Genomic DNA, 224,693 nt, shown 5'->3' on the forward strand with positions numbered 1-224,693 from the left:
CGCTGCCGCCTGCCTGCGGCAACAACGCATCAACAAAGCTGAATTGACCCGTCTGCTTCACCGCCATCCAAATCATCTCCGTTCAAAAACAACGGAATCATATTCTCAGCATTTTGCAACAGTCCCCGAGGGGGAGAAGGGGACATGCCGCAACGTCTCGACGCCCCGTTTCTCGCGCCAACCATCAGTGTTTTGCCGGAGATTGCATTCTTCGCGCGGTCGCGTTCAGCCGCTCGACCAGAAAACTATCCCTGCGCCCCATTCCGGTCGGAGCTCGGAACAGCCACCAAATCCCGCAGGAAATCTTTGCACCACAGCGAGACGTCGTGGGAGAGCAGATGTTCCATCATCCTGCTCCAGCGCTCGCGGCGCTCCTCGAGCGACATGGCGAGCCCACGCGCAATAGCATTGGCGGTGCCTTCGACATCGTAGGGATTGACCAGCAGCGCGCCCTTCAACTCTCGTGCGGCGCCGGCGAAGCGTGACAGCACCAATACACCGGGGCGATCCGGATCCTGGGCGGCGACATATTCCTTGGCGACGAGGTTCATGCCGTCGCGCAACGGCGTGACCAGCCCGATCGTCGCCAGCCGGAAAAGCCCGGCGAGTACGTTGCGGCTGATAGACCGGTTGACATAGCGGATCGGCACCCAGTCGACCGTTCCGATGGCGCCGTTGACGCGGCCGGCCTGTTCGGCGACCATCTTCTGCATATGCTCGTATTCAGGAACTTCCGATCGGGATTTCGGCGTGACCTGCAGAAAGGTCACCTTGTTCTGGTAGGCGGGATTGCTGGTGATGAAACGCTCGAACGCTTCGAGCCGCTGAATGATGCCCTTCGAATAATCGAGCCGATCGACGCCGATGATCATGTCGCGGCCTTCGATGCTGCGCCGGGTCTTCTGGACCATGACGTTGTTGGCCGCTTTTTCGGCGAATTCTGCAAATGCCGCGGTCTCGATGCCGATCGGATAGGCGCCGGCCTTGAATATCCGCCCGTGCGAATCGAACAAGCCGTTGCCGAGGTCGTCGCCAATGCCCTCCCGGCGCAGATAGCCGGCGAAATTCTGGAGATCATAGTCCGTCTGGAAGCCGACGAGATCGTAATGCGAGAGCCCACGCATGATTTCCTCGTGGACCGGCATGGTGACGAGGATGTCGGCCGGCGGCCAGGGAATGTGCAGAAAGAAGCCGATCCGGTTCTTCAGTCCCATCTGGCGCAGTTCCGCCGCCAGTGGAATGAGGTGATAATCGTGAACCCAGATAATGTCATCAGGCTCGATCAACGGCGCCAGCCGGTGCGCAAAGAAGCGGTTGACGCGGAAATAACCGGCCATTTCCTTCCGGCCATATTCGGCGAGATCCAGGCGGTAGTGGCAGATCGGCCAGAGAACGCGGTTGGCAAAGCCGCGATAATATTCCTCGACGTCGGTGTCGGTGAGGTCGGTCAGGGCATAGGTGATGTTGCCCTTCTGCTGTTGCGACAGCGCGCCCGGTTCCCTGTCGCCGCTCGACTCTCCCGACCATCCCATCCAGATGCCGCCGCGCTCCTGCAGGGCCGCCTGCAGCGCCACAGCCAGGCCGCCGGCAGCGGAGCCGCCATCCTTGCTCGGCACGGGAACACGATTGGAAACGACGATAAGACGGCTCATGAGCTTCCTTCAGTTAAGATGGGACATGAAAACGCAATGTGATGAGCATCCTGGAGAACCGCCTGAATGTGGCGGGGGAGGCTGGGCAGGCAGCGACTTCGAATGAGCCATCCGGACGAGGGGCGGAGGCCGGCGGGAACAATGGAACGGAGCGTCGTTCCGGGCTTGGTAGGCCATGTCGTCGGAAATACCCATTGCACAGAATTTGCTTGAATCTAGGGCGATTACAGCGGAATGGAAGAATTCTTTCTACAATTTTCCATTAGAAGAACATTTCATCCGGTTCCGCACGCCGAACCCGTCGCGCCGCAGGGGCGCGCCCCTGCCGATGTCAGTTTTGGTAATGATGATGTTGACGCCAATCACGGCGCCGGCTGGTCGACAGGCGCGCCGATCGAAGCCTGCCGGCGCGCCCTCCATCCACATACAGGGCGCGCCCTCGAGCGCCTACTTCGCCAGCTTCGCCAGCGCCGCAACCAGCCCTTGCGTCGAGGAATCATGACCTGCCGCGCTCTCCTTGCCCTCGACGACAGGCAGCAGGCCCGTCGCCAGTTCCTTGCCGAGCTCGACGCCCCACTGGTCGAAGGAGTTGATGCGGAACAGCACGCCTTCGACGAAGACGCGATGTTCGTAAAGCGCGATCAGCCGGCCGAGCGCATAAGGCGTCAGCTTGTCGTAAACGAAGGTGATCGAGGGACGGTTGCCCTCAAAGACCCGGTGCGGGGCGATGAAATCGGCCTTCTTATCGTCCATGCCCTTGTCGGTCAGCTGCTTCTTGGCTTCCGCGAAGGTGCGGCCCTTCATCAGCGCTTCCGACTGGGCGAGGACGTTGGAGATCAGCAGCTGGTGCTGGTGGCGCAGCTCCGGCTCGAAGGCATTGGCGGCGATCATGAATTCGGCCGGGATGACGCTCGTGCCCTGGTGGATCAGCTGGTAGAAGGCATGCTGGCCGTTGGTGCCGGGCTCGCCCCAAACGACCGGCCCGGAATTGCCCTCGACCGGCGTGCCGTCGATGGTCACGCCCTTGCCGTTCGATTCCATGTCGAGCTGCTGCAGGTAGGCCGGGAAGCGCGACAGACGCTGATCGTAGGGCAGGATGGCGCGGGTGGGATAACCCAGCACGTTGCGGTGGTAGAAGCCGATCAAACCGAGCAGCATCGGCAGGTTTTCGGTAATGGGTGCCTTACGGAAGTGGTTGTCGACGGCATGTGCGCCGTCGAGGAATTTGCCGAAATTCTCCGGCCCGATCGCGATCATCAGCGGCAGGCCGATTGCCGACCAGATCGAGTAGCGGCCGCCGACCCAGTCCCAGAAGCCGAAGACGCGGGCGCTGTCGATGCCGAAAGCAGCGACCTTGTCGAGCGCCGTCGAGACGGCGGCGAAGTGGTGCTGCACGGCCGCTTCGCCGAGCGCCTTGGCGATGAAATGGCGCGCCGTCTGCGCATTGGTCATCGTCTCCACGGTGGTGAAGGTCTTCGAGGCGACGATGAACAGCGTCGTCTCCGGCTGAACCAGCTTCAGGATATCGGCGATATGAGCGCCGTCGATATTGGAGACGAAATGGGCGCGCGGGCCGTCATGGAAGGGGGCAAGCGCCAGCGTCGCCATGACGGGGCCGAGATCGGAGCCGCCGATGCCGATATTGACGACATCGGTGATCGCCTTGCCGGTCGCGCCCTTCAGCGCGCCGGAGCGGATCTCGTCGGCAAACTTGCCCATGGCGGCGAGCACCGCGTTGACATCGGGCATGACGTCCTTGCCGTCGACCAGAACCGGCGTGTTGGAGCGGTTGCGCAGCGCCGTATGCAGCACGGCGCGATCCTCGGTGAAATTGATCGCCTTACCGGAGAACATTTCCTCGCGCTTCATCTCGACACCGCCTTCTTCGGCGAGCTTGACCAGCAGCTTCAGGATCTCGTCATTCACCGACGTCTTGGAAAAGTCCATCAGGAGGTCGTCGAGCGCGACGGAGAATCGCGAAAAGCGCTTGGGATCGGCGGCGAAGGCGGCACGGATATCGGTCGCCTGGGTAGCGGCCGCAGTGCTTTTCAGCTGTTCGACGATGGCGTTCATGGGGGGCTCCTTTGGAGGCGGAAAGGTTGCGGAAACTATTCGCTTTATCGCCCGCAAATCAAGCTCAGCCATCGCTCCCGAAACAAAAAAGCCACCCGCGGCAAGCGGATGGCGTTTAGAGCCTTTCCTGGTCAGCTTGAAGCATTCTGCCGGAGCAGGTTTTCGTCAGGGCAGAGGCGATTGGCGACGGGCATACCCCAAGGTACGTCCGAGCCGATCGCCTCTGATCCTGGCGGAAAGATGCCCGGCCCTCCGGGTTGGCTGAAACGGGCCGGCTGATCGACCGGCCGGCTTGGCCGTAGAGCTGGGCTACGACGCGCGCCGGCCGGTCGACCATCCGACTCCGTTTGAGCCAACAGAATGCTTCAATCTGACCAGGAAAGGCTCTAATTTCATGAGCTTGTCAAATTCAGTCGCGCAGATCCTTGCGCAGGATCTTGCCGACCGGCGACTTCGGCAGCTCGGTGCGGAATTCGATGAAGCGCGGGCGTTTGTAGTTGGTGAGATTGGCGATGCAATGGGCCTTCACCTCGGCTTCTGTCAGGTTCGGGTCCTTCCTGACCACGAAGAGTTTGACCGCTTCGCCCGAATGCCCGTCCGGCACGCCGATCGCGGCGGCTTCGAGGATGCCGGCATGCATGGCGGCAACCTCCTCGATCTCGTTCGGATAGACGTTGAAGCCGGAAACGAGGATCATGTCCTTCTTGCGATCGACGATCTTGGTGTAGCCGCGTTCGTCCATGAAACCCATGTCGCCCGTGCGGAAATAGCCGTCGGCCGTCATCACCCGCGCCGTTTCCTCCGGCTTCTGCCAATAGCCGGCCATCACCTGCGGTCCGCGGATGCAGATTTCGCCGATCTCGCCGAGCGGCAGCGGACGGCCCTCCTCGTCGCGAATGTCGAGTTCGGTGGAAGGAATAGGCAGGCCGATCGAGCCGGTAAACTCGATCGAATCGAAGCGGTTGGCGGTGGCGACCGGCGATGTTTCCGAAAGCCCGTAGCCTTCCGTGATCGCCGTGCCTGTCGTCTTCAGCCAGCGTTCGGCGACCGGGCGCTGGACGGCCATGCCGCCGCCGAGCGACATGATTAGCGAGGAGAAGTCGAGCTTGGCGAAATCGGCATTGTTCAGCAGTGCGTTGAACAGCGTGTTGAGGCCCGGGAAGATATGGATGTTCGATTTTTCGAACTCTTTGACGAGGCCGGGAATGTCGCGCGGATTGGCGATCAGGATGTTGTGGGCGCCGAGCGACATGCCCATCAGCGAATTCACCGTCAGCGCGAAGATGTGATAGAGCGGCAAGGCGCAGAGGAAATTCAGCACTTCGGGCTGCTTCTTGCGCTGGAAGGCCGAGCGCAGCCAGAGCGACAGCTGCAGCTTGTTGGCGAGCAGGTTCTGATGCGTCAGCACCGCGCCCTTGGCAATGCCTGTCGTGCCGCCGGTATATTGCAGGAAGGCGACGTCGCCGCCGGTAAGCGCCACCGGTTGGAGGCTCTTTTTTGCGCCTTCGCGCAGCACCTGGCTGAAGCTCTTATGTTGCGGGATCGACCAGGAGGGAACGAGCTTCTTCACCTTGCGCACGACGAAGTTGACGATCAGCCCCTTGGCCCCGAGCATTTCGCCGAGCGAGGTGACGACGACATGGCGCAGGTCGGTCTTGTTCAGGACCTGCTCCACCGTGCGGGCGAAATTCTCCAGCACGAAGATCGCCTTGGCGCCGGAATCGCGCAGCTGGTGTTCGAGTTCGCGCGGCGTATAGAGCGGGTTGACGTTGACGACCACCAAGCCGGCGCGCAGGATCGCATAGGTCGCGACCGGGTTCTGCAAGACGTTCGGCATCATCACCGCGACGCGGTCGCCCTTCTCGAGCCCGATGCTCTGCAGCCAGGCGGCGACCTTGCGCGTCTGGTCGTCCAGCTCGCGGTAGCTCATCGCCTTGCCCATGCTGGAAAAAACCGTCCGATCGGCGTAACGGGCGCAGGACTTTTCCAAGAGTTCGACAAGCGAGGCATGTTCCATCGGCGGCAGTTCGGCCGGAACCATATCCGGATAGGTGGCAAGCCAGGGCTTGTCGGCTTTTGCTCCGTTCGGATGGACGGAAATGCTGCTCATCGTGTCTCTCTCCCTTGCGGCGCCGCGCCGGCGCCGAGCCGCTATCGGCTGCGATTGACCGGAAGCATCCTCCATCTTCCTGTCCGGCAGCTTATGTCATTGCCTGAACGGTTCAAGCTCAATGACGCTATACTAACCTTGACGTAAACGTCAACATTCGCGGATAGCTCGACCTGGAACTTTGAGTCCGCCGTGACGTTGAATCTGCATACTCACCATGAGGAAACACCAAAGGAGGTGCACAATGTTGAACGAGGAAACCGACGCCACCCGCCGCGACCCGCATGTGAAGGATACGCCTTCGCTGATCGCCAGCGACCGCGTCGAAGGCACCCGCGTCTATGGCGCCGACGGCAGGCATATCGGCTCGATCGAACGCCTGATCATCGGCAAGCTCGATGGCCGCGTCGCCTATGCGGTGCTGAGCTTCGGCGGCTTCCTGGGCATCGGCGACGATCACTATCCGCTCCCCTGGGAAAAGCTGAACTACGACACACAGCTGGACGGCTATCGCATCGACCTGACCAAGGAGCAGATCGAAGGCGCACCGAGCTATTCGGACGATGACGACACCTGGTACAACGATAATGGCCGCCGGGTATACGACTACTATGGCGTGCCGCCTTACTGGATGTAATCTCGTCCGATAGGCCGAACTGGAAGGGCCCCGTGCGATGCGGGGCCTTTTGGTGTGTGGTGACGGTGGCCAAAGGCGTGCCTTACAAAGCGTGCGAGGAACGGGGAGGTCGCGGCATGTCCTCTTCTCCCCTCGGGGAGAAGGTGCCGGCAGGCGGATGAGGGGGCCACACGCCACACCCCTGACGTATTCCGGCACGCCAATGCCGACGCTGTTTTCCAGTATGTTGATTACAATCAACAGGATGCAGCCGTCGTCAAGTTCCACATGACGCTTATCTTGGAAAGACCAGAGTCTTCGGCCCCCTCATCCGCCCTACGGGCACCTTCTCCCCGAGGGGAGAAGAGGGAGTCGAGAGGCTGCGGCCGCCTTAATCACCAACCCGCAACAAGATCATTGGCCGAACGCAGCCGCAATCAGGTTATTTCCTAGCTAGAGAAACCGCCCGTGGCGCTGCAACACTTCGATTTTGTAGCCGTCGGGGTCGCTGACGAAAAAGAACAGGCCGAAGAGCCTGCCGTCGCGATTGAGCTCCACCAGCTCGCCCGGTTTCAGCCCGAGTTTCAGCATGCGCTCACGCTCCACCGCCACTTCGTCGACGGAGACGGCGAGATGGCCATAGGCATTGCCGAGATTATAGGGTTCTGTCCGGCCCTTGTTGACCGTCAGCTCCAGTTCGAAGCCGGTCTCGGCATTGCTGAGATAGATCAGTGTGAAGGTTGCGAATTCGACACGGTCGGCGACCGAAAGGCCGAAGGCTTTGCGATAGAATTCGACCGAACGCGCCTCGTCGAGAACGCGGATCATCGAGTGGATCATCTTCGCCAATTCTGCCTCCCATTCTTTCGGTCACGGTAGCGGTCCCCTTACGCCGCGCGCAAGCCGATTCTTCGCGTGATCGCCGCTTCGACGAGGCCCATGGCGTCATAGATCAGCACTGCCATCAGGCCGACGATCAGCCCGCCCTGCAGGATGAAGGCGGTATTGTCCGATATCAGCCCGGCGATGATCACCTCGCCGAGACCCTTTGCCGCCACCGTCGAGCCGATCGTCGCCGTGCCGATATTGATCACGGTCGCGACCTTCAGCCCCTCGAGGATCAGCGGCAAGGCAAGCGGCAGCTCGACGCGCAACAGCCGCTGCGTGGCGCTCATGCCCATGCCGTCGGCGGCGTCGAGTACCTGCGGCGACACCTGCTTCAGGCCGGCCACGGTGTTTTCGAAGATCGGCAGCAGGCCGTAGAGAAAAAGCGCGATCAGCGTCGGCATGGCGCCGAAGCCTGTGGCGGGAACGGCAAGCGCCAGCACCGCGACTGGCGGAAAGGTTTGGCCGGCATTGGCGATGGCGCGCGACAGCGGCAGAAAGTCCGCCCCGCTTTCGCGGGTGACGAAGATGCCGCCGAGAACGGCGAGCACGGCGCTGCAGGCGATCGATCCGATCACCAGCTGCAGGTGCCCGAGCGCAAGCGAGGCGAGGCTGTTTTGCGTATAGACGGCCGGCGCATTGTTGCTGGTCAGCGGCACGAGCAGGAAGGAGAGCCACTCCGTCCTGAACAACAGGATCAAGAGCAGGGCGAGCGCCGCCAGGCGGAAGAGATTGGCGACGAGGAGTTTCATGCCTTGCGGCCCAGTTCGAGCAGCCGGCTCATCGAGATCGATCCGACAGGCGCCTTCTCGCCATCCTGCACCGCCGCCTCGTCGACCCCCTGCCAAATCATTTCGGCGAGCGCGTCGCGGAGACTGAGCGACTGCGGCAGAGCATAGGCAAGCCCGCTTTTGGCCGGCTCCATGCTCTCCTTCAGCGGCAGCAGCGACATCAGCTTCAGCGCCCGGTCGGAGGTCCCGGTCAGTTGCTGGACGAAGGGATCGGCGGGTTCGGTGAGGATCTTTTCCGGGGTCGAGCATTGCAGCAATCTGCCTTGGCTCATCACCGCGATCTGATTGCCGAGATGGAAGGCCTCGTCCATATCGTGGGTGACGAGAATGATAGTGGTGCCAAACTGCTTCTGGATCGCCAGGAGGTCGTCCTGCGCCTTGCCGCGGATGACGGGATCGAGGGCGCCGAAAGGCTCGTCCATCAACAGCAGTTCCGGTTCGGCCGCCAGCGCCCGGGCGACGCCGACGCGCTGCTGCTGGCCGCCGGAAAGCTGATGCGGATATTTGTTGGCGAAATCAGCCGGATCGAGGTTGAACAGCCCGAGCAGCTCTTCGACGCGCGCTGCGATGCGCCTCGAATCCCATTCGAGCAGCTGCGGCACGGTGGCGATATTCTGCGCCACGGTCCGATGCGGAAAGAGCCCGTGCCCTTGGATGGCATAACCGATCCGGCGGCGAAGCTCGGTCACCTCGACGTCCATCACATTCTGGCCGCCGACGAAGATCTCGCCTTCGGTGATCGGCACCAGCCGGTTGATCATCCGCATCAGCGTCGACTTGCCGGAGCCGGACGTGCCGACGATGACGGTGATTTCGCCCTTCTCGACCTGCATCGAGACATTGTCGACGACGGTGGCGGCGCCATAGCGCTTGGTGACGTTCCTGATCTCGATCATGCTCATGCGGCAGGCCCCCGGATGCTGTCGATGACCGCATCGAGGATGACGGCCGATGAGAAGGCGAGGAAGACGGTCGGAACGGCGCCGAGCAGGACGAGGTCCATCGCCGTCTGACCGAGCCCCTGGAAGATGAAGATGCCGAAGCCGCCGCCGCCGATCAGTGCGGCAATCGTCACCATGCCGATCGCCTGCACCAGCACGATGCGAATGCCGGTGAGAATAACCGGAAAGGCGAGTGGCATGTCGATACCAACAAGGATCTGCCGGCGCGTCAGCCCCATGCCGGCCGCAGCGTCGCGCACCGAGGGGTCGACGCCCTGCAGGCCGACGACGGTGTTGGCGACGATCGGCAGCAGCGAATAGAGCACCAGCGCGATCAAGGCCGGCGCCGTGCCGATGCCGCGAATGCCGATAGCGGCGGCCAGGGGCACATGCGTGGCGAGATAACCGAGCGGCAGCATCAGCAGGCCGAAGAGCGCGAGACTCGGGATCGTCTGAATGAGGCTCAAACCCTGCAGCACCACCGCCCGCAGCCTCGGCACCCAGAAGCAGAGGATGCCGAGCGGCAGGCCGAGAATGATGGCGATGGCAAGCGAGCCGAGCGCCAGCAGCAGATGCGAGATCGCTTCCGTCTCGAATTGCGGCGCCCGCGTCGAAAATTCCTTCATAATCGACAGGCTGTCGAGCAGGCCGGAGGAAAGCGAGATGAACAGCAGCGCCGTATAGGCGGCCAGCGCCGCCACCCGCATCCACGGCGCCAGCCTTATCTTCACCAGCGCATCAGAGATGACGAGGCCGATCACCGCGAACAGCACCCAGAAGCCGCCGCCGGGCGTCATGCGCGCCACGGTGCTGCCGGGCGGCGTCGCCGCGCTCGAGACGAGACCGATCGCAACGACCAGCGCCGCAAGGCAGAGTGTCGCGATGACAAGACGCGCCAAGGCGTTGCGGAGAAACAGCGTCGCCACGGCCGTGAGAATAAGGAGGGCGGTCAGGATGACGACGGAAGGCTGGGGAAGCAGCTGAGCCAGCAGCATCGGTTTGCCGGCGGCGATGCGGTTCGCCTTGACGTAGATGAAGGGCATCAGTGCGGTGGCCGCAATGCCGCCGGCCACCAGAACCACGCCGAGCCGATCCAGCCTGCGGACCGCTGAGGTTTCGTCCATCGATCCAACCTTATGGGAAAAGACGCTCCGCCCGCTGCCGGGCGGAGCGGGCGATGATTACTTCAGGAAGCCCTTTTCCTTGAGATAGGCCTCGGCGACGGACTTTGCCGGCTCGCCGTCGACCTGGATCTTGGCATTGAGCTTGCGCAGCTCGTCGGCGCTCAGGCTCTTGAAGATCGGCGAGAGGATCTCCTCGATCTTCGGATTGGCTTTCAGAACCTCTTCGCGGATGATCGGGGTGGGCGCATAGACCTGCTGCACACCCTTGTCGTCTTCGAGAACCGTCAATTCGGCCGCTTCGATCGCGCCGTCGGTGCCGTAGACCATGGCGGTGTTGACGCCGTTCGTCTGGTCGGCCGCCGCCTTGATCGTCGCCGCCGTGTCGCCGCCGGAGAGAACGACCATCTGATCAGGCTTTAGCTGGAAGCCGTAGGTCGTCTGGAAGGCGGGAAGCGCGCCGGCCGAGTTGACGAATTCGGAAGACGCCGCAAGCTTGGCGGTGCCGCCGCCGGCAACCCATTTGCCGAATTCGGACATGGTCTTCAGCTTGTTCGGCTCGGCGACATCGTTGCGCACGGCGAGCGCCCAGGTGTTGTTTGCCGGTGACGGCGTCAACCAGACGATCTTGTTGGCGTCGTAATCGAGCTTCTTCGCCAGCTCATATCCCTGGTCGTTGTTCTTCCAGGCAGCATCCTCGGCCTTGTTGAAGAAGAAGCCGGCATTACCGGTATATTCCGGATAAATATCGATTTCGCCTGCGGTGATCGCCTTGCGCACCACGGGTGTGGCACCGAGGGCGATGCGGTCCTGCGTCTTGATGCCGTTTGCTTCGAGTGCCAGTGCGATGACGTTGCCGAGCAGCGTGCCTTCCGTGTCAATCTTCGACGAGACGACGACGTCTGCGGCCTGAACCGCACCCGCCGCAAAGGCAGAGAGCGAGACGGCAAGTGCGAGTTTCTTCAGCATGGAATATCCCCTGTTTTAACACCGTTGACGTGGCGCAAGCCCCCCGGCGGGAGGCGTATGCGCAGGAAATCCGCCGGCGAAGGCGACAAGGCCGCCATCATGCCGGAATTGCGTGCGTCATGGAAATAGCGTGCACGCTCGAAAAATCGATGCAGGCCCCCTCCAGTATTTGCGTTCGCGCCCTTGATTATGGCGGCGAACGCGGCTCGCCGCGCGGAAAGGCATTCCCTTTTCCAGGGTCGGCGCGATTTGTTTTTGTTCCCTTGCGTGTTTCCGCGATGCTTCCGGTGCTCTTCTGCGGATAACCGCCGCCCGGATTTTTATGACGGCGACGATAGCCCGGCTCTGTCGAGGCAGGGATATCTTTTTTCGCGAACACATCATATCGTCCAGTTTTTAAAGCGCTTTCCGGAGCCAGCCTTTGCATCTCGGCGCCTTGTTCATCATCCGCCACGTCCTGACCTCGGCGTCGGTCCGCGAGACCGCGCGTCGTTTCCAATTGTCGCCCTCCACCGTGTCTGCGGCCATCCGCAATGCCGAGACCGAGCTGGCGATGAAGCTGACGGAACGCGCTTCCGGCGAGCTGGTGACGCTGATCGCAGGCGGCGGCGTGCTCGAAGGCCTGGAGCCGATCACGGTCGCGATCGGCGAACTCTGCCAATTCGCAGGCCAAGTCGGCGCCGGCGGGATCGATGAGGCCTGGGCCGCCCGCATTCCCGTCAAGATCGTCGCGATCGAACGCTTTCTGGAGGTCGCCGACCAGGGCAGCATCAACCGCGCAGCCCGCCGCCTTCATCTCGGTCAGCCGCAGCTTTCGCTCCAGCTTGCCAATCTTGAGAAATTCCTCGGCCGCCGGCTGTTCGAGAGGCAGGCGCAGGGCTCGGTGCTGACTGAAGAGGGCAGGCGCGCCTACCAGATCTTCATGGCGATCAGCCAAGCATGGAATGATCTGAAGTCCGCGGCCGACGAGCGCTATCGCCGCACCGCCCGGTCGCTGCGCATCGGCTCGATCATCCCGACCGGATCGGAAAGCTGGGTGGCGCGTTGCCTCGGGCTGCTGGTCTCCGAATGGAACGCGCGCCGCAGCAACAATGCGATCTCGCTGGTCTCGATGACCGCCGACGATCTGCGCGAGGCGCTGAAAAGTGGCCGCATCGATGTGGCGATCCTGGATTCGGTCTTCGGCCTGGAAGACTTCCGGCATCGCGAACTGCTGCAGACCGACATGGTGGTGATCGCCCCGCGTCACAGTACGCAAACCTCGGTCGCCGATCTCGTCGCCGCCCATGCGATCTGCATGCCGAGCCCGCGCACCGGCCTCGGCCACGCGGCCATGGCCTTCAGCGACGAGCGCGCGCCGAACCGGCGCTTGCGCAGCCGCGATATCACCGCGGCGGATTCGCTGCCCGTGATCGTCGATCTCGTCGCCAATCACGGCTATGTTTCCTTCCTCGGCCGCGTCAGCGCCATGCCGATCGCTGACAAGGTGCGCATCGTCGATCTCGACGAGCATCTGCCGATGTCCTATCACGTCGCCTTCAACCACCGCAAAGCCGCCGCCGATGCCTGCGCCGTCATCATCGCGGCGGCGGCAAGAATAACCTCGGAAGCCGTCGCGAAAACCGACGCAGTCAGGGAGAGCGCAGCATGACGATCCTGCTGGAAGTCTGCGTCGACAGCGCCGAGGGCCTTGCCGCCGCGATCGAAGGCGGCGCCGGCCGTATCGAACTCTGCTCGGCGCTGGAACTCGGCGGCCTGACGCCGTTGCCGAGCCTGATGCGGATCGCCGCCCGCGCGCCTATTCCCGTTTACGCGATGATCCGCCCACATGCCGGTCCCTTCATTTTTGGTAGCGCCGACGAGGAGGCCATGCTGCTCGATATCGACGCCGTGCGCGCCGCCGGCCTCGCCGGCGTCGTCATCGGCGCCAACCGCCCGGACGGCACGCTCGACATGCCGCTCATCCACCGCCTGAAGGCGCATGCATCAGGCCTCGGCTCGACGCTGCACCGGGCTTTCGATCTGGTGCCGGATGCCGATGAGGCGCTGGAGCAGGCGATCGAACTCGGCTGCGAACGCATCCTCACCTCGGGCTGCGCGCTGAAGGCCGCGGATGGCATCGAAACCCTGAAACGCCTGTCGGCAAAGGCGGCCGGCCGCATATCCATCATGCCCGGCAGCGGCATCCGTCCCGGCAATGTCGGTGCGATATTGCAGGCGACCGGCGCCCGCGAGGTGCATGGATCCTGCAGCTCACCGGTCGAAAGCGTCGATCCACGTGCGGTCGCTTTCGGTTTCGAGGCGAGGAGCAGCAACAGGACCGATGTCGCGGTGGTCAGGGAGATGTGCAGGGCGATTGCGGCTGCGGGTTAGGGGTTTCGCAATTCCGGACGGAAGCCGTTTTGCGCTTTGGAACGACGCAGCGCTTGTGGGGATGGGTCCTCGGGTCAAGCCCGAGGACGACGGAGTGTGGGGGAGCGCTTGCGGCAAGGACCGCAGGGGCGTGTGGCTTTATTGGAATTGCCGTCTTTATTTACGCGATTCCCACGCAAGACCGCCCCACATTTTGCTGGAATTCCTCCGAACGTCCCGCCTCTTGCCGCATAGGTTTCCCCACTCTCCGTCATACTCGGGCTTGACCCGAGTATCCACGCCGAGCACTCGACGCCTATGTTAAGCGTTGTCTCCTACCCGCCAACCCGGATCACCGCCTTGATCAGCCCGCTCTTTTCATGCGCCCAGCGGGCGAGATCGCGCGGCGCATCGGCAAGCGTTGTGCGATGGGTGATCAATTTATCCACCGGCACCAATCCCTTGGCGATGGACTCCGCCACATGCTCGAAATCGGCGCGGGTGGCGTTACGGCTGCCGATCAGCATCATTTCCCGCTTGTGGAACTCGGGATCGGAAAAGCGGATATCGTCCTTGACGACGCTGACCAGCACCAATGCGCCGCCATGGGCGACGAAGGAGAAGGCTTTCTCCATCGAGGGCCCGTAACCGGTCGCGTCGAAGACGACGTCGAAACCGTCGCCATTGGTTTTTTCCCGTACGGCATCCGCCGTGCCTTCATTGGCGACGATGCCGGAGGTGAAGCCGAAGCGTTCGGCCGCCATCTGCAGCCGCTCGGCGCTGGTATCGAGCAGCGTCACGGCATGACCGGCAATGCGCGAAAAGATCGCCGCGCCGAGGCCGATCGGGCCGGCGCCGATGACAAGTGCGCGCGCGCCGGCGCCGGCCAACGAGCGGCGCACCGCATGAGCGCCGATCGCCAGAAACTCCGTCGTCGCCGCCGCCTCCAGGCTGAGGCCCTCGGCGGGATAGAGATTGTCTGCCGGAACGGAAATCTCCTCGCAAAAGGCACCGTCCGTATGGACGCCAAGCACCTTGATGTTGGTGCAGCAGTTCGGCTTGTCCTGGCGGCAGGCGATGCATTGGCCGCAGGAGAGGTAGGGATTGACGATGACCGGCGTGCCGGCCGCCAAACTCACGCCGTCGCCGGCTTCGATGACCGTCGCCGAGATCTCGTGCCCCATCACCCGCGGATATTCGAGGAAAGGGTGTTTGCCCTCGAAGATATGATAATCCGTGCCGCAGATGCCGACATGGCTGACGGCAAGGCGCACCCAGCCGGACGCCGGTGCGGCGGGAGATGGCCGCTCGACGGTCTCGAGCACGCCGGGCTCGCGGCAAACTACTGCTTTCATGACGGGTCTCGCATTCTTCGTTCTTTACTCTGTGTCATACCGCCGCTGTTCTGTTCGTGTGGGTAGCTGCCCCTCACCCTAACCCTCTCCCCGTAAACGGGGCGAGGGGACTTGCCCTGCACGACGTCAATGGGCACGGAGAGGTTGGCGCCGTTTGCCCTTCTCCCCGCGTGCGGGGGTCCGAAGGATGGTCGAGACCTGTGGCTCGACCCCGGCCGGTGGCGGCAGCCGGCCTGTTCGACCGGCTTCCCTAGGCCTCTCAACTGCTCTTGCGGCGGCGCAGCTGGTCGAAGAACACGATCACGATGATCAGGAGACCGGTGATGATGCGCTGCCAGAACGAGTTGACGTTCAGAAGGTTGGCGCCGTTGTTGATGGTGGCGAGGATGAAGGCGCCGATCAGCGGGCCGTGCACCGAGCCGACCGCGCCGAACAGGCTGGTGCCGCCGATGACGGAGGAGGCGATCGCCTGCAGTTCCCAGCCGTCGGCCTGCGTCGCATTGCCGATGGCGATGCGCGAGGCGAGCAGCACGCCGACGAAGGCGGCAAAGCCGGCCGACAGAATATAGGCAAGATAGATCATGCCCTTGACGTTGACGCCGGAAAGACGGGCGGCTTCGGCATTGGAGCCGACCGCGAAGAGATAGCGGCCCCAGCGGCTCAGGTGCAGGAAGACGAAGGAGGGCACCGCCACCAGGATGACCATCCAGAACAGACTTGGGATGCCGAGGAAATCGGCGCGGGCGAAATTGCTGAAGCTCTCATCGGTGATGCTGATCGTCGAACCGTTGGTGATCAGCAGGCCGATGCCGCGCAGCGACGTCAGGGTCGCCAACGTGATGATGAACGGCGGCAGGCCCATATGGACGATGCCGAAGCCGTGGAAGGCGCCGATCGCGACGCCCATAGCGAGCGTCAGCAGGATCGCTGCCCAGAGCGGCACGCCCGCCTGCAACAGCCAGGCGATGATGACGGTGCAGAAGCCGACGATCGCGCCGACCGAAAGATCGATGCCGGCGGTGATGATGACGAAGGTCTGGCCGAGCGCCAGGATCGCCGTCATCGCGCCCTGACGCAGCAGGTTGGAAATGTTGAGCGGCGTCCAGAAGCTGGCGGTGACGAAGCCGAGCACGATCCAGAGGAAGATCAGCAGCCCGATCAGGGTCAGGCCGAACAGGATGTTCATTTTCCGGCGTGGCGGCGGCGCGACAATTTCGGTGGGGGTGGCAGTCATGAATTTTTCTCCCTCTTAGAGAATTTCCGTTTTTCCGAATGACCGAAATTCTCTATCTCTTTGTTCTCACGCATTTCCGAACGCAAAACCGCAGCGCGCTTTCGCTGGAATTGCTTGTGCTCAGACGCCGATCGCCTCGCTGAGCACTTGTTCATGCGTTGCCGCGTGGAAATCATGGCTGGCAACGACCCTGCCGCCGCGAAAGACGTGCAGCCGGTCGGCCAGTTCGTAAACCTCCGGCAGGTAGGAGGAAATCAGGATGATGCCGGCCCCCTCCTTCAGAAGCTTGGCGAACAGCCGGTAGATTTCCGCCTTGGTGCCGACGTCGACGCCGACGGTCGGCTCGTCGAAGATGAACAGCCTTGCGCCATGGCTCAGCCACTTGCCGATGACGATCTTCTGCTGATTGCCGCCGGACATGCTGGAAGCCGGCACGCGCCGGCTCGGCGTCTTGATGCTGAGATCGCGGATCTGCCTGTCGGCATTGGCCGATTCACGCGCATGACTGATCACCGGCCCCTGGCTGAGACGCCCGAAGACCGGCAGGTTGATGTTGAGGCCGATCGGCAGGTTGAGGCAAAGCCCCTGGTCGCGCCGGCTTTCCGGCGCCAGTGCAATGCCGAGCTCCATCGCCGTGCGTTCGTTGCGGATATCGACACGTTTGCCCATCCAGTGGATTTCACCGGAGCTGATCGGCTGGCGGCCGTAGAGGCCGAGCGCAAATTCGCTGCGGCCGGCGCCGATCAACCCGTAGAGACCGACGATCTGACCGGCCTTTACACTGAGCGACACGTCCTCGAAACCCGGACCCGAAAGACCCTTGACCTCGACGATCGTCTCGCCGAAGCCGATTTCTTCCTTATGGTAGATCTGCTCGATCGAGCGGTTGATCATCAAAGCGATCAGCTCGGCATCGTTGGTCTCGCCGATCAGCCGAGTGCCGACATGCGTGCCGTCGCGCAGCACCGAGACACGGTCGGCCAGTTCGAAGACTTCCTCCATGCGGTGGCTGATATAGACGATGGTGACGCCTTCGCCCTGCAGGCGGCGGATCAGCTTGAACAGCTGCGCCGATTCCTGGCGCGTCAGATAGGCCGTCGGTTCGTCGAAGATCAGGAACTGCGTGCCGCGCATCGCCGCGCGCGCCGTTGCCACCAGCTGCTGCTGGCCGATCGTCAGCGAGCTTAAGAGCGCGCCGGCCGGCAGACCGAAGCCGAGATCGTCGAGCACGGCCTGCGCCATCTTTTCCATCTGCTTCTTGCGCATCAGGCCGTAACGGTTGACCTCGTCGCCGAGGAAAAGGTTGGCGGCGACCGTCAGGTGCGGGCAGAGGACGACTTCCTGGTGCACCGCGTTGATGCCGCGGGCGATCGCCTCGTTCGGCGTAGACAGCGCGACCGGATGGCCGCACCACAGCACTTCGCCGGCCGTGCGGGTGATGACGCCGGTGAGCAATTTGATGAGGGTGGATTTGCCGGCACCGTTTTCGCCGACGATGGCGTGGATCTCTCCGGCCAGGAAGGTCAGCGTCGCCGGCTTCAGCGCCTGCACATGACCGTAGTTCTTCTGCAGGCCTTTCAGTTCGAGGATAGGCGTTCCGGCGGGAATGCGGTTGGCTTCTTTCAGCGTGGCGCTGTCATCATGGCGATGACTGACCTCTTCCAGTCCGATCATGGACCTCTCCTCCTCTTGTCGCGTCTGCTCCATCCCTGCTGAACCATACCATGGCCCCTGATAACATGGATAGAAAAGGCCGCGCCGGTTTTTGAGCCGGCGCGGCCGCTTGCCTGCTTACTTGATCTTCGGGTTCAGCAGTGCGTCGATCTTCGGATCGGCCATATTCGCCTTGGTGACGAGGTTGGCGCCGGTATCGACATTCTCAGGAACCTTCTCGCCCTTGGAGACGGCAAGCGCGGTCTTGATGCCGTCATAGCCCATGCGATAGGGGTCCTGGACGACGAGGCCGGCGATCGCGCCGTCCTTGAGGAAGCCGACCGTCTTGTCGTCGCTGTCGAAGCCGATGACCTTGATCTTGTCGCCGAGCTTGTTTTCGGCGATCGCCTGGCCAACGCCCTGCGCCAGGATGAGGTTCGAGGCGAAGACGCCGACGAGGTTCGGGTTGGCCGTGATCAAGTCGGTCATCATGTTGAGGCCGGTGGTTGCCTGGCCGTCGCCATACTTGTCGGCGATGACCTTGAGACCGGGATATTTGGTCTTCACCTGATCCAGGAAGCCTTCGCGGCGCTGCTCCAGCGAGCCGACGCCGGGAAGGTTGGTGAGGATGACGATTTCGCCTTCTTCCTTGCCCGTCATTTCCTTGATGGCGGCGGCAAGACCGTCGGCGGCGATGCGGCCGCCCTGGACGTTGTCGGTCGTCAGGAACGACTTGAACGCCTTGGAGTCGGCGCCCGAGTCGATGCCGATGATCGGAACCGACTTGGCGGCTTCGTCGATCGGCTTGCCGAGCGCCTTGAATTCCGTTGGCGAGATGACGATGGCGGCCGGCTTGCCGGCGACGGCGTTCTCCAGAATGCTGATCTGCCCGTTGATGTCGGATTCTGCCTGGGCGCCGAGTTCCGGCACGTTGACTCCGAGATCCTTGCCGGCCTTGCGGGCGCCGGCCAGAACGATCTGCCAGTAGAAGGACGTCGTGTCCTTGACGATGATCGGGATCGTCACATCGGCGGCAAAGGTCGTGACCGGCATCGCCGTGGCGATGACGGCGGCGCCAGCCAGCGCGGTGAAGGCGCGGCGGGATAGAAGGGATTTCACAATGCTCATAAGGGTTCTCCTCTCAGGATGCGTTCTCCTCCAATAAACCGGACCGCTGAACGCTGGCGGAGGGTTTTTATCGATAAAAAACATTTGCAGGCAGAAGCTAGCCGAGGCGCAATCAAATTGCAAGGGCGTCAACTGCGCTTTTTTGCTTTGGAAATCTCCTTCCAAGCTACTGATTTTATTTCAATACCACGATAACCTAATATAGCTAGCGGCCGAACTCAACCTCGTGTGGATGTACGACGCCCTTTTTCAAAATCAGGTTGCCATACAGCCGGAATTCCGTCGTCGCGACGATATAGGCGGCTTTGCGCGCCATCGCATAGAAGGCGAAGCGCTCCACCGGGACGATGGAAAAATCGCCGGCGCGCCGTAAGACGATCTGCTGGAATTCGGCGCAGACCTCGGGCACGGCCTGGGGATCGCCGACCACCTCCATCCGCCATGCCGTTTCCGGCACGAACGTGTCGAGCGGCATATGGGTCAGGATGGCCTCGGCCATGTCGGTGGCGCTGACGCCGTCGGCGCGGATGACCGGCGGACCCATCGAGCCCGAGGGAAAATTGGCGTCCGATATGACGATGTCGTCGCCGTGCCCCATGGTCTTCAGCGCATGGAGCAGATCGGGACCGAGCACCGGATGAATTCCTTTCAGCATGTCTTCTCCCTCAGACCCGGACCGCTTCGGCGCCAAGCGGCGGCGCGATGAGCGTATAGGGATCGAATTCGGCGTAGATGCTATCGGGTAGCGGCGGCTCCACGGTCTCCATGTTGCGCGTCAGGCTCGAAGCCTTCGCCGTGCCGATCAGCACCGAGGCGACGATCGGATCGCGCAGCGGAAACTGCATCGCGGCAGCCGCGAGCGGCACGCCATGACGTTTGGCGATCGCCTCCATGGCGCCGACCTTGGCGAGCACCTCGTCGCTTGCCGGCATATAGTCGAAATGTGAACCCGGCACCGGCCCGGTAGCGAGGATGCCGGAGTTGAAGACGCCGCCGACGACGAGCGAGGTCCCCTTCTGCCGGCAGAGCGGGAGCAATTCGGCGACCGCCGAGCGGTCGAGCAGCGTATAGCGGCCGGCAAGCAGGATGCAGTCGAGATCGGCATGGCGCATGACGTCGAGGCAGACGGGAACTTCGTTGACGCCGAGGCCGAAGGCGGAAATCGCGCCCGAGGATTTCAACTCTTCGAGCGCTTTCACACCGGAATCGAGAAGCTGCTTCTGATAGACCGCATTCTTCGCCGCGCCATGCGTATAGCCGCCAATATCGTGCACGTAGAGAATATCAATGCGGTTGAGCCCGAGGCGCGCATAGCTGAACTCCACCGAACGCATGATGCCGTCATAGGAATAGTCGTAATCGGCATCGAAGGACAGCGGATTGACGTAGCTATAGTCGGGAACAGTCCCCGTCGGCACCGGCCTGAGCAGCCGGCCGACCTTGGTCGAGAGCACGTAGGACCGATCGGGCTGGTCGCGCAGGAAATCGCCGACGCGCCTTTCGGCGAGGCCGAGACCGTACCAGGGCGCCACGTCGAAATAGCGGATGCCGCTGTCCCAGGCGGCCTGCAGCGTTTCCATCGCCTGCTCGCGCGGGCAGGCGCGATAGAGGCCGCCAAGGGGGGCTGCGCCGTAGCTGATCTCAGTCACCTCAAGCCCGGTCTTGCCGATCCGTCTCGTCTTCATCATGCCTCCTCGCCAAGCCTTGGGATTGTCTATTTCAGATCAGAGCGTTGCGCCGAGATGCCAAGGCACGAATTCATTATCGCCGTAGCCGAAGAGTTCGCTCTTCGTCCGCTTGCCGGAGGCGGTATCGATGATCAGGTCGAAGATCTCGCGGCCCTTGCCGCTGATCGTTGCGTCACCGGTGGCGATCGTGCCGCAGTCGATGTCCATGTCTTCTTCCATCGCCGCATAAAGCGCCGAATTGCTGGAAAGCTTCAGGGACGGCGCCGGCCGGCAGCCGAAGCAGCTGCCGCGGCCGGTGGTGAAGGCGATCATATTCGCCCCGCCGGCCACCTGGCCGGTTGCCGAGACCGGATCGTAGCCGGGTGTGTCCATGAAGACGAGGCCGGGCGCGGTGACCCGCTCGGCATAACCATAGACCGCCGTCAGCGGTGAGCGCCCGCCCTTGGCGACGGCGCCGAGCGATTTTTCCAGGATGGTGGTCAGCCCGCCGCGCTTGTTGCCGGGCGAGGGGTTGTTGTCGAGCGAGGCGCCGTGCAGCGCCACGTAATTCTCCCACCAGGCGATCTTTTCGTCGAGCTTGCTCGCCACCTCGTCGCTGACGGCGCGGCTGCGCAGCAGGTGCTCCGCACCATAGATTTCCGAGGTTTCCGACAGGATCGCCGTGCCGCCGGCCGCGGCCAGCAGATCGGCCGCCACACCGAGCGCCGGATTGGCAGTGATGCCGGAAAAGCCGTCCGAACCGCCGCATTGCAGGCCGATGATGATCTCGCCGATCAGGATCGGCACGCGCTTTTCCCTGCCGACATCGGCGGCGATGTCGCGCAGCACGCCCATGGCGCGCTCGACCGCGCGGCGCGAGCCGCCGGCGTCCTGGATGTTGAAATGCCGCTTCGAGGCGCCCGCACCGCTCTGGCCGTACAGCGTCAGCTGGTTGACCTCGCAGCCGAGGCCGATCATCAGCACGCCGCCAAAATTCACATGCCTGGTATAGCCGGCCAGTGTCCGATGCAGCACGTTCATGCCGTCGCCGGTCGAGCTCATGCCGCAGCCCTGGTCGTGCACGATCGGCACGAAACCGTCGATGCCGTCATAATGCGGCAGGATCGTCCGGTTCGCCTCGTCGGCGATCGCCCGACAGACGGTGGTGGAACAGTTCACGCTGGCGATGATGCCGACATAGTTGCGGGTCGCCGCGCGCCCGTCGGCCCGGCGATAGCCCATGAAGGTGCGCGCCTTGTCTTCGGCGGTCGCCGCTTCCGGCGCCGAATTGGCGGTGGCCGCCAGGCGGTCGTTCTCGAAATGCAGATTGTGGCTGTGCACATGGTCGCCGGCCTTGACCTCGGCCGTGGTGCGGCCGATCGCCTGCCCGTATTTCACCACGGGAGATCCGAGTGGAATATCGGCAATCGCCACCTTGTGGCCGGGATCGATCTTCTGGCGGGCCTGAACGCCGGCAACCGTCGAACCCGGCGCGATGGCCGCCGTTGCGACCGCGACATTGTCGCCGGCCGACAGGATGATCCAAGGCTGCTTGTCCAATCTCTTCTCCCTAGAGCACGATGGCCAATAGTGTGAGCTGTTTTCGGGAGCGCCTGCCGCACGGCAAATGCGCATTGATTTTGTTTTTTATCTACAATAAACATTTTCAAGTCAACGGGAATATTGATCCTGTGGACGAGGGAGGCGATGCGCCGCAGGCGGCCGGAAATAAGCTAAAGGTCGTTTGGATGAGCCCCGGTCCGATCCCGTCCTTTTGAGCCGGGATGGCGGTTGCGACACGCGGGCGGAAAGCGGGGGTCTGATGGCAAGGCAGAACACGGTCTTCAAGGAAGCCTACAACAGGTATGCCGCGGCCCTGCGCACGGATACCGCACTCCCGTCGGAGCCGGAGATCGCCGCCCAGCTCGGCGTCAGCCGCTCCACCGCGCGTGCCATTCTGACGCGTCTGAGCGAGGAAGGTATCATCCGCTGGAACAAACGCCAGAAGATCGTGCTCCGCCAGCCGACCGACGGCGACCTCTTTCCTTCCGAAGAAACGGATTCCTTGCACGACATCATCGAGCGCAGCTTCATGCAGCGCATCCTTGCCGATGATGCCGCGCCCGGCATGCAGATCAACGAATTGGAGCTTGCCCGCGAGATCGGCACCGGCACCACGAGCGTGCGCGAATTCCTGATCCGCTTCTCCCGCTTCGGCCTTATCGAGAAGCGACCGAACAGCCATTGGACGCTGAAGGGCTTCACCCGCGAATTCGCGCTCGAACTTGCCGATGTGCGCGAAATGTTCGAGCTGCATTCGGCTGCCGAATTCGGCCGGCTTCCCCGCGACCACCAGGCCTGTGCCGATCTCGCCGCCATGCGCGAGGAGCATCTCGCCATGCTCGCCGACATCAACCAGCGCTTCAAGGATTTCTCCGTCCTTGACGAACGTTTCCACCTCTTGATCCATCGCGCCTCAAAGAACCGCTTCATCGCCGATTTCTACGATGCGATCGCCATCGTCTTCCACTATCACTACCAGTGGAACAAGACCGCCGCCCGCGAGCGCAACGAGCGCGCTATCCACGAACATCTGGATTATATCGCCGCCCTCGAATCCGGCGACCAGGCGGCTATCGAGAAAGCCTGCCGCGCGCATCTGCACTCCGCCCGCCAGACCCTGCTGCAATCCCTGCCGCAGATCGCGACGGAGAGCGCGTGAGGTAAGAGAAGGGCGACAAAAGTCGTGCCTGCAGCCCCCTCATCCGACCCTTCGGGCCACCTTCTCCCCGAGGGGAGAAGAGGGAGCAAGGCGCGCCGAACTGCCCAAATGAACCGGCCGGCTTAAAGGCACTTCGTCCGATTGCGTCGATGGCAAAGCGGCATTCTCCCCTCTTCTCCCCAGCAGCGGGGAGAAGGTGGCCCGAAGGGTCGGGTGAGGGGGCTGCACGCACGACACCAACGACGTCTGACCTCCCCAGGCCGTGAATCCCGTTGGCACTTGCACATGCAAAAATCTGCGCCTCGTCCTCTTTAGAGCTGCGATGCCGCGTCCGGCGGCGGCCCTCATGAAACCTTTCGAATTGTAAGTCGTTGTCAGGCTTATGACCGACGCTAAACTCAACCCGAAATCGGTCGACGGCACCGAGGAGCACGGTGCCGAGAGGTCGCGCCCCGCGAAGGCATCGACTGTCGAGGCCGCGCCGCCGCCAGCCATCGAACCCAGTCCGGAGCTCACGCCCGAGGAGGCCGAGCAGGCGCGCAAGCGATATTTGCTGAAACGTTTCTGGATCAGCGCCCGCCATTTCTGGGGCCGCGGCGGCGACAGGCTCGCCTGGCCGTGCTCGATCGGTCTGCTGGTGATGATCTGCATGAATGTCGGTTTTCAATATGGGATCAATCGCTGGAACCGCGGGATCTTCGACGCCATCGAGCGGCACGACGCCGGCACCGTCTATTACCTCAGCGCCGTTTTCGTGCCGCTGGTGCTCGGAAGCGTCGCCCTTGTCACCGCGCAAGTCTATGTCCGCATGATGATCCAGCGCCGCTGGCGCTCCTGGCTGACCTCGACGGTGATCGCGCGCTGGCTCGCCAATGGCCGTTATTATCAGCTGAACCTGATCGGCGGCGATCACAAGAATCCCGAAGCGCGCATCTCGGAGGATCTGCGCATTGCCACCGAAGCGCCGGTCGATTTCATCGCCGGCGTCATTTCCGCATTTCTGGCGGCCTCGACCTTTATCGTCGTGCTGTGGACGATCGGCGGAGCGCTCGAGCTGCCGGTCGCAGGGGCGACCATCACCATTCCCGGCTTTCTTGTCGTCACGGCGGTTCTCTATGCAGTGATCACCTCAACTGTGATCGCCATCATCGGCCGTCACTTCGTCCAGGTCTCGGAGGTCAAGAACCAGGTGGAGGCCGAGCTCCGCTACACGCTGACCCGTGTGCGCGAAAATGGCGAGAGCATTGCCTTGCTCGGCGGCGAGGAGGAGGAGCGCAGCGATCTCGACAAGACATTTTCCAATGTGCTCAGGCAATGGGCTCTGCTGGCGCGCCAGCACATGCGCACGACCTTCGTGTCGCACGGATCGATGCTGATCGCCCCCGTCGTGCCGCTGCTGCTGTGCGCGCCAAAATTTCTCGCAGGCGGCATGACGCTTGGCGAGGTCATGCAGGCGGCTTCCGCCTTCGCCATCGTTCAGCACGCCTTCGGCTGGCTGGTCGACAACTACCCGCGTCTTGCCGACTGGAACGCCTGTGCGCGGCGCATTGCCTCGCTGATGACGTCGCTCGACGGCCTCGAGCGCGCCGAACAGAACGATGCGCTGAGACGCATCAAGCACAGCCAAACCCAAGGCAATGCGATCCTCAATCTGAACGATCTCTCCGTCTCGCTCGACGACGGCACCGCGGTGGTCAAGGAAACCCATGTCGAGATCGCGCCGGGCGAGCGGGTGCTGGTCGCCGGAGAATCCGGTTCGGGCAAGAGCACGCTGGTGCGCGCCATCGCCGGTCTCTGGCCGTGGGGCCACGGCAGCGTCGATTTCCACGCCGACCGCCGCTTGTTCATGTTGCCGCAGCGGCCCTATATCCCGTCCGGCACGCTTCGCCGCGCCGTCGCCTATCCCCGCGCCGCTGACAGCTGGACGCCGGAGGAGATCACCGCGGCGCTGACCAAGGTTGGACTGGATTATCTCAACGAAAGGCTCGAGGAAGAGGCGCCATGGGATCAGATCCTGTCAGGCGGCGAAAAGCAGCGGCTCGCCTTTGCCCGGCTGCTGCTGCACCACCCCGATATCATCGTGCTCGATGAAGCCACCTCAGCGCTCGACGAGAAGAGCCAGGACAGGATGATGGAAATGTTGATCGAAGAAATGCCGACGGTGACCATCATCAGCGTCGCCCATCGCGCCGAGCTTGAAGCCTTCCACAGCCGCAAGATCACCCTGGAACGGCGCGAGGGCGGCGCCAAGCTCGTCAGCGATATCGATCTTGGCCCGCGCAAGGGAAGGCGCAACCTGATCTTGCGCGTTTTGGACAGCCGCCGCTCGGCGCTGCCGTGAAGAACGCAGCGGTCAATGCGAGGCCGCTTCGCTGGCCACCGCCGGCTCTTCGCGTTTGCGGCCAGGGCCGACCGGGATCAGCCAGGTGGTGAAGAAGGTCAGCACCGCGACGACGACCACGCCCCAGAAGCTCCAGTGCAGGGCCGCATCGAAGACGCTGCGGATATCAGGGTCGGCGGCGAGCGCCGAGAGCCCGGTCGGCTGGTTCAGCGCATTGTGCAGGGCCGCCGCCGTCTCGCCGCTCGCATGGTGGTTGATGCCGGCGTTGAGGATGGCGCCGAGCACGGTGGCGCCGAGCGTATTGCCGAGGCTGCGGGCGAAGATGATCGAGGCGGTGGCGCTGCCGCGCATCGACCATTCGACGCTGTCCTGCACCAGCACGATGCTGGTCAGGCTGATCAGACCCATGCCGAAGCCCATGAAGAAGGAGCCGGCGCCGGCAAGAGCAGGCGAGCTTTCCGGCGTCAGGAACAGCAGGAAACAGGCGCCGAACGGAAACATCAGACTGCCGACGCGCAGCGTCCGGCGAATGCCGAAGGCCTTGTAGAAGCGGCCGGAGAGCATCACCGCAAGCGGCCAGCCGACGATCAGCATGGTCAGCGTGAAGCCGGCGACGATCGGCGAGCGGCCGAGCACGCCCTGCACATAGATCGGCAGGATGGTGGAAAGCCCGATCAGCGCCATGCCGGCAAGTAGCGTCGCCGCATTGCTGGTGGCGATCAGCCGGCGGCTCCAGAGCGCGATCGAAATGATCGGCTCCGGCGCCCGCTTCTCCTGGGCGAGGAAGAGCAGCCCGGCGACGACGAAGACCGCAAAAAGTGTGAGCAGGATCCAGGCGCTGGCAGCCGTTTCCGTCAGCATGACGAGCAGCGCAACGATCGCGATCGAAAACAGCACCGACCCGAGATAATCGATCCGCGCCTGCTTGTGCGCGACGTCCTCCTTCAGGAAGATCATGAAGACGATGATCGAGACGATGCCGATCGGCAGGTTGATCCAGAAGATCCAGGCCCAGGAGATATTGTCGACGATGATGCCGCCGGCAAGCGGCCCGACGACTGCCGAGGTCGCCCAGACGGTCGCCATCGCGCCTTGCACCCGGCCGCGTTCCTCGAGTTTGAAGAGATCGCCGATGATCGTCATCGTCACCGGCTGGATGGCGCCGGCACCAAGCCCCTGCAGCAGCCGAAACAGCACCAGCAACATCATCGACCAGGCAAAGCCGCAGAGCGCCGAGCCGGCCAGGAAGATGATAATGCCGGCGATCAGCACCGGCTTGCGCCCGAAAATATCCGAAAGCTTGCCGTAGATGACTGTTGTCGTCGACTGCGCAAGCAGGAAGGCCGAAAACACCCAGCTGTAATAGGAAAATCCGCCGAGCTGGCCGACGATGCGCGGCATCGCGGTCGCCACGATCGTCGCCTCGATGGCAACCATGAAGGTTGCGACCATGATGGTCGCGACAACAAGCACGCGGTTCGAGCGATGCGCAGCATTCGACATGACGATCCTCTTCGGGTGCTCCGCGGAATGCCGGAAGAACGGCAGGCTGGCTTGATGTGGCGATGCGCCATGCGCGGAGGTGTGCCGTTGTTTTACGACCTCAGCGACGAAGCGTAAAGCTATTGGCGCCTCAGCCATCAGAACTTGCGCAAGGTTTCGGACGCAAGAGCAACGAACTCAGTGGGATTCAGCCGGTGATCAGCGGGCACCCGCTGCATAATCTGGAAATTTGTAATAGATGCAGTCGTTCATCGAAAAGAACGCCGCACCGGCGGCCATTTCATGGCGTGAAAGTTCCCATTCAAAAGTGTCGCGGCCCTCGAACTCAGCAAACAATGCCATCTGGGTTAGTTCCTTGAACGGTCCTGGAGGAAACACAGTTCCATAGACGATCGCCTCGTTTCCAGGATACTCGCCCTTGATAACGCGCGTGATCTGCAAATCTGCCCTTATCATGCGCGTCGGAAAATTTTCCTCCAGGAGAAAACCGGATTCGCCGATCGACAGCGATTTCACACGCGCTTCGACGACGACCTTCGCCTTGGCTAGCAGTTCGTTTGCTGGAGGACAGGGCGCCAATCCCACTGCCGGCCCCAAGCTGAAAACGAAAAGGATCAGAACGGCCTTAAAGCCAATTCGAACATACCGCTGTAGAAGCGCTGCCAAAATTCGTTCCTTTCCTCAGAAATGAACGGAAGTTTATTTGGTTTAGTTGCGCCAGACTTAAGCGTTGCGGCTTCCAGTGGTGAGCTACTGCCGCAACTTCTCCATTGTGGGTCGTGGCCAGAAAGCGAATGAATGGAGGTGCATTAGGTCGTACCCAACTTATTTTCAACTTCACGATTTTTCTATTGCGAAACTACAACCCAATCATAGTTTGCAGGGGCTTGTAGGGGACTCACATGAAATTCAAGAATGCTATCGTGCTCACCGCCGCGCTCCTCTCCTCCTGCGCGGCGTCCAGTGCAATCCGGACATCAAAGAACGAACTCATCATCAAGACTGAAGCCGCTCCGGTATGCGGTGGTATCGGTGCCATGAAGGTTGCCGAGAAGCAGGCGGCGATCGAAACGATCAAGGCAGGCTATGACCGATACGTCATCGTCGGCCAAGCCGGCGCGGACACAACGCGTGTTGTCCAGATGCCTGGGTCATATACGACAACGGGCACCGCCACGGTCTATGGGAACACCGGCTATTACAGCGGCAACACCGTTTACAATCCCGGCCCCACTTACGTCTCGGGCGGCCATAATCAGGCTCTGGCTGTCAGGATGTTCAAGGAGGGCGAGCCAGGGAGCGACATGGCCCTTTCGGCTCGCGAGAGGCTTGGACCGAAGTGGGCGCTAATTGTTCGCGACGGGATCAACACGTGTGCGGATTGACGCCCGCACTCGCCTTCCGAGCCGTGTGCATGAGGCGACGTGGCTGAGGGCATGTGGAGCAGATTCTTACTTCTAGCGTAATCGGGCCTAGGCCCGGTGCTCGCCTGTTGCGTCAGGCGCTTTGCTCCAAAGGAAAGCGCGGCGCTCTCGCTCCGGGCCGTCATTCTCAAGAGGCGGGTGCCTGCCCGCCCTCACTGCTGGCATGCCTCGCTGAGTGAGCTGGTACCGGCGGTGCAGCCCGGCACCTGCTGAAGATCCGGGTTGACGCCGCCACGATTGATCGTGCTACGCCCGCTGTTGAGATCGACGCCGCCAGTGCCGGTGGTGCTGCCGGTCGTACCGGGATCGGTGCCGACAGAGCCGGTGCCGGCCGAGCCCGTACCAGCAGATCCGGTCCCGGCCGAACCCGTGCCCGAGCTCCCCGAGCCGCCGATGACCGGCGCGACCGAAAGCCGCCCGCTGGAATTCGCGCCCCCGGCCGTCTGCGCCAGCGCCGAGCCGGCGAGGCCGATCGAAAGGAGTGATATAACGATGAGTTTGCAGGACATGGTTTGCTCCATCCTTGTTGTCTCAAGGGGAGAACCAGTTCGGGAGCGGCAGGTTCCTGCCAGAATTGCAGGTTTTTCGGCTGCCTTGGAAGATGCTAACCTCCGTGGCGATCCCACCTGGCGCATAGTTGTGCTCAACTTCAAGCGACGAACGTTTTATGAAACTGTCAAATCGACCACTGGGCGAGGTGAAATGGTTTCTTTGGCGACCTTCTTGGAAATCGCCGAAGCGGCTTTCACCAAGAGCTTTGTCCCTGGGGTTATAGCTTTCAATCGTGCCGAACCTGAAGTGTCCGTTTCGATAGCTCTCAAGTTGCTCCGCCCTCATATGGCGCGTGATGAATTGTGGCTGATCTGAGTCCAACTCAAAAAGCACCGCATCACTCAACGGCGGACATTCGATATCATCGGCCAAGACAAGATTCGCGGAACGTCTGACTGGCTGGTGTCGGATCGCCGTTCACGGCCATCTGAATGTCCCTCAACATCTCGATAGCACTTTTCTTCTTGGTCACCATCTCACTCCTTGCTGGCTATTCCACCCAAAATGGTGAGACAAGAGCAACCTATCAAGATTTCATCAAGCACAGCCTGTGCGTTATCGTGGAATGTGGACATCGCTGCGGAACGCTAGACTTGTTTCAACAGGAGTCTACCGATGCCGACCGTCCGCAATAGCAGCTCAACGCATCCAAGATCAGCCATGCCGGATCTCCCGCACCTGGCGTCATTGATTTTCAATCGCCCCTCATGGTGCGCGCCGATGTTGGCCGCCAGATCATGACGCCATCGGTCTTCGCGTTCTCACCGGGGAGCCGGTAACACATGTAGCTGAGTGGCGCCTCCTCGTGAAATGGGAGTGCCAGGCGCGGGAAAGCTTCCCGACGGCGCCTATATGTACGACGACGTGCATCGTCGTTCGGCCTATCGTGGGCTCATTGGGGCGGGTGGCGCCTGGCTAGATGCGGAATGCGAGATGATGAGCGCGGGCTCATTCATGACGCCTAGGTGGAATCTGGTCGATGAGGTTGGGACGCTGGACGAGGCGCTAGAAGCCTTCGTTGACGGGTTCCTGTCAAAATGAGCTTTGCTCATGCTCACCTTTGCGGGCGAGTTCCTCGGTAGCCTGATCGTGTAGATGGTTCAATATGTCGTAGATGTGCTGTACCGGACAACCGAAGATCTTGCGCTCTGATTTCTTCCAAGACGACTGAATCGCCACTATCCAGTATTTGTTCGGCCGCTCGGTATTGAAGCCGAAAATAGGTCCGCCGCTCATACCCTGCAGGCTCTCCAAGTCGGTGTGACTATCGATCTTTGCCACAAACCTGGGAAAAAGCGTGGTCTGCTCTTCCGATTCGAATTTCTTCAGTCTCAGCATGGTCATACCGACCGTGGCGCTCCCCGAAGGCGAAACTCGTTCCGACGTCAGTTCGGCGGGGAGACCAAGCAAAAAGAAGACATCGAGATCAGCCGGCTCGTTACGCGAGGCTTCGTATGTGAGCGGAACGATATTATGCTTCTCAATCAATCGTGCCTGATGTTCATGAAGGAACAGGACACCGAAGTCCAAGCCTTGTTCATCATTGTGAAAATGGAGGCGGGGCGAATCTTTGAGATCATAGGGGACGCCGTAGTCGCTAAGCTTCGTCTCGCCAAACGTGTCAAGTAACTGGCAACCGAGACCGTCGATATCCGAGTGATTCACCGCCTCATCGAGATATTCGACCACATGCCCGGCCGTAAGAATGCCGGATATATCCCCGATGCGTATCAACAGCCCCGAAGCTGCAAAAAAGCGGTCAGGTCCCGTATCTCCCTTCAGTCGAGAATTGACGCTTATCGCTACGAAGTGGCGAGCTAGAAATGTTTGAGCATCAATTGTCATATGGCTCTCGCCTCTCCGTGAACCGGCGGCGCATTCATGGGCTAGTTCACGCCGTTGGTAGCAATAAGGTGGCACGCCCGGCCGCTGCGGGTAAATCGACCCAACAAATGTCCCACGATAAAATTTTACATATTTGGAAAAATGGTGCCGCTTACGTGACTCGAACACGTGACCCCATCATTACGAATGATGTGCTCTACCGACTGAGCTAAAGCGGCATTTGGCGGCCGAAGCGTGCGGCCTGCGATTTGCATGGCGCTGATACAGGCATTGTCCGAAGATTTCAAGCACCCTGTCATGCCTTTGGCAAAAAAGAGGGCAGGGGTGTGGAAGCCCGCCCTCAGAGTACCAGCCGCGCGCGGGCGGCCCTATATTCGGCCTCCAGCCGGTCGACGAGTTTGGCCACCGGCTCCACGGCCTTGACGGCGCCGATGCCCTGGCCGCTGCCCCATATGTCCTTCCAGGCCTTGGCGCCGCCGGTTGCCTGTTCGAAATCCATCTTCGACGGGTCGGCGACCGGCAGGTTGTCGGGGTCCATGCCGGCGGCGATGATCGAGGGCTTGAGGTAGTTGCCGTGCACGCCGGTGAAATAGTTGGAATAGACGATATCGGCGGCCGCACCCTCGACGATCGCCTGCTTGTAGGCGTCTGCGGCGCGCGCCTCTTGCGTCGCGATGAAGGGCGAGCCGATATAGGCCATATCGGCGCCCATCGCCTCGGCGGCGAGGATGGCGCCGCCGGTCGAAATCGCGCCGGCAAGCAGCAGCGGCCCGTCGAACCATTCGCGGATTTCCTGGATCAGGGCAAAAGGCGACAGCGTGCCGGCATGGCCGCCGGCGCCAGATGCCACCGCGATCAGCCCGTCGGCCCCCTTGCGGATCGCCGAATGGGCGTGGCGGTTGTTGATGATGTCGTGCAGCACGATGCCGCCATAGGAATGCACGGCGGCATTGACCTCCGGCACGGCGCCGAGCGAGGAAATAACAACAGGCACCTTGTATTTGACGCAGAGCGAGAGGTCGTGCTCCAGTCGCTTGTTCGACATGTGGACGATCTGGTTGACGGCAAAGGGTGCGGCCGGCCGCTCCGGATGAGTGGCGTCGTGGCGGGCGAGCTCCTCGGTGATCTCGGCCAGCCATTCGTCGAGCTGGTTTTCCGGCCGGGCGTTCAGCGCCGGAAAGGCGCCGACGACGCCGGCCTTGCATTGCGCCAAGGTGAGCGCCGGGTGCGAGATGATGAAGAGCGGCGAGCCGATCACCGGCAGTCTGAGTTTGTCCTTGAGGATCGGGGGCAGGGCCATGGTTCACCGCTCGCATTGACGTTTACGAAAACGTCAATCTCATAACAGAGAAGGAAAGCGGATAAAAGAGCGGCTGCCATGCCTTCGTCGATTTCCGGCCGATATATCAGGCCCACAAAATGGATAGGGAAGTTCGCACGCCGTGAAAGCTGGCGAATATCGCCTGAGATCAACGGCGGGCGATGCTGCAAGGCTTGCGGTTTGCCGCACTTGCCGCTACCGAATTTTGATGGAGAACGGCGGGGATTGCGGTCCGACGCCGGGTTCAAAGTGAAGGACGTGATGTGAGCGGATTAGAAACGGCCATCAGAACAGCGCTCGAAAATGCCGATCGCGACAATCCGGAAGTTCGAGCGAGGATCTACCAGTCGGCCCGCCAGGCGCTGGAAGCCGGCTTGCGCAAGCAGGACATTACCGATGCCGAGGCCGTCGCCCATCACCGCCACCGCCTTGAAAGCACCATTCATGCCATCGAAGGCGAGGAGCGCGAGCGGCTCCACCCCCGGCAACGGCCGCCCGAGGTGCCGGTGCCGCCGGTCGTCGAAATGCCGCCGCCGCCGGTTCATCGCGGCGACGTGACCGATATCGGCAGCTTGATCGACAGTCCGGTGGCCGCGGGCGAGGCCCGGTCTCCCGAGGTGGTGATGCACCGCAGCGACGAGTCGCGCCTCGACAATGTTCATGCCGGCAATTCCGATCATCTCGCGGCCGCCCCGGCCGGCGAGGAGCGGCTGACCCGCGGCGAACGTGCGACCAGCATGGATTTCCGCCCGGAGCGGGCGGCGGGCCGCCGCAAGCCGCGCAAGTTCTTTTCCCGGCTTCTCGTCTGGTGCGTGCTCTTGGCCTTCGTCGGCATCGGCGCCTGGTGGGCCTATACGTCGGGCCTGCTGTTGACGGCGGCAGAACGCGACACCAGCGTCGCCAATCCGCCGGCAAGCACCCAGCCGGAGGATTTCACCGGCAATGACGACAGCGCCGGCAATGCCGCCCCCCTCACCGATCAGCCGGTGACCATCGATCCGCAGAACAGTTTCTCGGCCGACTGGATTCCGGTGTTCAAGCCTGACGAGGCCGACAAGATCAAAAGCGGCCCGCGGGCCCGCATCGAAAACATCACCGAGAATGACGGCCCCGCCGTGCGCCTGATTTCCGAGAGCGGCGCGGCTGACGGCAACATCTCCGTCAGCGTTCCGGCCTCGGTGCTGCAGCAGCTTGCCGGCAAATCCTCGACCATCGCGCTGACGCTGCAATCGACCACCGACGAGCCGACGCAGGTGACGGTCGAATGCAATTTCCAGTCGCTCGGCAATTGCGCCCGCCATCGCTTCAGCGTCACCCGCGAAAAGTCGGATGCGCTGCTGCAGGTGAAGTTCGACCGCTCGCTCGCCCCGAATTCGCCGGGCACGCTGACGATCAACAGCGATCTCGACGGCAAGGCGCGCGGCATCAACCTCTTCGCCATTCGCATCCTGCCGGGGCAGTGACTGACCTTTTGCCGCGCCGCATCTGAAAAGCCGCGCGGCGCTGAGGGGGCCGCGCGGGCGATCTATTTCAGGAAGCCGGGGCCGGAGCCGATGATCTCTTCATCGACCTCGCCGAGGGCCGCTTTGTCCTTGCCCTCATAGTCCATCCTGTTCAGCATGTGACGGATGAGCTGCAGACGCGCACGCCGCTTGTCATTGGCGCGGATGACGGTCCACGGCGCGAAATCCGTATGGGTTTCCTTCAGCATCCGATCACGCTTTTCGCTGTAATCGTCCCATTTCGTCAGCGCCGCGATGTCCATCGACGACAGCTTCCAGACCTTCAGCGGATCGTGCCTGCGATCGTGGAACCGCTTAAGCTGCATCTCCCGGCCGATATCGAGATAGAATTTGAACAGGAAGATGCCCTCATGGGCGATGATCTTTTCGAGCTGCGGCGCCTGTTTGAGGAAGCCTTCATATTGCTGCGGCGTGCAGAAACCCATGACCGGCTCGACGCCGGCGCGGTTGTACCAGGAGCGGTCGAACAGCACGAATTCGCCCGATGTCGGGAACTGCGCGACATAGCGCTGGAAATACCATTGCCCCTGTTCGCGTTCGGTCGGCCTGGCGAGTGCGACGACGCGGGCAAGGCGCGGATTCATATGTGCCGAGGAAGCCGAAATCGCGCCGCCCTTGCCGGCCGCGTCCCGCCCCTCGAACAGCGCCATCACCCGCTTGCCTGATGCCTGCAGCCAGAACTGCACCTTGACGAGTTCCACCTGCAGCTTTTCGAGCTGCTCCAGATAGTCCTCCTCGTTGAGCTTCTTCTTGTAGGGAAACTCGCCGGATTCCAGCGCCTGCTCCTCCACCCAGTCCGGCAGGACCGGGTCGTCGACGTCGAAGATGCGCTTCTTGCCGCGGATAGTGAGCTCCACTGCCCTGCTTTCGACATCCTCGCCCATATGCTCCTCCAGCGCTGATGGTTTGTCCTCCTGCAGGCGAACATATTTAACGTTGAAAATCAAATCTTTCGCTTGCGGCCGGTGATTTTTTCTCAAGCTTGCGCTGCAGCCTTACGTTTCAGCGGCGCCGGCCGAAAACTTCTGTCATGAATTGCCGCTATCAGGCAGAGTTCCAATATAAAGAAAAACGAATCGACGCCGCGAGGCCCACTTGCCAGACGAAATCCCGTGGAAAAAAAGCCTGTTGGCGCGCATCCGGCGCGAATGGCCGGTGCTGCTTGCGGCCATCCTCAGCGCCTTGATTGCTCTTGCCGCCGGCATGAACAAGTGGGTCGTGCTCGTGCTCCTGCTCGTGATGATCTTGACCGCGCTGTTCAACGAGGCGCCGGTGCTCAAGGCGGAGCCGGCCGAGCCGGTGGAGGCGGAGCCGGAAGCGCCGCCGAGCCGCCTGCCTGACATTTCCGCCACGCTTGCCGGCCTCGATATTCCCGTGATGGTGCTGTCGGAAGACGCCTCGGTGCTCTTCCAGAACCGCGCCGCCGAAAAGGCCTTCGGCGAGGTGACGCTCGGCGCCCATATATCGGCCCGGCTGCGTTCGCCCGGCGTGCTCGACATGGTGCGCGAAACCATCGCCACCAATGCGCCGAACCAGATCGAGCATGCCGAGCGGCTGCCGTCCGAGCGGGTCTATATCGTCCGCAGCGCGCCTGTCGAATTCCAGGCCGACGGCCAGCGCGAGCGGTTTTTCATCCTGTCCTTCCGCGATATATCGGAGGTTCGCCGCATCGACCGGATGCGATCGGATTTCGTCGCCAATGCCAGCCATGAGCTGCGCACGCCGCTCGCCTCGCTGCGCGGCTTCATCGAGACCATTCAGGGGCCGGCGAAGAACGATCAGAAGGCGCAGGCGCAGTTCCTAGGCATCATGTTCGATCAGACCACACGCATGAGCCGGCTGGTCGACGACCTCTTGTCGCTGTCGCGGCTGGAGCTGAAATCGCATATCGCGCCGGACGAGAAGGTCGATCTGGTGCCGCTGCTCGGCCATGTCCGCGACTCGCTGGTGCCGCTGGCGAGAGACGTCGGCGTCGAGATCAACCTGCATCTGCCCGACGGCAAGGTCGAGGTGCTGGGAGACCGCGACGAACTCGTCCAGGTCTTCGAAAACCTGATGGAAAATGCCTGCAAATACGGCCAGGAAGGCAAGGTCGTCGACGTCCGGCTGAAGAATGGCGCCGGCGGGCCCGTCGAGGTCAGCATCATCGACAAGGGGCCGGGCATCCCGGCCGAGCACGTGCCGCGTCTGACAGAACGCTTCTACCGCGTCAGCATCGAAGACAGCCGCTCGAAAAAAGGCACCGGCCTCGGCCTTGCCATCGTCAAACACATCCTCACCCGCCACCGGGCGCGGCTGATCGTCAAATCCGAAGTCGGCAAGGGCACTGATTTCACTGTGCGCTTCTGACGCTAGAGATTGCCCCTCACCCTAACGCTCACCCCGTTGTGACGGGGAGAGGGGAAGTGCCATACGAGACGGCTGAGTTAAGTCCCCTCTCCCCGTAAAACGGGGAGAGGGTTAGGGTGAGGGGCAAATCACACGGAACGACTTCAATGAGAGGCCCCAGGCCAAAAACCACTGCTCGAGCGCGATCATTGCGTCAGTCCGATAACGATGCGGAGAGCAAACTATGGAACGAGCTGCGCGACCGGCGGCTCAACGAACATAAATTCGTCCGGCAACTGCCGATCGGCCCCTATTTTGCGGATTTCGCCTGCCGTGAACTGCGGTTGGTGGTCGAAATCGACGGCAGTCAGCACGCAGACAATCGAAGAGACGCAATCCGGGATATCTTTATGACCGGCAATGGCTGGTCGGTCGTTCGCTTCTGGAACGTGGATGTGCTGAGAGAGCTGTCATCCGTGCTGGATACCATTCTTGCAATCTGCGATGGCCGATTGACCGAACGCGTCGAAGCGACGGATTTGCGGTTCTTTCCGGCTGCATGCAATTAGCGATGGCGTACCGTGGGTGTTTGCCCCTCACCCTAGCCCTCTCCCCGCGCGCGGGGAGAGGGGACTTAACTCGGCCCTTCGTATGGCACGTCCCCTCTCCCCGTCAGAACGGGGAGAGGGTTAGGATGAGGGGCAAATCACGGTACTGTCAGGTATCATCCCGGTCCAAAGTGTCGACCATCAACCCGGTCTTCACACACGGAACGACTTCGATGACACAAGCCAAACCGCCATCGGCCTTCCCGATTCACACCGTCTGACGACCGGGGATAGGATGCGTCTGCAGCTTTTACAACGAAAGGTAGATTGAAGGTTCCGACTTTGCCGATTATCGACATTCATCCTTAGTGCTTTTGAGAATTACGTCTACTTTCAATGCCTTAACCTGTCACAAATGTTTCACGGATTTGACATAAAAGGACGGGGCTTACAGCGCTAAGAGAGTCCCGCCGATGAAAAAAGGCACTGCGAGGGCCTCTCTAAAGGCCGCACTCACACAAGCCCAAATGCCGGGAGATTTCTAATGAACACCTTCAAGCTCACCGTTGCCGCACTTGCTGCAACTGCTGCTTTCGCTGGCGCTGCCGTCGCCCGCGACCAGATCAAGATCGTCGGTTCTTCGACGGTATTTCCATACACTCAGGCTGTTGCCGAAGAGTTTGCTAACAAGTCGGGCAAGGCTGCTCCGGTTGTTGAATCCACCGGCACGGGCGGCGGCTTCAAGGCCTTCTGCGGCGGCGTCGGCCCTGACTTCGCAGACATCACCGGCGCTTCGCGCGCCATCAAGGACTCCGAAGTCAAGCTCTGCGCCGGCAACGGCGTGACCGACATCACGGAAGCCCTGATCGGCTATGACGGCCTGTCGATCGCCGTCTCGCGCAACAACAAGACCGAATGGAACCTGACCAAGGCGCAGATCTTCCAGGCGCTCGCAGCCCAACTGCCGGACGGCAAGGGCGGTCTCGTCGCGAACCCGAACAAGAAGTGGTCGGACATCGACAAGTCGCTTCCGGACGTCAACATCACCGCTTTCGGCCCGCCGCCGACCTCCGGTACGCGCGACGCTTTCGTTGAGCTCGTCATGCATCCGGGCTGCGAAAAGACCGCAGGCATGGACGCCGTCAAGAAGGCCGATGAAAAGAAGTACACCGAAGCCTGCGCTCGCATGCGCCAGGACGGTCCGTTCATCGAAGCCGGCGAGAACGACAACCTGATCGTTCAGCGCCTCGAGTCCGACCCGAACTCGGTCGGCATCTTCGGCTACTCCTTCCTTTATGAAAACGAAGACAAGCTGAAGGACATCAAGATCGAAGGCGTCGAGGCAAGCTTCGACACGATCAAGGACGGCTCCTACCCGGTTTCGCGTCCGCTGTTCATCTACATCAAGAATGCGCACCGCGACGTCATCCCCGGCCTGAAGGACTTCCTCAAGGAATACACCTCCAAGGAAGCCATGGGCGAGGACGGTTATCTCGCAGAGCGCGGCCTGACCCCGCTCGACGAAGACAAGCGCGTCGCCGTAGAGAAGGCCGTCATGGAAGCCAAGAAGCTCGGCTCGTAATAGCCTGAATTGGGCCGCCCGCATGACGCGGGCGGCCTTTTCTGTTCGACGGGGGCGATGATGTCGGGTTACCTATTCGCAATTCTAGCCGCAGCAGCATGCGTCGCGGCATTGGCAGGCGTCTATCGCGCACGCGCCGTAGGCGGCGTCGCCACGACCGGGCCGCTGAAATCACATTCACGGCCGATATATCACGGCCTCAACGCGGCGATATGGACGGCTATTCCGGCCTTCATCGTTCTGCTCCTCTGGCTCGCGTTCCAGAACAGCATCATCGACCAGTTCGTGATCGGCGCCTTCCCTGGTTCCGAGGCGATGGATGCCGCGACGAAGTCCCTGACGATCAGCGAGATCCGCCAGGTCGCCGCCGGCAACCTGTTCCGCCAGCCGACGCCCGAAGTACAGGCGGCCGCCGAACACCTGCGTTCGCTCCAAGCGTTCTCCGCCTACCTGCTCTTCGCCGTGACGCTCGCCATCGCGGCGATTGGCGCGTTCCTGGGGATGAAGGTCGTCAGCTCCCGCTACCGTGCCCGCCACAGCGTCGAGACCGCTGTTACGATCTTCATGATGTTCTCGTCGCTGGTCGCCATCATTATCACCCTCGGCATCATCGGCTCGCTGGTCTTCGAGGCCATGCATTTCTTCGCCAAGGTTCCGGTCACCGAATTCATCTTCGGTCTTCGCTGGGAGCCGCAGATCGCGATCCGCGCCGATCAGGTCGCTGGTCAGGGCGCGTTCGGCGTGCTGCCGGTCCTCTACGGCACGTTCCTTATCTCGGGGATTGCCATGCTGGTCGCTGTTCCGACCGGCATTCTCTCGGCCATCTACCTTGCTGAATATGCCCACCCGCGGTTCCGCGCCGTCGTCAAGCCGATGCTGGAAATCCTGGCGGGCGTGCCGACAGTGGTATATGGTTTCTTCGCCGTTCTGACCGTCGCGCCAGCAATCCGTGCTATAGGCGAGGCTGTCGGCATTCCATCGTCGCCCAACAGCGCGCTTGCAACCGGCCTGGTGATGGGCGTGATGATCATTCCGTTCATCTCCTCGCTTTCCGACGACGCCTTCTCGGCGGTTCCAAGGGCCATGCGCGACGGTTCGCTTGCGCTTGGCGCGACCAAGGGCGAGACGATCCGCAAGGTGCTTCTGCCCGCCGCTCTCCCCGGCATCATCGGTGGCGTCCTCCTGGCGCTCAGCCGCGCCGTCGGCGAGACGATGATCGTCGTCATGGCCGCGGGCCTGATCGCGAAGATCACGGCAAACCCCTTCGACGCGGTTACGACAGTCACGGTTCAGATCGTCACGCTGCTGATCGGCGACTCCGAATTCGACAACCCCAAGACCCTCGCGGCTTTCGCTCTGGGACTGGTGCTGTTCATCGTCACCCTGATCCTCAACCTCATCGCGCTGCGGACGGTCCGCAAGTACCGGGAGAAATACTGATGGACACCACCGCCGCAATCGGTACGCGGGTGAACTGGCATTCCGACCAGATGAAGGCCCGCCGCAAGTCTCGCTATGCCGCCGAACGCCGTCTCCAGGCCTATGGCATGATCGCGATCGTCTTCGCGCTCGGCTTCCTGGCCTTCCTCGTCGGCTCCCTCGTCTTTACAGGGTACAAGGCGTTCACGCAGACGGTGGCCACGGTCAACATCGACCTGTCCAGCGCGGGCGTGGATCAAAACGACATCGGCAATGCCGATTGGCGCAAGATCGTCAGAGACGCCCTCAAGAGCCAGGTCGGGGAGCTCCCACGTCGACAGGAGAAGGAATTTTTCGAACTCTTCACGTCGTCCGCGCCCTTCCTGGTTCGAGACGCCGTTGTTAAGGACCCGTCGCGACTGAAGGGAACCAGCTCGTTCGTCATTCCGCTGTCCGACCCCGCCGACCAGTTCTCGAAAGGAGAGATCAGCCGCGAGACGCCGGAAAACCAGCGCCGCATCAGCGACGAGCAGATCGGAATGTTTGATCAGCTCGTTTCGAAGGCGATCATCTCCACGCCGTTCAACTGGGGCCTCTTCCTGAATGCCGACAGCCGGTTCCCGGAACTCGCAGGTCTTGCCGGCGCCATCTCCGGATCCTTCTGGTCGCTTCTCGTGTGCTTTGCCATCAGCTTCCCGATCGGGATCGCGGCAGCAATCTATCTCGAGGAGTTCGCGCCGAAGAACCGATGGACCGATCTCATCGAGATCAACATCAACAACCTGGCGGCGGTCCCTTCGGTGGTATTCGGTCTCCTCGGTCTGGCGGTGTTCCTGAACGGCTTCGGCCTTCCGCGCTCGGCGCCGATCGTCGGCGGTCTCGTGCTCGCGCTGATGACACTGCCGACGCTGATTATCGTGACGCGCGTTTCGCTGAAGGCAGTCCCGTCCTCGATCCGCGAGGCCGCGCTCGGGATCGGAGCCTCCAAGCACGAAATGATCTTCCACCACGTCCTGTCGCTGGCAATGCCGACCGTCATGACCGGCGCGATCATCTCGCTCGCGCGTGCGCTCGGCGAGACCGCCCCGCTGCTGCTGATCGGCATGAACGCCTTCATCACCAGCCCGCCGGAAGGAATCTTCTCCGCGTCTACCGCGCTGCCGAGCCAGATCTATATCTGGGCCGACAGCCCTGAACGCGGCTTCGTCTCGAGAACGTCGGCTGCCATCCTGGTTCTGCTCGGCTTCCTCGTAATCATGAACGCTATCGCCATTTTCCTCAGGCAGCGCTTCGAGCGCCGCTGGTAAAGGAGCAGGAACCATGAACATGTTGACAGAAGCAGCAATTGAACAGGCAGTCGACAAGAAGATGAACGACGTCAATTACAAGATGGTCGGCAAGGACGTGTCGGTTTACTACGGCGAGAAGCGCGCGCTTTTCGACGTCAACCTCAACGTCCGCGAAAACACCGTGACTGCGCTGATCGGCCCGTCGGGCTGCGGCAAGTCCACCTTCCTGCGCAGCCTCAACCGCATGAACGACACGATTGACGGCTGCCGCGTCACCGGACTGATCACGCTCGACAACAACGATATCTACGATCCTGATATCGACGTCGTCGAACTTCGCGCCCGAGTCGGCATGGTCTTCCAGAAGCCGAACCCGTTCCCGAAGTCGATATATGAGAACATCTCCTACGGCCCGAAGATCCATGGGCTGGCAAAATCGAAAGCCGACATGGACCAGATCGTCGAGAGCAGCCTCCAAAAGGCCGGTCTCTGGAACGAGGTGAAGGATCGCCTTCAGGAGGCGGGAACTGGGCTGTCCGGCGGCCAGCAGCAGCGTCTCTGCATTGCCCGCGCCGTCGCGGTCAGCCCCGAAGTCATCCTGATGGACGAGCCCTGCTCGGCGCTCGACCCGATCGCCACCGCTAAGGTCGAGGAGCTCATCCACGAACTCCGTACGAATTATAGCATCGTGATCGTGACCCACTCCATGCAGCAGGCGGCGCGCGTTTCGCAGCGCACCGCCATGTTCCACCTCGGCATCCTGGTCGAGGAGAACGACACCGACAAGATGTTCACCAATCCAGACGATCCACGCACCCAGGACTACATCATGGGTCGCTTCGGCTGATTGCGGCCATACGAAGCCTTACCGTTATTCGAGGACAAAGCCCCATGGCATCGACACATATTTATTCTGCCTATGATGATGATCTGAAGTTCCTGTCCAGGCGGATTTCCGAAATGGGCGGCCTGGCCGAGCAGATGGTCGCCGAATCCGTTCGGGCGCTGGTCAACGGCGATACTTCGCTGGCGCAGAAGGTCATCTCCGACGATGTGATCCTCGATCACGCCGAACGCGAAATCGGCGACAAGGCGATCGTCACCATCGCCCGTCGTCAGCCGATGGCCTCGGACCTGCGCGAAATCATGGGTTCGATCCGCATCGCCGCCGATCTTGAACGTGTCGGCGACCTCGGCAAGAACACGGCCAAGCGCGTCATCGCCGTGCAGAGCACCGGCGTTCCGCGCAAGCTCGCCCGCGGCCTCGAACACCTGTCCGAGCTGGCGCTCGTCCAGCTCAAGGAAGTGCTCGACGTCTATACGACGCGCGCGGCCGACAAGGCGACCGCCATCCGCGAACGCGACAACGAGATCGACGCGATGTACACCTCGCTGTTCCGCGAACTCCTGACCTATATGATGGAAGATCCGCGCAACATCACGAGCTGCACGCATCTTCTCTTCTGCGCCAAGAACATCGAGCGCATCGGCGATCACGCCACCAATATCGCTGAAACGATCTACTATATGGCGACCGGCGCTCAGCCGGAAGGCGACCGTCCGAAGGACGACAGCGCCAACACCGTCGGTGCCGCTACGGAATAATAGTGCCGGGCCAGTCCCCGGACCAGTCACTTGCGTGCGCGCCCGTCCGGGCGCGCAAAGAGGTCGCAGCCAATTTCTGATTTTGCGCGGGATCCCTTGCTTAAATCACCCCCGGTTTAAGGATCGTGCGCGAGGAGACGGACACGCATGATCCCGAGAGTAGCAGTTGTTGAAGACGAAGAGGCCCTCAGCGTGCTTCTCCGTTATAATCTCGAAGCGGAAGGCTTCGAAGTCGATACCATCCTGCGCGGCGACGAGGCCGAAATCAGGCTTCAGGAGCGAACGCCCGATCTTCTCATCCTCGACTGGATGCTGCCCGGCGTCTCCGGTATCGAACTCTGCCGGCGCCTGCGCATGCGGCCGGAAACCGAACGGCTGCCGATCATCATGCTGACGGCGCGCGGCGAGGAGAGCGAGCGCGTCCGCGGGCTGTCCACCGGCGCCGACGATTACGTCGTCAAGCCGTTCTCGACCCCCGAGCTCGTCGCCCGCGTCAAGGCGATGCTGCGCCGCGCCCGCCCGGAGGTGCTGTCCTCGGTGCTGAAATGCGGCGATATCGAGCTCGACCGCGAAACCCACCGCGTCCATCGCAAGAGCCGCGAAGTCCGCCTCGGCCCGACCGAATTCCGCCTGTTGGAATTCCTGATGTCGTCGCCGGGCCGCGTCTTCTCCCGCTCGCAACTGCTCGACGGCGTCTGGGGCCACGATATCTATGTCGACGAACGCACCGTCGACGTCCATGTCGGCCGCCTGCGCAAGGCCTTGAACTTCTCCAACATGCAGGACGTCATCCGCACCGTCCGCGGCGCCGGCTATTCGATGGAAGCTTGAGGGTTCAGGAAAAATCCGGGAGCGGTTTGGGTCGGTTTACTGAGCCGGTTCCGGCGGCTCATAGGACCGGTTTCGGACGCCGCGGTATTCCTGCCGTCCCGCCCCCCAACCTCCGTCGTCCTCGGGCTTGACCCGAGGACCCATGGCCGCAAGCACTGCGTTCGTGTTACAACAGCGTCAGATAGAGATCGTCCCACCCGGGATTCATGACCTCGACCAGATCGATCTTCCATTGCCGGTACCACCGTTTCAATGACTTCTCGCGCTGGACGGCACTGCCGATATCCCAATGTTCTCGTACCAGACGAGCCGGGTGCAGCCATATTTCCAGGCAAGCCCGGCGTCAGTCCCTCGCGATGCTCATAGATGCGGCGTTCCAGATCGGACGTCACGCCGATATAAAGCGTTCCATTCTTCTGTTTGGTGAACGATGTAGACATAGCCCGCCATTCCGGCAGAGTGCTTGGTTGTGGATACTCGGGTCAAGCCCGAGTATGACGGAGAGTGGGGGCACGGTGGGCAAGAGGCGAGGCGTCGGGAGGAAATCCAGCAAAATGCGCGGGCGGTTTTGATTGGGAATTACGCAAACAAATCACCAAGCACTTACGGTCCTTGCCACACAGGCTCCTCCCACCCTCCGTCGTCCTCGGGCTTGATCCGAGGACCCATAATCGCAAGCACCGCGTTCGCATCACCACAGCGTAAGATCGGGGCGTCCCACTTCGAGCAAATCTAGCAAAAACCCGAAAGCGTTTGCCCCAACACACAAAAAAACGGGCCTTGCAGCCCGTTTTTGCATCTCAACAATGTCGCCCGCTCAGCTGACCCGCGCTGCCGCCCGGCGGCGCTCGTTGACCGGCTGATAGGCAAGCTTCTGGTGATAGCTGCAATAGGGTGAATTGTCCGGGGATTCGCAGCCGCAGAAGTGGAAGTCGTCCTTCAGCGGATCGCCGACCGGCCATTTGCAGGTGCGCTCGGTCAGTTCTGTCAGGCCGAGGCGGCGGGAAATCGGCACGACCACATTGCCCTTCGGAACATATTCCATTTCCTCGATCGTTTCGATCTCGATCTCTTCCTTCAGCATCGTTGCGCCCTGCTGGCGGGTCACGGTGCGGGTGGTGATCCGGGAGGCGTAGTTCGGCGCGCGCGGCGCAGATGTCTGGCGCTTCGGCGTGCGCGCTGCGGTCGCCGTGCCGCCGGCCTTGGCGCGGCCGGGAAGGCTCAGCCGGTGCACCTTGCCGATAACGGCGTTTCGGCTCACGCCGCCAAGTTGTGCCGCGATCTGACTGGCGCTCAGCCCTTCGGACCACAGCTTCTTGAGTTTCTCGACCCGCTCGTCTGTCCAGTTCATGCCCTGTCTCCACCTTTTGCGTTGGTGATGGCAGAATCCCTCACCGTTGTCCCGGAAGCCTCCGAAACAAGAAACGCTTGATCAATTTTGGTGACTAGTTCCGCCGCATGCAGTCTAGTAATTGAACTTTAACCTAGTGTGAGGCTGACTCCGTGACAAGAGTCGTGGGAATCCGGATGAATCGAATTCGTAGTTTTCCCCAACTTGCTGCCCCTGCGTGTCATTTCTGCAATAATGCCTGTTGAAGGCTGAAAATGCCGCTGTACAAGCTTGCTGCATCCGCTAAGGGCGCAGTTTTGTTGACATTGCAGCGCGAAAAGGAAATAGTACCGATCGCCGCCGAAAGGCGGCATTTTTGATTTTTCGGGCCCGGTTTTCTTAGCCGGAGTCCGGAGCCTGACAACGCTGACCGGGAGACCCGCGCCATGGCTGAAGCCGCGCCGCTTTATGACACCTATTCTCGTGCCCCACTGCGGTTCGAGCGAGGCGAGGGCGTATGGCTGATCACCGAAAGCGGCGAGCGTTATCTCGATTTCGGTGCAGGCGTCGCCGTCACCTCGGTCGGCCACGGCAATCCGCATGTGGTCGCCGCCTTGAAGGAGCAGGCCGACAAGGTCTGGCACCTCTCCAACATCTATGAGATCCCCGGCCAGGAGCGCCTGGCCAAACGGCTGACGGACGCCACCTTTGCCGACAAGGTGTTCTTCACCAATTCCGGTGCCGAGGCGCTCGAATGCGCGATCAAGACGGCTCGCCGCTATCAGTTTTCCAAGGGGCATCCCGAGCGGTTCCATATCATCACCTTCGAAGGCGCCTTCCATGGGCGCACGCTTGCGACGATCGCCGCCGGCGGCCAGGAGAAATATCTCGAAGGCTTCGGCCCCAAGACGCCGGGTTTCGATCAGGTGCCGTTCGGCGACATCGAAGCGGTACGTGCCGCGATCACCGATGCGACGGCGGCAATCCTCATAGAGCCGGTGCAGGGCGAGGGCGGCGTGCGCCCCGCCACGGCTGAGTTCATGAAGGCGCTGCGCCGGATCTGCGACGAGAAAGGCCTGCTGCTGATCCTTGACGAGGTCCAGACCGGGGTTGGCCGCACCGGCAAGCTCTTCGCCCATGAGTGGTCGGGCATCACACCCGACATCATGGCTGTCGCCAAGGGCATCGGCGGCGGTTTCCCGCTCGGCGCCTGCCTTGCCACTGCTGAGGCCGCCTCCGGCATGAAGGCCGGCACCCATGGTTCGACCTATGGCGGCAATCCGCTGGCCATGGCCGTCGGCGGCGCCGTGCTCGACGTCATCCTCGCCGACGGCTTCCTGGAACATGTGCGCGACGTCGCCTTGGTCTTCCGTCAGGGGCTGGCCTCGCTGAAGGACCGTTATCCCGATGTGATCGAGGATATCAGGGGCGAGGGCCTGCTGCTCGGCGTCAAGGCGGCCGTCCCCTCGGCCGAGCTGCTGCAGGCGATCCGCGCCGCGCATCTGCTCGGCGTGCCGGCCGGCGACAATGTCATCCGCCTTCTTCCGCCGCTCGTCGTCACCGCCGAGGAAGCCCGCGAGGGTCTCGCCCGCCTCGAGCGCGCCGCCGAGAGCATCCGCGCCTCTAAGGTCAAGAAGACGGCTTGAAGGGATTGCCGCCTCCGGGCGCACGACAGGTAAGAACATGGCTCCTAAACACTTCCTCGATCTTTCGGCCGTCACCTCAGCCGACCTCAGAACCATCATGAACGATGCGCTTTCCCGCAAGCAGGCCTTCAAGGCAGGCCAGGGTGACAAGCCGCTCGCCGGCAAGATGCTGGCGATGATATTCGAGAAGCCGTCGACGCGCACCCGCGTCTCCTTCGACGTCGGCATGCGCCAGCTCGGCGGCGAAACGCTGTTTTTGTCAGGCACCGAAATGCAGCTCGGCCGCGCCGAGACCATCGGCGACACCGCCAAGGTGCTGTCGCGTTATGTCGATGCGATCATGATCCGCACCACCGAGCACTCGCGCCTGCTGGAGCTTGCCGAGCATGCGACCGTGCCCGTGATCAACGCGCTGACGGACGATACCCATCCCTGCCAGATCATGGCCGACATCATGACCTTCGAGGAGCATCGTGGCCCGATCAAGGGCAAGACCATCGCCTGGACAGGCGACGGCAACAATGTGCTGCATTCGCTGGTGGAGGGGGCCGCGCGTTTCGGCTATCGCATGAACATGGCCGTACCCCTTGGTTCGGAGCCCAAGGATCACTATCTGAACTGGGCCCGCAATGAGGGCGCCGAAATCATGCTCTGCCATGATGCCGACCGTGCGGTCGAAGGCGTCGATTGCGTGGTGACCGATACCTGGGTCTCCATGAATCAGGAACATCGGGCCCGGGGTCACAACGTCTTTCAGCCTTATCAGGTCAATGCGGCCTTGATGGCCAAGGCCGGCAGCGATGCATTGTTCATGCATTGCCTGCCCGCCCATCGCGGCGAAGAAGTGACGGATGAGGTGATCGACGGCCCGCAATCCGTGGTCTTCGATGAAGCGGAAAACCGTCTTCATGCGCAGAAGTCGATTCTTGCTTGGTGCCTGGGCGCGATCTGAACCATAATCGGACGCCGCGTGTGAAAACGCGCGGCCGCGCGAGCGAAGGGCACCCTTGCTCTTCGCTTGAAAACTAGGAGTGAAAGCCATGGCAGAAGCTGCAGCCGCCCTCGGCCAGTTCGATTTCGCCGGCGATGACCATGTCGTCCCTTTCCAGGTGGAGGGTCTGGATGTGCGCGGCCGCGCCGTCCAGCTCGGCCCGATGCTCGATGCGATCCTCGAGCGCCATCATTATCCCGCCCCCGTCGCTCGGCTGCTTGCCGAAGTCGTCGTGCTGACGGTGCTGCTCGGCACCTCGCTGAAATTCGACGGCAAGTTCACCGTGCAGACCAAGGGCGATGGCCCGGTCGATCTTCTCGTCGCCGATTTCTCGACGCCGGAAAATGTGCGTGCCTATGCCCGTTTCGATCAAGCGCTGCTCAACAAGGCGGTTGAAGCGGGCGAGACCGAGCCGGAACAGCTGCTCGGCAAGGGGGTGCTCGCCTTCACCATCGACCAGGGCAAGTTCGCGCAGCCCTACCAGGGCATTGTCGCGCTCGATGGCACCTCGCTCGAGGAAATCGCCGGTGTCTATTTCCGTCAGTCGGAGCAGATCCCGACGCGCGTGCGCCTGGCTGCTGCAGAGCTCTTCGACCGTGACGATGCCGGCAAGCCGCGCCATCGCTGGCGGGCCGGCGGCCTCGTCGCCCAGTTCCTGCCGGAGGCGCCCGAGCGCATGCGCCACCCGGATCTCCACGGCGGCGACGGCGATAATGGCGACCGCCCGCATGGCGAGGACGACGCCTGGGTCGAAGCCCGTTCGCTGGTCGAGACCATCGATGCCGACGAGTTGACCGACCCACTTGTCGGCACCGAGCGGCTCTTGTTCCGGCTGTTCCACGAGCGCGGCGTGCGCGTCTACGAACCGCGCGCCGTCTTCGACCGCTGCAGCTGTTCGCGCGACAAGATCAAGGGCGTGCTGAAGGGCTTTTCGGCCGAGGAGATCGAGGAGAGCCAGGAAAACGGCGAGATCGCCGTGACCTGCGAATTCTGCTCGACCACCTACCGTTTCGAGCCGGCCGAACTTCAGCCGGCCGAATAGGCTCGGTTGGCGCCTCGATAGCTGCCCCTCACCCTAACCCTCTCCCCGTTCTGACGGGTAGAGGGGACGTGCCCTGTGAGACGTTGGCGAGGGACGGGGAGGTCGCGGCCTCTTCCCTTCTCCCCGCAGGCGGGGAGAAGGTGCCGGCAGGCGGATGAGGGGCCGATGTCGGCATCAACTGAGCGCTGGATTTCCGGATTGCGCGCTCAATTGAGCACGCGCAGCAGCCCCGGTGAATCCAGCGAGAAGGCGGGGATGTCGACGTCGAACAGCTCGCCTTCGTCGGTTTCCATCTGATAATGGCCGAACATCAGCCCGGAGGGCGTGTCGAGCGGGCAGCCGGAGGAATATTCGTAGGTGTCGCCGGGGCTGAGCCGCGGCTGTTCGCCGACGACGCCGGGGCCGGTCACCTCGTCCACCTGGCCGTTCTGGTCGGTGATGTTCCAGTAGCGGTTGATGAGGCGAACGGCGACGCCGGAATTGTTGCTGATGACAATCCGGTAACCCCAGACGTAGCGATCGTCTTCCGGATCGGATTGCTCCTCCAGATAGAATGGTTCGACGACGACTTCGATATCTCTTGTGAGGGCGCGATACATGCCTTGCACCTTAGTCAAGATATGTTACCCGTATCTTATAAGAAGGCCCTGTCCGTCAAGAAACGGAACGTTGATCGGCGATGAAACAGCCGTGATCGCATGGTTTTCGATCGTTAAGCCTAATTGTCAGTATTAATTTTACTTGGTCAGCGCCGGCGCACCGATCCCGCGGCCGGGACGGCCGAACCCGGAGGCTCGGCCGCCAATGCTGTCGATCAGGCCGAAACCTTGGCAAGCGCCTTGGCGAAATCCTCGATCAGGTCGTCCGTATCCTCGATGCCGGCCGAAAGACGAACGGTGCCCGGCGAGATGCCGAGTTCGGCGCGCGCCTCTTCCGTCAGGTTCTTGTGGGTCGTCGTCGCCGGATGGGTGATCAGGCTTTTGCTGTCGCCGAGATTATTGGAGATCTTGATGATATCGAGCGCATTCTGCAGCGCGAAGGCCGCCTCCTTGCCGCCCTTCAGCTCGAAGGCGACAAGCGTCGAGCCGCCCTTCATCTGCTTGGCGATGATGTCGGCCTGCGGATGGTCCTTGCGGCCGGGATAGATCACCTTGGCGACCTTGTTCTGCTCGGCCAGGAAATCGGCGATCTTCGCGGCATTCTGCGTCTGCTGTTTGACGCGCAGCGGCAGCGTCTCGATGCCCTTCAGAAGCGTCCAGGCGTTGAACGGCGACATGGCCGGGCCGGTATGGCGGAAATAGTCGTGCAGGTTCTCGTCGATCCAGGCCTTGTCGGCCAGCACGACGCCGCCGAGGCAGCGGCCCTGGCCGTCGATATGTTTGGTGGCGGAATAGACGACGATATGGGCGCCGAGTTCCAGCGGCTTCTGGAAGAGCGGCGTGGCAAAGACGTTGTCGACCACGACCTTGGCGCCGACCTGGTTGGCGAGTTTTGCCACGCCGGCAATATCGACGACCTCGAGCGTCGGGTTGGTCGGGCTTTCCAGGAAGAACACCTTGGTGTTCGGCCGGATTGCCTCTTCCCAGTTCTTGAGGTCGCGGCCATCGACCAGCGTGCATTCGATGCCGTATTTCGGCGCCAAGGTTTCTACGACCCAGCGGCAGGAGCCGAAGAGGGCGCGCGCGGCAACGATATGGTCGCCCGCCTTGACCTGGCAGAGGATCGCCGCGCTGACGGCCGCCATGCCGGAGGCGGTGGCGCGGGCATCTTCGGCGCCTTCGAGCATGCACATGCGCTTTTCGAACATGTCGTTCGTGGGGCTGCCGTAGCGGGCGTAGATATATCCGTCCGTCTCGCCCTTGAAGCGGGCCTCGGCGGCCTCCGACGTCTCGTAGACGAAGCCCTGCGTGAGATAGATTGCCTCGGACGTTTCGCCATATTGCGAACGCAGCGTGCCGCCATGGACGAGTTGGGTTGCGGGGCGCCAGGTCTTGCTCATGCCATCACCTTCACATAACAAAAAAACCGGCCGCAAAAGCAGACCGGTTTCATAACCCGGTCTTTTTAGCCACTTGTTTAACGTGGCTGCAAGCCGACCGGCCAAATCACCACGGGATAATTCTGCAATACTGCTGTTAGCTGCTTGCGTCAATTCCCCGTATTTGGTTTTGTCGGCGCAAAAGATGGATGGGGCATGATGGCTCGCGATACTGGAATTCTGGCGGACCGCGCGATCGCAGCGCTGTTTGAAACGGGGCGTCTTAACTCCGAGCGGGAGCTGGACCGCGATCAGATCCAGCCGGCAAGCCTCGACCTGCGCTTGGGGTCCAAGGCCTTTCGCGTTCGCGCCTCCTTCATGCCGGGGCCTTCGCATCTGGTGTCGGACAAGCTCGATCGCCTCAGTCTGCACGTGATCGACCTGTCTCAAGGCGCGGTGCTCGAAACCGGCTGCGTCTACATCGTGCCGCTGATGGAGAGCTTGGCGCTGCCGGCCGACATGTCGGCCTCGGCCAATCCGAAGAGCTCGACCGGCCGTCTCGATATCTTCACCCGCGTCATCACCGATTACGCCCAGGAGTTCGACAAGATCCCGGCGGGCTATTCCGGCCCGCTCTATCTCGAAATCAGCCCGCGCACCTTCCCGATCGTCGTGCGCCGTGGCTCGCGTCTGTCGCAGATCCGCTTCCGCGTCGGCCAGTCCCTGCTCGGCGAGCCGGAACTGTTGAAACTGCATGAAAGCGAGACGCTTGTCGCCAGCAAGCAGCCGAACGTATCGGGCGGCGGCATCGCGCTTTCGATTGATCTCAGCGGCGACAAGGACGGCCTGATCGGCTATCGCGGCAAGCACCACACCGCCGTCGTCGATGTCGACGAGAAGGATCAGCACGACATCTTCGATTTCTGGGAGCCGCTCTATAGCCGCGGCCGCAACGAGCTGATCCTCGATCCCGATGAATTCTATATCCTCGTCTCGCGCGAGGCCGTGCATGTGCCACCGGATTATGCCGCCGAGATGACCCCGTTCGATCCGCTGGTCGGCGAATTCCGCGTCCACTACGCCGGCTTCTTCGATCCGGGCTTCGGCCATGCGCCGGCGGGCGGCCGCGGCAGCCGCGCCGTGCTCGAAGTGCGCAGCCACGAAGTGCCGTTCATCCTCGAAGACGGCCAGATCGTCGGCCGCCTGATCTACGAACACATGCAGGAAAAACCGGCAAGCCTCTACGGCTCCGGCCTCGGCTCCAACTACCAGGCCCAGGGCCTCAAACTCTCGAAACACTTCCGCATCTGACGGGCTGCGCTCAGCCGACTTGACAGCGGCCCCCATCTGTTGGAAATCTCAACCCATCGCGGGTGTAGCTCAATGGTAGAGCAGCAGCTTCCCAAGCTGAATACGAGGGTTCGATTCCCTTCACCCGCTCCAGCTCCTCATCACAACCGAAATCTCATTCTTCGTCCGTGTCGCCCGCGATGCGCTTGACCGCATCGGCGGCGGCATCCAGCAGTCGCTCCGACATGGCCTGATCGGTCATGATGCGAGAGATGGTTACGGCGCCCACCATCAGGGACAGCACGACCATGGCTTTGTCATAAGGTTTCGCGCGATCCGATGCCGGGATCAATTCGTCGAGAACCTGAAGGTGAGCTTCGATGCCGTTCTGAAATGGAGCCCGCACCTCCTCGCTCTGACGCGCCGCGTCGGAACCGAGCGCGGCCAGGGGGCAACCATCGCCCTTCTCTTCCTGGTGCCCGGTTGAGAGATACATGCCGACAACCGCGCCGAAGGGATCGGCGCTTCCGGCGGCAACCCTCGACCACCGGCGAATTGCACTCTCCATCGCTCGCCCGGATGCCAGCGCTGCGAGATCGTCTTTCGATTGGAACTGCTTGTAAAATCCGCCTTGGGTGAGGCCGGCACCTTTCATCAGATCTTTCAGCCCGATGCCGTCGAAACCATGCTCCCGGAAGAGCCGGCTTGCGACGTTGATCACTGTTTCGCGGTTGGCCTCGGCCTGGGCACGACTGACTCTCATTTCGATCTCCAATTAGATTTCGTTTGACATCTATACTCCTTTTAGAGTTAGGTCGCAATCTAAATGATCCGCTGGGCCGGTCAATAAGGGTTAATGAGATGAATCGCAAAATTTTACTCGCCGCTTTCGGTCTTGTGGCTGCTGCCGGCGCCACCGCTTTCGTGCTTTTCGAGGAGCCCTCCACGGCCAGTGCAAAAGCCGCCGATCCCCGCACGGCACCGCCCTTCGTCAAGCTGGTGGAGGCAAAAAACCCGGAGGCCACCGAACGCACCTTCACCGGCACCATCGCCGCCCGGGTGCAGAGCAATCTCGGCTTTCGTGTGCCCGGCAAGATCATGCAGCGTTATGTGGACGTTGGCGTGCAGGTCAAGGCTGGCCAGCCGCTGATGCGCATCGACGAGACCGATCTGCGTCTCGCATTGACGGCGAAACGAAACGCGGTCGCCGCAGCCCAAGCAGTGCTGGTCCAGGCGCAAGCCGACGAGCGGCGCTATGCCGCCTTGGTGAAAAACGGATTGGCGGCGACGCCGCAGCGCTATGAACAGGCAAAGGCAGCCCTCGACACCGCGACCGCGCAGCTTGCCGCGGCAGAAGCGGACGCGAAGGTCGCGGAGAACGAGACTGCCTATTCCATCCTCGTTGCCGATACCGATGGGACGGTTGTCGAAACGCTCGGCGAGCCGGGGCAGGTGGTGACGGCAGGCCAAACCGTGGTTCGGCTCGCACAGGCCGGTCCGCGTGAAGCGCTGGTCTGGCTTCCTGAATTCCTGCGGCCTGAGATCGGTCAGACAGCCGATGCCAGCATCTACGGAAATGAAGGCCGGCGGGACAAGGCGCGGCTGCGGCAGATCTCCGACGCCGCCGACCCTCAAACCCGCACCTATGAAGCCCGCTGGGTTCTGGATGGTGCGGCAGCGTCGGCCCCGCTGGGCGCGACGGTGACGATCAGGATCTCCAACAGCAGCGGCCAATCGCAGGCCGCGGTGCCTGTCGGCGCGGTTTTGGACGACGGCAGCCGAACCGGCGTGTGGGTCTTCGATGAGAAATCTTCGACCGTCCACTTCAGGCAGGTGAACATAGAACAGATAGGCGAGGAGGTCGCGGTGGTTTCCAGCGTCAAAGCAGGCGAGCCGGTCGTCGCTCTCGGCGCCCATCTGCTGCAGGACGGCGCCAGCGTGCGCACCAAGGTAGAACAGGCAGAGGCGGCAAAACAATGAACTTCAATCTCTCCGCGCTCGCCGTCCGCGAACGGGCCGTTACGCTGTTCTTCATCATTCTGCTGGCCGCCGCCGGCGCCTATGCCTTCGTCAAGCTTGGGCGCGCGGAGGACCCCTCATTCACCATCAAAACCTTGACCGTGACGACCGTGTGGCCGGGTGCCACGGCGCGCGAGATGCAGGATCTGGTCGCCGAGCCGCTGGAGAAGCGCCTCCAGGAACTCACCTGGTACGATCGTGTCGAGACGACAACCCGGCCGGGATACGCCTTTCTGACTGTGACGCTGAAGGACAGTACGCCGTCCACGGCGGTCGAAGAGGAATTCTATCAGGCCCGAAAGAAGCTTGGCGACGAGGCCCGCAATCTGCCCCAGGGCGTCTTCGGTCCTTTCGTCAACGACGAGTATTCCGATGTCAGCTTCGGGCTTTATGCGCTGAAGGCCAAGGGCATGCCGATGCGCGAGCTTGTGCGCCAGGCCGAGGTGATCCGCCAGGATCTTCTGCATGTGCCTGGCGTCAAGAAGATCAACATCCTCGGCGAGCGGCCCGAACAGATCTTTGTCGAATTTTCCTATGCCAAGCTGGCGACCCTCGGCATTTCTGCGCAAGACGTCGCGGCCGCTTTGCAACGGCGAAACACCGTGACGCCGGCGGGGTCGATCGACACCCGCGGCCCGCAGGTCTTCATTCGCTTCGATGGCGCCTATGACAGCATTCAGGCGATCGCAGACACGCCGATCGTCGCGGCCGGACGCACGTTGAAACTTTCGGATTTTGCCGAAGTGCGGCGCGGCTATGAGGATCCGGCCACCTATCTCATCCGCCATGACGGCGAGCCCGCCATCATGCTCGGCGCGGTGATGCAGCAGGGCTGGAACGGTCTTGAACTCGGCAAGGCGCTGGAGGAAAGATCCGCCGCGATCGCCAAGACCCTGCCGCTCGGCATGACGCTCGCAAAGGTCAGCGACCAGGCCGTCAATATCCAGGAAGCGGTCGGCGAGTTCATGCTGAAATTCGCCATGGCGCTCGGCGTCGTCTTGTTCGTCAGCCTCGTCAGCCTTGGTTGGCGGGTCGGGATCGTCGTGGCTCTGGCCGTTCCGCTCACCCTTGCCGTCGTCTTCCTCATCATGCTGGAGACCGGCCGGTTCTTCGATCGCATCACCCTTGGTGCGCTGATCCTGGCGCTCGGCCTTTTGGTCGACGACGCCATCATCGCCATCGAGGTTATGGTGGTGAAGATGGAAGAGGGGATGGATCGCATCAAGGCGGCGGCTTACGCCTGGAGCCATACGGCGGCCCCGATGCTGTCGGGCACGCTCGTGACGATCATCGGATTGATGCCGGTCGGCTTTGCCCGGTCAACCGCCGGCGAATATGCCGGCAATATCTTCTGGGTCGTCGGCTTTGCGCTGATCGTATCCTGGGTCGTCGCGGTGATCTTCACGCCTTATCTCGGCGTCAAGATGCTGCCGGCGATCAAGCCGGTTGAAGGCGGCCATCACGCCATCTACGACACGCCGAATTACCGGCGCCTGCGGCGGGTGATCGAGTTTACCGTGCGCCACAAGTTCGTCACTTGTGCGGTGGTCGCCATCGCCATGGGGATCTCCGTCGTCGGAATGGGAGCGGTGAAACAGCAGTTCTTCCCGACGTCGGATCGTCCGGAGGTTTTGGTTGAAGTCCGCATGCCTGAAGGGACCAGTATCGAGACGACGGCCGCCACGGTCGGGAAGCTCGAAGACTGGCTGCAGCAGCAGCCGGAGGCAAAGACAGTCACGAGCTATACCGGTCAGGGCGCTCCCCGTTTCTTCTTTGCCATGGCGCCTGAGCTGCCGGACCCGTCCTTCGCCAAGATCGTCGTGCTGACCCCTGACGCTCACACACGCGAGGCTTTGAAGCTTCGCCTGCGAGCGGCCATCTCGGATGGGCTCGCTCCCGAAGCCTATGTCCGCGTTACCCAGCTCGTCTTCGGTCCCTATACGCCGTTTCCGGTCGAATTCCGCATCATGGGTCCTGATACAGACCAATTGTACCGGATCTCCGAAAAGGCCCTTGAAATCATGAAGAGCGTGCCAGATGTGCGTCAGGCAAACCGCGATTGGGGCAACCGCACACCGTTCCCGACCAGGAACGGCTGGGCCTGATCGGCCTTTCGCCGGCGGAGGCCGCCCAGCAGATGCAACTGCTGCTGAGCGGGATCCCGATTACCGAGGTTCGCGAGAATATCCGCAACGTGCCTGTCATTGCGCGCAGTGCCGGCGACAACCGGCTTGATCCCTCGCGATTGGCGGACTTCTCGCTGATGAGCCGGGATGGTCGCCAGGTCCCGCTCGATCAGATCGGTCATTCCGAAATACGGTTTGAAGAACCGATCCTGAAACGTCGCGACCGCACGCCTGTTGTCACGATCCGTTCCGATATCGACGAGGCGACCCAGCCCCCCGAGGTGTCCCAGCAGGTCATGAAGGCGCTTCAGCCGCTGATCGCCACGCTTCCTGTGGGCTATCGTATCGAGATGGGCGGGAACATTGAGGAGTCGCTCAAGGCCAACGCCGCCCTCGTCAAAATCTTCCCGGCGATGATTGCCGCCATGTTGATCGTTATCGTGCTGCAGGTCCGCAGCCTGTCGACGATGACCATGGTCATGCTGACGGGGCCGCTCGGTCTTGCCGGGGCGGTTCCGGTCCTGCTGCTCTTCAATCAGCCCTTCGGCTTCAACGCCATTCTCGGATTGATCGGATTGGCTGGAATCCTGATGCGCAATACCCTGATCCTGACGGAACAGATCAAGGAGAACAAGGCAGCCGGTCTCGACGATTATCACGCCGTCATCGAGGCGACGGTGCAGCGGACGCGTCCCGTTATTCTGACGGCCCTTGCGGCCGTCCTTGCCTTCATTCCTCTCACCCACTCGGTGTTCTGGGGGTCGATGGCCTACACGCTGATCGGTGGAACGGCGGTCGGCACGGTGATGATCCTGCTCTTCCTTCCGGCTCTCTACGCCACATGGTTCCGCATCAAACCGACGAAAAAAGAAAGTCACGAAACATCACCGAAGGAGGTGGAGTTGCCGACGGCGATGGCCGCCGAGTGATGTTCTCCGGCGGCGGCGATGATTTTTGCGAAGCCGGAAGGGACCTTGAGGCGCGGACGCGAATTCTCGAGGTGGCGGAAAGGTATTTTCGGCGGATCGGCTATCATAAGACGTCGGTCGCCGACATCGCCGCGGAGCTCGGAATGAGCCGTGCGAATGTTTATCGCTTCTTTCCCTCGAGGACGGCGATCAACAGTTCCGTCTGCGGACTGGTGGTCAAGGAGGTTGCGGAAATCGCTCTCGCGATTGCGCGAACGGATCAGCCGGCGAGCAAAAAGCTGGTTGATCTTTTGACCGCCATTCACCGGCACAGCACGAGAATATTGGTGGAGGACAGACCAATGCACGAGCTGCTTGTCGCCGCCATGGATGGAAGTTGGGCAACCTTCAACGCACATAATGAGCAGATCCTGGCAATCCTCAAAGCGCTTGTCCGCGAGGGTGTGCAAACCGGCGAGTTCAAGGTCGAAGACGCCGACGAAGCCGCGCGCGGCATCATCACCGCCTTCCTGCCGTTCTTCCATCCGGTTCTGGTCGAGCAGCGCGTTCAGGAGGGAGAGGCCACCGCAGTCAGCCTCCATGCGCAAATCCGCTTCATCATGAAGGCGCTCGGCGCGTCGGACCGCGACAAATCCCCGAAAGCGATAACCGCCTAATTCAGCGCTGCGACCTTTTTCTCTCCGACAAAGCTAGGGGCGGTCTGACAGCACGGATGGACGCAGCGCCATGCCCTCCACGCGGTTGAAGGCGCGATCATCGAAAAAAACGCCGTGATGCAAAAAGCGCTTGATTTTATATTTCGAATGACATCTAAAACAAGAATAGATGTCGATCGAAATCTTACGCGCTTGCCAGGTTCTGAGAAGCTGTCCTTGGCAACAAGGCTGAAAGGTTCCGACCCTTCTATGAAGCACGTAATCACCATTCGCGCCGAACCGAGGAGCATGCATGTCCAAAAATAGAGTTGTCGTCATCACCGGAGCATCCTCAGGGATCGGCGAAGCGTCAGCCCCGCCTACTTGCGCAAAACGGCTTCCAGGTCTTTGGAGGCGTCCGTAACCCGCAGCGCGCCAATGCCATTCCCGGTGTGCGCTATGGGACTGTCGATGTGACCGATGACGCCTCGGTCGCCAATTTTGTTGAATGGGTTTTGTCCGAAGCGGGCAAGATCGACATCCTGATCAACAATGCCGGCGTTTCGCTGGTCGGGCCTGTCGAAAACACGTCGCCCTCCGAAGCTCAAGCGGTATTCGATACCAACGTTTTCGGGCCTTTGCGCATGATCCGCGCTGCTTTGCCCTCCATGCGCGCCGCCCGGAGCGGGCTCATCATCAATATCAGTTCGGTCCTGGGCTTCCTGCCCGCACCGTTCATGGGAATATATGCCAGCAGCAAGCATGCGCTCGAAGGACTGTCGGAGTCGCTGGACCATGAGATTCGCGAGTTCAACGTGCGCGTGGTGCTGCTTGAACCGACCTTCACGAACACCAAGCTCGACGTAAACGCGGCACAAACCGCAGCACCCCTGGGTGCTTACGCAACACAGGCCGATGCGACCATCAAGGCGGTACAGGCCCAGATCAAAACCGCGCCGTCTGCGCTTGCAGTCGCAGAGAAAATCCTGGCCGCAATCAACGGTCCATACCGAATGCGCCAACCGGCCGGCGGCCAAGCAACGCTGCTCAGCCGGCTACGCAGGTTCATGCCGGCAAGCGCAGTCGACAGCAGCCTGCGAAAGACATTCGGCTTCGGCAAACGAAGCGCCTCCTGAATTTCGCTTGAGCTTTCAGACGTCGTCGATTTCAACGGTATCATCAGGGTTCCCGCGGGGTCGCCGACGTCATCTATCTCTTGAACCAAGGCCGCAATTGAGCGCTCGACCTCCGGCAAGGCCATCCCACCTCAGACCTAATCTCCAAAGAACCGGATCGGCTTGTATCGCCGATGCGCGATGATCAGGCTTCTGTCGGGCTGGATGATGTAGGTTTCTTCCACCTGCCGGCCGTACTGGTCGATGAAATCATGCGGAAAGGCCGAACCAGCAGGCGATTTGGTGAGCTTGCTGCGCGGTTGACCATTGTAGGTGATGCTTCCGGGGATGGGTTCGAGGCCCGGTCCGTTGTAGCTGACGGCGCTGCATCCCGCGAGAACGAGTGTGCCGACGAGGCCAATGATTGCAGGTTTCATATCCATCCCTCCGTGAATGACATTACTCTACGCCTTGGCGAAGAGCGCGCACCACACAAATGCCCATGCCGCTCTTCAATCCTTCGCGAAGCGTCGCCGGGGACGCCGGATCGAGCGGTCGGCTGCTAGCTATTGAGATTAGGGCGAAAATCTCGCTCCACCAGGCGTGTGGCAACGCATCTATTGCCGAAACCGAAGCCGCCTGCTAGATCGGCTTCGTCGAAAAAGGCAGGATCGGTTGAGGTAAGCCCGGTCCCTTCCGTCGGAGCGTCAAAGCGCTCTGACGAAGCTCTGCTCCGTGCCCCAGGGCTCGAGAACCCGCGACGTGATCCGCATGCACATGCGGGATCCCGGCGGCGTGCGGAGATGACAAACGGCAGTCCCGGGATTTTTTTGAACGGAGGCTGTCAATGCGCCTGAATCATCTCGATTTTCACGTACCCGATATCGCCGAGACGGCGGATTTCTTCATCCGCCATTTCGGCCTGAAGCTGAAGGATATGCGCGGCAACAACGGCCTGGCGATCCTGGAGGATGACGCCGGCCTCGAGATCGTCTTGAGCCACGCCATCGCCAAGTTCGGCACCGCCGACCAGGTCGAACTGCAGCGCCAGACCTATCATATCGGCTTCATCCTGCCCGAAAGGACTGACGTCGATGCCGTCCATGCCGGGCTTGCTGCCGCCGGCGCTATCCTCTCCGGCCCGCCGGCCGCCATGCGCGGCGGCTGGCTCTTTTATTGCACGGCACCGGGCAATATCCTCGTCGAGGTTGGTTGGCGGCCGGGTTAGAGTGAGCGGGAGTCCGGTAAACGCGGGGCCGAGGAATAGCCGCAACCTCGCGATTCCCTCTTCTCCCCGGCGGGGAGAAGGTGCCCGTAGGGCGGATGAGGGGGCCGGCGAAGCCGGTCTTTGTACAGGGCGCTGCGGTCGGCGTGGTTGGATAGACCTTTACGAGAGGGAAGTCCGGGTAGCCCCCTCATCCGCCTGCCGGCACCTTCTCCCCGAGGGGAGAAGAGACTTGTGGCTGCCCCTCAGTTCCTCGAGCACCGCTCGCAAGCAAGTCCTCCTCGAGGGTGAGGGGCAAATCATAGGGCGCGAACCGCACAGCCGTGCTTCAGAACTCCGTCCAGTCCGCCTCCTGGCTTTTCGGCGTGCTGCCGCCGCCGAAGGCGTTGGCGAGGGTCTGGCCGAGGGCACGGGCCGGCGAGGCGGTCGGGCGGGCGGTGCCTTCCCGGGCGACGCGGATCGCGGCAGCCTTGGCCACCGGGCGCGCGGGCGCACGCGGGGCTGCGGCGGGCCGGGCCGAGGTGATCGGGGCGGCGGCGGCGAAGCTGCCGGTGCCGGTCAGCCGGAACTGCCCGAGCAGAGTGTTGAGCGCCGTCGCCTCCGTGGCGAGGCTGTGGCTGGCGGCGGTCGACTGCTCGACCATCGCCGCATTCTGCTGCGTGCCCTGGTCCATGGTGTTGACGGCGGTGTTGATCTCCTGCAGCCCGATCGACTGTTCGCGCGAGGCTTCGGCAATCGCATTGACGTGCTGGTTGATTTCCTGCACTTCGGTGACGATCACACCGAGCGCCTTGCCGGTTTCGCCGACCAGCGACACACCGGTCTGCACATGCGTGCCGGAATTGGTGATCAGGTCCTTGATTTCCTTGGCCGCCTTGGCGGAGCGCTGCGCCAGTTCGCGCACCTCCTGCGCCACCACCGCAAAGCCCTTGCCGGCCTCACCGGCACGCGCCGCCTCGACACCGGCATTGAGCGCCAGCAGATTGGTCTGGAAGGCGATGTCGTCGATGACGCCGATGATGTTGCCGATCGCGACCGAGGACTGTTCGATCTGCTGCATCGCGGAGACTGCCTTGCGGACGACCTCGCCGGATTTTTCGGCGCCGAGGCGCGTGCGGGTGACGAGCTGGCTTGCCTCCTCGGCGCGTCTGGCGGCGTCGCGCACCGTCGTGGTGATTTCTTCCAGTGCCGCTGCGGTTTGTTCGACCGAGGCCGACTGCTGTTCCGTCCGCCGGGAAAGCTCGTCTGCGGAAGACCGGATCTCGTTGGCGCCGGCGCCGATTGCCCGCGCATTGGCGCCGACCGCCTGCAGCGTCTCGTTGAGCTTCTCGACCGAGTGGTTGAAATCCTGGCGCAGCGCGTCGAGATGGGCGACGAAAGGCTCGTCGATATGCGAGGCGAGATCGCCGGCGGCAAGGCGGCGCAGGCCGTCGCCGAGGGCCGTGACGGCGCGTTCGAGTTCGGATGCCTCGCGCGTCTTCTGCGCCTCGCGTTCGCGGCGCTCGCCGTCGCTGACGCTGCGCTCGGCCTCGGCGCGGGCCTCGATCTGGCGGCGCTCGATGGCGTTGTTGCGGAAGATCGAAACGGCCTTGGCCATCTGGCCGATTTCATCGCCGCGGTCGAGGCCGCCGATCTCGCTGTCGGTGTCGCCCTCTGCAAGGCGCGCCATGCGCAGCCGCAGCTGCGCCATCGGGCCAGCAATGCCCGACTGTGCGACAGCGACGCTGATGCCGATCGCGGCGAGAACGGCAATGCCGATCAGGAGAAGACAGAAGGTGATCCGGCCATTAACGGAAGCCGAGAGCGCGTCGCCGCCGTCGTTGAGCAGCGCCATCATCGCATCATTATTGGCGATCATCTTCGGCGTCAGTGCATCGAGCTTGGCATTGATCAGCGCAACATTGGCAAGCGCGCCGGCGCTATCCTTGGCTTTGCTCTGTTCGATGATCTTGTTCGCCAGCGCTTCGATGTCATCGATGCCTGCCTGCAGCTCGTCGATCGCCGCCTTGCGGCTCGGCACCAGCGCCAGTGCCTGTTTCAGCCGGTCGCGCGCCTGCGGCAGCTTGCTCGGCGTGGCGAGCGCCGTCTCGAAAGCCGGCGTATCGGGCTTCATCGCGGCCAGCATGGAGACCTGCAGCACCGAGGCCACCACCGAGGCGCTGGCGCGTGCGCTCTGCGTCGAGGCCAGCGCCTCATGATCGATGAAGGCGCTGTAAGCGGCGTCCGCACGGCGAAAATCGGCGATGATATAGATCAGCCCGGCCATGGTGATCAGCCCCATGAGCGCCACGACCGACATGATTTTCGTGCGGATTTTCAGATGCTTCAGCATGGAAATGTTACCCGGTTGGCCGGGCGTGCCGCACCGGCGCTTTGAAATCAATTGTTACAAACAGAGCGCTGACGCCTGCATCATGCGATCGGCCGGCGGGTCCGATAACGTCGCCACGAATAAGGGGCACTATTCTTTAATTCCGCCCTAACGTCGGTATGGAGAATGCCCGTAATTTTGAGGAACGAGCTTTACGCCGCAACCCCAGAGAGCCTGATCCTGAGGTGACCCGTAGCGGCCTCTAATGGGAAGGCGGTCGTTCCGGCGTCGGATACACGTATATTCCCCACCGGGCGTGACTCTGTTACATCACTCCAACCCCGCAACCCGAGACTGGATCACGATGACCGAATCCAAGCTGGCATCCCTGACGCTGAAGGGGTTTTTTGCGTTCGGGCTATTGCTCGTCTCAAGCCTTGCCGCCCCCGCCCAGCAGGCAGCGCCCTCGCTGCCGCTGCTCTTTGATGCGCGCGAGCGTCTTGCCAGACCCGATCTATCCTCGCTGGTTCGCCTGCGCTTTTTAACCTCGGTCGATTTCCCCCCCTTCAATTTCACCGATCAGAACGGCAAGCTTTCCGGTTTCAACGTCGATCTCGCCCGCGAAATCTGCAGCGAGCTGGAAATATCCGACAAGTGCCAGATCCAGGCGATTCCTTTCGCCGACCTCAAGGATGCGCTTGCCGCCTCGCAGGGCGATGCCGTCATCGCCGGCCTTGCAGTGACCCCGGAGCTGCGCCGGCAGTTCGTCTTCTCCCGGCCCTATCTGATGCTGCCGGCGCGTTTCGTGCGCAAGCTTTCGGTACCGGTTGAGGGCAAGACGGCGGCCGCTCTTGCCGGGCGCCCGGTCGGTGTCGTCAAGGGGACGGTGCACGAGGCGATGCTCGCTGCCTTTTTCCCGGCGCTGAAGGCCCAGACCTTCGACACCAAGGACGCCCTGCTTGCCGCCCTCAAGGACGGCAAGGTCGATGCCGCCTTCGCTGATGCGCTGCAGCTTTCCTTCTGGGTCTCTTCGCCGGCCTCGGACAAATGCTGCGCGCTGTTTGATGGCCCCTATCTCTCCGAGCATTTCCTCGGCGAGGGCATGACGATCATGCTGCGGCAGAAGGACAGCGTGCTGACTTCGGCCATCGATCATGCGCTTGCCGCGCTGTCGCGCAACGGCCGCCTTCAGGAAATCTATTTGCGCTATTTTCCCTACGGCCTCTATTGAACCCAGTGACTTAGCCCTTGCGGAAGCGGGCAATCGCGCTCCGCTCGATCGCCGCGCAGGTGAGCTTGTCGAGGCCGAGCCGGTCGCGCAGCAGGCTGAGCAGCCGCAGTTCCTCCGCCTTGACCGAGAGATCGGCGGAGGCCACTTCGACAGCGAGCGCATAGGCTGTGTCGTAGAGTTTTGTCGGGAGCGTGTCGCGGACCGTTTCGAGAACGACGTCGAGGCCCTCAGGCCCGGCAAGCAGCGAGGCGCAGTCGCGCGCTATCGGTATCAGCCTGTCGTCATCGAAATCCTTGAAAACCGGCAGGAATCCGATCAACTGGCCCATCCTCGTCATCTCACGGTCGTTCATCGTGCTGTCGACGGCGGACGCCATCACCATCACGTAGATCAGTGCGTCATGGGCGGAAAGCGGCTTGTTCATCGGTGATTCCTTTTTCAAATCAGCCGAGATTAGGAATTGGCGATGGCCATTACAAGGGACTGGCGGCATCTCGCGTCCTGCGGCGGCCTGTCATTTGCGACGCGGGTCGCCGCCGTAAATGCCTTTCTGCGCCTGTCTCGCCTTCTCGGCGATAGCGTCGAGCGGCGAGCCGGCCGCGGCTTCCGCCCAACCGTTTTCGGCGAGCCATGTGCCGAGATCCTGCGTACCGAGCCGGCAGGCGGCGGTCGCCATCCCCTTCCATTCCGCCGTCTCGAGGTCGCAGGTGAGGCTGCGGTTGCGCAACAGCTGGCGCAGTGCCGTCTTCGCGATCATGCCGCAGGGCCATTGCCGGCTTGCCGGTCCGCATATCCTGTCGGCCGGTGTCGGGACGATGCCGGCAAGCTGAAGCCGGCGCTCGCCAAAGGAAAGCATGCCGGCATTGTCGGCGACCGGCCGCGCCAGCTCGATCGGCTTCTTCGCGGGCGGCCCCACCGCTTGCCCGCCGGCCAGTTCAGAGGGGCGCGGCGGATCGGCAGGCTTCGCCGCCATGGGTTCGGCCGGGGCGGGTGAGGGAGCGGCCGGTTGCGCTGCGCGCGCGATGATTTCGGCATCCGCATCCGAGATCGGCGCCGACCGGCCTGCCGCCTCGGGGGTGATTTCCGCCGCCCTGTCGGTTGCTGGCGCCTCTACGGTGGTCGTATCCTCGCCGCCCGTGCCGCCGCTGAGCCTTGCGTCTGCGGCCATTAGCAGGCCGGCCACGACCGCCATTCCTGCGAGACCGGTGAAGACGGCGGCAGGCCGCATGGAATATCTTCCTATTGGCTGGCCCAGATGATACGGGCGATCCACTCGACGTCGGACAGATCGAGCGTCCGGTTCGCATGTTCGGGATTGAGCGACATCAGCTCGATCGACCTTGGGCTCTGGCGCAGCAGTACCTTGGCCATCACCTCGCCCTCGCGGGTGCGCACGACGACGCGATCGTTGCGGCGCACCTGCGCGCCGGGCTCGACGATCAGCACGTCGCCGTCGCGATAGAGCGGCATCATGCTCTCACCCTGCACCTCCAGTGCATAGACGCCCGATTTCTGCGACGGCGCAGCCGGAAACTCGACCACGTCCCAGCCTTGCCCGGCCGGAAAGCCGCCATCGTCGAAGAAGCCGCCGGCGCCGGCCTGCGCGAAGCCGAGCAGCGGAATGGCGCCACCATGCGGCTGAAACCTGCTATCCGGCTGCCGGGCACGCTCGCCGGTCCGTTCTCCCGAAGCGTCGCCCGGTGGCAGGAGGGCGAGAAACTGCTCCATGCTCGCCCCTGTCGCATCGAGCACCTTGGCGATCGATTCGGTCGAGGGCCAGCGCAACCGCCCGTCGGCCGAAAGCCGTTTCGACTTGTTGAAGGAGGTCGGATCGAGGCCGGCGCGGCGCGCAAGGCCGGATGGCGTCAGGTCATGCCGTTCGGCAAGCCTGTCGATCGCCTCCCAGATCTGCTCGTGTGACAGCATGTGCGCCCGTTTCCGTGCAGCCTATCCGGGCCGCGCTTCAGCCGGCCGGAAGTGTAACCGACCGGGCGGCGCGCGTAAAGGTAAAGGAGGAATAAAATCCTGCTATCGGCGGTTTCGGCCGCCCTCAGGCGACCATCGCCATGTTGATCTTGCCGAGCTGGATAACGGCCTGCGTGCGGCTGTCGACATCGAGTTTCAACAGGATTGCCGAGACATGCGCCTTGATCGTCGCCTCGGAGACGCCGAGTTCATAGGCGATCTGTTTGTTCAAGAGCCCTTCGGCGAGCATGGTCAGCACCCGGCTCTGCTGCGGCGTCAGCGTGTGCAGGCGGTGGATCAGGTCGGCGACATCTGGGTCCTGCTCCTGGCCGTCGCGATAGCTTTCGGGTGTGGCGATATCGCCGGCGAGCACCGTCTGGATGCCGCGGCGAATGTCTTCGATGCCGGAGGATTTCGAAATGAAGCCGGAGGCGCCGAGTTCCAGCGCCCGGCGGATCGTCGTTGCGTCGTCGCTTGCCGAGACGATGATGATCGGCAGGCTGGCGAATTCGGCGCGCAATGCCATCAGGCCGGAAAAGCCGCTGACGCCGGGCATGGCGAGGTCGAGCAGCATCAGATCGGCGTCCGGATGGGCGCCGGCCGCGGTCCGTGCGGCGGCAAAATCGCCGGCTTCGACGATCAACTGGCGACCTTCCATGCCGATGACGGCCTGGCGCAACGCATCGCGGAAAAGCGGATGGTCGTCCGCAATGATGATGGTCTGTTCCTGCATCGAAAACTCCCTCCCAAGAGCCCGATCATGCTGCATGCGACGCCGTCCCCACTGCGATCCATGCATACCTTGCTGATAGATTATATCAGATCAGGTCTTCTGCGGAAGGGGATTGGCCTTTTCCTCGGCCTGGAACTCCTTCACCATCCCCATGAAACTCTTCATCATCTTCTCCATGATGCTGATCGAGCGCTCGACTTCGGCATCGCTCGGCAGCGCCCGCTCGATGAGGCCGCGCTGTTCGAGCTTGGTCACCCGCTCCGAAAGCCGGTCGAGTTCGTCCTCATAGGCCGCCCGCTCGTCGGCTGCCATGCGGCAGACGAGAGCGCCGTCCTTGTCCTGGCAGATCGACATGGCGCCGGTCTGGCGGTCGAGCCGGACGAAATGATCGCCGCTCTTTTCCAGCTGGAAGCGGCTCGCATCGGCCTCGGCCGCCACGGCTGCCAGCGGCAGGAGAACAGCGCCAAGTGTGAGAACCAAAATCTTCATCGTCTCATCCTCCGGATTTGCTTGTGCGGGTCCTGTTTTTTTAGGCGCCGGGGCGTGGACATTGCCGCCTCTTTCCGGCAAAGCGCTGGTGATCGAGGACCAGCAATCGCGAGGCCATGATGACCCTGACACCGACCCTTTACAAGATCGTGACGGAACCGCTCTGGCAGCAAGCCAGACAAAGCGGTGTTTTTCATGGCGCCGGCATCGATCTTAAGGACGGCTTCATCCATTTCTCGACGGCTGACCAGGTCAAGCAGACCGCTGCCCTGCATTTCGCCGGCCAGTCCGACCTGATGCTGGTTGCCGTCGATGGCGGCCGCCTCGGCGACAAGCTGATCTTCGAACCTTCGCGTGGCGGCGATCTGTTCCCGCATCTCTATGCCGAGCTGCCGCTTGCGGCCGTGCTGTGGGAGGTGCGGCTGCCGCTCGATGAGACCGGCGCGCATATTTTCCCGGAGCTGCAGCCATGATCGATCCCTTCAAGCGTCTCGCGCGCAAGGGCCTCTTCCTGTTCGATCCGGAAACGGCGCACGGCATGTCGATCGCGGCGCTGAAATCCGGCCTCGTGCCCGCCTGCCAGATCACCGCCGATCCGCGCCTTCGCCAGACCGTCGCCGGCCTCACCTTCGAAAACCCGCTCGGCATGGCGGCAGGCTACGACAAGAATGCCGAAGTGCCGGAGGCGCTGCTGAGGCTCGGCTTCGGCTTTACCGAGATCGGCACGGTGACGCCGAAGCCGCAAGCCGGCAATCCGCGCCCGCGCATCTTCCGCTTGGTCGAGGATGAAGCCGTGATCAACCGTCTCGGTTTCAACAATGACGGCCATGACGCCGCCTTCACGCGCCTCGCCGCGCTGACGGGCAAAGGCATCGTCGGCGTCAATATCGGCGCCAACAAGGACAGCGAGGACCGCATCGCCGATTATGTCGCCGGCATCCGCCGCTTCTATTCGGTCGCGCGTTATTTCACCGCCAACATCTCCTCACCGAATACGCCCGGCCTCCGCGACCTGCAGGCGCGCGAAAGCCTTGCGGCGCTGCTGTCATCAGTGCTTGCGACGCGCGACGAGATGGCGGAGAAATCCGGGCGGAAGGTTCCGGTCTTTCTCAAGATCGCCCCCGATCTGACCGAGGAGGGCATGGACGACATCGCCGCCGAGGCGCTGGCGCATCCGCTGGACGGGCTGATCGTCTCCAACACCACGCTGTCGCGCGAGGGCCTCAAGGATCAGCGCCACGCCAAGGAGACGGGCGGCCTCTCCGGCGTGCCGCTGTTCGAAAAGTCGACCGCCGTGCTTGCCAGGATGCGCAAGCGCGTCGGCCCTGATCTGCCGATCATCGGCGTCGGCGGCGTTTCCTCGGCCGAAACGGCGCTAGAGAAAATCAGGGCGGGCGCCGACCTCGTCCAGCTCTATTCCTGCATGGTGTATGAAGGTCCCGGTCTGCCGGGCAATATCGTTCGCGGCCTCTCGGCACTGCTCGACCGCGAAAAGGCCGGCTCGATCCGCGAGTTGCGCGACAGCAGGCTCGATTACTGGGCGGCGCGGAAGGTCTGATCGGCCCGCGGCCTGACCAGCATCGCCAGGAAAAAGCCGCGGAACAGCAGGAAGGCGTTCATCGCCAGCCACAGGCCGTGATTGCCGAAGAGCGGCACGAAGACCGCGAGCATGGCGAGGTAGCCGACAAAGGACAGCAGCATCCGGTTGCGCATGTCGGCAGACCACGTCGCGCCGATGAAGACCCCGTCCATCAGGAAGGCGAGCGCGCCGGTCAGCCCCGTCACCGCCGCCCAGGGCAGATAGGTGGCTGCCGCCTGCCGCACCTCGGGCGAGGTCGTCAGCGCTGAGATCAGCCAGGGCCCGGCGAGGAAGAAGAAGGCGGAAACGATCGCCGCCAGGCCGAAGGACCAGAGGATCGTAAGCTTCAGCCCGCGGTCGAAGGCCGGCCGGTAACGCGCGCCGACCGCCCGGCCGGTGATCTGCTCGGCTGCATTGGCCAGCCCGTCGAGATAATAGCTGGAGAGCAGCACGAAATTCATCAGCACAGCGTTTGCGGCAAGCGTCACCGCGCCAAAACTGGTGCCGATCCGCGTCATGATGGTGAAGGCGCCGATCAGCACGAAGGTGCGGATCAGGATGTCGCGGTTGAGCGCGAAAAGCTCGGCCAGCCGGTGCCGGGAAACGATCTCCGCCCATGCCGGCCGATCGGCCTTGGCAAAGCCGTTGAGCACGACAAAAAGCCCAACAAGCGCGCCGGCCGTCTCGCCGGCCATCGTTCCCCAGGCAACGCCGGCCACGCCCCAGCCGAGCGTCAGGCCGAGATAGATCGACAGCAGGATGTTGATGCCGTTGATGATTGCCTGCAGCAGCAGCCCGATCTTGCCCTGCCCACGCCCCAGCACGAAACCGAGGATGGCGTAGTTGGCGAGCGCTGCCGGCGCGGCGAGGATGCGGATCGAGAAATAGGTGGCGGTCGCCTCGGCGATCGCGCCTTCCGCGCCCATCAGCCGCAGACCCGCCACCTTGAGCAGCGGTGAAAGACAGAGCAGCGCCAGCCCGCAGCCGAGCGCCGAGATCAGTGCCCTGGCAAAGACCGCCTGCTGTTCGTGCTGGTCCCGCCGGCCATAGGCCTGCGCCGTCAGCCCGGTCGTTGATGCCCGCAGGAAATTGAAACTGCCCAGGATGAGATCGAAGAGCATTGCACCGATCGCGAGCCCCGCCAGCGCCTCCGGATCCCCCATATGACCGACAACGGCGGTGCTCGTCAGCCCGAGCAGCGGCGTCGTCAGGAAGCCGAGCGTCATCGGAATAGCGATCGCCAGCACCAGCCGGTGCGTCACGTCGAAAGCGAGCGCGTTGTTGTTGCTGCGCGTGTCCATACCGGCCTCATATCGAGGCGGAATCACCTCGGCTGGAAAGCACCATCGCCCAATAGGGCAGGTTCCTGGAAGATGAATTGTGAGCGACGGCGACGCCGAGGCCGTCATAGTGTCCCAGCATGTTTTCCAGATGATGCGGCGAGTTGATCCAGGCCGTCACCACTTCATCGACGCTCCGCTGGCCGGAGGCGATGTTTTCTGCCGCCGGCAGCTGAACGCCGCTCGCCTTGACGCGGGCGCCGAAACTGTCGGTCATCCCCATGATATGCGCCATCTTGCCGGCGCTTGCCATGCGTTTCGCCTGGAAGAGGGCGGCCGTGCTTGCCGCCGGATCGGCGGACAGCGGCGGCAGGCCGTTCTTGCCTCGGAGCCGATTGACGAGCGGCAGCACGCTTGCCGTCTCGTCCTCGCCGTTTGAGGGCGGGCCGGCAAGGCGCGGCGCGGTGGTGCAGCCGGCAATTCCGGCGGCGAACGCAAGTCCGGAAAGACGCAGCAGGCCGCGGCGGGAAAGATCGATGGAGGTCATGTTACCGGTGGTAGCTGAAAAGGCGAAGGATGAGGAAGAGCGGAATGACGATCGTCGCCCCGAGGAGGAGATAGTCGCCGACGCGCCCGAGCGCTGAAAAACCCCGATGCCAGATTTCCAGGACGAAGTCGCGGAAGCCGTAAATGATGTTCCACGGCGTCAGGCCGAAGATGGTCATGACGAAGCCGACGATCAGCGACACGACGATGAGTTTTATCAATGTGCGGCCGAGCGAATCGCCGAGGAACCTGTTCACCTGATCGGACATGCGCCATCTCCTGTTTGCCCTTGGAATAAGGTTGCGGCGCGCCGCCCGCAAGCCCTTTCCAGAATTGGCCGCTTCGCCTGTGAAATAGGACTTGAGTTTTTTTGTGGCCGCCGCCAGATGCGGGCAGACGTATGTCATACAAACTGTGCAGCGGTTTGCGGTAATGACATGCGCAAGAGCCAACAGGTCTATTCATGCAGCCCCACCAGCTTTCTTCAGGCGATGTCATCGCCGACCGCCGCGCCGATTATGCCCGGATGCTCGAAGAGGGCGGCGAGCCGGAGGCGGCGGCCGAGTTGATGGAGCAGGCGCTCGAACTCGCACCGGCCTGGGCTGCCGGCTGGTATCGCCTCGCCACCTATCGCGAAAAGGCGGGCAGGGCGGAAGCCGCGATCGGAGCCTATCGCCGCACGCTTGCCCTCGATCCCGAAGATATTTTTGGCGCGGCCCTCAAGCTGGCCGTTCTCGGCGAAGGAGCTGCGCCCGACCGGCCGCCGAGCCGCTATATCGAGCGGCTGTTCGATGATTATGCCGAGCGTTTCGAAACCTCGCTGGTCGAAAAACTCGATTATAGCGTGCCGCAGAAGCTCGCAGCCCTCGTTTCTGCCACCGGCAGGCATTACACCTGTGCCGTCGATCTCGGCTGCGGCACCGGCCTGCTCGGCCCCGAAATCCATGGCCGCGTCGACCGTCTCGAAGGTTTCGACCTCTCGCAGAACATGCTGGCCAAGGCGGCCGAGAAGGCGGTCTACGATCACCTCGCCCAGGCCGACCTGTCGCTTGCATCAGATCTTTCCGGCCTCTTTGCCGAGGGGCCACGTGGCCGCGCCGACCTGGTGACGGCAGCCGACGTGCTGATGTATCTCGGCAATCTCGAAAGCGTCTTTGCCATCATCAACGATCTCGCCGCATCAGGCGCCGATCTCGCCTTTTCCGTCGAGGATGCGGGGGAGTGCGAGAGCTTCCATCTCGCACCGTCGCTGCGTTATGCCCATTCGGAAGCCTATGTGAGGATGCTGCTTGCCCGCCACGGCTTCGAAATCCTCGACATTGCCAAGACGGTCATTCGCAAAGATGGCGGCAATCTGGTTGCCGGCATTCTGTTCCTTACGCGCAAGCCGGCCTGAGCGAATGTTTCTTGCGATTTTCGAATAGGACAGTATTGCTTACCTATTCCGCTTGCTCGGACCCCGGAAAGCCTGATATTGCAGGGGTATCCGAAGAGAGCGCGGCGATCAGACGCCGAGCGCTCCGGCTCATTTTCATAAGCAATAACCCACTGCGTCCGGATTTCTCCGGACGTGCTCGCGAACACGTCTGCTGTTGGAGACTGGCGACATGACACAGCTCATCAATGCCCTCGGCCTCTGGAATACGAGTGCTGCGCGTCACTCGCCGATCGAAGACGTGCAGGGCATATTCTCCGGCAGTCTCGTCGCAGCCCTCGGCCTATACGTACTTGCCAGCGCCGGCCTTCTCACCGGCAGCACGGCCGGCGTCGCCTTCCTTCTGCATTACGCTTTCGGCGTCAATTTCGGCCTCGCCTTCTTCCTGCTCAACCTGCCGTTCTTCTATCTCTCGTGGAAACGTCTCGGCATGGCTTTCACGCTGAAGACCTTCATCGCCATCGGCCTGACCTCGGCAATCGCAGATCTGCAGTCGCGTCTCTTTTCCATTTCGAGCATCCATCCGGCCTGGGCGGCTCTGCTCGGCGGCCTGCTGCTCGGCTTCGGCGCGCTGGCGCTTTATCGCCACCGCGCCAGCCTCGGCGGCGTCGGCATTCTCGGCGTCTATCTGCAGGAGCGTTTCGGCATCCGCGCCGGCCTCGTCCAGCTGGCCATCGACATGTGCGTGCTGGCCGCCGCCTTCTTCGTCACCACGCCGCCGGTGGTCTTCTATTCCGTCCTCGGCGCCCTCGTCCTCAACCTCTTCGTCGCCATCAATCACCGCGCCGACCGCTACATCGCACTCTGACATTACAAATCGGTAACCCATTCTGAACAAAACGTAACTTGCCTGTCATCGGCCCCGGCGCGACACTTCTCCCGCGCCGGATTTGATGAGGTGAGTTATGTCAGATTTGGAAAAACTTGTGAGACGCCGCATGCAGGAAGAATACGCCAAGGGCGCTTCCGCAGAGGAAATTACGAAAGTCGTCCGCGATCTGCTCAACAGCATCGACCTCTCGGGCACAGCGCCTGACGCCGTTGCCGCACGGGCCACGATCGATCGCGAATAACGGAATTTTCAACCGACCCGAAATTTCGGGTCGGTTGTTGGGATGCCATCATTGCCCGCGCGGCGCCGCCACCTCTGCATGGGTCGCCTATTTCAGCTGCGGCAAAGTTGCCCGTAGGACAGATGATGGGGCTGAGAAGCCCACGTCAAAATCGCAGCTCCGCCCGTATTCCTCGCTGTTCTTGCTCCACAAACCACCCACACTCCGTCATCCTCGGCCTTGAGCAGCTCAAGGCCTGGGATGACGGAGTGTGGGGCGTGTTTTGCCAAACTCGCCGTCGACGAAGCGGATGAAACGTCACACTTCCTGGTTCAACGCGCTGCCGGGTGTCCCATCCGCCTGCCGGCACGTTTGCCTGGGGCCTTAACCCCTCCTTCGGACTGAGGTGAGACGAGGATATGCCGCGACCTCTCCCCACTCACCTCTACGCATTGGCCTCAAGCCGCCTTTGTCACCGCATCGAGCGGATGCTGCGAGCGGAAGCCGACGGCGAGCCGGTTCCAGACATTGATCGCGCCGATCGTCACGGTGATCTTCGTCATCTCCTCCTCGGAAAAATACGCCTTCAGCGTCTCGTAGTCGGCATCCGGGGCGCCGGTTTTGGCGATGTTGGTGACGGCGTCGACCCAGCCGAGCAGGGCGCGTTCACGCGCGTCATAGACCGGCGATTCCCGCCACACGCACATCAGGTTGATCCATTGTTCGCTGAGCCCGTCGTGACGGGCTTCCTTCACATGCATGTCGACGCAATAGGCGCAGCCGTTGATCTGCGAGGCGCGCAGTTTGATCAGGTGGATGAAGCGGCGCTCCAGTCCGCAGGACTGGACATACTGCTCGAGTGCGGCGACCGCCTTGTAGGCATCGGGGGCGGCTTTGGCGAAGTTGAAACGAGGTTGCATGTCTTTCTCCTTTGATAGGGCTCAGCGAGCCATTTTGCGTTCGTGGATTTCGAGGAAGGCGCAGCCTCTAGCTGCGATCGATCCGTCGTCGAGGGCATTCAATTCGATGCCGAGATCGGCAATGCTGGTCTTGGCGAGTTCGGCCCGGTAGACCCGCTCGGCCCGGAGCATCGCCGCGCTGATGGTGCAGGGCTTGGCGAAGAAGCGGTCGGAGACCGGGTTAGGGCCGCGCTGGCGGATTTCGGCGCAGCGGAAAGCTGGCGCCGGTCCCTCGACGGCGAGCAGGATATCGAGCAGCGAAATCTCTTCCGGCGCCTTCGCGAGCTTATATCCACCCCGCGGGCCAGGCACGGTATCGAGAATGCCGGCGCCCGACAGCGCCTGCAGATGCTTCAACAGATAGCTCGTCGACACGCCGTGGAATTCCGCCAGGGCGGCGGCCGACAGCACGCCGCCTTCGGAGAGGCCGGAAAGCATCGCAACGCTGTGAATGGCCTGTTCGACACCGTCGCTCATCTTCATCGAAACCATCTCCTAATCGTGGATACAAAATATCCATGATTATCTCGGCTGTCAACTGGCGGCTGCTTGCCTTTCTCCTTGCGCCGGATAGAAGGAGAAAAACCGCAGGGGAACATCATGGCATCCAATGCCTTCGCAGGCCTTCTGAATTCCAGCGCCGACCGTCACTCACTTTTTGACGACGCGCAGGGCATCGTCGCCGGCAGCATGCTCGCGGTGCTCGGCGTCACGCTTCTTTCCGGCGCGGGACTGCTTGCCGGCGGCACCGCGGGCCTTGCCTTCCTCGCCCATTATGCGACCGGAATAAGCTTCGGCCTCTGCTTCTTTGCGGTAAACCTGCCCTTCTATTATCTCGCCTTCCGTCGCCTGGGCCCCGCCTTCACCATCAAGACTTTCGTTGCGATCGCGCTGACCTCGGTCCTGTCCGAATTCGCGCCCGGCTTCATCGGCGTGGCGCATGTCCATCCGGTCGCCGGAGCGCTCTTCGGAGGCCTCGTCATCGCCGCCGGCATGCTGGCGCTTTTCCGCCACCGCGCCAGTCTCGGCGGCATCGGCATCCTCGCCCTCTACATCCAGGATCGCTTCGGCTGGCGCGCCGGCCTCGTCCAGCTCGGATTCGACGGCATCGTGCTGGCGCTCTCCTTCTTCGTCGCCAGTCCCTTCATCATCGCTTGTTCGGTTCTCGGCGCGGTCGTGCTCAACCTCACGCTCGCCATCAATCATCGCAAGGACCGCTATATCGCGATGTGAGCGGTGACCGCTCTTCTTTTTCGCCGGCGTTTCACTACCTTCAGGATGTGGACCAGATCGATTCCGAAGCCCGCGCCCTGCTTCCTGCCGCCTTTACCCGCTGGTTTGCGGAAAAGGGCTGGCGTCCGCGCGCCCATCAGCTGGAACTGCTTGCCCGCGCCGAGGCCGGCGAAAGCACCCTGCTGATTGCGCCGACCGGCGCCGGCAAGACGCTTGCCGGTTTTCTGCCGTCACTCACCGACCTTACCCGTCGCGGCAAGATTCCGCCCGGTTCCGCCTTCACCGGCATCCACACGCTCTATGTCTCGCCGCTGAAGGCGCTGGCGATCGATATCGAGCGTAATCTGATGAAGCCGGTCGCGGAGATGGGCCTGCCGGTCACCGTCGAAAACCGCACCGGCGATACGCCGAACGCCAAGCGCCAGCGCCAAAAACTCAACCCGCCGGATATTCTGCTGACGACGCCCGAGCAGGTCGCCCTGCTTCTCGCCAACCGCGAGGCCGAGCGCTTCTTCAAGGATCTGAAATATGTGGTGCTCGACGAATTGCATTCGCTCGTTACCTCCAAGCGCGGCCATATGCTGTCGCTCGGCCTTGCCCGCCTGCGCCGCCTTGCCCCTGACCTGAAGACCATCGGCCTGTCGGCGACCGTCGCCGAGCCGATGGATCTGCAGAAATGGCTGGTCGCTCAGGAGGAGGGCAGGGAGCATCACGCCGGCCTCGTCGTCGTCGGAGGCGGCGCCAAGCCCGACATTTCGATCTTGTCGACCGAGGAGCGCATTCCCTGGGCCGGCCATTCCGCCAAATATGCCATTCCCGATGTCTACAGGCAGCTCCTCGACCACCAGACGACGCTGCTGTTCGTCAATACCCGCAGCCAGGCCGAAATGCTCTTCCAGGAGCTCTGGACGATCAATGACGACAACCTGCCGATCGCCCTTCACCATGGCTCGCTCGATGTCGCCCAGCGCCGCAAGGTCGAGGCGGCGATGGCCGAAAACCGGCTGCGTGCCGTCGTCGCCACCTCGACGCTCGATCTCGGCATTGACTGGGGCGATGTCGATCTGGTGATCCATGTCGGCGCGCCGAAGGGCGCCTCGCGCCTTGCCCAGCGCATCGGCCGCGCCAATCACCGCATGGACGAGCCGTCGAAGGCGATCCTCGTGCCGGCCAACCGTTTCGAGGTGATGGAGTGCCAGGCGGCACTCGACGCCAATTATATCGGCGCCCAGGATACGCCGCCGGTCGGCCGCGGTGCGCTCGACGTGCTCGCCCAGCACGTGCTCGGCATGGCCTGCGCCGAACCCTTCGACATGCTGGAACTCTATGACGAGATCACCAGCGCCTCGCCCTATGCCGATCTCAGCTGGGAAAACTTCGAACGCGTCGTCGATTTCGTCGCGACCGGCGGTTATGCACTGAGAACCTATGAGCGTTACGCCCGCATCCGCAAGACCAAGGAGGGCCGCTGGCGCGTCTCCAACCCTGCTGTCGCCCAGCAATATCGCCTCAACCTCGGCACCATCGTCGAAAGCCCGATGCTGAACATCCGCATGGTCAAGCGCGGCGGGGGCGGCCGGATCGGCCGCGGCGGCGCCACGCTCGGCAAGGTCGAGGAATATTTCCTCGAGCAATTGTCGCCCGGCGATACCTTCGTCTTCTCCGGCAAGGTGCTGCGCTTCGAGGGCATCCGCGAAAACGAATGCCTGGCGTCGCAGGCCTTTTCGCTCGATCCGAAGATCCCGTCTTACAATGGCGGCAAGTTTCCGCTGTCGACCTATCTTGCCGAGCAGGTGCGGGCGATGATCGCCGATCCCGACCGCTGGCGCCATCTGCCCGATCAGGTGCGCGACTGGCTGTCGCTGCAGACGGACAAATCGATGCTGCCGAAGCGCGACGAGTTCCTGATCGAAACCTTCCCGCGCGGCAGCCGCGGCTACATGGTCGCCTATCCCTTCGAGGGCCGCCTCGCCCACCAGACGCTCGGCATGCTGCTGACGCGCCGGCTGGACCGGGCGGGAGCCAAGCCGCTCGGCTTCGTCGCCACTGATTATTCGCTCGCCGTCTGGGGCCTGGAGGATATGGGCCTGATGATCGGCAACGGCCGGCTCAGCCTTTCCGACCTGTTCGACGCGGACATGCTGGGTGACGATCTCGAAGCCTGGCTCAACGAATCCTTCCTGCTGAAGCGCACCTTCCGCAATTGCGCCGTGATTGCAGGCTTGATCGAGCGCCGCCATCCTGGCAAGGAAAAGAGCGGCCGCCAGATCACCGTCTCCGCCGATCTGATCTACGACGTGCTGCGCAGCCACGAGCCGGATCACATCCTCCTGCAGGCGACGCGGCAGGATGCGGCGACCGGACTTTTGGATATAAGCCGACTTGGCGATATGCTGATGCGAATCAGGGGCCACATCACCCACCGCCCGCTCGACCATATTTCCCCGCTCGCCGTGCCGGTGATGTTGGAGATCGGACGCGAAGCGGTGCCGGGCGAGGCCCATGACGCATTGCTCGCTGAAGCGGCGGACGATCTGATCGCCGAAGCGCTGGCCTGAGACCTGTTTGGGAATAACGACCGTGATGAACCGCCTGGCGCTGGCGCGCGACATATCCGGATTGGCCGCCGTGCCGGGCATCGAGACGACGATCCACGGCATTGCCGCCGTCTGCGATCCGCTTGGCGCCCTCTATTTGCCGGATGCCGGCCTGCTCGTCGTCTCCGACCTGCATCTGGAAAAGGGTGCGGCCTTCGCCCGCCGCGGCATGATGCTGCCGCCTTACGATACGCTGGCGACCCTGACCGTGCTGGCCGCCGTCATCTCGCGCTATGATCCGAAGCTCGTCATCTCGCTCGGCGACAATTTCCACGATCGCATCGGCTCCGCGCATCTGCCGGAAAATTTCCGCGCGCTGATCGTCGGCATGGCGCGCGGCCGCGAATGGATCTGGATCAACGGCAATCATGATCCCGACGGCGTCGTCGATCTGCCCGGCGCCTGCGCCGACGAGATGCATTATGCCGGCCTGACCTTCCGCCACGAGCCGAAAAACGGCCTGCAGAGCGGCGAAATCGCCGGCCACCTGCACCCGTCGGCGACCGTGCGCCGTCGCGACAGATCCGTCCGCCGCCCGTGTTTTGCCACCGACGGCGCCCGCCTGCTGATGCCCGCCTTCGGCGTCATGAGCGGCGGCTTGGATCTCGGCCATCAGGCGATGAAAGGCCTGTTCGACACATCGTCTCTGGTGGCGCATCTGTTGGGGCGGGATCGGATTTATTCGGTCAGGTATGGGAATTTGCGGGGGTAGCGATTGCTATTCGGATAGGGCCTGCCGTGGCCGCCCCTCAGACTATTGTTAATCACACCCCCGCAACTGCTGCTGATAGGTTCCAGCCATCCGTGCGAACTTCTGCGCCGTCTGCTGCAATTGCCCGTTCGAGCGCCAGTCGCCGCGCTTGTATCCCGTCGGCCCGGAATAATAGGCGAGGTAGAGATTATAGGCATCGTTCAGCGGAATGCCGGTCTCGACGCTGTTTTGATAGTGGTACCAGCCGATGAAATCGATGGCGTCGGTGAAGTTCGTGCGCCGCGCCGCCCAGTTCCCGGTCTGCGACTGATAGTGATCCCACGTTCCGTCGAGCGCCTGCGAATAGCCGTAGGCGGTCGATGGCCGGGTCCAGGGAATGAAGCCGAAGAGCTTGGTACGCGGTGGCCGCGCATAAGGCTGGAAACCCGATTCGGTGTACATCGTCGCCATCAGGATCGGCACGGGCACGCCGTATTTCTTTTCTGTCCGCTCGGCCGCTCTCTGCCAGCTGGAAAAAAGCCCCTCGCGCTGGTCGAACACGGCGCAGATGTTTCTCGTCTGCTTCGGCGCCGTCGCGCAGCCGGCAAGCAGCGCCAGACCCACGGCGGTCAGAACGATACGAGTACGCATAACAGAACCTCTCGTTTCAGAGAGATTACTAACTCGTAAATGTTAAGAACCGGTTTTTAGTCGAATACGAAGCTTTTTGGAAAGGGCTGCCGCCGTCGACCGGGGCCGAGCCACGATCTAAGACCCCTCCCCAACCCCTCCCCACAAGGGGGAGGGGCTTGAATGCCGCGCCGACGTTATTCCCTTCACCGTCTCATCCGCAGAAGCGTTGATGTTTGTCGTGGGACGGTGCCGCGCATAGCCCCTCCCCCTTGTGGGGAGGGGTTGGGGAGGGGTTTCGCCCAGGCATCGCACAGCCATGCCCCGCAGCCTGCTACACCTTCACCGGCTCATAGCGCAGGATCATCGCGCCGCCTCGCGTCGTCGCGGAATCGATGAGCTTCAGCGGCACCTCAGCCTCGGCGCGCTTGAAAAGCGGGTTGCCGCCGCCGAGGATGACGGGTACCACGCAGACCCTGATTTCATCGATAAGGCCAGCTTTCAACAGGCTGTCGGCAAGCTCGGCGCTGCCGAAGATGAAGATCGTCTTGCCGTCCTCTTGTTTCAGCCGCGTCAATTCGGGGATCGGATCGCTGACGACGCGGGCATTGTTCCAGCCGGGCTCGGTCATCGTCCGCGACACGGCGATCTTGGCGATGCCGTTCATATAGGCCTTGATCTTGTCTTCGCCTTGCGCCGTCGGCCAGTAGGAGGCCATGCCCTCATAGGTCTTGCGGCCGAAAACCAGGAGATCGCCTTCTTCGCCGAACTGCTCGGCATAGCGCTGCAGCTCCGGCCCCCAGGCGAGATTGTGGAAGTCGATATCCCACGGCTTCGTGCCTTCGAAATACCCGTCGAGGGTCATTAGGTTCCAGACGATAAGCTTTCTCATGGCATCCTCCTTCTCGATTGTCGCATGTAGACCGGTTGCGAATAAAAAGTGGTTCAAACCTTACGTGGCTGATAGCAAAATGCAAGCGGTTTTTAAGAGGAGGAGCGGATGAAGTGCGCCGGGGCCAGCCGGCGCTCGACCGGTGGCCGCTATAACAAGACATTCGCGGGCGTACGGTGCCTTGCGGCGGCTCAGTCCCGGCGGAAGATGAGGCTGGCGCCCCAGCCGGTGACGACGGCGAGCAGCACGGCAACGCAGCCGTAGAGGATCGGCTGGTCATGTGCCGCATCGGTGATCGTCTGCTCGATGCCCGTCTTGATGACGCGCAGCGGCAGCGATTTCTCGGTGACGAGATTGCCGCTCTTGAAGAGATAGGCGCGCACCGTATGCACGCCGTTCGGAATGTTTGCCGGCAGGCGCAGGCTCGCCTTGAACAGGTTCGAGGAAACGAACCGCACGCCGCTCGGGTTGCGGTCGTAAAGCGCGCCTCCCTGCTGCAGCCGCAGGAAAGCCTGGCGGAACTCGCCGAGATTGCTGCCGTCGCCGACGAAGCCGACCGGCGTCAGCGGAATGTGATCGATGCCGATCCCCTGATCGGTCAGCTCGAGCGGCGTCGTCAGATCGTCGATCATGCGCGAACTCGACATCGAATAGGAATGCGGCACCGCCTCGAAGGTCATCGAGCGCCTGTTCACCCAGATGCCGAAGACACGCTCCTTCTTGCGCACCGTCGCATCCTCGCGCGGGCCTTCCAGCACCACGACCACGTCATACTGGCCGATGGCGAGCAGCAGCTGGTCGGTGTTCGAGAGCGCCCCGAAGATCGTCAGATCCGCCCCGTGGAAATCCGAGGTGATGGCGATTTCGCTGGTCGACGTGCCGATCTCAAGGCCTTCGCGCACCGCTTCGGTTGATTGTCCCGGCAGCCATTGCGCGCCGGCCACCGCCGGCAGCAGGCAAAGAAGCGCGAGGAGGGCGACAAGCAGGCGCATCAGTTATCCCCCATCACCACCGAATAGACGTCGGCCGGCGTTACCACCAGCGCGATCGCCAGACGCAGGCCGACGGCCAGCACCAGCAGCCCGAGCAGGGCGCGCAACTGCTCGCCGCGCAGCTTCTGACCGACGCGAACGCCGTATTGCGCGCCGATGACGCCTGCCACCATCAGGATGAAGGCGAGCACGATGTCGACAGAGAAATTCGTCGCCGCCTGCACGATCGTCGTATAGGCGGTGACGAAGATGATCTGGTAGAGCGAGGTGCCGACCACGACATTGGTCGGAATGCGCAGGAGGTAGATCATCGCCGGCACCATGATGAAGCCGCCGCCGACGCCCATGATCGAGGTGAGGATGCCGATCGCAAAGCCGAGCGCGACGATCGGAATGACGCTGAGATAGATCTTCGATTTCTTGAAGCGCACCTTGAGCGGCAGCTTGTGCACCCAATGCTGGTGGCCCGGCTTGCGTGGCGCCGGCGGTTCGTTGCGGGCAGCCCGCCGCATGGCATTGATGCTTTCGAGCAGCATCAGCCCACCGACTGTCCCGAGGAAGATGACGTACATCAGCGAGATTATGAGATCGAGCTGGCCCACGCGGCGCAAAAGCGAAAAGATCCAGATACCGACCGTGGCGCCTGTAAGACCGCCGATCAGAAGCACAGTGCCGAGTTTCACATCGAGCGTGCCGCGCCGGAAATGGGTGATCGCCCCCGAAATCGACGACGCTACAACCTGGTTCGCGCCGGTGGCGACGGCGACGACAGGGGGGATATTGTAGAAGATCAGCAGTGGGGTGATGAGAAAGCCGCCACCGACGCCGAACATTCCGGACAGGAACCCGACGGCCGCCCCCATGCCGAGAATGATGAAGATGTTCACCGACAATTCTGCGATGGGCAGATAGATTGTCACAACCGACCCCGAATGATGACCGCTCCTGCAGGGCGGTTTCCGTCACGTCCCCGTTCGAATGCGCACCTTACCGCGAAATCGTTGCCAGAGGCTTTCGATCAGCTCTGAGATGGAGATCGGTGGCAGAGATTCGCCGGATGCGCGAACGGATATTCCCGCATATTCCGGCTTTTTTCAGATTGCATGACGGGCGGGAGCAAAAAGCGGCGAAAGCCTTGCGGCATAGTGCCGCCAGGCTGGGATTTGCTGACGGAGTTGGCAGACTCCTTTCGGTTCGCGCCGCAATGGTTGCCCCTCACCCTAACCCTCTCCCCGTAAAAACGGGGCGAGGGGACGTGCCTTGCGAGATGCCAGTGAGGGAGGGAGAGGTCGCGGCAAATCCCCTTCTCCCCGCATGCGGGGAGAAGGTGCCGGCAGGTGGATGAGGGGCCGGTCTCGCCGATCTCCGGCGCGCCGCGCCTCAAATCGCCTTGGCCACCTGCTTGTTGCGCTCGAGCAGCGCCTTGACCGTCGCGTCGGTCACCTTGCCGTCCGGCTGCTGGCCGATCGACTTCTGGAAGTTCTTGATCGCGGTCACGGTCTTCGCGCCCATTTCGCCGTCCGGCACGCCGGCGTCGAAGCCGTTATTGTTGAGGATAGCCTGGATGTTGCGGATCGCCTTCTTCATGTCGACGGAGGCCGTCTTGGCGCCGGTGCCCGCCCATTCGTCGGGGATGTCGATGCCGTTGGCGCGGTGGTCGAGCGGCTCCGGCTTCCAGAGATCGGCCTTGGCGCGGGCGCGCTCGAGCTGGTCGGGCTTCATCGCGTTGGCCACCTCGTCGCGCTTCTGGGCCGCATCCTTGTCACCGGCCTTGGCGGCGATCGCAAACCATTTGTAGGATTCTTCGAGGTCGGCCGGAACGCCGTTGCCCCTCGCGCAGAGGATCGCCAGGTTGAACTGGCTGTCGGTGATGCCGAGGTTGGCGGCCTTGATGAACCAGGAGGCGGCCGTCGCATAATCCTGCTGGCCGAGCGCGCCGGAGGCGTAGAGGACGGCGAGGTTGTGCATGGCGCTGGCATTGCCCTGGTTGGCCGCCTGTTCGTAGAAGGACCTTGCCTTGGCAATGTCGCGTTCGACGCCGTTGCCCTTTTCGTACATGCTGCCGAGCCGGTACTGCGCCGGCGCAAAACCCTTGTCGGCCGCGAGCTGGTACCAGGTCGCCGCCTGCTTCTGATCGACCGCCACGCCGTTGCGGCCGTCCGAATAGCGCGCGCCGATCTCGAACAGCGCCAGCGCATCGCCGCCCTGCGCCGCATCGGCAAGCGATTTCGGCTGCACGGTGTCGGGAATGGTGATGGCGGCCTGCGGTGCTGCGGCCGGCGTATTCGGAAGGAAGCCCGATGTCTCCTGCGTCGGGCTGGACGAAGCGGCGGGCGCAAAAGTTGCAGCTCCTTCGCCGTCGAGCGGGGCAGCGTCGGTCAGATGATCGCCGGCGGTGGGTGAGGTTGATTCCGGCTGCGCCTGTTCGCCGGCCGGGGGAGCCGTTTCGGCTGCGGGAGCGGTCGTAGCGGCAACGCCGGCGTCCGTCTGGGCGGGTGTCGCTTCAGGCAGGGCCGGCTGCGGGTTTTCCGTCGCTCCGGTCAGCGCCGAGACCTCCGCCGGCGCCTGCGGCGCGGGTTCGCCGCTCGTCAGCGTCCGGGCCAGCGGAAAGGCCATGATGGCGAGCAGCACGGCGCCGATCGCCAGCAGGATCGGCCGGCGGTAGCGCGAAAAGGCGCTGACCTTGCCGGTTTTGCCCGTCTGGTCGGTCTTGCCCAGCTTGTCGGCCTTGGCAGTGGCGCTCTTCTTTTCGGCCTTGGGAGCTGCCTGCTTTGGGTTGGCGTCCACTTCCATCGCGGCTGCCTGCGCCGCACGGCGGGCCGCGGCGATGTAATCGGCGCGATCGGTTTCGCCGGGAGGTTTGCCGCGCGCGGCATTCTGGCTGGCGCGCACCCGTTCAAGGATCTTCTTGACGTCAGGCGCGCCCGAACCCGGCTCGAGCAGTTCATTCGCCGCATCCGTCGGCACCACGTCGGCAGGATCGATCGACGGCGCGGGGTCGATCACCGCGCGTTCGGCGCCCTTGGTCTCGGCTTTCTTGCCGGGGCGCAACCGCTTGCCGAGGCTGGCGAGCAGACTGGATTTTGCCGGCGCGGGCGTCGCGGCCTCCGGCACTCTGGTCGCGGCTTCGATGGCGATCGCGCTCGTCGCGCTCATGGCCGCGGCCTGGGCCGGGGCGGCAGGTTCGGCTGCGATCTCCGCCGGGCGGATGACCGGAGAGGCCATTGCTGCCGGGGCAGCTTCGGGCGTCCGGGCGGCCTCGGCCACCATCAGCGCGTAAGGGTCGACATCGAAATCGACGTCGGCGACCGGCATCGGGGGGGCCGGCCGTCCGCGCTCTTCCATGCCGTCGAGGCGGTCGGCAATATGCACCAGCGTCTCGTGCAGCGCCTTGAAGGTCTTGTGCGTGCGTTCCTCGCTGTCGCGGCTGATATCCTCGAGGTGGCGCAGATCCTCGGCCAGCGCCGTCAGGGCCGACATGTCGGCGGAGGGCACGCCGCCCTGCAGAGCGCCATTGCGCGAATAGGCCTCGACGACGGCTTCCGCCGCCTGGCGTGCGGCTTCGATGATATATTCGTCGCTCGTCGCCATATAATCTTCGATCGCGCCCATGCGCCGGTCGAGATCGGCGGGGATCGCAGCGCTTTCGCGCGGCTCGCTCATCAGCGCCGAAAGATTGGCGATCTGGTCCTCGAGGTTCTTCAGCGCCCGAGGATCTGTCGGCGGTGCTGCGGTGCTCTCCTCCAGCCGGGCGGCAATATCGCTCAGGCGCCCTTCCAGACGCCGGAAGGCGCCGTCGTCGATCGCCGCGGCCGGCGCCGGCTGCGGATGGGCCATCTCGTCGATTCGCCGGGCGAGATAATCGAGCCGCTGCGCCAGCACGTCGTTGACGGCGCCGTTCTCGAGCGCGTCGATCTTGCGGGAGATGTCGGACAGCGGTCCCGTGAGGTCGGGCTGCGCGGCCGTCTGCTGCGTGCGCTCCAGCAGATAGGAAAGATGTTCCAGCCGCTCGTCGAGCCGCGACGTCGCTTCGGCGTTGGTCAGATCCTCGACACGTTCCGTCAGCGCCTCCAGCCGCATCGCCAGCTCATCGGCCGGCGTCGCCCGGCTGGCGGCATCATGGCTCATCACGTCGATCTGGTCGGCGAGTGCCGAAAGCCGGCTTTCCAGCCGCTGCATCAGCGTCGGATCGCTGTTGGCGGCCGCACGTCCGCTGGCCGCGATCGCCCGGCTGATCTCGTCGAGCCGCATGTCCATGGCGGCGAACTGTTCGGCCATGACCCGGTCATGCGGCTGGATCATATTGCCGAACTGCTCCATCGCCGTGGCGATGGCGATGAGCTTATCTTCCAGCGCGCGAACCGCCGGGCTTTCGCCCATGCCGCCGATATGGCGCTTGATGTCGTCGAGCCGGTAGGCGAGCGAAACCAGTTCTTCCTGCAGCCCCTCTGTATCGAGTGCGGCAAGCCGGTTCTCGAAGCCGTCCCAGCGACTTTCCATGTGACGCAGCGATTCCTCGCGCGCCAGCCCGTCCATCAGCGATCGCAGATCCTCGAAATCTTCACGCAGGCCGGCCGCTTCCGCGCTGCCCGAGCGTCCGGTCAGCTGGGTGATGCTCTGGGCGAGGCGGTTCATGTCGGCGCGGATGTCATCGGCGAAGCGGCCGTCGCCGGCACTTGTTTTGATCTCGCGCAGTTCCGTGCGCAGCGCATTCATCTCGCGGGTAACGCCTTCGGAAATGTCGCGCTTCAGGTCCTGGCGCAGGTTGACGAGCGCCTGGGCGATCTCCGTCATCGTATCGTCGCCGGCGCGGAAGGCGGGTGCCGGCTGAGACGCTGTGGCGCGCGGCGCGGTTTCGCGGAGCTGCGGAGCCGGTTCGCGCCCGTAAGGCCGCTCACGACCGGCTTCCAGCGCGCGCTGGCGCTGGCGGATTTCAGCGAGCGGATCTGGCCGCGGCTCGATCGGCGCTCTGGCCGGGCGCGGCGAATTGGAGCTGGCGTAAACGTCGCGCTCGGCCGTTGCCGTGCGCGGTCGCGGTTCGCGCCCGCTGCCCATTAGCCCTTCGATGCGCGCCTCCAGCCCTTCGATCGTGCGGTTCAGCGCATCGAGCGAGGTCCTGTCGGACTGCCGGGAAGGATTTGATCGCGATCCGTTCATCTTCTTGCTCGCTTCGACTGCTCGACCTCTCGTCAGAGCTCGATCCGTGGCTTTTCCGTCTGTGGCCAGCGTCTTCACGCGGACCGGAGCGCATCATCCGAAAGAAGATCGTCGATTAGACTTTCCTCAGGCTGAACGATGTAGCGGCATCCTTTAGAAACGCGAGACGGGGAAAAGGAATGCGGGTCGCTACTGCTCAACCCGCACCTTTCACGAAACGTGGTAAACAAGCCGTTAATATCGATGAGAATTTTTTAACGTTTGCAGTCCAACGGCCGCTTTTGGCAGCAATTGCGGCTGAATTCGTCAAACCGGAAACGCATGACACGGCGGGATTTCAGTGCGCCGCATCGATCGAATAGGCGCTGATGCGGGAGAGATGAATGAAGGAAAGGCCGGTCTCCTCGGCCCAGTCGTTGAAGGCCTTCTGGATCAGCGGCTGGTCCTTCTTCGCCGTCCCGGAGGTAGACAGCGGCACGCCGGCCGATCTGAGGCAGGCAAGTACATCCATCGTCGCAACGAAGCTGTCGCGGCCGATGCCCCGCAGGAAATATTGCCCGGTCATGCCGCCGAGCCGGCTGCCGCGTTTGCTCAACAGGTCGAGGAGACCGACCTGGTCTTCCCGCGGCCAGTCGGCGAGGAAGACGCCGGCGCTGCCATATTCCTTCGCCAGCTCCCTGATGAAAGCGGCATTGGCGCGAACGGACATGATCTTCGCGCCGTTGCGGATGATCCGCTCGTCCGAGGTCAGTTCATGCCAATAATCATCGGGCGCGATATTCAGCATTGCCGGATCGAAACCGGAAAACGCCGCCTCGAAGCCCGGCCACTTCGCATCGATCACCTTCTGGACGAAGCCGCTGTAGAAGATGCGCCGGGTCATGTCGGCAAGAATACGATCGTCGGGCATGGCGCGCAGCCGGTCGTGATCCGGCCGATGCTTTTCCAGCAAGGCCTGCAGCGCGGCCGCTCCGCCTTTCCGCTCTTCCGCACGCTGCCTTATTGCCTCGAAACTGATCATGCCGGCCGCCCCTTACGCAATTGCCGTTGGAAAGAAGCCTCCGCTTATACGCCGTTCCACAATGGGCAAGGAAGGGGAGATGACGTCTCGTGCTTCCGGGCACTTCATCGCCCGCAGATTCGCGGTCCGCGAATTTTTTCGAGAAAGATGGCGAAGCTGCAGAATTTGACGTTTACGCAAACGTCAATATTTTGTAAGACAGTGCCCGAGGCCGGTGCGACCCGGTCAGTCGAATGGAGGAATTCGCGAAATGCCAGTCTACAAGGCCCCGGTGAACGATACGCTCTTCGTCCTGAATGATGTGCTGGGCCTCGAACGCTACAACAATCTGCCGGGTTTTGCCGATGCCACGCCTGACATGATCGAGGCGATCCTCGGCGAGGCGGGGAAAGTTGCCGAGGAGGCGCTCTTCCCGGTGAATTATTCCGGCGATCAGGAAGGCTGCCATCGCCACGACGATGCCAGCGTCTCGACACCAAAAGGCTTCAAGGAGGCTTATAGGGCCTATCGCGAAGGCGGCTGGATCGGCCTTGCCGTGCCTGAGGAATTTGGCGGGCAGGGGCTTCCCTATACGCTGCATTGCGCCGTCGGCGAATATACGTCCGCAGCCAACATGTCGCTGATGATGTATCCCGGCCTGACGCAGGGCGCGATCGCCGCGATCCTCGTCCACGGCACGCAGGAGCAGAAGGACACCTACTTGCCGAAGATGGTCGACGGTTCCTGGTCGGGCACCATGAACCTGACAGAGCCGCATTGCGGCACCGATCTCGGCATGCTGCGCACCAAGGCAGTACCGCAGCCTGACGGCAGCTACAAAATATCAGGCCAGAAGATCTTCATCTCCGCCGGCGAACACGACCTGACCGACAATATCGTCCACCTGGTGCTCGCCCGCATCGAAGGTGCGCCCGAGGGCACCAAGGGCATCTCGCTGTTCATCGTTCCGAAATTTCTGGTCGGCCACGACGGCGCGCTCGGTGCCCGCAATACCGTCTCCTGCGGCGCGATCGAGCACAAGATGGGCATTCACGGCAACGCCACCTGCGTGATGAATTACGACGAGGCGACCGGTTTCCTGATCGGCGCCGAAAACCGCGGCCTCAACGCCATGTTCGTGATGATGAACGAGGCCCGCCTGATGGTCGGTCTGCAGGGCATCGCCATTTCCGAGATCGCCTATCAGAACGCCGCCGCCTATGCCCGCGACCGCATCCAGGGCCGCTCGCTGTCCGGCGTCAAGGCGCCGGACAAGAAGGCCGATCCGATCATCGTCCATCCCGATATCCGCCGGACGTTGATGACCATCCGCGCCTTCAACGAGGCCGGCCGCGCCTTCCTGCTCTGGACCGCGCTCAAATCCGATATCGCCCACCGCGCCACCGACGAGAAGGAGCGCCAGACGGCCGACGATATTCTCGGCCTCGTCACACCGATCCTCAAGGGCGTGATGACCGACAAGGGCTTCGACCACGCTGTCATGGCCCAGCAGGTCTTCGGCGGTCACGGTTATATCGAAGAACACGGCATGAGCCAGTATGTGCGGGATGCCCGCATCGCGATGATCTATGAAGGCGCCAACGGCATTCAGGCGCTCGATCTCGTCGGCCGCAAGCTCGCCCTGAACGGCGGCCGCGCCGCCATGGCCCTGTTCAAGGAAATCGGTGATTTCTGCGAGGAGAACCGCGGCGACGAAAAGTTTTCCTTCTTCACCAAACATCTGAAGAAGGGCTTGAACGACGTCCAGGGCGCGACCATGTGGTTCATGCAGAACGCCATGGCCAAGCCCGACAATGCCGGCGCCGGCTCGACCGACTATATGCATCTCTTCGGCCTCGTCGTTCTCGGCTATATGTGGGCGAAGATGGCGAAAGCCGCCGAGGACGGCCTTGCGTCAGGTGATGGAACCCGTGAGGATTTCCTGAAGAACAAGCTGGTGACCGCCCGCTTCTTCATGGAACGCATTATGCCGGAAACCGCGCTGCGCAAGGCCCGCATCGAAGCCGGCGCCGATACGATGATGGAACTCGCCGCCGAAGCGTTTTAATTGAGGTTCCCCTTCTCCCCAGCGGGGAGAAGATGTCCGAAGGACAGATGAGGGGGTGAGCGACGAAGGAGCGAACGGCCGCGCGCAAGCAACGCCGAGTTTGCCGCGAGCGCCCCTCATCCGACCTTCTCCCCGAGGGGGAGAAGGAGTGTTGAAATTCACCGGCGCCGCCGCGCCGTCAGGGAGACGAGACAATGACCGAGGTTTTCATTTACGATCACGTCCGCACGCCGCGCGGCCGCGGCAAAAAGGACGGCGCCCTGCATGAAGTGCCGTCCGTCCGCCTTGCGGCCAAGACGCTGGAAGCGATCCGCGACCGCAACGGGCTCGACACCACGACGGTCGACGACATCATCATGGGTTGCGTCGATCCGGTCATGGATGCCGGCGCCGTCATCCCCAAGGCCGCCGCCTTCGAAGCGGGTTATTCCACCAGGGCGCCCGGCATGCAGATCTCCCGTTTCTGCGCCTCCGGCCTCGATGCCGTCAATTTCGGCGCCGGCAAGATTGCCCAAGGCGCCGATGACATCGTCATCGCGGGCGGCGTCGAAAGCATGTCGCGTGTCGGCCTCGGCATGTCGGGCGGCGCCTGGTTCATGGACCCCTCGGTGAATTTCCCGGCCTATTTCATGCCGCAGGGCGTATCGGCCGATCTCATCGCCACCAAATACGGTTTCACCCGGACCGATGTCGACGCCTACGCCGTCGAGAGCCAGAGGCGCGCGGGACATGCCTGGGAGCAGGGCTGGTTCGACAAGTCGGTCGTCCCGGTCAAGGATCAGAACGGCCTGACGATCCTCGATAAGGACGAGCATATGCGCCCGGGCACCGATATGCAGGCGCTGGCCTCGCTCAATCCGTCCTTCCAGATGCCCGGCGAGATGGGCGGCTTCGAGGCCGTCGGCATCCAGGCGCATCCGGAGATCGAGCGCATCAACTATGTCCACCACGCCGGCAATTCTTCCGGCATCGTCGATGGCGCCGGCGTCGTGCTGCTAGGCTCGAAGGCTGGCGGCGAAAGCATGGGGCTGAAGCCGCGTGCCCGCATCAAGGCCTTCGCCAATATCGGCTCCGATCCGGCCCTGATGCTGACCGGGCCTGTCGACGTCACCGAGAAGCTGTTGAAACGGACCGGCATGCGCCTTGCCGATATCGACCTCTTCGAGCTGAACGAGGCCTTCGCCGCTGTCGTGCTGCGCTACATGCAGGCCTTCGACATCGACCACGACAGGATCAACGTCAATGGCGGCGCCATCGCCATGGGCCATCCGCTCGGCGCCACCGGCGCCATGATCCTCGGCACGGTGCTCGACGAGCTTGAACGCCGCGACTTGAACACCGCGCTGGTGACGCTCTGCATCGGCGCCGGCATGGGCACGGCAACCGTAATCGAACGCGTTTGATGGGACCAAACCCTCCCCCTTGTGGGAAGGGTCGAGCAAAGCGAGGGGAGGGGTCTTTCCACCGAAGAGAAACCCCTCCCCAACCCCTCCCCACAAGGGGGAGGGGCTTCACCGCCAAAGAATTCAGGGAGAGGAATTCCCAAGATGAGCACCTACACCAATTTCACGCTCGAAACCGACGCCGATGGCATCGCTCTCGTCACCTGGGACATGCCCGGCAAATCGATGAACGTCTTCACCGCCGAGGTGATGCAAGAGCTGAACGCCATCATCGACGCAACCACGGCTGACACCGCCGTCAAGGGTGTCGTCTTCACCTCGGGCAAATCCTCCTTCTCCGGCGGCGCCGATCTTTCGATGATCAAGTCGATGTTCAGCTCCTATCAGGAGGAGAAGGCCAAGAGTCCGCAGACGGCGGTGCAGACGCTGTTTGGTTTGGTCGGCCGGATGAGCGGCCTGTTCCGCAAGCTCGAAACCTCGGGCAAGCCGTGGGTGTCGGCGATCAACGGCACCTGCATGGGCGGCGCTTTCGAACTGTCGCTTGCCTGCCATGGCCGTGTCGCCTCCAATGCCAAGAGCGTCAAGATCGCGCTGCCCGAGGTCAAGGTCGGCATCTTCCCCGGCGCCGGCGGCACCCAGCGCGTGTCGCGGCTCGCCAATGCCCAGGATGCGCTGCAGATGATGACGACGGGCCAGTCGCTCACGGGCTCGCGCGCCAAGGCGATGAACCTCGTGCATCAGGTGGTCGAGCCGGATCAACTGATCCCGGCCGCCAAGCAAATGATCAAGGACGGGCTGAAGCCGGTCGCCCCGTGGGACGAGAAGGGCTTCAAGCTGCCGGGCGGCGGCATCTGGACGCCGGCCTCCGCCCAGCTCTGGCCGGCCGCACCGGCAATCCTGCGCCGCGAAACCTCAGGCAATTACCCCGCCGCGCTCGCCATCCTGAAATGCGTCTATGAAGGCCTGCAGGTACCGTTCGACACCGGCCTGAAGATCGAGCAGCGTTATTTCACCGAGGTGCTGCAGACCCGCGAAGCCTTCTCGATGATCCGCTCGCTGTTCATCTCCATGCAGGAGCTCGGCAAGGGCGCCCGCCGTCCCGCCGGCATTCCGAAGACCGAACTCAAACATGTCGGCGTCGTCGGCGCCGGTTTCATGGGCGCCTCGATTGCCTATGTCACCGCCGCCGCCGGTCTCCCGGTGACGCTGATCGACCGCGACATGGAGGCTGCCGCCAAGGGCAAGGCCGTCTGCGAAGGCCTCGTCAAGGATTCCGTCGGTAAGGGACGCTTTACGCAGGACGAGGCGGCGGCGCTTCTCTCCCGCATCACGCCTGCCGCCGACTATGCCGGTCTCGCCACCGCCGATCTCGTCATCGAGGCGGTGTTCGAAGATCGCGAAGTGAAGAAATCGGTCATCGAGGCTGTTGAAGCGGTGCTCCCGGAAGGGGCGATTTTCGCCTCCAATACCTCGACCCTGCCGATCACGGGTCTTGCCAAGAATTCCAAGCGCCCGGCCGATTTCATCGGCATCCACTTCTTCTCGCCCGTCGAAAAGATGATGCTGACCGAGGTCATCCTCGGCAAGGAGACCGACGACAAGGCGCTCGCCGTCGCGCTCGACTATGTCGCGGCGATCAAGAAGACGCCGATCGTCGTCAACGACACCCGCGGTTTCTTCGTCAATCGCTGCGTTCTGCGCTACATGTCGGAAAGCTACGACATGCTGATCGAAGGCGTGCCGCCCGCCATGATCGAAAATGCCGCCAAGATGGCCGGCATGCCGGTCGGTCCCCTGGCGCTCAATGACGAGGTCGCCATCGACCTGTCGCTGAAGATCCTCAAGGCCACGGTCGCCGATCTTGGCGAGAAGGCCATCGACCCCAGGCATATGGAGCTCATCTCCCGCATGGTCGAAAAGGAGGGCCGCTTCGGCCGCAAGAACTCCAAGGGTTTCTACGACTATCCGCCGAAACCGGCGAAGAAGTCGCTTTGGCCCGAGCTCAAGGACTTCTATCCGCAGAAGCAGGCGGATGAGGTCGATGTCGCCGTCCTCAAACAGCGTTTCCTTGTCACCATCGCGCTCGAAGCCGCCCGCACCGTCGAGGAAGGTATCGTCACCGATCCGCGCGAAGCCGACGTCGGCTCGATCCTCGGCTTCGGCTTCGCGCCCTATACCGGCGGGGCGCTGAGCTATATCGACGGCATGGGTGTTAAAGCCTTCGTCGAGTTGGCGGAGAAGTTAGCATTGGCTTACGGAGATCACTTCAAGCCGACGCCGCTGCTGAAGGACATGGCCGCCAAGGGCGAGACGTTTTATGGGCGGTTCGATCCCTATGCGGGGGCGAAGGCAGCGGCGTAAGCGCGATCCGCGGCCTTGGTATTAACGGGAGTATCTTTACCGTTGTGCCGTGGCCGCCCCCCTCTGCCCTGCCGGGCATCTCCCCCACAGGTGGGGAGATCGCAAGTGGCTAAACCTTCCCGCCTCTCTACCGTTTCGCCCGGCGGACACCAGTTGTTTGGGGAAGCCGGTGCGCCCAGCCAATCTCCCCACCTGTGGGGGAGATGCCCGGCAGGGCAGAGGGGGGCTTACACGGCACGACGTAGTGAACACCCCGCCAAGCCGAATTCGACTTTCCCTTGCCGACGCCTTGCCGCGGACACAATTTGCAATTACATGTCTCCGCATCGATCTTGCTAGATGAACTTTGAAACGGCGCTTGCGTCGTTCCTGGCGACCTTCCTCCAAAATCGGTTTTCATCGCCGCTTGGGCTTTGCCCGGGCTGCAATCTTCTATGAGCGATTCGAAAAGGATATCGTCATGAGCACAGGTACCGTAAAGTGGTTCAACGCAACCAAGGGCTTCGGCTTCATTCAGCCGGATGACGGCGCAGCCGACGTTTTCGTCCACATCTCCGCCGTCGAGCGCGCCGGCATGCGTGACCTCAAGGATGGCCAGAAGCTGTCTTACGAGCTCGTCCGCGACAACAAGTCCGGCAAGATGTCGGCAGACCGCCTCCAGGCGGCCTAAATCTTGACGCGTCCTCTTGGACGCGTGGAGCTTTGAATATCATCTCCGGATCGTGACCACGGATGTACTGGCACGGTTCGTTGAGATGGCAGGGAAGGTCGGGTTAGCCCGGCCTTTTTGCGTTTCGGGCCGGCAGGCCAGAGGGGGCGCTCAGGGTGCGACCTCAACCTCCGGACGCCCCGTCACTCTCTAGCATCGCCATCACCCGCGCCATGACAGCCCGCGCCGCGTCGAGCTCGGCCGACGTAAACGCGGCGCCGAGCCCATCAGCCCATCCGGCCTGCGCCACCTCGATCACCCCCAGTTGCTCGGCCCCTTCGTCCGTCAGCCGCACCAGCTTCGCCCGCTGGTGCTCCGGATTGTCGGCATAGGCGATCAGCCCTTCGCCCGCCAGCACGTCGGCAAGCCGCTGCACACCCTGGCGGGCGAGGCCGAGCGCGCGCGCGATTTGCGCCACCGACATGTCGCCGCGCCGCGCCGCCGCCAGCACCTGCCAGCGCGCGCTCGTCTGTCCCGCGGGCTTTGCCAGCCGGTCGCCGGCCGCGGTCAGATGGCCGGCAAGACGAAGGGCCGTGATCGCGAAAGCGGAAAAGGCGTCCCCTTCCACGGTCCGCTCCGGTCGATTTTGTTTGACAACATGTTGTCTATTCTGTATCTCATCCATCGTGACAACATATTGTCATAGTTCTGCGCCCGCTGCAACGCCGAAGGAGGAGATCACCATGAAGAAGACCTACAGAGGAAGCTGCCATTGCGGCAAAGTGCACTACGAGGTGGACATTGACCTCGAAGCGGGCACCGGCCGCTGCAATTGTTCGATCTGCGCTAAGCGGCGCTATTGGGGCGCCAACGTCAAGCCGGAGGATTTCCGGCTGATGTGCGACGAGGAGGAGATGTCAGACTACCAGTTCAACACGATGAGCGGCCATCACCGCTTTTGCCGCACCTGCGGCGTGCCCGCCTTCGGCGACGGTTATGTCGAGGCGATCGGCGGAGCCTATGTCTCGATCAACATCGCCTGCCTCGACGATATCACCCCTGAGGAACTGGCGGCCTTATCAGTCCGTTATGCCGACGGCAGGCACGATGCCTGGTGGAACGAACCGGCGGTGACGAGTTATCTCTGAAGCAATTCAGCAGCCGATGTCGGATCGTCCTCCTCCCGTTCGTCCTCTGTCCACAACGGAAAGGAGAACGACCGTGAAAGACGAAGCCAGGATCGACGAAGAGGCGATCATCGCCATGCTGATGATGCGGGCCAAGGCGCTGGGCGAAAAGAACGCCGCGGAGGCGCTTTCCTATGAGGCCGAGGATTCCGTCGAGTTTTCGCTGGCGCCGCCGCTCGTCTACTACGGCCAGGACGAGGCGGGTCTGCAGGCGTGGTTCGACACCTGGGAGGGCCCGATCGGCGGCGAAGTGCGCGATGCCAAACTGACGGTCGGCGGCGATGTTGCGTTCTGGAGCGGTCTCATGCGCATGACCGGGACCAAGACCGATGGCGCCGAGGTTGACCTCTGGTTCCGCCAGACCCTCGGCATCGTCAAGCAAGACGGGCATTGGATCGTCGCTCACCAGCATGCCTCCGTGCCCTTCGCCATGGATGGCAGCGGCCGTGCATTGCTCGATCTCAAGCCGTGACGTGGGCCTTGTATGTCAGGCCATCTTCCTGCGGCCACTACGGACAGCGATGATCCCGATGCCCATCAAAAGCAGGATGGCCGTCGCATAGATATCCGTCGTCAGGCTATAACCTGCCGATTTCGCCAGGAGGCCGGCAAGGATCGCCGGCAGGCTGAAGGCGAGATAACTCTGGACGTAGAAGGCGGCAAGCAGGCCGGCCCGTTCCTCCGCCTTGGCAAGCGGCATGATGGTGCCGATCGAGCCGAGGAAATTGGTGCCGAAGCCGGCGCCGGTGAAGAGGGTGCCGACGAGAAGCAGCGGTACATTGGCAAGATGCACGCCGGCAACGACCGTCAGGATGCCGAGCGTTTTGGCCGACACGCCGAAACCGAGATTGGCCGATGCCGTCTTGCCGCGCCTGAGATAGACGGCGATTGCTCCGCTCACCATCAGCGCGGTCACGACAGCCCCGCCCGTCAGCGGCGCGCGACTGCCGGTCGTGCTGGCGACCAGCGACGGTACCAGCGAGAGGTAGAAGCCCGCAAGCGTCCAGTTGGCGATGTTGATCGGCGTCACCAGCGACAGCGGCCGCTTCACCTGCGGCGGAATGACGACCCGCGGCATCAGCGAGCCGAGCGCGCCGGGTCGCCTGCCGCCCGTCTCCCGGGTCAGCCAGATGCCGCCCGCCTGCAGGGTGAAGGCGATGATCAGCAGCGCATAGGTGAGATGCATCGGGAACGGGCCATATTGGATTAAGGCGCTGGTGCCGACCGCGCCGACTGCCATGCCGCAAAGCGGCGCGATCGAATTGACGATCTGCCCCTTTGCCCGATCGACATCGACAAGCGCCGCTCCGAGCGAAGCGCCGGCAATGCCGGTCGCCACACCCTGAACGGTCCGTGCCGCGATCAGCCAGCCGGGGCCGTTGGCGACGACGAACAGCCCCATGGCAAGGATTTCGAGCAAGAGGGCTGAGAAGATCACCGGCTTCCTGCCCAGATGGTCGGAGATCGAACCGGCGATCAGGAGCGCCGTCAGCAGGGCGAAAGCGTAGACCGCGAAGATCACCGTAATCACCACCGGCGAGAGCGAGAAGTTCTCCTGATAGATGCGGTAGAGCGGCGTCGGCGCCGCGGAAGCGCCGAAGAAGGTGGCGAGCGTCAGCGCGTGAAAGCCGATCGAGGGGGCTGGCGCATTCTCTGTGGATTTGGCTGAGGCGAGCATATATAAGCCCCTTAAAGCTAAGCCGTTGCGTTAGCTCCATCTAAGGCGCTTGCGGCATAAAGGCAAATTCTTTGCGTTAATGCATCTTTCAAAGATTTTGAACCATAGAACTGGAAGGCGTAAGTCGGGTTGCGGGCATGGCATTGAAAGAAAATCTCCGGCCGGGTGGCAGAAGTGCCCGGGTTCAGGCATCGGTTCACAAAGCCGTCCGCGAGCTGCTGGCCGAGATGAACCGCGCCGAGGTGACGATCCCGCTGATCGCTGCCAGGGCGGGGGTGACCCCGTCGACCATCTATCGCCGCTGGGGCGATCTGCAGGAGCTGCTGGCCGATGTCGCCGTCGAGCGGTTGCGGCCGGATATGCAGCCGGTCGATGCCGGCAGCGGCAGGGCCGACCTCGAAGCCTGGGCCGAGCAATATGCCGAGGAAATGACCTCCGGGCCAGGCCGTGAGATGATCCGCGATGTGCTGGCGGCGCAGGCCGGCGCCAATGCCTGCAAATGCGCCGAATATACGCGCCAGCAGATCGTCGTCATTGCCGACCGGGCGAAGGCGCGCGGCGAGGCCTTTCCCGATGTCGACCGTGTCATGGATGAGGTCGTGGCGCCGATCATGTACCGCATCCTGTTCGGCGACGTGCCGGATGCCGCGCGTGTGCGCTCTCTGGTCGCACGCCTCATGACCACGACGGACTGAATCTCTTACTCTGCGGCTGCGCGTTTGAGGCCGGATATTTGAGTGATATACGCGCGCAGCGCCGCCGGACGTACCGGTTTGTGCTGAACGGCGATGTCGTGCCGCTCGGCCTCGCCGCGCACCTCAAGCGTGCGGTCGGCGGTGATCAGCAAAGCCGGGAGATCCGTGCCGAACTGCCGGCGCAGGTGCAGGATCGCGGCAATGCCGGTGCCGTCGTCGAGATGATAGTCGGCAATGACGAGATCCGGCGGCCCGCCATCGCCATCGCTTGATATGACGTCTGCAAGGCAATCGAGCGCCCTGACCTCGCAGCCCCAGCCGCTGAGCAGCAGCCGCATGCCCTCGAGGATCTTCGGCTCGTTGTCGATGCACAGGATCTTGAGCCCCTTTAGCGGCTGCCCGCCGCGTTCGGCAGGGGCGACGGCTGCCGCGGCTTCTGCCGGGCGCGAAGCGTCGAGCGGCATGGCGATGCGGAACTCGGTGCCTTTGCCATGCGTCGAATGCAGCTCGACCCGATGATTGAGCACCCGAGCGATGCGGTCGACGATCGAAAGGCCGAGACCAAGGCCGGATGCGGTCTTCGCACCTTCGTCCAGGCGCGCGAATTCCTTGAAGACGGTGCGGAATTTCGACGGCGGAATGCCGATGCCCGAATCGATCACCTGGATGATCACCTGGTTGCCGCGTCGCCGCGCCCCGACCAGCACCTTGCCGGTGATCGTGTACTTGATGGCGTTCGACACCAGGTTCTGAACGAGGCGACGCAGGAGATTGGGATCGGAGCGCACCCGGAGCGATGTCGGCATGACCACCAGCTTCAACTGTTTTTCCCGCGCGATCGGCGCGAAATCAGTCTCGATGCGCTCCAACAGGTCTGACAGCGCGACGGAGGCGAGGCGCGGCCGCATGGCGCCGGTATCGAGTCGGGAGATATCGAGCACCGCGCCGAGAATGGTCTCGACCGATTCCAGCGCCGAATCGATGTTGCGCACGATCGGGCTGGTGTCGGATTGCGCCATGCGTTCGACCAATGCGGAGGAATAGAGCCTGGCGGCGTTGAGCGGCTGCAGGATGTCGTGGCCGGCGGCGGCGAAAAAACGGGTCTTGCCTATATTCGCTTCGTCGGCGGCGGCCCGCGCTTCGGCGAGTTCGCGGTTGACGCGGGTCAGCTCCGCCGTGCGTTCGGCGACGCGCTGCTCCAGCGTCTCGTTCGCCTGCTTCAGCGCCTGGTCGGCGCTGACGCGCTGGGTGATGTCGGTGAAGGTGGCGACGATGCCCTTGTCGGGCATGGCGTTGGAGCGCACCTCGATGATCCGCTCGCCGCCGCCGAGCACCAGTGCGAAGGGTTTGTCGAGCGTCAGGAAATGCCGCACCGTCTGCTGCAGGTCGCCGGGCGCGATGTCGCCGCGCTGGCTGAGAATGGTGACGATGTCGGAGAGGGGAAAACCGACCTGGCCGGCATTCTCCGGCAGATCGAGCAATTGCCGGAAGCGGCGGTTCCAGATCGTCAGCCGGTTGGAACTGTCGAAGACGGCAATGCCCTGGTCCATCTGCGAAAGCGCGGTCTGCAGCATGTCCTGGTTATATTGCAGCGCCTCGCTCGCCTGGTCGAGCAGCCAGGCGGTGTCGGACGAAGCATCCTCGATCTTCTGCAGGATCAAGGACAGCACCAGCCGCGCCGAGGAGGAACCGATGGCGCTGCCGAGCAGCTGTTCGCTGAAATGGATGAGCGCCATATCGGCCGGCTGTTCGTCCTCCAGCTTGCGGCCGGAGCTTTGTTCGTAAGTGGTGAACGAGCGCTGCATGCGCTCTTCGCCGAGATAGCGCGAGATCGCCGCCTTGAGGTCGCCGACGCTGATGCGGGTCTTCCAGCCGCGCGTGGCAAATTGCGAGCGCGAATGCCGTTTGACGAAGATGCCGGCCTGGATGCGTTCCAGCGGCCTGGCATTGCGGGTGAGCGATCCGACGATGACGAAGGCGGTGTTGACGAGCAGGCTCATGACCGTCGCATTGACCAGGGGATCGGCATCGGGCGCGGTAAACAGCGTCGCGCCGGGGAAGATGAAGCCGAGCACGGCGCTTGCCACATGCGAATAATCGGGACCGCCGAGCGACGGCAGGAACAGCAGGTAGATCCAGATGACGAAGCCGGACGTCAGCCCGAGGATGGCGCCGCGCGCATTTGCCCGCCGCCAGATCAGCCCGCCGAACAGCGCTGGGGCGATCTGCGCGATCGCCGCAAAGGAGAGAAGCCCGATCGAGGCGAGGCCGGCCGTGCTGTCGGTCGAGCGGTAATAGGCATAACCGAACAGCAGCACGGCGAAGATGGCGCTGCGGCGGATGTTGAGCAGCGTCTTGGCGAAATCGTCGCGCTGGCCGGCGCGGCCGGCGAGTTTGCGCCGGAGGAAGATCGGCATGATGATGTCGTTCGACACCATGATAGACAGTGCCACGGAATCGACGATGACCATTGCCGTCGCGGCGGAGAAGCCGCCGATGAAGGTGATCAGTGTCACCACGGGCATCTGGCCGGCGAGCGGCAGCGACAGCATGTAAAAATCGGCATTGCCGCCGCCCCCGAAGGTCAGCAATCCGCCGATCGCTACCGGCAGCACGAAAAGATTGATCGCGATAAGATAGAAGGGAAACAGAAAGCCGGCGAGTTTCAGCTGCTTTGCCGTTCGGTTTTCCACGACCGTCACGTGAAATTGCCGCGGCAGCATGATGATCGCAAAGGCCGACAGCAGGATCAGGGTGATCCAGCGGCTGATCGGCGTATGATAATTCAGCGCCGACATCACCAGGCTGTTTTCCACGGTCTTCTGCCAGAGATCGGCCGGACCGTCGAAAAGAAACCAGATGACGCAGATGCCGGCCGTCAGGAAGGCGACCAGCTTGACCACCGATTCCATCGAAACCGCGAGGATCAGTCCGTCCTGATGTTCCGTCGCATCGGTATGGCGCGTGCCGAACATTATGGCGAAGCAGGCAAGCACCAGCGTCGCCAGCAGTGGCAGGTCGAGAAAATAGAGATTGCCGCTGCCGATGCCGTAATCGGACGGGTTGACCATGGCGCTGACGGTGCTCGAGATCGCCTTCAGCTGCAGCGCGATATAGGGAATGGTGCCGATCAGCGAGATCAGCGCGACGATCGTGGCGACCGTCGGGTTCTTGCCGTAGCGCGCGGCGACGAAATCGGCGACCGAGGTGAGTTTTTCGGCCTTGGCGAGCTCGATGATGCGGCGAAGCAGCGGCATGCCGAGCGTGAAGACCAGAATGGGGCCGATATAGATGCCGGCAAATTCCAACCCTCGCTGCGCCGCAAGCCCGACGCTGCCGAAATAGGTCCAGGAGGTGCAATAGATCGCCAGGCTCAGCGCATAGACGACCGGCCATCCGCCTTCCGGCGCACCCGGGCCGCGGTTCTTGCGGTCGCCATAGCTCGCCACGGCGAAAAGCAGCAGCAGATAGCCGAAGGCAGACGCGAATATGACCCAGCCTGGAAGCATTGACCCTCCGCCGGCGAAAAGCCGCCGGCACCTGCCGCAATACAGGTCAGCTTAAGTCATTTCAGGAGCCTTGAAAATTCCCGCCCATCTACACCTTAAGTCAAAGGCTGCACGCGGGACATGGCCGGATTATTGCGATTTGCAATTGATTAATTGCGATGAAGATGTAGCTAATGAAAACAACTGCATACCTCTGAAATGGATCGAAGGGAGACGGATCGGATGCTCAATGAGTTCAAGGCCTTTATCGCCCGCGGCAATGTCATGGATCTTGCAGTCGGCGTCATCATCGGCGGCGCCTTCGGCGGCATCGTCAAATCTTTGGTCGATGACCTTATCATGCCGATCGTCGGCGCCATTATGGGCGGCTTCGATTTTTCGAATTACTTCCTGCCACTGTCCTCGGCCGTCAACGCGCCCACACTTGCCGCCGCCCGCGCCCAGGGCGCGGTATTCGCCTATGGCAGCTTCCTCACCGTCCTCATCAATTTCCTGATTCTGGCCTGGATCATCTTCCTGATGGTCAAGGGCGTCAATTATCTGCGCATGCAGGTCGAGCGCCAGGAAAAGGCCGCACCGGAAGAGCTGCCCCCACCGCCGGCGGATGTTCAACTGCTGACGGAGATCCGCGATCTCCTCGCCACGCGCCCGACGGCTGATCGGGGCTGAAGTCGGCGGCCGCGCGGCGTGCTGAGGCACCTCTGGTGAGCTTCACAATAGCTCCGCCCGCCCCATCCCCCGTCATGCTTGGGCTTGACCCGAGCATCCACACCGCACCCATCAGCAGCCACCGCATGGGTCCTCGGGTCAAGCCCAGGGTCAAGCCCGAGGACGACGGAGGGGTGGGGTGGCTTTCCAGTCAAACTCGCCCCATGGCGGACTGAGTTGCGCCGCGTTGGGGTGCTTTGCCACGTCGGCAAGGACGGCCATCCATCACCAAAATCGATATGCCATCACTGGATATCATGGGATTTGCCGGCATAAATCTTCTATGAAGGCGAAAACTTGGAGATATGCATGTCGATCGTCAATAGCCTCAGCCCGCGCGCCCTGGCGGCGCCCGAAAGCGGGATCGTCGAAGTCGTCAATTATGCCCGTGGCCGCGAAGGCCTGCTGCCGCTGTGGGTGGGTGAGGGCGATCTGCCGACTCCCGATTTCATCAGCCGGGCAGCGATGGAGGCGCTGGCTGCGGGCGAGACCTTCTACACCTGGCAGCGTGGCATTCCCAAGCTTCGCCAGGCTCTGTCGGATTATTACTTCAGGCATTTTTCCGTCCGCCTGCCAGTCGAGCATTTCTATGTCACCGGCTCCGGCATGCAGGCGATCCAGATCTCCGTGCAGGCGCTGACCTCGCCCGGCGACGAGTTCGTCTACCTCACTCCGGCCTGGCCGAATATCGCCGCCGCGCTCGAAATCGCCGGGGCGCGCGCCGTCGGCGTAGAGCTGCAGTTCGAAGGCGGCAAATGGGCGATCGATTGCAACCGCATCGAAGCCGCGATCACGCCGAAGACAAGGGGCATCTTCATCAACACGCCGTCGAACCCGACGGGTTGGACCGCAACGAAGCAGGATCTCGGCGAGATCCTGGCGCTTGCCCGCCGGCACGACCTCTGGATCATGGCGGACGAAATCTACGCGCGCTATTATTTTGCCGGTGGCCGCGCCCCCTCCTTCCTCGACGTGATGGAGGAAGGCGACAAGATCATCTTCGTCAATTCCTTCTCGAAGAACTGGTCGATGACCGGCTGGCGCGTCGGTTGGATCGTCGCGCCCCCCGAGATGGGCCAGGTGCTCGAAAATCTCATCCAGTATTCGACGTCGGGTGTGGCCCAGTTCATGCAGAAGGGCGCCGTCGCGGCGCTCGATCAGGGTGACGATTTCGTTGCCGCCAATATCGCCAAGGCGGCCCGATCCCGCGATATTCTCTGCGATGCGCTGATCGCCACCAATCGTGTCGAGACGCTGAAACCGGATGGCGCGCTCTATGCCTTCCTGAAGATCGACGGCGTCACCGACAGCCGCAGTGCTGCCATCGACATCGTCGACAAGACGGGCGTCGGCCTCGCCCCCGGAACCGCCTTCGGCGCCGGCGGCGAACTCTTCCTGCGCGCCTGTTTCCTGCGCGACCCCGGCCAGGTGGCGATCGCGGCGGAACGTCTCTGCGATTATATCCTCAAACGCTGAGAAGCGGCCGGATAGGCCGGTTTTGTGCCGGAAGCGCTCGATCGATAAAACTTGAGCAAAACCCGAAATCGGCCTCTAACCACGACTTCAAACATAAGCGTTGAAACGGTCCCGAACGGCCCCGCGATAAGAAAATTGGAAAGAAAAACCGGCGCCTGATGCCCCTGCTTCTAAAAAGCGAAAGCAGGGGTCGGGACATGGCGGTTTTGGTGACGGGCGGGGCCGGTTATATCGGCAGTCACATGGTTTGGGCGCTCATCGATGCGGGCGAGGATGTGGTCGTGCTCGACCGCCTCTCCACCGGCTTCCGCTGGGCCGTGGCGCCGGCGGCGCGTTTCTACCTCGGCGACATTGCCGATGCCGACATCTTGAAGAAGATCTTCATCGAAAACGACGTCGAGGCGATCATCCATTTCGCCGGCTCCGCCGTCGTCCCGGTCTCGGTCGCCGATCCGCTTTCCTATTACGACAACAACTCCGGCAAGACCCGGGCGCTTCTCTCCGCCTCGATCAAGGCCGGCATCCGCAATTTCGTGTTTTCGTCGACGGCCGCCGTCTACGGTCAGCAGCAGAATGACCTGCCGGTGAAGGAGAATGCCTCCCTCAATCCGGAAAATCCCTATGGCCAGTCGAAGCTGATGACCGAATTCATGCTGCGCGATGCCGCCGCCGCCTATGATTTCAACTATGTCGCGCTCCGTTATTTCAACGTCGCCGGCGCCGACCCCGATCGCCGCACCGGCCAGTCGACCTCAGGCGCCACACATCTGATCAAGGTCGCCTGCGAGGCAGCACTCGGCAAACGCGACAGCGTTCATGTCTACGGCATCGACTATCCCACCCATGACGGCACCGGCGTGCGCGACTACATCCATGTCACCGATCTCGCCGATGCCCATCTGAAAGCGCTGCAGCATCTGCGCAGGGACAAAGGCTCGCTGGTTGCAAATTGCGGTTATGGCAGCGGCTATTCGGTGCTCGACGTCTTGAACATGGTCACCCGCCTGCACGGACATTCCTTCAAAATCCATATGGCGCCGCGCCGTCCCGGCGATTCGGCAAGCGTCGTCGCCGATGCTTCGCTCGCTCGCCAAGTGCTCGACTGGAAGCCCCGCCACGATTCGCTTGAGACCATCGTCCAGAGCTCGCTCGATTGGGAGCTCTTCCTGTCGAACAGAAATGTCGACGACCTGCACAGCATCCACCGTGCGCTTGCCGCCGCATCCTTTTGAACAGTGCTCGGCGGCAGCCGGTTTACAGGCTTACCGGAAATGCTCTGGAGCGATGCCGCATCGTCGTCTATGCATGGTTTTAGCCTTTCCTAGGCAGAATGTCTGACCAGGAAAGGCTGGAACAGCGGAGGTGAACCATGCAGGACAGCGAAGTCATCATCGAGCGGCGAGGCGCTGCCGGCATTATCCGGCTCAACCGGCCGCGGGCGCTGAACAGCCTGACGCTGGCGATGATCCGGACGATCGCCGAAGCGCTTGACGGTTTTGCCCGCGATGCCGACGTGGCGATTGTCGTGGCGACGGGGGAAGGCGAGCGCGGCTTCTGCGCCGGCGGCGATATCCGCGCCCTGCACGAGAGCGCCCGGGCCGGCGACGGCCTCGCCGGAACCTTCTGGCGCGAGGAATTCCGCCTCAACCATATGATTTCCGTCTACCCCAAACCCTATGTGGCGCTGATGGACGGCATCACCATGGGCGGCGGCGTCGGCCTGTCGTCGCACGGCCGCCACCGCATCGTTACCGAGCGCACCCGGCTGGCGATGCCAGAAACCGGTATCGGCTATGTCCCCGATGTCGGCGCCACCTGGCTTCTGCCGCAGGCACCCGGTGAAGCCGGGACATGGCTCGGTCTGACGGGCCTCGATATCGGCGCGGCCGACGCGATCCACTCCGGGCTTGCCGATGTTCAAATCGCTTCCTCGCGACTCGGCGAGGTGATCGATGCGCTGTCCACACTACCATGCGGTAGTTCGTCGATTGATGTCGATACCACCTTGCAGGCGTTTGCGGAACCTCAGGGTGAAAGCCGGCTGCGGCAGAACGCAGCGGTGATCGACCGTGCGTTTTGTTTCGACAGCGTCGAGGAGATCCTCGCGGCGCTCGGCCGGGAGGCGGGAGAGTTCGCCGACGAGACGCGCCGCGTACTGCTGGCGCGTTCGCCGACCAGCCTGAAGCTCGCTCTGCATCTGCTGAGAGCCGGCCGCCGCAGCGCGTCGCTGGCCGAATGCCTCGGCCGTGAACTCGGCGCCTGCCTGCAGATGTTGCACAACCCGGATTTCTTCGAGGGCATCCGCGCCGCCGTCATCGACAAGGACCGCAATCCAAAATGGTCGCCCGCGTCAGTCGAGGCCGTGGAGCCGGCAATCCTCGAGCGTTTCCTGAAACCGGCCGACCCGCCGCTTTCGCTCTAACGCCGCACCTCTGAATACGGAGTGCAGGCACAGTTCGGCGGGCGATAACCGATGCTTCTTCACGCCAGCGCGTACACTACCAAACCTTCCCGACGGCCGGCTGAAGCTATAGGCTGGCCTATCCTAAGGCGTAGCCTTTCCTCTCCCTTGACCTGATCGACCGTCAGCACGCCCCGACATAGTGTCCGCGACGTGACCCCTAACCGACATCTCGATCACGCAAAACAGGAGCGCATCATGTCGCAGGCAGAAGCAAAACCCCGTACGACTGGTCAGCAGGAGTCTGGCAGGCCAAAGCCCGAAGAGTTGGTCCCGTCGCGCTATGCGGTGCGGATCGGCGAAATTGAAGTGCTGATCATCAGCGATGGCGTATTGCCGCTCCCGACTGCGATGCTGGGACACAACGCCGCCGCGGCTGACCGGGCAGTCTGGCTGGACGACATGTTCCTGCCGCGAGAGGCTTTCGACTGGGCGTTGAACGTGGTCCTCGTCCGCAGCGGCGGACAGACCATCCTCATCGACGCTGGGCTGGGCTTGGATCCGGACCTGAACTTGCCGCGCGCCGGGCAGTTGATCAAGCGAATGGCGGGCGCCGGCATCGATCTGGCATCCGTGACCGACGTGGTGCTCACCCACTTGCACATGGATCACATCGGCGGGCTGCTGGTCGATGGCGTGAAGGACCAGTTGCGTGCTGATCTCAGGATCCACGTGGCGGCCGCAGAGGCCAAGTTCTGGGAGGCGCCCGATTTCAGCCACGTGTCCATGCCGCCCGGCTTTCCGGATGCGCTTCGGGCAACGGCAAAGCGATTCCTCAGCGAGTACGGCAGCCATCTCAAGCTGTTCGATGAGCGGTCCGAGGTGGCGCCGGGTGTGGTCGTCCAACGCACCGGCGGCCATACCCCCGGGCACAGCGTGGTTCGCTTGGCATCCGGCGGCGAGCGCCTGACATTCGCCGGCGATGCCGTGTTCGCGGTCGGGTTCGAGCACCCCGACTGGTACAATGGTTTCGAACACGATCCCGAGGAGGCCGCTCGTGTACGCATCGATCTTCTCAGGGAGCTGGCGGCGAACGGCGAACGGCTGGTGGCCACTCACCTGCCGTTCCCGTCGGTCGGTCGGGTGGCGGTCGACGGTGACGTCTTCCGTTGGGTGCCGGTGTTCTGGGACTACTGAGCGCCCGCCAGGTCAGGGCCGAACCAAAGCGCGTCGCATGGATCGGATTCCATGCTGCGCTTAGAGCATGATGCCGAAAAGTGTGAGCGGTTTTCGGGCGACATCATGCTCTAACTCTTTAATTCAGAGCAGGATTCAGATTTTAGGCCGACCGGGCCTAAAATCATCCTGTTCTAGCGCCACATGCCGCGCATACGGGCGCCGACATCGATGCGCACCTGCCGCGCCTGCGCTTGCGCGGCGGCATCCGATTTCACCTGCGGCCAGTTGCAGGCCTCGAAGAATTGCAGCAGGGTCGCCGGAATGAAGCGGCTGCGCGAGGCATAGACGTGACGGTCGCCCTGGGCGTTCTGCCCATAGGTGAAGAAACGCTGCGGCACGACGAGGTCGAGACCGTCGCGGGCACGCGTCATCGCCACATAGAGCAGCCGGCGCTCCTCCTCGATTTCGGCGGTGGCGCCGACGGCAAGATCGCTCGGAATGCAGCCGTCGACGACGTTCAGCATGAAGACCCTCGTCCATTCCTGGCCCTTGGCCGAATGGATGGTCGACAGAATGAGATAGTCCTCGTCGAGCAGCGGCACGCCGGCCTGGTCGCTGGTCGCATCCGGTGGGTCGAGCGTCAGTTCGGTGAGGAAACGCTCGCGCGAGGCATAACCGCCGGCAATCTGCTCGAGCTGCAGGAGATCGGCCTGCCGCGTTGCCGCGTCCTCATGCAGCCGTTCCAGATGCGGCGCGTACCATTGCCGCGCCAGCTCGATTTCCGCCGGCCAGCCGGCCTTGCCGGATTTCATCTCCTGCAGCATCGAAACAAAAGCCGCCCAGTCCTCGCCGCAGCGCGGCGGCGCCGGCATGGCGGCGAGCGCCGTCAGCGGGATTGCATCCTCGGCCATCAGGTCGAGCGCCTTCTGCGCCGTCGACGGGCCGACGCCCGGCAGGATTTGCATCAGGCGGAAGCCGGCCACCCGGTCGCGCGGGTTCTGGGCGAAGCGAAGGGCGGCCAGCATGTCCTTGACATGGGCGCTGTCGAGAAATTTCAGCCCGCCGAATTTGACGAAGGGAATATTGCGCCGGGTCAGCTCGACCTCCAGCGGCCCGCTGTGGTGCGAGGCGCGGAACAGCACCGCCTGCTGCTTGAGCTTGAGGCCCTCTTCGCGATTGTCGAGCACCTTGTCGGCGACATAACGCGCCTGATCGGCCTCGTCACGCACCGTCACGAGGCGCGGCCGCTCGGCCGATTGCCGCTCGGTCCAGAGATTTTTGGTGAAGCGCTCCGAGGCGAGATCGATGACGGCGTTGGCGGCTGTCAGGATCGGCTGCGTCGAGCGATAGTTGCGGTCGAGCGTGACGATATTGGCGGGCGGGCTGAAGGCGGCGGGAAAATCGAGAATGTTGCGCACCGTCGCTGCGCGGAAGGAATAGATCGACTGCGCATCGTCGCCGACGACGGTCAGTCCCAGACCGCCGGGCTTCAGCGCCATCAGGATCGAGGCCTGCAGCCGGTTGGTGTCCTGATATTCGTCGACCAGCACATGGTCGAAACGGCTGCCGATATCCTCGGCAATCACGTTCTCGCCGACCATCTGCGCCCAATAGAGCAGGAGGTCGTCGTAATCGAGCACGTTCTGGGCCTGCTTGGCCTCGACATAGCAGGCGAAAAGCTCGCGCAGCTGTTTTTCCCACGCCGCGCACCAGGGAAAGGCGTCGCGCAGCACCTGGTCGAGCGCCGTCTCCGAATTCACCGCCCTGGAATAAATGGCAAGGCAGGTGCCCTTGGCCGGGAACCGGCTTTCCGTCTTGGAGAAGCCGAGATCGTGCCGGATCAGGTTCATCAGGTCGGCGCTGTCTTCGCGGTCATGGATGGTGAAATCGGCATCGAGGCCGATCTGCTTGTTATAGTCGCGCAGCAGCCTGGCGCCGATACCGTGGAAGGTGCCGGACCAGGTGAGCGCATCGGCCATGACGCCGGCCTTCGAACCGAGCACGTCGCGGCAGATGCGCTCGACGCGCCGCGCCATCTCGGCGGCGGCCCGACGCGAAAAGGTCATCAGCAGGATGCGGCGGGGATCGGCGCCCTTGACGATCAGATGGGCGACCCGATGCGCCAAGGTATTCGTCTTGCCGGAACCGGCGCCGGCGATGACGAGCAGCGGCCCGGCAATATGGCTGCCGTCGGTGAGCGTGCCGTGCTCGACGGCCATGCGCTGCTGGGGATTGAGCTTTTCGAGATACATCCAGCCGTCCGGTCGGGCTCCCGCAGAATCACTGCAAGAAGATTAGATGTTCCTTGAATGTTCGCGATTGTCGGCGATGTCAAGTCGGGAACCGGGCAATCCTCAATCGGGGAAATCCGGCCCCACCTCGCGGCGCACCAGCTTCAGGCTGCGGTCCGGCTGAAGAATATAGGTCTCCTCCACGCGCTGGCCGCTCTCATTGTAGAACTGGTTGTAAACGGCGCTGCCGACCGGCGACTTGGTCAGCTTGGTTCGCGGTTGGCCGCCATAGGTGATGCTGCCGGGGATGGGTTCGAGCGCCGGACTGTCGGCCGAGGAGCAGCCGGCCAGCAGGGCGCCGGCAAAAAGGGCGGGCAGTAGCGCTTTCATCGTCGTCATTCCTCTCAGACTGCAGCCAGATATGGAACGGCGGTGCCTTCCGCCAAGGGTGCAGCACCACACAGTGAGAATATCACTTGCACATCCCAGGGCCTGGCAACGGAACCAAAACGCCCTCCCAAGTGTTGAAATGCCGGATCTGAAACGCTGGAGACCATCATGCAGACGCCTCTTCGCCTCTGGGCGCCCACTCTGATCATCGGCTGCGGTGTCTTTGCCGGCTCGGCCTATGCCTCGCTCGAAACCGGCACGGATTATTCCGCGCTTCCGAAGGACCAGATCGCGCTCAACGAATATACCGAAACGACCGCCTGCACGCCTGTAGAGCCGCACTATCTGCCGTCCTTCATCCGCACGGGCGACGGCACGATCATCGGTGTCGGGTATATCGAGGTGGAAAATGCGGGTGACGCGGCCTGCTGAAAATCCGATCTGCTCTGAAGCATGATGCCGAGAAGTGTCGGCGGTTGTCGGACGACATCCATGCCTGGCCGTTCGAACGAGGCTCGCCTGCGTTTTGGGTGACGAGCCTCTGACCATCATCATGATGGCTGGGTGTTTTCTATCGAAACAGCTGTCTCAGGCGCAACGCCTTTTGCGCCCAAACCCGGCAACGGCTCGATCCAGGGTTAAGTGAAAATTAAACAATGTATCGTTCCGGCACGCCTTGCCGAACAGATCAAAAACGGCCGGACGTCCTTGCCGTGCTAATGCAGCTTCAGCTTCGCCTCTTCAGCCGCCGCCAGGAATTCGGCTCTTGCCTCTTCCACGCTCTTCCGTCCGTCGAGTGCTGCCCGACAGGTGCTGCGCGCCTTGATATAATGCAGTCCGCGCGCGCTCGGCCAGAGATCCGCCAGACATTTCAGCGCATCGAACGGCCCGTTGACGGTTCGCGCATCGGCCCCTTCGAAGCCGACCTTGACCGGGTCGTGCCATTTTTCAGTTGCCATCGATGCTCCTCCCGGGTTTCGACAGAACTACGGTGCAGCGCCCGCCTATCCTCAGGCGAGACACGGCCATGATAGCCATTCTAGCGAGATTTTTGCGGTCAACAATGGTGAATCGTTTGTTGCTGGTGAAACGGAAATGCCACTTGGCGACACGGGGATCGTAGGATTCCGAAGGGGACGCCCGTACGCGAAGGAGAGGCCTTCAATAAACCATAAGGTGCAGGCCCGTATCGCTGATCCATGCTCCGCAAGCTAAGAGCTCAATATGTGGTTAGGCCGAAATCTGATCCAGACTGCTATTTTCTAGAGCGCACTGGCAATGCCGCCTCTTGCCCACGGCGCGGAGATATCGGCTGAAGAAGCCTTCCTCGTCCATATTTCCATCGAAACTGTCCCGCGAATGCAGCGGGAATATCTGCGGGTCAACCTTCAGCGGCTGGGGAAGAGGGAGACGATAGATATCGCCTCCCATGTGGCATCAGAGAGTGTTGATCGATGGTATGTAGAGGGCATATTTGACTGGGTTAATGGACTGCCCCACGAACCAATTCCAGGTGAAGAAGTTGTGGTAACTGGCGAATTGGTCGAACGGTGGCAGTTATCCCCGTTCCGACCCTATTATCTCGAAGCGACCGAAATCCCCGATTGTACGGGCATGCTGTCCGCTTCCTGCGGATGGCTGCCCCTCACCCTAACCCTCTCCCCGTAAACGGGGCGAGGGGACGTGCCCTGCTAGGGGCCAGCGAGGGACGGAGACGTTGCGGCATATCCCCTTCGCCCCGTTTACGGGGAGAAGGTGGCGGCAGCCGGATGAGGGGCGGCCGGGCACACGAGATATGATGTTATTGCCTGAAAGAAAACTGGTGCTGCCGAGTGGGATTGAACCACCGACCTCACCCTTACCAAGGGTGTGCTCTACCACTGAGCTACGGCAGCAGGACCAGGACCCGTGCGAGCCGGGTGGCTCAATCGGGGGAACGGGGCGGCTATTGCCACAGCTTGACGACAAGCGCAAGCCGCAAATTCCAACTTCGCGTGGATTGCGATGCGGGGGCCTTTTGGATCGGCGCGAATTCGGTTAATCCTGTGACATGAACGACAAGACCGAAACCGGCCACCAGAGCCGCAAAGAGGCAATCGAGGCACAGGCGAAACTGCGCCGCGAGCGCGCCGCCGAAAAGCTCAGGGAAAATCTCAGCCGACGCAAACAGCAGGTGCGCGCCCGCCGTTCCGGCCAGGCCGACGAAACAAATGGGCTGCCCGCCGCAAAAATGGACGAATCGTAATGTTCCGTCCGGCACGAATTGAAGCCTCTTAAGAAATCCCCTAAACACCCTCACTCCTCTTTCAAGCCAGAACTTTCAGGAAGTAAGCGCACATGGATCGTATCAGAATCGTCGGCGGTAATGAGCTGAATGGCATCATTCAGATTTCCGGCGCCAAGAATGCCGCACTGCCGCTGATGATCGCCTCGCTTCTGACCAGCGACACGCTGACGCTGGAAAACGTGCCGCATCTGGCCGATGTCGAACTTCTGATGCGCATCCTCGGCAATCATGGCGTCGACGTCGCCGTCAACGGCCGCCGCGAGCGCCAGGAGGATTCCTACGCCCGCACGATCCATTTCACCTGCCGCACCATCGTCGATACCACCGCTTCCTATGAACTGGTCTCGAAGATGCGCGCCTCTTTCTGGGTCATCGGCCCGCTCCTGGCGCGCGAAGGCCATTGCCGGGTGTCGCTGCCGGGCGGCTGCGCCATCGGCACACGCCCCGTCGATCTCTTCATCGAAGGCCTGACGGCGCTCGGCGCGACCATGGAGATCGATGCCGGTTACATCAACGCCAAGGCCCCGGATGGCGGCCTGATCGGCGCGCGCTACACCTTCCCGAAGGTTTCCGTCGGCGCCACCCATGTGATGATGATGGCGGCGACCCTTGCCCGCGGCACGACTGTCATAGGCAATGCCGCCCGCGAACCTGAAGTCGTCGATCTCGCCAACTGCCTGAACGCCATGGGCGCCAAGATCTCCGGCGCGGGCACCGCGACCATCACCATCGAAGGCGTCACCTCGCTGTCCGGCGCCCGCCACCGCGTCCTGCCGGATCGCATCGAGACCGGCACCTACGCCATGGCCGTCGCCATGGCCGGCGGCGATGTCGTGCTGGAAAATACCGATGTGTCGCTGCTCGAAACCGCGCTGGAAACGCTGCGCCGCGCCGGCGCGGACATTTCCGCGACCAACAACGGCATGCGCATCAAGCGCAACGGCGCCGGCATCAAGCCGGTCGATATCGTCACCGATCCCTTCCCGGGTTTCCCGACCGACCTGCAGGCGCAGTTCATGGCGCTGATGACCCGCTCCTCCGGCATCTCGCACGTCACCGAGACCATCTTCGAAAACCGCTTCATGCACGTGCAGGAGCTTGCCCGGCTCGGCGCCAGGATCACGCTGTCCGGCCAGACGGCGAAGATCGAAGGTGTCCAGCGCCTGCGCGGCGCGCCTGTTATGGCGACCGATCTGCGCGCTTCCGTTTCGCTCGTCATCGCCGGCCTTGCCGCCGAGGGCGAAACCACGGTCTCCCGCGTCTATCATCTCGACCGCGGTTTCGAGCGGCTCGAGGAGAAGCTGACCCGCTGCGGCGCCGTCGTCCAGCGCATCAGCGAGTAACAGAGACCTTCATTCCGGTTGCGAAATCGGTCGCAGCATCTTATTTCCCTTGTCTAACGCATCGCCATTCCGGCGGTGCCTGTTAAAAGCAACAGCATGATGTCGTCCGAAAAGCGCTCACACTTTTCGGCATCATGCTCTAGGGATTGAGCCTGAATGACCGACCTGAAGCTTGTTGCGCTCGATGACGAGGACCTCGCGATCATTTCCGCGCATATGCAGGATAGCGTCTTCAAGGTCGGTGACATCGACTGGTCGCCGCGCGGTGCCCAGTTCGCGCTTGCCGCCAATCGCTTCGTCTGGGAAAGTGCCATGCGCAAGCGCAGAGGGTTCGAGCGCCGCCGCGCTGCCTTGGTTTTCAAGCGGGTCCTGGCCGTGCGTTCGCTCGGCATCGATCGTGGTGAGCGAGATGAAGTGCTGTCGCTCCTGGCGCTGCGCTTCGAGAAGAAGGGCGAGGGGCCGGATGGCACGGTCGAGCTGGCGCTGTCGGGCAACGCCTCGATTGCGCTCGATGTCGAATGCATCGAGGTGCAGATGGCCGATATCGGCGGTGCATGGCAGGCGGCTTCCAAGCCGCGCCATCCCTGACGCGCAAGACGTTTGAATGTTGCGGTTTCGAGTTGAGAAGGAATATCGGCCTTGGCAATCTGGCTGGATCAGGCATCGGAAGGTTTCGAGCAGCATTTCGCCGCTTTCCTGACGACGAAGCGCGAAGTCTCCGAGGATGTGAATGCCGTCGCGCGCGCCATTATCGATGACGTCAGGGCCCGCGGCGATGTGGCGCTTGCCGAATATTCGCTGAAATTCGACGGCATCGACTTCGCCACCGTGCCGATGCGCGTCACGCCTGAAGAGATCGACGCCGCCGTCGAGGCGGTGCCGTCGGAAGTGCTGGGCGCGCTGAAGCTCGCGGCGCTCCGCATCGAATCCCATCATCGCCGGCAGCTGCCGAAGGACGATATCTACGAGGACGATCTCGGCGTCCGTCTCGGCTCGCGCTGGACGGCGATCGAGGCGGTCGGGCTCTACGTCCCGGGCGGCACTGCGAGTTATCCGAGTTCGGTGCTGATGAACGCCGTGCCGGCCAAGGTCGCCGGCGTCGACCGCATCGTCATTGCCGTTCCGGCCACCGGCGGCGCCGTCAATCCGGCGGTGCTCGCCGCCGCCAGGCTCGCCGGCGTGACCGAGATCTACCGCGTCGGCGGCGCCCAGGCGATCGCCGCTCTCGCCTACGGCACCGAGACGATTGCGCCGGTCGCCAAGATCACCGGGCCCGGCAACGCCTATGTCGCCGCCGCCAAGCGCCACGTCTTCGGCACCGTCGGCATCGATATGATCGCCGGTCCGTCCGAAGTGCTGGTCATTGCCGACAAGGACAACAATCCCGATTGGATCGCCGCCGATCTTTTGGCGCAGGCCGAGCACGATGCCAGCGCCCAGGCGATCCTGATCACCGATGATGTCGAATTCGGCAAAGCGGTGGAGCAGGCGGTCGAACGCCAGCTGCAGACGCTGAACCGCGCGGATACGGCAGCCGCCAGCTGGCGCGACTTCGGCGCGGTCATCCTCGTGGCCGATCTGAAACAGGCCATTCCGCTCGCCAATCGCATCGCTGCCGAACATCTCGAGCTTGCCGTCGCCGATCCGGACCGGCTGCTCGACGGCATCCGCAATGCCGGCGCGATCTTCATCGGCGCCCATACACCCGAAGTGATCGGCGATTATGTCGGCGGGTCGAACCATGTGCTGCCGACGGCGCGTTCGGCGCGCTTCTCCTCCGGTCTTTCGGTGCTCGATTTCGTCAAGCGCACCTCGATCCTGCGCCTTGGGCCGGGTGAGCTGCGCACCCTCGGCCCGGCAGCGATCGCGCTTGCGGTCTCCGAAGGTCTCGATGCCCATGCGCGATCGGTCGCGATCCGCCTCAACCTCGAAAGGTGAGGGCATGGCGGCGGGCGATTTCCGGCTTTGCGACGTCGTCCTCGACGATACGATCGGCCGTTCGACGCCCGATGTCGAGCATGAGCGCGCCGTCGCCATCTTCGATCTGATCGAGGAAAACAGCTTTGCGCCGATCGGCCATGCCGGCGGCCCCTACCGGCTGAACATCTCGCTGGTCGATTCGAAGCTGGTCTTCGCCATCACCACCGAAGAGGGCGGCAATGTCGCCACCCATATCCTGTCGCTCACGCCTTTCCGGCGGATCGTCAAGGATTACTTCATGATCTGCGAGAGCTATTATGAAGCGATCCGTTCGGCGACGCCGAGCCGCATCGAGGCGATCGATATGGGCCGGCGCGGCATCCACAACGAGGGGTCGCAGACGCTGAGGGACAGGCTGGCCGGCAAGATCGAAGTGGATTTCGACACCGCCCGGCGGCTGTTTACCCTGGTCTGCGTGCTCTACTGGCGCGGATGACGGAGATGGAGCTCGCCGCCGACGTTGGGGAGGGAAAGAGGCCGGGCGCCATCCTCTTCATGTGCGGGATGAACGCCATCCGCTCGCCGATGGCGGAAATCATTGCCCGTAGCATTCTGCCCTCCAATACCTATATAAGGTCGGCCGGCGTTCGCGCCGGCGAGCGCGATCCCTTCGTCGATGTCGTGCTCGAGGAGATCGGGCTTTCCCTCGGGCGCCGCCAGCCGCAGACGCTTGATGAGCTCGAGGACGATTATTTCGATCTGATCATCACGCTGTCGCCGCAGGCCCATCACGCCGCACTCGAGCTGACGCGGTCGAATGCAATCGACGTCGTCTACTGGCCGACCATGGACCCGACGGTTGTCACAGGAACGCGCGAGCAGATTCTCGAGAGCTATCGCGAGGTCCGCAATCACCTGGCCGGTCTCATCGAAAGCCGGCTGCTGAAACGAAATGGCATTGCCGCGCAATCGGCGTGAAAACAAATGACGGAAAGCCCGATCAACAAGGTTCACAAACCCGCCTTGATTGTGTAGTTTCCGCCCAAATTTAAAGGCGCGCGCTGCGCTGCCTCTTCAACCCACAGGAAGAAAACCACTATATGCCGAAAGAAGAAGTCCTCGAATTCCCGGGAATCGTCACCGAACTTCTGCCGAATGCGACGTTTCGCGTGAAGCTCGAAAACGAACACGAGATCATCGCCCATACCGCCGGCCGCATGCGCAAGAACCGCATCCGCGTTCTCGCCGGCGACAAGGTGCTTGTGGAAATGACGCCCTACGATCTGACCAAGGGCCGCATCACCTACCGTTTCAAGTAAGCTTGCCCGAGGTCCTGCAAGCGGTTTTCTCCCGTCTGCCGATGGTCGAGGTTCCATGGCGCTGAAATACAAGCTCATTCTCGCCTCGGGCTCTCCCCGTCGCGTCGACCTGCTAAACCAGGCAGGCATCGAACCTTCGCGCCTGATGCCGATGGATATCGACGAGACGCCGAAGAAGTCGGAGCATCCGCGTTCGCTCGCCCGCAGGCTTTCGGCCGAGAAGGCGGAAGCGGCGCTCGCTGCCATCAAGGGCGATATCACCTGGAAGGGCAGTTATATCCTCTCCGCCGATACGGTGGTTGCCGTCGGCCGGCGCATTCTCGGCAAGGCCGAGTTCGCCGACGAGGCGCTGAGCTCGCTCCATCTTCTGTCGGGACGCAACCATCTCGTCTATACCGGCGTTTGTCTGGTGACGCCGGATCGCAAGATCCGCCAGAAAATCGTCGAGACAAAGGTGCGCTTCAAGCGGCTGTCCGGCTTTGAGATCGAGAACTACCTGGCCTCCGGCCAGTGGCGCGGCAAGGCAGGCGCCTACGGCATCCAAGGCCTTGCCGGCACCTTCGTGCAGAAGATGGTGGGCTCCTACACCAATGTCGTCGGCCTGCCGCTTTATGAAACCATTGTGCTTCTGACCGGCGAAGGCTTCGATGTGCATAGCCGGTGGCCCGAGGCCTGAGCCCGCGGCCGACACTTAAAGCGCGTCACGATCTTTTCAGATCCGCGGCTCGTGCTTTAAGACTTTGTTTTTACGCATGGCGTTGCCGCAAAACCGCTGCCCACTTTTGCGCGACATGCCTTAGGACGGACCGATATGCCCGAATACAGGAAAGCCGCCGCCAAGGTCGAACCGCTGCGCAAGACGCGCCCTTGCCCCGAATGCGGCAAGCCGTCGAATCGCGAACATTATCCCTTCTGCTCCAACCGCTGCCGCGAGGTCGATCTCTCACGCTGGCTGACCGGCTCCTATGCCATTCCCGTTGCCGATGACGAGACGAAGGCCGATTATCCCGAGGAGGAAAACTAGTGCATGTCGCCCGGAAGTGTGCAGCGGTTCCGGGACAACTACCTGCATAAGAACAAAAGGCTAAAGCGCGTCGCATGAATCAAATTTGCTGCGGCGCGCTTTAGTAGCGAAACGATCGGCGAAGCTCTTATTTTTCCTGATGAATCGGCAAATCCAGCGTGACCGTCAAAAAAGAGTCATTTGACGCTTGCCATGAGCGAACAAGATGCTATAACCCCGCTCGCTTCCGGGGCGAACCAAGGCCCTACGGTTCTTTTTCAAGAAAGCACCATCGGAAGCAGGTTAGCCCAGGTAGCTCAGTTGGTAGAGCAGCGGATTGAAAATCCGCGTGTCACTGGTTCGATTCCGGTCCTGGGCACCATCAAAAATCTAAAACAAAGCTTTATTGAGTTTCCTGGTCCTCGTTGGTCTGCGCCAAGCCTTCCTGCAGTACCGGAGTCCTGATAAGCGAAATGCCCCGCCAGGACGGGGCATTCGTATCAGTGGTACCGCGCTATTGAGGAGGCGCGGCAGGTAGAAGGATGACAGAGTTCGGAAAATCGTCAATTTACCTGAACTCATTAGCCCCGCCTCCGCTCAGCATCGCCCAACCTCTCAGGGCTCGAGAGATGAACTTAGTTTGGCATCCACCCCTGCCAGCCGAACCAGGTGGCGTCTTGATCGTCGGCTCTCGTCAGGGGGCTCGACGGGCGGAATGCTCTTTAGGTCGAATTTCGATCTAAACTGGAGATCTGAATTTTGAATTTTTCGCCAGCGCAGCCCCTTTTGGAGGATGCGCTGGACCACGAAAAAGGGATCGCTTCGTATTATCGACCAAAGAACCATGACTGACAAAGATGAACTCTTGGCTTGGCGAAATTGCCAGTACGCATATTTCCGAGTGGCGTTCATCGCACTTCGCGCAGCGTAGTGGGGCAGATGAGGATTTGCGGCGAGCGAACGCCTGACAACTTCCAGAGCGCCCTGACCCATCTGCAGGTGATTTGATGACATGTTGCCCGGATACTGGCGGTAGCCAACCAGCCGTTCCGGGATCACTTCGACAAGATAGCGCGCGGCCAACCTAAGTTCGAAATCGAGGTCTTCACAGCCGCCAATTCCTGCTGCTGCATATGAGGTATCAAACCCGCCAATTTCGAGCGCAACATCGCGACGAACAAGAAGCGCGCTCCCATTGCCAACGTATTTGAAGGTGAGATGCCGGGCGTAGATATATCCTCTTGCAACATCGGGGCGGTAGGAGCAAACGATCTCATCGTCTCGATTGATTATATGGTGCAACACATAAACAGCGGCCCACTCACGGGATAATCTGTGGAGCGCATTTACCTGCTTCTCGATTTTCGTCGAATGCCAGAGATCGTCCGCGTCAAGAAAAGCCACATATGGGCCTGATGATGCCCGGATGCCGGTATTTCTTGCCGCCGCGACACCGCGGTTTGATGTGGACAGGAGGCGAATTCGCGAATCCACCCTGGCCATTTTCTCGACCAATCTTGCGGTATCGTCGGTAGAGCCATCATTGACGACGATGATCTCAAGATTCGCATAAGTCTGTTGCACTGCGGATCGAAGTGTACGTTCGATGTACGGTGAAGCGTTGAAAGCGGGAACGACCACCGACACTAGCGGCCGGGTCAAATGGACAGTTTCCCTACGATCCTCAACTGAACAAGAAACCATACAAGATGATCTTCAGGTTGTTGCCGTGTGTAGAAGGGTGCGGCGGTGCCGGCCAGCGCTCGATGAGGTGCTCCGAAAGGCACTGATCCCTTTTGGCGATACTGCATACGAACTCGCCCCCTATGATACAAAGATCGTAACATGTGGACATAATCCCGGAAAGCTAGACAAATGAGGTATATCAGGCGCACGCGGCCTTCAGCCGGGCGGCCGTGGCGCGAACTCCACAAGTACTGGACGGCCATCGATCGGGATAAGCCGACCAATCCTATTATCATCGCCTTCGGCCGCGGTCGTCCCAAAGCGCGTACCCGCCCCGGTCGAGGCGGGACTGTTATGCCATCGAATGGAACCAACACCGGGCATTGCCGTTGTAAGCAGGAGTCCCACCATGAGCAACGTCCGTCAGGCGCCAACGAGATGGTGATGGTACTCCGAGGAGAACGCGCATGGATCTCACAACTCTTCTCATCATCGTTGTAATACTTCTGTTGCTTGGCGGTGGCGGCTGGTACGGCCGAGGACGCTGGTATTAAACGACGGTCTGCCTGGCACCCACCACTGGGTTGACGAGCGCTCCGGCTGGAAGGCGCTGTCGCCACGTCGAAGCTTTGCGTGGTCCATCGATCCCATTGTCGATCCGCAATGAGCAGTCCAATCACGTAGGTTTGCTTCGGCGCGCTGACGGTTTATGCATAAGCGGCTGGAGCAACGGAACAATCGCGACCCGGTCTGGTTTAAGCTAGGTATTCCCAGCGGAGGCGACGATGTGGGCAGTTCTGATCGGTGCCGCTCTGATAATCGGCGGCCTTCTTTTTCTCTTACAGCCGGCGCTCCGTCGAAAACCGAGTGATCCTCACCTGATGCCGCAAGGCGGGGCGACGTTGGAACCGAGGCGTCAGGGCCTGAGGTTCCTTGGCTTATCGCGGAATTGGCCGGCACTTGCGATTATCGCGGTTGGCGCGCTTCTTCTGGTTTTCGGGAGCTACTAGGCCCGCCGTCGGTTGGGTGAATACGCCTGTGAAGTATCTTCTCAGCGGATTGCTGACCGTGTTAAGTGTCGCTTATGGGCATCAAGAACTACTTGATCGAAGGCAGCTCGGGCACTGGAAAAACGTCTGTCGCTACTGAGCTGGAGCGGCGTGGTTTTAATGTCGTCCATGGTGATCGGGTCCTGGCCTATGTCGGGGACCCCGAGACCGGCGAGGCGCTCAAAGGACCGCCGCAAGGTGTGGACCGGGTCGTTTGGCACTACGCGCACTGGATCTGGCCTGTTGAAAAGGTCCGGGCCATCACCGCTGATACCACTCACCCTGCCACGTTCTTCTGTGGCGGCTCCCGCAATTTCCATAAGTTTCTGCACTTGTTCGACAAGGTTTTTGTGCTCGACATAGATGTCGAGACGTTGAACAGACGATTGGACGGGCGGCCAGATGAGCCGGGTTTCGCGCCGGACGAGCGTGCGGTGGTTCTGCAGTACCATAGGAGCAGCAAACACTTTCCCGCCGGGATCGGTATCGACACAACCGGAACGGTCCCGAGCGTCGTCGACGATATCCTTGCCCAACTGAGCTGAAGCCTGATGGTATTGCGATGGGGTGGGGAAGCACCCGGGGCCCATCGCGGCGCAGGAGGGGCAAGGCCACCAGGGCGATTGGCGCCGGGTCGCCGATACGCCGCGCGTATAAGGCGCTTACGCCGACGTCTTGAGGAGGCCCGCAGCCAAAGCACCGAAGGTTTCGACGGCTTTCGGCAGCACATCCTGCGGCTTGTCACTGGCAGCTATCCAGAGCGCGGCATTGAGCGCCGCGCCGTTGAGCAGCCGGGCGGCTGCTTCCGCGTCCACCGGCTTGAGGGTTCCCTGTGCGATCAAGCGCTCGATCGCCTGCCTGGTAGCCTGAAGACAGTTGCTCTGGCTCGGCCATTGTGAGGGATCACCCAACACGGCAGGTCCGTCGAGCAGAACGATGCGCTGGACCTCCGGATCGAGCGCCATCTCAATATAGGCGGCACCTTCGGCAAGCAGGCTCTGCCAATCGTCGCCCGCACGGGCGCCGATCTCCTGGGCGCGCGAGGCCATTTCCGTGTCGATCTGGTCGACAACCGCGGCCAGCAGCCCGCGCTTGTCTCCGAAGTTGTGGTAGAGCGCCCCCCTCGTCAGCCCGACTTCGGCCGTCAGCTCGTCCATCGAGGCGGCCGCATAGCCCTTCTCGGCAAAGGCCTTTCGCCCTGCGGCTATCAGCTTCCGACGATTTTCCTCCATCGTCTCAACGCGTCGTTTTGCCATTCCAACTCCACTTCTCAGATACGCTTCGTATCTGAAGCTTGACATGCGCAACGTATCTAACTAAGTCATATACGCACCGTATATCAGATGGCGCTGCGACATGTGAAGCTTCTGCAGTGACACGGCTGCGCCCACGTTCCAATCAAGATGACAAAGCGAGAGCGACAATGACCAAACGCGAAGCAATCTTTCCCGCCGACAGACATGCTCTCTACGAGGAACACGGCTATTCGGCCGCCATCCGATCCGGCGATCTTCTGTTCGTCTCCGGCCAGGTCGGCAGCCGTTCCGATGGTACGCCTGAACCAGACTTCAAACGCCAGGTCGAACTGGCTTTCGAAAATCTCAAGGCGGTGCTGGATGCCGCGGGTTGCACGTTGGACGATATAGTTGACGTCACGACGTTCCACACCGACCCCGAAAACCAGTTTGAAACCATCATGGCAGTCAAGCAGAAGGTTTTCAGCGAGCCGCCCTATCCGAACTGGACGGCGGTCGGCGTGAATTGGCTGGCCGGCTTCGATTTCGAGATCAAGGTCATCGCCCGCATCCCTTCGAATGCATGATCTACCGAACGAAGAGTTCGGGGATCATCATGCGTGCGCGATCGCGCAGATTTGCCGCCTCTTGCTCATCGATAAAGCGGTAAGGCCAACGCAGCCTGGTGGTGACGGGCCCCCAGTGGCCGATCGCCGCGAGCAGTTTGTCGAGCGCTGCGTTTGAATAGCCGTGATCACGTCGAAACGGGACGATGTGATCGTCCATAAAGGCGCAGATGCGGCTTTCGATATCAAGCGCGGCACCGAGGTCGGTGTGCATCAGCTCCATCCAGGCTTGGGCACCGTGAGGACTGAGGCAGGCGACGTTGGAAAACGCGCCGGCAGCAACGCCGTGCTTCATGCCGGTGGCGAGATGGTGGCCGGGAATGAACAGAGAAAATTCGCCAAGATATGCGCGCGCCTGTGCATACCAGGCGTCGTCGCCATCGGCGATCTTCATCCCGACCACGGACGGGCAGGGGCCGCACACGTCGCTGAGCTCGGCTGGCGTCAGGACACGTTTGGCATGCGGCGGATTGTAAAGGATGAGCGGGATGCCGTCGGCGACCTCTGACGCCCGTTTCAGGAAATCGGTGGCTTCGAGATTGGTGAGCGGCCACCAGTCGGGCAGGATCACCTGGATCGCCAATGGCTTATGTGCAGTGGCGCGGCGCAGGCGATCGAGCATGATGATCGGATCGGGCTGGCAGGCGCCGATGACGAAGGCCATTCCGGCGGCCCGGCAACGCGATGCCAGAATGTCTTGAATTCGCTCGTATTCCATTTCGGTCTGGTTATGAAATTCACCCGCCGTGCCATTCGAATAGATGCCGTCGACCTTGGCGGCGATCAGCATGTCGATTTCCTCACCGAGCTTTTCGAAATCGATGCTGTCGTCCTCGGCGATCGGCAGGAGCAGGCTTGCCCAGTTGCCTGCTATAGGGTGGCGGCGGTTTTTTATCGTCATCTCGCTTCCCTTCAGTCGAGATCATCGCGAATGCAGGCCTTGAAACGCCCCGGCGTCATTTCGCGCAGCTCCGGCACGGTCGCGCCGCAGGCCGGTAGCGCGTTCGGACAGCGCGTGCGAAAGACGCAACCGCTCGGCGGATCGGCGGGGCTCGGGATATCGCCCTTGAGGATCTGGCGGTTGCGCGGCGCATCGGGGTCGGGCGAGGGGATCGCCGAGAGCAGCGCCCGCGTGTAGGGATGCAGCGGTCTGGCATAGAGCGCAGCACTTGGCGCGATTTCCATGATCCGGCCGAGATAGAGGACGATCACCCGGTCGCAGATATATTCGACCACGGCGAGATCGTGACTGATGAACAGCATGGTCAGGCCAAGTCGCTGCTGCAGATCACGCAGAAGATTGATCACCTGCGCCTGGATCGAGACATCGAGTGCGGAGACCGGCTCGTCGGCGACGATGAATTCCGGCGCGAGCGTCAGCGCCCGGGCGATGCCGATCCGCTGCCGCTGGCCGCCCGAGAACTCGTGAGCGTAACGATTGACTGCGTCCGGCGGCAGATCGACCTGTTCGAGCGCGGCGCGGGCGCGTTCCAATCTCTCTTTTGCCGTGCCGAGGCCCTGGATATTCAGCCCCTCGGTCAGAATTTCGCCGATCGTCATACGCGGCGAAAGGCTCGCGAATGGGTCCTGAAAAAGATATTGCATCCGGGGCCGCAGGCGCCGCATTGCCGATGATGACAGGCTGGTGAGTTCGGTGCCGTCGAAGCGGACGCTGCCGGCGGAGGGTTCGATGAGCCGAAGCACCGATCGCCCGATCGTGGTCTTTCCGCTGCCGGATTCGCCGACCAGCCCGACCACCTCGCCCCTGCCAATGTCGAAGGAAATCGCCTGCAGGATGGTCAGCTTGGTCCCTCGGGACGTATAAACTTTCCCGAGGTCGCGGACGGAGAGAAGGGGCTCGCTCATCGGATCTCCTGCCAGCGGATGCAGCGGCTCTTGTGGCGCGGATTGACGTCGGCCAGCGGCGGCACGGCCACGCGGCAGGCGTCGAGGGCAAATTGGCAGCGCGGCGCGAAGGCGCAGCCCGCCGGCATGTTCATCAGGCTCGGCACGACGCCTGGAATGGCCGCCAGCCTTTCGCCTGCCTGCTTCATCCGGCTGGCATCACCGAGTTTCGGCATCGAGGCCAGCAGCCCGATCGTATAGGGATGTCGCGGATTGCGGAAAACCTCGGCTACCGGCCCGGTCTCGACGATCCGGCCGGCATACATCACCGCCACCCGATGGGCGATTTCGGCGACGACGCCGAGATTATGGGTGACGAAGAGCATGGCCATGCCGCGTTCGCGTTGCAGCCTCTGCAGGAGGGCGAGGATCTGCGCCTGGATGGTGACGTCAAGCGCCGTCGTCGGCTCGTCGGCGATCAGCAGCGTCGGGTCGCAGGCAAGGGCCATGGCGATCGTGGCGCGCTGGCGCATGCCGCCGGAGAGCTCGTGCGGATACTGACCGGCACGGCGCCTGGCATCGGGAATACCGACGCCGTCGAGAAGCAAGACGGCCGCATCCATGGCGGTCTTCCGGTTCGCGCCGCGATGAATCCGGATCGGCTCCGAGATCTGGTCGCCAATGGTGTAGACCGGGTTGAGGCTCGACATCGGCTCCTGGAAAACCATGCCGATATCGTTGCCGCGAATGGCGCGCATGTCCTGCTCGGTGAGCGAGACAAGATTGCTGACAGTACCATTCTTGCGCTTCAGATCGATGCTGCCGGCGGCGATCGCACCGATATTGCGGGTCAGCAGCCGCATGACCGATAGGCTGGTGACCGATTTGCCCGAGCCGGATTCGCCGACGAGCGCCAGCGTCTCGCCCTCAGCCACGCTGAGATCGATGCCGTTGACCGCCGTCACCTCGCCCGAGCGGATGCGGAAGACGGTCCGCAGCCCCTTGATGTCGAGAATGGTGTCGGCGGTCTGTGGCATGGCATCCATCAGGAAAGCAGGCCGGTGGCGCGGAGGATTTGGTCGATCCTTGCAGTTTCGGCCTCGTTGAGGGCGGCACGCGGGCGCGGCATCACCGCCGTATCGATGATGCCGAGGCTCTTCATCGCCGCCTTGAAGGCACCGATGCCGGCAGCGCCGCCGCTGACCCGGCCCGCTCCGACCCACACGATTTCGAAGAGCCGGCAGAGCCGCTCCTGCTCCTTGCGAGCCGCGACCCAGTCGCCGCGCTGAGCGGCATTCCAGAGCCTGACGTAACCGTGCGGATCGACATTGGCGATGCCTGGCACCACGCCATGGGCGCCCATCAGCAGCGCCGTGTCGACGACGATTTCGGAGCCGGTCATCAGGAAGACGTCCTTGTTGTCGGCGAGATCGAGCAGCACGTAGCGGAAATTGCCGTCATCGCCGCTCGAATCCTTGATGCCGATGATGGTTCCCTCCTTTGCCAGCGTCACGGTGGTCTGGCGCTGCAGTTTCAGATGCACGCAGACCGGAATGTCATAGGCGATCAGCGGCACGTCGACGGCATCGCGGATATAGCGGAAGTGATCGATGGTCTCGGCCTGGCTGGTGACCGTGTAGAACGGTGCGGTGACGACAACCGCATCGGCGCCGGCCGATTTGGCGATTCTGGCATGGTTTATGACCCGGTCGGTCGTCGGATCGATGACGCCGACGATCAGCGGTACCCGGCCGTTGATGACCTTGGCCGAATGCTCGATGATCTCCCGCCGGGTTTGCTCGTCGTGAAAGATCACCTCGCTGGTCGAGCCGAGCACGAAGAGGCCATGGCACCCGGCCTCGATCAGATTTTCGAGCACCCGCGTGTAGGATGGATAGTCGACCGTGTAGTCCTTGTTCAGCGGGGTTATGACGGGAGGAACGACACCCTTGAATTTGCTCATTTTCGCTTTCTTTCGATCGTCAGTTTAATTCGGCGCGAGGGTCGAAGGCATCGCGAAGACCATCGCCAATGAAGTTGATTGCAAGCACGGCCAGCACCAGGAAGCCGCCGGGAAACAGCCACTGCCAGGGATATTGTTCGAGCACGGCGGTGGAGCGGGCGGCATTCAGCATGTTGCCCCAGCTTGCCGCCGGCGGCGCAATGCCGAGTCCGAGGAAGGAAAGGCCGGCCTCGAGCAGGATGGCATTGGCGATTTGCAGCGTCGCGAAGACGACCAGGATGTCGATCGAGTTCGGCAGGCCGTGGCGGAAGAGCAGGTGCGGCAGACCCGCCCCCATGCCCCTTGCCGCCATCACGAAGTCACGCTCGCGAAGTTCCAGCAGGCGCGCGCGCACCATGCGCGCCAGCAGCGGCCAGGAGAGCAGCGAGATGACGAAGACCGTCGGCCAGATGCCGGTGCCGGCGATCGAGGCGAGCACCAGCAGGAAGATGACCGGCGGCAGCGTCATGACAAGATCGACGAAACGCATGGTGACGGCATCCGCAAAGCGGCCGGCAAGCGCCGAGACCGCGCCGACCAGGAAGCCGATGACGGCGGAAATGACGGTCGAGGTGAGGGCCACCAAAAGCGAGATCCGGCCACCGTCCATGACCCGGGCAAAGATGTCGCGTCCGACGCCGTCGGTGCCGAACCAATGTCTCGGTCCCGGCTGCGCATTCATCGCCATGAGATCGATGTCGTTGGGCTTGAAGCTCCACCACAGCGGATAGGAAAGTATCGCCACGATCACCAGCGCGATCATGCACAGGCCGGCGAAGGCGGCCCGGTTGAGCAGGAAGCGATTGAGGGAGCGTGCGATCGGGCCCGGACTACGGGCAGAGTTTGGTGCCGGCATCGCTCAGCCCACCTTGATCCGCGGATCGACCACCGCATAGGCGAGATCGGTCAGAAGGTTGACGGCGATGACGCAGGCGCCGATCACCAGCGTCGAACCCATGATGACAGGATAGTCGCGGCCCTCCACCGCATCGACCATCAGCAGGCCCATGCCGGGCCAGTTGAAGACGCTTTCGATGAAGATCGCGCCGCCGATCGCAAGGCCGATGGTCGAGCCGATCAGCGTGATGACGGGCAGCAGCGCATTGCGCAGGGCGTGCTTGGTGATCACCCAGAATTCGAAGACGCCCTTGGCGCGCGCAGTGCGCACATAATCCTGGTTCAAGACCTCGAGCATGGAAGCGCGCATATAGCGCATGATCAGCGCCGTCTGCGCGACGGCCAGCAATGTCGCGGGCAGGATAAGGTGATGGAGGAGGTCGGTGACGGAAAATTCCCGACCGGGCGTCAGCATGCCGCCGGAGGGCATCCAGCGGAAATAAACCGAAAACAGATAAAGGCCGACCAAGGCGCTTAAGAAGGGCGGGCTGGATATGCCGGTGACCGCAAAGACCGACAAGGACAGGTCGGCGATGGAATTGCGGCGAACCGCGCTGACGATACCGGTCGCGATGCCGGCGACGATCGCGATCGCGATCGCCGATCCCATCAGCAGAACCGTCGGGCCGACCCGCGAGAGCACGAGGCTGAGCACAGGCTGATCGGGCCGTTTGATCGAATAGCCGAGATTTCCCGTCAGCGCTTGCCCCAGCCAGGCGATATACTGCACCGGCAGCGGCTGATCGAGGCCGAGTGTGACGCGCAGTTCCGCAAGATCCGACGCTGACATCGGCACATTCGGGTCGATATAGGCGTCAATCGGATCGCCGGGGGTAAGGCGCAGCATGACGAAGATCAGCATGCTCAAGGCAAAGAGCATGCCGACGCCGATCAGCAGGCGCCGGAGACTGTATCGCAGCATTGAAATTCGTTCCTGTGCGGGGCGGACAGGTTCGCCGACCTGGCCGCCCTTGGCTTCCTCAGGATGCGCTACGCCCTATTCGGCGATCGCCCATTTTTCCGGATGCGCCTGGTAAGGGCCGCCGCCCGGGGCGGGCGTCCAGACGAAGTCCTTGAGCTTGGAGGAGGCGACGCCATTACGTTTCGCCACCCAGAGCGGACCCCAGGGCAATTCCTTGTTCATCACCTTGCAGACCTCCTGGTAGCGGGCCTCGCGCTTTGCGGCATCCGTCTCGCCAAGCGCCGCATCGAGAGCGGCCGTCAGCACCGGCATGCGCACGCGGGCGACGTTCGGGCCGGCCGGCGGGATTTGCTTCTCGTTGAGCCCGACATTGATGCTGCCCGGGTCAGGGCCGTTCTGCAGGCCGGCATAAACCATCTGAAACTGCGCGACGTCCGGTGCCGGGTTGAGCACGATGCTGTTATAGGTCGGCGTGTCGACGGCGCGCGGCGTGACGTTGATGCCGACCTGAGCCAGCATCGCCTGGACCGCAGCCATGACATTGGCGGCAAGCGGCGTCGTGTAATAGGTCAGAAGCGTTATTGGCTTGTCGCCGTTGATCTGATCCCAGCCGGCTTCCTTCAGCAACTGCTTGGCCTTTTCCGGGTCGTAGGCATAGGTTTCGATGCCTCTCGGCACCACCTGGTCGGCGATATAGGAACAATTTGCCGGTTTGGCGGCGCCGCCGTAAAGGCTCTGGATGATCGCGTCGCGATTGATCGCATACATCACCGCCTGACGCACCCGGACATCCTTCCAGATCGGTGCATCATGGTTGAAGCCGAGATAGTTGACGACGAAGGAGTTGCCTTCGATGACGCGGAAATCCTTGTTGTTGCTGAAGGCGGTCAAATCGTTCGAATCGACATAGGTGAACTGGATCTCGCCGGCGCGCAGTGCGGCGATCGCCGCAGCCGGATTGGCGAAATAGCGGTTGATGATCTTTTCCAGCGCCGGTTTGCCGCCCCGGTAGTCGGTGTTGGCGGCAAGTTCGACATATTGATCGGTGACATATTTGCTGAACTTGAACGGCCCGGTGCCGATCGGCGCAGTCGACCACCATGTGTTCTTGGCGAGCTGGTCCGCCGGGATCTGCGACAGCGCGTGCTCCGGCAGCATCATCACCTTCGTCAGCGTGTCCATCAGGCTTGCCGATGGAGCCGACAGTTTGATGACCAGCGTCTTGTCGTCCTTGGCCTCGGCCGAGGAAACGGCGTTCAGGCGAGCCGCGAGAACCGAGCCGGTCTTGGCGTTCTTGGCAAGCTCGATGGTGAACTTGGCATCCTTTGCGGTGAAGGGTTTGCCGTCATGCCATTTCGCGTCGGCGAGCTTGAACGTGTAGGTCATCTGGTCGGGACTGACCTCATAGGATGAGGCGAGCTGGCCGACGACTTTCTCGAGCTTCTCGTCATAGGTCACCAGCGGCTCGAAATAGACGCTGAGCCAGGTGAAGCCACCCGTCGCGGCGAGAGAGTTGAAATTGCCCTGAAAACCGCCGGGTCCGACATCGAAGCCGCCCGACAGCGTGGCGGCCTGGGCCGGGCCAGTGACGGCCGGAATGGCGGTCGTCGCCATCATCGCAGCAAGCGCGATGGTCGACGATAGTCTGAACAGTCGTCTCATTGTGTTCCTCCTACATTGACACTTTTCTTATTGGCGGCGATCACCCGGGAAATGCCGTCGTAATGACGGTCCAGGCGTTTCTGCGCTTCCGCGACGTCCTTCGCCTCGATGGCATCGACGATCGCCGCGTGATCCCTCCAGGTCGCGACAGGATCGACATTGTCGAGGTTTACGAAGTCGGATGCCTTGTAGAAGGCGAGCCAGAACACATCGATGAGCCTGGCAAGGGTCTCGTTGTTCTGGCAGCGGAACAGCAGGGTATGAAAAAGCTGGTCTTCGTCGGCAAAGGATTGACCACGCTCGGCATGAACCCGCATGCGGTCCACCGTGGCGCGCAGCTCAGCAATATCGTCGTCGCCGATCATCTCGACCGTCTTGCCGATCAGGCCGACTTCCAGGGTCCGGCGGATCTCGATCACTTCCTCGATCTGGCGCAGCGCGCCTCCGAGGCCATAGGCGAGATTGTCGAGCAGCGGCTCGAATGAGAAGGCCTTGACGAAGATGCCGATGCCGCGACGCGATTCCAGTACGCCTAGCGATTCCAGCGCCTTGATGCCTTCGCGCAGCGAATTGCGGCTGACGCCGAGCTGGTTCGCCAGGTCGGCTTCGGCCGGGAGAGCCGTGCCGGGCTTCAATCCGTTGTCGCTGATATAGGCCCGCAGGCTTTCCTGCACGGAAACGTGGAGCAGAGGCGCACGGGTGAGGGGCTTCATGGATTTCAGCGACATTCCGTTCTCATTCGGTCTGCAATGATGTAAAAACATATCCACTTGTAGGATATCCGTCAACCGACTTTGATCGCGACATCGCCGCGGACGATTAGGGTCTTCGGACACTTCGTCTTCGCGATCGGCACCAATGAGGAGGCCGTGCGGCTGTCGGGACACGAGCCGAAACGCTACAAGATTGCGGTATTCAAGATTTCAAGCCTGACCGCCAGCATTGCCGCCGGTTGATGCGGATGCTCGAGACTCGGTGACCGGTTGCAAGCTTTAGCCTCTGAATCGCAAGACGCCTGCGAAGTGAAGCAGGCCGTCAAACTCCTGCCACATGCCCTGCATTAATTCGGCGCGACTGCGTATTTCTTAAATCGGAATTGATTTAAGGATAGGCCATGCAGCAGCTCAATGCGTTACCGCATCCCTCGCGCCTCTGAGAAGATGCGCAGTGCCCAGGTAATCGCGCCGATGGAGATCCGATGCCCGCAATCCTGCGAAAGAAATCTCATGGCGTCTCCACGCGGGCGCAGGTCATCGACGGTGCTGAGGATATCGGCGTCGCCTATCAGGTGTTTTCCGATACGGTGGTCGAAGACGTCGTCGTCAAGAACTCGCCGCGCGGCTTTAAATTTCACAATGGCAAGAACCTCGTCGTCAGGCGCTGCGAAACGGAGAATGTCAGGGGCGACGGCATCTATCTGACGAAGACGTCGAATGTGCTTCTGGAAAACAACCGGATGGGCGCCGCACCGGGCGAAGGCGCCGATTGCTGCCAGTTCGCCTATCAAAACAGCGACGACAATATCAGCTCCGATATTGTGATCCGCGGCAACCTCTTCCTGCAATCGCCGACGAGCAGTTCGAACAAGGGCGCGCTGGTCTGTGATAAAACCCGGAGATACCGCGTCGAGTACAACTTCATCGGCGGCAAGAATTTTTCCTTTTCGTCGATCGGCGATAATGCCGTGGTGCGCAGCAACATCATGCGCGACGGCAGGATGAACGACTATTCCTTCGGTTACGGCATCGGCGACAAGGCCGATCATGCCGGTCATCACCTCTATGACAACTGGATCGAGAACAACAATCGCGGCATCAGCCTGAGCGGCTTTTCCGACCAGGAGCGGGCATTCCGCAAGGACATCGATATCCATGACAACATCATCAGCGCATGCGACGTCGCCTTTTTCGCCAATCGTCCGTGGTCGGGCAGCCTCCGGCGCAACATATTCATGCGTTGCCGGCAGGACATCCTATTGAAAGGAACGGGCCAAGCCACGGCCGGTGAGATTGACGGCAATTATCATAATGACGGCAGCTTTCTGAACGTTACGCCGCCGCCGCTTCGCTTCAATGCCGACGGCAAAGCCTCCGTCGCCTCGGGTGAATGGACATCCGAACCCGATGAAATCGTCATCCAGTGGCGCGACAAGGGCATCGACATATCAGGCGCCAACCGGCCTTCCATTGCCGTCGAGCCCGGCATGGAACTGTCGTGCGTGCTGCTGGCGCGCAAGGGCCGCAATTGGATGCTGGCGATCGCCGAGACAGCCTATGACGAATTCACGCCGCGCGCATGGCAGGAAAAAAAGCTGCCCTGGCAGAAGCGGTATTTCTCGATCTGAACGGCGCCGCGCGCAACCGCTGATCACCCGGCCCGGAACCAAAGACCGGCTTTGCCGTTGATTGCCATGTCCCACCGTGTCGGGGAGACAGGACCGTCATGGCACGCCAGACATTCTGGAAGGGTTATCTCAAGCTCTCGCTCGTCACCGCCTCCGTCTCGCTGACGCCGGCGACGACCGAAAGCAACAAGGTGCATTTCCACGTCCTCAATCGCCAGACGAAAAACCGCGTCGAAAGCCGCTATGTCGACAGCGTGACCCACAAGCCGGTCGCCGACAGGGACCAGGTGAAGGGTTATCCCCGCGGCGAGGGCGACTATGTTCTTCTCGAAGACGAAGAGATCGAGGAAGTCGGGCTTGAAAGCACCCGCACCATCGAGATCGACAGTTTCGTGCCGCGCGGCTCGATCGACTGGATCTGGTACGACAAGCCGCATTTCCTGGCGCCCGCGGACAAGGTCGGGGTGGAAGCCTTCTGCGTCATCCGCGAGGCGATGAAGGCGAACGACGTCGTCGGCATTGCCCGTCTGGTCCTCTATCGCCGCGAGCGTGCCGTGCTGCTGGAGCCGCAAGGCAAGGGCATTATTCTCTGGACCCTGCGTTATGGCGACGAAGTGCGCGAACCCTTTGCCGAGATCGACGATAAAGCAAAGATCGACAGCAAGCTTTTGACGCTGATGAAGCAGCTGGTAAAGGAAGAGACCAGGGATTGGAGCCCGACCATGGTGCAGGATCCGATCCAGAAGCGCCTGAAATCGATGATCCGCGGCAAGCAGAAGAACCTGAAGAAGGCCGCACCGGCCAAGAAACCGGCGCCGGTGAAATCGACTGGCAACGTCATCAACATCATGGATGCGCTGAAAAAGAGCCTGGCGGAAGAAGGGGAAAGGAAGCCGCGTTAGAGGACATCTGCGAAGCGTCTTTAAAGCTGGAGCGGTTCTTGCGCTTCGCCTGACAGGATTCGAGAGCCATCTCAGCCTGCCTTCTTTTTCTGGCTGTCGCTGCGGGCCGGCGCCTTCTTCTTTGCCGGCGTTTTCTTAGCCGCACCCTCACCGGTCATCTTGGCGCTCTCGCGCAGCGCCTCCATCAGGTCGACGACCTTGCGTTCCGGCGCCGGCTTCTTCTTCGGCGGCTCCCGGCCCTCGATCTTTGCCTTCACCAGTTCGACGAGAGCAGCTTCGTAACGGTCCTCGTAGGCGCTCGGATCGAAACTGCCGTGCTTGGTCTCGATGATATGGCCGGCGAGTTCAAGCATCTCCTTGTCGAACTTGATGTCGGGAATGTCCTTGAAGACAGTGTCGGCCGAGCGCACCTCATAGTCGAAGTTGAGCATGGTCGCGACGATGTGGCTGTCATGAGGCCGGATCAGCAGCGTCCGGTTGCGCTTGAAGAGCACGGCTTCGGCAAGCGCTGCCACCTTGCCGTCGCGCATGCCCCGGACGATCAGCGACAGCGCTTCTTCGTCATGTTCGTCGACGGGGGCGAGATAATAGGGACGGTCGAAATAGAGCTTGTCGATACCGTCATAGGCAATGAAAGCCTTGACGTTGAGCACCTTGTCGCTTTCCGGCATGATCTCGGCGATCTCGTCGCCTTCAATGACGATGTAATCGCCATTCTCCATCTGGTAGCCCTTGACCTGATCGTCCCGCTCGACCGGCTTGCCGGTCTCGCTGTCGACGAATTGCCGTTCAACCCGATGGCCGGTCCTGCGGTTGATGATGTTGAAGGAAACGCGGTCGGAGGAGGAAATGGCGGTATAGAGCCCGACGGCGCAAGCAAGGTCGCCTACCTTCAGATGACCTTTCCAGCTTGCTCGCGCGGCCATTCCCCTTCCCCCTTTGCAAATCAGAGCCGGCCGTTGCTTTTGTCTGTTTCGAGCTCCTGAAACGCCCAGCCGCCGTCGGGTGAGGGATAAGCCAGCAACGCGTCGCCGTCGCCGATTTTCTGACGTGAAGCAGCATCCTTGGCGTGGACGATCGCTTCTTCGGCCGTCGCATAGGTTTCCGACAGTGTGTCGCCGAGCTTGTAAGCCCAGCCATTGTCGTGCGGTACAACCTGATAAGTGATATCGGCCATTTCGGATCTCCTCTTCTTAAATTCGTGATGTCGGCGAAAACCAGGCACGCTTCGCCATCACGCTCTAGTTCCGATTTGGTTTACGCCTTTCGTCGAGCGCGATGATTTTTTCCAGGGAGGCGATGTCCTCGCTGGTAACCACGGGAACCGGATCGGCCGCAATCGCCTCCAGCACTTCCTGCGAAATGGCGCCGTTGCGGATCGCCCATTCCAGCGTCTCGCGCGTTTCCCGCTCGGCCTTGAGTTGTGCATAGAGGGCGATGATCAGCCGGTCGCGTGCGTCCATCCGCCGGCCCTGACGATCCATGCTGCGGACATGCGCCATTGCGATGCACCTTTGTCACTGGTTTCGTACAGGTGTAATCAACTGATGACGGATGGAAAGGTTCCGTTGCCGAGCGTCGCCGCGCCGTTGCAGGCCGAAGCGCAACTCGCTATCTCTGTGAGGCTATTGTCAGAGGATTTTTCATGGCCGATCTGAAGCCTCGCCCCCGTCCGACAGGCGCTGCCGCCACCCTCGGCCGCACCGGTTTTCCGCATGTGACTTCCACCACCAAGGGTGAAATCGATATCGTCACTGCGCCGTCGCAGCCGGGCTTCAGCCCGCTCGACCTGCTCTATGCCTCGCTCTCTGCCTGCCTCGTGCTCAGCGCCCGCATTGCCGCCAGCCAGATGGGCGTTCTCGACAGGATCAGCGAGATCGCTGCCGACGTCACTGGCGAAAAGGCGGAAGAAGGGCTTTCACGCGTTGCCAAATTCAACATTGTCTTCTCGATCACGGGCGATATCGACGAGGAGACTCGCCGCAAGATTGTCCATGCGGCTGAAGATGAGATCTGCACGGTCACCAACACCATCCGCGGCAATCCTGAATTTTCGACGACAATCTCAGCACCGCATTAATCTACACAATTATTATAGACAATTGCCGGGCGAGGATTGCGCTAGGAATGTCCGGCTTCTATGTTTGGCCATCGAAGCAAGATCCGGCCACCATGCAGTCCAAGCCCCTGCCGACGTCAAAACAGCCCGTCGTCGCCATCATCGGCGGTGGCGTTTCCGGTGCGGGCGTCGCCTATCATCTCGCCCGGGCGATGGGCGGCGAACATCCCGTGATCGTCGTTTTCGAGCCGCGGGCGGAGCTCGGCCGTGGTCTTGCCTATGACACGGACGATCCGGCCCACCGCATCAATGTCCCGGCCGCCAAGATGAGCCTGCAGCCTGACGACCAGGGTGAATTCCAGGCCTGGATCGAGGCCCGGGACGCAGTCGCCTGCGACCCCGAGGCAAGACGCTCCGACGGCCAGATCTTTCCCCGGCGCCGGCTCTTCGGCGATTATGTCGCCTCCCTGCTGAAGCCATTTCTGGACGACGGCAGCGTGCGCCATCGCCGCGCGGCGGTGAGCCATGTCGAGCGCCGGGCCGGCCGTTGGTCGATCCGCGACGAGAAAGGCGGCGTGACTGAGGCCGATATGGTCGCGATCGCCACCAGCCATCCGCCGCCGGCCGCTCCCGGCCGGCTTGCGAGCCTTCTTGCCGCCCACCCCCGTTTCGTCTCCGACACGACGAAGCCGGGCGCGCTCGACGTCATCCGTCCCCACGACCGGGTGCTGGTCATCGGCAACGGCCTGACCGCCGCCGATGTCATTGCCTCGCTTGCCGAACGCGGACATCACGGTCCGCTGACGGCGATCTCGCGCCGCGGCCTGCGCTCGCGCGGGCATGCGCCGGTACCGCAGCCGCTCTATGGCGATTTCGTTGCCGATGCGGCTCATTCCGCCGTTTCGCTGCTGGCGGGAATCCGCGCCGCCATAGATGCGGCGAAGGTGCAGGGCATAAGCTGGCATGGGGTGATCGATCAGGTACGAGCGCAGGGATATGACCTCTGGCAGGCGCTGCCGATGGCCGAACGGCGCCGCCTCGTCCGCCATCTGCGTCCCTATTGGGATGTGCATCGTTTCCGCATCGCGCCGCAGGTAGAAGCCGTGCTCGACGCGGCGATCGCTGCCGGTCGTCTCGAAATCCTTGCCGGCTCCGTCGCCGATGCGCGCATCGAAGGCGAACTCATCCTTTGCACGCTGCAGCCGCGCCATCGCGGCCAGCCGCTTGAGCGGGTCTATGACGCCGTCGTCGTCACGACCGGTCCGGCCCATGGCGGCATTCTCGAAACTCAGCCCTGGCTCTCGGCGCTCGCGGCAGATGGCCATCTGTCGCTCGATCCCACCGGCCTCGGCCTTGCCTGCACCGAGCGTTCGGAGGCGATCGGCCTGTCGGGAAAAGCGGATCCGTCGCTGTTGATCTCCGGTCCGCTGGCGCGGGGCACCTTCGGCGAACTGATGGGGCTGCCGCAGGTGACCGAGCACGCCTTCTTCATTGCGGCCGAAATCGCCGCAAAGCTGCGACTGGCTGACACAAAGACGCATCCGACCTGATTTTCCGTTTCGATGTCGTTCTCCGACTGTCTCAGGCAATCGACTTCTGCTACGCAGTCCGAAGTCAATGGCCCGGCCTTCGGGCAATCAGAAATATCGAGACCATGTCGCAAACCGCTTCCACCCTTTCCGAAGCCTCGCCTTCCAATCGTCTCGCTCTTGCGGCGCTCGTTCTCGGCGGCGCGGCGATCGGCGGCTCGCCGATCTTCGTGCGGCTTTCCGAGGTCGGGCCGATGGCCACCGCCTTTTGGCGCGTGGCACTGGCACTGATCCCGATCTTCATCGTCTCGCTGCTGAAGAGGAATGCCGGACCCAGACCGCAAAGCCTTGCCGACTTCGGCATGCTGGTTCTTCCGGGCGTCATGCTGGCGCTCGACCTTGCCGCCTGGCACCTTTCGCTCACCATGACCTCGGTCGCCAACGCGACGCTGCTTGCCAATCTCGCGCCTGTTTTCGTCACGCTGATCGCTGTCCTGTTTTTCAGGGCGAGAACCAGCGGCGTCTTCCTGTTGGGGCTGCTTCTGGCGCTTGCCGGGGTCGTTATTCTGAAAGGCGGTCCGGCAGGGCTCGGCAATGGCGATTTGAGCGGCGACGGCGCCGCGATGATCGCCGCCTTCTTCTATGCCTGCTATATCCTGGCGATCGGCAGGCTGCGCAGCCGGTTCGATACGATCCGCATCATGCTGTGGAGCACGGCATCGGCTGCCGTCTGCATCTTCCCGATAGCCTTCTTCTTCGAAGGCCGGATGCTGCCGGCGACCCTTTACGGCTGGTCGATCCTCTTCGGCCTCGCCTTCATCAGCCATGCCGGCGGGCAGGTGGCGATCACCTATGCGCTGGCCTATCTGCCGCCGGCCTTTTCATCGCTGACGCTGCTGCTGCAGCCGGTCGTCGCCGCGATCCTCGCCTGGGCGCTGCTCAATGAGGCGATCGGCACGATGCAGGCGCTCGGCGCCGCAGTGGTGCTTGCCGGCATCATGGTTGCCCGAACGTCTCGCTCGTCGGCTTGACGGCTTGCTGCTCCATCGGCGGTGTCTCATCGCCCATTCTCTGGAGCAGCCACTTCTGGATGATCGGCACATCGCCATCACCGAGGTCGTGACCGCCCGGGATGACGTCAGAATCGACAGTGGCGCCCGAACTCTTCAGTCTCTCCTCGAGTTCGCTCGCATATTGGCCGTAGGCATCGGTCTTGCCGCTAATGACGAGCAGGTCCGTGCCCTTCAGATCGGCATGCGGGAAGTCGCTGAGTACAGGCATGGAGCGCAGCAGCACCGCCTTGTGAACGAGGTTCGGGTGCAGGTAGAGCAGCGAGTTCAATAGGTTGGCGCCGTTGGAATAGCCGACATAGACGATCTTCTTGGGGTCGAGCCCGTAAGACTTGACGGCGCCGTCGATGAAGGCCGCAAAGGCCTCCGCCTCGGTCTTGATGTCGTGCTGGTCGAAGGAGAAGGGTGTGATGCGCTTGTACCAGCGCGGAAAACCCTCTTCCGTCGCACGACCCCGTACGCCCATGAGGGTTGCGCGCGGCGCCGCCTTGTTGAGCAGCGGCATCAGCGTCGTCTCATTGCCCCCCGAGCCGTGCAGCAGCACGAAGACGCTGCCGTCGGGATTCGGCGGCGTGTAGAAACGATGGACGAAGGGCAGCTCGCGGTAATTGACGCGCGGCTGGCCGGGCATCGAAAATTGCGGCAGCACTACCTTCAGCTCGTCGAGATTGGTGATCGCGCCGGGTGGCGCGAAAAGCTTCGTTCCGAGTGCGGCTTGCTCCTCGTCGACAGTCATGCCCGGCTTGTCGGTCGCAAGCTCTACCAGCGTCCCACCCGGTTCGCGGGCATAGAGCGAACGGAAATATTTGCGGTCATGCATGTTGGTCGGCGACGCATTGGTCGCCTCCAGGGCTTTGCCGACCGACAGCAGCGTCTCCTCGTCCGGGGCGCGGAACGCGACGTGATCGACGGTGCCGGTGCCGGGCGCCCCGGACCAGAAGCCGCGTGCATCGCGCACGTCGATAATGTCGCCCGATTGCGAAACCAGCCTGTCGATCGTGCCCCGATTGGCCTGGAAGCGGTAGCCGAAATGGCGCTCGAGAAAGCCCCGGCTTTCGTCAGGCTTCTCCGTCAGCATGGTTGCGCCGCGCACGCGCTGGACTGCATGTTCGACCGGGATCGAGGCGCCGTCCCAGGCGGCGGGCGATGTGAGGTTCTTGGCGCCTGCGAGCTTGAGGATGATATTGTCGGGATCTTTCAGCCTGAGCACGGGCTCGCCGAATTCGTCGGTCGGTCCCTCAGAGCGCAGGCCGAAGCTCATGGCGCGCGTCAGCCAGTAGCCGATGCTCGCCGGATCGATCGCCAGCGAAATCTCGCTGATCTGGCCGTAGCCTGCCCGGCCGGGGGCGCCGTCTTCCCAGACGAGGAAGGTGAGCAGCGAACCCGGCGTTCCCGCCGCATCGCCATAGAGGAGATGAAGCTGCATCACATCTTCGTAACCGGCCGTCTGCTTGACGAGCCGCATGCCGAGAAAGCCGGCGTAAAAGTCCACGTTTGCCTGCACCTTGCGGGTGATGGCCGTCACGTGATGTATGCCTGATACCATCGAGAGCAGTCCTGATTGAAGCGGCGTCGTCAGGAGCGCGAGTATGAAAGTTGCAAAGATCATACCGTTGCCAATGACCACCGCTTAGTTTTGTTCCGCACAAAGCGCAAGCGAATCGCCGCGCTGCAGCAGCTCCAAATGATCGACATCTACGAGGGCCTCTTCCAGTTGCTGCAGGGTCGGCGGCTTGACCATATAGGCGCGCGCGCCGAGGTTTCTGGCCCGCTGCATGTCGGTCTCGTCGCTTGAGGTGCTGAGAATGCAGACGGGAATCCGCTTCAGTCGGGCGTCGGCCGACAGTGCGTTCAGCACCTCGAAGCCGTCCATGATCGGCATGTTGATGTCGAGCAGCATCAGGTCGATCTGCGGCAGGTCGGCTGTGCCGGCGCGCTCCTCGAGCAGCCGCATCGCCTCGCGTCCGTTGGTGGCGACATGCAGGTTGAAGGTCACCTTCTCCCGCCGCATCAGCTTGATTTTCAGAATCTGAATGTCGGCCGGGCTGTCTTCGACCAGCAGCACTTCGGCAAGCCTGCCGGAACCTTCGCCCGGCTGCTCCGCAGGCTTTGGGCTGGGCGGAGCGGCCGATGCGGCCGGCGGCGCGGGCCGCGCCGCGGCGAGCGGTATTTCGACGATGAAGGTGGCGCCGGGGCCCTTCTCCGGTTCGCACCAGATCGAGCCGCCATGCAGCTGCGCGATGCGGCGGCAGATAGCAAGCCCGAGCCCGGTGCCCTCGATGCCGCGGCCGACCAGCCGCTTGAAGGGCTGGAAGATCAGCTCGCGGTGCTGCGGATCGATGCCCGGTCCATTGTCACGCACCGTCAGGCGGCAGGTATGGCCCTCAACTTCACCTGAGATCGTCACCTCCGGAACCTTTTGATCGCAATAACGGATGGCATTCGACACCAGGTTCTGCAGAAGCTGGGTCAAAAGCGTCGCATCGCCCATGACCTCCGGCAGTGCGCCGCGAATGATCACGGCCCCGCGGCTCTCCATCTGCTGGCGCAGATTGTCTTCCACCTGGTTGAGCACATCCGACAGCGAGACCGGCGTCAGCTCCGGCCCGCCATAGGCTTCGAGCTTGGTGAAGCCTGAGACCTTGACGATCAGGTCTTCCATATGGTCGGCGGCGCTCAGCACGTAATCGAGCAGTTCCCGGTCTTCGGCCGGAAGTGCTGCGGAACCGTGCAGGATGCGGCTGAAGGATTTGATCGTCCTGAGCGGCTCCTTCAGATCATGGGCCATGGCGCGGGTGAAGATCTCGAGCGACTGCCGCTTCTGCTCCAGCTGTGCTTCCAGCATGCCGTGCATGATGGCGTTCTGAATGCAGCGGTGCAGCGTTTCGGGCGAAAGCGAATCCTTGGTGAGATAGTCGCGCGCACCGGCCTTCATCACTTCGACGGCGACGGTCTCGCTGCCCTGGCCGGTCAGCATGATGACATTGGCGACAGGATCGTCCTCCAATATATCGGCCAGCACGCCGAGCCCGTCGCGCCCGGGCAGCGAATAATCGAGCAGGATGCAGTCCGGCCGCTTGCGCCCGTTCAGCGCACGGCCCTCTTCGCCGGTCTCCGCCTCGACGACGGTATAGGCGGTGCTGGAGACGCGGCCCAATATGCGACGATAGACCTCGCGATCGTCGATATTGTCGTCGATGATGAGAATGCAGCAGTCTTCCGCCAAACCGTCAGTCCTCGAGCGGCAGGATGGCGATTTCGAACCAGTATTCCTTCAGTCGCTGGATCGCGGCGAAGAGGCCGTCGAGATCGACCGGCTTCTGCACATAGGTATTGGCGCCGAGCGCATAGCAGCCTTCGATGTCGCGCTCGTCGTCGGAGGTCGTCAGGATGACCACCGGAATCTTGCGCCAGCCGTCATTCGACTTGATCGCCTCCAGCGTCTTGCGGCCGTCAAGGCCGGGCATGTTGAGATCGAGCAGGATCAGCCCGGGTTTCGGCACCATAGTCGCGAGCATGTCGAGCGCTTCATGCCCGGAGGCTGCCCAACGGATCGAGTTGCGAAGATTGGTACGCTTGAATGCGCGCATCGTCGCTTCGAAATCGTCTTCGCTGTCTTCGACGATGAGGATCGGTTGCGTGTCACGCTGCTGCATTCTGCCCCTCGCGCTTTTTTCCCAGGGTGAAATAGAATGTGGTGCCGGCGCCGACTTCGGATTCCAGCCAGATATCGCCGTTGTGCCGCGCGATGATCTTGCGGACGAAGGTAAGGCCTGCTCCGGTCCCGTCGTCGGAATCCTGCGACTTTTCGAGACGTTTGAAAATGCGGAAAATATCCTCATGGAATTCCCGGGGTATGCCTTTGCCGTTATCCCTAACGAAAAACACGTTGCGGGCAACCGTGCCGTCCTCGCCGACATAGCGTTCGAGATAGCCGATCGAGACCAGCGGCGCCGGCTTGTCGTTGTATTTGATCGCGTTGGTGATGAGATTGCGGAACACTTCGGTCAGCCGCGGCGCGTCGCAGACGACGTCCGGCAGCCGGCCTTCGATGACGACCTTGGCATGCCGCTCCTCCAGCAGCAGCTCCATCGTCGCGACCACATCCTTGACGATCAGACCGATATCGGCGCGTTTGACCGCCAGTTGCTGTCGCCCGAGCCGGGAGAAGTAAAGCAGGTCGTTGACGAGTTTTTCCATGCGCTGGCTGAGACGCACCAGACGGTTCAGGCGGCGCACGCCGTCATCGTCGAGCTTGTCCTCGTAGTCTTCGAGGAGAAAGCGGGAATGGTTGTGCAGGCCGCGCAGCGGCTCCTTCAGATCATGCGAGGCGATATAGGCGAATTCATCGAGGTCGTGGTTGCTGCGCTCGAGTTCGGCCGTATAGGCCTCGAGCTGGGCAAGCGTGGTTTTCATCCGCTCTTCCTGCCGGGCGCGCTCGCTGATGTCGCGAACGATGCCGACAAAGGTCTTTGTCTCACCGCTGACGACGACGCTGATCGAGACGTCGATCGGAAAGACGATGCCGTTCTTGCGCCGTCCTGAGACCATGCGCGTCGTGCCGATGATGCGTTCCTCGCCGGTCTGACGGTAATGGCCGAGATAGCCGTCATGCTCGGAATGATAGGGCTCCGGCATCAGCATCTTGATGTTCCGGCCGATCGTCTCCTGCGGGGAATAGCCGAACATGCTTTCGGCCGCCGGATTGAAACTGTTGATCGTTCCGCGTTCGTCGATGACGATGACGGCGTCGGGCGTGCTGCGCACCAATGCGCCGAAGCGGATGCGCTCGGCCTCGAGATTATGGTGGTTGCGCAGGAAATAGAAGACGAGGATCGCGATCAGCCAGAGCGTGGCGGCGGTGATCGTGCGGTTGGCGATCTCCTGCCAGAAGCCCGCTTCGTCGTGCCGGACGGCAAGGAAGCCGAGCATCAGCAGCACGGTGCAGGCAAAGGCGAAGAAGAGCGGCGCATTCCTGTTGCCGAACCAGAGGGCCGTCAACACCAGCGGCACGTAGAGAATGCCGTTGGCAAGGCCAAGCGGCGTATAGAGATCGACAAGAAGGCCGGTGAAGCAGACCGCCGCCGGGATCCAGAGCGGGATCTGCGCCCGGTTTGCCGGCTGCAGCCACCAGGAGCGGGCAAGAAGGCCCGAGCCGAAGAACACCAGGCCGATCGCCGTATGCAGCGCCATCGCCGCATAGGGCCCCCAGCGGTAGCCCTGTTCGGCATCGGTGACATAGCTGGCGAGCGCGATCATGCCGAGCGTGATGACGACGTAGCTGGTCAGCTCCTGTGCCACCCGGCTTGTCGACGTCTCGATCTGGAGGGAGAGCAGCAGCGAAACATTGGCGATCAGGAAGACCAATGCCGTGTTGGGGCCCATGCCGCCGCCGATCTCGGCGATGAAGTCGGACGGAACCAAGAGGTGCGAAATCAGCACGTCGACATTGTGGAAACGCCGCCCGAGCGTGGCGATTTCCACGAGCCGGGCCGTCGCGATCGCTGCCGCAAACCCCGCCATGACCGTTGCCGCCATGCGAAAGCGGCGGTCGGCCAGCATCGAGGCGGCTAGCCCGGCGCCGGAAAGCACGAAGCAAAGCGCGGCATTGAAAGCCATCGACGGGAAACCGGGGATCAGCGAGATGACGATGGCGATCTGCAACAACCAGCCGGCCAGGGCGCTGGCGCCGAGTAGCAACATCAGGCAGCCGACAGCAATCGCGAAGGCGCGGTAGCGCCGCCTACGCTGATCCTGCAGGTCCACGTTGCCCTTATCCTGCACCCGTATATCCTCCGCCGGTTCGCGCGGCCATTTTTTCCGAAATCGAGGAATACTCAATAGGCAGGCGAAGCCGCCGCCGCGCTTTTTGCGAAATGATTTTTCGATAAAACAGATCGAATTTTGGTGAAATCGCGATATCGTGCGGGCGAAGGACGGCGAGGTTCATTCGAACAATATCCAAATCATGGTGCTGGATGCCTACCATCGTTTACGTCGACGACAGCAGGGATGATCTCTTCTATCTCGACTATATCCGCAGGAAGCAGCAGATAGATGTCGATCTGTTCTGTTTTTCGACGGCCGAGACCGCGCTGGAAGCGCTGAAGCAGCGCGTGGCGGAGGGCTGGGCTCCACCGGAGCTGCTGGTCGCCGATCTCTATATGCCGCTCGACAGCGGCATCGGCCTGGTGAGCAAGTTGCGCGGCGACGATCGGTTCAGCGCAATGCGGCTTGCGATCTGCAGCGGATCGGATGCCGATGAGGATCGCGCCCGCGCGCTCGAGGCCGGCGCCGATTTTTACCTCGAGAAGCCGCTTGACCTTGCCGAGATCGTTCTCAATCTTGAAGTGTAGGAAACCGCGAAAACCGGTGGTGCGTTTCCTGGCGTTCGTTCGGGCGATATTACAAACCGCAATTGACAAGGCCGAGTGTGCATCCCAAGATGCAACCGAAACGAAGCGGACGGAATTAAAAATAAGCGCTGAGAGAACCGAATGGACCCGCGTTCGCCGCCACGAACTTCAGCCAACCCCTTAGCTAATGGGCCTATCGGCTCTCTCGCGCTTACGTCTGGCACTGCCTTCCCGCATTCATGGATGTTGAACGCGTGAAGATTTACGATACCCAGGTAAGAACTACTGCCCCTCAGTATAATCTGCCCGTGCATCACCTGTAGTTGAGATAACTGATGATATCCGCCTTGCGTACCGAAAGTCCCCGTTTCGATATCTCTCATCAACCGTCTCGCAATTTTTGTAGCTCTTCGCCTTTAAGACGTATATCCCAAGATTTAGGGATTGGGGGCATGGCGGGAGGAGAGGAAGATTGGGAATGAGCAATGCCGCGGCAACTCCTTTTCATGCCGGGCCGGAGCTGAGCCGGGCGATCAACCGCACCGATTTTTTCCGTCTGCTAAAAGCGGCGGCGCAGCATTATCACTTCGACAATTTCGCGCTTGCCCGCATTTCCGAAGCTTCGGCTCCTTTCGGCGAACGCGATGTCGTCATTACCAGTGTCCCCGAGCGCCGCGTCGGCCTTTTTATCGCGACGTTGAAGGAGACGCTTGGAACTGTCCGGGCAAAGAGCGCCCAGTTCCTGGCAACTCCGGTGCATGGCAGAAGTGCTGAGCCGGATACATATCCCTCCGATCGCCTGTTCAACGAGTTCCGCAGCGGCGTCTTCCTTTTCATTCCGCTGTTCACGCCGGAAGGGCGGCGATATTGCCTGGTGCTCAGCGGCGAGCGTGAGGAGCCGGATCAGGGCGAGATCGCCGACCTGCTTCTCGACGCCATGCGCATTTTCGACAAGCTCTACGAGGAAATCCTGACGCAGGAAATGTCCGGACGGCTCACCCAGCGCGAATCGGAAATCGTCAAATGGACGAGCGAAGGTAAAACCTCGGCGGAAATCGCCATCATCCTTGGTCTGTCCGAACACACGGTCAATTCGCATATCACCGCGGCCGCGCGCAAACTCGACGCGGTGAACCGCGTCCACATGGTGGCGATCGCCCTGAGAAACGGTTTGGTTTCGTGACAATGGACTTTGGGACTGGGGAAAATGAGATGACCAGCGAAACGGTCCGAAAGAATGCGGTAAAGGTTCTCTTTGTCGACGATGAATTCATCGAATTCCGCGCGCTCAAGAAGAAGATCGCCGAGCTCTCCGAGCCGCTGGTCGAGGTCGAATATTCGCCGTCGATCGGCGACGCGCTGGAAAAGATCCGCGCGGCGCGCTTCGATCTCATCCTGCTCGACAACCGCCTTCTGCCCAATGCCGATTTCCGCGAAACGGTGCCGGAGCTGCGCGGAATCGGCTATACCGGCCCGATCGGCGTCGTCTCGACCGATATATCCGGCGGCTATTTCCAGGAGTTTCCCGATTACGGCGTCGATTTCCGCATCGGCAAGGACGAAATCGACGCCCAGACGCTGCAGCACATCATCCGCGAATATGTGCACTATGACGTCCCGGATTTCTGGAAGGACGATTACAGCATTTAACGCATGTCGCCCCAGGACTGTGGGCGGTTTGCCGCCTCAAGAAACCGGAAGGCGGATGGTGAAGCGGCTGCCGCTTTCGTCCGAATGTTCGAGGCTGAGATCCCCGCCAAGCGCCTTCAGAAGCTCCTGCGCCGTCGTCAGTCCGAGGCCGGCGCCCGCGACCGCTCCCGCCTTCGGCAATTTCCAGAACGGCTCGAAGATCCGCTCCCGATAGGCGGTATCGATGCCGGTTCCGTTGTCGGAAACCCGGATCAACCAATTCTCCCCATTCTGCTCCGCCGTGATCGCCACATGCGGCGGCGATGAACGGCGATAGGTGAGGGCGTTGGAAATGAGCTGCCTCAGCACTAGGCCGAAAAGGGCAGGGTCGGTGCGGATGGAGGGCAGGCCCCGGCAGGCAAGCGTCGCGTCGTGCGCCCCTGTTTCATCGATCAGTTCGGGCCAGACCTGTTCGGCCAGCGCCTGCAGGTTGACCGCTTCGGGCGTCACCTGAGGCGCGCCACCGGCAAGGCTCATCAATGCCTTGGTCAGGCGCTGCGCGGCCTGCACCTTTTCCATGATCATCCTCAGGCTCTGAAGCTGTTCGTCGTCGAGCGTCTCCTCGAGATCGTCGAGCAGCAACTCGGCATACATGGCAATATGGCGAAGCGGCGATTGCAGGTCGTGCGAGGCGGTTGCGAGAAAACGTTTGATGCGCTCTTCGTTGTCGCCGGCAATATTGGTGTCAAGCGGTCTCGTCGGGTTGGATGACATCTGGCGGTTTCCCCGATCTCTGCTGCGGTGCCGCGCATCTTTTTCGGACGCGCAACGGACGCTGTAATATCTTGAATTGCTGCATAATTTTTTCCTGGCAATAGGCAACAATAAAAACAGGGCGCCAGTTCTGCAACCGGCGCCCCGTTCAAGGATGCGTTAACAGCTGTTTTCAGCCTGCCGATGTGCGCGAGCGGCCCTCTTCCGGCGGGATGATGTCGACGCCCGCATCGGTTGCCGGCGCCTTCGCGTGGCGACGGCGCCAGTCGCCGAGGAAGAGCAGGATGGGTGCGGCAATGAAGATCGACGAGGCGCCGGCAACCAGAATGCCGAATACCATCGGGATCGCGAAGCTCGATACGGCGCTGCCGCCCCAGATTGCCATCGGCACCAGCGCGAGGAAGGCCGTCGCATTGGTGTAAAGGCTTCGCGCCAGGGTCTCGTTGATCGACTTGTCGATGATCTCGCGCAGCGGCATCGACTTGTAGAGCCGCATATTTTCGCGCATGCGGTCATAGACGACGACCTTGTCGTTCACCGAGTAGCCGACCAGCGTCAGGATGGCGGCGATCGCAGTGAGGTTGAAGTCGAGGCCGGTGATCGCGAAGAAGCCGATCGCCTTGGTGACGTCGAGCACCAATGTGACGATGGCGCCGACGGCAAACGGCCATTCGAACCGCACCCAGATATAGATCAGCATCGCCAAGCTTGCGATCACCACCGACAGAATGCCGGCCGAGGCAAGCTCGCCGCTGACCTTCGGACCGATGACGTCGGTGCCTTCGACGGTGGCGGTCGGATCGATCTTGGCGACTTCGGCCTTCAGCTTAGTGACCGCCGCGGTCTGCGCCTCTTCGCCGCCCTCCTGGCGCTGCGCGCGAACGAGAATGCTGTTGTTGCCGCCGAAGGACTGCAGCGTGATTTCGCCGAGGCCGAGACTGTCCAGACCTTCGCGGAACTTCGCCAGATCGGCCGTCCCTTGCGTCTTGACGGACATCTGGATGCCGCCGCGGAAGTCGACGCCGTAGTTGAGGCCGGGATAGATGAATAGCGCAACGGAGGCAATCGAAAGCAGCGCCGAAACGGTGACGCCGAAGAAGCGCGCCTTCATGAACTGGATATGCTTGTCGTAAGGGCTGAAGGGGATCAACGGCCGGATGTTCAGCACCTTGAATTTGCGGCGGCGGGTAATCTCGATCATCGCGACGCGCACGAAGGCGACCGAGGTGAACATCGAGATGATCAGGCCGAGCGCCATGGTCACTGCAAAGCCGCGAACCGGCCCGGAACCGAAAAAGAACAGGATGCTCGCCGCGATCAGGGCCGTCATATTGCCGTCGATAATCGTCGAATAGGCACGGTTGAAGCCCGTATCGATGGCGGCAAAGGCGCCTCTGCCCTTGCGGGTCTCTTCACGGATACGCTCATTGATGAGAACGTTCGCGTCGACCGCGAGGCCGATGCCGAGAACGACACCGGCAATGCCCGGCAGCGTCAGTGTTGCGCCGACCAGCGTCAGGGCCGAGAGGGTCAGGATCGTGTGGATCAGCAGCGCCACATTCGCCAGGATGCCCCAGGTGCCGTAAAGAACGAAGATGAAGACTGCGACAAGGACGAAGCCGACAATGCCGGAGTAGAGGCCCATCTTGATGGCATCAGCGCCGAGATCGGCGCCGACGGTGCGCTCCTCGATCACGGTTAGCTTGGCGGGCAGGGCGCCGGCGCGCAGCATGGCGGCAAGCGTCGTGGCGCTGTCGGCCGAGAAGTTGCCGGATATCTGGCCGGAACCGCCGGTGATCGGCTCGCGGATGACGGGCGCGCTCAGCACCTTGTTGTCGAGGACGATGGCGAAGGGATTGCCGACATTCTGCCGGGTGATTTCGGCAAAGCGAGTGGAACCGGCGCTGTCGAAGCGGAAGCTGACGATCGGTTCGCGCGTGTTCGGGTCGAAGCTGACGCGGGCATCCGAGAGACGGTCGCCGGAGATTTCGACACGGTCGAGAACAGCATGGGTCCGGCCTTCGTCGTCCTGCATCATCGTGACGCCGGGGCCGGGCTGGTTGTTCGGCGACAGCATGTGGAACGACATCTTCGCCGTGGAGCCGAGAAGCTGGCGCAGCCGCGTCGGATCCTGCGCGCCGGGCAGCTGCACGAGCACGCGATTGGCGCCGATGCGCTGAATGGTCGGCTCTGAGACGCCGACCTGGTCGACGCGCTGGCGGATAACTTCCAGGCTCTGCTGGACGGCGTTGTCGACATTGGCGGAGATGCCGGCCGGCGAGAAGCCGACGGTGATGGTGGCGCCGTTCGCCGTGACATCAAGATCCGCCTGGCCTGCGCTGAGGCCGGTGCTGATCGGGTTGGCGAGCGTCTTGAGTTCGGTGACCGCCGCATCGCTCTGCCCGGCATCGGCGAGCGTCACGACGATCTGATTCTGGCTGCGCACGACGGCTTTCGGCTGGATGCCCTTTTCGCGCAGGACGCGGCGGGCATCCTGAAGCAGCGATTGCAGCCGCTCCTTGGTCAGGTCCGCCTCGTCGACTTCCAGAACGAGGTGCGAACCGCCGCGAAGGTCGAGGCCGAGCGACACCTGCTCATGCGGCAGCCATGCGGGGATGCGCTGAAGGACGGACTGCGGCAGGGCGTTCGGCAGGGCGATCAATAGGCCGATCACGATGATCACCGAATAGGTGAACACCAGCCAGGGTGAATTGCGCATGTTGTATTCCTTAGATAATCGAGGGCCGGCGCTCGGGCGCTGGCGGCATGTCGTCAATGCTCGGAAGCGCCGCTCGGCGCAATGTCAGGCGGCGGCCGGCGGTGCGCGCGGCTGATGGGCCCTGAAAACTGAAGCATGAAGCGGAGCTTCGAATGCCGGGAGAGGAACGGCGCTGTTCCAGCCGGCGAAATCGATAGCCGGGGCAGCGGCAAGGGCAGGCGACCCGGCGTCGTAGGCGACCTGTTTCGGCGCAAGCTTGCGCTCGGCGGCAAGCACCCCGCGCACGGCATCGCGCGCGCTCAGTTGCGGCGGCTGCGGATCGCGGCCGGACGAGGAAAGCGTATTGACGGCGGTGGCCGGCGCAATGATGAGATTGCCGCCGAAAAGCAGGCCGAGATAGGCAAGGGCGGCGAAGAGCAGGGAAGCAGCGATACGGTTCGTCAGACGGCGCTGGTCCAGCTCCATCTCCTCCGTCCCGGCAATGTCACTCCCGTATCGGCTCAAAAGCGCGCCAATCTTTCATTCTCTTTCCGGCGGAGGGTCATCCGTCGGGACAATTGTATCAGGCCCATCACTGTCTTCATAGGCCACACTCTCATGATGCACTTGAGCGAGCCGGTCAACCATGCCCAGTGCGATTTCGCGTTCGCCCATGATGACGGTGTCGGCGCCATATTGCTTCAGCGCATCGACTTCGGCGTCGGAATGGGCGCGGGCGACGATGAGAATGGATGGATTGGCGCTGCGTGCCTGCTCGGCGATGCGGCAGGCTTCGAAGGCGTTCGGAATGGCGATGGCAATGCTGCGCGCCGCCGGCAGATTGGCGAGATCGAGCGTCTCGGTGGCCGCGGCATTGCCCATGAAGGCTTCGATGCCCTGGGCTTGCAGCTCGCCGACGCGCTTGTCGGAATCCTCGATGACGAGGAAGGGCGTGCCCGCCGATTTCAGGTTCTGCCCGACGATTCTGCCGACCCGCCCGTAACCGACGACAACGGCATGACCGTGGAGGCCGCTCGGATGCACCTCGTCATCTTCAGCCGGCGCCGTTTCCTCGGCGGGCGCAATCGCGCGCTCGGCCTGGCTCTCCTCGTGTCTCGCGCCTTCGAGCAGCGGGCGCATGCGGTCGCAGAGGAAGAACAGCAGCGGATTGAGGATGATCGAGATGATGGCGCCGGCCAGGATCAGGTCGCGGCCTTCCTCCGGCAACAGCCCGAGATCGACGCCGAGGGCGGCCAGGATGAAGGAGAACTCGCCGATCTGGCCGAGGCTCGCCGAAATCGTCAGCGCCGTGCCGAGCGGCTTCTTGAAGGCGAGCACGATCAGCAAGGCGGCGACGGATTTGCCGATGACGATGATGAAGATGGTGGCGATGATCGGCAGCGGCCTGTCGATCAGGATGTTCGGATCGAACAGCATGCCGACCGAGACGAAGAAGAGCACGGCAAAGGCATCGCGCAGCGGCAGGCTTTCCTGGGCGGCGCGATGGCTGAGCTCGCTTTCGGCCAGCACCATGCCGGCGAAGAAGGCCCCGAGCGCCAGCGACACGCCAAAAAGCTTGGCCGCGCCGAAGGCGACGCCGAGTGCGATGGCCAGCACGCCAAGCCGGAAGAGCTCGCGCGAGCCGGTATGGGCGATGCGATGCATCATCCAGGGAATGAGCTTGCGGCCGAAAACCAGCATCAGCGCCACGAACAGCGCCACCTTCACCAGCGTCATGGCGATCATGCCGCCGATGCCGAGGTCGAGTCCGAACAGGAGGTTCAGTCCGGCCGAGAGCGGCTCGGCGGGAGCGTGACCCTCGCCGCCGATGCCTGCGGCCGCCGGGATCAGCACTAGGGCCAGCACCATGGCGAGGTCTTCGACGATCAGCCAGCCGACGGCGATCCGGCCGCGCTCGGTCTCCACCAGCCGCCGCTCCTGCAGCGCCTTCAACAGCACGACGGTGGAGGCGACCGAAAGCGCCAATCCGAACACCAGGCCGCCGCCGGTCGGCCACCCCATCATGGCGCCAAGCCCCCAGCCGAGCAATGTCGCGAAGGCGATCTGTGCGATTGCGCCGGGCAGCGCGATGCCGCGCACCGACATCAGATCTTTCAGCGAGAAATGCAGTCCGACGCCGAACATCAGCAGGATGACGCCGATTTCGGCAAGCTCCGGCGCCAGGTTCTGGTCGGCCACGTAACCGGGCGTATGCGGCCCGACCAGCACGCCGGCGATGAGATAGCCGACGAGCGGCGGCATGCGCAGCCGATGGGCAAGTGCACCGAAGATGAATGCCAGCACGAGGCCGCCGACGATTGTCGAGATCAAGGGCGTATCGTGCGGCATCACTGTCTCCCGATCTGGAAATCTCGCGCTAGGTATGACATATATGGTCTATATCAACCAATATGGGTGACTTGAAATCATGGGTCAAGGCGCAAGGGCGACAATTCTCACACCCGCTCTCTGCCGCGCGGCGCGTGGCCTGCTCGACTGGACCCAGACCGACCTGGCCGAAAGGGCTGCCGTCTCGCGCAGCACCATCCGCGATTATGAGGGACGCCACCACGACATCCACCGCGCGACGGAGGCGCAGCTGCGCCTCGCCTTCGAACAGGGCGGCGTCAGGTTCGTGGAAATCGAAGGCGCGGGCACCGGCCTCTGCCTTCCCGATCGGCTGGATTGAACCGGCATCAGGGCGCCAGGCAGGTGGCCGAGGCTTTGTAGATGTAGAGCGTCTTGCCCTTGTAGTAGCCTGCAGTCGGCTGCCAGCTCTTCAGCACCTCGGGCGTTTCGGCCGCGCAGCCGAAGGGACCGTCCGTCAGGAAAAGCACCTTGCCGGCGGTCTCGGCGGGCAGGGCGAATTCCTGCTCGTAATAGCTCTCCGGAAGGCCTGCCGGCGCCCGCGCATAGATCCGGTATGATGCGTCGCGCAGCGTATAGAAAAGATCGGCGACCATGTCGCGGTTATCAGTGACAATGATGTCAGTGCCAGCCTGATTTGCGAGCGCTGCGGCCTCGCGGCTGACCTCGGCGCGGCCGAGATAACGCTTCATCAATTCGTCGCCGTTCGGCAACAACAGCTGCTGCGGAAAGATCGTCGCCAGCGGAAACAGCAGGCTTGCGATGCCGTTGATCGTGAGCGACAGCCTCAGCCCCTTCGGCCACAACCGATAAAGCAGCCAGACGGCGAGGATCGTCCCGGCGACATAGGCGGTCACGGCCCAGTTGGCATAGGCCTTAGCGACCGTCGCCTGCAGGGTGATGAGCACCACCACCGGCATCGACAGCCAGACCAGCATCTTCTCGCGGTCGTCGCTCCGGCCCTTGATCATGCGGTAGACCGCCCAGAGGATCGCGAAGAAGATGATCGGCCCGACGACGCCGAACTGCGCGGAGAAGAATTCAAGCCCGCGACGGAGATTGATGCCGAGGTCGCTCCAGTGGGCGATATCCTGCGTATGGCGAACCGTCGTATTGTCGTGTTGCAGGTTCCACCAGAGGTTCGGCAAGGCAACGACCGCCGCGACCGCGACGGCGATGATGAAATCCCGAATGGCGATGCGCGCCGCCGGAATGAGAAGCAGGGCGAGTGCGCCGCCCGGCACAACGAACAGCACGGCATATTTCGTCAGGAAGGCGAGGCCGACCCCGAGGCCCATGACGAGCGCCAACCCGACTGAGCGCCGCTGCGTCAGGCCGAAATAGGCAAGCAGGGCGAGGGCGATGAAGAACAACAGGATGACATCGGTCGAGAAGAACACCGAGGAAAGCGCCACGCCCGGCAGCGTGATATAGGTGGCGCCCGTCCAGCCTTCGATCTCCGGTCCGACGAAACGTTTTGCCACCTTCATCAGCACCAGTGCCGCCGCCATATGGATCAGCGGTCCGGCGAGCCTGATCGAGTAGATGGCGTTTGAGCCGGAAAATTCGGTCATCGCCCGGATCACCCAGGCGATCATTGGCGGCTTGGAATAATAGCCGAGATCGAGATTCTGCGCCCAGAACCAGTACTGCGCCTCGTCGACAAATAGGTCCGTCGCATCGAAATTGAGCGTGACGACGCGCCATAGCGTGAAGCCGAGAACGATGAGAAGACCAGATCTGGGGGACATGAACTTAAGTGTTCCGCTGACATGAAAGGCGCGAGTGCGATTACACCAAAGGCGCCGGACTGCCAACGGGCAAGGGCGTTAGAACACGCGAAGCATGCGGATGTCGCGATTTGCCGCGAGGGAATCGAGCCGGGCGATGGCTGCGAGCACGCCCATTGCGATCAAGCAGGAACCCAATCCGAGAACAATCATTGCTCTGTCCTTGTCGACGTCATGTCTTGGTTGTCGGCCGGCATATAACACGGAGCTTGCGTGTGCCTTGTAGCAGCCGTGCAACTCTCCCGCAGTATTTCTCGCGAACTGCCTTGAATTGCTTCAAAAGCCGGCGCCTGGACAGGCTTATTAACCTTCAGGCAAGGAATTAACCATAAACATTGGGTTACACGTCGGAATGGGAAGATGCACTCGTTCCCACCAGGCATGACGCCGTCCCGCCGTACCGGTTGATCCGGTATCCAATCTCTTCAGACAGCTCCGAAACATAGCTGATCAGGGGGCTCGATCCGCCGGTTGTCACCGGTGGTGAGGACCGTCCCCAAGCTTCGTGTTCATTGGATGCTGCGAAAGTTTTTAACCAGGCATTCGCCTGGACAGTGGGTCGGGGACAGGCGTTGAGGCAGGACATGCCATCAGATCAGGCTCGTGGAGCGCAGGCAGGCAGCTTGCGCGACCGCCTGCGCTTTGCCGGTCTCGACGCCGACCAGTGCGAGTTGGTGCGCCGCAACCGGCCGGCCCTCGAAGCGCATCTGAAGGCAGGTCTCAGGGATCTCTTTCACAGGTTCCAGTCATTCCCCGACGCCTCGCGCAATTTCGAGAGCGAGCGCCAGGTCGAACGCCTGCATGATCTGCAGTCCTCGCATTGGGACGTGTTGACGGATGCCCGCTTCGACAGCCTCTATGCCGAGCGCGTCAAGGTTCTCTCCGATACCGAAAACAAGATGGGTCTCGACCCACGCTGGCATGTCGCCGGTCACGGCGTCATTCTGGAGCACGTCCTTTCCGGCCTCGTCGAGGAGATCGCCGGCCGGCCGCTGTTGCCCTCGACCAAGCGCCGCACCCGTGAAATCTCCGAGCTGATGACGGCGATCATCCGCATTGTCATGGTCGATGTGGAAATCGCCGTGTCGCTCCGCTTCAATGCGCTGCGCGCCGCCCAGCACCGCGCGCTCGCCGATCAGCGCGCCGATAATGAAGCCGAGATCATCAGGATCTTCGGCGATGTCATTGAAGGCCTGTCCGCCCGCGATCTGACGCGGCGCGCCCCCGTCGACGCCGACAGCGCCTATGCCGGCATCGCCGCAGCGCTGAACGGCGCCTTGGATGGTCTCCAGGCCGAATTCGACGACATCACCGGGCGCACTGTCAAGGCGGAAGCGGCAACGGCTTCGCTTGCCGACCTGTCGCGGCAGTTCGCCGGCACCGCGTCCGGCCAGGCCGACCGGCTGCAGCTTTCCGCCACTGCTCTTGCCGCCCTTGCCGGCAGCGTGCGTGGCGGCGCCGCGGACAGCCGCGCCGCCGAACAGGCGGCCGCCGCAACGCGCGCTGCCGTCGAGGAAAGCGGCGAGGTCGTCGGCCGCGCGATCAGCGCCATGGCCGATATCGAACAGTCGGCCGAAAAGATCGGCCAGATTATCGGCGCGATCGACGAGATCGCCTTCCAGACCAATCTTCTGGCGCTGAATGCCGGCATCGAGGCGGCTCGTGCCGGTGATTCCGGCCGCGGTTTTGCCGTGGTCGCCCAGGAGGTCCGGGCGCTGGCCCAGCGCTCGGCGGAAGCCGCCCGCGAGATCAAGACGCTGGTGACGACCACCAAGGCGCAGGTCGACGCCGGCGTGCAGATGGTCGGCCGCACGCAGGATTCGATCGGCAGCATCGTGCGCCAGGTCACCGACATCAATGCCGCCATTGCAGGCATCGCCACAAGGACCGGCGAACATGCCGCAAGCCTCGACGGCGTCACCGCGGACGTCAGGGGCCTGGGCGCCGAGGTGGCCGATAGCGCAGGCCTTGCGGAGCGCTCAGCTGATGGCGCCGACGATCTCCACACCGTCATTCTCGAGCTCGGCCGGACGGTTCGCGAATTTCGTATCGCGCGCGAAAACGCCCATGCCGGCCGGCCGACGCCGGTCCGCGTGGCGCCGTCGCGTGCCATCGACGCCGCCGCCCGCCCGGCAATGGCCGAGGACGAATATGAAAATGATGATTTTGGCCTTCCCCAATCGTTCGCAAGGGTCGGAGGTGGGCGGAATGTTTACTAACCTATCGGATTATCGCCTCAGCTCATCTTTTCGGGCTGGGGACCAGGGGACAAGGACAAGCTGATGGTAGCAAAGAAGAGTGGCAAGACGCTGAATTTGACAGCGGTGCTCGACCTCAACGAGGCCTCCGCCTTGCGTGAAAAACTCCTTTCGTTCAGGGGCAGCGGTCTTTCGATCGACGCATCCGGCGTTGAGCGGATCGGTGCTCTTTGCGCCCAGGTCCTGATGTCCGCCGAGAAGACCTGGGCACAGGACAAGCAGCCGTTCACCTTCTCCCAGGTGTCCGACGCATTTCAAAAAACCATGCAGCTGGTTGGCGTCAATTTTGACCACCTGCTTGCCAAGGAGATTCGGCAATGAAGAAAAAAGTACTGACCGTGGATGATTCCCGCACCATCCGAAACATGCTGCTCGTGACGCTGAACAATGCCGGCTTCGAGACGATCCAGGCGGAAGACGGCGTCGAGGGTCTCGAGGTCCTCGAAGAGTCCAATCCTGACGTCATTGTCACCGACATCAACATGCCGCGCCTCGACGGTTTCGGCTTCATCGAAGGTGTCCGCCGCAACGAGAAATATCGGGCGATCCCGATCCTGGTCCTGACGACCGAGAGCGACGCGGAAAAGAAGAACCGCGCCCGCCAGGCCGGCGCCACCGGCTGGATCGTCAAGCCTTTCGACCCGGCCAAGCTGATCGATGCCATTGAGCGCGTAACCGCTTAAACCCAGGATTTTCTCCTATGGATATGAACGAAATCAAAGAGATCTTTTTCCAGGAGTGCGAGGAACAGCTCGCCGAGCTGGAATCCGGTCTTCTGAAATTGAATGATGGCGATCGCGATCCCGAAACCGTCAATGCGGTGTTCCGTGCCGTGCATTCGATCAAGGGTGGCGCCGGCGCCTTCGGCCTTGATGATCTGGTCGCTTTCGCCCATGTTTTCGAGACCACTCTCGATTGCGTTCGATCCAACAAGCTTGAGCCGACCCAGGACGTCCTGAAGGTGATGCTGAAATCGGCCGACGTGCTCGCCGATCTGACCAATGCCGCGCGCGACGGCGGCAGCGTCGATGAGAGCCGCAGCCGCGGCCTCGTCAAGGAGTTGGAAGCGCTGGCCAACGGTGAATTGCCGTCTCCCTCGGCCGCCGCTGAGGCGCCCGCGCCGAAGGCCGCGGCAAAGGCCGCCCCGGCCACTTCGGCGCCGACCCCCAAGCCGACCGATGATAGCGGCTTCCAGCCGATCCCCTTCTCCTTCGACGATTTCGGCGGCGACGAAGCCGGCTCCGACCTGCCGGCCTATGAAGTCACCTTCAAGCCGCGTTACGAACTCTATTCCAAGGGCAATGACGCCACCCTTCTGCTGCGCGATCTCTCGCGTCTCGGCGAGATGACCATCTATTGCAATATGGATGAGCTGCCGGGTCTCGAGGAACTCGATCCGGAAGGCGCCTATTTCTTCTGGAACATCACGATCAAGACGGACAAGGGCGAAGACGCCATCCGCACTGTCTTCGAATTCGCCGAGTGGGATTGCGAGCTGACGGTGAAGCCGGTCGAGGCAGCCAGGGCCGGCGCAGCCGGCAATGAGGAACTGCCGATGGTGCCAGTTCCCTTCGACCTGTCGATCCTGGACGAGACGGACGGCACGGAACAGGTTTCCGCCACGCGGTCCGAAGATGCGACGGCCGCCATTGCCGCCGCCGAAACCGCATCCAACGTCACGCAGATGGCCGCAGCCGCCGCCCGCGTCGAAAAGAAAGAATCGGCAGCTGCCGCAGCCGCCGCGGCAAGTGCCGCCGCCCAGAACAATGCCGCCGGTGCCGGCCAGACGATCCGCGTCGATCTCGACCGCGTCGACCGTCTCATCAACCTCGTCGGCGAACTGGTCATCAACCAGGCGATGCTGTCGCAGAGCGTCATCGAGAACGACACGACCGGCACCTCCTCGATCAACATGGGCCTCGAGGAGCTGCAGCAGCTCACCCGCGAGATCCAGGACTCGGTCATGGCGATCCGCGCCCAGCCGGTGAAGCCGGTGTTCCAGCGCATGTCGCGTATCGTCCGCGAAATCGCCGACATGACCGGCAAGTCGATCCGCCTGATCACCGAAGGTGAAAACACCGAAGTCGACAAGACGGTTATCGACAAGCTGGCCGAGCCGCTGACCCACATGATCCGCAACGCCGTCGACCACGGCATCGAGACGCCGGAAAAGCGCGCAGCCGCCGGCAAGAACACCGAAGGCACCGTCCGCCTCACCGCCAAGCATCGTTCGGGCCGCATCCTGATCGAGCTTGCCGACGACGGCGCCGGCATCAACCGCGAGAAGGTGCGCCAGAAGGCGATCGACAACGACCTGATCCCGGCCGACGCCAACCTGTCGGACGAGGAAATCGACAACCTGATCTTCCTGCCGGGCTTCTCCACCGCCGACAAGATCTCCGACATTTCGGGCCGCGGCGTCGGCATGGACGTCGTCAAGCGTTCGATCCAGGCGCTCGGCGGCCGTATCAACATCACCTCGAAGCCGGGCCACGGCTCGGTCTTCACCATGAGCCTGCCGCTGACGCTCGCCGTCCTCGACGGCATGGTGGTCACCGTCGCCGGCCAGACGCTGGTCGTGCCGCTGACGGCAATCGTCGAAACCCTGCAGCCGGAAGCGGCCGCGATCCACTCCTTCGGCGCCAACCACCGGCTGATCTCGATCCGCAACTCGTTCTGCCCGCTGGTCGATGTCGGCCGCATCCTGAACTTCCGTGCGACCCAGGCAAATCCTGTGGAAGGCGTGGCGCTTCTGGTGGAATCCGAAGGCGGCGGCCAGCGCGCCCTGATGGTCGATGCCATCCAGGGTCAGCGCCAGGTGGTGATCAAGAGCCTGGAAGCCAACTACACCCACGTGCCGGGCATTGCCGCCGCCACCATCCTCGGCGACGGCCGCGTCGCTCTCATCCTCGATGTCGACGCGGTTGTCGGCGCTTCCCGCGGCCAGTCTTTGAAAGCGGAAATGTCGTTGGCAGCGGTAGGATAAGGCAATGTCGTACACCGTAAAAAGTCTGAGCGAAGGGGACCGCGAGCTGATCGCGTTCCGCATCGGCGATCAGGAATTTTGCGTGAACATCATGTCGGTTCGCGAAATCCGGGGCTGGACCCCGGCGACCGCGATGCCGCACTCGCCTGCCTATATACTCGGTGTCATCAACCTGCGCGGCGCGGTGCTGCCGATCATCGATCTTGCCGCACGCCTCGGCATGAAGCCGGCCGATCCGACCGCCCGTCATGTCATCATCGTCGCTCAGGCCCGCCGCAAGGTTGTCGGCCTCCTGGTCGATGCCGTCTCCGACATTCTGACGGTGACCGACGAGATCGTTCAGCCGACACCCGAAATCTCCTCCGACCTCGAGCGCCAATTTGCCCGAGGCATTCTCGCCATCGACAAGCGCATGATCTGCCTGATCGAACTTGAAGCCCTCTTTTCCGAGACCGAAAGCGAAGCCGCATGAGTGCAATGGGTGCAAAGGATCAGAGGCAAGGAGCTGACGAGGTGCTCGCGAGCGGAGAATATCCGCTGACGCGCCGCGACCTCACGGAAATCGCCGCCATGATCTACTCGGATGCCGGCATCTTCCTCAACGAGACGAAGGCCTCGCTGGTCTATTCGCGTCTGTCGAAGCATATCCGCAATCTCGGCCTTTCCGGCTTCCGGGAATATTGCGAACTCGTCGCTTCGCCGGCGGGTGCGGCGGAGCGCCGCGAAATGCTGTCGCATCTGACGACCAATTTCACCCGCTTCTTCCGCGAAAACCATCATTTCGAGCATCTGCGCGATCATGTGCTGCCGGAGCTTCTGCAGCGGGCGAGAGCCGGCGGCAGGGTGCGCATCTGGTCGGCCGCTTCCTCCGACGGGCAGGAACCCTATTCGATCGCGCTCACCGTGCTGTCGCTGATGCCGAATGTCGCAGACTATGACTTCAAGATCTTGGCGACCGACATCGACCCGAAGATCCTCGCGATCGCCCGCGCCGGCGCCTATGACGAAACCGCGCTCGAAACAGTTTCGCCCGCCATGCGCAAGCAATGGTTCAGCGAAGTCGAGGTGCAGGGCCGCCGGAAGTTCCAGGTCGACGACCGCGTCAAGCGGCTGATCACCTACAATGAGCTGAACCTGATGGCGCAATGGCCATTCAAGGGCAAGTTCGACGTCATCTTCTGCCGCAACGTCGTCATCTATTTCGACGAGCCGACGCAGATGAAGATCTGGCAGCGTTTCGCCGGCCTGCTGCCGGAGGGCGGCCATCTCTATATCGGCCATTCCGAGCGCGTCTCCGGCGAGGCGAAGCACGTCTTCGACAATATCGGCATCACGACCTATCGCTACACGGCCAAGGGTCTCGGGAGGAAGGCATGAGCGCGCCGGCAAGGGTTCTCGTTGTTGACGACTCGCCGACGATGCGCGGCCTGATCACCGCCGTCCTGAGTTCCGATCCGGAGGTCAACGTCATCGGCCAGGCGGGCGACGCGCTGGAAGCGCGCGAGGCGATCAAGCGCCTGAACCCCGACGTCGTGACGCTCGACATCGAGATGCCTAATATGAACGGCCTCGATTTTCTCGAAAAGATCATGACGCTGCGGCCGATGCCCGTCATCATGGTGTCCACGATGACCCATCGCGGCGCCGAGGCGACGCTTGCAGCACTCGAGATCGGAGCATTCGATTGCGTCGGCAAGCCGGCGCCGGGTGAAGCCAGGCCCTTCGGCGACCTCGCCGAGAAGGTCAAGGCCGCCGCCCGCACGCAGCGCCAGTTTTCCCAGCCGGTGGCGGCTGCCACGCCGCCGCCCTCCGTCGCCGATTTCCGCGTCGGCCGCAAGATCGTCGCGATCGGCTCGTCGACCGGCGGCGTCGAGGCGCTGATTACCGTGCTGCAGAAATTCCCGGCCAATTGCCCGCCGACGGTCATCACCCAGCACATGCCGCCGACCTTCACCAGGAGCTTTGCCGAGCGCCTGAACCGCCTCTGCGCGCCGGTGGTGCAGGAAGCGACCGATGGCGCCCGTCTGGAAATCGGCAAGATTTATCTGGCGCCCGGCGGCGAGCGTCATCTCCAGGTCACCGGCGCTTCGGCGCCGTGCTGCCGTCTCGTCGACCGCCCCCCGGTCAATGGCCACCGCCCCTCGGTGGACGTGCTCTTTGATTCGGTTGCGGAACTGGCCGGCCGCAACGCCGTTGGCGTGATTCTGACCGGAATGGGCCGCGATGGCGCCGCCGGATTGTTGAAAATGCGTCACGCCGGCGCCAGAACCCTCGGCCAGAACGAAAAAACCTGTGTCGTTTACGGAATGCCAAGGGTTGCGCACGAACTTGGCGCCGTTGAGCAGCAGCTGCCACTGTCTGCCATCGGTGAGGAAATATTGAAAATGACAGCCGCCCGAAAGGAAGGGACCGAATAAATGTCGATCGCGGAGAAAATCAAAGTTCTGATCGTCGATGATCAGGTAACGAGCCGGTTGCTGCTCAGCGACGCGCTGACACAGCTCGGTTTCAAGCAGATCACGTCGGCCGGTGACGGCGAGCAGGGCATGAAGATCATGACCGAGCAGCCGCATCATCTGGTGATCTCGGACTTCAACATGCCGAAGATGGATGGCATCGGTTTCCTTCAGGCCGTGCGCACCAACCCGAACACCAAGAAGGCGGCCTTCATCATCCTCACCGCCCAGGGGGATCGCGCGCTGGTGCAGAAGGCAGCCCAGCTCGGCGCCAACAACGTGCTCGCCAAGCCGTTCACGATCGAGAAGATGAAGGCGGCCATCGAAGCCGTGTTTGGAGCCTTGAAATGATCACTGAGGGGGCAGCCCGCCGCGTGCACATCATTCAAGGCGAGTATAAGGTTCTGAGCGATCCGAATGCGGTCCTCTCGACCATTCTCGGCTCGTGCGTGGCTGCGTGCCTCAGAGACCCTGTCGCCGGCATCGGCGGCATGAACCACTTTCTGCTCCCCGGTTCGGCGACGTCGCCGACATCAGGCGGGGATGCCACGCGCTACGGTGTGCATCTGATGGAACTGCTGATCAATGGTCTCCTGAAGCAGGGCGCCAGGCGCGACCGGCTGGAGGCAAAGATCTTCGGCGGCGCTAAAACGATCTCGACCTTCTCCAACGTCGGTGAGCAGAACGCGGCCTTCGCCATGCAGTTCCTGAGGGATGAAGGCATTCCGGTGGTCGGCTCCTCCACAGGCGGAGAACATGGGCGCAAGCTCGAATACTGGCCGGTCTCCGGTCGTGCCCGGCAATACCCCCTGACCGGCGCCGAAACCCAGAGAACCGTTGCGCTCGAGCAGCGTCCCGCCGCTCCGCAGAAGCCCGTCGAAACGAGTATCGAATTTTTCTGATGGCGAGGATTTTCATATGACATTTACCCCGGTGATGGAGCCGCCCGCGCCTGTCGAGGCGCTGAGCGACATCCTGATGCGCATCGTCTCCGAACTGCACGACGTCGCCTACCTGATCGAGCGCATCGAGCCGCAGCTTCTCGACCTCGGCGGCGCCGAAATCCTGAATTCGCCGGATGCCATGAAGGTCATGCAGGGTATTGACCTGGCGGTGCAGAAATCGCGCGGCATTGCCGAATTCATCGACACCATCACCGGCGAAATCCCGCTCGGCTGGACCGTCGACGTCGCAACTGCGCTCAGCCTCGTCAAGCTGGCGGAGATGCAGAAGGCGCTGGGCGGCGCCACCCGCCATGGCCATTCCCAGCCGCTGAGCAAGGCGGCCGGCGACTTCGATTTCTTCTAACGCCGCTATCTTTCAGCTTCGCTTCTCCCGCCTTGGGGCCTTGGTTCAACCGAGGTCGTTCTCGCAAAATCGCAGCATGACAGGCGTGAGCCTACCGCTCCCGCGCGCGCTCCACGAAACGCTCGCACAAGTTTCGCCGATTATTCGTCAGATGAGGCAATAAGCCTGCTTTGTCGTTGACGGATCGTGCGAGAACAGAATGAATCTGTTAAATCAATTAGTTCAGATATTTAAGAACTTTGGCGCCCTGGGGCGGACGCGCCTGATGATTCTGGGAGGCGTCGGCGCCGTTTCCATCGCAATCATCCTTGCGGCCGCTCTTTTCGTCAACAAGCCGGCGCAGGAAACGCTTTACGTCGGTCTCGACGCTCCCGATCTCAACCAGATCAGCATGGCGCTTGCCGAAGCCAACATCAATTTCCAGGTCGGCACGGACGGCGCCAGCATCACCGTTCCGGCGGGCATGACGGGCAAGGCCCGGTTGATGCTTGCCGAGCGCGGCCTGCCGAACAGCGCCAATGCTGGTTACGAACTGTTCGACAATGTCGGCTCGCTCGGCCTGACCTCCTTCATGCAGGAGGTGACGCGGGTTCGTGCGCTGGAAGGCGAAATCGCCCGCACCATCCAGTCGATCTCAGGCATAACAGCCGCGCGCGTCCATATCGTCATGCCGGAGGTCGGGAACTTCCGGAAGGCGGAGCAGAAACCGACAGCCTCCGTCATGATTCGCGCGAGCGCGGCCACCGGGCGCGGCGCTGCGAGCTCGATACGCCACCTCGTCGCCTCGGCCGTGCCGGGGCTCGACGTCGATGACGTGACGATTCTCGATTCCGCCGGCCAGCTGCTCGCTTCCGGCGACGAGGCGAGCAACAGCTCGCTGAACCGCTCGCTCAACATCGTCCAGAACGTTCAGCAGGAAGTCGAATCCAACATCGACAAGGCGCTGGCGCCGTTCCTCGGCATGGATAACTTCCGCTCCAGCGTCACCGCCGACCTCAACACCGACGCCCAGCAGATTCAGGAAACGACCTACGATCCGGAATCCAAGGTCGAACGCTCGGTGCGCTCGACCAAGGAAGCCCAGCAGTCGCAGCAGAAGCAGTCCGACAACGCGACGACCGTCGAACAGAACATTCCGCAGGCTGCACCGGACGCCGGCGGCGCGGGCGGCCCGGAATCGCAGGACAAGTCCGACAAGCGCGAAGAGCAGACCAACTACGAAATCAACAGCAAGACGACGGCGACGACGCGCAACAGCTACCAGGTCGAAAAGCTGTCGATCGCCGTGGTGGTCAATAAGGGTCGTATCGCCAAGATGGTCGGCGAGCCTGCCGATCAGGCCAAGATCGACGCCTATATTGCCGAAATGCAGAAGATCGTCGCCTCGGCGGCTGGCACCGATGCCAAGCGTGGCGACGTCGTCACCGTCACGGCCATGGACTTCCTTGAAAATCAGCTGCTCGAAGACGCCACCGGCGGTGTCCGCGTCATGGACATGCTGAGCCGCAATCTTGCCGGCATCATCAATTCGCTCGCCTTCGTCGCTGTGGCCTTCGTGGTGGTCTGGATGGGCCTGCGCCCGCTGGTCCGCAGCGTCAGCGGCAATGGTGCAGGCGCGGCGCTCGGCGACTCCTCACCGGAATCGGCCGGCCTCGAGCTCCCGGACTTCGCGCCGGCCGCAGGCGCGTCCGGAGGCGCTCTCATGGACGGCTTCGGATCCGACTTCGGCTTCGACAGCACCGAGGATCTGCTCAGCCTCGGCGACGACGACGGCAACTTCAACCGCCGCGTCAAGGAGGGCCCGGAACGCAAGCTCGCCCGCATGGTCGAGATCAACGAGGAGCGCGCCGCGAAAATCCTCAGGAAATGGGCGATCGACGAGGCAGCATAAGAAAAGGCCGGGCAACCGGCCTTTTTCACGTCCATGCCGATCTTTCCCGTTGGGGGGGCTTGCCGGTCCCCGTAAAGGCCGGTAAGGCCCTTCGGCTAGTGGATAAAGCTGCTGAGCTCACTCGCGTAAAACGCGAATCAAGTTGCGATGCAGCCAGAATCACCGTAGCCTCGACCATGTCTTGAGAGGCATGATCGGCATTCGAATCAGGGCATGGACGGCGGTGAAAGTAAATCCCTAGAAGTCGGAGATGGTACTTTACATCGGCTGGCTTACCCTTGGGTGATTCGAAATGGATTCCCGCGGGACATGAATTGAATCCTTTACAGAAAAATTGCCGTTGCACCGAGTGTGATCGTTTCTCAGCCGCAGGACGTTGCCAATGGATATGAACATATTTCAGGCGAGCAAAGGCGAGAGGCAGATGATCAATTTCGCAAGCGCAGTGGCGCCGGCTCTGTTGCCGCGCGATGAGCTGCTCCAGCGGCTGCACAGTGTCGCCAGCACTGGCAGGTTGCAGTCCGGTCTGCGCGCCCTGACGGAATATGTCGGCGCTTCGCACTATCTGCTGGCGCGTTGTGATCTCATCCAGGAAAGCGGCCTCGATTTCGTCGTCTCCTCGGATTGGCCCTTCGACCTGGTCAAGGACATCGCCAACGATCTCGTCAGCGGCTATGCGCGCTCCACCGAGCTGGAAAAATGCATGCAGGTCTTCCAGCCGAATTTTGCGCTGCTGCCCGAGAGCGCCACCGTGCCGGAGGGCGCCAGCCGCCAATATTGTTCATTGACCTTCAATGTCGGCCGCTCGCGGCTGGCCTTGATGTTCCTGTTCGGCGAAGGGTTCATCCTGTCGCCGGAGCGGCTGCGGGATGTCGGCCTGCTTGCCGGTTATGTCGCGAGCTTCCTTCGCTGCGGCGGCGCCAGGGTCGACCGCGATTTCGAGCTGACCGACCGCGAGCTGGAATGCCTGTTCTGGATCGCCGAAGGCAAGACCAGCGACGAGATCGCGATGATCCTTGGAATCTCCCGCAACACGATCAACAACTACATCACCAGCGTGATGCGCAAGACGGCGACCAAGACCCGGTCGGAGGCCATTGCCTTCGCGGTCCGCAACAATCTCGTATAGGGGGATCCATGGGGCATCCATCAAGCAGGGTGATGAACGGCGCCGATCCGCTCCGCATGGTGCGGGTGAACAGGATTTCCAGCCGGTCCGATCTTTTTCCGCGGCTGGTCGCGATGCAGAAGCTCGCCGATGCTCAGGGCTTCGCGATCTTCCGCGTCAGCGGCTCAGGCCTGCCGGCAAAGCAGCGCCTCGTCTGCGAGCTCGAGAATTGGGGATCCTCCAATGCCGGTTTCGGCAAGGCCTTCACCGATGCCTATGGCGATATCCTTCTCGATCATCTCGAAAAGTCGCTGCTGCCGCTTTCATGGGCCGGTGCACATGACCGGGCGGCCCCCGGCCCGGCCGACTTCGCGCCGTTCATGACGCGCCTGAGGGATGGCATCCTGCCGTTTTCCGGTCTCGCCTTTCCGGTGCGGCTCGGCGCCGTCGGCAATGGCTTCATCCTGTTTACCGGCGATGATATCGATCCTTCGAGCGACATGATCGTCGAGCTGCACGGCCGCTGCTGCCATATAATGATGGATCTGCTCTCCCTCGACGAACGCCGCACGGGCGCTGCCGAGGCGCTCAGCGAACGTGAGATCGCCTGTCTCCAGCTCGCCGGCGACGGTCGCATCAGCGAAGAGATCGCCGAAAAGCTCGGCCTGTCCGTGCATACGGTCAACGCCTATCTTGGCTCGGCGACGATCAAGCTCGATTCCGTCAACCGCATCCAGGCGATCGCCAAGGCGATCCGGCTCGGCTACATCAGCTGAAGCTGCGCTTGCGGCTCTAACTACAGACGGCGCGAAAGCTTGATTGATCAAGGGCGATCAGCTGGCGAGCGCGCGCGGCGGTTTCAGGCTGTAACGGGCTTGCCGAAGGCTCCTTTCCAGGAAGACGGTATTCTCGTCGGGGTCGGGAGAGGGATCCTGGAAAGCGATATGATTGATTTCGATGCCGGCATGATCCTCGGCAAGGGTGAGCTGGGCATAGACGGTGACGCCGCGCGGCTTGATTTCCAGGTCGAGAACGACCTCCGGCTTGCCGCCCCATTCCAGCGTATAGTTTCCGCCCAGGCCGAAATTGACCGTGCCCGGATGAAAGAAAAGCTCCGCGGCCGAAGCGACAAGATCGGCCAGATTGCCGTAATACTCGAAGCGCAGCAGTGAAATAAGGTCAGAGGCATCCAGAAGGCGCAGTTCAGTGGCGACCGGGCTGATCGCGTCTGCGAGGATCTTTTCACGCTGGGCAGAGTGAGGGCATTTTTTCATTCGGCTTATCTTACCCGTTTGTTCTTGGCGTCTGCGGCGTAGACTCGGTGTATGAGCTCCGCAACGGCCTTATAGAAGACTGACGGTATGACACTATCGACCGAGACTTGCGCAAACATGGAGCGCGCAAGCGGCGGATCTTCGAACACCGGGATGCCGTTTTTCTCGGCGATCTCCCTGATCTTCAGCGCAATGAGGTCCTGGCCCTTTGCCAGCACCACCGGGGCGTCGTTCTCCTCACGCGCGTAACGCAGCGCCACGGCGTAGTGCGTCGGGTTGGCGATGACGAGCGTTGCGCGGTGCACGTTGGCGATCATGCGCCGGCGCGCGCGGTCGCGCATCAGCGAGCGCTGCCGGCCCTTGACGAAGGGATCGCCTTGCGCCTGCTTGTTTTCTTCCTTCACTTCGTGGCGCGTCATCTTGAGTTCGGTGAACCAGTGATGCCGCGTCCAGAAAAGATCGGCGATCGCCACGATCGCGGTGGCGATCAGCATGACGATGATGATCTTGCGCATCGCCGTCATCATCCTAACGAGGATCGTCTGCGGATCGGAGAACATCGCGTCGATCGAGCCGAAATATTCGCTCCTCAGCACGAAGAACAGAATCACTCCGACGACGACGACCTTGAACAGCGACTTTCCGAACTCGACGAGGCCGGGCAGGCTGAAGAGCCGTGACCAGCCCTTGATCGGCGAGATGCGCGAAGCCTGCGGTCGGATGCGTTCCAGCACAGGCGTCGGCAGGTTCTGGAAGATCGACGATGCGATGCCGAAGACCATGAGCAGGATGAAGGCAGGCGCCAGCAGCGCAGCGATTGCCCAGCCGAGCCGCACGAAGAGCGCCAGGACATCCGGCCCCGTTCCGATCTTCCACTGATCGGGCTGCTCGAAGATATCGCGCAGCGTTTCGCTCATGCGCCCGACGCTTTCGGGAAGGAAGAACACCAGATAGATGAAGGTGGCAAGGATGGTCGCGAAGATCGACAGCTCGCGCGAAAACGGCACATTGCCCTTTTCCGCGGCATCGCTTTGCTTTTTCGCGGTCGGGGCTTCTGTTTTGCTGTCCTTGTCATCGTCTGCCAAGTCGCGGCCCTCCGTCTAAGAAACAGGCCGCCGCGAATGCATGCCACCCAAGGGCAGCGGTTTTGGGATGACGACATGCACCAAAACAAAGAGCTGTAGCGCGTCGCGAAAAACCGGGTTTTCTGCGACACGCTAGAGAGCGCGGCCTATTGATGAAGGGTAGTCGTCTGTTGCAGGGCGATCAACAGCCGCCTTTCGGGCGGTCGGATTTGTCAACAGTCTCGGAAGCTTAGGCCGCTGCCGAAGCGTCGCCTTCCTTCTCCTTGAGCTCGATCTGGCCTGAATTGGCCAGGCGAATCGCTTCCTGCGCCACGGCGCGCCGGGCAATGGCGACCTCGCGCGGATTGACGCCGGCCATGCCGCTCTGCAGATCCGATTCGATCATGCGGCGCTGGCGCGGGCTGATGGCGGAGAGAACCGATTCGCGGATCTCCGGCGGCGAACCGCGCAGCGAGACGGTGAGCACATCCGTCGAGATGTCGTTGAGCAGCAGGACGCGGCTGCGCTGCGGCATATACATGAGGTCTTCGAACAGGAAGATCTTCGGGCGGACCTTGTTGACAGATTCGCGGCTGATCGATTCGAGCGAGGTGAGCAGCGTGTCGACCTGCGGCTTGTCGAGCTCGTTCATGAGGTCGGCGACCTTCGTCGAGCCGGCTGCGTTGCGTTCTGCCTCGACCTCGGCAAGCAGCGTCACCACCTGGTTCTCGATGATCTGCGCAGCCTTCGGGCTGACGGTCTTCATGTTGACGGTGCGGTTCATGATGTCGGCGCGACGGTTGTCGGGAAGCTGCAGCAGCACCTTGGCGCCGAAGGAGGAGGGCATCATCGAAAGAATATAGGCGACGGTCTGCGGATGTTCGCGTAGCAGGAACTGCGCGACGAATGCCGGCTCCGCCTCGCTGAGGCGATCCCAGATCGAGGTCTCGTAGGCCTGGAAGGCCGTGCGGCGGCCGAGCAGGCTGTCGACCTCGTCCGGCGTCAGGCCTTCTTCCAGAATAGCCTCGATCGCCTTGGCATTGTCCATCAGTCCGGCGCCCTCGGTGAAGAGGTCCTCGAACTCGGAAACAAGCGACAGCAGTTCGTCCGGCGGAATGGCGCGCAGCGACTGGGCAGATGCGATAATGGTCTGCAGCTCGGCCTGGGTAAAATATTTCAACAGCCGGCCGGCGACACCCTTTCCCATGGCGAGAAGGACCGCCGCCGCCTTTTCAGCCTGGGTCAACGGTTTCCCGGCTAGCGCGCCGCCGAAATCGTCAAAGTCCATCATGGTCTAACCTCTCCGTCCCCACAGGGATCAGGCTTTTTTCGTACTCAAAACTTCTATCAGTTTCACGCCGAATCGGGTGTCGTCATTATCAAGCACCGTGATCTCGCCGCGTGCAATCCTGCGGCCGTTCACCATGATCTCGACAGGTTCGCCGATTTTCTTGTCGAGAGCGATCGTCGCTCCCTCGTTGAGATTCATCAGGCCGGAGACCTGCATCCGGCTGGTGCCGAGCATGATCTGGACATCGATCGGAATGTCCATGATCAGTTCGAAGTTCGAAGTCAGCGCGCTGCCGAGCGGCGCCGGCGCCGCCTCGAACGAAGAGCCGCCGCCGAAATCCATGCCGGCAGCCGGGCTGGCATTGCCAGCGCCGAAATCGCCACCGAAATCGTCGCCGCCGAAAGGGGAATCCGAAATCTCGCCGCCAAAGGCGGCCAGATCCGTTCCTGCTCCGAAGGCATCATTCTCCAGGTCGCCGCCAAACTGCGACAGGTCGCCATCGGCATCCTGCTTCAGCACGCCGCGCAGATCGTCGATCGCCTGGTCGAGATCCGCTTCGCTGCCCGGCACATCCAGGGAGAGGTCACTGTTCTGCTGTGTTTTCTTCGTAGCCATGAAATCACTATTCCAGTTGAAACTTGCCTCAAACTGCCTTTGCAGCCCAAAGGCCAGAGAACCGACTAATTCATCAAATGACGGATGAGTTCGTCATCCGAGTTCATCGTATCCTTGACGCGGACCATGTAGTTTTCGCCTGAGCGGCCGAACTCGCAGATATACAATTCCTTGCTGTTGGCGCTGACTTCGACGCGCACTTCGCCGCTGTCGCGGAAGGGAATGACGTCGCCGACCATCAGCTTCGATATCGTCCGCAAAGTCAGATCCTGCAGCCTGATCCTGGCCTCGAGCGTGACATGCGAGCGGCGGACCTGGTCGCCGAGCTGTTCGGTCCATTCGGGAGAGGCGCCGGCGGCCTGGCGCTTCGGCTTCGGCGGCGTCACCTTGGTTTTCAGCAGCGCCGTCTGCGGAACGATCAGCGAGAATTCCGAAACGATGCCGGCAAGCGTGAGCGACATGTTGATGGCGGCGGCGAATTCGTCCGGCTTGTCTTCCGCCGGCCTCGGGCGCGCGTCATGGGCGTGCGGGGCCGAAAGGCTCGGTTCGAAACCGCCCGGCGCGTTGACCGCCGAGCGCAGCACCTTGGCGATCTTGTCGAAGACCATGACCGCCAGATCGAGTTCGATGATCGAGAGCAGCCGGTCGGCCGGTTCCTCGATCGTATCGGCGGTGGCGCCGAGCAGGTGCTCCATCAGCGTGATGACGAAACCATTGCCGCAGGCAAGCGTGACGTTCTGCGACCAGTTGCGTAACGTCGCATCGACAAGGGTGACGTTGGCGCTGAGGTCATCGATCAGGTGGTTCTTGTAGCCGATCTCGCAGCCGAGATAATTGACCGTCACATCGAGGCCGGTCTCGCTTTTGATGACATCGGGAAAGAACTCGCTGTAGACCTCTCCGAAGGCGCTGCAGATCTTGGACACGCGGCCTCTGTCGCCGAGCCCGCCTGTCAGCTTGGCGAGAAGGGCAGGATCCATTGCCGGTTTGTCATGCGAAGCATCGCTCATGGTCATTTAAGCCGCCTTGTTTTCGCCGCCTGGGTTCATCATTTCCTGTTCGACTGCATCGATAGACGGACGCTCGTAAGCCGAGATCGTCTTGCGGCCGTATTCGAGAGCCACCTGCGGCACCGAACCGTTCATATAGGCCAGCAGGGTCTGCTTGACGATCACGTAGAGGCGATGCTGCTTGTTGCGGACGACCTTGATCTGGGAGACCAGCGGCGAGCAAAGGCAGTAGGACAACAGAATGCCGAGGAAGGTGCCGACCAGCGCCGAGCCAATCAGGTGGCCGAGCACTTCGGGCGAATCGTTGATGTGGGCCATCGCCTTGATGACGCCGAGAACGGCCGCGACGATACCGATTGCAGGAAAAGAGTCGCCCATGATCTGGATCGCGTGATAGGGCTTCATCTTGTCGTGCATGATGGTGTTGAGCTCTTCATCCATCAGCGCCTCGATTTCGTGGCTGCGCGCGTTGCCGATGATGATAAGGCGGACGTAATCGCAGATGAAGGCCGTCAGTTCCTTGTTCTTCAGAACCGTGGGTGCCTGCTGGAAGATCGTCGATTCGGCCGGATTGTCGATATGGGCTTCGATTTCGTTTCGCGACTTGGTGCGCAGGTCGCGCATCAGCGAATACAGCACGCCGAGCGTGTCGAGATAATTGCGCTCCTTCGGCACGGCGTGCTTGAAGGCTTCGCCGAGCGCCTTGCCGGAATCTTTCACCACCTTCATTGGATTGGCCATGATGAAGCTGCCGAGACCCGCGCCGCCGATGATGACGAATTCGAAGGGCTGGAACAGCGCCTCCACATGGCCGCCCATCGCCATGAAGCTGCCGATGACACAGCCGCAAGTCACTATAAATCCGATAATGATGTTCATCGTCAGCCCAATCTGAACGTTGCTTTTCTTTGAGACCGATAGGGTTTCTGCCTTGCGTGAGGCTGATGAAAAGGCCGCATGCAGGCATTTCAGCGTGCCAGCTTCGCGCAAGCATCTGCCGTCAATCTGAAGGAGACGAATGGGCATTCGCGCCCGTTTCTGAGATGCCGCCTCAGCGAAATTCCGGCCGAACCAGATCAGACGACGCCCGGCTTTTCGTTCCGTTCATCGCCAATGCTTGGAGCTTTCCGACAATGCAATCCGGTCTTTATGTTTCTCTGTCGTCGCAGATGGCGCTCGAAAAGCGCCTGAACACCATCGCAGACAACATGGCGAACGTGAACACGACCGGTTTTCGCGCCACCGAGGTGAAGTTCGACGAGATGGTGGCGGCCACCAAGAACAAGCTCAACACCAAGGTTGCCTTCGTCTCCCAGGGCAATGATTATCTGAACGAGCAGAACGGCGAGCTGCAGCATACCGGCAACATGCTCGATTTCGCCATCAAGGGCGATGCCTGGTTTGCGCTCGATACGCCGGCCGGCCGCGTGCTGACGCGGGACGGCCGCTTCACGATCAAGGACACCGGCGAGCTCGTCTCGATCCGGGGATATCCGGTTCTCGACGCCGGCGGCGCGCCGATCCAGCTCGATACGAAAGCCGGCGAGCCGGCGGTCGGAACCGACGGCGTCATCTATCAGACCGGCCGTCAGGTCGGATCGCTCGGGCTGTTCGAGGCCGATATCAGCAAAGGTTACCTGCGCTACGAAAACAGCGGCATCATGACCACCGATCAGCCGCGCGCCGTCGTCGACCGCTTCAATGTCGGCGTCGAGCAGGGATACCTGGAAAACTCCAACGTCAACGCCATGCGCGAGATCACCCAGCTGATCGAGGTCAACCGCGCCTTTGAGAGCATCTCGTCGCTGATGCGCGACAGCGAGGATTCGTTCAAGGAAGCCGTCCAGACGCTTGGGGGCAGCCGCTAATGCATGTCGCCCAAAAGTGTGCAGTGGTTTTGGGAGGACGGCATGCATAAGAACAACGACCGAAAATGCATCGCATTTTCGGGTGGGATTGAAGCATGAGCACGCTACTGTCCGAGGACGGCCTTTCCCCGAAGCTGGCGCATTTGGCGGGTCTCGTCGACCAATATGCATCGCCGGAGTTCGCGGTCGCTCATGGCGGTCGTGTGCAGACCATTGCCGCCGGCCACTATACCGTTCGCGGTCTTTCCCGCCATGTTCGTCTCGGCGAGTTCGTGGCGCATAAATCCGCCTCCGGCGTCCATCTCGGCGAGGTCGTTCGTGTCGAGCCGGAGCTGATCTACGTCTGCCCGATCGAACCCGGCGAGCCGATCGGCATCCATGATACCGTCATCCGCAAGGGCGCCTTCCGCATTTCGCCGTCCGACAGCTGGTGCGGGCGCACCGTCAATTCGCTTTGCGAGCCGATTGACGGGCTGGGTCCGATCGTCGAAGGCCTCGATCGCCGCTCGATCTCAAACACCGCGCCGCCGTCGATGACCCGCCAGCGCGTCGGGACCGGCTTCAAGACCGGCGTGCGCGCCATCGATATCTTCTCGCCGCTCTGCCTCGGGCAGCGCCTCGGCATCTTCGCCGGATCGGGGGTCGGCAAGTCGACGCTTCTGTCGATGCTCGCCCGCGCCGACGCCTTCGACAAGGTCGTCATCGCGCTCGTTGGCGAACGCGGCCGCGAGGTGCGCGAATTCATCGAGGATACGCTCGGCAGCAACATGAAGAAGGCGATCGCCGTCGTTGCGACCAGCGACGAAAGCCCGATGCTGCGCAAGATGGCGCCGCTGACGGCGATCACCATTGCCGAGCATTTCCGCGACAAGGGCGAGAACGTCCTCTTCATCGTCGACAGCGTCACCCGCTTCGCCCACGCGATCCGCGAGGTGGCGACCGCCTCCGGCGAGCCGCCGATCGCCCGCGGTTATCCCGCTTCGGTCTTCACCGAACTGCCGCGCCTGCTGGAGCGCGCCGGTCCAGGCCCCGAGGGCGCCGGCACGATTACCGCGATCATCTCGATCCTCGTCGACGGCGACAATCACAACGACCCGATCGCCGATTCGACGCGCGGCATCCTCGACGGCCATATCGTCCTGCAGCGCAGCCTCGCCGAAGAGGGACGTTATCCGCCGATCGATCCGCTCGCATCGATCTCGCGTCTTGCCCGCAAGGCCTGGACGCCGGACCAGGAAAAGCTGGTGTCGCGGCTGAAAGTGTTGATCCACCGCTTCGAGGAGACGCGAGACCTGCGCCTGATCGGCGGTTACCGCCAGGGCGCCGATCCCGATCTCGACATGGCGGTCAAGCAGGTCCCCATCATTTACGACGTCCTGAAACAGGCGCCGGGCGATCGTGAGTCGGTCGACGCCTTTGCCGATCTCGCCGGCGCGCTGAAGGCTGCAGCCGGCATGGGCAATCAGGGCGCGCCCATCCAGAGGAGATAGACGTGGCTGAATTCGACGACGAACGCATCGCTTCCCTGAAGCAGCGCAGGAAGGCCGCCTTCCTGGATCGGTTTCTCACCGTCGCCGGCCTGGCGCTTGCCGGCGCTTCGGCCTTTTTCCCTTGGTACGTCTTCTTCAACGCAGAGAAGTTCGGCATCAACGTCGCCGCCAGCAGCAACTCGCGCGAACTGCCGGATTGGCCCGCCCGCAACGTCCTCAGCGTCTCGCCGCTTGCCATGGTCAACAAGAACGAGGCAGCCAAGAAGGTTCCGCCGATCGATCCGCTGACGACGGCAACGGTCTCCAATCTCGGCAAAGCGCGTGACGGCGGCGACTTGCTGGAAGAGCAGCCGTTCCCCGGCAAGTCTTCCTTCCGCCTGCTGCATGTCTCCAACGGCCGGGCGCTGATCGAGGATCCCTCGGGCATGTATGTGGTGCGCATCGGCTCGATCCTGCCCGACGAAAGCCGCCTTGCGACGCTGGAGCAGCGGGACGGCAAGTGGGTGATCATCACCTCCAAGGGTGAGATCTACAAGAACGACTGAACCTCTTCGGAATGCCAAAGGCAACAGGGGCTCCGCCGCAGGCCGGCAGGAGCCCTTTCTCTTGTGCGGCCCCCTCTTATGCGAGCTCGCCGAAAGCGCCGCCAGCCCGATTTCCGGTAAGTCCCACGCAAGATTACCGCACTAGGTTCGGGCTAGTAAAAACGGAGAGTTCTCATGCAACCGATCCAACTTTTCGACTTGGCTTCGCGACAGGCGGAATGGCTGACGATTCGTCAGCAGGTTGTTGCCGGCAATATCGCGAATGCCAATACCCCGAAATTCCGCGCCAAGGACGTCACGCCGTTTGACGCCGTGCTTGATAGGTCCGACATCGCCATGGCGCGCACCAATCCGGCGCATCTGAGCGGCAACGATTTCAGCGACAGCGGCGATATCGACGTCAAGGACGCCGCGCTCGACCAGGAGATCGGCATCCAGGAATCCGGCAACACCGTCGGACTGGCCGAGGAGCTTTCGAAGTCGGGCGACATCAAACGCCAGTACGATCTGAACACCTCGCTGGTCAGCTCCTTCAACCGCATGATGCTGATGACCGTCAGGAAGTAATTGTCATGGATCCGCTTTCCGCCGCTATGAAAATCGCCGGTTCGGGGCTCGAGGCGCAATCGACGCGTCTGCGCATCGTCTCGGAAAACATCGCCAACGCCCGTTCGACCGGCGATACGCCAGGTGCCGACCCCTATCGCCGCAAGACGATCACCTTCGGCCAGCAGATGGACCGCGCAAGCGGCGTCGAGACGGTCAATGTCAAGAAGGTCGGCGTCGACGAAGGCGATTTCAGCACCGAATTCGACCCCAGCAACCCGGCTGCGGACCAGAAGGGCGTCGTCAAGCTGCCGAACGTCAACATCCTGGTCGAGATGGCCGACATGCGTGAAGCCAACCGCTCCTACGACGCCAACCTGCAGACCATCAAGCAGACCCGCGACCTCATTTCGTCCACGATCGATCTTCTGAAGAGCCAATAATAAATGATCAGCAGCGTCCAGAATGTCAGCAACCTTTCGATGACCCGTGCGCTCGGCGCCGTCGACACCGAAAATTCCGCCTCATCGTCCGCAACGACCATGCCGGGCACCGCGGGTGCGGCCAACGGCATGAGCTTCGCCTCCGTCATGGGCAACATGGCGACCGAGGCCGTCAACAGCCTGAAGGGCGCCGAAAGCATGTCCTTTGCTGGCATCAAGGGCACGGCGACGACCCGTGAAGTCGTCGATTCCATGCTCCAGGCCGAGCAGACGCTGCAGACTGCGATTGCCATCCGCGACAAGGTCGTCTCGGCCTTTCTCGAAGTCACCAAGATGCAGATGTAACTGATTTGAGGACGAACACATGAGAGCGCTCGCCATTGCAGCAACGGGCATGGATGCCCAGCAGACCAATCTGGAAGTCATCGCGAACAACATCGCCAACATCAACACCACAGGCTTCAAGCGCGCCCGCGCCGAGTTCACGGATCTGCTCTATCAGACCGAGCGCGCCAAGGGCGTCGCCAACCGCGCCAACCAGGCCGTCGTTCCCGAAGGCGCCAATATCGGTCTCGGCGTTCAGACGTCTGCGGTGCGCAATCTGCATCTCCAGGGCGAACTCACCCAGACAGGCAACGATCTCGACATAGCGCTGATCGGCAAGGGCTTCTTCCAGATCCAGTCGACCGACGGCACCACGCTCTATACCCGCGCCGGCGCCTTCAACAAGAACGACCAGGGCCAGCTCGTCACGATCGACGGCTATGAAGTTCTGCCCGGCATCACCATTCCGCAGGGTTCGACCGAACTGACCATCAGCCGCTCCGGCGAGGTCTCGGTCAAGCTGCCGGGCGCCACCGATGCGACCGTGCTTGGCCAGCTGACGCTTGCCGACTTCGTCAACGAGGCGGGCCTGCAGCCGATCGGTGACAACCTCTTCCAGGAAACGGCAGCCTCCGGCGAGGCCGTCGTCGGCAATCCCGACGAGGAAGGCTTCGGCTACATGAAGCAGGGCTATCTGGAATCCTCGAACGTCGACCCGGTGAAGGAAATCACCGAGCTGATATCGGCCCAGCGCGCTTACGAAATGAATTCCAAGGTGATCACCACCGCTGATGAAATGGCCTCCATCGTCAGCAAGAACCTGAAGTAGAGGGAAGGGCCGAAACATGATGTTTTGCCGGGCAGGACACATCTCGGGATGGGTGGCGGCAGCCATGATCGCAGTCGCGGGCATCGTCATGCCCGCAGGCGCCGACGCCGGCATGGGTTATGCCGTCGTCCCGACGACAATCATCTACCCCGGCGATACATTGTCGGCCAGCCAGCTTCAGGAGGTCGAGGTCACCAACCCCAACCTTGCCGGCGATTTTGCCAAATCCATTTCCCAGGTCGAAGGCCTGGTCTCCAAGCGCACGCTGCTGCCGGGCCGCACGATCGCGGTTTCGGGTCTGCGCGAACCCTATACGGTCACGCGCGGCTCTTCGATCCGCCTGGTCTTCTCGCTCGGCCCGATGACGATCTCGGCCGCCGGCACGCCGCTCGAAGACGGCGCCACCGGGCAACTCATCCGCGCCCGCAATATGGATTCCGGCGTCATCGTCAGCGGTACGGTGCTTGCGGACGGCACCGTCCATGTGAGGGCAAAATGAGATTGTTGTTCCGTTTCCTGACCCTTGCCGCGGTTCTCGCCATGAGCCTGGCCGACGTCGCGCCCGCCTGGGCGCTGACCTCGCGCATCAAGGATATCGCCTCGCTTCAGGCCGGCCGTGACAATCAGCTGATCGGTTATGGCCTCATCGTCGGCCTGCAGGGCACCGGCGACGGTTTCCGCTCTTCGCCCTTCACCGAGCAGTCGATGCGGGCGATGCTGCAGAATCTCGGCATCTCGACGCAGGGCGGCCAGTCCAGCGCCAAGAATACCGCCGCCGTGATGGTCACCGCCAACCTGCCGCCTTTCGCAAGCCCCGGCAGCCGTATCGACGTCACTGTGAGCTCGCTCGGCGACGCGACGTCGCTGCGCGGCGGCACGCTCGTCATGACCTCGCTTTCCGGTGCCGACGGCCAGATCTACGCCGTCGCGCAGGGCTCCGTCATCGTCTCTGGCTTTCAGGCGCAGGGCCAGGCGGCGACCGTGACCGAAGGTGTGACCACCGCCGGCCGCGTGCCGGGCGGCGCCATCATCGAACGTGAATTGCCGTCCCGGTTCAAGGATTCCGTCAATCTCGTCCTGCAGCTGCGCAATCCCGACTTCTCGACGGCGATCCGTATTGCCGACATCGTCAACGGTTATGCCTCGGCCCGTTTCGGCGGTCCGGTCGCCGAAGCCAAGGATTCGCAGGAAGTGGTGATCCAGAAGCCGCGCCAGGCCGATCTCACCCGGCTGATGGCCGATGTCGAAAACCTTATCGTCGAAACCGATACGCCGGCCAAGGTTGTGATCAACGAGCGCACCGGAACGATCGTCATCGGTTCCGATGTCCGCGTTTCGCCGGTCGCCGTCAGCTACGGCACGCTGACCGTTCAGGTCACCGAGACGCCGCAGATCATCCAGCCCGAACCCTTCTCGCGTGGCCGGACCGCGGTCCAGCCGCAGACCGATATCGCGGCTGAGCAGACCGGCGGGCGCGTCGCCATCATCGACGGTCCCGACCTCAGGACCCTTGTCGCCGGCCTCAACAATATCGGCGTGAAACCGGATGGCATCATCGCCATTCTCCAGGGCATCAAATCGGCGGGCGCCCTGCAGGCGGAGCTTGTGCTGCAATGAAGACGATCCTGAACCCTGACCTGACGGTCCTGCAACTGCTGCGCCGGCTGGCGCTGCCGGCAGCAGGCCTCATCCTTCTGTCGATCCCCGGCGCCTTCGCGCAGCAGCATCCGGAGGGGGACATTACCTCGCAGGATGAGATCAAGCAGTTCTGCACCAACATCGCCGACCCCGCCCGCGACCAACGTTACCTCCTGCAGAAGCAGGAGCTGGAAAGGCTCCGCGCCGACATCGACGCCCGCATGGAGGAGATGGACAAGCGCAAGGCCGAATATCAGGACTGGCTGAAGCGGCGCGACGACTTCCTGAAGCAGGCCGAAGCCGGTCTCACCGAGATCTACAAGAAGATGAAGCCGGATGCGGCTGCACTCCAGCTGCAGGATATGAAGGTCGAGGTGGCCTCCGCCGTGATCATGCGGCTCGGTCCGCGCCAGTCGAGCCTCATCCTCAACGAGATGGACCCGCAGAAAGCCGCCGTCATCGCCAGCGTCATCGCCAGTGCGTCCGATCCCAATACGTCTAAGGATCCTTCATGAACATGCGTTTCCCGGCCGCGATCGCCGCCCTCGCACTCCTTGCAGGCTGCCAGTCCCCGACGGCGGTCAGCGAGATCGGCCGCGCGCCCGCCATGAGCCCCATCGGCAGCGGCCTTGCCTATGGCCAGACGCCGCAGATGGCGCTCTATCCGAAGCAGCCGCGCGCCGTCGCGCAGGGCTATTCGCTGTGGAGCGATTCGCAGGCCGCCCTCTTCAAGGACGCGCGCGCCTTGAACGTCGGCGACATCCTGACCGTCGACATCCAGATCAACGACAAGGCCTCCTTCGACAACGAGACCAACCGCAGCCGCACCAATTCGAGCGGCATGAACTGGGACATCAACGCCCAGATCTTCGGCTGGACGCCTGAATCCAAGACCGACCTGACCTACGGCTCCGACACCAGCACCGACGGCAAGGGCAAGATCGAGCGCACCGACAAGCTCACCCTTCTGGTCGCCGCCGTCGTTACCGGCATTCTCGAAAACGGCAACCTCGTCATTTCGGGCTCGCAGGAGGTGCGCCTGAACCAGGAGCTGCGCATTCTGAACGTCGCCGGTATCGTGCGTCCGCAGGACGTCAACGCCGAGAACCAGATCTCCTACGACAAGATCGCCGAAGCCCGCATCTCCTATGGCGGCCGCGGCCGCCTGATGGAAGTGCAGCAGCCTCCGCGCGGCCAGCAGGCCGTCGACCTTTTCTCGCCGCTTTGAGGCCGAATGACGATGGCAGACGCAGACATAAGCGCAGGTCAACCGAAGAAGAAATCCGGACCGCTGATGACGATCATCGGCGTCGCCATCCTGACCTTGCTCGGCGCCGGCGGCGGCTGGGCGGTCGGCACGATCGTCGCGCCCGAGATCAAGGTCGCCAAGGAGGCCGAAGAGGCCAAGGACGCCGAAGGCAAGAAGAAGGCCGAGGAAGGCCTGGCGCGGATCTCGACCGAGGCCAATAATGTCGTCCAGCTCGAGCCGATCACTTCGAACCTCGCTTACCCCTCGGAAAACTGGGTGCGGCTGGAAGTCGCGCTGCTGTTCAACGGGCCACCTGACGTCAAGGTTTCCGAGGATATTCACCAGGATATCCTGGCCTATATCAGAACCGTTTCCCTCCAACAGATCGAGGGGCCGCGGGGCTTTCAATATCTCAGGGATGACATTCAGGAACGTGTTGACCTTCGTTCGCAAGGGCGGGTATCGAAGGTCATGTTCAGGACATTTGTCATCGAATGATTCGATTTATAATTTTCCTTACCGCCATGATGGCGGTACCGGAACTGGCGGTGGCACAGCAGCTGCCGACCGATTTGTTGAATGTGCCGGTCGACGGCTCCGTCGCCGCCTGGATCATCCGCACATTCGGCCTGCTGACCATTCTTTCGGTCGCGCCGGGCATCCTGATCATGGTGACGAGCTTCCCGCGCTTCGTCATCGCCTTCTCGATCCTGCGCTCGGGCATGGGCCTCTCCTCGACCCCCTCCAACATGATCCTCCTGTCGCTGTCGCTGTTCATGACCTTCTACGTCATGTCGCCGACCTTCGATCAGGCCTGGCAGAGCGGCGTGCAGCCGCTGCTTGCCAACCAGATCAACGAGACCGAGGCGGTCCAGCGTATCGCCGAACCCTTCCGCACCTTCATGGCGGCCAATACCCGCGACAAGGACCTGGCGCTGTTCGTCGATCTGGCTCGTGAACGCGGCCAGAATATCCAGACATCGGATCCGATCGACTACCGGGTGCTGATCCCCGCCTTTATGATTTCCGAGATCCGCCGCGGCTTCGAAATCGGCTTTCTCGTCGTGCTGCCGTTCCTCGTCATCGACCTCATAGTCGCAACCATCACCATGGCGATGGGCATGATGATGCTGCCGCCGACCTCGATCTCGCTGCCGTTCAAGATTCTCTTTTTCGTGCTGATCGACGGCTGGAATCTGCTCGTCGGCAGTCTGGTGCGCTCGTTCAGCTGATACGCCACCGCTCATCATTGGCCACAAGAAAACCCCGCCGGAGAGATCCGGCGGGGTTTTTCATGCAGGTCGAACCTTACTCGGAAGCGAACGGCGCGGTGCGCGGCGGCAGCGCCGGAATGTCCATGTGCTCGGGGGCGAGATGCTGTTTGGCGCGGTCGGCCATAATTTCGTAGGCCTGCTCCAGATGATTGCAGAAACGTTCGGCGTCGAAGAGCGGCGCGATATAGCGCCTCTCCTTCAGGCGCGCCTTGTATTCGGTGATCCGCCCGGGATTCTGCGCCAGCTCGACGGCGAGATCCTCGTAGGCCTGCAGGTCGCCGGCAACGAGCTCGGGCAGATCGATTGCTCTCAGCAGGCTCTCGCTGACGCGTGAGGCGAAATTGGTGCCCTTGACGGTCAGAACCGGCAGGCCGCCCCAGAGCTGCTCCGAGGTGGTCGTGTGGCCGTTGACGGGGAAAGTGTCGATGCCGAGGTCGGCCGCCTGCTGGCGGTCTATATGTTGTTCGTAGGGCGCGCGCGGGCAGAAGATGATCCGCTTGGGCGAGATGCCTGCCGTCTGGAAGTGCTTCAACAGGTTCGCCTGGTTGCGCGGCGAATTCGCCATCAGCCAGAGCACGCTGTTCGGCGCCCGTTTGAGAATCCGGCACCAGCTGTTGACGACCTCAGGCGTGATCTTGCGGTTGCCGTTGAAGGAGGCGAAGATGAAGGCGTCTTCCGGCAGGCCGAGCTGCTCGCGGGTGACTGGACGCGGCTTCGGACGATGCATCGGATCGTTCGGTTGATAGCTCTCCGGCAATCGGCAGAATTTTTCATGGTAGAACGGCTTGGCGACTTCGGGCAGGACGGAATGGTCGCCGATGACGTAATCGAGGTCGATGTTAACAGTGCTGCCGGGAAAGCCGAGCCAGCCGACATGCACGGGTGCCAGCGGCAGGTTGAAGGCTGCCGCGCGGCTGCCTGACGTATGGCCCTTCAGATCGACCATGATGTCGATATTATGCTCGCGCACAACTGCCAGCACCGCCTGGTCGGAGAAGCCGTGAATGTCGACGATCCTGCCCCAGCGGCTGCGATCGGTGTCATTGTGCTTCAGATATTCCGGTCCGGTATGGCAGAAGAGCGTCACCTCGAACCGATCCTTGTCGTGCAGCTCGAGGATGCGCTGCAACAGCTTCATCGTCGCGTGGCGATCCCAGAAGTCCGAGGACATGTAGCCGATCCGGATCGTGTTTGACCATGTGTGCGGCTGGTTGCGGCGGAAAGCTACCCGTTCCTGGTTGAGCGGCGTGGTGCCGATCGTTGCATACCGGTTGAAATCCTCGTTGCCGCACCAGTGCAGATGATAGAAAGGGTTGTCCTTGCGCAGGATCTCTAAATCGCCCTTTGCCAAGGCCCCGTCGATCACTGCCTGATGCTTGCCTGCCTCTTCGAAATCATTGAATTCGCGGGCGAAAACAAGGTGGAGAAAGCGGAAGGCGTGATTGCCCGGAAAACGCTTGAAGAGGTTGCGCGCAAGCGTCTGGTTGGTTGCGTCGTTGAGATCGTCGCTGAGAAGCAGGGCCGCCAGGCGCATGTGATCGGGATTCATGCTTTCCGACAGCACCGTCTTAAACGGGCGGATGATATCCCGCTGCTGGCGCTTCAGATAGATCGCGGTGATGATGAAGGCGAGCTCGGCATCTTCCTGCGCCCTGGCGAGGTTGCGCATGGCGATCAGCAGCGCTTCGTCCTCGTTGCCGGTCTCGTAATAGAGCTTGGCAGACTGCTTCTGATATTCGTAGGCGTTCGGTCCTTCGCAATTGCCGGCCAGGCCATAGGCTTTCGCGGCATCGGCTTTGAAGCCGAGCTGCACGAGGTTCTTGGCCAGCAGCGCGTAGGTCTTGGCGTCCTGCTGGATATCCATGAGCTGGTTGAGCGTCGCCAGAGACTGTGTGTAGCGGCCCGCCTGATAATCTCTGGATGCCGCAGAGAACGAAACTTTGCTGTTCAAAACCCAACTCCGTGAAGGAAATGTTCTGGCATGGCTGTCGATCGCCCGGCGTAGGCACGGGCCGTCCTCCCCGAAAACGGGTGGATGATCCGATGGTGCTATCCCGGCACCTGCCACATTGCCATCCGAAGCTTGCTTGAAACCGGTGCGCCTCATGACGGCGCTTCCTTTCATGAGAGAAAATGGCTTCTTTCCCGGTATGTTAGCATGCGAAGAAACAGATTCAGCCGCCATTAACTATGCAATGGAAGGAGCCAGAACGGAGCCTCGATTTTTAAGAAGTTGGCAAGCATTGGCTGCGAGATTGCCCTGGACATGACGGGTTTGGGCCAAACAAGCAGGCGCCGAGTAGCATGAAGCTGGTCCGTCATCGCCGGTATTATAGTCCGGTATGTCCTCCTTTTTGTATCTAGTTTCCAGGGGACAGATTTATGACAAGCATTAACACCAATTCTTCCGCTCAGGCCGCTCTGCAGACGCTGCGCAGCGTCAACCAGAACCTCAACAGCACGCAGAACCACGTTTCTTCTGGTTATCGCGTTGAAAAGGCTTCGGACAACGCTGCTTACTGGTCGATCGCAACGACCATGCGTTCGGACAACAAGGCACTTTCCGCTGTTTCCGACGCTCTCGGCATGGGTGCTGCCAAGGTAGACACCGCTTATACCGCAATGGACAGCGCCATTGACGTCGTCGGCGACATCAAGGCCAAGTTGGTTGCCGCCACTGAAAACGGCGTCGACAAGGCCAAGGTCCAGGAAGAAATCAGCCAGCTGCAAGAGCAGCTGAAGAGCATCGCGCAGTCGGCTTCCTTCAACGGCGAAAACTGGGTTGCCGGCGCTGACGGCACCAAGAGCGTCGTTTCCTCCTTCGTCCGCGACGGCTCCAACGCCGTTTCGGTCACGACGACCGACTATGTTCTCGACGACGGCTCCGCCGGCAACGTCCTGTTCGGCATGAGCAACGGCACGGTTGAAACCTCCACGGGCATCCTCGGGACCTCGTCGGGCGCGACCGGCTCGATCTACGCGATGGACATCACCAACTTCACCGCCGGCCAGATCCAGACCGCTCTGACCAATGTTGAAGCGGCTCTGAAGGCCATGACCAGCGCCGGCGCTGCTCTCGGCTCGCTCTCCAAGCGCATCGACAGCCAGGACGACTTCGTCTCCGCCCTCAGCGACTCGATCGACTCCGGTGTCGGCCGTCTCGTCGACGCCAATATGGAAGAAGAATCCTCCAGGCTCAGCGCCCTGCAGACCCAGCAGCAGCTGGCGATCCAGTCGCTATCGATCGCGAATTCCTCTTCGCAGAACATCCTGTCGCTCTTCCGCTAAAAGCGGTCGGCACCAGGTTTCCAAGTTTCGCGGCCGGGTCGTCCCCGGCCGCGAAATGTTTTAATATAAGGTTAATAAAAATCCTTCTAAGTTTCAGATATTTTTACGCTATTTCCATTTCCGATTTAGTTTTCCTTAACCATCTTGCTGTTTTCTAGGCCCATCGAAACGGCGAGTTAACCTTAACGACAATGGTTAACAGGCATGATGCTGATCGCTGTGGGCCGGCCGAAATCCGGAATGTCCCTTCTTAAAATCTGCCAACAAGGGGCAAGCAAACTATGACGAGCATCAACACCAATAACGCTGCAATGGCAGCCCTCCAGACTCTCCGCGGCATCAACCAGGGTCTCCAGACAACCCAGGCTCACGTTTCGTCCGGCTATCGCGTCGGCCAGGCTTCCGACAATGCTGCTTACTGGTCGATCGCAACGACCATGCGTTCGGACAACAAGGCTCTCTCGGCTGTTTCCGACGCTCTCGGTCTCGGCGCCGCCAAGGTCGACACCGCTTACTCCGCAATGGACAGCGCCATCGACGTCGTCGGCGACATCAAGGCCAAGCTGGTTGCCGCGACTGAAAACGGCGTCGACAAAGCCAAGGTCCAGGAAGAAATCAGCCAGCTGCAGCAGCAGCTCCTGAGCGTCGCTCAGTCGGCTTCCTTCTCCGGTGAAAACTGGGTTGCCGGCGCTGACGGTACCAAGAACGTTGTCGCCTCCTTCGTCCGCGACGGCTCCAACGCCGTTTCGGTCGTGATGACCGACTATGTTCTCGACGACGGCTCCATGGGCAACGTTCTGTTCGGCATGAGCGGCGGTGCGGTCGAAACCTCCACGGGTATCCTCGGCACGTCTAATGGTGCGACCGGTTCCGTCTACGCAATGGACATCACCAACTTCACCCTCGGCCAGATCCAGTCGGCACTGACCAACGTCGAATCGGCTCTGAAGGCCATGACCAGCGCTGGCGCTGCTCTCGGCTCGATCTCCAAGCGCATCGAACTGCAGGAAAACTTCGTCTCCGCTCTCAGCGACTCGATCGACTCCGGTGTCGGCCGTCTCGTTGACGCCAACATGGAAGAAGAATCCTCCAAGCTCAGCGCTCTGCAGACTCAGCAGCAGCTGGCTGTCCAGTCGCTGTCGATCGCGAACTCCTCGTCGCAGACCATCCTGTCGCTTTTCCGCGGCTAATAACCCTCGGAAATATCGGCCCGCCGGTATCCGGCGGGCGCCTCGAAATCGAGCCGCGCTTCGATGGAGCGCGGCTTTTTTATTCTCGTTAACGGTTGATTAACCATAATGCTGTTTTCTCAGGCCAACGAGACGGCGAGTTAACCGAACTTAAGAACCGGTTAACAGGCATGAGGCTGATCCCCGTTCCCGGTGGCTTTCCGGAATGTCCCTTTTTCCCACCTGCCGACAAGGGGCAATCATTTCATGACCAGCATTTTGACCAACGTGGCGGCGATGGCCGCTCTTCAGACGCTCCGCGGCATCAACGACAGCCTCGAAAGCACGCAGAACCGCGTATCCTCGGGTTACCGCGTCGAAAAGGCTGCCGACAACGCCGCCTACTGGTCGATTGCAACGACCATGCGTTCGGACAACAAGGCACTTTCCGCCGTTTCCGACGCGCTCGGCCTCGGCGCCGCCAAGGTCGACACCGCTTATTCCGCCATGGACAGCGCCATCGACGTAATCAGCGAAATCAAGGCGAAGATCGTCGCGGCAACCGAAAAGGGCGTCGACAAGACCAAGGTCCAGGAAGAAATCGGGCAGTTGCAGCAGCAGCTCCTGAGCATCGCTCAGTCGGCTTCCTTCTCGGGCGAAAACTGGGTCGCCGGCGCTGACGGCACCAAGAGCGTGGTTTCCACCTTCGTGCGCGACGGCAACGGCAATGTCTCGGTCAAGACGACGGACTACGTCCTGGACACGAGCTCCGCGGGCAACGTTCTCTTCGGCATGACCTCGACCGGCACGATCGACACGGCTGCCGGCATTATCGGCACATCATACGGCACGATCGGCTCGATCTACTCGATGGACATCAGCACCTTCGGCTCGGTTGAGATCTCGATGGCCTTGACGTCGATCGAGGCCGGCCTCGAAGCCATGACCAAGGCTGCCTCGCAGCTCGGTTCGATTTCCACGCGCATCGAACTGCAGGAAAATTTCGTTGGAGCGCTGAGCGATTCGATCGACTCGGGCGTCGGACGCCTCGTCGATGCCGACATGGAAGAGGAATCGAGCAAGTTGACGGCGTTGCAGACACAGCAGCAATTGGCGATCCAGTCGCTGTCGATCGCCAACTCCAGCGCGCAGAACATCCTCACCTTGTTCCGCAGCTAAATCGGCCGCTGAAGCTGGACCGAATCTTGCGCCGCCGTCCGGCGCTACGCCGAAAACCATCTGGACCGCGCCCGAAACGGCGCGGTTCTTTCTTGTATATCAATATCTTATTCGGACTCATGCTTCGCTGATTTGCGCTTAGCGCCGCGCTCTTGCCGAATAGGTTGATATCGAGTTAACCTCACCTCGAGTTGATTTGCTTTTGCGACACCGGTGGAAATTTCGCCGGAGGCATGACGCCACTTCAGTCGCCGCCGGCAACCCGGCCTGCCCTTTCATCTTATTCCGAGACCCTGTCGATGACCGTAAAGATTACCAGCGCGGCCGCGGTGAATGCACTTGCAGTGCTGCGCAGCATCAACAAAGAAGCCAGTCAGACCCAGCAGCAAGTGTCTTCCGGATATCGGATCGAGACGGCCGCCGATGATGCCTCTTACTGGTCGGTCGCGACCGTCATGCGCTCGGACAGCACCAATCTCGGCACGATCGGCGACGCGCTCGGTCTCGGCGCCGCCAAGGTGGATGCGACCTATACGGCGATGACTTCGGCGATCGATCTCGTCACCCAGATCCGCGCCAAGCTCGTTGCGGCAAGAGAGCCTGGCACCGACAAGGACAAAATCAACGCCGAGATCAGCGAATACAAGGAACAGCTGAGGACCGTCGTCGAATCGACGTCCTTTGCAGGGGAAAACTGGTTGCTGAACAGTGACAAGGCAGCGCCGCCGACATGGTCGGTCATTTCCGGCTTCGTGCGCGCCCCGACCGGCGAATACCAGGCTCAGAGCATCGACTTCCCCTCATCGCAGACCATCCTCATCGACAAGAACAACGCGAGCGGCGGCCTGTTCACCAAGGCAATCGATGCCCAGGCGATCAACAACAGCGGCACGGGACCGCGGAACTATTACCTGCTGGACGCCGATTCGACGACGCCGGCGACGGGCACGGAAGTCGCGATCGGCAAGAACACCACCGACGCCCAGCTCGCCGACATGCTTGATGTGACCGACTCTCTGCTCTCCTCACTGACGACGACATCCGCCTCGATCGGCGTGATGAAGGCGCGTATCGACGATCAGATCGATTACACCGCCGATCTGTCCGATTCGATCGACAAGAGTGTCGGCGCGCTCGTCGATACCGATATGGATGAGGCTTCGATCCGGCAGAAGGCGATCGAAACCCAGAAGCAGATGGCCGTCGAAGCGATCTCGATCCTGAACACGGCTGCCAGCAAGATCCTCATTCTGCTGGAATAGAGTTGCGCGCGATCGCGGGTGGCGGCGGCGCCATTCATCCTCGCGCAAGTTTGACTTCCTAGTTTCCGGCATGAAGGCATCGTCCGAAATCATGCCGGCGCAAGGTCAAGCCTTGTTCGCCGCGAAGGACATGTCGCGCGCAAGGTCATTTTGAACGGGGGGCAGCATGCCGCATGTCCCCCGGATGCTGGATGGTTTCTATGAGCATTTCGCTTTCTCGGTATTTGAAGGATTTCGGCGAACCGAAACCGTCAGCGCCGATCATCGACATCGACGATTTCCCCGGCGATGTTTTTGCCGAGACGCCGAGCGAACTGCCGGTCGACGTCGAGGCGGAGCGTCGCGATGCCTATGCGCAAGGCCATGCCGCGGCGACCGCTGATTTGACCGAGAAATATGAAAGCGATGCGCGCGCTCTGGCCGAGGTTCATGCGCGCGAGCTCGAAGAACTGAAGCTCCGCTATGAAGTCGAGGCGGCCGCGGTCATCGCCTCGCGCGTCCGTGATATCGCCGAAGAGGTTGCGCAACTGGTCAGTGCCGGCGCGGCTGCGGCCATTGCGCCCGTCATGACGGAAGCGCTTGCGGCCAAGGCCGCCGAAAACCTCGCCGCATTGCTGCGCGACGCCATTCTCGAGGGCGCGGCCGGGCCGATCGTCGTCAGGGGGCCGACCCGGCTCTTCGACATATTAAAGGCCGAGCTCGGCGAACATGCCACGGCGGTTCGCCACTTGGAGAGCGACGATATCGATCTTGCCGTCGAAATCGATGACTCCGTCATCGTCACCCGTATGTCCGCCTGGGCGGCCAGCTTGAAGAAAGTTCTCGAATGAGCGAAGGCGAAAACCATCACCACGGCAGGAACGAGATCATCATCGTCAAGCGGCATGGCGGCGGTGATCACGATGGTGCCCATGGCGGTGCGTGGAAAATTGCCTATGCCGATTTCATGACGGCAATGATGGCGTTCTTCCTGGTCATGTGGCTGGTCAACGCCGCCAACGAGGAAACCAAGGCCGCCGTTGCGACCTACTTCAATCCGATCAAGCTCGCCGACGAAAAGCCGACGGAGAAGGGCCTGAAGAAGCCTGTCGACCATGCCGAGGGCGAGGAGAAGAACGAAAAGTCCAAACAGAAGGAAGACAATCCGACCGAGGGCAAGTCCGCCGCGGACGGTGACGACCAGACGTCGACTTCAGGCGACCAGACCAATTATTCCGAAGCAGACTTCTTCGAAAATCCTTATTCGGTCCTTGCCGAGATCGCACAGGAAGTTGGTCAGCAGGCCAATGTCAGCGCCAAGGGCGATGGCGGCGCGGCCGATTCCGGCCCGGCGACCGGCGCCGATGGCGGCGAAGCCTATCGCGATCCCTTCGATCCGGATTTCTGGACGAAGCAGGTCGAAGTGACAACGGCCGGAAAAACGCTGCCACCCGGCAAGAGCGAGCAGCAGGCGGCCGAGAGCGAGACAACCGAGGTCGCCAAGGCTGAGGATATGAAGCCGGTGCCTCTGGCGACCGACCAGCAGCCCGCCAAGGACGCCAAGGAGAGCAAGGAGACCAAGGGCGCCGCCGAGACCAAGGAGGCCAAGGCGGACGGCAAGGTGCCTGACGAGAAGAAGGCGGAAGCTCAGAAGGACGCCGATCATCAGAAGGATGCCGACAAGAGCGCGGCTGGGACCGAACAGCAGAAGAAGGAAGCGGATGCGCTTCAGCAGCAGATCGCCCAACAGATCGGCGGCGTTGCCGGCAAACTTGCCGAAGGCCTGACGGTGACGGCGGCCGAAGGCGGCCTGCTGGTCAGCATCTCCGACCAGAACGACGACTCGATGTTCAATATCGGTTCCGCGGTTCCGCGCCAGGAGATGGTGCTCGCCATGGAAAGGATCGGTACCATTCTGAAGGAGAGGGGCGGCGCCGTCGCCATCCGTGGCCACACGGACGGGCGTCAGTACAAGGGCGCGCAGAACGAGAACTGGCGGCTGTCGATGGACCGCGCCCAGAGTGCCTACTACATGCTCGTGCGCGGCGGGCTGGACGAGAAGCGCATCTCGCAGGTCTCCGGCTTCGCCGATCGTCGGTTGAAGTTGCCTGCCGACCCGTTCAACGCGGCCAATCGCCGGATCGAGATCCTGGTGCAGGCGGATTAAGGATATTCGGATGGCGCGTCGGCAGCATCGCTACTTCGGATTTATGGCCCTTGGCCTGGCGATGCTTTCGCCGGCCGCAGGCCATGCGCAGGATCCGGATGATCTCTCGCCGTACAAGATGCTGCGGTCGCTGCAGTTCGTGCAGGATTCCGTCGTTGCCGGCGATCATTCGGCCGGCGAGATGCAGCGCTTCATGCTGGGTACGATCGACGAGCGGCTGCGCACGGCCGATACGTCGATCTACGACGACGACCGCAATGTCGATGCTGCGCTGATCTATACGATGAGCGGCGGCAATCCCCAGACGCTCGAATACCTGATCGCCCATGACGTCAACGGCTATTTCGACAACCGCGTCACCGAGGTGCTGCGCAAATATCTGAGTGGTAAAGGGCTCCTCGTCGCCAGGATGCTGGAGGAAACAGCCAGGGAATATCGCGACAAGAAGATCGGTCCCTACCTGGCGCTGATCGGCGGCAATGTGCTGATCGCGACGAAACCGACGGATGCGCTTAGTCTCTACGACCAGGCGCGTCTTGCCGCGCCGGGCACGATCGTCGAGGAGGCGGCCTTGCGCCGTTCCGTCGCGATCTGCGTCGATAAGGGAATGCTCGACAGGGGGCTGGCCTATTCGCAGCGTTATGCCCGCCGTTTCCTGCATTCGCCCTATGCCAGCCAATTTGCCGATCTTTTCGTCAAGCTCGTCGTCGCCCATGATCGCGACGTGAAACCGCAGGATGTCGTCGACATCCTGTCCTTCATGGATGCGCCGCGCCAGCGTGAGGTCTATCTGCGCATCGCCCGTGCTGCAGCGATATCGGGCAAGCCGGAGCTGGCGCGCATGGCGGTCGAACGCGTGCAGTCGCTTGGCGCAGGCACCGACAATGCCTTCGGCCCGCTCGCCGATTTTTATGGCGGCATGGCCGGCCTTCCCACGCAGGATATCGATCAGGCGGCGAAGAATGTCAGCGGCATCGACGGCAAAGCGCTGTCGCCGCGGGATCAGGCGCTGCAGGCGGCGGCGCGATCCGTCGCCGAGCAGATCCTGCGCGCGCCGGACCCGGCAAGCCTGACGCAAGCATCCGACCCTAATACTTCTCATCAAGAAATCACTTCTGACAAGGCTGCGGCAAACGCCATGCAACCGGGAGCGCCAGGCGCGCATCCCGAGCCTGTTCCGGGAGGTGTGGCATCGACTGGCCAGAGCCAGGATACCGCCCCCTCATTCAACGCATTTGTGACGACCAGCCGATCCAAGCTCGACGAGATCGATGGTCTTCTGGCGCAGGAAGGCAACGAACAATGATGGATTTGAGCGTCTCGGGCGGAGCCTCTGGTGCGGAGGCGGCTGCGGCAGCGAAATCCGCCAAAACGGCGGGAAAGGGTGACGCCGCCGGTCAGAAGGGCGACTTCTCCGATGTGCTCGCCAAGGCGAGCGGCAGCGCCGCCAACGAGGCGCCCGACGATGCGCAGCCGGACCAGGGCGCGGTTGCCGATGGCGACGCGGCAAAGGTGGCGCGGACGATCCGCAGCCGCGCCAAACCGTTGATCGATCTCAGCGACGCCGCCCTGAAGGCGCAGGCCGAGGTGCAGCCAGAAGTGATCGCCAATGGCGAAAAGACAGTCGCAAAGCCTGCAAAGGATCAGCGCAAATTGCCGGCCGATCTCGGCAAGCTCGATGCCAAGGATCTGTCCGCCGACGAGGCCGGGCAGGTGGCCAAGGGCGTCAAGCACGTCAAGAGCGACCTCTCGAAAACAGATGCGGATGCCGACAGCGAGGATGATGACGGCGGCATTTCCGATGTCCTCGGCCTGCTGAAGCAGGAGCCCGCCGGCGCGGCGGTCGCCTTGCCGACCGCAGCCGCTGCACATCTCGCCGCCACGGCCGGGGAGGCCGGGCCTGTCGACAAGAAGACCGCGCCCGACGCCAAAACGAGCGGCCACGCATCCGACGCCCTGGCCGCCGTCAGCGGCAATGTCGAAGACGTCAAGACGGATGAGATCGGGGTTCCGGGTGCGGAGAACGCCGAAGCCGCTGACGGCAGAACCTTCCGGCTCAGCCGCGCCGACGGGCGTGGCCTATCGATGGATGTTCACATCGGTGCGGATCAGGCTGGACCGAAGGACGGCGCGAAGAAGGCCGATGTCGAAAACGTCTCGGTCCTCGAATCGCGCCGCTATATCGGCCTGGCGCAGAATACCAATTCCGCCGCCGTCACCGCAGCCCTTTCCGGCGATTCCGAATGGGCGCGAGCGATGGAGCCGAGTTCGGCCCTCTCCAACGCGGCGGAATGGACGAGCACCGGCAAGGTGGTCAACACGCTGAAGATCCAGATGAACCCGATCGATCTTGGCCTGGTGACGGCGACCATGCGGCTGTCCGGCGACGCCCTGAACGTCGACCTCAAGGTCGATACCGGCGCAGCCTATCGGCAACTGAAGGAAGATCACGGCAAGATCCTGGAAGCGCTGCGCAGCCAGGGCTATGCGGTCGACAACATCACCATCAGCATGGCCCCCGTCGAGCGTACCGACGCCGGCAACCAGGCCAGCGGTCAGGGGCAGGCCTCCCAGCAGCAGTCGCTCGCCCAGCAAGGGCAGGGCGGGGCGGCGCGCGAGCGCTACAATCAGACGGGCCAGCAGACGGATGGAGGCTTCAATGGCGCAGGCGAGACCGGTATTGAAGACGTTTCTGCTGGCGGGGCTCGCAGCAGCGGCGCTGGCGGCGTTTACCTCTGAGGCGTCCGCCTCCACCGGCGCCTGCGAACGCGAAATCCAGTCGGCTGCCGCCAAATACGGCATCCCGGAAGGCATCCTCTATTCGGTCGGTCTGACGGAGACCGGCCGCAAGGGCTCGCTCTATCCCTATGCCATGAACGTCGAAGGCAAGGCGATCTTCCCGCCATCCGAGCAGGACGCGATGAGGCAGTTCGATGTCGCCCGCAGGAGCGGCGCCAAGCTCATCGACATCGGATGCATGCAGATCAACCACTATTATCACAGCGAGAATTTCGCTTCCGCGGAGGATATGTTCGATCCGCACCGCAACGTGGAATATGCGGCGAGGTTTCTTCGCAACCTGCATGACCGTCACGAGACCTGGACGATGGCGGTAGCAAGATACCATGCGGGACCGAACAACGACCCCGCGCAGAAGCAATATGTCTGCCGCGTCATCGCCAATCTGGTGGCCACTGGCTATGGCAAATGGACTCCTAATGCGAGTAACTTTTGCCGAAATTAAATCAACCAAAGATAGAAGACACGCATTGTGACGGAAATGTGTCGTAATATGGCAGGATTCCGGCACGAATTGCATGCGCAAGCCATAATTAACGGGTCGTTAACTTTTCCACGAAATTTTTGTGTGCATAATTCCGGTCGGCCACTAGATATAGACCAAATCGCCATGCGGATCTTAATCAATTATTAGTTTCTGCCATTAACTTTAACGAGTTGTCGCCGATTCGTGCGATTCGTACCCATAGATCATCGAAGTGCCACACTGATTCGGAGGCGGACGAATGATCGTAGTGGTTGATGAGCGTGAGCTCGTGAAAGACGGATATACATCTCTGTTTGGCCGGGAGGGCATTCCCTCTACCGGTTTTGATCCATCGGAATTTGGCGACTGGGTTCAGACCGCCGCCGATTCGGATATTGCGGCCGTCGAGGCCTTCCTGATCGGTCAGGGCCAGCGCAGCCTGGAGCTGCCGAGGGCGATCCGGGATCGCTCGATGGCGCCGGTGATCGCCGTCAGCGACCAGCCCTCGCTGGAAAACACGCTGGCGCTTTTCGATTGCGGCGTCGACGACGTCGTGCGCAAGCCGGTGCATCCGCGCGAAATCCTCGCCAGGGCGGCTGCGATCCGGCGCCGGCTGAAGGCGATCGCCAATTACACCGATATCGGCGGCATCCGCGTCTTCTCGGATGGTCGTGACCCCGAGATCAACGGCGAAGTCTTCGCGCTGCCCCGGCGCGAGCGCCGCATCCTCGAATATCTGATCGCCAATCGCGGTCGCCGGGTCACCAAGACTCAGATCTTCAACGCTATCTACGGCATCTTCGACGAAGAGGTCGAGGAGAATGTCGTCGAAAGCCACATCTCGAAGCTGCGCAAGAAGCTGCGCAAGAAGCTCGGCGTCGATCCGGTCGATTCCAAGCGCTTCCTTGGTTACTGCATTGATTGGGCTTGATTTTTCAGCCGGAAGGAAACGCCCGGCTGAAGTTGAATATTTGGCCTCGCTGTCCGCATAACAGACAGCTTCACGCAAGGCCCGCCAAATACTCTTGAGCTTAACAGGTAAAACGAGGTTTTCAGATGAGCATTTTCGGCAGCATGAAGACGGCAGTATCGGGGATGAACGCGCAGGCGAACCGCCTCAGCACTGTCGCCGACAACATCGCCAACGTGAACACCACCGGTTACAAGGCCGTTTCGACGAGCTTCTCGTCGCTGGTCCTGCCCTCCTCGGGCGGCAACTACAATTCCGGTGGCGTGCAGACCTCGGTGCGCCAGGCTGTCTCCGATCAGGGCGACATCTCCTACACCACCTCCACCACCGATCTTGCGATTTCCGGCGACGGCTTCTTCATCGTCCAAGGCCCCGACGGCACACCGGTGCTGACCCGCGCCGGCGATTTCCAGAAGGACGATGAAGGAAACCTCGTCAACGCCGCCGGCTTCCAGCTGATGGGCTATTCTTACGACTCCGGCTCTCCCGCCGTCGTCGTCAACGGCTTCGACGGTCTCGTGCCCGTCAACGTCAACCAGGACGGCCTGACCGCCATCGCCTCGACCTCAGGGGTCTTCAAAGGCAACCTCGATTCCAATGCCAACGTGGTTGCAGCCGCTGCGTCGCGCCCGAGCGCCAACCCCGCCACCCCGACAACCGACACCAAGAAAGTCTCGATGGTCGCCTACGACCGTCTCGGCAACAAGGTGATGTACGACTTCTACTTCACGAAGACCGCGGTCGCGGCAGCACCGCCGCCGGCGCCTCCCGCTGCTGCCGCCACCTGGGAAGTGGCGATGTTCCGCAACGCCAACGCGGCGGTCGGCGGCACCACTTCGTTCCCCTACAGCGCCGGTGGGGCAGTCGGCAACGGAACGATCACCTTCGACCGCGATGGCAAGTTGCTCACGGGCGGCGCTGTCAACATCACGGATGGCGTGACCGGGCAGACGATCGCCATGGATTTCTCAGGCTTGACGCAGCTCGGCGCCGACTTCTCCGGCACCGGCACGCCTAATGGCCAGGCGGCGACACCGGTCAAGGACGTCACCATCGACGGCGACGGCATCGTTTACGCCAAGTACGAGGATGGCAGCACAAAGCCGCTCTATCGTATCCCGCTCGCCAATGTCGCAAGCCCGGACAAACTGACCCTGATGAGCGGCAACGTCTACAGCGCCAACGGCCAGTCGGGCGTCACCGTCACCGGCTTCCCGCAGACCAACGGCCTCGGCACGATCAAGTCAGGCGCTCTCGAAGGTTCGAACGTCGACCTCGCCGGCGAACTGACCGAGATGATCGAATCGCAGCGCAGCTATACCGCCAATTCGAAAGTGTTCCAGACGGGTTCCGACATCATGGACGTACTCGTCAACCTCAAGAGATAAGTAGGGTAACGGATAAGCCATGTCGCTCACGTCCGCACTTAATACCGCGCAGAGCATATTCAACAATACCGGCACGCAGAGCAGTGTCGTATCGAACAATATCTCCAATGCTGGAAACAAGGATTACGTGCGCCGGCAGGCAATGCTTACCACGTCCCTGAACGGCGCTCAGGTTGTGCAGATCAACCGGGCACAGGAAGACGCCCTGCTGCGCCAGTACCTCAAGACGTCCTCTCAGGACAGCGCCCAGCAGACTTTGCTGGGCGGTCTCGAGGACCTCAAGTCGATCATGGGTGGCAACGACTACGAAACGTCGCCATCCACCTATCTCGGCGTTTTCCAGGAAAAACTTCAGGCCTTCCGCACCACGCCTGGCAGCACGGTCGCTGCCCAGGGCGCCATTACTGCCGCCCAGGACGTCGCCAACTCGCTGAACAATGCCTCGCAATCCGTCCAGGATGTTCGCGCCAACGCCGACAAGGAAATCGCCACCGCCGTCGATAAGCTGAACACGCTGCTCAGCCAGTTCGAAAAGGCCAACAATGCGGTCAAGACTGCCACTGCCTCCGGCACGGACGCATCCGGCGCCCTCGATGAGCGCGAGAAGGTCCTGAAGCAGATTTCTGAGATCGTCGGCGTCAGCGCGACGACGCGCGACAACAACGACATGGTGTTGAGCACGCCTGACGGGACGATCCTCTTCGAGACGGTCCCGCGCAAGGTGACGTTCAAGTCCCAGGATGTCTATACCGCCTCCATTGTCGGCAATTCGGTCTATATCGACGGCGTTGCGCTGCCGCTCGGCAAGGGTTCGACCACGACGGGGCAGGGGAGCCTCCAGTCGCTTCTCCAGATCCGCGACGAGATCGCCCCGAACTTCCAGAAGCAGCTCGACGAAATCGCCCGCGGCCTTGTCTCGCTCTTCAAGGAGCAGAATACCGCTGCGCCCCCGGCCTATGTGCCCGGCCTTTTCACCTGGAGCGGCGGCACGGTCGATACCGGCGCCACCGCAGTTGCCGGCATGGCATCGACCATCAGTGTCAGCAGCCGGGTGATCACCTCGCAGGGCGGCGACCCGATGCGCCTGCGCGATGGCGGCGTCAACGCCACCGGCGTCGTCCTGAACACGTCAGGCGTCAGCGGTTACACGGCTGAACTCGACCGACTCTATACCGCGATGAGCGCCGACATCGATTTCGATCCGGCAGCCGGGGCTCCGGTCGGGTTCGACGCGACGACGGGCATCGATTCTAACGTCAGCATCATGGAATACGCGACCAATTCCCTCGGCTGGCTCGAGCAGTATCGCAGCAACGCCACGACGGCTGCGGAAAACACCTCGGCGGCCCTGTCGCGCTCCGACGAAGCCTATTCCAACGAAACCGGCGTCAACCTCGACGAGGAACTGACGCTGCTTCTCGATATCGAACAGTCCTACAAAGCGGCGACCAAAATCCTTAACGCTGTAGACGAAATGTTGAAGTCATTGCTGGATATCGCGAGTTAAGCCATGAAGAGCTCATTTATTTCAAGTACCGCCATTCAGAATGCGATGCGCTTGACGATCCGTCAGGCGCAGAACCAGATGACGAAGGCGACGATGGAAGCAACGACGGGAGTCTATGCGGATATCGGTGTCTCGCTCGGCGGCAATGCTGCCAGAAGCGTCGACTTCACCCGCGAGACCGACAGGATCGACTCGATCAAAGCAAGCAATTCGCTTGTCACCGCCCGCATGGAATCCTCGCAGCTCGGCCTGTCCAAGATGAAGGACGTCGGCGATGGCCTCGTTTCGAAGCTGACGGCACTGCAGGGCAGCAAGGACCCCGGCAGCATCACAGTCGCCATCCAGTCGGCAACCAGCGCGCTCTCCACCATGATGGACACGGCCAATACCATGGTGAACGGCGAATATCTGTTCTCCGGCATCAATACCGACGTGCAGCCGCTGACCGACAAGACGACCGCCACGAGTGCGGCCATCGTCACGGCGCTGAACAGTTATGCCGCTGCTCTTGTCCCACCTAAGGCCGTCAGCGATCTCACCGGCGCCGAAATGCAGACCTTCATCACGACGACGGTCGAGCCGATGTTCAGCCAGGCCAATTGGACCAATGCGGCGACCGGATGGTCGCAGGCATCGAGCCAGAACATGACGAGCCGCATCAGCAACTCGGAAGTGATCGAATCCTCGACCAACGCCAATTCCGAAGGCATGCGTTATTTTGCGCTCGCCTCGGTCATGACCTCCGCGCTGCTCGGCCAGAACCTCAGCACGGATGCAATGACGACTGTCTCCAAGCAGGCAATCAGCTACACGGCCAAGGCGACCAGTGGGCTGGTGACGCAGGCAAGCCAGCTCGGTCTTTCCCAGGAGCGTGTCAAGAAGTCCAACGACGCTCTCGACGCTCAGTCGAACATCATCAAGAACAAGCTGGTCGATCTCCAGGGCGTCGATCCGTACGAAGCCTCGACCCTCGTCAAGACTTTGGAAACACAGCTTGAAACCGCTTACACGATCGTTTCGAAGATCCAGCAGTTGAGTCTCGTAAACTACCTTTGATGAGCAAAGGCGCGCAATATAAACGAGGATGCATGAATGTATCAGTTCTCATATGCCGAAGTCATGCAGGACTCGGTGGCCGACGCGAAAGAGCGGGAATGGCAGGTTCTTGACCGGTCCATAGAACTGCTGGCGTTGGCGCGCGACAAGGAAAAATACGGTCGGGAAGCCATTGAAGCCCTGTTTTATACGCGTCGGGTGTGGATCAGCTTCATCGAGGATCTGAAGCATCCGGACAACCAGCTGGATGTTCAGCTCAGGGCCAATCTCATCTCGATCGCAATCTGGATTTTGAAGGAATGCGACAGGATCAGAAAACGTCTGTCTAATAACTACCAGGGCATCATCGACGTTACCACCATCATCAGGGATGGACTTAAATGAAAAGTACACTACGCATTTCTCTGAAAGCCGGAGAAAGAATCTTCATCAACGGCGCCGTCCTGCGTGTCGACCGCAAGGTCGCGCTGGAATTCCTGAACGATGTGACGTTCCTTCTCGAAAATCACGTCCTCCAGCCGGAAGGTGCGACGACGCCCCTGCGCCAGCTCTACTTCATCGCGCAGATGATCCTCATCAACCCCGAGGGCAAGGACCAGTCGACGGCGATGTTCCGCAAGTCGATCACCATGCTGCTCACCTGCTTCAAGAATGAAGAGATCCTCGCCGAACTGAAGCGCGTCGATGCGCTTGTGTCGACCGGCCGCGCCTTCGATGCGTTGAAGGCAATCCGCGGTCTCTATGCGATCGAAGACAATATTATGAACAACCACGAAATGCCGCCGACGATGGTCGAGCAGATTCGCAGGGAGATCGCACCATGGCGGTAGATGCAACCTCGAGCGTGAGCACTTCGACGACGAGTTCGACGAGTTCGGCCCAGAAAAAGGCGACGTTGAACTATGATAATTTCCTGCAGTTGCTCATTGCGCAGATGAAGAACCAGGATCCGACCGATCCGATGGATGCCAGCGAGCAGATGTCGCAGCTGGCAAGCTTCTCGCAGGTCGAGCAGACGATCCAGACGAACACCAAGCTCGATACGCTTCTGTCAAGCTCGAGCCTCACCCAGGCGAGCAGCTACGTCGGCAAATACATGGAAAGCGCCGACGGCACCGTCAAAGGCACCGTCGAATCCGTCAAGGTTTATTCCGACGGCATCATTGCGACGACCACAGATGGCGGTAAGATACTCGTACAGGCGGGAATCACCGTTGCGGACAAGGCGCCGACCACGACCAGCGACAGCAGCGATACCTGATACCGCGGCGCCGACGCGTCGGGTGATACAAATCAACAGCGGCCCGGCAATGGCGGGGCTGCTTCGAGGCGATATGAGGTTGCCTTAGATGAATGAAGCTGATGCATTGGATCTGTTCCAAGCCGCGATCTGGACCGTCCTGATTGCCGCCGGTCCCGCCGTTATCGCCGCGATGGTGGTGGGTTTGGTAATTGCCCTGATCCAGGCATTGACGCAGGTGCAGGAAGCGACGCTGACCTTCGTGCCGAAGATCGTCGCAGTGCTGATCACCGTCGGGGTCACAGCACCCTTCGTCGGCTCGCAGATCTCGATTTTCACCAATCTGGTCTTCTCGCGCATCCAGTCAGGCTTCTGAGCCACCTTCGCGCAAGCTTCGCCATTTAACTGTCGGTCCGAATTGGGCGGACCGAGTCCGCTTCCTCTCATGAAGAGACGGATCTGTTATGGCGCAACCACCTGCACTCCCCCTTCCGAAAGTCGCCCCGAGCCTGCGCGATGTCGGTTTTGCCCTCGGCATTATCGGCATCATCTGCATTCTCTTCCTGCCGATCCCGCCATTCCTGATCGACATGGGGCTGGCCTTCTCGATCGCCTTCTCGGTGCTGATCCTGATGGTCGCGCTGTGGATCCAGAAGCCGCTCGATTTCTCGTCCTTCCCAACCATTCTGCTGATCGCAACGATGACCCGGCTGGCGCTGAACATCGCGACGACGCGCGTCATCCTGTCTCACGGCAATGAAGGCCACGATGCGGCCGGCGGCGTCATCGCTGGTTTCGCAAGCCTGGTGATGTCGGGCGACTTCGTCATCGGTCTGATCGTCTTCCTGATCCTCATCACCATCAACTTCATCGTCATCACCAAGGGCGCGACGCGTATCGCCGAAGTCGGCGCGCGTTTCACGCTCGATGCCATCCCCGGCAAGCAGATGTCGATCGACGCCGATCTTTCGGCCGGCATCATCGATGAAAGGGAAGCCCAGCGCCGGCGCAGAGAGCTCGAAGAGGAAAGCTCCTTCTTCGGTGCGATGGACGGTGCCTCGAAATTCGTGCGCGGCGATGCCGTCGCCGGCCTGATCATCACCGCCATCAACGTCTTCGGCGGCATCATCATCGGTTATTTCCGCCACGGCATGCCGATCGGCGAAGCAGCCGACGTCTTCGTCAAGCTCTCCGTCGGCGACGGTCTCGTCTCACAGATGCCGGCCCTCATCGTCTCGCTCGCGGCTGGCCTGCTCGTCTCGCGCGGCGGCACCACCGGCTCCACCGACCAGGCGGTCGTCAACCAGCTGAGCGGCTATCCCCGCGCGCTCTCGGTCTCGGCGGTGCTGATGTTCGTCCTGGCGCTGATGCCGGGCCTGCCGTTTGTCCCCTTCGTGATCCTCGGTAGTCTTCTCGCCTTCGGCGCCTGGTTCATCCCGCGTCAGGTAGAGGTTGAAAACAAGCTTCGCCGCGAGCAGGAAGAAAAGAAGGTCGTCCAGAACAAGGAACTGGAAAAGGATTCGGTCAAGTCGGTGCTGCGCACCTCGGAAATCGAGCTCGCACTCGGCAAGATGGTCTCCACACGCCTGCTCGGCGCCCACCAGGAGCTCGCCTTCCGGGTCGGCAAGATGCGCAAGAAGTTCGCCACCCAGTATGGTTTCGTCGTGCCCGAGATCAAGGTCACCGACGATATCGCCATCGCCGAGAAATCCTACCAGATCCGCATCCATGGAACGACGGTCGCCTCCAATCTCTTGCGCGTCGGCGAAGTTCTGGTCGTCACCGGCGCCGGCCGCCGCCCGAGCATTCCCGGCGACGAAATTCGCGAACCCGCTTTCGGCATGCCGGCTGTCTCGATTCTCGAAAACTTCGCCGACGACCTGAAGCGCGAAGGCTTCCAGCCGATTGACAACGTCTCCGTCGTGCTGACCCACATGAGCGAGGTCATTCGCAACAACCTGCCGCAGCTTCTGTCCTACAAGGACGTCAAGGTGCTGATCGATCGCCTCGACCCGGAATACAAGAAGCTCGCCGACGAGATCTGCTCGTCGCATATGTCCTATTCCGGCCTGCAGGCGGTGCTCAAGCTCCTGCTTGCCGAACGCGTCTCGATCCGCAACCTGCACCTCATTCTCGAAGCGGTGGCCGAGCTTGCCCCGCATGTCAGGAAGACCGAGCAGATCGTCGAGCATGTCCGCATCCGCATGGCCCAGCAGCTCTGCGGCGATCTTGCCGACAACGGCGTGCTGCGTGTGCTGAGACTGGGCAGCAAGTGGGATCTCGCTTTCCACCAGGCGCTGAAGCGCGACGCCAAGGGCGAGGTGATCGAGTTCGACATCGATCCGAGAAGCCTGGAAGAGTTCAGCGAGCAGGCGAGCAAAGTTATCCGTGAGTTCATGGATCGCGGCCTGCCATTCGCCCTTGTCACCTCGCCGGAAACACGCTCCTATGTGCGCATGATCATCGAACGGCTGTTCGCCACGCTGCCTGTCCTGTCGCATGTCGAACTGGCCAAGGGCATCGAGATAAAGATTTTGGGCTCGATTTCATGATATCAGACCCGCAAGGGACCGTTCTCGCGCTGTTTCTGGTTTTCTGCCGGATCGGCGGCTGTGTGCTGGCTCTTCCGGGATTTTCCTCGGCGCGCGTGCCCGAGCAGCTGCGCGTCTTCATTGCCGGCGCGCTGTCGATCGCCGTCATGCCGCTGCTCTGGGACACGGTCTATCCGGCTGTCCACACGGGAGCCGGAACCTATATCGGCCTGATATTCAGCGAATCACTGATCGGCGTCATGTATGGCATGCTGGCGAGAATCTATACGCTCGGCATGCAGTTCGCCGCGACGATCATTGCCATGATGGTCGGTTATACCCAGCCGGGCTCCGCCGACGTCATCGAAGACTCGCCGGAGACCAGCCTTTCCGCCTTCATCACCTTTGCCGGCATCATGATTCTCTTCATCATGGATTTCCATCACATCGTCTTCCGTGCGCTGATCGATTCCTACACGACCATGCCCTTCGGCGGATTGACACAGATGCGCGCGACGCTGATCTCCTTCACCGATACGCTGGAGCAGACCACCTACATCATGCTGCGGCTGTCGAGCCCCTTTCTGATCTACGGCATGATCTTCAACGTCTCGATCGGCTTCATCAACAAGCTGGCGCCGCAGATCCCGGTCTATTTCATTTCCACGCCCTATCTGCTGATGGGCGGGCTCTTCCTGTTTTATGTCTCGGTCGCGGCGCTGGTCAGCCAGTTCGGCCAGGCCTTCAGTTCGATCTATATCGGACGATGAGGCTGATATGATCGAGAAGAGCCGCTCCCAAAAACTCAAGCGTCTGCTGTCGGTGCAGCGGCATATCGAGAGGATGGCGGAGAACGACCTGGCCGAAACCAGCCGTCAGCGCATCGAGGTCAATGCGGCGATGGACGATGTCATCGTTGCTCTCGGTTCGATGGACCCGGTACACCACGCCTTCTCGCAGAATTATGCCGACCGATTCGGCAGGCTGACGATCAAGGATCAGCAGCTGACCGGCATGCAGCAGATCCACGAGATGCGGCTGACGCGCGAACGCGCCAAGGCCGATCGCCTGGAAGAGGGCATGAAAGAGGCCCTCGATGTCGAGCGCCGCGAGGCCGACGACAATGCCGTCTACGATGTCATCGACCAGCAATTCGCAACGCCAGCCTCCAGCAAGCTTCAAAAACCATAATCGTTACGATCTTAATTTAGAGGATTGTAACGTGGCTATTTCGCCCCCCAGTGATCTGGTCCTGGACGTTGTCAAAGCCGCCGACCCAATGGAGGTTCAGGCGGCCCAGGAAAAATTGAAGGCAAATCGCGCGGCCTTTGCCGCAACGAGCCTCGCCGAGAACGGCAAGGGCTTCTCCAATACGGTCGACGTTCTCGATCATATCGGCCAGAAGAGCGGCCTCGCCAACATCCAGAACCGCACCAAGGCCGAGGAGGTTCCGGAAAGCTACCGGAAGTTCGAGGCCATGGTGCTGCAGAACTTCGTCAAGTCGATGCTGCCGAGCGAAAGTGAAGACGTCTACGGCAAGGGCGCGACCGGCGATATCTGGAAGGGCATGATGGCCGAGCAGCTCGGCAACACCATCGCCAAGGGCGACGGCATCGGCATTGCCAAGCAGATGTACAGCGAACAGTTGCGCCGGCAGGAAGGCAAGATCGTCAATGCTTCGACCGATGATCGTGACCGCAACACCGCGCTCAGCATGATCGACGACTTCCAGCGCAAGACCTTTGGCACGCCGACGGCGGACGCCAAGGCCGATAGAACAGGATGATTTTAGGCCCGTTGGCCTGAAATCTGAATCCTGTTCTAAATTAAAGTTAGAGCATGATGTCGTCCGAAAACCGCGCACACTTTTCGGCATCATGTTCTCAGCGACGCATAATCGAGGGTACAATGGAAATAATTTCGAACGAATACAGGATCAAATCCGTCCTCGGACGCCTCGAAATGATCATCGACAATGAGAATACCCGGATCGGCAACGACCCGCAGTTCGATCTCAAGGTCTCCAATGCGCATAAGAGCCGCTGCCTCTACGAACTGTCGATGCTTTTCCGCGATACCGATCCGGCCGAGCTTGCCGCTGCCCATCTCGATCAGCTGCACGGCCTGAAGAAGAAGCTGGTGCTCAACGCGCGGCGCGTCGAAGCGCATCTCGAAGCGGTTCGCGCCGTCGCCGACCTCCTGAAGAATGCCGTTCAGGACGCCGACGCCGACGGCACCTATTCCCAGGAACAATTCGCCGCGCGTGGGAACTGATGATCAAGCTCGTCCTCACCGGTATCTGGGTTTGCGCCATCACCTTGGCCTCGGTTTACTTTTCGGTGTACATGGCGACGGCGCCAGCACCTGCGGCAACGGATACCAAGCAGAGCGCGCTCGAACTGGTGAAGGGTGAAACGATCACGGTGCCGGTCATCGGCGACGGTGCGATCACCGGTTATTTCCTCGGCCGCGTTTCCTTCATGATGAACAAGGACATGCTGAAGGGCGTGACCTTGCCGCTGACCGAGATGACGACGGACCAACTTTTCAGCCTGCTCGTCGGCAACAAGATGGTCGATCTCGCTCATATCAAGTCCTTCGACCCGAATGCCTTCCGCGAGGAGATCAAGAAGGGCATGAACGAGCGCCTCGGCGGCGAATATGTCGCCGAAGTGATGCTGGAGCAGCTCGATTATCTCTCCAAGGAAGAGGTCAAGCAAAACGCGGCCGGCGAGCCGAAGAAGCTCGGCACTCCGGTCAAGATCATCGAAGCCGCCCCGGCTGAGGATGCCCCGGCCCCGGCCGCCCATTAATATCCCGGATCAGATGCATGAACGGCGCCTTCGGGCGCCGTTTGTCGTTGGGCCCGATGTGGTTAATAAACTACTTATGCGAGCATCAAAATCCAAGGAATTTTCCTAAGGGTTGTTTGAAAGCCTCCTGTTATATCAGCTGTCACAGCTTGGTATGCGCCGTTTTCCGTGATCGGGGCGACGCCGTCCATGCATGACGCGACCGGTCCTTTCGAGACCTCCGGGGTGCGGAAAAATGGGCTTGGTTTCCGGGATTTCGGGCGCATGACGCACCCTCGGCAGGAGGTAGGAATGAATTTGATTGCAAACTTCGCGGTGCTCGCGTCGCGGCGGACGATCTTCGATCTGCCGGTCTGCGATCTCGGCTGGGACGATGCCCTCGTTTTTATCAACGAGCTGGCTTCCATTCCCGTCGGCCAGACCGTGGTTTGCTTCGTCAACGCCCATAATATGCTGACGGCGTTGCGCGACGACGAATACTACCGGATCATGTCGCACAATCTGGTGCTGCCGGATGGCATCGGCCTCAACATCGCATCGCAGATTGCCCATGGCTCGCCGTTTCCCGCCAATCTGAACGGTACCGATTTCGTGCCGGCCTTCCTTACCTTCATGGAGGCTCCGCGCCGCATCGGCCTGATCGGCGGTGCGCCTTCGGTCGTCGAAGCAGCGGCGGAAAATTTCCGCAGGCACACACCCTGGCATGAATTTATCGTCATTTCCGATGGTTTTTTCGACAAGGTCGACTCCACTGATGTCACCCAGGAGATCGAGCGCCAGAAGCTCGACATTCTGATCGTCGGCATGGGGACGCCGCTGCAAGAGAAGTGGGTTCATGACAACATCCGCGCCGACCATGCGCGGCTGGTGCTGACGGTAGGCGCGCTCTTCGACTTCGTCTCCGGCGCCGTTCCGCGAGCGCCGAAGACGGTGCGGATGATGCGTCTCGAATGGGCCTATAGGCTGATACAGGAGCCTGCGCGCCTCTGGCGGCGCTACATCATCGGCATTCCGGTTTTCCTTTTCCACGTCCTGCGCTACCGCTTCCGCCGCCGCGAAAGAATTCTCAGCCAGCCGGAAGAGCAGCGCAGCGTCTCGCAGCCGATTGTGGATCGCAGGAAGGCGAGCTGAACAGGCCCGGCGCGGTTCCCGGACCTGTGAAGACGTCACCGGTTCAAATCTGAGACGTCGGGCCGCAATTATTGCCAGTCGCGGTTAACCATTTCTTTGCCATGAATATTTAGAGTAGCTTAATCATCTGCATCGCGAGCGGGTGATTGAACTCGGCCATCATGTGCATGAGATGTGGCGCAATGTACGATATCAGGGCGAGAAACAGCTTCCAGGATCACGCAGCCGCGGGGCCGCGCGCCTTTGACGTCCCCTATCGCCGGCGGTCGAAGGGGGCCGATCTCGCGCTGCCCGAGGCCGAATTGCTGCGCGCGATCGGCCGCGCGCTCGAAGAGCAGCGCGCAATGGCGGCGCGTCCGGCGCCGCTGGTCGACCGCATCGAAACCATTCTCGGCAACCGCCTTCGGGCTGCCAACGATGTCGGCCGTCCTCTTGCGCCGGAGCCGGCTGGTCATGAGGAGCCCATCGCTGCGGCCGAAGGGGCTGTACCCCCGCCCGAGCCGCTTGCCGCGATCCGTGAGGAACTCACCGGATTCCAGCCGGCAGCGCCGCGCCGCCGCGACGGCCGCTTCGGCCTTGCCATGACGGTCGTCGCCGCCACGGTCCTCGGCGCAGGCCTGCCGGCATTGATGCCGGTCTCGCCCGCCCTCTACCGTGCCGAGACGACACTTTCGGTAAAGACGGATGCGGCAAGCCGCGATGCCTTCACCCAGGCTGCGGCCAAAGGCCTGCTGTCGGCGCGGGTGATGGCATCGACGGTCGCTGCGCTGAAACTCGATCATGACCCGGAATTTGCCGGCTCCAATCCCAATGCGCTCGGCGTTGCGCTCGATCTGCTCTCGGGCACCGGTGCTGCCGCCGATCCGGCCTCGCGCGCCGAGGCGGCGCTGAAGCATGCGGTCGAGATCGTGCCCGATGTCGCCGCCGGTACGATCATTGTGAGGGTGACGACCGGCGACAGCGGCAAATCCATGCGGATCGCCGCAGGGCTTGGCGAAGTGGTGTCCGCAGTGAGCAGTCCCGGCCGGAGCGCCGAAACCGACACCGCGTTGCGCAAGGCCTATGACGAGGCGAAGGCGGAGCTTGCCGCCTTCACGGCCAAAAGCGGCGAGGGCAACGTCAAGGTGGCGATCGACCTTCGCCGCCAGATCGATAAGCTCGATGCCGATCTGAAGCAGGCCGACCAGAATATCCTTGCCGCCAAGGCGCAGGCCGACCGGCTGAAGGCGGCAAAACTCGCCGGCGTGCTGGATGGTTCGCTCCCTTCCGATATGCTCTCGCCGGCGCTGCAGGATTGGCGCGATAAATATGCCGTCGCCAGGACGACGCTGGCCCAGCTTTCGGCCGAGCTTGGCCCGCGCCATCCGCGTCTGCTGCAGCAGCAGGCCGAAACGGATGGATTGAAGGAGAACATGGGCAAGGAGCTTGCTCGTCTCGCCCAGCTCGCCAATGCCGCCGCCAAGGCTGCGGTCGATGCGCGCAAGGACCTGAACGATCGCCGCAACACGCTGATCGCCCAGAGCCGGGATACCGGCGTCGATCTGTCCCGGCTGACCGAGCTGCGCGAAAAGGCGAATGCCGCGCGCTCGCGCCTGGAAGAAGCGGCGCCGACACCGGGAAGCGATGATGGCCATTTGACCGTCCTGAAACCGCCGCTTGCGGCGGCGGTGCCGGGAACGAATGGTCTGATCGGCCGCGTGCTGGCCGGGGCCGCGACAGGCCTTGCGCTCGGTCTTGGGCTGGCCCTTCTACTGTTCTGGCGCAAATCCGCCGCGGCTTCCGCAAGCGAGGAAATGCCGGCGCCGCCTTCGCTCGCCTCTCCGCCGGCGCTCGCGCCGGCCCCGGCGGCGGCCGACGAGATGGAGGTGCTGCGCTCCGAGATCTCCGGCCTGCGCGACCGGCTTCGACTTCACGTGATGGAAGCACGGCAGCCGCTGCGCTGAACCCGACATTTCCTTGCAAGTTTGATATTGCCTTGCCGCTTTCCGACAGGATAGGGCGTTAGCGGGCATTTGACGCTCGTCAACTATCAATAGATTGGCGCGAAACAGGGCGGAGAGACGCGTGGCGACAGTAATCGACGGCAAGAACGTAGCTGCATCAGTCATTCAGACGGTCAAGAGTGCGACGGCGGCGCTGGAAAAGAGCAGCGGCGTCACCACCGGCCTGGCCGTCATCATCGTCGGCGACGACCCGGCAAGCCACGCCTATGTCGGCTCCAAGGGCCGCATGGCCAAGGAATGCGGCTTCAAGTCCGTCCAGCACACGTTGCCGGCCGAGACCAGGCAGGAGGAACTGGCAGCTCTCGTCGCCACCCTCAACGCCGATCCGTCGATCCACGGCATCCTGGTGCAGCTGCCCTTGCCGAAGCCGCTCGACAGCGAGCCGATCATCCAGTCGATCCTGCCGGAAAAGGATGTCGATGGCTTGAGCGTCGTCAATGCCGGCAAGCTCGCCACCGGCGACCTGAAGACCGGACTGGTCTCCTGCACGCCGGCCGGCGCCATGGTCTTCGTCCGCCGCACCCATGGCGAGGATCTCTCCGGCCTCAATGCCGTCGTCATCGGCCGCTCCAACCTGTTCGGCAAGCCGATGGCGCAATTGCTGCTCAACGCCAATGCGACGGTGACGATGGCCCATTCGAGAACGAAGAACCTCGCCGAGGTCTGCCGCAACGCCGATATTCTGGTGGCCGCCGTCGGTCGTCCGGAAATGGTCAAAGCCGATTGGGTCAAGCCGGGTGCGACGGTGATCGACGTCGGCATCAACCGGGTGCCGGCGCCCGACAAGGGCGAGGGCAAGACCCGGCTCGTCGGTGACGTCGCTTTCCGTGAAGTCTCCGAGGTCGCCAGCACCATCACTCCGGTTCCCGGCGGCGTCGGGCCGATGACCATCGCCATGCTGATGGCCAATACGGTCATCGCCGCCCATCGCGCCGCAGGGCAGACGCCGCCGCAGTTCTGATTATGGCTGCTGCGGGGCAGGGCCGGTCGAGGCCCTGACGATCAGCTCGGTCCTCCAGAGCTCCTGCTCGGGAAAGGGGGCGGCGTGTTTCACGGTGCCGATCAGCCGCTGGGCGATTCGAACGCCGGCGGCGCGCAGCGAGGAGCGCGTCGTCGTCAGCGGCACGGAGAAGTTTTCCGGCTTCAACAGCGGCAGCACGTCGTCATGGGCGATCAGCGAAATATCCTCGCCGAGGCGCAGGCCCGCCTGGTTGACGGCGCGGATTGCCCCCAGCGCCATGACCGTGCTGGAGCAGAGGATCGCCGTTGGCCGCTGCGGCAGCTGCAGGAAGCGTTCCATCGCCAGCATGCCCTGTTCGTCCGTCATCAGCGCGTGGGTCATGCAATCCTCTTCGAGCGTGAGGCTACGTTCGGCGAGGGCTGAGATGACGCCGTTCCTTCTGCGGATGGCGAAATCGAGGTGTGTCGGGCCGTTCATCAAGGCAAAGCGCGTATGGCCGAGCTGCAGCAGCAGCCGTGTGGCGTCGTAGAAGGCGCCTTCATTATCGATGTCGAGATAGGGATAATCCGGCTCCGCGCCGAAGGATCGGCCATGCACGACATAGGGCATGGAGAGCGATTTCAGCATGGCGAGCCGCGGGTCGTGGCCGCGCATATAAGCGATGAACAGAGCATCGACATTGCCGCTGATTGCAAGCCGCCGGAGCGCGGCCACCTCGTCATCGGGATCGGCCGGCATGATGACGAAATGGAAATCGTGGCGGACGGCCTCCTCGCCGAGCCCGGCCAGGAATTCGCCGAAATGCACGTCTGACTGGTGGCCGGGCGCCGTCGGCATGACGAGGCCGATCGAGCCTGCCTTGCCGGTCGCAAGCCGCTGGGCAGCCTTGTTCGGCCGGTATCCGGTTTCCTTGACGGCCTGGAGCACGCGCTCTCTGGTCGCTTCATTGACCTCGGGATAACCGTTGAGTGCCCGGCTCACCGTCGTCTGCGACAGCCCGAGCAATTCCGATAGCTGTTTGAGATTCACCTGTTATGCTTCCCTCCCGGCCCGCCGTCGGCCGCTCCAAAAAGGCCTGCCGCCTCCCCATGGCATCCAAAGCGCTTTCAATTATGTAGCATCTCGCGCGCTTGACTCAAGAAAAATCGCCCCATATTCCCCGATAGGTGCCTTCGAGCCGCGATATCCCGCCGCTTTAGGGCAGGTTTTCGCGAATTGACTTGACTCCATTCCACCGGAAGTGAAATGAGTTGGGGTGTCAAAGCGCTTTGAAATTTCCGTTTGCGAGAAATTCGGCGCGGGTTGGGATTGTGATGGGAGGTTGATCACATGAAAAAGTCATTTCTGATGGGCGTTGCCGTTGCGGCGCTATTTGCCGGTGCTGCGTCCGCGGCCGATCTGAAATTTGCCCCGGGACAGGATTCCAAGTTCAACTGGAAAAGCTATGACGAATTCAAGGCCGCGCATGCCGATCTGAAGGGGCAGCCGCTGACGATCTTCGGGCCGTGGCGCGGCGAAGACGAGGCGTTCTTCATGAGCGTTCTTGCCTATTTCACCGAGGCGACCGGCATCGAGGCGAAATATTCCTCGTCCGAAAATTACGAACAACAGATCGTCATCGACACGCAAGCTGGCTCGCCGCCAAACATCGCCATTCTGCCGCAGCCCGGCCTTCTCGCCGACCTCGCCGGCAAGGGCTTCCTGACGCCGCTCGGCGACGACAACTCCAAGTGGATCAAGGACAATTACGGCGCCGGCGACAGCTGGGTCGGGTACGGCACCTATAAGGGTAAGGACGGCAAGGAAGCCTTCTACGCCTTCCCTTATAAGGCCGATGTGAAGTCGCTCGTCTGGTATGTTCCGGAGAACTTCGAGGAAGCCGGCTACAAGATCCCGACGACCATGGAAGAGCTGCATGCCCTGACCGACCAGATCGTCAAGGACGGCGGCGTTCCCTGGTGCATCGGTCTCGGTTCCGGCGGCGCCACCGGCTGGCCGGCGACCGACTGGGTCGAGGACATCATGCTGCGCATGCAGCCGCCGGAAGCCTATGACAAGTGGACGACCAACGAGCTGAAGTTCACCGATCCGGCCGTCGTTGCCGCGATCGACGAATTCGGCAAGTTCGCCAAGAACGAGAAATACGTCAATGGCGGCGTCGCGGCCGTGGCCTCGACCGACTTCCGCGACAGCCCGAAGGGCCTCTTCTCCGTGCCGCCGAAGTGCTACATGCACCATCAGGCCTCGTTCATTCCGTCCTTCTTCCCTGAGGGCACGAAGCTCGGCCAGGATGCCGACTTCTTCTACATGCCGACTTATGCTTCGCATCCCGAACTCGGCAAGCCGGTTCTCGGCGCCGGCACGCTTGTTTCGATCGCCAAGGATTCGAAGACGGCCCGCGCTTTCATCGACTTCCTGAAGACCCCGATCGCGCATGAGGTCTGGATGGCGCAGTCGAGCTTCCTGACGCCTTATAAGGGCGTCAGCACCGAGGCCTATGCCAATCCGCAGATGAAGAAGGAAGGCGAGATCCTGACGTCTGCCACCACCTTCCGCTTCGACGGTTCCGACCTGATGCCCGGCAAGATCGGCGCCGGCGCCTTCTGGACCGGGATGGTCGATTTCGTCGGCGGCAAGTCCGCCGAGGAAGCTGCCGGCGAAATCCAGAGCGCCTGGGACGGCATCAAGTAATCTTCCAACATTATGCCGCCGGCTTGCCGGCGGCATGACCTGCCTGAGTGGCCGGGCTCATGAGCAGCCCGGCCAGTCAGGATATATTGTGATTGGGCAATATAATGGATTGACGGTGACCGGCACTGACCGGTCAGAATGACAGCCGGTCTGAATTAAGATCAGGGGAAGCAGGGGAGGGACGAAATGCTGTCGCAGATAGTGTCCGCTTTGGGCGTCGTGGTGTTCGCCGTTTTTGCGTGCTCGGCCTATTTCTATTTTTCCAACAAACTCCTGGATCTCGCCCTGCCGGTCAAGGATGGCGACATCCGCGCCGCCTCGCGCAATCTCAACCGCCGCGCCCTCATCCGGCCGTGGCTGTTCATCGGCCCGGCGCTCTTCCTGCTCTTCGTCTACCTCGTCTATCCGGTCGTTGCGACCTTCATTCTCTCCTTCTATGACCGTACCGGCCTGCAGTTCGTCGGCCTCGCCAACTATAAATGGGCGATCGGCGACCGCGAATTCCGCCAGTCGATCTTCAACAACATCCTCTGGCTCGCCGTCGTGCCGGCCGCCTGCACCTTCTTCGGCCTGGTCATCGCTGTCATGACCGACCGCATCTGGTGGGGCAATATCGCTAAAAGCATCGTCTTCATGCCGATGGCGATCTCCTTCGTCGGCGCCTCGGTCATCTGGAAGTTCATCTATGAGTATCGCGGCGGCAACGATGTCCAGATCGGTCTGTTGAACGCCATCGTCCAGTTGTTCGGCGGCACGCCGGAGGTGTGGATCTCGGTTCCCTTCTGGAACAACTTCTTCCTGATGGTCATCCTGATCTGGATCCAGACCGGTTTTGCCATGGTCATCCTGTCGGCGGCACTCCGCGGCATTCCCGAGGAGACGATCGAGGCCGCCGTCATCGACGGCGCCAACGGCTGGCAGATCTTCTGGCGCATCATGGTGCCGCAGGTCTGGGGCACCATCGCCGTCGTCTGGACGACGATCACCATCCTCGTCCTCAAGGTCTTCGATATCGTCCTGACCATGACCAACGGCCAGTGGCAGACGATGGTCCTGGCCAACCTGATGTTCGACTGGATGTTCCGCGGCGGCGGCGATTCCGGCCGAAGTGCTGTCATCGCCATCATCATCATGCTCGCCGTCACGCCGATCATGGTCTGGAACGTGCGCCGCGCCAACCGCGAACTGAAGGGCCATTGAGATGACCGCTGTCGGAAGTTACTTCAAGATCGGTCCCGCCCGCCTCTTCGTCCACCTTGCGGTTCTCTTGATCGTCATCATCTGGCTGATCCCGACGCTCGGCATCTTCGTCAGCGCCCTGCGCGACAAGGACCAGATCGTTGTGTCCGGCTGGTGGACGGCCTTCGTCGGCTCGACGCAGACGGTCGCCGTGCGCCTTGGCACCCCTGACCAGCAAAAGCAGGAAGGCGCTACCTACGTCATTTCAGGCAATGTGCTGGAAGGGCAAACCGGCCGCTCGGTAAAGGCCTTCGGCAACCGTGTGCAGCAGCCGGCGGCCTTCGAGGCCGGCCAGACGGCCGATCTCGGCGACGGCGAAAGCCTGCTGATCAACAGCGACGGCAGCTACCGCTACATGAAGAACGCCGCCTTCTCGCCCGATGAGCGGCCGCGGCGTATCTATGTCTCCGTCTCGGCGCCGCCGGAATTCACCTTGCAGAACTACAATACTGTTCTGACCGGCGAGGGCATCGGCCAGTCCTTCATCAATTCGCTGACTGTGACGATCCCGGCGACGATCATCCCGATCCTGATTGCCGCTTTCGCCGCCTATGCCTTGAGCTGGATGGACTTTCCCGGCCGCGCGCTGCTGATCGCCCTCGTCGTCGGTCTCATTGTGGTGCCGCTGCAGATGTCGCTGATCCCGCTGCTGCGCCTTTATAACGAAGTGGGCAACATGCTCGGCCAGCCGTCGAAGACCTATCCCGGCATCTGGCTTGCCCACACCGCCTTCGGCATGCCGCTCGCCATCTTTCTGCTGCGGGCCTATATTGCCGGCCTGCCGAAGGAGATCATCGAATCCGCCCGTGTCGACGGTGCGAGCGACTTCGAGATCTTTACCCGCATCGTTTTGCCTCTGTCCTTCCCGGCGCTCGCCTCCTTCGCCATCTTCCAGTTCCTGTGGGTGTGGAACGACCTGCTCGTCGCCATGGTCTTCCTCGGCACCGACAAGGACCACATCGTGCTCACAGGCAGCCTGAACGCGCTGCTCGGCTCGCGCGGCGGCAATTGGGAGATTTTGACGGCGTCGGCCTTCGTCACCATCGTGGTGCCGCTGCTCGTCTTCTTCGGGCTGCAGCGCTATCTGGTGCGTGGCCTGCTGGCGGGCTCGGTCAAGGGCGGCTGACCATCTTCGAACGTGACTTCAAACAGGATATTCCATGAACGTGGCTCCCCAATCGATCTCGACCCCCGATAAGGACTGGTGGCGCGGCGCGGTGATCTATCAGATCTACCCGCGCTCCTACCAGGATTCGAACGGCGACGGCATCGGCGACCTGAAAGGCATCACCGCCCGCCTGCCGCATGTGGCAAGCCTCGGCGTCGATGCCATCTGGATCTCGCCCTTCTTCACCTCGCCGATGCGCGATTTCGGTTACGATGTTTCCGATTATGAGAACGTCGATTCGATCTTCGGCACGCTGGTGGACTTCGACACTATGATCGCCGAGGCCCATCGCCTCGGCATCCGCGTGATGATCGATCTGGTCATCTCGCATAGCTCCGACCAGCATCCCTGGTTCGTGCAGAGCCGCTCCAGCAAAACCAACGCCAAGGCCGACTGGTATGTCTGGGCCGACGCCAAGCCGGACGGCACGCCGCCGAACAACTGGCTGTCGATCTTCGGCGGCTCGGCATGGGCGTGGGATCCGACACGCATGCAATATTACCTGCACAATTTCCTGACCTCACAGCCGGACATGAACCTGCATAATCCCGAGGTGCAGGACCGTCTGCTCGATGTCGTGCGCTTCTGGCTCAATCGCGGCGTCGACGGCTTCCGCCTCGACACCATCAACTTCTATTTCCACGACCCGTTGTTGCGCGACAATCCGGCATTGGCGCCTGAGCGCCGCAACGCCTCGACGGCGCCGGCGGTCAATCCCTATAACTTCCAGGAGCATGTTTACGACAAGAACCGGCCGGAGAATCTTGCCTTCCTGAAGCGCTTCCGCGCCGTGCTCGAAGAATATCCGGCAATCGCCGCCGTCGGCGAGGTCGGCGACAGCCAGCGCGGCCTCGAAATCGTCGGAGAATATACCTCCGGCAACGACAAGATGCACATGTGCTACGCCTTCGAGTTCCTGGCGCCCGATCCGCTGACGCCGGAGCGCGTCGAGGAGGTGATGGAGGATTTCGAAGCCGCAGCTCCCGACGGTTGGGCCTGCTGGGCCTTCTCCAATCACGACGTCATGCGCCATGTCAGCCGCTGGGGCGGGCTGGTCGCCGATCACGACGCCTTCGCCAAGCTCTATGCTTCGCTGCTGATGACGCTGCGCGGTTCCGTCTGCCTCTATCAGGGCGAGGAACTGGCGCTGACCGAAGCCGATCTCGCCTATCAGGACCTGCAGGATCCCTATGGCATCCAGTTCTGGCCGGAGTTCAAAGGCCGTGACGGCTGCCGCACGCCGATGGTCTGGGATAGCCACGTTGCCCAGGGCGGTTTTTCGACAGTCAAACCCTGGCTGCCGGTGCCGGTCGAACATATTCTGCGCGCCGTCAACGTCCAGCAGGGCGACGACACGTCCGTGCTCGAGCACTATCGACGCTTCATCGCCTTCCGCAAGCTGCACCCGGCCTTTGCCAAGGGCGAGATCGAATTCGAGGAGACTGAGGGCGATACCCTGGTCTTCACCCGCGAATACGGCAATGAAAAGCTGCTCTGCATCTTCAACATGAGCCCGTCCGAAACAGGCGTTACCCTGCCTGCCGGGGAATGGCAGGCGTTGACGGGGCACGGCTTTATCAGCAACAACTATGGCGACAAGATCGATATTCCGGCTTGGGGGGCGTATTTCGCCCGTCTCGCTTAAGGATCAGGAGGGGAGTGAGACATGACTGGACTGACGCTGAAGGATATCCGCAAATCCTACGGTTCCGTGGACGTTCTCCACGGCATCGACCTCGATATCAAGCAGGGCGAATTCATCGTCTTCGTCGGTCCGTCCGGCTGCGGCAAGTCCACGCTTCTGCGCATGATCGCCGGTCTCGAGGCGATTACCGGCGGTGAGATGTATATTGATGGCCAGCTCGTCAATGACGTGCCGCCGTCGAAACGCGGCATTGCCATGGTCTTTCAGTCCTACGCGCTCTATCCGCATATGACCGTCTACGACAACATGGCCTTCGGCATGAAGATCGCCGGTGAAAGCAGGCAGGAGATTGACCGCCGCGTCCGGGCGGCGGCCGAAAGCCTCCAGCTGAGCAATTATCTCGAGCGCCTGCCGAAGGCGCTCTCCGGCGGCCAGCGTCAGCGCGTGGCGATCGGCCGCGCCATCTGCCGCGATCCGAAGGTCTTCCTGTTCGACGAGCCGCTGTCGAACCTCGACGCCGCGCTGCGCGTCGCCACCCGCATCGAGATCGCCCGCCTCAACGAGCAAATGGCCGACACCACGATGATCTACGTCACCCATGACCAGGTCGAGGCGATGACGCTCGCCGACCGCATCGTCGTTCTTTCCGCCGGCAATATTGAACAGGTCGGCGCGCCGCTGGAACTCTACGAGCGCCCGGCAAACCTCTTCGTCGCCAAATTCATCGGCTCGCCGGCCATGAACATTATTCCGGCGACGATATCAGCCACCGGCAGCCAGACGACCGTGACGCTCACCGGCGGCATGTCGGTAACGCTCGATGTCGCGACCGACGTATCCGAGAAGGGCAAGCAGGCGAGCTTCGGCGTTCGTCCGGAGGATCTGAGAATCGCCGACGGCGCCGATTACGTCTTCGAGGGCGAAGTGTCGATCGTCGAAGCGCTTGGCGAAGTGACGCTGCTCTATATCGAGGGTCTGGTTCCCGGCGAGCCGATCGTCGTCAAGCTCCCGGGCATTTACGATGTCCATAAGGGCCAGAGGATGCGCTTTGCCGCCGACCGGCAGAAGTTGCATCTCTTTAACGCAAGCGGCCATACCTACCGGAAATGAGCGAGCCATTTTTGGGGTAATATTCCCCTGAATTATACTTGGCGGAGCGGATTCTCACTTTCTGTTAAAGATCGGCTGCTACCTTTTCCCAGTCAATTTATGAGGGGGATAAGCAAGTGGCCGCTTCCAATCCGTCACAGCCAAGGTCTCATTTCCTGAGCAAGGAAGAATCCTTCATGTACGACCGCGAGGCGCGGTTCAAAATGGAGGACACGATGAATGCCGCGCGCATCGAATATACGGAAAAGGGCGTCATGCACGCGGCTTCGCGCCGTTGCGACATCGTCCGGATTTCGATGAGCAGCGCGACGCTCGCGATTCTCACCCAGTTCAACCTGCCGAAGCAGTTCTATCTGGACATTCCGGATGCCCGCATCACCAAGGTCGGCTGCCTGCTGATGAAGGTCAACGCCAACAATACGATCGAAGTCCGCTTCCTGCGCCTGCTGACGCAGAAGGAGCTGAACAAGATCTTCGTCTACAGCACGCACCCGGCGCACAAGGACTATGTTCTCGATATCCGCGCCTGACGGATAGATCGGGACTGCCAATAGCAAAAACCCGCGGGACGATTCGCGCGCTCCGCGGGTTTTTGCTTATTTGCGTTGGTTACGTTCAGTGGAAGAGAACACTCGCACCCTGGTCCGAAGCGCCGACGGCGCGGCGGAAGGGCGCGAAGAGCTCGCGGCCCATGCCGAATTCATTGTCGGAGAGATCGACGCTCACCGGCTCGCGCTCGGCCATGTCGGCGGCATCGACGAGCACTTCGAGCGTGCCCTTGATCGCGTCCAGGCGAATGATATCGCCGTTCTTGATGCGGGCGATCGGGCCGCCGTCGACGGCTTCCGGCGTCACGTGGATGGCCGCCGGCACCTTGCCGGAGGCGCCCGACATGCGTCCGTCGGTCAGGAGCGCCACGCGAAAACCGCGGTCCTGTAGCACGCCGAGCGGCGGCGTCAGCTTGTGCAGTTCCGGCATGCCGTTGGCCTTCGGGCCCTGGAAGCGCACGACGGCGACGAAATCGCGATTGAGCCTGCCTTCCTTGAAGGCATCCTGCAGTTCCTGCTGGCTGTGGAAGACGATCGCCGGCGCCTCGATGATATGGCGCTCCGGCTTGACGGCGGAGATCTTGATGACTGCCTTGCCGAGATTGCCGCGCAGCATCTTCAGGCCGCCATTGGCCTGGAACGGCGTTTCGATACTGGAGAGCACCTTCGGATCATGGCTCTTTTCCGGTGACGGCTCGCGCAGGACGGTGCTGTTTTCGCCGAGACGGGCATCGACCGTATAGGCCTGGAGGCCCTGCCCGAAGACGGTGCGCACGTCGTCATGCACCAGGCCGTGCTTCAGGAGTTCCTTGATCAGGAAACCCATGCCGCCGGCGGCCTGGAAATGGTTTACGTCGGCAAGCCCGTTCGGATAGACGCGAGCAAGCAGCGGCACGATTTCCGAAAGCTCGGCAATGTCCTGCCAGGTGAGCTGGATGCCGGCCGCCCGCGCCATGGCGACGAGGTGCAGTGTGTGGTTGGTCGAGCCGCCGGTCGCATGCAGGCCGACGACGCCGTTGACGACCGACCGTTCGTCGATCATCTCGCCGGCCGGGGTGAATTCATTGCCGAGCGCGGTGATCGCCAGCGCCCGCTTGGCGGCTTCGCGTGTCAGCGCTTCGCGCAGCGGCGTGCCCGGATTGATGAAGGAGGAGCCCGGCATATGGAAGCCCATGATCTCCATCAGCATCTGGTTGGAATTGGCGGTGCCGTAGAAGGTGCAGGTGCCGGGGCCGTGATAGGATTTCGATTCCGCTTCCAGCAGCTCGGCGCGGCCGACCTTGCCCTCGGCAAAGAGCTGGCGCACGCGCGACTTCTCGTCGTTCGGCAGGCCGGTCGTCATCGGCCCGGCCGGCACGAAGATCGACGGCAGATGCCCGAAGGAGAGTGCGGCGATGACGAGGCCGGGCACAATCTTGTCGCAGACTCCGAGGAAGAGGGCGGCATCGAACATATTGTGCGACAGGCCGACGCCCGCCGACATGGCGATCAGGTCGCGCGAGAAGAGCGACAGCTCCATGCCCGGCTGTCCCTGGGTGACGCCGTCGCACATGGCAGGCACGCCGCCGGCCACCTGGGCGACGCCGCCTGCCTCGGCGGCCGCCTCACGGATGATGGCGGGATAGGTCTCGAACGGCTGGTGGGCCGAGAGCATGTCGTTATAGGCTGTGATGATGCCGAGATTGGGAATGCGGTCGCCGGCAAGCGCGTCCTTCTCGGCGGGGGAACAGACCGCAAAGCCATGGGCGAGGTTGGCGCAGCCGAGCACCGAACGTTGCACGCCCTTGGATGCGGCGGCGCGCAGGCGTTCCAGATAGCGCTCGCGGGTTGGCTTGGAGCGTTCGACGATGCGATCGGTGATCGCAGATATGCGTGCGTGAGCGGACATGGAAAATCCCTGCCTTGTTCGTTGTTCTATCTGTTTCGCGGCTCTCGCCTGAATCTCGCCGGATCCGAGGTCGATCAGGGAGCCCAGTAGATCTCGACCGGGGAAGTGGCCCGGCGCAGAACGGCGCGGATCGGCATGTCTGCCTCGTCACCGCTGCCTTCCGCCTTGGCGAGAACGTCTTTTTTGCCTTCGCCCTCGATATGGAGAACCAGGAGTGCGGCATCCTGAAGACTGGAGAAGGTGAAGGTCAGCCGCGGCTCGCCGGCTCCTTCCGCCTCCATGGTGATGACGCCGCGCGGCGTCGAGGCATCGAGCGCCTCGGCAAGATTGCTGCCGCCGGGAAAGAACGACGCCGTGTGGCCGTCGCCGCCCATGCCGAGGATGACCACATCGAAGGGGATGCCGATCTCGGCGCTTTTTTCCGTCGCCAGCCTTGCCGCCTCCTCGACCGAGGCTGCCGGCTGGTACAGCGGCACGAACCGCGCCGCCGTCGCCTTGTTCTGCAAGAGGTTGGCATCGACCAGCAGATGGTTCGAGCGCGGATTGTCGGCCGGCACGAAACGTTCGTCGACCAGCGTGATCGTCACCTTGTCCCAGGCGATGTCGCGTGTCGAAAGCGCCTGGAAGAAGGCCTTCGGCGTCGAGCCGCCGGAAACGGCGATGGAGGCGGCGCCGCGGGCGGCGATCGCCGCCGAGAGCCTGTCGGCGACCTTGTCGGCGAGGCTGCCTGCGAGGTCTGCGGCACTGGCGAAGGAATGCAGGGTCGATGCCATCGATGTCGTCCTAGATATCGTCATGCCAGGTGCGGCCGTCGCGCTCGATCAGCGCGATGGCCTGGCTCGGGCCCCAGGTGCCGGCCGTATAGCCCTGCACCTGCTGGCCGGTGGTTTCCCAACCTTTCAGTATCGGGTCGACCCATCTCCATGCGGCCTCGACTTCGTCGCGGCGCATGAACAATGTCTGGTTGGAGCGGATCACGTCCATCAGCAGGCGTTCATAGGCGTCGGGATTGCGAACGTTGAAGGCCTGGGCGAAGCTCATGTCGAGCGAAACGTTGCGCAGGCGCATGCCGCCCGGACCCGGGTCCTTGATCATCAGCGACTGCTTGACGCCCTCGTCCGGCTGCAGGCGGATGATCAGCTGGTTCTGGCTGATGCGGCCGGCGGCCTGATCGAAGATCGCATGCGGGATCGACTTGAAGGTGATGACGATCTCGGACATGCGCCCGGTAAGCCGCTTGCCGGTTCTGATGTAGAAGGGAACGCCGGCCCAGCGCCAATTGTTGATCTCGGCCTTGATGGCGACGAAGGTCTCGGTGTTGGAGACGCCGCCTTCGAGCTCTTCGAGATAGCCCTTGACCGGGCCGCTGCCCGAGGCGCCGGCGCGATACTGGCCGCGCACCGTCGCCTGCTCGACATTCGAGGCATCGAGCGGCTTCAGCGCCCGCAGCACCTTCAGCTTCTCGTCGCGAACGGCTTCCGAATCCATCGACGAGGGCACTTCCATCGCCGTCAGGCAGAGCAGCTGCAGAATGTGGTTCTGCACCATGTCGCGCAGTGCGCCCGCCGTATCGTAATAGCCTGCGCGGCCCTCGAGGCCGACCGATTCGGCCACGGTGATCTGCACGTGATCGATGTAGTTGGCATTCCACAGCGGCTCGTAGAGCGCATTGGCAAAGCGCAGCGCCATCAGGTTCTGCACCGTTTCCTTGCCGAGATAGTGGTCGATGCGGAAGATCTGCTCTTCCTTGAAGGCCCGGCCTATCATGTCGTTGAGCTGCAGCGCCGAGGCGAGGTCGCGGCCGATCGGCTTTTCGACGACGATGCGGGTCGATTTGGTAATCAGCTTATGGTCGGAGATCTTCTGCGAAATGTCGCCGAAGATGCCGGGTGCGACCGCCAGATAGAAGGCGCGCACCCGATCCTTGCTTTCGTCGAGCAGCTTCTTCAGCTGATCCCAGCCGCTGTCGGAGCGGGCATCCACCGAGACGTAATAGAGGCGGGCGCAGAACTTCTCGACTTCATTCTCGTCATATTCGCCCTTCTTCAGGTGTTCCTGCAGCGCGTCGCGGGCGAATTTGCGGTATTCCTCGTGCGTCAGCGGGCTGCGCGAAGCGCCGATCACCCTGGTCGGTTCGCCGAACTGGCCTTCGATCTGGCGGTGATAGAGGGCCGGCAGCAACTTGCGTTCGGCAAGGTCGCCGCTGCCGCCGAAGACGACGTAATCAAAAGGCTCAACGGGAATGATCTGGCTGCTCATGAGCTTGGTCTCTCAATCAGGCTGGTTGGCGGCCCTTTTAATCTAATCGATTTAAAAAAGCCAGTGTGCAGTGCAATGAATTTGTCAGGCACCGGTTTTAAAGCGAATTTCCATGAGAGGAAATCCGCAATCGGACTAAAACTTGTCGCGAAGCGCAAACCACGACAAGGCGAGGAAAAGCAGCGGCGCTCGCATACGGGCTCCACCGGGAAAGGCCGGAATATCGAGCGATTTGAACAGATGCAGATCGCCGGATTTGCCAACAACCATTTCCGCATAGAGCTTGCCACAATAGTTTGACAGCATGACGCCATGGCCGGAATAACCGCCGATCGAGGTGACGCCGGGCATCACTTCGCGCACGAAGAGCTGGCGTGGCATGGTGATGCCGACGCTGCCGCCCCAGGCATGGGTGATTTCGATGCCTTTCAGGGCGGGATAGATTTCGCCGATCTGCCGGCGGATATGCTGCGAAATGTCTCGCGGATTGTCGGCCGTATAGGCCTCGCGTCCGCCGAAGAGTAGACGGCCTTCGAATCGGCGGAAATAACGCACGACGAAGCGCGAATCGGCGACGGCCTCGCCGCCCGGCAGCACTTCGGGATGTTTATCGAGCGCGGCGGTGGCGCCGATGAAGGAGCGGATCGGCATGACATGGCTTGCCGTCACCGGTTCGAGGCCGTCGATATGCCCGTCGCAGGCGATCAGCGCCCGATCGGCGGTGATCGTGCCCCTTTCGGTTTCGACCGTCACCTTGCCGCCGCCCTGGCGGATCGCCTTTGCCGGCGTCATCTCGAAGATGGCAGCCCCCGCATCGGCGGCCACCCGCGCCAGCCCGACGAGCAGTTTCAGCGGATGGATGTGGCCGGTGCCGACATCGCGCACACCGCAATAAAAGCGTTTCGAGCCGAGCCGCTCCTGCGTCTCTTTCTTGTCCATAAAGCTGATGTGGGGATAGTCGTACCGCCGCGCGGCGATTTCGGCATTCTCGCGATAGTCGCGTTCATAGCTTGCCTTGTGCGCGACGTTGAGCTGGCCGGGCACATAATCGATCTCGATCCGATGGTCCCGAGCGAAATCGAGAAGATGGTGCTTGGCCGCCTCGGCAACGTTAAACAGCGCCTTCGAGCGTTCAAAGCCGATCTTTTCCTCCAGCTCTTCCGGCCACCATCGCTGGCCGGTCCCGAGCTGTCCGCCATTGCGCCCGGACGCCCCGTCGCCGAAGCGCCAGGCCTCGATCAGCACCACCGAAACCCCTGACTTGGCAAGGTGATAGGCGGCCTGCAGGCCGGTATAGCCACCGCCGATGATGGCGACGTCGCATGTTCTCGAGCCGTCGAGAGCGGCATAGGTCGGCCGCTCGCCGACGGAGGCCTGATACCAGGATAGCCCGGGCGCGATCGGGCTTTGCCACATCTCATCAGATGCCATCCTATCCCTCACACGTTGAGCAGAAGGAATTCCCGCTCCCAGGGGCTGATCACCTGCATGAAGGTCTCGAACTCGCCGCGCTTGACGCCGGCATAAAGGCCGATGAACTGCTTGCCGAACACCTCTTCGAAGGCGGGCTCATCCTCCATCAGCGCCACCGCTTCCAAGAGGCCGCGCGGCAGGTCGATCGAGCCCTCATTGGCAGAATCCTCCGTCGGCGCCGTCGGCTCGATCTGCTTCATGATGCCGAGCAGGCCGGAAGCGAGCGAGGCGGCGAGCGCCAGATAGGGATTGGCGTCCGAACTCGGCAGCCGGTTTTCCACGCGCCTGGCCTGCGGATCGGACACCGGGACGCGGAAGGCGGTGGTCCGGTTGTCGTAACCCCAGGCATTGTTGACAGGGCAGGACATGTCCGGCTGCAGGCGCCGGTAGGAATTCACGTAAGGGGCAAGCATCGCCAGCGCGCTCGGCACGAATTTCTGCATACCGCCGATGAAGTGGAAGAATTCCTTCGAGGCCGATCCATCCGCATTGGAGAAGACGTTCCGGCCCGTCTCGATATTGACCACCGACTGGTGGATATGCATTGCCGACCCCGGCTGGCCCTGCATCGGCTTGGCCATGAAGGTCGCATAGATGTCGTGTTTCAGGGCCGCCTCGCGGATCGTGCGCTTGAACAGGAAGACCTGGTCGGCAAGCTCGATCGGATTGCCGTGGCGCAGGTTGATTTCAAGTTGGGCCGGTCCCTCTTCATGGATCAGCGTGTCGATCTCGAGCCCCTGTTTCTCCGAGAAATGGTAGATGTCGTCGATCAATTCGTCGAATTCGTTGATGCCGGCGATCGAATAACCCTGGCCGCCGAGGATCGAGCGGCCGGAGCGGCCCTTCGGCGGATGCAGCGGATAGTCGGGGTCGTCATTCTTGGCAACCAGGTAGAATTCGATCTCGGGCGCGACGATCGGCTTCCAGCCGCGGTCGTGATAAAGGCTCATGATCCGCTTCAGCACGTTGCGCGGCGTATAGGGCACTTCGCCGCCGTCCGAATCGACGATGTCGCAGATCACCTGCGCCGTCGGGTCACTCTCCCAGGGCACGACCGAAAGCGTCGAAAGATCGGGCATCAGCTTCAGGTCGCTGTCGCGCGGCTCGTAGCGGAAGCTCTCCGTCTCTTCCGGGTACTCGCCGGAAATCGTGTGCCGGTAGATCGCCGAAGGCAGCGCCAGCGAGGTGTTGGAGGTGAATTTCGAACTCGGCATCATCTTGCCGCGCGGCACGCCGGCAAGGTCGGGCGTGATGCATTCGATGTCTTCGATGCCCCTGGCTCTCAGCCACTGCGCCGCTTCCTTCCAGTTCGCAACGCCGCGCAGGGATCCGGGGTCCGGGGGAGTTTTCGTCGAGGCGGGTACGGTTCTGGCAGGCTTCAGCGTCGTCTTTTTTGGGGACATGACACACCGGTTTGGTTGATCTTGGCGCCATCATAGCCGGACTTTGCCAATTGGCGAGAGGTCGAGAACGTTGACTTTCGCTCTTCGATGGAAAAGAAGACGCCGGATTTGATTAAGGAAACGGGTTTGCAGCGCAAAAGCGACGTCATCGTCATCGGCGCCGGGGCGGCGGGCATGATGGCGGCCATCCGCGCGGGAAAACGCGGTCGCTCGGTCTTGGTTCTCGACCATGCGCGAGCGCCCGGCGAGAAGATCCGCATCTCCGGCGGCGGCCGCTGCAATTTCACCAATATCCATGCCGGGCCGAAGAATTTTCTGTCCGCCAATCCGCATTTCTGCAAGTCGGCGCTTGCCCGTTTCACGCCTGCCGATTTCATCGCCATGGTCGAGCGGCACCGCATTGCCTGGCATGAAAAGACGCTCGGCCAGCTGTTCTGCGACGACAGTGCCAAGGACATCATCCGCATGCTCTTGGACGAGATGCGCGCCGCCGGCGCGGCACTCGATCTCACTACCGAGATAACAGGCGTCGAAAGGACCGATGCGGGCTTCCGCGTCTCGACCGGGCAGGGCGCCTATGAAGCCTCATCGCTGATCGTTGCGACCGGCGGCAAATCGATCCCGAAGATGGGCGCCACCGGCTTTGCCTATCGCCTCGCCGAGCAGTTCGGCCTGGCCGTGCTCGAAACCCGCCCGGCCCTGGTGCCGTTGACGCTCGATCCCGGCCTGCTCGCAAGCATTGGGCCGCTTGCCGGCATTTCCGCTCCGGCCGAAATCCGTCATGGCAAGACCGCCTTCCGCGAAGCGCTGCTGTTTACCCATCGGGGCCTCAGCGGACCTGCGATCCTGCAGATCTCCTCCTATTGGCGCGAAGGCGACGAAATCGTCCTTGCCATCGAACCGGATATCGACATCGCCGCGCAGCTGAAGGCGGCAAAGCAGCTGAACGGCCGCCAGTCGGCCCAGACCGCGCTTGGCGAGATCCTGCCGAAGCGGCTGGCGCAGTTTCTCGTCGAGCGCGAAAAAATCTCCGGCAATATGGCGGACCTACCCGACAAGGCGCTGCTGCGTCTTGCCGCGAGCGCCCAGAACTTCGCGGTCAAGCCTTCCGGCTCCGAAGGCTATCGCACCGCCGAAGTGACGCTCGGGGGCGTCGACACGGCTGCGCTCGATTCCCGCAGCATGGAGGCGAAGGCCGTGCCCGGCCTCTATTTCATCGGCGAATGCGTCGACGTCACCGGCTGGCTCGGCGGCTATAATTTCCAATGGGCCTGGGCCTCGGGATTTGCCGCGGGCGAATACGCCTGAAGCTTTCCTTTCCTGGCGGAACTGCTGCCGCGTATATTAGCAATACGATTCAAGACTTCTTAAGAGAGGTGCGCCATCCTGTCTCAATTGGCGGTTTGCAAAGCTCTTCCTAGATTAAGCTTTACCCGCAAGCCGTTTTGTTGGATTGTTGTGTCAGAAGAGTGAGGTTTCGAGCATGACCAGACACGCACGACGCGCCCGCGCCATCGCAATCACCCAGGCAAAGCCTGACATCAGGATGGCCGTCCTGCGATATTTGATGCTCGCAGCCGGCGCCACGGCCGCCAGCCTGGCCCTGTTGCTCGCGCACGTCCTCTGACCTGTCCTTTCATCCGAAAGTAACCTTGCCGCCTTTCCTTCGCGACATCGCGGTCCTGTGGGGCATAAATTGCAACTATTTCACCGCCTTGGCTTTTAACCGCCATCACCGCTTATCCGAAAATTAATATCTAATCTGACACAATTGCCCGCGATTATTTGGGCATCTCCAACTTGCTTGGACATGAACCGGCAATGACTGCCGCCTGGCTTCCGGGTTCCCCGATGTAAAGAGAATAGTTTGATGTGCACTCGGCTGGCGCGCCTGATGGCTGCCCGCGGGAGGAGTAGTGTATGAAAGGCCCGGAACGCCATGTTGATTGACAAGATTCTTTCCCGCTTCAGGATCAAGACGAAAGTCCTGATCTTCGTTCTGCCCTTCGTTGTGACCATTTCGGCGGTGGGCCTGACGGGCCTTTATGCTTCCGGACTTCTGCAGGGCCGCATGGAAATCTCCAACAGCGTGCTGCAGTCGCTGAGCGGGTTCAAGGATCTCTACGGTTCGATGGACGACTTCCTGCGCATCACCAGTCAGCCGGC

At 62.0% G+C, this 224,693-nt stretch carries 215 protein-coding genes, 4 tRNA genes, 4 pseudogenes and 1 riboswitch (1 of these 224 running past the window's edge); of the genes and pseudogenes, 132 read left to right on the forward strand and 91 right to left on the reverse strand.

The features are described from left to right. Positions 1-245: 245 nt before the first annotated feature. The 3 genes from otsA to EFR00_RS18975 all read right to left on the reverse strand — a co-directional run bounded on the left by otsA (position 246) and on the right by EFR00_RS18975 (position 5,835). Entirely contained in the window at positions 246-1,652 is a 1,407-nt protein-coding gene (gene otsA / locus EFR00_RS18955; protein WP_077992711.1) for an alpha,alpha-trehalose-phosphate synthase (UDP-forming), read from the reverse strand. 447 nt (positions 1,653-2,099) lie between these two features. After that, on the reverse strand, positions 2,100-3,725 hold the full coding sequence (gene pgi / locus EFR00_RS18960; RefSeq protein ID WP_077992709.1) for a glucose-6-phosphate isomerase: 1,626 nt from the start codon (positions 3,723-3,725) through the stop codon (positions 2,100-2,102). Positions 3,726-4,134: 409 nt separating this feature from the next. Beyond that, positions 4,135-5,835, reverse strand: a complete 1,701-nt coding sequence (locus EFR00_RS18975; RefSeq protein ID WP_077992707.1) for a long-chain fatty acid--CoA ligase — start codon at positions 5,833-5,835, stop codon at positions 4,135-4,137. A gap of 244 nt (positions 5,836-6,079) precedes the next feature. On the opposite strand from EFR00_RS18975, the gene EFR00_RS18980 reads away from it, so the two are divergent. Next, positions 6,080-6,472 (forward strand): PRC-barrel domain-containing protein, encoded by a 393-nt coding sequence (locus EFR00_RS18980; protein ID WP_077992706.1) that lies wholly within the window; start codon positions 6,080-6,082, stop codon positions 6,470-6,472. Between the two features lie 432 nt (positions 6,473-6,904). On the opposite strand, the gene EFR00_RS18985 is transcribed toward EFR00_RS18980, so the two are convergent. From EFR00_RS18985 to EFR00_RS19010, 6 genes are all read right to left on the reverse strand, one after another. Continuing rightward, positions 6,905-7,300, reverse strand: a complete 396-nt coding sequence (locus EFR00_RS18985; protein WP_009989565.1) for a VOC family protein — start codon at positions 7,298-7,300, stop codon at positions 6,905-6,907. 38 nt (positions 7,301-7,338) lie between these two features. Next, positions 7,339-8,088, reverse strand: a complete 750-nt coding sequence (locus EFR00_RS18990) for an ABC transporter permease (RefSeq protein ID WP_077992703.1) — start codon at positions 8,086-8,088, stop codon at positions 7,339-7,341. After that, on the reverse strand, positions 8,085-9,029 hold the full coding sequence (locus tag EFR00_RS18995) for an ABC transporter ATP-binding protein (protein WP_009991652.1): 945 nt from the start codon (positions 9,027-9,029) through the stop codon (positions 8,085-8,087). Before EFR00_RS18995 ends, EFR00_RS18990 begins: the two co-directional genes overlap by 4 nt. Further along, positions 9,026-10,192, reverse strand: coding sequence for an ABC transporter permease (locus EFR00_RS19000; protein ID WP_077992701.1), 1,167 nt, complete (start codon positions 10,190-10,192; stop codon positions 9,026-9,028). Before EFR00_RS19000 ends, EFR00_RS18995 begins: the two co-directional genes overlap by 4 nt. Positions 10,193-10,249: 57 nt before the next feature. Beyond that, complete coding sequence (gene osmF, locus EFR00_RS19005; RefSeq protein ID WP_077992699.1) at positions 10,250-11,158, reverse strand: glycine betaine ABC transporter substrate-binding protein OsmF; 909 nt, start codon at positions 11,156-11,158, stop codon at positions 10,250-10,252. A 187-nt stretch (positions 11,159-11,345) separates the two neighbouring features. Further along, positions 11,346-11,612, reverse strand: a complete 267-nt coding sequence (locus EFR00_RS19010; protein WP_245345046.1) for an acetyltransferase — start codon at positions 11,610-11,612, stop codon at positions 11,346-11,348. Between EFR00_RS19010 and EFR00_RS19015 the strand changes: the two genes are divergently transcribed. Together EFR00_RS19015 and EFR00_RS19020 are read left to right on the forward strand one after the other, a co-directional pair. Continuing rightward, a complete protein-coding gene (locus tag EFR00_RS19015) occupies positions 11,580-12,809 on the forward strand; it encodes a LysR family transcriptional regulator (RefSeq protein WP_077992696.1) in 1,230 nt (409 codons plus the stop codon). The genes EFR00_RS19010 and EFR00_RS19015 overlap by 33 nt on opposite strands. After that, complete coding sequence (locus EFR00_RS19020) at positions 12,806-13,531, forward strand: copper homeostasis protein CutC (RefSeq protein WP_009992787.1); 726 nt, start codon at positions 12,806-12,808, stop codon at positions 13,529-13,531. Before EFR00_RS19015 ends, EFR00_RS19020 begins: the two co-directional genes overlap by 4 nt. A gap of 314 nt (positions 13,532-13,845) precedes the next feature. Here the strand turns inward: EFR00_RS19020 and EFR00_RS19025 are convergent, their stop codons facing one another. The 7 genes from EFR00_RS19025 to EFR00_RS19055 all read right to left on the reverse strand — a co-directional run bounded on the left by EFR00_RS19025 (position 13,846) and on the right by EFR00_RS19055 (position 22,107). Then, on the reverse strand, positions 13,846-14,865 hold the full coding sequence (locus tag EFR00_RS19025; RefSeq protein ID WP_077992694.1) for a zinc-binding alcohol dehydrogenase family protein: 1,020 nt from the start codon (positions 14,863-14,865) through the stop codon (positions 13,846-13,848). A 259-nt stretch (positions 14,866-15,124) separates the two neighbouring features. Next, complete coding sequence (locus EFR00_RS19030; protein ID WP_038686652.1) at positions 15,125-16,099, reverse strand: ABC transporter permease; 975 nt, start codon at positions 16,097-16,099, stop codon at positions 15,125-15,127. Positions 16,100-16,219: 120 nt separating this feature from the next. After that, a complete protein-coding gene (locus EFR00_RS19035; protein WP_077992693.1) occupies positions 16,220-17,773 on the reverse strand; it encodes a sugar ABC transporter ATP-binding protein in 1,554 nt (517 codons plus the stop codon). Between the two features lie 117 nt (positions 17,774-17,890). Further along, positions 17,891-18,880 (reverse strand): ABC transporter substrate-binding protein, encoded by a 990-nt coding sequence (locus EFR00_RS19040; protein WP_038686656.1) that lies wholly within the window; start codon positions 18,878-18,880, stop codon positions 17,891-17,893. 205 nt (positions 18,881-19,085) lie between these two features. Further along, positions 19,086-19,535, reverse strand: coding sequence for an RbsD/FucU family protein (locus tag EFR00_RS19045; RefSeq protein WP_077992692.1), 450 nt, complete (start codon positions 19,533-19,535; stop codon positions 19,086-19,088). A gap of 10 nt (positions 19,536-19,545) precedes the next feature. Further along, complete coding sequence (locus tag EFR00_RS19050) at positions 19,546-20,565, reverse strand: aldo/keto reductase (RefSeq protein WP_077992735.1); 1,020 nt, start codon at positions 20,563-20,565, stop codon at positions 19,546-19,548. A gap of 39 nt (positions 20,566-20,604) precedes the next feature. After that, the gene (locus EFR00_RS19055; protein ID WP_077992691.1) at positions 20,605-22,107 is read right to left on the reverse strand and encodes a UxaA family hydrolase; all 1,503 of its coding nucleotides are present in this window, start codon (positions 22,105-22,107) and stop codon (positions 20,605-20,607) included. A 262-nt stretch (positions 22,108-22,369) separates the two neighbouring features. Between EFR00_RS19055 and EFR00_RS19065 the strand changes: the two genes are divergently transcribed. Together EFR00_RS19065 and EFR00_RS19075 are read left to right on the forward strand one after the other, a co-directional pair. Further along, positions 22,370-23,269 carry a GntR family transcriptional regulator gene (locus tag EFR00_RS19065; protein WP_077992689.1) on the forward strand — a complete coding sequence of 300 codons (900 nt, stop codon included), beginning with the start codon at positions 22,370-22,372 and terminating at the stop codon, positions 23,267-23,269. A 382-nt stretch (positions 23,270-23,651) separates the two neighbouring features. Further along, complete coding sequence (locus EFR00_RS19075; protein ID WP_077992688.1) at positions 23,652-25,610, forward strand: ABC transporter ATP-binding protein/permease; 1,959 nt, start codon at positions 23,652-23,654, stop codon at positions 25,608-25,610. 12 nt (positions 25,611-25,622) lie between these two features. Here EFR00_RS19075 and EFR00_RS19080 read toward each other — a convergent pair whose 3' ends face one another. Continuing rightward, positions 25,623-27,113, reverse strand: coding sequence for an MDR family MFS transporter (locus EFR00_RS19080; protein WP_077992687.1), 1,491 nt, complete (start codon positions 27,111-27,113; stop codon positions 25,623-25,625). Positions 27,114-27,311: 198 nt separating this feature from the next. Continuing rightward, entirely contained in the window at positions 27,312-27,779 is a 468-nt protein-coding gene (locus EFR00_RS19085; RefSeq protein WP_206428352.1) for a hypothetical protein, read from the reverse strand. 236 nt (positions 27,780-28,015) lie between these two features. Between EFR00_RS19085 and EFR00_RS19090 the strand changes: the two genes are divergently transcribed. Then, on the forward strand, positions 28,016-28,498 hold the full coding sequence (locus EFR00_RS19090; protein ID WP_077992686.1) for a hypothetical protein: 483 nt from the start codon (positions 28,016-28,018) through the stop codon (positions 28,496-28,498). A gap of 191 nt (positions 28,499-28,689) precedes the next feature. Here EFR00_RS19090 and EFR00_RS19095 read toward each other — a convergent pair whose 3' ends face one another. The 5 genes from EFR00_RS19095 to EFR00_RS19115 all read right to left on the reverse strand — a co-directional run bounded on the left by EFR00_RS19095 (position 28,690) and on the right by EFR00_RS19115 (position 32,234). After that, positions 28,690-29,058: a hypothetical protein gene (locus EFR00_RS19095; RefSeq protein WP_206428353.1), complete on the reverse strand. Its 369-nt coding sequence runs from the start codon at positions 29,056-29,058 to the stop codon at positions 28,690-28,692. A gap of 10 nt (positions 29,059-29,068) precedes the next feature. After that, positions 29,069-29,461 carry a hypothetical protein gene (locus EFR00_RS33305; protein ID WP_206428354.1) on the reverse strand — a complete coding sequence of 131 codons (393 nt, stop codon included), beginning with the start codon at positions 29,459-29,461 and terminating at the stop codon, positions 29,069-29,071. Between the two features lie 660 nt (positions 29,462-30,121). Further along, positions 30,122-30,934 carry a hypothetical protein gene (locus tag EFR00_RS19105; RefSeq protein WP_077992681.1) on the reverse strand — a complete coding sequence of 271 codons (813 nt, stop codon included), beginning with the start codon at positions 30,932-30,934 and terminating at the stop codon, positions 30,122-30,124. Between the two features lie 142 nt (positions 30,935-31,076). Next, positions 31,077-31,152 (reverse strand) — tRNA-Thr (locus EFR00_RS19110). 122 nt (positions 31,153-31,274) lie between these two features. Beyond that, on the reverse strand, positions 31,275-32,234 hold the full coding sequence (locus EFR00_RS19115; protein ID WP_077992678.1) for an NAD(P)H-dependent flavin oxidoreductase: 960 nt from the start codon (positions 32,232-32,234) through the stop codon (positions 31,275-31,277). A 284-nt stretch (positions 32,235-32,518) separates the two neighbouring features. Here EFR00_RS19115 and EFR00_RS19120 point away from each other — a divergent pair, with 284 nt between their 5' ends. Beyond that, positions 32,519-33,718 carry a regulator gene (locus EFR00_RS19120; RefSeq protein ID WP_077992676.1) on the forward strand — a complete coding sequence of 400 codons (1,200 nt, stop codon included), beginning with the start codon at positions 32,519-32,521 and terminating at the stop codon, positions 33,716-33,718. Positions 33,719-33,780: 62 nt separating this feature from the next. Here EFR00_RS19120 and ppk2 read toward each other — a convergent pair whose 3' ends face one another. Then, complete coding sequence (gene ppk2, locus EFR00_RS19125) at positions 33,781-34,662, reverse strand: polyphosphate kinase 2 (RefSeq protein WP_077992674.1); 882 nt, start codon at positions 34,660-34,662, stop codon at positions 33,781-33,783. 244 nt (positions 34,663-34,906) lie between these two features. Between ppk2 and phoR the strand changes: the two genes are divergently transcribed. The 8 genes from phoR to phoB all read left to right on the forward strand — a co-directional run bounded on the left by phoR (position 34,907) and on the right by phoB (position 43,380). After that, entirely contained in the window at positions 34,907-36,127 is a 1,221-nt protein-coding gene (gene phoR / locus EFR00_RS19130) for a phosphate regulon sensor histidine kinase PhoR (protein ID WP_077992671.1), read from the forward strand. Between the two features lie 146 nt (positions 36,128-36,273). Then, positions 36,274-36,675: an endonuclease domain-containing protein gene (locus EFR00_RS19135; protein WP_077992668.1), complete on the forward strand. Its 402-nt coding sequence runs from the start codon at positions 36,274-36,276 to the stop codon at positions 36,673-36,675. A gap of 523 nt (positions 36,676-37,198) precedes the next feature. Further along, positions 37,199-38,236 (forward strand): PstS family phosphate ABC transporter substrate-binding protein, encoded by a 1,038-nt coding sequence (locus tag EFR00_RS19140; RefSeq protein WP_038686698.1) that lies wholly within the window; start codon positions 37,199-37,201, stop codon positions 38,234-38,236. Between the two features lie 60 nt (positions 38,237-38,296). Then, positions 38,297-39,676, forward strand: coding sequence for a phosphate ABC transporter permease subunit PstC (pstC, locus tag EFR00_RS19145; protein ID WP_089152788.1), 1,380 nt, complete (start codon positions 38,297-38,299; stop codon positions 39,674-39,676). Then, the gene (gene pstA / locus EFR00_RS19150; protein ID WP_038686700.1) at positions 39,676-40,962 is read left to right on the forward strand and encodes a phosphate ABC transporter permease PstA; all 1,287 of its coding nucleotides are present in this window, start codon (positions 39,676-39,678) and stop codon (positions 40,960-40,962) included. The genes pstC and pstA overlap by 1 nt, the downstream gene beginning before the upstream one ends. 13 nt (positions 40,963-40,975) lie before the next feature. Continuing rightward, positions 40,976-41,791, forward strand: coding sequence for a phosphate ABC transporter ATP-binding protein PstB (gene pstB / locus EFR00_RS19155; protein WP_009989242.1), 816 nt, complete (start codon positions 40,976-40,978; stop codon positions 41,789-41,791). Between the two features lie 44 nt (positions 41,792-41,835). Further along, positions 41,836-42,549 (forward strand): phosphate signaling complex protein PhoU, encoded by a 714-nt coding sequence (gene phoU / locus EFR00_RS19160; protein ID WP_038686703.1) that lies wholly within the window; start codon positions 41,836-41,838, stop codon positions 42,547-42,549. Between the two features lie 147 nt (positions 42,550-42,696). Further along, positions 42,697-43,380, forward strand: coding sequence for a phosphate regulon transcriptional regulator PhoB (gene phoB / locus EFR00_RS19165; protein ID WP_004672768.1), 684 nt, complete (start codon positions 42,697-42,699; stop codon positions 43,378-43,380). Positions 43,381-43,546: 166 nt separating this feature from the next. Here the strand turns inward: phoB and EFR00_RS19170 are convergent. Further along, positions 43,547-43,830, reverse strand: a pseudogene (locus EFR00_RS19170) (GIY-YIG nuclease family protein). 367 nt (positions 43,831-44,197) lie between these two features. Beyond that, positions 44,198-44,731, reverse strand: a complete 534-nt coding sequence (locus tag EFR00_RS19175; RefSeq protein ID WP_038686705.1) for a GcrA family cell cycle regulator — start codon at positions 44,729-44,731, stop codon at positions 44,198-44,200. A 425-nt stretch (positions 44,732-45,156) separates the two neighbouring features. Between EFR00_RS19175 and EFR00_RS19180 the strand changes: the two genes are divergently transcribed. From EFR00_RS19180 to EFR00_RS19190, 3 genes are all read left to right on the forward strand, one after another. Continuing rightward, the gene (locus tag EFR00_RS19180) at positions 45,157-46,356 is read left to right on the forward strand and encodes an aspartate aminotransferase family protein (RefSeq protein ID WP_077992666.1); all 1,200 of its coding nucleotides are present in this window, start codon (positions 45,157-45,159) and stop codon (positions 46,354-46,356) included. A 37-nt stretch (positions 46,357-46,393) separates the two neighbouring features. Next, positions 46,394-47,308: an ornithine carbamoyltransferase gene (gene argF, locus EFR00_RS19185; RefSeq protein ID WP_039617741.1), complete on the forward strand. Its 915-nt coding sequence runs from the start codon at positions 46,394-46,396 to the stop codon at positions 47,306-47,308. An 88-nt stretch (positions 47,309-47,396) separates the two neighbouring features. Continuing rightward, positions 47,397-48,389 (forward strand): Hsp33 family molecular chaperone, encoded by a 993-nt coding sequence (locus EFR00_RS19190; protein ID WP_077992664.1) that lies wholly within the window; start codon positions 47,397-47,399, stop codon positions 48,387-48,389. A gap of 206 nt (positions 48,390-48,595) precedes the next feature. On the opposite strand, the gene apaG is transcribed toward EFR00_RS19190, so the two are convergent. Continuing rightward, positions 48,596-48,988, reverse strand: a complete 393-nt coding sequence (gene apaG, locus EFR00_RS19200; RefSeq protein ID WP_009988717.1) for a Co2+/Mg2+ efflux protein ApaG — start codon at positions 48,986-48,988, stop codon at positions 48,596-48,598. A 215-nt stretch (positions 48,989-49,203) separates the two neighbouring features. After that, positions 49,204-50,388: an O-succinylhomoserine sulfhydrylase gene (locus tag EFR00_RS19205; RefSeq protein WP_077992663.1), complete on the reverse strand. Its 1,185-nt coding sequence runs from the start codon at positions 50,386-50,388 to the stop codon at positions 49,204-49,206. 44 nt (positions 50,389-50,432) lie between these two features. Then, positions 50,433-50,511, reverse strand: a riboswitch (SAM riboswitch). 72 nt (positions 50,512-50,583) lie between these two features. Between EFR00_RS19205 and EFR00_RS19210 the strand changes: the two genes are divergently transcribed. Both EFR00_RS19210 and EFR00_RS19215 read left to right on the forward strand, forming a co-directional pair. Continuing rightward, a complete protein-coding gene (locus EFR00_RS19210; RefSeq protein WP_038686715.1) occupies positions 50,584-51,678 on the forward strand; it encodes a 2'-deoxycytidine 5'-triphosphate deaminase in 1,095 nt (364 codons plus the stop codon). 58 nt (positions 51,679-51,736) lie between these two features. Beyond that, positions 51,737-51,810: transfer RNA gene (locus EFR00_RS19215), tRNA-Gly, on the forward strand. 22 nt (positions 51,811-51,832) lie between these two features. Here the strand turns inward: EFR00_RS19215 and EFR00_RS19220 are convergent. Further along, complete coding sequence (locus tag EFR00_RS19220) at positions 51,833-52,420, reverse strand: TetR/AcrR family transcriptional regulator (RefSeq protein WP_039617748.1); 588 nt, start codon at positions 52,418-52,420, stop codon at positions 51,833-51,835. A gap of 98 nt (positions 52,421-52,518) precedes the next feature. Here EFR00_RS19220 and EFR00_RS19225 point away from each other — a divergent pair, with 98 nt between their 5' ends. The 3 genes and pseudogenes from EFR00_RS19225 (at position 52,519) to EFR00_RS19235 (ending at position 57,387) form a co-directional block, all read left to right on the forward strand. Beyond that, complete coding sequence (locus EFR00_RS19225) at positions 52,519-53,637, forward strand: efflux RND transporter periplasmic adaptor subunit (RefSeq protein ID WP_077992661.1); 1,119 nt, start codon at positions 52,519-52,521, stop codon at positions 53,635-53,637. Continuing rightward, a pseudogene (locus tag EFR00_RS19230) lies at positions 53,634-56,731 on the forward strand (efflux RND transporter permease subunit). Before EFR00_RS19225 ends, EFR00_RS19230 begins: the two are co-directional and overlap by 4 nt. Beyond that, positions 56,731-57,387: a TetR/AcrR family transcriptional regulator gene (locus EFR00_RS19235; protein ID WP_077992660.1), complete on the forward strand. Its 657-nt coding sequence runs from the start codon at positions 56,731-56,733 to the stop codon at positions 57,385-57,387. Before EFR00_RS19230 ends, EFR00_RS19235 begins: the two are co-directional and overlap by 1 nt. A gap of 33 nt (positions 57,388-57,420) precedes the next feature. On the opposite strand, the gene EFR00_RS33080 is transcribed toward EFR00_RS19235, so the two are convergent. Next, positions 57,421-57,705 carry a hypothetical protein gene (locus EFR00_RS33080; protein ID WP_167482298.1) on the reverse strand — a complete coding sequence of 95 codons (285 nt, stop codon included), beginning with the start codon at positions 57,703-57,705 and terminating at the stop codon, positions 57,421-57,423. Between EFR00_RS33080 and EFR00_RS19240 the strand changes: the two are divergent. Then, positions 57,680-58,502: pseudogene (locus EFR00_RS19240) on the forward strand (oxidoreductase). The gene EFR00_RS33080 and the pseudogene EFR00_RS19240 overlap by 26 nt on opposite strands. A 137-nt stretch (positions 58,503-58,639) precedes the next feature. Here the strand turns inward: EFR00_RS19240 and EFR00_RS19245 are convergent. After that, on the reverse strand, positions 58,640-58,918 hold the full coding sequence (locus tag EFR00_RS19245) for a hypothetical protein (RefSeq protein ID WP_009994903.1): 279 nt from the start codon (positions 58,916-58,918) through the stop codon (positions 58,640-58,642). A gap of 410 nt (positions 58,919-59,328) precedes the next feature. Between EFR00_RS19245 and EFR00_RS19250 the strand changes: the two genes are divergently transcribed. Further along, positions 59,329-59,709, forward strand: a complete 381-nt coding sequence (locus EFR00_RS19250) for a VOC family protein (protein ID WP_009994901.1) — start codon at positions 59,329-59,331, stop codon at positions 59,707-59,709. Positions 59,710-60,034: 325 nt separating this feature from the next. On the opposite strand, the gene EFR00_RS19255 is transcribed toward EFR00_RS19250, so the two are convergent. Then, complete coding sequence (locus tag EFR00_RS19255) at positions 60,035-62,038, reverse strand: methyl-accepting chemotaxis protein (RefSeq protein ID WP_077992659.1); 2,004 nt, start codon at positions 62,036-62,038, stop codon at positions 60,035-60,037. Between the two features lie 343 nt (positions 62,039-62,381). Here EFR00_RS19255 and EFR00_RS19260 point away from each other — a divergent pair, with 343 nt between their 5' ends. Continuing rightward, positions 62,382-63,248 carry a transporter substrate-binding domain-containing protein gene (locus tag EFR00_RS19260; protein ID WP_009996105.1) on the forward strand — a complete coding sequence of 289 codons (867 nt, stop codon included), beginning with the start codon at positions 62,382-62,384 and terminating at the stop codon, positions 63,246-63,248. 10 nt (positions 63,249-63,258) lie between these two features. On the opposite strand, the gene EFR00_RS19265 is transcribed toward EFR00_RS19260, so the two are convergent. From EFR00_RS19265 to EFR00_RS19285, 5 genes are all read right to left on the reverse strand, one after another. Further along, entirely contained in the window at positions 63,259-63,672 is a 414-nt protein-coding gene (locus EFR00_RS19265; RefSeq protein WP_009996104.1) for a tellurite resistance TerB family protein, read from the reverse strand. 90 nt (positions 63,673-63,762) lie between these two features. Then, positions 63,763-64,476: a thermonuclease family protein gene (locus tag EFR00_RS19270; RefSeq protein WP_009996102.1), complete on the reverse strand. Its 714-nt coding sequence runs from the start codon at positions 64,474-64,476 to the stop codon at positions 63,763-63,765. Positions 64,477-64,487: 11 nt separating this feature from the next. Then, entirely contained in the window at positions 64,488-65,174 is a 687-nt protein-coding gene (locus EFR00_RS19275) for a S24 family peptidase (RefSeq protein WP_038686733.1), read from the reverse strand. Positions 65,175-65,298: 124 nt separating this feature from the next. Beyond that, positions 65,299-65,946 carry a response regulator gene (locus EFR00_RS19280; RefSeq protein ID WP_009990325.1) on the reverse strand — a complete coding sequence of 216 codons (648 nt, stop codon included), beginning with the start codon at positions 65,944-65,946 and terminating at the stop codon, positions 65,299-65,301. Positions 65,947-66,036: 90 nt separating this feature from the next. Further along, a complete protein-coding gene (locus EFR00_RS19285) occupies positions 66,037-66,435 on the reverse strand; it encodes a hypothetical protein (RefSeq protein ID WP_038686735.1) in 399 nt (132 codons plus the stop codon). Between the two features lie 119 nt (positions 66,436-66,554). On the opposite strand from EFR00_RS19285, the gene EFR00_RS19290 reads away from it, so the two are divergent. Both EFR00_RS19290 and EFR00_RS19295 read left to right on the forward strand, forming a co-directional pair. Further along, complete coding sequence (locus EFR00_RS19290; RefSeq protein ID WP_077992730.1) at positions 66,555-66,908, forward strand: DUF952 domain-containing protein; 354 nt, start codon at positions 66,555-66,557, stop codon at positions 66,906-66,908. After that, a complete protein-coding gene (locus EFR00_RS19295; RefSeq protein WP_077992657.1) occupies positions 66,905-67,993 on the forward strand; it encodes a quinone-dependent dihydroorotate dehydrogenase in 1,089 nt (362 codons plus the stop codon). Before EFR00_RS19290 ends, EFR00_RS19295 begins: the two co-directional genes overlap by 4 nt. Here the strand turns inward: EFR00_RS19295 and EFR00_RS19300 are convergent. From EFR00_RS19300 to EFR00_RS19310, 3 genes are read right to left on the reverse strand one after another with little or no spacing between them, the layout of a single operon-like run. Beyond that, positions 67,969-69,315 carry an MATE family efflux transporter gene (locus EFR00_RS19300; protein ID WP_077992655.1) on the reverse strand — a complete coding sequence of 449 codons (1,347 nt, stop codon included), beginning with the start codon at positions 69,313-69,315 and terminating at the stop codon, positions 67,969-67,971. The two genes, EFR00_RS19295 and EFR00_RS19300, sit on opposite strands and share 25 nt — an antisense overlap. Positions 69,316-69,322: 7 nt before the next feature. Beyond that, the gene (locus EFR00_RS19305) at positions 69,323-69,841 is read right to left on the reverse strand and encodes a CAP domain-containing protein (RefSeq protein ID WP_077992653.1); all 519 of its coding nucleotides are present in this window, start codon (positions 69,839-69,841) and stop codon (positions 69,323-69,325) included. Position 69,842: 1 nt separating this feature from the next. Then, positions 69,843-70,109, reverse strand: a complete 267-nt coding sequence (locus tag EFR00_RS19310; RefSeq protein ID WP_077992651.1) for a DUF6460 domain-containing protein — start codon at positions 70,107-70,109, stop codon at positions 69,843-69,845. 194 nt (positions 70,110-70,303) lie between these two features. Here EFR00_RS19310 and EFR00_RS19315 point away from each other — a divergent pair, with 194 nt between their 5' ends. The 3 genes from EFR00_RS19315 (at position 70,304) to EFR00_RS33920 (ending at position 72,348) form a co-directional block, all read left to right on the forward strand. Then, positions 70,304-71,236: a class I SAM-dependent DNA methyltransferase gene (locus tag EFR00_RS19315; RefSeq protein ID WP_077992649.1), complete on the forward strand. Its 933-nt coding sequence runs from the start codon at positions 70,304-70,306 to the stop codon at positions 71,234-71,236. Between the two features lie 211 nt (positions 71,237-71,447). After that, complete coding sequence (locus EFR00_RS19320) at positions 71,448-72,083, forward strand: YitT family protein (RefSeq protein WP_009993999.1); 636 nt, start codon at positions 71,448-71,450, stop codon at positions 72,081-72,083. Positions 72,084-72,213: 130 nt separating this feature from the next. Further along, the gene (locus EFR00_RS33920; protein WP_009994000.1) at positions 72,214-72,348 is read left to right on the forward strand and encodes a hypothetical protein; all 135 of its coding nucleotides are present in this window, start codon (positions 72,214-72,216) and stop codon (positions 72,346-72,348) included. A gap of 437 nt (positions 72,349-72,785) precedes the next feature. On the opposite strand, the gene EFR00_RS19325 is transcribed toward EFR00_RS33920, so the two are convergent. Then, positions 72,786-73,247, reverse strand: a complete 462-nt coding sequence (locus EFR00_RS19325; RefSeq protein WP_009994002.1) for a carboxymuconolactone decarboxylase family protein — start codon at positions 73,245-73,247, stop codon at positions 72,786-72,788. Between the two features lie 21 nt (positions 73,248-73,268). Next, entirely contained in the window at positions 73,269-73,769 is a 501-nt protein-coding gene (locus EFR00_RS19330; RefSeq protein WP_077992647.1) for an RrF2 family transcriptional regulator, read from the reverse strand. 117 nt (positions 73,770-73,886) lie between these two features. On the opposite strand from EFR00_RS19330, the gene EFR00_RS19335 reads away from it, so the two are divergent. From EFR00_RS19335 to pdeM, 3 genes are read left to right on the forward strand one after another with little or no spacing between them, the layout of a single operon-like run. After that, entirely contained in the window at positions 73,887-74,519 is a 633-nt protein-coding gene (locus tag EFR00_RS19335; RefSeq protein WP_010057954.1) for a YitT family protein, read from the forward strand. A gap of 47 nt (positions 74,520-74,566) precedes the next feature. Then, positions 74,567-77,077, forward strand: coding sequence for a ligase-associated DNA damage response DEXH box helicase (locus tag EFR00_RS19340; RefSeq protein WP_077992727.1), 2,511 nt, complete (start codon positions 74,567-74,569; stop codon positions 77,075-77,077). A gap of 25 nt (positions 77,078-77,102) precedes the next feature. Beyond that, positions 77,103-77,828 carry a ligase-associated DNA damage response endonuclease PdeM gene (gene pdeM, locus EFR00_RS19345; RefSeq protein WP_077992645.1) on the forward strand — a complete coding sequence of 242 codons (726 nt, stop codon included), beginning with the start codon at positions 77,103-77,105 and terminating at the stop codon, positions 77,826-77,828. Positions 77,829-77,876: 48 nt separating this feature from the next. On the opposite strand, the gene EFR00_RS19350 is transcribed toward pdeM, so the two are convergent. The 6 genes from EFR00_RS19350 to EFR00_RS19375 all read right to left on the reverse strand — a co-directional run bounded on the left by EFR00_RS19350 (position 77,877) and on the right by EFR00_RS19375 (position 86,499). Then, a complete protein-coding gene (locus tag EFR00_RS19350; protein ID WP_038686757.1) occupies positions 77,877-78,458 on the reverse strand; it encodes a transglycosylase SLT domain-containing protein in 582 nt (193 codons plus the stop codon). A 313-nt stretch (positions 78,459-78,771) separates the two neighbouring features. After that, a complete protein-coding gene (locus EFR00_RS19355) occupies positions 78,772-79,329 on the reverse strand; it encodes a dihydrofolate reductase family protein (protein ID WP_077992644.1) in 558 nt (185 codons plus the stop codon). Between the two features lie 191 nt (positions 79,330-79,520). Then, entirely contained in the window at positions 79,521-80,321 is an 801-nt protein-coding gene (locus EFR00_RS19360; RefSeq protein ID WP_009990223.1) for a TIGR02186 family protein, read from the reverse strand. Further along, positions 80,321-81,241 (reverse strand): sulfite exporter TauE/SafE family protein, encoded by a 921-nt coding sequence (locus EFR00_RS19365; protein WP_039617793.1) that lies wholly within the window; start codon positions 81,239-81,241, stop codon positions 80,321-80,323. Before EFR00_RS19365 ends, EFR00_RS19360 begins: the two co-directional genes overlap by 1 nt. 460 nt (positions 81,242-81,701) lie before the next feature. After that, complete coding sequence (locus tag EFR00_RS19370; RefSeq protein ID WP_077992641.1) at positions 81,702-85,478, reverse strand: peptidoglycan-binding protein; 3,777 nt, start codon at positions 85,476-85,478, stop codon at positions 81,702-81,704. Positions 85,479-85,815: 337 nt separating this feature from the next. Further along, a complete protein-coding gene (locus EFR00_RS19375; RefSeq protein ID WP_038686765.1) occupies positions 85,816-86,499 on the reverse strand; it encodes a DNA-3-methyladenine glycosylase I in 684 nt (227 codons plus the stop codon). Positions 86,500-86,749: 250 nt separating this feature from the next. On the opposite strand from EFR00_RS19375, the gene EFR00_RS19380 reads away from it, so the two are divergent. The 4 genes from EFR00_RS19380 to EFR00_RS19400 all read left to right on the forward strand — a co-directional run bounded on the left by EFR00_RS19380 (position 86,750) and on the right by EFR00_RS19400 (position 92,980). Further along, entirely contained in the window at positions 86,750-88,546 is a 1,797-nt protein-coding gene (locus EFR00_RS19380) for an acyl-CoA dehydrogenase C-terminal domain-containing protein (protein ID WP_077992640.1), read from the forward strand. A 194-nt stretch (positions 88,547-88,740) separates the two neighbouring features. After that, positions 88,741-89,949: an acetyl-CoA C-acetyltransferase gene (locus EFR00_RS19385; RefSeq protein ID WP_077992639.1), complete on the forward strand. Its 1,209-nt coding sequence runs from the start codon at positions 88,741-88,743 to the stop codon at positions 89,947-89,949. 144 nt (positions 89,950-90,093) lie between these two features. Continuing rightward, positions 90,094-92,310, forward strand: a complete 2,217-nt coding sequence (locus EFR00_RS19390) for a 3-hydroxyacyl-CoA dehydrogenase NAD-binding domain-containing protein (RefSeq protein ID WP_039617802.1) — start codon at positions 90,094-90,096, stop codon at positions 92,308-92,310. 460 nt (positions 92,311-92,770) lie between these two features. After that, positions 92,771-92,980 carry a cold-shock protein gene (locus tag EFR00_RS19400; protein WP_003545273.1) on the forward strand — a complete coding sequence of 70 codons (210 nt, stop codon included), beginning with the start codon at positions 92,771-92,773 and terminating at the stop codon, positions 92,978-92,980. A gap of 163 nt (positions 92,981-93,143) precedes the next feature. Here EFR00_RS19400 and EFR00_RS19405 read toward each other — a convergent pair whose 3' ends face one another. Next, positions 93,144-93,644, reverse strand: a complete 501-nt coding sequence (locus EFR00_RS19405; RefSeq protein WP_077992637.1) for a MarR family winged helix-turn-helix transcriptional regulator — start codon at positions 93,642-93,644, stop codon at positions 93,144-93,146. A gap of 58 nt (positions 93,645-93,702) precedes the next feature. Here EFR00_RS19405 and EFR00_RS19410 point away from each other — a divergent pair, with 58 nt between their 5' ends. Next, a complete protein-coding gene (locus EFR00_RS19410) occupies positions 93,703-94,107 on the forward strand; it encodes a GFA family protein (RefSeq protein WP_039617806.1) in 405 nt (134 codons plus the stop codon). Between the two features lie 73 nt (positions 94,108-94,180). After that, positions 94,181-94,618 carry a YybH family protein gene (locus tag EFR00_RS19415; protein WP_077992635.1) on the forward strand — a complete coding sequence of 146 codons (438 nt, stop codon included), beginning with the start codon at positions 94,181-94,183 and terminating at the stop codon, positions 94,616-94,618. Between the two features lie 15 nt (positions 94,619-94,633). Here EFR00_RS19415 and EFR00_RS19420 read toward each other — a convergent pair whose 3' ends face one another. Then, the gene (locus EFR00_RS19420) at positions 94,634-95,824 is read right to left on the reverse strand and encodes an MFS transporter (protein ID WP_077992633.1); all 1,191 of its coding nucleotides are present in this window, start codon (positions 95,822-95,824) and stop codon (positions 94,634-94,636) included. 137 nt (positions 95,825-95,961) lie between these two features. Between EFR00_RS19420 and EFR00_RS19425 the strand changes: the two genes are divergently transcribed. Further along, positions 95,962-96,519, forward strand: a complete 558-nt coding sequence (locus tag EFR00_RS19425) for a TetR/AcrR family transcriptional regulator (protein ID WP_039617812.1) — start codon at positions 95,962-95,964, stop codon at positions 96,517-96,519. A gap of 5 nt (positions 96,520-96,524) precedes the next feature. On the opposite strand, the gene EFR00_RS19430 is transcribed toward EFR00_RS19425, so the two are convergent. Then, a complete protein-coding gene (locus tag EFR00_RS19430) occupies positions 96,525-100,028 on the reverse strand; it encodes a PAS domain-containing hybrid sensor histidine kinase/response regulator (protein ID WP_077992631.1) in 3,504 nt (1,167 codons plus the stop codon). Between the two features lie 222 nt (positions 100,029-100,250). On the opposite strand from EFR00_RS19430, the gene mscL reads away from it, so the two are divergent. The 5 genes from mscL to EFR00_RS19455 all read left to right on the forward strand — a co-directional run bounded on the left by mscL (position 100,251) and on the right by EFR00_RS19455 (position 105,810). After that, positions 100,251-100,697, forward strand: coding sequence for a large conductance mechanosensitive channel protein MscL (gene mscL, locus EFR00_RS19435; RefSeq protein ID WP_009995006.1), 447 nt, complete (start codon positions 100,251-100,253; stop codon positions 100,695-100,697). Positions 100,698-101,045: 348 nt separating this feature from the next. Further along, positions 101,046-102,212 carry a pyridoxal phosphate-dependent aminotransferase gene (locus EFR00_RS19440; RefSeq protein WP_077992629.1) on the forward strand — a complete coding sequence of 389 codons (1,167 nt, stop codon included), beginning with the start codon at positions 101,046-101,048 and terminating at the stop codon, positions 102,210-102,212. Between the two features lie 197 nt (positions 102,213-102,409). Then, the gene (gene galE, locus EFR00_RS19445) at positions 102,410-103,444 is read left to right on the forward strand and encodes a UDP-glucose 4-epimerase GalE (protein ID WP_077992626.1); all 1,035 of its coding nucleotides are present in this window, start codon (positions 102,410-102,412) and stop codon (positions 103,442-103,444) included. A gap of 137 nt (positions 103,445-103,581) precedes the next feature. Continuing rightward, positions 103,582-104,634 (forward strand): enoyl-CoA hydratase/isomerase family protein, encoded by a 1,053-nt coding sequence (locus tag EFR00_RS19450; protein WP_077992624.1) that lies wholly within the window; start codon positions 103,582-103,584, stop codon positions 104,632-104,634. 237 nt (positions 104,635-104,871) lie between these two features. Beyond that, on the forward strand, positions 104,872-105,810 hold the full coding sequence (locus tag EFR00_RS19455) for an MBL fold metallo-hydrolase (protein WP_077992622.1): 939 nt from the start codon (positions 104,872-104,874) through the stop codon (positions 105,808-105,810). Positions 105,811-105,983: 173 nt separating this feature from the next. Here EFR00_RS19455 and EFR00_RS19460 read toward each other — a convergent pair whose 3' ends face one another. Together EFR00_RS19460 and EFR00_RS19465 are read right to left on the reverse strand one after the other, a co-directional pair. Further along, positions 105,984-108,044 carry an ATP-dependent helicase gene (locus EFR00_RS19460; RefSeq protein WP_077992615.1) on the reverse strand — a complete coding sequence of 687 codons (2,061 nt, stop codon included), beginning with the start codon at positions 108,042-108,044 and terminating at the stop codon, positions 105,984-105,986. A 102-nt stretch (positions 108,045-108,146) separates the two neighbouring features. Next, a complete protein-coding gene (locus EFR00_RS19465; protein WP_039623010.1) occupies positions 108,147-108,413 on the reverse strand; it encodes a membrane protein in 267 nt (88 codons plus the stop codon). 168 nt (positions 108,414-108,581) lie between these two features. On the opposite strand from EFR00_RS19465, the gene EFR00_RS19470 reads away from it, so the two are divergent. Next, positions 108,582-108,845: a hypothetical protein gene (locus EFR00_RS19470; protein WP_077992614.1), complete on the forward strand. Its 264-nt coding sequence runs from the start codon at positions 108,582-108,584 to the stop codon at positions 108,843-108,845. A 284-nt stretch (positions 108,846-109,129) separates the two neighbouring features. On the opposite strand, the gene EFR00_RS19475 is transcribed toward EFR00_RS19470, so the two are convergent. Next, positions 109,130-109,372 (reverse strand): DUF982 domain-containing protein, encoded by a 243-nt coding sequence (locus EFR00_RS19475; RefSeq protein WP_077992613.1) that lies wholly within the window; start codon positions 109,370-109,372, stop codon positions 109,130-109,132. 319 nt (positions 109,373-109,691) lie between these two features. On the opposite strand from EFR00_RS19475, the gene EFR00_RS19480 reads away from it, so the two are divergent. Continuing rightward, positions 109,692-110,081: a hypothetical protein gene (locus EFR00_RS19480; RefSeq protein WP_077992611.1), complete on the forward strand. Its 390-nt coding sequence runs from the start codon at positions 109,692-109,694 to the stop codon at positions 110,079-110,081. A 152-nt stretch (positions 110,082-110,233) separates the two neighbouring features. Here EFR00_RS19480 and EFR00_RS19485 read toward each other — a convergent pair. Beyond that, positions 110,234-110,308: transfer RNA gene (locus EFR00_RS19485), tRNA-Thr, on the reverse strand. A gap of 155 nt (positions 110,309-110,463) precedes the next feature. Between EFR00_RS19485 and EFR00_RS19490 the strand changes: the two genes are divergently transcribed. The 10 genes from EFR00_RS19490 to EFR00_RS19535 all read left to right on the forward strand — a co-directional run bounded on the left by EFR00_RS19490 (position 110,464) and on the right by EFR00_RS19535 (position 116,667). After that, on the forward strand, positions 110,464-110,658 hold the full coding sequence (locus EFR00_RS19490) for a hypothetical protein (protein WP_009996058.1): 195 nt from the start codon (positions 110,464-110,466) through the stop codon (positions 110,656-110,658). 92 nt (positions 110,659-110,750) lie between these two features. After that, complete coding sequence (murA, locus tag EFR00_RS19495; RefSeq protein WP_038686791.1) at positions 110,751-112,043, forward strand: UDP-N-acetylglucosamine 1-carboxyvinyltransferase; 1,293 nt, start codon at positions 110,751-110,753, stop codon at positions 112,041-112,043. A gap of 156 nt (positions 112,044-112,199) precedes the next feature. Further along, positions 112,200-112,631 carry a DUF2948 family protein gene (locus tag EFR00_RS19500; protein WP_009989509.1) on the forward strand — a complete coding sequence of 144 codons (432 nt, stop codon included), beginning with the start codon at positions 112,200-112,202 and terminating at the stop codon, positions 112,629-112,631. 51 nt (positions 112,632-112,682) lie between these two features. Then, positions 112,683-113,981 (forward strand): histidinol dehydrogenase, encoded by a 1,299-nt coding sequence (gene hisD, locus EFR00_RS19505; RefSeq protein ID WP_077992608.1) that lies wholly within the window; start codon positions 112,683-112,685, stop codon positions 113,979-113,981. A 4-nt stretch (positions 113,982-113,985) separates the two neighbouring features. Beyond that, complete coding sequence (locus tag EFR00_RS19510) at positions 113,986-114,459, forward strand: UPF0262 family protein (protein ID WP_038686797.1); 474 nt, start codon at positions 113,986-113,988, stop codon at positions 114,457-114,459. Further along, the gene (locus tag EFR00_RS19515) at positions 114,456-114,941 is read left to right on the forward strand and encodes an arsenate-mycothiol transferase ArsC (RefSeq protein WP_170961363.1); all 486 of its coding nucleotides are present in this window, start codon (positions 114,456-114,458) and stop codon (positions 114,939-114,941) included. The genes EFR00_RS19510 and EFR00_RS19515 overlap by 4 nt, the downstream gene beginning before the upstream one ends. 122 nt (positions 114,942-115,063) lie before the next feature. Then, the gene (gene infA / locus EFR00_RS19520) at positions 115,064-115,282 is read left to right on the forward strand and encodes a translation initiation factor IF-1 (RefSeq protein WP_003545338.1); all 219 of its coding nucleotides are present in this window, start codon (positions 115,064-115,066) and stop codon (positions 115,280-115,282) included. 55 nt (positions 115,283-115,337) lie between these two features. Next, on the forward strand, positions 115,338-115,958 hold the full coding sequence (locus EFR00_RS19525) for a Maf-like protein (RefSeq protein WP_012482617.1): 621 nt from the start codon (positions 115,338-115,340) through the stop codon (positions 115,956-115,958). A 135-nt stretch (positions 115,959-116,093) separates the two neighbouring features. Then, the gene (gene yacG, locus EFR00_RS19530) at positions 116,094-116,306 is read left to right on the forward strand and encodes a DNA gyrase inhibitor YacG (RefSeq protein ID WP_077992606.1); all 213 of its coding nucleotides are present in this window, start codon (positions 116,094-116,096) and stop codon (positions 116,304-116,306) included. Positions 116,307-116,591: 285 nt separating this feature from the next. Next, positions 116,592-116,667, forward strand: a tRNA-Phe gene (locus EFR00_RS19535). Between the two features lie 233 nt (positions 116,668-116,900). Here EFR00_RS19535 and EFR00_RS19540 read toward each other — a convergent pair. Further along, positions 116,901-117,989 carry a glycosyltransferase family 2 protein gene (locus EFR00_RS19540; RefSeq protein WP_077992603.1) on the reverse strand — a complete coding sequence of 363 codons (1,089 nt, stop codon included), beginning with the start codon at positions 117,987-117,989 and terminating at the stop codon, positions 116,901-116,903. A 767-nt stretch (positions 117,990-118,756) separates the two neighbouring features. Here EFR00_RS19540 and EFR00_RS33585 point away from each other — a divergent pair. Together EFR00_RS33585 and EFR00_RS19550 are read left to right on the forward strand one after the other, a co-directional pair. Beyond that, positions 118,757-118,981, forward strand: a complete 225-nt coding sequence (locus EFR00_RS33585) for a hypothetical protein (protein WP_010060292.1) — start codon at positions 118,757-118,759, stop codon at positions 118,979-118,981. Between the two features lie 74 nt (positions 118,982-119,055). Next, positions 119,056-119,565, forward strand: coding sequence for an adenylate kinase family protein (locus EFR00_RS19550; RefSeq protein WP_077992725.1), 510 nt, complete (start codon positions 119,056-119,058; stop codon positions 119,563-119,565). Positions 119,566-119,682: 117 nt separating this feature from the next. Here EFR00_RS19550 and EFR00_RS19555 read toward each other — a convergent pair whose 3' ends face one another. Beyond that, a complete protein-coding gene (locus EFR00_RS19555) occupies positions 119,683-120,276 on the reverse strand; it encodes a TetR/AcrR family transcriptional regulator (RefSeq protein ID WP_077992601.1) in 594 nt (197 codons plus the stop codon). Between the two features lie 167 nt (positions 120,277-120,443). On the opposite strand from EFR00_RS19555, the gene EFR00_RS19560 reads away from it, so the two are divergent. After that, a complete protein-coding gene (locus EFR00_RS19560) occupies positions 120,444-120,842 on the forward strand; it encodes a RidA family protein (RefSeq protein ID WP_077992598.1) in 399 nt (132 codons plus the stop codon). Between the two features lies 1 nt (position 120,843). Here EFR00_RS19560 and EFR00_RS19565 read toward each other — a convergent pair whose 3' ends face one another. From EFR00_RS19565 to EFR00_RS19595, 8 genes are all read right to left on the reverse strand, one after another. Further along, positions 120,844-121,782, reverse strand: a complete 939-nt coding sequence (locus EFR00_RS19565) for a dihydrodipicolinate synthase family protein (protein ID WP_077992596.1) — start codon at positions 121,780-121,782, stop codon at positions 120,844-120,846. Between the two features lie 11 nt (positions 121,783-121,793). Continuing rightward, positions 121,794-122,747 carry an ABC transporter ATP-binding protein gene (locus tag EFR00_RS19570; RefSeq protein ID WP_077992594.1) on the reverse strand — a complete coding sequence of 318 codons (954 nt, stop codon included), beginning with the start codon at positions 122,745-122,747 and terminating at the stop codon, positions 121,794-121,796. Continuing rightward, a complete protein-coding gene (locus tag EFR00_RS19575; protein ID WP_077992723.1) occupies positions 122,744-123,763 on the reverse strand; it encodes an ABC transporter ATP-binding protein in 1,020 nt (339 codons plus the stop codon). Before EFR00_RS19575 ends, EFR00_RS19570 begins: the two co-directional genes overlap by 4 nt. A gap of 8 nt (positions 123,764-123,771) precedes the next feature. Next, the gene (locus EFR00_RS19580; RefSeq protein WP_077992593.1) at positions 123,772-124,689 is read right to left on the reverse strand and encodes a dihydrodipicolinate synthase family protein; all 918 of its coding nucleotides are present in this window, start codon (positions 124,687-124,689) and stop codon (positions 123,772-123,774) included. Positions 124,690-124,708: 19 nt separating this feature from the next. Then, entirely contained in the window at positions 124,709-125,584 is an 876-nt protein-coding gene (locus EFR00_RS33310) for an ABC transporter permease (protein ID WP_077992592.1), read from the reverse strand. A 3-nt stretch (positions 125,585-125,587) separates the two neighbouring features. Next, complete coding sequence (locus EFR00_RS33315) at positions 125,588-126,547, reverse strand: ABC transporter permease (RefSeq protein WP_077992591.1); 960 nt, start codon at positions 126,545-126,547, stop codon at positions 125,588-125,590. 75 nt (positions 126,548-126,622) lie between these two features. After that, a complete protein-coding gene (locus EFR00_RS19590; protein ID WP_077992590.1) occupies positions 126,623-128,209 on the reverse strand; it encodes an ABC transporter substrate-binding protein in 1,587 nt (528 codons plus the stop codon). Then, positions 128,206-128,937, reverse strand: a complete 732-nt coding sequence (locus EFR00_RS19595) for a FadR/GntR family transcriptional regulator (protein ID WP_077992589.1) — start codon at positions 128,935-128,937, stop codon at positions 128,206-128,208. The genes EFR00_RS19590 and EFR00_RS19595 overlap by 4 nt, the downstream gene beginning before the upstream one ends. Positions 128,938-129,033: 96 nt before the next feature. Here EFR00_RS19595 and EFR00_RS19600 point away from each other — a divergent pair. From EFR00_RS19600 to ku (EFR00_RS19610), 3 genes and pseudogenes are all read left to right on the forward strand, one after another. Continuing rightward, a pseudogene (locus EFR00_RS19600) lies at positions 129,034-129,159 on the forward strand (ABC transporter permease subunit); the annotation flags it as partial. A gap of 248 nt (positions 129,160-129,407) precedes the next feature. Next, the gene (locus EFR00_RS19605; RefSeq protein WP_077992588.1) at positions 129,408-130,553 is read left to right on the forward strand and encodes a right-handed parallel beta-helix repeat-containing protein; all 1,146 of its coding nucleotides are present in this window, start codon (positions 129,408-129,410) and stop codon (positions 130,551-130,553) included. Positions 130,554-130,651: 98 nt separating this feature from the next. Further along, a complete protein-coding gene (gene ku, locus EFR00_RS19610; protein WP_010059471.1) occupies positions 130,652-131,455 on the forward strand; it encodes a non-homologous end joining protein Ku in 804 nt (267 codons plus the stop codon). A gap of 71 nt (positions 131,456-131,526) precedes the next feature. Here ku (EFR00_RS19610) and ku (EFR00_RS19615) read toward each other — a convergent pair whose 3' ends face one another. The 3 genes from ku (EFR00_RS19615) to EFR00_RS19625 all read right to left on the reverse strand — a co-directional run bounded on the left by ku (EFR00_RS19615) (position 131,527) and on the right by EFR00_RS19625 (position 132,957). Further along, positions 131,527-132,381 (reverse strand): non-homologous end joining protein Ku, encoded by an 855-nt coding sequence (ku, locus tag EFR00_RS19615; protein ID WP_077992586.1) that lies wholly within the window; start codon positions 132,379-132,381, stop codon positions 131,527-131,529. Between the two features lie 20 nt (positions 132,382-132,401). Further along, a complete protein-coding gene (locus EFR00_RS19620; RefSeq protein ID WP_077992584.1) occupies positions 132,402-132,632 on the reverse strand; it encodes a DUF2188 domain-containing protein in 231 nt (76 codons plus the stop codon). Positions 132,633-132,696: 64 nt separating this feature from the next. Further along, on the reverse strand, positions 132,697-132,957 hold the full coding sequence (locus EFR00_RS19625; RefSeq protein ID WP_077992582.1) for a hypothetical protein: 261 nt from the start codon (positions 132,955-132,957) through the stop codon (positions 132,697-132,699). A gap of 143 nt (positions 132,958-133,100) precedes the next feature. On the opposite strand from EFR00_RS19625, the gene EFR00_RS19630 reads away from it, so the two are divergent. The 3 genes from EFR00_RS19630 (at position 133,101) to EFR00_RS19640 (ending at position 136,074) form a co-directional block, all read left to right on the forward strand. Next, positions 133,101-133,535 carry an OsmC family protein gene (locus EFR00_RS19630; protein ID WP_077992580.1) on the forward strand — a complete coding sequence of 145 codons (435 nt, stop codon included), beginning with the start codon at positions 133,101-133,103 and terminating at the stop codon, positions 133,533-133,535. A 47-nt stretch (positions 133,536-133,582) separates the two neighbouring features. After that, positions 133,583-135,064 (forward strand): FAD/NAD(P)-binding protein, encoded by a 1,482-nt coding sequence (locus tag EFR00_RS19635; RefSeq protein WP_077992578.1) that lies wholly within the window; start codon positions 133,583-133,585, stop codon positions 135,062-135,064. 104 nt (positions 135,065-135,168) lie between these two features. Next, positions 135,169-136,074, forward strand: coding sequence for a DMT family transporter (locus tag EFR00_RS19640; protein WP_077992576.1), 906 nt, complete (start codon positions 135,169-135,171; stop codon positions 136,072-136,074). Here EFR00_RS19640 and EFR00_RS19645 read toward each other — a convergent pair. The 5 genes from EFR00_RS19645 to EFR00_RS33085 are packed head-to-tail and all read right to left on the reverse strand — an operon-like array spanning position 136,040 to position 142,063. Continuing rightward, on the reverse strand, positions 136,040-137,722 hold the full coding sequence (locus EFR00_RS19645) for a VOC family protein (protein ID WP_245435265.1): 1,683 nt from the start codon (positions 137,720-137,722) through the stop codon (positions 136,040-136,042). The two genes, EFR00_RS19640 and EFR00_RS19645, sit on opposite strands and share 35 nt — an antisense overlap. Positions 137,723-137,743: 21 nt before the next feature. After that, positions 137,744-139,339 carry a response regulator gene (locus EFR00_RS19650; protein ID WP_077992573.1) on the reverse strand — a complete coding sequence of 532 codons (1,596 nt, stop codon included), beginning with the start codon at positions 139,337-139,339 and terminating at the stop codon, positions 137,744-137,746. Between the two features lie 4 nt (positions 139,340-139,343). Then, entirely contained in the window at positions 139,344-139,769 is a 426-nt protein-coding gene (locus tag EFR00_RS19655; protein WP_009991532.1) for a response regulator, read from the reverse strand. After that, positions 139,756-141,897 (reverse strand): sensor histidine kinase, encoded by a 2,142-nt coding sequence (locus tag EFR00_RS19660; RefSeq protein WP_077992570.1) that lies wholly within the window; start codon positions 141,895-141,897, stop codon positions 139,756-139,758. Before EFR00_RS19660 ends, EFR00_RS19655 begins: the two co-directional genes overlap by 14 nt. After that, positions 141,887-142,063, reverse strand: coding sequence for a hypothetical protein (locus tag EFR00_RS33085; protein ID WP_164519017.1), 177 nt, complete (start codon positions 142,061-142,063; stop codon positions 141,887-141,889). Before EFR00_RS33085 ends, EFR00_RS19660 begins: the two co-directional genes overlap by 11 nt. A 28-nt stretch (positions 142,064-142,091) precedes the next feature. Here EFR00_RS33085 and EFR00_RS19665 point away from each other — a divergent pair, with 28 nt between their 5' ends. The 3 genes from EFR00_RS19665 to EFR00_RS19675 all read left to right on the forward strand — a co-directional run bounded on the left by EFR00_RS19665 (position 142,092) and on the right by EFR00_RS19675 (position 144,119). After that, the gene (locus tag EFR00_RS19665; RefSeq protein ID WP_077992568.1) at positions 142,092-142,469 is read left to right on the forward strand and encodes a response regulator; all 378 of its coding nucleotides are present in this window, start codon (positions 142,092-142,094) and stop codon (positions 142,467-142,469) included. A gap of 478 nt (positions 142,470-142,947) precedes the next feature. Then, positions 142,948-143,652, forward strand: a complete 705-nt coding sequence (locus EFR00_RS19670) for a helix-turn-helix transcriptional regulator (RefSeq protein WP_009992967.1) — start codon at positions 142,948-142,950, stop codon at positions 143,650-143,652. Positions 143,653-143,681: 29 nt separating this feature from the next. Further along, positions 143,682-144,119, forward strand: a complete 438-nt coding sequence (locus EFR00_RS19675; protein WP_010058279.1) for a response regulator — start codon at positions 143,682-143,684, stop codon at positions 144,117-144,119. Positions 144,120-144,155: 36 nt separating this feature from the next. On the opposite strand, the gene EFR00_RS19680 is transcribed toward EFR00_RS19675, so the two are convergent. The 4 genes from EFR00_RS19680 to ybaL form a co-directional block, all read right to left on the reverse strand. After that, positions 144,156-144,872 (reverse strand): sensor histidine kinase, encoded by a 717-nt coding sequence (locus tag EFR00_RS19680; RefSeq protein WP_077992567.1) that lies wholly within the window; start codon positions 144,870-144,872, stop codon positions 144,156-144,158. A 172-nt stretch (positions 144,873-145,044) separates the two neighbouring features. Then, positions 145,045-147,591, reverse strand: coding sequence for a protein translocase subunit SecD (secD, locus tag EFR00_RS19685; RefSeq protein ID WP_038686841.1), 2,547 nt, complete (start codon positions 147,589-147,591; stop codon positions 145,045-145,047). Between the two features lie 84 nt (positions 147,592-147,675). After that, on the reverse strand, positions 147,676-148,056 hold the full coding sequence (locus EFR00_RS19690; RefSeq protein WP_010058472.1) for a hypothetical protein: 381 nt from the start codon (positions 148,054-148,056) through the stop codon (positions 147,676-147,678). A gap of 54 nt (positions 148,057-148,110) precedes the next feature. Beyond that, positions 148,111-149,919, reverse strand: coding sequence for a YbaL family putative K(+) efflux transporter (gene ybaL, locus EFR00_RS19695; protein WP_077992565.1), 1,809 nt, complete (start codon positions 149,917-149,919; stop codon positions 148,111-148,113). Positions 149,920-149,998: 79 nt separating this feature from the next. Here ybaL and EFR00_RS19700 point away from each other — a divergent pair, with 79 nt between their 5' ends. After that, positions 149,999-150,259 (forward strand): helix-turn-helix transcriptional regulator, encoded by a 261-nt coding sequence (locus EFR00_RS19700; protein WP_077992563.1) that lies wholly within the window; start codon positions 149,999-150,001, stop codon positions 150,257-150,259. A 7-nt stretch (positions 150,260-150,266) separates the two neighbouring features. Here EFR00_RS19700 and EFR00_RS19705 read toward each other — a convergent pair whose 3' ends face one another. Further along, a complete protein-coding gene (locus tag EFR00_RS19705) occupies positions 150,267-151,688 on the reverse strand; it encodes an ArnT family glycosyltransferase (protein ID WP_077992560.1) in 1,422 nt (473 codons plus the stop codon). Positions 151,689-152,311: 623 nt separating this feature from the next. Between EFR00_RS19705 and EFR00_RS19710 the strand changes: the two genes are divergently transcribed. The 13 genes from EFR00_RS19710 (at position 152,312) to visR (ending at position 164,510) form a co-directional block, all read left to right on the forward strand. Then, a complete protein-coding gene (locus tag EFR00_RS19710; protein WP_077992557.1) occupies positions 152,312-153,946 on the forward strand; it encodes a globin-coupled sensor protein in 1,635 nt (544 codons plus the stop codon). Between the two features lie 63 nt (positions 153,947-154,009). After that, positions 154,010-154,306, forward strand: coding sequence for an STAS domain-containing protein (locus EFR00_RS19715; protein ID WP_039617876.1), 297 nt, complete (start codon positions 154,010-154,012; stop codon positions 154,304-154,306). Next, complete coding sequence (cheY1, locus tag EFR00_RS19720) at positions 154,303-154,668, forward strand: chemotaxis response regulator CheY1 (RefSeq protein WP_003570362.1); 366 nt, start codon at positions 154,303-154,305, stop codon at positions 154,666-154,668. The genes EFR00_RS19715 and cheY1 overlap by 4 nt, the downstream gene beginning before the upstream one ends. A 17-nt stretch (positions 154,669-154,685) precedes the next feature. Continuing rightward, positions 154,686-156,971: a chemotaxis protein CheA gene (locus tag EFR00_RS19725; RefSeq protein WP_077992555.1), complete on the forward strand. Its 2,286-nt coding sequence runs from the start codon at positions 154,686-154,688 to the stop codon at positions 156,969-156,971. 4 nt (positions 156,972-156,975) lie between these two features. Further along, positions 156,976-157,443, forward strand: a complete 468-nt coding sequence (locus EFR00_RS19730) for a chemotaxis protein CheW (protein ID WP_077992553.1) — start codon at positions 156,976-156,978, stop codon at positions 157,441-157,443. Further along, positions 157,440-158,348 (forward strand): protein-glutamate O-methyltransferase CheR, encoded by a 909-nt coding sequence (gene cheR / locus EFR00_RS19735; RefSeq protein WP_039617884.1) that lies wholly within the window; start codon positions 157,440-157,442, stop codon positions 158,346-158,348. The genes EFR00_RS19730 and cheR overlap by 4 nt, the downstream gene beginning before the upstream one ends. Then, a complete protein-coding gene (cheB, locus tag EFR00_RS19740; RefSeq protein WP_038686857.1) occupies positions 158,345-159,388 on the forward strand; it encodes a protein-glutamate O-methylesterase CheB in 1,044 nt (347 codons plus the stop codon). The genes cheR and cheB overlap by 4 nt, the downstream gene beginning before the upstream one ends. After that, positions 159,389-159,778: a response regulator gene (locus tag EFR00_RS19745; RefSeq protein WP_004672258.1), complete on the forward strand. Its 390-nt coding sequence runs from the start codon at positions 159,389-159,391 to the stop codon at positions 159,776-159,778. Next, on the forward strand, positions 159,775-160,329 hold the full coding sequence (gene cheD / locus EFR00_RS19750) for a chemoreceptor glutamine deamidase CheD (RefSeq protein ID WP_012482667.1): 555 nt from the start codon (positions 159,775-159,777) through the stop codon (positions 160,327-160,329). The genes EFR00_RS19745 and cheD overlap by 4 nt, the downstream gene beginning before the upstream one ends. Positions 160,330-160,345: 16 nt before the next feature. Beyond that, positions 160,346-160,735 (forward strand): chemotaxis protein CheT, encoded by a 390-nt coding sequence (gene cheT, locus EFR00_RS19755; RefSeq protein WP_009988093.1) that lies wholly within the window; start codon positions 160,346-160,348, stop codon positions 160,733-160,735. A 199-nt stretch (positions 160,736-160,934) separates the two neighbouring features. Next, on the forward strand, positions 160,935-162,626 hold the full coding sequence (gene fliF, locus EFR00_RS19760; RefSeq protein WP_077992550.1) for a flagellar basal-body MS-ring/collar protein FliF: 1,692 nt from the start codon (positions 160,935-160,937) through the stop codon (positions 162,624-162,626). A 382-nt stretch (positions 162,627-163,008) separates the two neighbouring features. Beyond that, a complete protein-coding gene (visN, locus tag EFR00_RS19765) occupies positions 163,009-163,755 on the forward strand; it encodes a transcriptional regulator VisN (protein WP_077992547.1) in 747 nt (248 codons plus the stop codon). Positions 163,756-163,763: 8 nt separating this feature from the next. Then, entirely contained in the window at positions 163,764-164,510 is a 747-nt protein-coding gene (gene visR, locus EFR00_RS19770) for a transcriptional regulator VisR (RefSeq protein ID WP_077992545.1), read from the forward strand. A gap of 57 nt (positions 164,511-164,567) precedes the next feature. On the opposite strand, the gene EFR00_RS19775 is transcribed toward visR, so the two are convergent. From EFR00_RS19775 to motA, 6 genes are all read right to left on the reverse strand, one after another. Next, on the reverse strand, positions 164,568-165,008 hold the full coding sequence (locus EFR00_RS19775) for a hypothetical protein (RefSeq protein ID WP_004672272.1): 441 nt from the start codon (positions 165,006-165,008) through the stop codon (positions 164,568-164,570). A 5-nt stretch (positions 165,009-165,013) separates the two neighbouring features. Beyond that, on the reverse strand, positions 165,014-166,093 hold the full coding sequence (flhB, locus tag EFR00_RS19780; protein WP_077992542.1) for a flagellar biosynthesis protein FlhB: 1,080 nt from the start codon (positions 166,091-166,093) through the stop codon (positions 165,014-165,016). Positions 166,094-166,322: 229 nt separating this feature from the next. Further along, positions 166,323-167,363: a flagellar motor switch protein FliG gene (gene fliG / locus EFR00_RS19785; RefSeq protein ID WP_077992539.1), complete on the reverse strand. Its 1,041-nt coding sequence runs from the start codon at positions 167,361-167,363 to the stop codon at positions 166,323-166,325. 27 nt (positions 167,364-167,390) lie between these two features. Beyond that, positions 167,391-167,978, reverse strand: coding sequence for a flagellar motor switch protein FliN (fliN, locus tag EFR00_RS19790; protein ID WP_077992536.1), 588 nt, complete (start codon positions 167,976-167,978; stop codon positions 167,391-167,393). Between the two features lie 65 nt (positions 167,979-168,043). Then, a complete protein-coding gene (locus tag EFR00_RS19795) occupies positions 168,044-168,994 on the reverse strand; it encodes a FliM/FliN family flagellar motor switch protein (RefSeq protein WP_039617898.1) in 951 nt (316 codons plus the stop codon). After that, positions 168,995-169,867 (reverse strand): flagellar motor stator protein MotA, encoded by an 873-nt coding sequence (motA, locus tag EFR00_RS19800; RefSeq protein ID WP_009993223.1) that lies wholly within the window; start codon positions 169,865-169,867, stop codon positions 168,995-168,997. A gap of 254 nt (positions 169,868-170,121) precedes the next feature. On the opposite strand from motA, the gene flgF reads away from it, so the two are divergent. From flgF to fliP, 13 genes are all read left to right on the forward strand, one after another. After that, a complete protein-coding gene (gene flgF, locus EFR00_RS19805) occupies positions 170,122-170,856 on the forward strand; it encodes a flagellar basal-body rod protein FlgF (RefSeq protein ID WP_009993224.1) in 735 nt (244 codons plus the stop codon). A 95-nt stretch (positions 170,857-170,951) separates the two neighbouring features. Beyond that, positions 170,952-172,346 carry a flagellar protein export ATPase FliI gene (gene fliI / locus EFR00_RS19810; RefSeq protein WP_038686877.1) on the forward strand — a complete coding sequence of 465 codons (1,395 nt, stop codon included), beginning with the start codon at positions 170,952-170,954 and terminating at the stop codon, positions 172,344-172,346. A gap of 2 nt (positions 172,347-172,348) precedes the next feature. Continuing rightward, positions 172,349-172,891: a hypothetical protein gene (locus EFR00_RS19815; RefSeq protein WP_038686879.1), complete on the forward strand. Its 543-nt coding sequence runs from the start codon at positions 172,349-172,351 to the stop codon at positions 172,889-172,891. A 174-nt stretch (positions 172,892-173,065) separates the two neighbouring features. Then, positions 173,066-173,458: a flagellar basal body rod protein FlgB gene (gene flgB / locus EFR00_RS19820; protein WP_038686881.1), complete on the forward strand. Its 393-nt coding sequence runs from the start codon at positions 173,066-173,068 to the stop codon at positions 173,456-173,458. A 5-nt stretch (positions 173,459-173,463) separates the two neighbouring features. Next, positions 173,464-173,880, forward strand: a complete 417-nt coding sequence (gene flgC, locus EFR00_RS19825; protein WP_010029463.1) for a flagellar basal body rod protein FlgC — start codon at positions 173,464-173,466, stop codon at positions 173,878-173,880. Between the two features lie 3 nt (positions 173,881-173,883). Continuing rightward, positions 173,884-174,225, forward strand: coding sequence for a flagellar hook-basal body complex protein FliE (fliE, locus tag EFR00_RS19830; RefSeq protein ID WP_010029464.1), 342 nt, complete (start codon positions 173,884-173,886; stop codon positions 174,223-174,225). A gap of 19 nt (positions 174,226-174,244) precedes the next feature. Beyond that, positions 174,245-175,033: a flagellar basal-body rod protein FlgG gene (gene flgG / locus EFR00_RS19835; RefSeq protein WP_077992533.1), complete on the forward strand. Its 789-nt coding sequence runs from the start codon at positions 174,245-174,247 to the stop codon at positions 175,031-175,033. Between the two features lie 16 nt (positions 175,034-175,049). Beyond that, on the forward strand, positions 175,050-175,532 hold the full coding sequence (gene flgA / locus EFR00_RS19840; protein ID WP_038686890.1) for a flagellar basal body P-ring formation chaperone FlgA: 483 nt from the start codon (positions 175,050-175,052) through the stop codon (positions 175,530-175,532). Continuing rightward, positions 175,529-176,650, forward strand: a complete 1,122-nt coding sequence (locus EFR00_RS19845; protein WP_039617905.1) for a flagellar basal body P-ring protein FlgI — start codon at positions 175,529-175,531, stop codon at positions 176,648-176,650. Before flgA ends, EFR00_RS19845 begins: the two co-directional genes overlap by 4 nt. Then, positions 176,647-177,186 carry a MotE family protein gene (locus EFR00_RS19850; protein WP_038686894.1) on the forward strand — a complete coding sequence of 180 codons (540 nt, stop codon included), beginning with the start codon at positions 176,647-176,649 and terminating at the stop codon, positions 177,184-177,186. Before EFR00_RS19845 ends, EFR00_RS19850 begins: the two co-directional genes overlap by 4 nt. After that, positions 177,183-177,899 (forward strand): flagellar basal body L-ring protein FlgH, encoded by a 717-nt coding sequence (gene flgH, locus EFR00_RS19855; protein ID WP_038686897.1) that lies wholly within the window; start codon positions 177,183-177,185, stop codon positions 177,897-177,899. Before EFR00_RS19850 ends, flgH begins: the two co-directional genes overlap by 4 nt. Positions 177,900-177,911: 12 nt before the next feature. Continuing rightward, positions 177,912-178,418, forward strand: a complete 507-nt coding sequence (locus EFR00_RS19860; RefSeq protein WP_077992716.1) for a flagellar basal body-associated FliL family protein — start codon at positions 177,912-177,914, stop codon at positions 178,416-178,418. Next, positions 178,415-179,152, forward strand: coding sequence for a flagellar type III secretion system pore protein FliP (gene fliP, locus EFR00_RS19865; RefSeq protein ID WP_038686899.1), 738 nt, complete (start codon positions 178,415-178,417; stop codon positions 179,150-179,152). Before EFR00_RS19860 ends, fliP begins: the two co-directional genes overlap by 4 nt. Positions 179,153-179,228: 76 nt before the next feature. Here the strand turns inward: fliP and EFR00_RS19870 are convergent, their stop codons facing one another. Then, positions 179,229-181,145, reverse strand: coding sequence for an O-linked N-acetylglucosamine transferase, SPINDLY family protein (locus tag EFR00_RS19870; protein WP_077992530.1), 1,917 nt, complete (start codon positions 181,143-181,145; stop codon positions 179,229-179,231). A gap of 431 nt (positions 181,146-181,576) precedes the next feature. Between EFR00_RS19870 and EFR00_RS19880 the strand changes: the two genes are divergently transcribed. The 26 genes from EFR00_RS19880 (at position 181,577) to folD (ending at position 207,103) form a co-directional block, all read left to right on the forward strand. Continuing rightward, the gene (locus EFR00_RS19880; protein WP_039617911.1) at positions 181,577-182,482 is read left to right on the forward strand and encodes a flagellin N-terminal helical domain-containing protein; all 906 of its coding nucleotides are present in this window, start codon (positions 181,577-181,579) and stop codon (positions 182,480-182,482) included. Between the two features lie 281 nt (positions 182,483-182,763). Next, a complete protein-coding gene (locus EFR00_RS19885) occupies positions 182,764-183,672 on the forward strand; it encodes a flagellin N-terminal helical domain-containing protein (RefSeq protein WP_077992528.1) in 909 nt (302 codons plus the stop codon). Between the two features lie 246 nt (positions 183,673-183,918). Continuing rightward, positions 183,919-184,830, forward strand: coding sequence for a flagellin N-terminal helical domain-containing protein (locus EFR00_RS19890; protein ID WP_077992525.1), 912 nt, complete (start codon positions 183,919-183,921; stop codon positions 184,828-184,830). Positions 184,831-185,129: 299 nt separating this feature from the next. Beyond that, the gene (locus EFR00_RS19895) at positions 185,130-186,092 is read left to right on the forward strand and encodes a flagellin N-terminal helical domain-containing protein (RefSeq protein WP_038692236.1); all 963 of its coding nucleotides are present in this window, start codon (positions 185,130-185,132) and stop codon (positions 186,090-186,092) included. A 200-nt stretch (positions 186,093-186,292) separates the two neighbouring features. After that, positions 186,293-186,922, forward strand: a complete 630-nt coding sequence (locus tag EFR00_RS19900) for a hypothetical protein (RefSeq protein WP_077992522.1) — start codon at positions 186,293-186,295, stop codon at positions 186,920-186,922. Further along, positions 186,919-188,238 (forward strand): MotB family protein, encoded by a 1,320-nt coding sequence (locus EFR00_RS19905; protein WP_077992520.1) that lies wholly within the window; start codon positions 186,919-186,921, stop codon positions 188,236-188,238. The genes EFR00_RS19900 and EFR00_RS19905 overlap by 4 nt, the downstream gene beginning before the upstream one ends. A 10-nt stretch (positions 188,239-188,248) precedes the next feature. Continuing rightward, a complete protein-coding gene (gene motC, locus EFR00_RS19910; RefSeq protein ID WP_077992519.1) occupies positions 188,249-189,544 on the forward strand; it encodes a chemotaxis protein MotC in 1,296 nt (431 codons plus the stop codon). Beyond that, positions 189,541-190,977 carry a flagellar hook-length control protein FliK gene (gene fliK, locus EFR00_RS19915; RefSeq protein WP_038686914.1) on the forward strand — a complete coding sequence of 479 codons (1,437 nt, stop codon included), beginning with the start codon at positions 189,541-189,543 and terminating at the stop codon, positions 190,975-190,977. Before motC ends, fliK begins: the two co-directional genes overlap by 4 nt. Next, positions 190,919-191,482, forward strand: a complete 564-nt coding sequence (locus EFR00_RS19920; RefSeq protein WP_038686916.1) for a lytic transglycosylase domain-containing protein — start codon at positions 190,919-190,921, stop codon at positions 191,480-191,482. Before fliK ends, EFR00_RS19920 begins: the two co-directional genes overlap by 59 nt. Before the next feature lie 280 nt (positions 191,483-191,762). Then, positions 191,763-192,434, forward strand: coding sequence for a transcriptional activator Rem (gene rem / locus EFR00_RS19925; protein WP_009993745.1), 672 nt, complete (start codon positions 191,763-191,765; stop codon positions 192,432-192,434). A gap of 125 nt (positions 192,435-192,559) precedes the next feature. Continuing rightward, positions 192,560-193,861: a flagellar hook protein FlgE gene (locus EFR00_RS19930; RefSeq protein ID WP_077992518.1), complete on the forward strand. Its 1,302-nt coding sequence runs from the start codon at positions 192,560-192,562 to the stop codon at positions 193,859-193,861. Between the two features lie 19 nt (positions 193,862-193,880). Then, on the forward strand, positions 193,881-195,368 hold the full coding sequence (gene flgK / locus EFR00_RS19935; RefSeq protein ID WP_039617922.1) for a flagellar hook-associated protein FlgK: 1,488 nt from the start codon (positions 193,881-193,883) through the stop codon (positions 195,366-195,368). A gap of 3 nt (positions 195,369-195,371) precedes the next feature. Next, entirely contained in the window at positions 195,372-196,424 is a 1,053-nt protein-coding gene (locus EFR00_RS19940) for a flagellar hook-associated family protein (RefSeq protein ID WP_038686922.1), read from the forward strand. Between the two features lie 36 nt (positions 196,425-196,460). Next, positions 196,461-196,808: a flagellar biosynthesis regulator FlaF gene (gene flaF / locus EFR00_RS19945; protein ID WP_009994672.1), complete on the forward strand. Its 348-nt coding sequence runs from the start codon at positions 196,461-196,463 to the stop codon at positions 196,806-196,808. Then, a complete protein-coding gene (flbT, locus tag EFR00_RS19950) occupies positions 196,805-197,254 on the forward strand; it encodes a flagellar biosynthesis repressor FlbT (protein WP_009994670.1) in 450 nt (149 codons plus the stop codon). Before flaF ends, flbT begins: the two co-directional genes overlap by 4 nt. After that, complete coding sequence (flgD, locus tag EFR00_RS19955) at positions 197,245-197,685, forward strand: flagellar hook assembly protein FlgD (protein ID WP_077992516.1); 441 nt, start codon at positions 197,245-197,247, stop codon at positions 197,683-197,685. Before flbT ends, flgD begins: the two co-directional genes overlap by 10 nt. An 88-nt stretch (positions 197,686-197,773) precedes the next feature. Then, the gene (gene fliQ, locus EFR00_RS19960; RefSeq protein WP_009992823.1) at positions 197,774-198,040 is read left to right on the forward strand and encodes a flagellar biosynthesis protein FliQ; all 267 of its coding nucleotides are present in this window, start codon (positions 197,774-197,776) and stop codon (positions 198,038-198,040) included. 88 nt (positions 198,041-198,128) lie between these two features. Further along, a complete protein-coding gene (gene flhA / locus EFR00_RS19965; protein WP_038686924.1) occupies positions 198,129-200,216 on the forward strand; it encodes a flagellar biosynthesis protein FlhA in 2,088 nt (695 codons plus the stop codon). Continuing rightward, on the forward strand, positions 200,213-200,965 hold the full coding sequence (locus EFR00_RS19970) for a flagellar biosynthetic protein FliR (protein WP_010058497.1): 753 nt from the start codon (positions 200,213-200,215) through the stop codon (positions 200,963-200,965). Before flhA ends, EFR00_RS19970 begins: the two co-directional genes overlap by 4 nt. 7 nt (positions 200,966-200,972) lie before the next feature. Then, positions 200,973-201,386 carry a hypothetical protein gene (locus tag EFR00_RS19975; protein ID WP_009996114.1) on the forward strand — a complete coding sequence of 138 codons (414 nt, stop codon included), beginning with the start codon at positions 200,973-200,975 and terminating at the stop codon, positions 201,384-201,386. Positions 201,387-201,417: 31 nt separating this feature from the next. Next, the gene (locus tag EFR00_RS19980; RefSeq protein WP_077992514.1) at positions 201,418-201,981 is read left to right on the forward strand and encodes a rod-binding protein; all 564 of its coding nucleotides are present in this window, start codon (positions 201,418-201,420) and stop codon (positions 201,979-201,981) included. Between the two features lie 122 nt (positions 201,982-202,103). Beyond that, positions 202,104-202,469 (forward strand): hypothetical protein, encoded by a 366-nt coding sequence (locus tag EFR00_RS19985; RefSeq protein WP_003545575.1) that lies wholly within the window; start codon positions 202,104-202,106, stop codon positions 202,467-202,469. Further along, positions 202,469-203,008, forward strand: coding sequence for a hypothetical protein (locus EFR00_RS19990; protein WP_077992512.1), 540 nt, complete (start codon positions 202,469-202,471; stop codon positions 203,006-203,008). The genes EFR00_RS19985 and EFR00_RS19990 overlap by 1 nt, the downstream gene beginning before the upstream one ends. Positions 203,009-203,299: 291 nt before the next feature. Next, positions 203,300-204,139, forward strand: coding sequence for a WecB/TagA/CpsF family glycosyltransferase (locus EFR00_RS19995; RefSeq protein ID WP_009994323.1), 840 nt, complete (start codon positions 203,300-203,302; stop codon positions 204,137-204,139). Positions 204,140-204,321: 182 nt separating this feature from the next. Next, positions 204,322-206,082 (forward strand): GumC domain-containing protein, encoded by a 1,761-nt coding sequence (locus EFR00_RS20000; protein WP_077992510.1) that lies wholly within the window; start codon positions 204,322-204,324, stop codon positions 206,080-206,082. Positions 206,083-206,203: 121 nt separating this feature from the next. Then, positions 206,204-207,103 (forward strand): bifunctional methylenetetrahydrofolate dehydrogenase/methenyltetrahydrofolate cyclohydrolase FolD, encoded by a 900-nt coding sequence (gene folD / locus EFR00_RS20005; RefSeq protein WP_038686936.1) that lies wholly within the window; start codon positions 206,204-206,206, stop codon positions 207,101-207,103. On the opposite strand, the gene EFR00_RS20010 is transcribed toward folD, so the two are convergent. After that, positions 207,104-208,132: a LacI family DNA-binding transcriptional regulator gene (locus EFR00_RS20010; protein WP_077992508.1), complete on the reverse strand. Its 1,029-nt coding sequence runs from the start codon at positions 208,130-208,132 to the stop codon at positions 207,104-207,106. It lies immediately after the preceding gene. A gap of 300 nt (positions 208,133-208,432) precedes the next feature. On the opposite strand from EFR00_RS20010, the gene EFR00_RS20015 reads away from it, so the two are divergent. The 6 genes from EFR00_RS20015 (at position 208,433) to EFR00_RS20040 (ending at position 215,486) form a co-directional block, all read left to right on the forward strand. Next, a complete protein-coding gene (locus EFR00_RS20015; RefSeq protein WP_077992506.1) occupies positions 208,433-209,794 on the forward strand; it encodes an ABC transporter substrate-binding protein in 1,362 nt (453 codons plus the stop codon). A 186-nt stretch (positions 209,795-209,980) separates the two neighbouring features. Further along, the gene (locus EFR00_RS20020; RefSeq protein ID WP_038686942.1) at positions 209,981-210,994 is read left to right on the forward strand and encodes a carbohydrate ABC transporter permease; all 1,014 of its coding nucleotides are present in this window, start codon (positions 209,981-209,983) and stop codon (positions 210,992-210,994) included. 1 nt (position 210,995) lies between these two features. Then, the gene (locus EFR00_RS20025) at positions 210,996-212,159 is read left to right on the forward strand and encodes a carbohydrate ABC transporter permease (RefSeq protein ID WP_077992504.1); all 1,164 of its coding nucleotides are present in this window, start codon (positions 210,996-210,998) and stop codon (positions 212,157-212,159) included. 34 nt (positions 212,160-212,193) lie between these two features. Then, the gene (gene bglA / locus EFR00_RS20030) at positions 212,194-213,846 is read left to right on the forward strand and encodes a beta-galactosidase BglA (protein WP_077992502.1); all 1,653 of its coding nucleotides are present in this window, start codon (positions 212,194-212,196) and stop codon (positions 213,844-213,846) included. 21 nt (positions 213,847-213,867) lie between these two features. Next, the gene (locus tag EFR00_RS20035; protein WP_077992501.1) at positions 213,868-214,956 is read left to right on the forward strand and encodes an ABC transporter ATP-binding protein; all 1,089 of its coding nucleotides are present in this window, start codon (positions 213,868-213,870) and stop codon (positions 214,954-214,956) included. A gap of 176 nt (positions 214,957-215,132) precedes the next feature. Then, the gene (locus EFR00_RS20040; RefSeq protein ID WP_009996042.1) at positions 215,133-215,486 is read left to right on the forward strand and encodes a hypothetical protein; all 354 of its coding nucleotides are present in this window, start codon (positions 215,133-215,135) and stop codon (positions 215,484-215,486) included. Between the two features lie 85 nt (positions 215,487-215,571). Here EFR00_RS20040 and edd read toward each other — a convergent pair whose 3' ends face one another. The 5 genes from edd to EFR00_RS20065 all read right to left on the reverse strand — a co-directional run bounded on the left by edd (position 215,572) and on the right by EFR00_RS20065 (position 222,527). After that, a complete protein-coding gene (gene edd / locus EFR00_RS20045; protein WP_077992499.1) occupies positions 215,572-217,392 on the reverse strand; it encodes a phosphogluconate dehydratase in 1,821 nt (606 codons plus the stop codon). Positions 217,393-217,466: 74 nt separating this feature from the next. Next, positions 217,467-218,165 (reverse strand): 6-phosphogluconolactonase, encoded by a 699-nt coding sequence (gene pgl, locus EFR00_RS20050; protein ID WP_038686950.1) that lies wholly within the window; start codon positions 218,163-218,165, stop codon positions 217,467-217,469. Positions 218,166-218,175: 10 nt separating this feature from the next. Beyond that, the gene (gene zwf, locus EFR00_RS20055; RefSeq protein ID WP_038686952.1) at positions 218,176-219,651 is read right to left on the reverse strand and encodes a glucose-6-phosphate dehydrogenase; all 1,476 of its coding nucleotides are present in this window, start codon (positions 219,649-219,651) and stop codon (positions 218,176-218,178) included. A 135-nt stretch (positions 219,652-219,786) separates the two neighbouring features. Next, positions 219,787-221,082 carry an NAD(P)/FAD-dependent oxidoreductase gene (locus EFR00_RS20060; protein ID WP_077992497.1) on the reverse strand — a complete coding sequence of 432 codons (1,296 nt, stop codon included), beginning with the start codon at positions 221,080-221,082 and terminating at the stop codon, positions 219,787-219,789. A gap of 8 nt (positions 221,083-221,090) precedes the next feature. Further along, positions 221,091-222,527, reverse strand: a complete 1,437-nt coding sequence (locus tag EFR00_RS20065) for a glutamine synthetase family protein (RefSeq protein WP_039617946.1) — start codon at positions 222,525-222,527, stop codon at positions 221,091-221,093. A gap of 87 nt (positions 222,528-222,614) precedes the next feature. Between EFR00_RS20065 and EFR00_RS20070 the strand changes: the two genes are divergently transcribed. The 3 genes from EFR00_RS20070 to EFR00_RS20075 all read left to right on the forward strand — a co-directional run. Beyond that, a complete protein-coding gene (locus EFR00_RS20070; protein ID WP_077992495.1) occupies positions 222,615-223,835 on the forward strand; it encodes a BaiN/RdsA family NAD(P)/FAD-dependent oxidoreductase in 1,221 nt (406 codons plus the stop codon). A gap of 175 nt (positions 223,836-224,010) precedes the next feature. Then, positions 224,011-224,154: a hypothetical protein gene (locus tag EFR00_RS33090; RefSeq protein WP_167482299.1), complete on the forward strand. Its 144-nt coding sequence runs from the start codon at positions 224,011-224,013 to the stop codon at positions 224,152-224,154. A gap of 312 nt (positions 224,155-224,466) precedes the next feature. Beyond that, a protein-coding gene (locus EFR00_RS20075; protein WP_077992492.1) for a methyl-accepting chemotaxis protein crosses the window boundary here: on the forward strand, positions 224,467-224,693 show its 5' portion. 2,302 nt of this gene lie beyond the right edge of the window; only the first 227 of its 2,529 coding nucleotides appear in the window; its start codon is at positions 224,467-224,469; its stop codon lies beyond the right edge, outside the window.

The organism is Rhizobium sophoriradicis, assembly GCF_003939025.1.
Classification (GTDB): domain Bacteria; phylum Pseudomonadota; class Alphaproteobacteria; order Rhizobiales; family Rhizobiaceae; genus Rhizobium; species Rhizobium sophoriradicis.

What these genes read in the sequence shown, in the direction of transcription:
- otsA (WP_077992711.1), bottom strand. Translation starts at nt 1,652, where the DNA reads ATGAGCCGTCTTATCGTCGTTTCCAATCGTGTTCCCGTGCCGAGCAAG.
- pgi (WP_077992709.1), bottom strand. Translation starts at nt 3,725, where the DNA reads ATGAACGCCATCGTCGAACAGCTGAAAAGCACTGCGGCCGCTACCCAG.
- EFR00_RS18975 (WP_077992707.1), bottom strand. Translation starts at nt 5,835, where the DNA reads ATGAGCAGCATTTCCGTCCATCCGAACGGAGCAAAAGCCGACAAGCCC.
- EFR00_RS18980 (WP_077992706.1), top strand. Translation starts at nt 6,080, where the DNA reads ATGTTGAACGAGGAAACCGACGCCACCCGCCGCGACCCGCATGTGAAG.
- EFR00_RS18990 (WP_077992703.1), bottom strand. Translation starts at nt 8,088, where the DNA reads ATGAAACTCCTCGTCGCCAATCTCTTCCGCCTGGCGGCGCTCGCCCTG.
- EFR00_RS18995 (WP_009991652.1), bottom strand. Translation starts at nt 9,029, where the DNA reads ATGAGCATGATCGAGATCAGGAACGTCACCAAGCGCTATGGCGCCGCC.
- EFR00_RS19000 (WP_077992701.1), bottom strand. Translation starts at nt 10,192, where the DNA reads ATGGACGAAACCTCAGCGGTCCGCAGGCTGGATCGGCTCGGCGTGGTT.
- osmF (WP_077992699.1), bottom strand. Translation starts at nt 11,158, where the DNA reads ATGCTGAAGAAACTCGCACTTGCCGTCTCGCTCTCTGCCTTTGCGGCG.
- EFR00_RS19020 (WP_009992787.1), top strand. Translation starts at nt 12,806, where the DNA reads ATGACGATCCTGCTGGAAGTCTGCGTCGACAGCGCCGAGGGCCTTGCC.
- EFR00_RS19025 (WP_077992694.1), bottom strand. Translation starts at nt 14,865, where the DNA reads ATGAAAGCAGTAGTTTGCCGCGAGCCCGGCGTGCTCGAGACCGTCGAG.
- EFR00_RS19030 (WP_038686652.1), bottom strand. Translation starts at nt 16,099, where the DNA reads ATGACTGCCACCCCCACCGAAATTGTCGCGCCGCCGCCACGCCGGAAA.
- EFR00_RS19035 (WP_077992693.1), bottom strand. Translation starts at nt 17,773, where the DNA reads ATGATCGGACTGGAAGAGGTCAGTCATCGCCATGATGACAGCGCCACG.
- EFR00_RS19040 (WP_038686656.1), bottom strand. Translation starts at nt 18,880, where the DNA reads ATGAGCATTGTGAAATCCCTTCTATCCCGCCGCGCCTTCACCGCGCTG.
- EFR00_RS19045 (WP_077992692.1), bottom strand. Translation starts at nt 19,535, where the DNA reads ATGCTGAAAGGAATTCATCCGGTGCTCGGTCCCGATCTGCTCCATGCG.
- EFR00_RS19050 (WP_077992735.1), bottom strand. Translation starts at nt 20,565, where the DNA reads ATGAAGACGAGACGGATCGGCAAGACCGGGCTTGAGGTGACTGAGATC.
- EFR00_RS19065 (WP_077992689.1), top strand. Translation starts at nt 22,370, where the DNA reads ATGGCAAGGCAGAACACGGTCTTCAAGGAAGCCTACAACAGGTATGCC.
- EFR00_RS19075 (WP_077992688.1), top strand. Translation starts at nt 23,652, where the DNA reads ATGACCGACGCTAAACTCAACCCGAAATCGGTCGACGGCACCGAGGAG.
- EFR00_RS19080 (WP_077992687.1), bottom strand. Translation starts at nt 27,113, where the DNA reads ATGTCGAATGCTGCGCATCGCTCGAACCGCGTGCTTGTTGTCGCGACC.
- EFR00_RS19090 (WP_077992686.1), top strand. Translation starts at nt 28,016, where the DNA reads ATGAAATTCAAGAATGCTATCGTGCTCACCGCCGCGCTCCTCTCCTCC.
- EFR00_RS19095 (WP_206428353.1), bottom strand. Translation starts at nt 29,058, where the DNA reads ATGGAGCAAACCATGTCCTGCAAACTCATCGTTATATCACTCCTTTCG.
- EFR00_RS19105 (WP_077992681.1), bottom strand. Translation starts at nt 30,934, where the DNA reads ATGACAATTGATGCTCAAACATTTCTAGCTCGCCACTTCGTAGCGATA.
- EFR00_RS19115 (WP_077992678.1), bottom strand. Translation starts at nt 32,234, where the DNA reads ATGGCCCTGCCCCCGATCCTCAAGGACAAACTCAGACTGCCGGTGATC.
- ppk2 (WP_077992674.1), bottom strand. Translation starts at nt 34,662, where the DNA reads ATGGGCGAGGATGTCGAAAGCAGGGCAGTGGAGCTCACTATCCGCGGC.
- EFR00_RS19135 (WP_077992668.1), top strand. Translation starts at nt 36,274, where the DNA reads ATGAGAGGCCCCAGGCCAAAAACCACTGCTCGAGCGCGATCATTGCGT.
- EFR00_RS19140 (WP_038686698.1), top strand. Translation starts at nt 37,199, where the DNA reads ATGAACACCTTCAAGCTCACCGTTGCCGCACTTGCTGCAACTGCTGCT.
- pstC (WP_089152788.1), top strand. Translation starts at nt 38,297, where the DNA reads ATGTCGGGTTACCTATTCGCAATTCTAGCCGCAGCAGCATGCGTCGCG.
- pstA (WP_038686700.1), top strand. Translation starts at nt 39,676, where the DNA reads ATGGACACCACCGCCGCAATCGGTACGCGGGTGAACTGGCATTCCGAC.
- pstB (WP_009989242.1), top strand. Translation starts at nt 40,976, where the DNA reads ATGAACATGTTGACAGAAGCAGCAATTGAACAGGCAGTCGACAAGAAG.
- phoU (WP_038686703.1), top strand. Translation starts at nt 41,836, where the DNA reads ATGGCATCGACACATATTTATTCTGCCTATGATGATGATCTGAAGTTC.
- phoB (WP_004672768.1), top strand. Translation starts at nt 42,697, where the DNA reads ATGATCCCGAGAGTAGCAGTTGTTGAAGACGAAGAGGCCCTCAGCGTG.
- EFR00_RS19175 (WP_038686705.1), bottom strand. Translation starts at nt 44,731, where the DNA reads ATGAACTGGACAGACGAGCGGGTCGAGAAACTCAAGAAGCTGTGGTCC.
- EFR00_RS19180 (WP_077992666.1), top strand. Translation starts at nt 45,157, where the DNA reads ATGGCTGAAGCCGCGCCGCTTTATGACACCTATTCTCGTGCCCCACTG.
- argF (WP_039617741.1), top strand. Translation starts at nt 46,394, where the DNA reads ATGGCTCCTAAACACTTCCTCGATCTTTCGGCCGTCACCTCAGCCGAC.
- EFR00_RS19190 (WP_077992664.1), top strand. Translation starts at nt 47,397, where the DNA reads ATGGCAGAAGCTGCAGCCGCCCTCGGCCAGTTCGATTTCGCCGGCGAT.
- apaG (WP_009988717.1), bottom strand. Translation starts at nt 48,988, where the DNA reads ATGTATCGCGCCCTCACAAGAGATATCGAAGTCGTCGTCGAACCATTC.
- EFR00_RS19205 (WP_077992663.1), bottom strand. Translation starts at nt 50,388, where the DNA reads ATGAGCAAGACCTGGCGCCCCGCAACCCAACTCGTCCATGGCGGCACG.
- EFR00_RS19210 (WP_038686715.1), top strand. Translation starts at nt 50,584, where the DNA reads ATGATGGCTCGCGATACTGGAATTCTGGCGGACCGCGCGATCGCAGCG.
- EFR00_RS19220 (WP_039617748.1), bottom strand. Translation starts at nt 52,420, where the DNA reads ATGAGAGTCAGTCGTGCCCAGGCCGAGGCCAACCGCGAAACAGTGATC.
- EFR00_RS19225 (WP_077992661.1), top strand. Translation starts at nt 52,519, where the DNA reads ATGAATCGCAAAATTTTACTCGCCGCTTTCGGTCTTGTGGCTGCTGCC.
- EFR00_RS19235 (WP_077992660.1), top strand. Translation starts at nt 56,731, where the DNA reads ATGTTCTCCGGCGGCGGCGATGATTTTTGCGAAGCCGGAAGGGACCTT.
- EFR00_RS33080 (WP_167482298.1), bottom strand. Translation starts at nt 57,705, where the DNA reads ATGACGACAACTCTATTTTTGGACATGCATGCTCCTCGGTTCGGCGCG.
- EFR00_RS19245 (WP_009994903.1), bottom strand. Translation starts at nt 58,918, where the DNA reads ATGAAACCTGCAATCATTGGCCTCGTCGGCACACTCGTTCTCGCGGGA.
- EFR00_RS19250 (WP_009994901.1), top strand. Translation starts at nt 59,329, where the DNA reads ATGCGCCTGAATCATCTCGATTTTCACGTACCCGATATCGCCGAGACG.
- EFR00_RS19255 (WP_077992659.1), bottom strand. Translation starts at nt 62,038, where the DNA reads ATGCTGAAGCATCTGAAAATCCGCACGAAAATCATGTCGGTCGTGGCG.
- EFR00_RS19260 (WP_009996105.1), top strand. Translation starts at nt 62,382, where the DNA reads ATGACCGAATCCAAGCTGGCATCCCTGACGCTGAAGGGGTTTTTTGCG.
- EFR00_RS19265 (WP_009996104.1), bottom strand. Translation starts at nt 63,672, where the DNA reads ATGAACAAGCCGCTTTCCGCCCATGACGCACTGATCTACGTGATGGTG.
- EFR00_RS19270 (WP_009996102.1), bottom strand. Translation starts at nt 64,476, where the DNA reads ATGCGGCCTGCCGCCGTCTTCACCGGTCTCGCAGGAATGGCGGTCGTG.
- EFR00_RS19275 (WP_038686733.1), bottom strand. Translation starts at nt 65,174, where the DNA reads ATGCTGTCACACGAGCAGATCTGGGAGGCGATCGACAGGCTTGCCGAA.
- EFR00_RS19280 (WP_009990325.1), bottom strand. Translation starts at nt 65,946, where the DNA reads ATGCAGGAACAGACCATCATCATTGCGGACGACCATCCGCTTTTCCGC.
- EFR00_RS19285 (WP_038686735.1), bottom strand. Translation starts at nt 66,435, where the DNA reads ATGAAGATTTTGGTTCTCACACTTGGCGCTGTTCTCCTGCCGCTGGCA.
- EFR00_RS19290 (WP_077992730.1), top strand. Translation starts at nt 66,555, where the DNA reads ATGACCCTGACACCGACCCTTTACAAGATCGTGACGGAACCGCTCTGG.
- EFR00_RS19295 (WP_077992657.1), top strand. Translation starts at nt 66,905, where the DNA reads ATGATCGATCCCTTCAAGCGTCTCGCGCGCAAGGGCCTCTTCCTGTTC.
- EFR00_RS19300 (WP_077992655.1), bottom strand. Translation starts at nt 69,315, where the DNA reads ATGGACACGCGCAGCAACAACAACGCGCTCGCTTTCGACGTGACGCAC.
- EFR00_RS19305 (WP_077992653.1), bottom strand. Translation starts at nt 69,841, where the DNA reads ATGACCTCCATCGATCTTTCCCGCCGCGGCCTGCTGCGTCTTTCCGGA.
- EFR00_RS19310 (WP_077992651.1), bottom strand. Translation starts at nt 70,109, where the DNA reads ATGTCCGATCAGGTGAACAGGTTCCTCGGCGATTCGCTCGGCCGCACA.
- EFR00_RS19315 (WP_077992649.1), top strand. Translation starts at nt 70,304, where the DNA reads ATGCAGCCCCACCAGCTTTCTTCAGGCGATGTCATCGCCGACCGCCGC.
- EFR00_RS19320 (WP_009993999.1), top strand. Translation starts at nt 71,448, where the DNA reads ATGACACAGCTCATCAATGCCCTCGGCCTCTGGAATACGAGTGCTGCG.
- EFR00_RS33920 (WP_009994000.1), top strand. Translation starts at nt 72,214, where the DNA reads ATGCAGGAAGAATACGCCAAGGGCGCTTCCGCAGAGGAAATTACGAAA.
- EFR00_RS19325 (WP_009994002.1), bottom strand. Translation starts at nt 73,247, where the DNA reads ATGCAACCTCGTTTCAACTTCGCCAAAGCCGCCCCCGATGCCTACAAG.
- EFR00_RS19330 (WP_077992647.1), bottom strand. Translation starts at nt 73,769, where the DNA reads ATGAAGATGAGCGACGGTGTCGAACAGGCCATTCACAGCGTTGCGATG.
- EFR00_RS19335 (WP_010057954.1), top strand. Translation starts at nt 73,887, where the DNA reads ATGGCATCCAATGCCTTCGCAGGCCTTCTGAATTCCAGCGCCGACCGT.
- pdeM (WP_077992645.1), top strand. Translation starts at nt 77,103, where the DNA reads ATGAACCGCCTGGCGCTGGCGCGCGACATATCCGGATTGGCCGCCGTG.
- EFR00_RS19350 (WP_038686757.1), bottom strand. Translation starts at nt 78,458, where the DNA reads ATGCGTACTCGTATCGTTCTGACCGCCGTGGGTCTGGCGCTGCTTGCC.
- EFR00_RS19355 (WP_077992644.1), bottom strand. Translation starts at nt 79,329, where the DNA reads ATGAGAAAGCTTATCGTCTGGAACCTAATGACCCTCGACGGGTATTTC.
- EFR00_RS19360 (WP_009990223.1), bottom strand. Translation starts at nt 80,321, where the DNA reads ATGCGCCTGCTTGTCGCCCTCCTCGCGCTTCTTTGCCTGCTGCCGGCG.
- EFR00_RS19370 (WP_077992641.1), bottom strand. Translation starts at nt 85,478, where the DNA reads ATGAACGGATCGCGATCAAATCCTTCCCGGCAGTCCGACAGGACCTCG.
- EFR00_RS19375 (WP_038686765.1), bottom strand. Translation starts at nt 86,499, where the DNA reads ATGATCAGTTTCGAGGCAATAAGGCAGCGTGCGGAAGAGCGGAAAGGC.
- EFR00_RS19380 (WP_077992640.1), top strand. Translation starts at nt 86,750, where the DNA reads ATGCCAGTCTACAAGGCCCCGGTGAACGATACGCTCTTCGTCCTGAAT.
- EFR00_RS19385 (WP_077992639.1), top strand. Translation starts at nt 88,741, where the DNA reads ATGACCGAGGTTTTCATTTACGATCACGTCCGCACGCCGCGCGGCCGC.
- EFR00_RS19390 (WP_039617802.1), top strand. Translation starts at nt 90,094, where the DNA reads ATGAGCACCTACACCAATTTCACGCTCGAAACCGACGCCGATGGCATC.
- EFR00_RS19400 (WP_003545273.1), top strand. Translation starts at nt 92,771, where the DNA reads ATGAGCACAGGTACCGTAAAGTGGTTCAACGCAACCAAGGGCTTCGGC.
- EFR00_RS19405 (WP_077992637.1), bottom strand. Translation starts at nt 93,644, where the DNA reads ATGGATGAGATACAGAATAGACAACATGTTGTCAAACAAAATCGACCG.
- EFR00_RS19410 (WP_039617806.1), top strand. Translation starts at nt 93,703, where the DNA reads ATGAAGAAGACCTACAGAGGAAGCTGCCATTGCGGCAAAGTGCACTAC.
- EFR00_RS19420 (WP_077992633.1), bottom strand. Translation starts at nt 95,824, where the DNA reads ATGCTCGCCTCAGCCAAATCCACAGAGAATGCGCCAGCCCCCTCGATC.
- EFR00_RS19425 (WP_039617812.1), top strand. Translation starts at nt 95,962, where the DNA reads ATGGCATTGAAAGAAAATCTCCGGCCGGGTGGCAGAAGTGCCCGGGTT.
- EFR00_RS19430 (WP_077992631.1), bottom strand. Translation starts at nt 100,028, where the DNA reads ATGCTTCCAGGCTGGGTCATATTCGCGTCTGCCTTCGGCTATCTGCTG.
- mscL (WP_009995006.1), top strand. Translation starts at nt 100,251, where the DNA reads ATGCTCAATGAGTTCAAGGCCTTTATCGCCCGCGGCAATGTCATGGAT.
- EFR00_RS19440 (WP_077992629.1), top strand. Translation starts at nt 101,046, where the DNA reads ATGTCGATCGTCAATAGCCTCAGCCCGCGCGCCCTGGCGGCGCCCGAA.
- galE (WP_077992626.1), top strand. Translation starts at nt 102,410, where the DNA reads ATGGCGGTTTTGGTGACGGGCGGGGCCGGTTATATCGGCAGTCACATG.
- EFR00_RS19450 (WP_077992624.1), top strand. Translation starts at nt 103,582, where the DNA reads ATGCAGGACAGCGAAGTCATCATCGAGCGGCGAGGCGCTGCCGGCATT.
- EFR00_RS19455 (WP_077992622.1), top strand. Translation starts at nt 104,872, where the DNA reads ATGTCGCAGGCAGAAGCAAAACCCCGTACGACTGGTCAGCAGGAGTCT.
- EFR00_RS19460 (WP_077992615.1), bottom strand. Translation starts at nt 108,044, where the DNA reads ATGTATCTCGAAAAGCTCAATCCCCAGCAGCGCATGGCCGTCGAGCAC.
- EFR00_RS19465 (WP_039623010.1), bottom strand. Translation starts at nt 108,413, where the DNA reads ATGAAAGCGCTACTGCCCGCCCTTTTTGCCGGCGCCCTGCTGGCCGGC.
- EFR00_RS19470 (WP_077992614.1), top strand. Translation starts at nt 108,582, where the DNA reads ATGCAGACGCCTCTTCGCCTCTGGGCGCCCACTCTGATCATCGGCTGC.
- EFR00_RS19475 (WP_077992613.1), bottom strand. Translation starts at nt 109,372, where the DNA reads ATGGCAACTGAAAAATGGCACGACCCGGTCAAGGTCGGCTTCGAAGGG.
- EFR00_RS19480 (WP_077992611.1), top strand. Translation starts at nt 109,692, where the DNA reads ATGCCGCCTCTTGCCCACGGCGCGGAGATATCGGCTGAAGAAGCCTTC.
- EFR00_RS19490 (WP_009996058.1), top strand. Translation starts at nt 110,464, where the DNA reads ATGAACGACAAGACCGAAACCGGCCACCAGAGCCGCAAAGAGGCAATC.
- murA (WP_038686791.1), top strand. Translation starts at nt 110,751, where the DNA reads ATGGATCGTATCAGAATCGTCGGCGGTAATGAGCTGAATGGCATCATT.
- EFR00_RS19500 (WP_009989509.1), top strand. Translation starts at nt 112,200, where the DNA reads ATGACCGACCTGAAGCTTGTTGCGCTCGATGACGAGGACCTCGCGATC.
- EFR00_RS19510 (WP_038686797.1), top strand. Translation starts at nt 113,986, where the DNA reads ATGGCGGCGGGCGATTTCCGGCTTTGCGACGTCGTCCTCGACGATACG.
- EFR00_RS19515 (WP_170961363.1), top strand. Translation starts at nt 114,456, where the DNA reads ATGACGGAGATGGAGCTCGCCGCCGACGTTGGGGAGGGAAAGAGGCCG.
- infA (WP_003545338.1), top strand. Translation starts at nt 115,064, where the DNA reads ATGCCGAAAGAAGAAGTCCTCGAATTCCCGGGAATCGTCACCGAACTT.
- EFR00_RS19525 (WP_012482617.1), top strand. Translation starts at nt 115,338, where the DNA reads ATGGCGCTGAAATACAAGCTCATTCTCGCCTCGGGCTCTCCCCGTCGC.
- yacG (WP_077992606.1), top strand. Translation starts at nt 116,094, where the DNA reads ATGCCCGAATACAGGAAAGCCGCCGCCAAGGTCGAACCGCTGCGCAAG.
- EFR00_RS19540 (WP_077992603.1), bottom strand. Translation starts at nt 117,989, where the DNA reads ATGGTTTCTTGTTCAGTTGAGGATCGTAGGGAAACTGTCCATTTGACC.
- EFR00_RS33585 (WP_010060292.1), top strand. Translation starts at nt 118,757, where the DNA reads ATGTGGGCAGTTCTGATCGGTGCCGCTCTGATAATCGGCGGCCTTCTT.
- EFR00_RS19550 (WP_077992725.1), top strand. Translation starts at nt 119,056, where the DNA reads ATGGGCATCAAGAACTACTTGATCGAAGGCAGCTCGGGCACTGGAAAA.
- EFR00_RS19555 (WP_077992601.1), bottom strand. Translation starts at nt 120,276, where the DNA reads ATGGCAAAACGACGCGTTGAGACGATGGAGGAAAATCGTCGGAAGCTG.
- EFR00_RS19560 (WP_077992598.1), top strand. Translation starts at nt 120,444, where the DNA reads ATGACCAAACGCGAAGCAATCTTTCCCGCCGACAGACATGCTCTCTAC.
- EFR00_RS19565 (WP_077992596.1), bottom strand. Translation starts at nt 121,782, where the DNA reads ATGACGATAAAAAACCGCCGCCACCCTATAGCAGGCAACTGGGCAAGC.
- EFR00_RS19570 (WP_077992594.1), bottom strand. Translation starts at nt 122,747, where the DNA reads ATGAGCGAGCCCCTTCTCTCCGTCCGCGACCTCGGGAAAGTTTATACG.
- EFR00_RS19575 (WP_077992723.1), bottom strand. Translation starts at nt 123,763, where the DNA reads ATGCCACAGACCGCCGACACCATTCTCGACATCAAGGGGCTGCGGACC.
- EFR00_RS19580 (WP_077992593.1), bottom strand. Translation starts at nt 124,689, where the DNA reads ATGAGCAAATTCAAGGGTGTCGTTCCTCCCGTCATAACCCCGCTGAAC.
- EFR00_RS33310 (WP_077992592.1), bottom strand. Translation starts at nt 125,584, where the DNA reads ATGCCGGCACCAAACTCTGCCCGTAGTCCGGGCCCGATCGCACGCTCC.
- EFR00_RS33315 (WP_077992591.1), bottom strand. Translation starts at nt 126,547, where the DNA reads ATGCTGCGATACAGTCTCCGGCGCCTGCTGATCGGCGTCGGCATGCTC.
- EFR00_RS19590 (WP_077992590.1), bottom strand. Translation starts at nt 128,209, where the DNA reads ATGAGACGACTGTTCAGACTATCGTCGACCATCGCGCTTGCTGCGATG.
- EFR00_RS19595 (WP_077992589.1), bottom strand. Translation starts at nt 128,937, where the DNA reads ATGTCGCTGAAATCCATGAAGCCCCTCACCCGTGCGCCTCTGCTCCAC.
- EFR00_RS19605 (WP_077992588.1), top strand. Translation starts at nt 129,408, where the DNA reads ATGCCCGCAATCCTGCGAAAGAAATCTCATGGCGTCTCCACGCGGGCG.
- ku (WP_010059471.1), top strand. Translation starts at nt 130,652, where the DNA reads ATGGCACGCCAGACATTCTGGAAGGGTTATCTCAAGCTCTCGCTCGTC.
- ku (WP_077992586.1), bottom strand. Translation starts at nt 132,381, where the DNA reads ATGGCCGCGCGAGCAAGCTGGAAAGGTCATCTGAAGGTAGGCGACCTT.
- EFR00_RS19620 (WP_077992584.1), bottom strand. Translation starts at nt 132,632, where the DNA reads ATGGCCGATATCACTTATCAGGTTGTACCGCACGACAATGGCTGGGCT.
- EFR00_RS19625 (WP_077992582.1), bottom strand. Translation starts at nt 132,957, where the DNA reads ATGGCGCATGTCCGCAGCATGGATCGTCAGGGCCGGCGGATGGACGCA.
- EFR00_RS19630 (WP_077992580.1), top strand. Translation starts at nt 133,101, where the DNA reads ATGGCCGATCTGAAGCCTCGCCCCCGTCCGACAGGCGCTGCCGCCACC.
- EFR00_RS19635 (WP_077992578.1), top strand. Translation starts at nt 133,583, where the DNA reads ATGTCCGGCTTCTATGTTTGGCCATCGAAGCAAGATCCGGCCACCATG.
- EFR00_RS19640 (WP_077992576.1), top strand. Translation starts at nt 135,169, where the DNA reads ATGTCGCAAACCGCTTCCACCCTTTCCGAAGCCTCGCCTTCCAATCGT.
- EFR00_RS19645 (WP_245435265.1), bottom strand. Translation starts at nt 137,722, where the DNA reads ATGATCTTTGCAACTTTCATACTCGCGCTCCTGACGACGCCGCTTCAA.
- EFR00_RS19655 (WP_009991532.1), bottom strand. Translation starts at nt 139,769, where the DNA reads ATGCAGCAGCGTGACACGCAACCGATCCTCATCGTCGAAGACAGCGAA.
- EFR00_RS33085 (WP_164519017.1), bottom strand. Translation starts at nt 142,063, where the DNA reads ATGAACCTCGCCGTCCTTCGCCCGCACGATATCGCGATTTCACCAAAA.
- EFR00_RS19665 (WP_077992568.1), top strand. Translation starts at nt 142,092, where the DNA reads ATGCCTACCATCGTTTACGTCGACGACAGCAGGGATGATCTCTTCTAT.
- EFR00_RS19670 (WP_009992967.1), top strand. Translation starts at nt 142,948, where the DNA reads ATGAGCAATGCCGCGGCAACTCCTTTTCATGCCGGGCCGGAGCTGAGC.
- EFR00_RS19675 (WP_010058279.1), top strand. Translation starts at nt 143,682, where the DNA reads ATGACCAGCGAAACGGTCCGAAAGAATGCGGTAAAGGTTCTCTTTGTC.
- EFR00_RS19680 (WP_077992567.1), bottom strand. Translation starts at nt 144,872, where the DNA reads ATGTCATCCAACCCGACGAGACCGCTTGACACCAATATTGCCGGCGAC.
- secD (WP_038686841.1), bottom strand. Translation starts at nt 147,591, where the DNA reads ATGCGCAATTCACCCTGGCTGGTGTTCACCTATTCGGTGATCATCGTG.
- EFR00_RS19690 (WP_010058472.1), bottom strand. Translation starts at nt 148,056, where the DNA reads ATGGAGCTGGACCAGCGCCGTCTGACGAACCGTATCGCTGCTTCCCTG.
- ybaL (WP_077992565.1), bottom strand. Translation starts at nt 149,919, where the DNA reads ATGCCGCACGATACGCCCTTGATCTCGACAATCGTCGGCGGCCTCGTG.
- EFR00_RS19700 (WP_077992563.1), top strand. Translation starts at nt 149,999, where the DNA reads ATGGGTCAAGGCGCAAGGGCGACAATTCTCACACCCGCTCTCTGCCGC.
- EFR00_RS19705 (WP_077992560.1), bottom strand. Translation starts at nt 151,688, where the DNA reads ATGTCCCCCAGATCTGGTCTTCTCATCGTTCTCGGCTTCACGCTATGG.
- EFR00_RS19710 (WP_077992557.1), top strand. Translation starts at nt 152,312, where the DNA reads ATGCCATCAGATCAGGCTCGTGGAGCGCAGGCAGGCAGCTTGCGCGAC.
- EFR00_RS19715 (WP_039617876.1), top strand. Translation starts at nt 154,010, where the DNA reads ATGGTAGCAAAGAAGAGTGGCAAGACGCTGAATTTGACAGCGGTGCTC.
- cheY1 (WP_003570362.1), top strand. Translation starts at nt 154,303, where the DNA reads ATGAAGAAAAAAGTACTGACCGTGGATGATTCCCGCACCATCCGAAAC.
- EFR00_RS19725 (WP_077992555.1), top strand. Translation starts at nt 154,686, where the DNA reads ATGGATATGAACGAAATCAAAGAGATCTTTTTCCAGGAGTGCGAGGAA.
- EFR00_RS19730 (WP_077992553.1), top strand. Translation starts at nt 156,976, where the DNA reads ATGTCGTACACCGTAAAAAGTCTGAGCGAAGGGGACCGCGAGCTGATC.
- cheR (WP_039617884.1), top strand. Translation starts at nt 157,440, where the DNA reads ATGAGTGCAATGGGTGCAAAGGATCAGAGGCAAGGAGCTGACGAGGTG.
- cheB (WP_038686857.1), top strand. Translation starts at nt 158,345, where the DNA reads ATGAGCGCGCCGGCAAGGGTTCTCGTTGTTGACGACTCGCCGACGATG.
- EFR00_RS19745 (WP_004672258.1), top strand. Translation starts at nt 159,389, where the DNA reads ATGTCGATCGCGGAGAAAATCAAAGTTCTGATCGTCGATGATCAGGTA.
- cheD (WP_012482667.1), top strand. Translation starts at nt 159,775, where the DNA reads ATGATCACTGAGGGGGCAGCCCGCCGCGTGCACATCATTCAAGGCGAG.
- cheT (WP_009988093.1), top strand. Translation starts at nt 160,346, where the DNA reads ATGACATTTACCCCGGTGATGGAGCCGCCCGCGCCTGTCGAGGCGCTG.
- fliF (WP_077992550.1), top strand. Translation starts at nt 160,935, where the DNA reads ATGAATCTGTTAAATCAATTAGTTCAGATATTTAAGAACTTTGGCGCC.
- visN (WP_077992547.1), top strand. Translation starts at nt 163,009, where the DNA reads ATGGATATGAACATATTTCAGGCGAGCAAAGGCGAGAGGCAGATGATC.
- visR (WP_077992545.1), top strand. Translation starts at nt 163,764, where the DNA reads ATGGGGCATCCATCAAGCAGGGTGATGAACGGCGCCGATCCGCTCCGC.
- EFR00_RS19775 (WP_004672272.1), bottom strand. Translation starts at nt 165,008, where the DNA reads ATGAAAAAATGCCCTCACTCTGCCCAGCGTGAAAAGATCCTCGCAGAC.
- fliG (WP_077992539.1), bottom strand. Translation starts at nt 167,363, where the DNA reads ATGATGGACTTTGACGATTTCGGCGGCGCGCTAGCCGGGAAACCGTTG.
- fliN (WP_077992536.1), bottom strand. Translation starts at nt 167,978, where the DNA reads ATGGCTACGAAGAAAACACAGCAGAACAGTGACCTCTCCCTGGATGTG.
- EFR00_RS19795 (WP_039617898.1), bottom strand. Translation starts at nt 168,994, where the DNA reads ATGACCATGAGCGATGCTTCGCATGACAAACCGGCAATGGATCCTGCC.
- motA (WP_009993223.1), bottom strand. Translation starts at nt 169,867, where the DNA reads ATGAACATCATTATCGGATTTATAGTGACTTGCGGCTGTGTCATCGGC.
- flgF (WP_009993224.1), top strand. Translation starts at nt 170,122, where the DNA reads ATGCAATCCGGTCTTTATGTTTCTCTGTCGTCGCAGATGGCGCTCGAA.
- fliI (WP_038686877.1), top strand. Translation starts at nt 170,952, where the DNA reads ATGAGCACGCTACTGTCCGAGGACGGCCTTTCCCCGAAGCTGGCGCAT.
- flgB (WP_038686881.1), top strand. Translation starts at nt 173,066, where the DNA reads ATGCAACCGATCCAACTTTTCGACTTGGCTTCGCGACAGGCGGAATGG.
- flgC (WP_010029463.1), top strand. Translation starts at nt 173,464, where the DNA reads ATGGATCCGCTTTCCGCCGCTATGAAAATCGCCGGTTCGGGGCTCGAG.
- fliE (WP_010029464.1), top strand. Translation starts at nt 173,884, where the DNA reads ATGATCAGCAGCGTCCAGAATGTCAGCAACCTTTCGATGACCCGTGCG.
- flgG (WP_077992533.1), top strand. Translation starts at nt 174,245, where the DNA reads ATGAGAGCGCTCGCCATTGCAGCAACGGGCATGGATGCCCAGCAGACC.
- flgA (WP_038686890.1), top strand. Translation starts at nt 175,050, where the DNA reads ATGATGTTTTGCCGGGCAGGACACATCTCGGGATGGGTGGCGGCAGCC.
- EFR00_RS19845 (WP_039617905.1), top strand. Translation starts at nt 175,529, where the DNA reads ATGAGATTGTTGTTCCGTTTCCTGACCCTTGCCGCGGTTCTCGCCATG.
- EFR00_RS19850 (WP_038686894.1), top strand. Translation starts at nt 176,647, where the DNA reads ATGAAGACGATCCTGAACCCTGACCTGACGGTCCTGCAACTGCTGCGC.
- flgH (WP_038686897.1), top strand. Translation starts at nt 177,183, where the DNA reads ATGAACATGCGTTTCCCGGCCGCGATCGCCGCCCTCGCACTCCTTGCA.
- EFR00_RS19860 (WP_077992716.1), top strand. Translation starts at nt 177,912, where the DNA reads ATGGCAGACGCAGACATAAGCGCAGGTCAACCGAAGAAGAAATCCGGA.
- fliP (WP_038686899.1), top strand. Translation starts at nt 178,415, where the DNA reads ATGATTCGATTTATAATTTTCCTTACCGCCATGATGGCGGTACCGGAA.
- EFR00_RS19880 (WP_039617911.1), top strand. Translation starts at nt 181,577, where the DNA reads ATGACAAGCATTAACACCAATTCTTCCGCTCAGGCCGCTCTGCAGACG.
- EFR00_RS19885 (WP_077992528.1), top strand. Translation starts at nt 182,764, where the DNA reads ATGACGAGCATCAACACCAATAACGCTGCAATGGCAGCCCTCCAGACT.
- EFR00_RS19890 (WP_077992525.1), top strand. Translation starts at nt 183,919, where the DNA reads ATGACCAGCATTTTGACCAACGTGGCGGCGATGGCCGCTCTTCAGACG.
- EFR00_RS19895 (WP_038692236.1), top strand. Translation starts at nt 185,130, where the DNA reads ATGACCGTAAAGATTACCAGCGCGGCCGCGGTGAATGCACTTGCAGTG.
- EFR00_RS19900 (WP_077992522.1), top strand. Translation starts at nt 186,293, where the DNA reads ATGAGCATTTCGCTTTCTCGGTATTTGAAGGATTTCGGCGAACCGAAA.
- EFR00_RS19905 (WP_077992520.1), top strand. Translation starts at nt 186,919, where the DNA reads ATGAGCGAAGGCGAAAACCATCACCACGGCAGGAACGAGATCATCATC.
- motC (WP_077992519.1), top strand. Translation starts at nt 188,249, where the DNA reads ATGGCGCGTCGGCAGCATCGCTACTTCGGATTTATGGCCCTTGGCCTG.
- fliK (WP_038686914.1), top strand. Translation starts at nt 189,541, where the DNA reads ATGATGGATTTGAGCGTCTCGGGCGGAGCCTCTGGTGCGGAGGCGGCT.
- rem (WP_009993745.1), top strand. Translation starts at nt 191,763, where the DNA reads ATGATCGTAGTGGTTGATGAGCGTGAGCTCGTGAAAGACGGATATACA.
- EFR00_RS19930 (WP_077992518.1), top strand. Translation starts at nt 192,560, where the DNA reads ATGAGCATTTTCGGCAGCATGAAGACGGCAGTATCGGGGATGAACGCG.
- flgK (WP_039617922.1), top strand. Translation starts at nt 193,881, where the DNA reads ATGTCGCTCACGTCCGCACTTAATACCGCGCAGAGCATATTCAACAAT.
- EFR00_RS19940 (WP_038686922.1), top strand. Translation starts at nt 195,372, where the DNA reads ATGAAGAGCTCATTTATTTCAAGTACCGCCATTCAGAATGCGATGCGC.
- flaF (WP_009994672.1), top strand. Translation starts at nt 196,461, where the DNA reads ATGTATCAGTTCTCATATGCCGAAGTCATGCAGGACTCGGTGGCCGAC.
- flbT (WP_009994670.1), top strand. Translation starts at nt 196,805, where the DNA reads ATGAAAAGTACACTACGCATTTCTCTGAAAGCCGGAGAAAGAATCTTC.
- flgD (WP_077992516.1), top strand. Translation starts at nt 197,245, where the DNA reads ATGGCGGTAGATGCAACCTCGAGCGTGAGCACTTCGACGACGAGTTCG.
- fliQ (WP_009992823.1), top strand. Translation starts at nt 197,774, where the DNA reads ATGAATGAAGCTGATGCATTGGATCTGTTCCAAGCCGCGATCTGGACC.
- flhA (WP_038686924.1), top strand. Translation starts at nt 198,129, where the DNA reads ATGGCGCAACCACCTGCACTCCCCCTTCCGAAAGTCGCCCCGAGCCTG.
- EFR00_RS19970 (WP_010058497.1), top strand. Translation starts at nt 200,213, where the DNA reads ATGATATCAGACCCGCAAGGGACCGTTCTCGCGCTGTTTCTGGTTTTC.
- EFR00_RS19975 (WP_009996114.1), top strand. Translation starts at nt 200,973, where the DNA reads ATGATCGAGAAGAGCCGCTCCCAAAAACTCAAGCGTCTGCTGTCGGTG.
- EFR00_RS19985 (WP_003545575.1), top strand. Translation starts at nt 202,104, where the DNA reads ATGGAAATAATTTCGAACGAATACAGGATCAAATCCGTCCTCGGACGC.
- EFR00_RS19990 (WP_077992512.1), top strand. Translation starts at nt 202,469, where the DNA reads ATGATCAAGCTCGTCCTCACCGGTATCTGGGTTTGCGCCATCACCTTG.
- EFR00_RS19995 (WP_009994323.1), top strand. Translation starts at nt 203,300, where the DNA reads ATGAATTTGATTGCAAACTTCGCGGTGCTCGCGTCGCGGCGGACGATC.
- EFR00_RS20000 (WP_077992510.1), top strand. Translation starts at nt 204,322, where the DNA reads ATGTACGATATCAGGGCGAGAAACAGCTTCCAGGATCACGCAGCCGCG.
- EFR00_RS20015 (WP_077992506.1), top strand. Translation starts at nt 208,433, where the DNA reads ATGAAAAAGTCATTTCTGATGGGCGTTGCCGTTGCGGCGCTATTTGCC.
- EFR00_RS20020 (WP_038686942.1), top strand. Translation starts at nt 209,981, where the DNA reads ATGCTGTCGCAGATAGTGTCCGCTTTGGGCGTCGTGGTGTTCGCCGTT.
- EFR00_RS20025 (WP_077992504.1), top strand. Translation starts at nt 210,996, where the DNA reads ATGACCGCTGTCGGAAGTTACTTCAAGATCGGTCCCGCCCGCCTCTTC.
- bglA (WP_077992502.1), top strand. Translation starts at nt 212,194, where the DNA reads ATGAACGTGGCTCCCCAATCGATCTCGACCCCCGATAAGGACTGGTGG.
- EFR00_RS20035 (WP_077992501.1), top strand. Translation starts at nt 213,868, where the DNA reads ATGACTGGACTGACGCTGAAGGATATCCGCAAATCCTACGGTTCCGTG.
- EFR00_RS20040 (WP_009996042.1), top strand. Translation starts at nt 215,133, where the DNA reads ATGTACGACCGCGAGGCGCGGTTCAAAATGGAGGACACGATGAATGCC.
- edd (WP_077992499.1), bottom strand. Translation starts at nt 217,392, where the DNA reads ATGTCCGCTCACGCACGCATATCTGCGATCACCGATCGCATCGTCGAA.
- pgl (WP_038686950.1), bottom strand. Translation starts at nt 218,165, where the DNA reads ATGGCATCGACCCTGCATTCCTTCGCCAGTGCCGCAGACCTCGCAGGC.
- zwf (WP_038686952.1), bottom strand. Translation starts at nt 219,651, where the DNA reads ATGAGCAGCCAGATCATTCCCGTTGAGCCTTTTGATTACGTCGTCTTC.
- EFR00_RS20060 (WP_077992497.1), bottom strand. Translation starts at nt 221,082, where the DNA reads ATGGCATCTGATGAGATGTGGCAAAGCCCGATCGCGCCCGGGCTATCC.
- EFR00_RS20065 (WP_039617946.1), bottom strand. Translation starts at nt 222,527, where the DNA reads ATGTCCCCAAAAAAGACGACGCTGAAGCCTGCCAGAACCGTACCCGCC.
- EFR00_RS20070 (WP_077992495.1), top strand. Translation starts at nt 222,615, where the DNA reads ATGGAAAAGAAGACGCCGGATTTGATTAAGGAAACGGGTTTGCAGCGC.
- EFR00_RS33090 (WP_167482299.1), top strand. Translation starts at nt 224,011, where the DNA reads ATGACCAGACACGCACGACGCGCCCGCGCCATCGCAATCACCCAGGCA.